The following is a 221,583-nucleotide window of genomic DNA, read 5'->3' as shown; positions in this document are numbered from 1 at the left end:
GTCGGGCTCGCCACCGTGGTCCAGGTCTCCGACCTGCACGTCACCGACGTGCAGAACCCGATGCGGTTCGAGTACCTCGACCGGTACAACAGCACCGGCCACCGCCCGCAGGAGCTGCTCAACGTGCAGGGCACCGCGGCGCTGGTGGGACGGATCAACGCGCTCACCGGCGGGCCGGCCACCGGCCGCGCCGTGGACGCCGTGATGAGCACCGGCGACAACACCGACAACCAGTCGGGCAACGAGCTCGAGTGGCTGCTGACCCTGCTCGCCGGCGGCACCGTGCACCCCGAGAGCGGTGCTGCCGACGACTTCGAGGGCGTCGCCGCCAGCGGTTTGGACGAGTACTGGCAGCCCGACTCCGAGACGACCGACCGCTACAAGCGCCTCGGGTTCCCGCACGTCCCCGACCTGGTGAAGGCCTCCACGGCGCCGTTCGAGGCCCCGGGCCTCGCGGTCCCGTGGCTGCTGACGATGGGCAACCACGACGTGGTCGCCAACGGGATGCTGGAGAACCTGAACTACGTGCGGGACTGGTCGACCGGTGGCCGCAAGGTCTTCTCCGCCCACTGCGACGCCACCGTGCGGCTCGCCGCCCGCCTGGACGCGGTCAAGGCCGGGGACGACGTGGGCTCCCTGATCGACACCGTCGCCCGGGCGGGGCAGACCCGGACCGTGCAGGCCGACGAGCGCAGGCTGCCCTACACCGGCGCCGAGTTCGTCCGGCTGCTGCACGAGGTGCGCTTCACCGGCGCGGGCCCGGTCGGCCACGGCTACGACCTGGACGCAGGCTCGGACCGCCTCTTCTACTCCCGGCGGATCGCCCCGCGGGTGGTCGCGATCAGCCTGGACTCGACCAACCAGGCCGGCGGGATCGACGGCTCGATCGGCCGCACCCAGCGGGACTGGCTGCTGCGCGCGCTCGCCGAGGCGGCCGACGACTACGTGGTGGTCTTCAGCCACCACCCCTCCTGGGCGTTCGACAACACCGCCCGCGACCCCCGTACGCCGGACGACGACCGTTTCGACGGCGGCCAGCTGGCGGCGATCCTGCACGACCACCCCCAGGTGCTCGCGTGGGTGAACGGTCACAGCCACAACAACAAGATCCGCCCGCACTGGCACCGCGACCCGAAGCGGTCGTTCTGGGAGATCAACTCGGCCTCGCACGTGGACGCCCCGCAGCAGGCGCGGATGATCGAGATCGCCACGAACTCCGACGGAACGGTCTCGCTGTTCACCACGATGATCGACTCCGACGCCCCGGCGCGGACCTCGTACGACGACCTGTCGCTGTCCTCGCTCGCCTCGATGTACCGCGAATTGGCACATAACGACCCCGCCCGGGCCGATCGGTCCGGTGCGCCGGTGGACCGCAACACCGAGCTGCTGCTGGCCGACCCGTTGGGTCGGGTTTCGGCCGTCTGACCGGGTCCGGGCCTCCGCTCGGCCCCCGCTCAGGAGCCGATTTGTTGTTGAGCGGGATCTCTGCCAAGATATTCCGGTTGCTCCGGCGGGATTGCCGGGGCGCGGACATTGACTACTGAACAGGATTTCCTGGCCCTCTGCTGAAGGGGGTGCTGTGGTCGCGTGTCCGTGCCGCACCTGGAGATCCCGTTCCGCTCGCCCCCCAGGCGAGCACATCCCGAGAACGAAGGCCACCAGGCCGGGCTGCTCCGCGCGTCATGACCAGCGCGACACGCCCGACCGCGGGGGTCGGAGGAATGGGAGCAGGGCGGACTGCCTCACCGAGGCGGAACGAGACTCATCGTGAGACGAGAAGTGAAGGACGCGTGATGGCGGGACAGAAGATCCGCATCAGGCTCAAGGCCTATGACCACGAGGTGATCGACACCTCGGCGCGGAAGATCGTGGACACGGTTACCCGTACCGGCGCGAAGGTGGCCGGCCCGGTGCCGCTGCCGACGGAGAAGAACGTCTTCTGCGTCATCCGCTCGCCGCACAAGTACAAGGACTCCCGCGAGCACTTCGAGATGCGCACCCACAAGCGCCTCATCGACATCATTGACCCCACGCCGAAGACGGTCGACTCGCTGATGCGCCTCGACCTGCCTGCCGGTGTCGACATCGAGATCAAGCTCTGAGGTTGGTTGAGATGACTTTCGAACGCAACGTGAAGGGCCTGCTGGGCACCAAGCTCGGCATGACCCAGCTCTGGGACGAGAACAACCGCATCGTCCCCGTGACCGTGGTCGCGGCCAGCACCAACGTGGTCACCCAGGTCCGCACCCCGGAGAAGGACGGCTACAACGCCGTTCAGCTCGGCTTCGGCGAGATCGAGGGCCGCAAGGTGACCAAGCCGTCCGCCGGTCACTTCGAGAAGGCCGGCGTGACCCCGCGCCGCCACATCGTCGAGATCCGCACCGCTGACGCGGCGTCGTACGAGGTCGGCCAGGAGATCAGCCCCGAGCTGTTCACCGCGGGCGACGAGGTCGACGTCACCGGCACCAGCAAGGGCAAGGGCTACGCCGGTGTCATGAAGCGTCACGGCTTCGCCGGCGTCGGTGCCTCCCACGGTGCCCACCGCAACCACCGCAAGCCGGGCTCCATCGGCGCCTGCGCGACCCCCGGTCGCGTCTTCAAGGGCACCCGGATGGCCGGTCGGATGGGTACGGACACCGTCACCACCCAGAACGTCACCGTGCACGCGGTCGACGCGGACAAGGGCCTGATCCTGCTCAAGGGCGCCGTTCCCGGCCCCAAGGGCGGCCTGGTCGTCATCCGCTCCGCCGCCAAGTCCGGACAGGAGGCCTGAGCATGGCTACCGAGACCGAGAAGAAGGCTCCGGCGAAGAAGGCTGCTGCCAAGAAGTCCGCTCCGGCGAAGACCGCGACCGCCAAGGTCGTCAAGGTCAAGCTGCCGGAGGAGATCTTCGACGTCGCGACGAACATCCCGCTGATCCACCAGGTCGTGGTGGCCCAGCAGGCTGCCGCCCGCCAGGGCACGGCGTCCACCAAGACCCGCGGCGAGGTCCGCGGTGGTGGCAAGAAGCCGTACAAGCAGAAGGGCACCGGTCGCGCCCGCCAGGGCTCGACCCGCGCGCCGCAGTTCGCCGGCGGTGGCACCGTCCACGGCCCGAAGCCGCGTGACTACGACCAGCGCACCCCGAAGAAGATGAAGGCCGCCGCTCTCAAGGGCGCCCTCTCCGACCGGGCCCGCGAAGGCCGGATCCACGTCGTCGAGTCGCTGTCCGCCGGTGACAAGCCGTCGACCAAGTCCGCCGTGGCGCTGCTGAACAGCCTGGCCGGCGGTCGCCGCCAGCTGGTCGTGCTGCAGCGTGACGACGCCCTGACCTGGCTGTCGCTGCGCAACGTCCAGAACGTGCACATCCTGGCCGTCGACCAGCTGAACACCTACGACGTGCTGCTCGCCGACGACGTCATCTTCACCAAGGGCGCCTACGACGCGTTCGTCGGTGTGGAGGCCGAGGTCGAGGAGAAGCCCGCCAAGAAGGCTGCCAAGAAGGCCGCGCCGAAGGCTGAGGCCGAGGAGCCCGCTGCCGAGGCCGAGACCGCCGAGGCTGCTGCCGAGGAGGAGACCGCATGAGCACCCTGCACAAGGACCACCGCGACATCCTGATCGCGCCGGTCGTGAGCGAGAAGAGCTACGGCCTCCTCGACAACAACAAGTACACGTTCATCGTGCGCCCGGACGCCAACAAGACCGAGATCAAGATCGCGGTCGAGAAGGTGTTCAACGTCAAGGTGACCTCGGTCAACACCCTCAACCGCACGGGCAAGTCCCGTCGTACGGCGCGGGGCATCGGCAAGCGCAAGGACACCAAGCGCGCCATCGTCAGCCTCGCTGAGGGCCACCGCATCGACATCTTCGGAGGTCCGGTCTCCTGACCGGGCTGATTAGGAAATAGACATGGCTATCCGCAAGTACAAGCCGACCACCCCGGGCCGTCGTGGCTCGTCCGTGGCCGACTTCGCCGAGATCACCCGGTCGACGCCGGAGAAGTCCCTGGTGCGCCCGCTGCCCAAGAAGGGCGGTCGCAACAACCAGGGCCGGATCACCACCCGTCACCAGGGTGGCGGTCACAAGCGCGCCTACCGGATCATCGACTTCCGTCGCTACGACAAGGACGGCGTGCCGGCCAAGGTCGCGCACATCGAGTACGACCCGAACCGCACCGCCCGGATCGCGCTGCTGCACTACGCCGACGGCGAGAAGCGCTACATCATCGCGCCGAACGGTGTGACCCAGGGCCAGGCGATCGAGTCCGGTGCCCAGGCCGACATCAAGCCGGGCAACAACCTGCCGCTGCGCAACATCCCGGTCGGTACCACGATCCACTGCATCGAGCTCCGTCCCGGTGGCGGCGCGAAGATGGCGCGCTCGGCCGGCAACAAGGCCCAGCTCGTCGCCAAGGAAGGCTCCCGCGCCCAGCTGCGTCTGCCCTCCGGCGAGATGCGCTACGTCGACGTCCGCTGCCGCGCGACGATCGGCGAGGTCGGCAACGCCGAGCAGTCGAACATCAACTGGGGCAAGGCCGGCCGCATGCGCTGGAAGGGCAAGCGCCCGACGGTCCGCGGTGTCGTCATGAACCCGGTCGACCACCCGCACGGTGGTGGCGAGGGCAAGACGTCCGGTGGACGTCACCCGGTGTCGCCGTGGGGCAAGCCCGAGGGTCGTACGCGTCGCCGCAAGGCCAGCGACGCGATGATCGTCCGCCGCCGCAAGTCCGGCAAGAACAAGCGTTGATAGGGAAGAGCTGACATGCCTCGCAGTCTGAAGAAGGGCCCGTTCATCGACGGCCACCTCGAGAAGAAGGTGGACGCGCAGAACGAGGCCGGTACCCACAACGTGATCAAGACGTGGTCGCGCCGTTCGATGATCATCCCCTCGATGATCGGGCACACCCTCGCGGTGCACGACGGTCGCAAGCACGTCCCCGTCTTCGTGACCGACTCGATGGTCGGCCACAAGCTCGGCGAGTTCGCACCGACCCGCACCTACCGCGGGCACGTCAAGGACGACCGGAAGAGCCGTCGCCGCTGACCGCGGGGACGTCAAGGAGAGACAGAGAATGAGTACTACTGAGCGTCGGCGCACCAGCGCCCGCCGGGACTCGCTGCTCGGCGACGAGGCCGGTGCTTTCGCGTCGGCCCGGTTCGTCCGGATCACCCCGATGAAGGCTCGTCGCGTGGTCGACATGGTCCGCGGCCTGCCCGTGGACGATGCCCTCGCGCTGCTGCAGTTCGCGCCCCAGGCCGCGAGCGAGACCGTCTACAAGGTGCTCGAGAGCGCCGTGGCGAACGCCGAGACCACCGAGGACCTCGACCGCGCCACCCTCGTGGTGAGCAAGGCGATGGTCGACGAGGGTCCGACGATGAAGCGCTGGCGCCCGCGTGCGCAGGGCCGGGCCACCCGGATCAACAAGCGCACCAGCCACATCACGCTCGTCGTCCAGCCGGCGGAGGAGAAGAACTAATGGGTCAGAAGATCAACCCGAACGGCTTCCGTCTCGGCATCTCGACCGACCACAAGTCGCGTTGGTACGCCGACAAGCTGTACAAGTCCTACGTCGGTGAGGACGTCGCGATCCGCAAGCTGCTCGCCAAGGGCATGGAGCGGGCCGGCATCTCCAACGTGGAGATCGAGCGCACCCGTGACCGGGTCCGCGTGGACATCCACACCGCCCGCCCGGGCATCGTCATCGGTCGCCGCGGCGCCGAGGCCGACCGCCTGCGCGGCGAGCTGGAGAAGCTCACCGGCAAGCAGGTCCAGCTGAACATCCTCGAGGTGAAGAACCCGGAGATCGACGCCCAGCTCGTCGCCCAGGGTGTCGCCGAGCAGCTGTCCGGCCGCGTGCAGTTCCGTCGCGCGATGAAGAAGGCCATGCAGACCTCGATGCGCTCCGGTGCCAAGGGCATCCGGATCCAGTGCTCGGGTCGTCTGAACGGCGCCGAGATGTCGCGCTCGGAGTTCTACCGCGAGGGTCGGGTGCCGCTGCACACGCTGCGCGCCGACATCGACTACGGCTTCTACGAGGCCCGGACCACCTTCGGCCGCATCGGCGTCAAGGTCTGGATCTACAAGGGCGAGGTCGCCGGCACCCGCGCCGAGCGTGAGGCGCAGGCTGCTGCCCGCGCCGGTGCGCCCGGTCGTGGCCGCGACGCCCGTGGCGGCGCCCGCGGTGGCGACCGTCCGAGCCGTGGCACGCGGGGCGGCGACCGCCCGACGCGTGCCGACCGCGCCGAGGCTCCGGCCGAGGCTCCCGTCGAGGCCGCGGTTGCGACCGAGGCCCCCGCTGCAACCAATGGGGAGGGCTGAATCCCATGTTGATGCCCCGCAGGGTCAAGCACCGCAAGCAGCACCACCCGAAGCGGACGGGTGCTGCCAAGGGTGGCACGTCGCTCGCCTTCGGCGACTTCGGCATCCAGGCGGTCGAGGGCCACTACGTCACCAACCGCCAGATCGAGTCGGCGCGTATCGCGATGACCCGTCACATCAAGCGTGGTGGAAAGGTCTGGATCAACATCTACCCGGACCGCCCGCTGACCAAGAAGCCTGCCGAGACCCGCATGGGTTCCGGTAAGGGTTCGCCGGAGTGGTGGATCGCCAACGTCAAGCCCGGCCGTGTCATGTTCGAGCTCTCCGGAGTTCCGGAGGACATCGCCCGTGAGGCCATGCGTCGTGCGATGCACAAGCTCCCGATGAAGTGCAAGTTCGTCACCCGTGAGGGGGCTATCTGATGCCGACCGCGATCGAGCTCGACGAGCTCAACGACATCGACCTCGAGTCCAAGCTGCGCGAGGCCAAGGAAGAGCTGTTCAACCTGCGCTTCCAGGCCGCCACCGGCCAGCTCGAGAGCCACGGCCGGCTGCGCTCGGTCAAGAAGGACATCGCCCGGATCTACACCGTGGTGCGCGAGCGCGAGCTCGGCATCCGGACCGCTCCGGGTGCCGCTAAGGATGGTGCTGCATGAGTGAGGAAGCTGTGACGCAGGAGCGCACGAGCCGGAAGGTCCGCGAGGGCCTGGTGGTCAGCGACAAGATGGACAAGACCGTCGTCGTGACCGTCGAGGACCGCGTCAAGCACGCGCTGTACGGCAAGGTCATGCGCCGCACGGTCAAGCTCAAGGCCCACGACGAGCAGAACGAGTGCGGCATCGGCGACCGGGTCCAGATCATGGAGACCCGTCCGCTGAGCGCCACCAAGCGCTGGCGCGTCGTGAGCATCCTCGAGAAGGCCAAGTAAACAACCGTTCGGCAAGGCTCGCCCGTCCTGAACGAGCGAGAACCGGCACGACAACCAGGAGAAACCAATGATCCAGCAGGAGTCGCGACTCAAGGTCGCCGACAACACCGGTGCGAAGGAGATCCTCTGCATCCGTGTTCTCGGCGGCTCTGGGCGTCGCTACGCCGGCATCGGTGACGTCATCGTCGCCACCGTCAAGGACGCGATCCCGGGCGGCAACGTCAAGAAGGGCGATGTCGTCAAGGCCGTCATCGTGCGGACGGTGAAGGAGCGCCGTCGTGCCGACGGTTCCTACATCCGCTTCGACGAGAACGCCGCCGTGATCCTCAAGGCCGATGGCGAGCCCCGAGGCACCCGCATCTTCGGCCCGGTGGGCCGCGAGCTGCGCGAGAAGAAGTTCATGAAGATCATTTCGCTGGCTCCGGAGGTGCTCTGACATGAGCGTGAGCATCAAGAAGGGCGACACCGTCCGGGTCATCGCCGGCAAGGACAAGGGCGCCGAGGGCAAGGTCATCCAGGTGCTGCGTGAGCAGGACCGGGTCATCGTCGAAGGCGTGAACCGGATCAAGAAGCACACCAAGGTGATCAACCAGGGCGGTCGCGCCGGCACCACCGGCGGGATCATCACCACCGAGGCCCCGATCCACGTGTCCAACGTGATGCTGGTCGAGGGCAAGGGCGTGACCCGCGTCGGGTTCAAGCGCGTCGAGGTCACCAAGACCCGTCCTGACGGCTCGACCTACAAGGCCCACCGGAGCGTCCGCATCTCGCGGAAGACCGGAGACGAGATCTGATGAGTGAAGCAATGACTGAGAAGCCGCGGATGAAGACGCGCTACCGCGAGGAGATCCTCCCCGCGCTGCGCGACGAGTTCCAGTACGCCAACGTGATGCAGGTCCCCGGCCTGGTCAAGATCGTGGTCAACATGGGTGTCGGCGAGGCTGCTCGCGACTCCAAGCTGATCGAGGGTGCCGTCAAGGACCTCACCGCGATCACCGGCCAGAAGCCGCAGGTCACCAAGGCCCGCAAGTCGATCGCCCAGTTCAAGCTGCGCGAGGGCATGCCGATCGGTGCGCACGTCACGCTGCGCGGCGACCGGATGTGGGAGTTCCTGGACCGCCTGCTGGCGCTCGCGCTGCCGCGCATCCGCGACTTCCGCGGCCTGAACCCGAAGCAGTTCGACGGTCGGGGCAACTACACCTTCGGTCTGACCGAGCAGGTCATGTTCCACGAGATCGACCAGGACAAGATCGACCGGTCGCGGGGTATGGACATCACCATCGTGACCTCTGCGACCAACGACGACGAGGGCCGGGCGCTGCTGAAGCACCTCGGCTTCCCGTTCAAGGAGAACTGACATGGCGAAGACTGGACTCAAGGTCAAGGCCGCGAAGGCGCCCAAGTTCAAGGTGCGCGCCTACACCCGTTGCCAGCGCTGCGGCCGCCCGAAGGCCGTCTACAGGAAGTTCGGCCTGTGCCGGATCTGCCTGCGCGAGATGGCTCACCGCGGTGAGCTGCCCGGCGTCACCAAGTCGAGCTGGTAACAGCGAACCCACAGACGTAGAAGGTCGCCCCGTCGCCGTACGGAGCGAAACCACTTCGAGAAAGAACACACACCATGACAATGACTGACCCGATCGCAGACATGCTGACGCGTCTGCGCAACGCCAACCAGGCGTACCACGACGTTGTCGCCATGCCCTACAGCAAGCTGAAGGCTGGCGTCGCGGAGATCCTGCTCCAGGAGGGTTACATCACCTCCTGGAAGGTCGCCGACAACTTCGACGAGAAGGGCGAGCCGGCTGTCGGCAAGACCCTGACCATCGAGCTCAAGTACGGCCGCAGCCGTGAGCGCTCGATCGCCGGCGTCCGCCGGATCAGCAAGCCCGGTCTGCGCGTCTACGCGAAGAGCACCGCGCTGCCCAAGGTCCTCGGTGGCCTCGGCGTCGCGATCATCTCGACCAGCCAGGGCCTGCTGACCGACCGCCAGGCCAACAAGAAGGGCGTGGGTGGGGAAGTCCTCGCCTACGTCTGGTAACCGGAAACCAGGAGAGGAGAGAGCAATGTCGCGCATTGGCAAGCTTCCCGTCCCGGTTCCCTCCGGGGTGGACGTCCAGCTCGACGGCAGCGTCGTGACGGTCAAGGGCCCGAAGGGCACCCTGACGCACACCATCGCCGAGCCGATCACCGTCGCCAGGACCGACGAGGGCCTCGAGGTCCAGCGTCCGAACGACGAGCGTCGCAGCAAGGCCCTGCACGGGCTGACCCGCACGCTCATCAACAACATGGTCGTCGGTGTCACCGAGGGCTACGAGAAGCGTCTCGAGATCGTCGGGGTCGGCTACCGGGTCATCTCCAAGGGCCCGACGGAGCTGGAGTTCCAGCTCGGCTACTCCCACGTGATCAACTTCCCGGCTCCCGAGGGCATCACCTTCGCGGTCGAGAACCAGACCCGCTTCGGGGTCGTCGGCATCGACAAGCAGCTCGTCGGCGAGGTCGCGGCCAACATCCGCAAGCTGCGCAAGCCGGAGCCCTACAAGGGCAAGGGCGTGCGGTACGCGGGCGAGCAGGTCCGCAAGAAGGTCGGAAAGGCCGGTAAGTAGTCATGGCGATCTCCCTGAAGCACAACAAGCACACCGCCGACCGCGCGGCCTCCCGGCTGCGTCGTCAGAAGCGGGGTCGCAAGAAGCTGAACGGCACCTCCGAGCGTCCGCGCCTGGTGGTCACCCGGTCCCCGAAGCACATCTCGGTCCAGGTCGTCGACGACCTGGTCGGCAAGACGCTGGCCTCCGCCTCCACCATGGAGGCCGACGTCCGCGCCGTGTCCGGCGACAAGACCGAGAAGGCCAAGAAGGTCGGCGAGCTGGTGGCTGCACGCGCCAAGGCCGCCGGCATCGAGGGCGTGGTCTTCGACCGCGCCGGCAACAAGTACCACGGTCGCGTCGCGGCCCTCGCGGACGCTGCCCGCGAGGGTGGGCTGACCTTCTGATCGCGAAGACAAGGAAGAGGTAGATCTCATGAGCGGACCCCAGCGCGGACGCGCCGGTGGTGACCGGCAGGGTCGTGGAGGTCGCGACAACCGCGGCGGCCGTGACAACGCCGACAAGACCGCCTACATCGAGCGAGTCGTCGCGATCAACCGTGTCGCCAAGGTCGTCAAGGGTGGTCGTCGCTTCAGCTTCACCGCCCTCGTGATCGTCGGCGACGGCGACGGCATGGTCGGTGTCGGCTACGGCAAGGCCAAGGAGGTCCCCGCGGCCATCGCGAAGGGTGTCGAGGAGGCGAAGAAGCACTTCTTCCGCGTCCCGCGCATCCAGGGCACCATCCCGCACCCGGTCCAGGGTGAGAAGGCCGCCGGCGTCGTGTTCCTGCGTCCCGCCGCTCCCGGTACCGGTGTCATCGCCGGTGGTCCGGTGCGCGCGGTGCTCGAGTGCGCCGGCATCCACGACGTGCTCAGCAAGTCGCTCGGCTCGTCGAACCAGATCAACATCGTGCACGCGACCGTCGAGGCGCTGAAGATGCTGGAGGAGCCGGAGGCCGTGGCCGCCCGTCGTGGCTTGCCGGTCGAGGACGTTGCTCCCGCCGCGCTGCTCCGGGCTCGTGCCGAGGGCGTCGCCGAGGCGAAGGCTGCGGCCGCCGCGGAGGTGACGGTCTGATGGGCCAGATGCGGATCACGCAGAAGAAGGGCCTCGTCGGTCTGAAGCAGAACCAGCGCGACACCCTGCGTTCGCTGGGTCTCAAGCGGATCAACGACGTGGTCGTCAAGGAGGACCGCCCGGAGTTCCGCGGCATGGTCCACACCGTCCGTCACCTGGTGACGGTCGAGGAGGTTGACTGATGTCGCTCAAGCTGCACCACCTGCGTCCCGCCCCGGGAGCCAAGACCGCCAAGACCCGCGTGGGTCGTGGTGAGGGCTCGAAGGGCAAGACCGCCGGTCGTGGTACCAAGGGCACCAAGGCGCGCTACCAGGTTCCGGTCGCCTTCGAGGGTGGCCAGATGCCGATCCACATGCGTCTGCCCAAGCTCAAGGGCTTCAAGAACCCGTTCAAGGTCGAGTTCCAGGTCGTGAACCTGGACCGGATCAGCGCGCTGTTCCCGAAGGGCGGGGACGTCACCGTCGCCGACCTGGTGGCCAAGGGCGCGGTCCGCAAGGGCCAGCCGGTCAAGGTCCTGGGCGACGGCGAGATCACCGTCAAGGTCCAGGTCACCGCTGACAAGTTCTCGGCCTCGGCCAAGGAGAAGATCGCGGCTGCCGGTGGCACCGCGACCGAGCTCTGAGCCGCACGCCGGACAAGCCAGACAGGGCAGTGGGCATCTTCCACCTCTCAGGGGTGAGGCGCCTCCTGCCCTGTTAGGCTTCCACGGGCTCGCGCGCAGCGCGGCCGGACACCACGAAGAGCGAAAGAGGAGCACGTGCTAGGCGCATTCGCCAACGCATTCCGGACCCCGGACCTGCGCAAGAAGCTGCTGTTCGTCCTGCTCATCGTGGCAGTGTTCCGACTGGGCTCGCAGATCCCGGCTCCGGGTGTCCACGTGGCCAACGTCCAGGCCTGCTTCGACGCCGCGAAGAACGACGGCATCTACGGCCTGATCAACCTGTTCTCCGGTGGCGCGCTCCTCCAGCTGACCATCTTCGCGCTCGGGATCATGCCGTACATCACGGCCAGCATCATCCTGCAGCTGCTCGTCGTGGTCATCCCGCGACTGGAGACGCTGAAGAAGGAAGGCCAGTCCGGCCAGGCCAAGATCACCCAGTACACCCGCTACGTGACCCTGGGTCTGGCGATCCTGCAGGCCACCGGCATCGTGGCGCTGGCGCGCTCGGGCAACCTGCTGCAGAACTGCGACCGCCCGCTGCTGTACCACGACAACTTCAAGACCGCCGCGATCATGGTCATCACGATGACCGCCGGCACCGCGGTGATCATGTGGCTCGGCGAGCTCGTCACCGACCGCGGCATCGGCAACGGCATGTCGATCCTGATCTTCACCCAGGTGGTCGCGACCTTCCCGGTCGCCCTCTGGAACGTGCAGAAGGCACAGGGCCCGTGGGTCTTCTCCGGCGTCATCCTGATCGGTTTGGTCGTGGTCGCCGGCGTCATCTTCATCGAGCAGGCGCAACGGCGAATTCCGGTGCAGTACGCCCGGCGCATGGTCGGCCGCAAGATGTTCGGCGGCTCCTCGACCTACATCCCGCTGAAGGTGAACCAGGCCGGTGTCATCCCGGTCATCTTCGCCTCCAGCCTGCTCTACCTGCCGGCGATGGCCGTCCAGTTCAACCGGAACTCGGACTCGCAGGTGCTGACCTGGATCAGCCAGAACCTGGTCAAGGGTGACCACCCGATCTACATGGCCCTCTACTTCGGCCTGATCATCTTCTTCACCTACTTCTACGTCGCGATCACCTTCAACCCCCAAGAGGTCGCCGACAACATGAAGCAGTACGGCGGCTTCATCCCCGGGATCCGGGCGGGTAAGCCGACTGAGGACTACCTCAACTACGTCCTGTCCCGGATCACGCTGCCGGGCGCGCTCTACCTGGGTCTCATCGCACTGATCCCGCTGGTCGCGCTCGTGCTGGTCAACGCCAACCAGAACTTCCCGTTCGGTGGCACCTCCCTGCTCATCATGGTCGGTGTCGCACTCGACACCGTGAAGCAGATCGAGAGCCAGCTGCAGCAGCGCAACTACGAAGGCTTCTTGCGATGAGACTGATCCTGATGGGTCCCCCGGGTGCTGGAAAGGGGACCCAGGCCAAGGGCGTTGCCGACCACTTCGGCATCCCTGCCATCTCCACCGGCGACATCTTCCGCGCCAACGTCTCCCAGGGCACGCCGCTCGGCATCGAGGCGAAGCGCTACATGGACGCCGGCGAGTACGTGCCGGACGAGGTCACCAACCTGATGGTCCGCAACCGGATCGACGAGGACGACGCGAAGCCGGGCTTCCTGCTCGACGGCTACCCGCGCACGCTCGCCCAGGTCACCGAGCTCGACGGGATGATCGCGTTCACCGGGCACGCGCTGGACGCCGTGGTGGTGCTGACGGTCAACTCCGAGGAGCTCGTGCAGCGGCTGCTGCAGCGGGCCAAGACCGAGGGCCGTGCCGATGACACCGAAGAGGTCATCCGCCGGCGCCAGGAGGTCTACGCCGAGCAGACCGAGCCGCTCATCGACGTCTACCGGGGCCGCGGCCTGCTGATCGAGGTCGACGGGCTCGGCGAGATCGACGAGGTCTCCGGGCGCATCTTCGCCGCGCTCGACGCCGTCAAGCAGAGCTAGGTCTTTCCCGCGATGGGATTCAGGGACCGCGGGATCCAGATCAAGACCCCGGAGCAGATCGCGAAGATGCGGGTCGCCGGGCTGCTGGTCGGGCAGACCCTGGAGCTGCTGCGCTCCTCGGTGCGCGCCGGGATCAGCACCCGTGAGCTGGACGCGATCGCGGAGGACAACATCCGTTCGGGGGGCGGCATCCCGTCGTTCCTCGGCTACGGGCACCCGCCGTTCACCGGCACGATCTGCGCCTCGGTCAACGACGAGGTCGTGCACGGCGTACCGGGGGACCGGGTGCTGGCCGACGGGGACGTGATCTCGATCGACTGCGGCGCCATCGTCGACGGCTGGCACGGCGACGCGGCGATCACCGTCGCCGTGGGCCAGATCGACCCGGCCGTGCAGCAGCTGATGGACGTCACCGAGGGCTCGATGTGGGCCGGCTTCGCCGCCGCGCGCCTCGGCGGGCGGGTCACCGACATCTCGCACGCGGTCGAGACCTACATCCGCGCCCAGACCCACCCTTCGGGCGGTTCCTACGGGATCCTCGAGGACTACACCGGGCACGGCATCGGCACCGAGATGCACCAGCCGCCGAACGTGCCGAACTACGGCAAGGCCGGCCGCGGGGCCAAGCTCGAGCTCGGGCTGGCGCTGGCGGTGGAGCCGATGGTCACCCTGGGCAGCAAGAACACCCTGGTGGCCGAGGACGACTGGACGATCGTGACCACCGACGGCAGCATGTCGGCGCACTTCGAGCACACCTTCACGCTCACCGAGAAGGGGCCCTGGGTGCTCACCGCGCTCGACGGGGGCGAGGCCAAGCTGGCCGCGCTCGGGGTGCCGTACGGCGGACGGTAGCCGTTTTGCCGGGTTCGTCCCGGTATGACGGGCTCGATTCGCGTTTGAGCGGCCGATTCACCTAGACTGATGTGTCGGCCCAACGTGGGTTCGTTGGATGGCGCCTTACGGCTGCCCGGACGTCAGCTCTCGCAGCTTGCTGCGGTGCGCTGGTGCGCGGGGAAACAAGGCTCATCCCGCGGTTCCACGAGGTCCACTGCCCCGGTACGCCGGAGCAGGCGGTTCCCGGGTCGAACGGTAGATAAAACGGTCAACAGATTGTGGAGGACATGCCGAAGAAAGAAGGCGTGATCGAGATGGAGGGCTCCGTCGTGGAGGCCCTTCCGAATGCCATGTTCCGGGTCGAGCTGACCAACGGACACAAGGTTCTCGCCCACATCAGCGGCAAGATGCGCCAGCACTACATCCGGATCCTCCCCGAGGACCGCGTCGTGGTGGAGCTCTCCCCGTACGACCTCACCCGAGGTCGGATCGTCTACCGGTACAAGTAAGTCCCAGCCGAACTAGCAAGAAAGGGCTGACATGAAGGTCAACCCGAGCGTCAAGCCGATCTGTGACAAGTGCAAGGTGATCCGTCGCCACGGCCGCGTCATGGTGATCTGCGAGAACCCGCGCCACAAGCAGCGCCAGGGCTGAACCAGCCCCGGTTCCTGAGGAGGTTGCGCAGCAACCGTCTCGAAGGACAACTGAATACATCCACTACGTGATCGCTAGGTCAGCGCCGAGGCACTGACCGAATCACCTCCGGAACGGATGGCCGGAGCTGGAGTGCCACTCCAGACGCGACACGACCAGACCACCGTGAACCACTGAAGGAATACACATGGCACGCCTTGTTGGTGTTGACCTCCCGCGCGACAAGCGCATCGAGATCGCACTCACCTACATCTACGGCATCGGCCGTACCCGCGCCCAGCAGCTGCTCGCCGCCACCGGGGTCGACCCGAACGCGCGCGTCCACACCCTGGGCGACGAGGAGCTGGTCAAGCTCCGTGACGAGATCGAGGCCAACTTCAAGATCGAGGGTGACCTCCGTCGCGAGGTCCAGGCCGACATCCGCCGGAAGATCGAGATCGGCAGCTACCAGGGTCGCCGCCACCGCATGGGCCTTCCGGTCCGCGGTCAGCGCACCAAGACCAACGCTCGTACCCGCAAGGGCCCGAAGCGGACTGTCGCCGGCAAGAAGAAGGCCAAGTGACCCTCGGTCACTGAGCTTGCTTCCCACGAACTCGAACTTTCGAACACAGGAGTACTGAATGCCTCCCAAGAGCCGTCAGGCTGCGGCGAAGACCAAGGTCCGTCGCAAGGAGAAGAAGAACGTCGCCGCGGGCGAAGCCCACATCAAGAGCACGTTCAACAACACCATCGTCACGATCACCGACCCGACCGGTGCGGTGATCTCGTGGGCCTCTGCCGGCACCGTCGGCTTCAAGGGCTCGCGCAAGTCCACCCCGTACGCCGCCCAGATGGCCGCCGAGGCCGCCGGTCGTCGTGCGATGGACCACGGCATGAAGAAGATCGACGTCTTCGTCAAGGGTCCGGGTTCGGGCCGCGAGACCGCGATCCGTTCGCTGGGTGCCATCGGCCTCGAGGTCGGCACCATCCAGGACGTCACGCCCACCCCGCACAACGGTTGCCGCCCGCCCAAGCGCCGGCGCGTCTGACCACCCGATACTGAGAAAGAGAGACTGAACCATGGCCCGCTACACCGGCCCCATGACCAAGAAGTCGCGCCGCCTCGGTGTCGACCTGGTCGGCGGCGACGCCGCCTTCGAGAAGCGCCCCTACGCCCCCGGCCAGCACGGCCGTGCGCGCATCAAGGAGAGCGAGTACCGCAATCAGCTGCAGGAGAAGCAGAAGGCCCGCTTCACCTACGGCGTGATGGAGAAGCAGTTCCACCGCTACTACGAGGAGGCCGCGCGCCGCTCGGGCAAGACCGGTGACAACCTGCTCCAGCTCCTCGAGTGCCGCCTCGACAACGTCGTCTACCGCGCCGGCTTCGCCCGGACCCGTCGTCACGCCCGCCAGCTGGTCGTGCACGGTCACTTCCTGGTGAACGGCAAGAAGGTCGACATCCCGTCGTTCCAGGTCTCCGCCCACGACGTCATCGACGTCCGGGAGAAGAGCCTGGAGATGACCCCGTTCATCGTGGCTCGCGAGACCCACGGCGAGCGGATCGTCCCGGCCTGGCTCGAGGCCGTCCCGTCGCGGATGCGCGTCCTCGTGCACTCGCTCCCGGTCCGTGCTCAGATCGAGCTTCCGGTCCAGGAGCAGCTCATCGTCGAGTACTACTCGAAGAAGTAATCCACTCCACCACCCCAGTGAGTTCGAGCCCTTCAAATAGAGGTGGGGCTCGGAAAGGAAAACACCAGTGCTCATCGCACAGCGCCCGACCCTGTCGGAAGATGTCGTTGACGAGTTCCGTTCGCGGTTCGTCATCGAGCCGCTGGAGCCCGGCTTCGGCTACACGCTCGGCAACTCGCTCCGTCGCACCCTGCTCAGCTCCATCCCGGGTGCCTCGGTCACCAGCATCAAGGTGGACACCGCTCTTCACGAGTTCTCCACCATCGAGGGCGTCAAGGAAGACGTCACCGAGATCATCCTGAACCTCAAGGGCCTGGTCGTCTCCTCGGAGCACGACGAGCCCGTCACCATGTACCTGCGCAAGCAGGGCGCCGGTGACGTCACCGCCGCGGACATCGCTCCGCCGGCCGGTGTCGAGGTCCACAACCCCGACCTGAAGATCGCCACCCTGAACGACAAGGGCAAGCTCGAGATGGAGCTGGTCGTCGAGCGGGGTCGCGGTTACGTCAGCTCGGTCCAGAACAAGGGTGCGGACAACGAGATCGGCCGGATGCCGGTCGACTCGATCTACTCGCCGGTGCTCAAGGTGACCTACAAGGTCGAGGCGACCCGTGTCGAGCAGCGCACCGACTTCGACAAGCTGGTCATCGACGTCGAGACCAAGTCCTCGATCCGTCCGCGCGACGCCATCGCGTCGGCCGGAAAGACCCTGGTCGAGCTCTTCGGCCTGGCTCGTGAGCTGAACGTCGAGGCCGAGGGCATCGACATCGGCCCGTCGCCGGTCGACGAGCAGCTGGCGCAGGACCTGGCCATGCCGGTCGAGGACCTGAGCCTGACCGTCCGGTCCTACAACTGCCTCAAGCGCGAGGGCATCCACACCGTGGGTGAGCTCGTGGCCCGCTCGGAGCAGGACCTCCTCGACATCCGCAACTTCGGTGCGAAGTCGATCGACGAGGTCAAGGCCAAGCTGGTCGAGATGGGTCTGTCCCTCAAGGACAGCGCGCCCGGCTTCGACCCGGCCACCGCTCTCGCGGCGTACGACGACGACGATGACTCGTTCGTCGAGGACGAGCAGTACTGACAACCAACTCCGGTACCTGATACGGCCGGGCTACCCGAGTACCTGACACGGCTCGGGAGAAATGAGAGAAGCACATGCCTACTCCCAAGAAGGGCGCCCGCCTCGGCGGCAGCCCGTCGCACCAGCGGCTGATCCTGTCGAACCTGGCCACGGCCCTGTTCGAGCACGGTCGGATCACCACCACCGAGGCCAAGGCGCGCACGCTGCGTCCGCTCGCGGAGAAGCTGATCACCAAGGCGAAGAAGGGCGACCTGCACAACCGTCGCGAGGTCCTCAAGACCGTCCGCGACAAGTCGGTCGTGCACACCCTCTTCACCGAGATCGCTCCGACCTTCTCCGAGCGTCCGGGCGGGTACACCCGGATCACCAAGATCGGTCCCCGCAAGGGTGACAACGCGCCGATGGCCGTGATCGAGCTGGTGACCGAGTCGTACACCCCGAAGCCCGCGAAGCCGAAGAAGGAGAAGGCCGCGCCGGCTCCGAAGGCTGAGAAGGTCGAGGAGGTCGAGGAGACCACCGAGGCGACCGACGCCACCGAGGCGGAGGAGACCCCGGCCGAGGCGACCGACGAGGTCGTCGAGGTCGAGGAGACCGCTGACGAGGCTCCGGCCGACGAGGCGCCCGCCGAGGACGCTGCTGAGGAGGCTCCCGCCGAGGAGACCGCCGAGGCTGCTGCCGAGGAGAAGCCCGAGGCCTGAGCACGAGCTCACCCGAAGGCCCGTCACCCGCAAGGGTGGCGGGCCTTCGTGCTTCAACGAGTCTGGTGGACGTCCAGCCGCATCAGCCGGGCCGTCCGGTCCACCAGCGGCCCGAGCATGAAGATGACGACGATCGTCCCCGGGCCGATGGCGGCGCCCAGCAGCCAGCCCGCGATCGCCCCGACGGCCTGCAGGGCGCTGTAGCTCCAGCGGAACGGCACCGGTGGGTCCCAGGCCAGGGCAGCCGCCTCGACCGGGCCGGCACCGAGCTGGCTGCCCAGGTACGCCGCGATGCCGATCGAGAGCACCGGGATCGCGACCACCAGCAGCAGCGCGCGCGTGACGTCCGAGTCCGGGGTGTCGAGGTGGTCGAGCATCAGCGTGACCGTGTAGCCGACCACGACGATCTGCACCAGCGTGCCGATCCCGGGCAGCACACCCCGGCCGGCGGCCACCGCCAGGAAGACCGCGCTGACGGCGATGTTGACGACCACGAACTCCCAGTCGCCGCTGCGGGCGATCCCGTTGACGAGCGTCGAGTAGCCGTCCGAGCCCAGGTCGGCGATGAGCAGCAGGCCGACCCCGAGCCCCAGTACGACGCAGCCCGCGAGCAGGAGAAGCAGCCGGGCAGGGCGGAAGCGACGCACCCGTCCAGCCTCGCAGAGACCGGTGCTGCCCGTCGCGGCCATTCCTGCTGCGAGACTGTGCTCCGTGCGTCTGCGGATCGATCTCGCCTACGACGGGACGGCCTTCAAGGGCTGGGCCCGTCAACCGGCCTTGCGCACGGTGCAGGGCGAGCTGGAGGGCGCGCTCGACACGGTGCTGCGCACCGAGGGCAACGCGGTCACCGTCGCCGGCCGAACCGACACCGGCGTGCACGCGCGTGGGCAGGTGGCGCACCTCGACGTCGAGGAGGCCGTGCTGGTCAAGGCGGCCGGTCGGGCGCCCGACCCGATCGACTCCCTCGTACGTCGGGTCAACGGGGTCCTCGACCCGGACGTGCGGGTGCTCGGTGCGTCCGAGGCTCCCGCGGGGTTCGATGCCCGGTTCAGCGCGATCTGGCGCCGGTACGCCTATCGGATCGTCGACGACCCGTCCATGGTCGACCCGCTGACCCGTGACCACGTGCTCGCCTGGCCGCGCCCGCTGGACCTGGACGCGATGAACGCGGGCGCGGCCCGGCTCGTCGGCTTTCACGACTTCGCCTCGTTCTGCAAGAAGCGCGAGGGCGCCACGACGATCCGCACCCTGCTCGACTTCGAGTGGACCCGCCTCGACGGGGTGCTCACCGCCACCGTGCGGGCCGACGCGTTCTGCCACAGCATGGTCAGGGCCCTGGTGGGCTGCCTGATCGCGGTCGGCGAGGGGAAGCAGACCCCGGAGTGGGCCGAAGCGGTGCTGGCCGGGCGGGAGCGGACTCCCGGGTTCTCGGTCGCACCGGCCCACGGGCTCACGCTCGAGGAGGTCGGCTACCCCGACGACGAGGGGCTGGCGGCTCAGGCCGAGCAGGCCCGGGCCAGGCGCGAGCTCTGATGTCGGTCATCGAGCCTGTCGAGATGCCTGGACCCGCCTGACAAGGTAGGGGCATGACCTACACGGCAGCCTCGGGACGCTACGACGCGATGGAGTACCGGTTCACCGGGCGGAGCGGGCTCAAGCTGCCCGCCCTCTCGCTGGGCCTGTGGCAGAACTTCGGTGACGACCGTCCCGAGGACACCCACCGGGCGGTGCTGCGGCGGGCGTTCGACCGCGGCGTCACGCACTTCGATCTGGCGAACAACTACGGACCGCCGTACGGGCGGGCGGAGGAGAACTTCGGCCGCTACCTCCGCGACGACTTCGCTCCGTACCGCGACGAGCTGGTGATCTCCACCAAGGCCGGCTGGGACATGTGGCCCGGCCCGTACGGGCAGGGCGGGGGTTCGCGGAAGTACGTTCTCGCCTCGCTCGACCAGTCGCTGCGCCGGATGGGGCTGGAGTACGTCGACATCTTCTACAGCCACCGCTTCGACCCGGAGACCCCGGTCGAGGAGACGATGATGGCGCTGGACCACGCGGTCCGCTCCGGCCGCGCCCTGTACGCCGGCATCTCGTCGTACTCGGCGGCCAAGACGCACGAGGCCGCGACCATCGCCCGCGAGCTCGGCACCCCACTGCTGATCCACCAGCCGTCGTACTCAATGTTCAACCGCTGGATCGAGCAGGACCTGCTCGACGAGCTGGAGACCCAGGGGATGGGCTGCATCGTCTTCACCGCGCTGGCCCAGGGCCTGCTGACCGACCGCTACCTCGACGGGGTCCCGGCCGACTCGCGCGCGGCCCGGGAGGACTCGACGATGACCGACCTGGACAGCGACGTGCTGGACCGGGTCCGGGCACTGAACGCGATCGCCGAGCGTCGCGGCCAGAAGCTCGCGCAGCTGGCCCTGCAGTGGGTGCTGCGTGACGCGCGTGTCACCTCAGCCGTCATCGGGGCTTCCTCGGTCGAGCAGCTCGACACCAACCTCGACGCGCTCGAGCACCCGCCGCTGACCGATGAAGAGCTCGCCGAGATCGACAAGTACGCGGTCGAGTCCGGGATCAATCTCTGGGCGAAGCAGACCGAGGAATAGAGCACGCGCCTGGGACCCTACGTCCTGATGGGGATGTGCGCTCATCGCGGGAGATCCGGGCAGGGTCGCCTCAGAAGCCGTACTCGCGCTTGTCGCCCAGCAACCAGGCGGACGCAGACTCGGTGCCGATCTCCTGTCGCAAGGTTTCATCGGCCGCCCACCTCTGAATGCAACGGAGCAGGTGGTCCTGCAACGACGGGTGGATGTTCTGAAGCTCTACCCACATCACCAACGGCGTGTGGGTACCTCGACGGCTGCCGACAACGATTCGTGGTGCAAGACGACGCTGACCGTGTGGAGCTCTCGACTCGATGACGAGGGCGGCTTTGTACGGGTAAACGTTGACCACGTCGCCCCACCGAATCCACTGTTCCATCCCAGCTGCTCGTTGGCTCACGCCGTGGGGGGTCAGCCAGACGGTGCCGTGACCGCTCCGGCCAGACTGCATGACCCAGAACCCGAGGCCTACATAACCGGCAAAACCAAGGAGGATGAAGGACCAGCCTGGGGCTGCACTCCAGGTGTCGACGGCCCCGGAGACGGAGGTCGCAGCTACCATGACGGTGAGAATCCGAGCGCTCAGCCCGTTGTCCGCGGCGAGAACGATCGTGGCCTTGGAGTCCCCGCCACGTTCGACCACCAAGCTTCGTGGGTCTCGGCCTCGCCGCCGCTGGTACTTGATCCAGAACGACCCGGCAAAAAGTGCCAGCAACGTCGAAGCGAGCAGCACCTGGGTCCGCATCAGTGACGACCTTTCTCTATCGCGAGGTCAACTCGGCGTCCGAGAAACGTCCCGACCCGAGTCATCCCGGCATCATCTTGCCTCGCAGATCGACACTGTCATCGGCAGATGCGCGCTGTGTGCGGCAGATCGGACGGCTGGGTATGGCCTAGTTGGGGTTTTCGTGCCCAGCGCGATGGCGCCGTGGTAACCATTGGCGGTGAGTATCTCGGAGATCGCGGCACCCGCTCGCAAGGCTGCCCGGTGGCGCCGATGGCCGCTCTTAGGCGCTGGGGCGTGCGCTGTCGCCGCTGCTGTCGCGATTACCGCCGTCGCCCTGCAAGGCCCGAAGTGGGAGGCCCGAGCCTTCTCGCCGTCCGGAAATGGGGTCGGGTACAACCTCGCACGGGCGGGTGCGACGTACTACGTCTTCGTCACCACTCCCGGTACGGCGCGAGGCTTCGTGACCCTCCATGGCGTTGCACCCCGCGGGCTGGCAGACACGACGGACGCGTCCTTTGGCTACTTCCTGTGCACGATGAACGGTCCTCCGACCTACGGAGTCGCGCCGTCGACCGACACGCTCCAGTCCTGCCGCAAGGTGGTCGCTGCTGACGACGCCCGAATGTCGCTCGAGCACCAGCAACTCCTAGTAGCCATCACTCCAACACACGCTGGCGTCGTCGCTTTTCATGGCATCGACGTCCACTACAGCCAAGACGGCCACGACGGCTCCCAGCGAACTGGCGGGGACGTTCGCCTGAGAGTGAGCCACCGCAAGTAGCGGGTGGTCGCACATCTCGCCAGTAGTGTGCGCCGACGCGCACGTCGGAAGATTCGCCCACTCATCGCGGCAGATCCGGCTTCATGGGCCAGCCCTGACCTCCCGTTAGAAGGCAGGCGCGTGCGCGCCTTCGACGCTCGCCTCGATAGCGATCGCCAGCGCCTCGAGAAATCCAGCGAAATCAGGCGCGAGTTCCTGCGTGAACCCGGGCGGCGTCCGCGCGATCCCGTCCCGGATCGTGACCTGGTCCAGTCGCACGACGAGCGGGTGCTCGCCGAGCACCACGCAATACAGCGCTCCGCCGCCGTCCGCCCCGACAACGAGGACCTCGTGCTGCACCCCGTCAAGTTCGATGAGCCCGGGTTCCCGACCCGAGTACGCCGCGAGGACCCAATCGACCGGTCCCAGGAAATAGCCGTTCCACACGTCGGGAAGACTGACCTCCTCGATCGCGTCGAAGAACTCAACAACGGCCGCAGGTGCTCGGACTCCGAGGGCGTCACGAAGCGCCACGCCACCCGGACGAGTCGCCGAAACAACGCGATTGTCACCGGGCGGATAGCCGAAGCGGTCCTCGAACCCGCTCATCAACGTGTCGACCCGCTGTCTCACTCGATCCGTCCACGCATTCAGGTCGGTCACGTCCACCTGGCCAGGTTCCCATTCCGTCGTCGCGGGCGCACCGGAATCCGCTCATCGGCGTGCGCGAGGGTGCGGGGCATGAACGGACGCGCTATCTAGACGGGCCAGTCCCAATCTGTCATGAGTCTGCCCATGAAATCGTGGTACGGCGTCCCTTCGTAACCGTCGTCGAAGGGCTGCACCTCCCGCTCGTGAAGAACAGCGAGCGTGTCGTGGACGGCGCCCTGGTAGCTCAGCTCGAGCATCCTGGCCACTACATCGCGGTCCTCACTGGACAGCCGTGCGAGCAGGAGATTCATACGATGCTCGTCAGGCATCTCTTCCGGATGCTCGTCGGCGTACGCGTTCCAGATTCCACGGCGCACCCAGCCTGGAAGGACGGTTCCCTGGCCACTTCGACATTCGTTCACCAGAGCGTCAATGAGAGCGCGGTACTGGATGCGTTCGTCGTCGTTCGGCATGCGGCCATGATGGCCTAGGGGTGGAAGTGCTCAGACCTGGTTACCCTCATCTCGGCAGATCCGGCCACCCACCAGTGGATGACTTCGCGATTGGAATCGTCAGGCCGAGCCCAGGTAGGCGTGCACCAGCGGCACCACGCTCGCGCCCTCGCCGGACGCCGCGGCCACCCGCTTCATCGAATCGCCGCGAACATCGCCGGCCGCGAAGATGCCAGGCACCGCGGTCTCCAGGTTCGCCGGAGGCGTCCCGCCGACCCAGAGGTGCTTGGGGATGTCGCGGCCGGTGAGCACGAAGCCGCGCTCGTCGCGGCAGATGTCCTCCGGCAGCCAGCCACACCCGGGGTCGGCGCCGAGCAGCAGGAAGAGACCCGCTACCTCCTTGCGGATGTCCTGGTTGGTGTTGAGGTCGCGCACGCTGATCCACTGCAGGCGCTCGTCGCCGCCGCCGTCGACCACCTGCGCACAACCCTGGACGCGGATCACGTTGTTGTACTCGATCTCCCGGATCAGGTAGTCAGACATGGTCTCTGACAGGTCCGGGCGGCGCACCAGGATCGTCACCGACCGCGCGAAGCGGGCCAGGTGGATGGCCGCCTGACCGGCGGAGTTGCCACCGCCGACCACCACGACGTCGTAGCCCTCGAGCTCGCGGGCCGCGCTGACCGCGGCGCCGTAGTGCACGCCGAAGCCGACGAGGTCCTCCAGCGCGGTGATGCCCAGGCGTCGGTACTCGACGCCAGTGGAGATCACCACGGCACGGGCGCGCACGTCGCCGCCCTCGGTCCGGACCACGTGGGGCGCGCCGTCGCGTCCCGGCTCGACGGCCGTCACCGGCCAGCCGGTGAAGAAGCGGGTGCCGAACCGGATCGCCTGGTTGCGGGCGCGCTGGGACAGGCGCATCCCGGAGATCCCGCGCGGGAAGCCCAGGTAGTTGCGGATCATCGAGCTGGTGCCCGCCTGTCCGCCGATCGCCTCGGACTCGATGACGACCGTGCTCAGGCCCTCCGAGGACCCGTACACCGCGGTCGCCAGGCCGGCCGGGCCGGCGCCGAGGACGACCAGGTCGACCACCTTGTCGACGTCGATGTCGGCCGGCGCCCCGTAGATCAGCGATGCCACGTCGCGCACCGAGGTGAAGCTGAAGGCGCCGCGGCCGATCCGGTGGAACAGCGGGTAGTCCAGCGGTCCGTCGTAGTCGGCGAGCAGCTCCTGTGCCCGCGCGGAGTCGGGATCGACCACCGCGCTCGGCATGCCCATCCGGTCCAGGAAGTCGCGGACCTGGATCACCAGGCGATTGCCCTGCGGGCTGATGATCTCGGCGGCCGCGACCTCGGGGGCGGCGACGGTCGAGCCCCAGTCGGAGAGCAGCTCGGTGATGGCGGTGTGGAACTCCTCGTCGCGCATCCCGCGCGGCATCAGCAAGAAGGCGTCGTACTTGCCGGTCGCGAGTCCCGGGCGCAGCGCCTCGGCATCCTCCATGAAGTAGTTCCAGTGCGCGGCGACCACGCGACGGGCCGTGGGCAGGATGCTGCGCCAGGCGGCGAGCGCTGGGTAGGTCGCGCTGTCGGGCAGCCGGGACTCGGTGACCAGCAGGGCCACCTGGTCGCCGTCCGCACGGGCCCGCGAGAGCAGGTCGCCGGTCTCCTCGGCGGACCGGGAGACCCGCACGTCGTACTCGCGCTGGTAGCGGGAGAACTGCTCGAGCAGCACGTCGGCGTTCTCGGGCGCGCACAGCACGATCAGCGGCAGCCGGGACGGGGTCTCGCTCACGTGGTGAGCCTAGGTCAGCGCGGCCGCGGGGTGCACGGGCAATATGGGCACCATGGCTGAGGACGAGCACTACTTCACCGCCGACCCGCAGGCCCCGTTCAAGCGGGTGCCGGTGCGGGCCAACGTCTGGGGCCACTGGCTCGAGCTCACCTCGGGGTCCGGGGTCTTCGCCCAGGGGCGCCTGGACATCGGCACCGGCGTGCTGCTGCGCGAGGAGGCGCCGCCGGTGAACGCGACCACCGTCCTGGACCTGGGCTGCGGCTACGGGGTCATCGGGCTGGCGGTCGCGATCGCGGTCCCCGGGTGCACGGTCACCGCGGTGGACGTCAACGAGCGGGCCGTGCTGCTGGCCAACGAGAACGCGGCCCAGCTCGGTGTCGCCGACCAGTTCACGGCTGCGCTGCCCGACCAGATCGACCCCGACGCGACGTACGACGAGATCTGGTCGAACCCGCCCATCCGGATCGGCAAGGACGCGCTGCACGAGCTGCTGCTCCGCTGGCTCCCACGGCTCGCGCCCGAGGGACGGGCGCGACTGGTCGTCGGCAAGAACCTCGGTTCCGACTCGCTCGCCGAGTGGCTGACCGAGCAGGGCTTCCCGACGGCCAAGGTGCACAGCGCCAAGGGTTTCCGGGTGCTGGAGTCGCGCCGCGGCTAGGGTGAGCCCGGGATCGGGCCCCTGACGAAAGGCACCCGATGACCCGTCTGCTCCGAGCCCTCACCGCTGCCGTGCTGGCGGCGGCCGCCCTGGTGGCGCTGGATCCCTCGCCCTCGACCGCGGTGGCCTGCCCGGCCTGGACCAAGACCCCGGTCGCGCGCGGCTACGGGACCCTGGAGAACCTCGCGTTCGACGGCACCGGCGGGATGCTGCTCTCCGAGAGCAGCCTGGCCGGTACGCCGGGCGGCCTGCGCCGGCTCGCCGCCGACGGCACCCGCAGCACCGTGGTCCCGAACGTGGCCTCTCCCGGCGGGCTCGTCGTCGACGGACGCACGGTGTACTTCAACAGCGGGAACGGGTTCGCCTCGGGGCTCTTCAACAAGCCCGACGGGGCGATCAACGCGGTCGACCTGGACACCGGGGTGGTGAGCACGGTGGCCACCGGGCTCGTCATGCCGAACGGGCTGATCCGGCTGCCCGGCGGGGACTTCGTGGTCAGCCGTGACGTGCTCGGCGCGAGGGCGACCATGACACGGGTGACACCGGCCGGCGTCGCCACCCCGTTCGCGACCGCCGCGACCTCGACCAACGGGATGGCCGTCGACGCCGAGCGCGGCTTGCTCTACGTCGACTCCACCTTCGACCTCGGCACCGTGATCAACGTGGTCGACCTCGCGGCCCCGAACGCAGCGCCGCGCAAGATCAAGATCCCCGGCCTCGGTCCGCTGAACTCGGCCGACGACCTCACCCGGGGCGCGGACGGCTACCTGTACGTGGCCCTCAACGTCGCGGGCCAGGTCGTCCGGGTCGACCCGGACAGCGGTGCGGTCTGCACGATCGCCTCGGGGATCCCGTTCGTGTCCTCCGTGCGGTTCGGTGCTGGGCCCGGCTGGGACCCGGCCGCGTTGTACGCGACCAGCTTCACCGGAACGGTCACCCGGCTGACCCCGTGACGCGCGCCTGAGCGTCCCGGCCGCGCCGGTGGGTAATGATGCTTCATGGCAACGTTCGTCTACGACTTCGCCGAGGGGAACAAGGACCAGAAGGACCTGCTCGGCGGCAAGGGCGCCAACCTGGCCGAGATGACCAACATCGGTCTGCCGGTCCCGCCCGGGTTCGTGATCAGCACCGACGCCTGCCGCGAATTCATGGCCACCGGACGGCACCCCGACACGCTGGCGGCCGAGGTGACCGCCCACCTGGCCACTCTCGAGGCGACGATGGGCAAGCGGCTGGGCGCCTCAGACGACCCGCTGCTGGTCGCGGTCCGTTCCGGTGCCAAGTTCTCGATGCCCGGGATGATGGAGACCGTCCTCAACGTCGGGCTCAACGACGCCTCCGTGCACGGCCTGGCGGACTCCGCAGCTGACCCGCGGTTCGCCTGGGACTCCTACCGGCGGCTGCTGCAGATGTTCGGCGGAACCGTGATGGGCGTCGAGCACGACGTCTTCGCGGACGCCCTGGACGAGCTCAAGGCCGGCAAGGGCGTCACCGCCGACACCGACCTCGACGCCGGCGACCTCGAGGGCCTGGTGGCGACGTACCAGAAGTTGATCGTCGAGCACGCCGGGCGCGAGTTCCCGCAGGACCCCCGCGAGCAGCTCGACCTGGCGACCACCGCCGTCTTCGAGTCCTGGAACACCGACCGTGCCCGGCTCTACCGGCGCCAGGAGCGCATCCCCGACGACCTCGGCACCGCGGTCACCGTCATCGCGATGGTCTTCGGCAACCGCGGCGCCGGCTCGGGCACCGGCGTTGCCTTCACCCGCGACCCGTCGACCGGCGCCCAGGGCATCTACGGCGACTACCTGGAGAACGCCCAGGGCGAGGACGTCGTCGCCGGCATCCGGAACACCTTGCCGCTGGCCGACCTCGAGCGCATCGACAAGACCTCGTACGACGAGCTGCTGCGGATCATGGAGCTGCTCGAGAACCACTACGACGACATGTGCGACATCGAGTTCACCATCGAGCGCGGCAAGCTCTGGATGCTCCAGACCCGGGTCGGCAAGCGCACGCCCGAGGCGGCGTTCCGGATCGCCCGGCACATGCTCGCCGAGGGGATCATCGACGACGACGAGGCCCTTCGCCGGGTCACGGGCGCCCAGCTCGCGCAGTTGATGTTCCCCCGCTTCGACGCCGAGGCCGAGCGCGACCTGCTCGCCACCGGCATGGGTGCCTCGCCGGGAGCGGCCGTCGGCAAGGCCGTCTTCGACTCCGCGACCGCGGTGGCGTGGGCCGAGCGGGGCGAGGACGTGATCCTGGTCCGCAAGGAGACCAACCCCGACGACCTGCACGGGATGGTCGCCGCCCGCGGCATCCTCACGAGTCGCGGCGGCAAGACCTCGCACGCTGCGGTGGTCGCCCGGGGGATGGGGCGCACCTGCGTCTGCGGCGCCGAAGCGCTCGACGTCGACACCCGCGCGAAGAAGTTCACGACCCGTGAGGGCCGCACCGTCGCCGAGGGCGACGTCATCTCGATCGACGGCACCACGGGTGAGGTGCTCGCCGGCGCGGTCCCGGTCAGCCCATCACTGGTGGTGCGCCACTTCGAGGGCGAGCACGACGAGGACCCGTTGGTCACGGCAGTCGCCGACACGATGGCCCGCGCGGACTCCGTACGCCGACTGCGGGTGCGGGCCAACGCGGACACCCCCGAGGACGCTGCCCGGGCCCGCCGCTTCGGCGCGGAGGGCATCGGGCTGTGCCGGACCGAGCACATGTTCCTCGGCGACCGGCGCCAGCTCGTCGAGGACCTGATCGTGGCCGAGAGCACCGAGGCGCAGGGGACGGCGCTCGCTGCCCTGCTGCCGCTCCAGCGCCAGGACTTCACCGAGATCCTCGAGGCGATGGACGGCTACCCGGTGACCATCCGGCTGATCGACCCGCCCCTGCACGAGTTCCTGCCCGACCTCACCGAGCTGTCGGTCAAGGTGGCCCTGGCCGAGGCGGCCGGTAACGCCGACGAGCACGACCGGGTCCTGCTCGAGCACGTGAAGCGCCTGCACGAGCAGAACCCGATGCTGGGACTGCGCGGGGTGCGGCTCGGCATCGCCATCCCGGGCCTGTTCGAGATGCAGGCCCGCGCGATCCTCGAGGCCGCCGCCGACCGCCGTGCGGCCGGGGGAGACCCGCAGCCGGAGATCATGATCCCGCTGGTGGCCAGCGTCCGGGAGTTCGAGATCGTGCGCCGGCGGATCGAAGAGGTCGCAGCTGAGATCGAGGCCGAGCGCGGCGCGGTGTCGCACAAGGTCGGCACCATGATCGAGCTGCCGCGGGCAGCGGTGCTGGCCGACCGGATCGCCAAGTCGGCCGAGTTCTTCTCGTTCGGGACCAACGACCTGACCCAGATGACCTGGGGCTTCTCCCGGGACGACGTGGAGTCCTCCTTCTTCTCCACCTACCTGGAGAACGGCGTCTTCGACGTCTCGCCCTTCGAGTCGCTCGACACCCTCGGCGTCGGTTCACTGGTGCGCATCGGCTTCGAGAAGGGCCGCTCGACCCGGCCCGACCTGCACGTCGGCGTGTGCGGCGAGCACGGCGGCGACCCGGCCTCGATCCACTTCTTCGACCAGGTCGGCCTCGACTACGTCTCCTGCTCGCCGTACCGGGTCCCGGTGGCGCGGCTGGAGGCCGGTCGCGCGGCGTTGACGTACCGCTGACGGTGACGGGAGCCTGACGTCGTGCAGACGACCGAGAGGCCCGCGTTCGCGCGTCGCGAGGTGGGTGCGGTCGCCGCGGTCCTCGGGCTCACGCTGCTGGTCTTCTCGGGTCGGTACGGCTACCACCGCGACGAGCTGTACTTCCTGGCCGCGGGGCACCACCCCGCCTGGGGCTACCCCGACCAGCCGCCGCTGGTGCCGCTGCTGGCCCGGCTCGCCGACATCGTCGCTCCGGGATCGCTGATCGCGCTCCGACTGCCCTCGACACTGGCCGCGACCACGGTGGTGCTGCTGGCGGGGCTCACGGCCCGCGACCTCGGCGCCCGGCGCAACGGTCAGGTGGTGGCGGCCACGACGACAGCGATGTGCGGGTTCGTCCTCGGTACGGGCCACCTGCTGAGCACCTCGACGTTCGCACTCCTCGGTGGCACCGCGGTCGTCGCCCTGCTGGTGCGGATCCTCGCGGGCTCGGCAGGGATCCGCTCCTGGCTCGCGCTCGGACTCCTCGCCGGGGTGACGTCCGAGTTCAACATCCTCGTGCTGGCCCTGGTGGCCGCCGTGGGTGTCGCGGTCGCGCTGGTCGGACCACGGCACTGGTTCCGCGAGCCCGGCCCGTACCTGGCGGTGCTGGTCGCGCTCGTCCTGGCGGCGCCCTACCTGCTCTGGCAGGCCGACCACGGCTGGCCGCAGAGCGAGATCGCCGACAACATCGCGAACGGAGGTTCGGGCAGCTCCCAGTCGCGGATCGCGTTCCTGCCGATGGTGATCCTCCAGGCCGGACCGTGGCTCGCTCCGCTGTGGCTGACCGGGCTGTTCCGGCTGCTCCGGGACCGGACGCTGCGTTGCCTCCCGGTCGCCTTCCTGGTCCTGACCGTGCTGGTCCTGGTCGCCGGCGGCAAGCCGTACTACCTCTCGGGGTTCCTGCCGCTGTTCCTGGCTGCCGGCGCACAGCCGTTCGTGGACCGGGCCCGGACCTGGGTCGTACCGGCACTGCTGGTGCTCAGCACGCCGGTCCTGGTGTTCGTGCTGCCGCTGCTCCCCGCCAAGGACGCGCAGGTCGCGGTCGACGTGAACTACGACGCGGGGGAGACGATCGGCTGGCCGGCGTACGTCGACCAGATCGCGGCTGCGTACCACCGGCTCCCGGCCGGGACCGCGATCCTCACCGACAACTACGGGGAGGCCGGCGCGGTGGACCGGTTCGGCCCGGACCTCGGCCTCCCGGCCGCGCACAGCGGGCACAACGGCTTCGGACGGTGGGGCCCGCCGCCGCGATCGGCGCCCGTGCTGGCCGTGGGGCTGGATCGGGCGACCCTGGCTCGGTCCTGCACCTCGGTCCAGCGCCTCGGCCGGCTCCACGAGGTCCACGGCATCGACAACGACGAGGACGGGGCCCCGCTGTTCTTCTGCGCGGCACCGGTGGAGCCGTGGTCACGGCTCTGGTCGCGGTTCGTCTTCCTGGGTTAGCCGACGGCCAGCGCCTCGGCCGCGCGAGCCAGGTCGTCGACCCCGCGGGCGAGCTCGTCCGGGTCGTCGGTGATCAGGTCCAGGTGGAACCCGTAGAGGGCTGAGTCCACCAACGTGACGAGGCGTGCGACCCGGCGCTGCGGGGCGCCGCAGCGGATCAGGTAGCCGCGCAGCGCTCCGGCCCAGAGCTCGCCGCTGGCCCGAGCATCGGTCAGGTAGGGCTCGCGCCCGATCAGCCCGGTGGCCGCGGCCTGGCAGTAGACGTCCATGCAGCTGTTCAGCGGCTCGGTCCGGTACGCCGCCCAGAGCTGGTTCACCCCGGCGCGGATGCTGCGAGCACCGGGCAGTGCAGCGACCGCGGCCATGGCGCGCTCGTTGGTGCGCGCGACCACCGCCGAGACCAGGGCGTCGCGGTTGGCGAAGTGGTAGATCAGCATCCGGTCGCTGGTGCCGATCTCCGCGGCGAGCGGCCGCAGCGAGAGCCCGATCAGGCCGTGGGCGAGCACGTAGTCGGTCGCGCGCTCGAGGAGCTCCTCGCGGTGGTGCTCGGCCATGGAAACAGATTAGCGGTCTCGTGTAGCGAGTGCTACATTGGCTATGTAGCGAGTGCTACATAGAACTAGAGGACGTGATTCGGATGTGGGGCGCAGCAGTGCTGCTGGCAGTGGCGATCGGCGTGGAGGTGGGGGCAACGGCGCTCCTGCCCAAGGCGCACGGGTTCACCGACCCGTTCTGGAGCGTCGTGGTCGTCACCGGCTACGGGCTCTCGATCTGGATGCTGGCCCTGGTCGTGCGCTCGATGCCGGTCTCCGTCGCCTACGCGGTCTGGGCCGGGGTCGGGACCGCTGCGGTCGCGGTGATCGGGATGATCTTCCTCGGCGAGTCCATGGGATGGGTCAAGGCCGCCTCGCTGGCCATGATCATTGCCGGGGTGGTGGGCCTGAACATGGTGGGCACTCACGGATAACCCCGTGCGTCGGAGGCCCTGAGCAGGGAGAATCGCCCCTCGTGGGTCACGTCGACGTCGCCGGAATCCGGTACGAGCTGCCGGACGGCCGCGTTCTCCTGGACGACGTGTCGTTCCGCGTCGGCGACGGCTCGAAGACCGCCCTGGTCGGCGCGAACGGCGCCGGCAAGACCACGCTGCTGCGCATCATCACCGCGCAGCTGACGCCGCACGCCGGTGCGGTCACCCGCTCCGGCGGTCTGGGCATCATGCGCCAGGCAGTGGGCGCCGGCCTGGGCGAGGCCCCGACGGTCGCCGACCTGCTGCTCTCGGTCTCCCCGGAGCGCGTGCGCGCCGCCGCGGCCGAGGTCGACCGGCTCGAGGTCGCCCTGATGGACGTGGATGACGAGCCCACCCAGATGCGGTACGCCACCGCGCTGGCCGAGTTCGGCGACGCCGGCGGGTACGAGATCGAGGTCGTCTGGGACACCTGCTGCACCACCGCGCTCGGGATCGGGTTCGACCAGGCGAAGTACCGGCCGCTGAGCACGCTCTCCGGCGGCGAGCAGAAGCGACTGGTGCTCGAGTACCTGCTGGCCGGACCGGACGAGGTGCTGCTGCTCGACGAGCCGGACAACTACCTCGACGTACCCGGCAAGATCTGGCTCGAGCAGCGGATCGCCGAGTCGCCGAAGAGCATCCTGTTCATCAGCCACGACCGGCAGCTGCTGGCCAACACCGCCACCCGGATCATCACCATCGAGCTGGGCGCTGCCGGCAACACCGCCTGGACCCACCCGGGCGGGTTCGCCAGCTACCACGACGCGCGCCGCGAGCGGTTCGAGCGCTTCGAGGAGCTCCAGCGCCGCTGGGACGAGGAGCACGCCAAGCTCAAGGCGCTGGTGCTGCGCTACAAGATCAAGGCGGAGTACAACGACGGCCTCGCCTCGCAGTACAAGGCGGCGCAGACCCGGCTCCGCAAGTTCGAGGAGGCCGGCCCGCCGCAGCAGATCCCGCGCGAGCAGAAGGTCGTGATGCGCCTGCAGGGCGGTCGCACCGGCAAGCGCGCGGTCGTCTGCGAGGACCTCGAGCTGCTCGGGCTGATGAAGCCCTTCGACCTCGAGGTCTGGTACGGCGAGCGGGTGGCCGTGCTCGGCTCCAACGGCTCCGGCAAGTCGCACTTCCTGCGCCTGCTCGCGGCAGGCGGCTCGGACCCCGACGTCGAGCACCGCCCGGTCGGCGACGGCGTGATCGCCCCGGTCCGGCACGCCGGCAAGGCCAAGCTCGGCGCCCGGGTGCGGCCCGGCTGGTTCGTGCAGACCCACGAGCACCCCGAGCTGATCGGGCGCACCCTGCTGGAGATCCTGCACCGCGGCGACGCGCACCGCGACGGCATGGGCCGCGAGCAGGCTGCGCGGGTGCTGGACCGCTACGAGCTGGCGCACGCCTCCGAGCAGAACTTCGAGTCGCTCTCGGGCGGTCAGCAGGCGCGCTTCCAGATCCTGCTGCTCGAGCTCTCCGGGGCGACCCTCCTGCTGCTCGACGAGCCGACCGACAACCTCGACGTCGAGTCCGCCGAGGCGCTCGAGGACGGGCTCGACGCCTTCGACGGCACCGTCCTCGCGGTCACCCACGACCGCTGGTTCGCGCGCGGCTTCGACCGGTTCCTGGTCTTCGGTGAGGACGGCTCGGTCTACGAGTCCGACGAACCGGTCTGGGACGAGGGCCGGGTGCAGCGGGCCCGATGAACGCCACTCTCGGGGTGCTCCGCCACCGCAACTTCCGGTTCCTGGCCATCGGCGCCGGGGTGAACTCGCTGGGCAACGCGATCACGCCGGTCGCGCTCGCGTTCGCCGTGCTCGACCTGGGTGGCTCACCGACCGAGCTCGGCCTGGTGGTGGCCTCCTTCGCCCTCGCCGAGGTCGTCACCACGCTGTTCGGCGGCGTCCTGGGGGACCGGGTCCCGCGGCACCTGATGATGCAGGGTTCCTCGGCCGGAGCGGCGGTCACCCAGACCGTGATCGCGGCGTCGCTGATCGGCGGCTGGTCCTCGATCCCGCTGCTGGCCGCCATCGGTGCGCTGAACGGCGTGATGGGTGCGCTGAGCGGACCGTCGTCCTCGGCCCTGACCCCGCAGACCGTGCCGGCCGAGGACCTCTCCTCGGCGGTGGCGCTGCGCCGGCTGCTCCAGAACGGCGCCCAGGTCCTCGGCTTCTCGGTCGCGGGCCTGCTGGTCGCCGGGTTCGGGCCGGGGTGGGCGATCGGGATCGACGCAGCCACCTTCGCCATCGCCGGCTTGAGCTACCACCTGATCGACGTACCGGCCGTCACCGGAGGCGGCGAGCGGCAGCGGATGCTCGCCGAGATGCGCGAGGGCGCCGTCGAGGTCTTCCGGCACACCTGGCTGTGGCTGCTGATCGGGCAGGCGCTGCTCTACCACCTGTTCTACGGCGGGGCGCAGGGCGTGCTCGGCCCGATCGTGGTCAAGAAGGCGATCGGCGAGGCCGCCTGGGGATGGGCGCTCGCCGCGCTGATGGCCGGGTTCATGCTGGGCGGCCTGCTCAACCTGCGCTGGCGCCCCAAGCACGGCTTGCGCATCGGCACCGCGTGCCTGGCGCTGACCGCCTGCTTCCCGCTCGCGATGGCCGTCTCCGACCAGCTGTGGGTGATCCTGCTCGGCGCCGCCCTGCACGGTCTCGGCCTGGAGATCTTCGACCAGAACTGGGAGATCTCGATCGTGCAGAACGTGCCGCCGGACAAGTTGGCGCGGGTCTTCTCCTTCGACGTGGTCGGCTCGTTCGTGGCGCGCCCGCTCGGCCTCGCGCTCACCGGGCCGATCGCCACCGCCGTCGGCTACGACACCTGGCTGATCGTCGTCGCCGCGGTGATGGGCGGGTCCAGCCTGCTCGCGCTGTCCTCGCGCGACGTCCGCCGCCTGGTGAGGACGAGCTGATGCGGCTCCTGGTCATGGGCGGCACCCACCACGTCGGACGCGCGTACGTCGAGACCGCGCTGGCGCTGGGCCACGAGGTCACCACCCTCAACCGGGGCAGCGTCGCACCCGCTCCTGGAGTCGAATCCCGTACGGCGGACCGGACCGATGCCGCCGCGCTCGACGCGGCGCTGGGGACGGACACCTGGGACGCGGTCTTCGACACCTGGTCCTCCGAACCGGTGGTGGTCCAGCAGAGCGCCCGGCTCCTGGCCGACCGGGTCGGGCACTACGGGTACGTCTCCAGCCGCTCGGTCTACACCTGGCCGATCGCTCCGGGCGCCGACGAGTCCGCGCCGGTGGTCGAGGGCGACCCGGCGAGCACCGCCGCCGAGGACTACGCAGCCGCCAAGCGCGGCGGCGAGCTCGCGGTGCTGGAGTCCTTCACGGACCGGTCGCTGCTGGCACGCTGCGGGCTGATCCTCGGCCCGTACGAGATCGTCGGCCGGCTGCCGTGGTGGCTCGGCCGGATCGCGCGCGGTGGCCGCGTCCCGGCTCCCGGTCCGATCTCGCGCGGACTCCAGTACGTCGACGCCCGCGACCTGGCCGCGTTCATGATCCGCGCCGCCGAGAACGGCACGACCGGCACCTTCGACACCGTCAGCGCTCCCGGCCACACCACGATCGGGGAGTTGCTCGACGCCTGCGTCGCGGTCACCGGGTCCGACGCCGAGCTGGTCTGGCTGACGCCGGAGCAGGTCGAGGCCGCCGGGGTCGGCGGCTGGACCGAGCTGCCGATCTGGGTGCCGCCCACCGGCGAGCTGATCGGCCTGCACGAAGGTGACACCGCAGCGGCCCGCGCTGCCGGGCTGAGCTGTCGACCGGCCGCGGACACCGTCGCGGACACCTGGGCCTGGCTTCAGACCGAGGGGTTCCCGTCCGCACGGTCGGGCCGCGCCGGCCGGCTCGGCACGTCACCGGAGCAGGAACAGGCCCTGCTCGACCAGGTCTGAGCAACGCCGTCCGACCTGGCCCGACCCGGTCCGGGCGCGTCGTTACACTGACGCGGTCCCAGATCGGGCTGTGAAGGAGCACGCATGGCGCAGGAACGAAAGACGGGTCCGGCCGCGCGTGCGCGCCTGGGTGGGCGCGAGCAGGCGTTGCTCGGGTTCGTGGTGGCCGCCGCCGTCCTCGGGATCGTGGTCCTGGTCGTTATCGGGCGCAGCGACCTCGGCGCAGACGGCGTCGTGGTGACCGTCGTCCTGGGCGTCGCCCTGATGCAGGCCGTCACGCTGGCCGGGCTCGTGTACGTCGTGCGCGCGGTGCGTCGCGACGCCATCAAGTCGCAGCGGTTCTCCGAGCGCGTCGACCGGTCGGCCAAGGGCACCCGTGATCGTCTGACCCGCCTTGAGCAGGCCGCGAAGCTCCAGAAGACCCACCACGACCTCACCCTCGACCTCGGCAAGCAGATGGCGGCTGACCGCAAGGAGGCCCAGCGCCAGCAGCTCGCCGGACAGCGCCAGGTCCAGGCCCTGCTGAACCTGAAGGACCTCGTCCGCCTCGAGGCCGCCGCGCCGCCCGCCGGCGGCTGGGCCGCATCCGCGGACCTGCTGCTCTTCTGCGTCGACCGGCTGCTGGAGGACAAGCCGCAGCTGGTCGTCGAGTGCGGCAGCGGGCTGTCCACGCTCTTCCTGTCCCTGGCCATCGAGCAGCACGGGCTGCCGACCCGCGTCGTGGCGCTGGAGCACAACGCCGACTACGCGGCGAAGACGCAAGCCGTGCTCGAGCGGCACGGGGTCGCGCACCGGGCAGACGTCCGGGTGGCGCCTCTCGAGCGCACGTCGCTCGCCGACCACGAGACGCACTGGTACTCCGAGGCAGCGCTCGACGGCCTGGACCAGATCGGCATGCTCCTCGTCGACGGGCCGCCGTCGACGACGGGATCGCACGCCCGCTACCCCGCGGTGCCGCTGCTCCGCGACCACTTCGCGGCGCGGTGCACGATCGTGGTCGACGACCTCAACCGCGTCTCGGACCAGGAGACCGTCGAGCTCTGGACGGGCTTGCTGCCGGACTTCTCGTTCTCGATCAGCAAGGACTTCGAGAAGCACATCGGACTGCTCGAGCGCCGCTGAACGCCTGGCGTCGCGACGCCGCTCAGCGCAGCAGGTTGAGGACCGTCAGCACCAGAGGCGTCGCGAACACGACCAGCAGGGTGATCGCGACGTAGCGGTGCGACCGCTTGCGTCCGTTGAGGCTGGCGGCGAAGTCGATGCCACCGCCGCTCCAGCGGTCGAAGCCGAGGCGCTGCGCGTCGGTCGGGAACGGGTTGCGCGGCAGGAAGTCCTCGGGCTGGATCAGCTCGAGGTCCTCGTCGTCGCCGTCGGTCAACCTCACGTCCCGAGACTATCCTTCGGGTCCCACGCGCGAACCGCTTCTGGAAGGCTGGCCCGATGCAGTCACCGTTCGAGAACTTCGACTGGAGCGTCCGCTCCTGCGGGGTCCGTGGTCACGTCACCTACCGTCCGGACGACGAGGCGCTGGCCGAGCGGCTCCGCGCCGAGACCGTCGCCGGCGAGGCCTGGCGCTGCCTGCGGTGCGGCTCCTACGTCCCGGGTGCGCCGCACGGAACCGGACCGGCCGCCGACGCCCCGCTGGTGCTGCGCGGTCGGGCGCTCAAGGACGCGCTGATCCTGCGGTTGCTGGCGGCCGAGCGGTTCATCCGCGGCGTGCTGCTGGTCGCGCTGGCCTACGGCATCCATCGGTTCAACGGCTCGCGGGACTCCCTGCGCAAGGTGTTCGACGAGTTCCTGCCGACCCTGACCCCGGCCGCGGAGAAGCTCGGCGTCGATCTCCAGTCGACGGGCCCGGTGCGGCTGATCGACAAGGCGCTGCACACCGGCCACGGCACGCTGACCCTGGTGTCGATCGGCGTGCTCGCCTACGGCGGGCTCCAGCTGCTCGAGGGCGTCGGTCTGTGGCTGATGAAGCGCTGGGGCGAGTACGTCGCGGTGGTCGGCACCTCGATCTTCATCCCGCTCGAGGTCTACGAGCTCGCCGAGAAGGTGACCTGGCTGCGCGTCGTGGCCTTCGCCGTCAACATCGCCGCCGTCGTCTACCTCGTCTACTCCAAGCGGCTCTTCGGCCTGCGCGGTGGGCACGCCGCCTTCGAGGCCGAGCGGCACGGTGAGTCGCTGCTCGAGGTGGAGCGGGCGGCGATGGCGAGCTCCACCACCCCGGACTGACTACTCCACCGGGGTCGTCGTCACCGTCTCGCAGCTGCGCACGGTCACGGAGGGCTTGGTGGTGTCGGTCAGGTAGAGGTGGTCGTGGCCGGGCCCGCAGTCGATGAGGCTGCGGCTGAACAGGTACACGCCGCGGATGGTGTCGTCGCCCGGCCCGCCGTACGCGTCCCCGCCCTCGACCAGTCGGATGGTGTCGTTCCCGGCGCCGCCGTAGAGGCGGTCGAGGCCGGCACCCTCGCCGCCCTCGATGACGTCGTCCCCGCCGAGGCCGCGGATCACGTCGCTGCCGTTCAGGCCCTCGATCCTGTCTGCGCCACTGGTGCCCTCGAGGCGGTCGTCACCACTCGTCCCGACGATCCGGTGCAGCGTCGGGGTGGGTGCCGGCGGTGGGGTGGTCCCGGAATTGCACGCGGCCAGTGCGCTGAGCGCACTGGCCGCGAGAAGAGCCTGGAGCAGCCGGGTCACTTCCAGCGCTCGGAGGCCGGCACGAACTGCAGCGTCCGGTCGCCGGTGTAGATCTGCTTGGGCCGGGCGATCTTCTGCTCGGTGTCCTGGGTCAGCTCCAGCCACTGGGCCAGCCAGCCCGGCGTACGACCGATCGCGAACAGCACCGTGAACATCTCCGGCGGGAACTGGAACGCCTCGTAGATGAGGCCCGAGTAGAAGTCGACGTTCGGGTAGAGCTTGCGCTTGATGAAGTACTCGTCCTCGAGCGCGATCTTCTCCAGCTCCTTGGCGATCGCCAGCAGCGGGTTGACCCCGGTGACCTCGAAGACGTCGTCACAGGCCTTCTTGATGATCGTCGCCCGCGGGTCGAAGTTCTTGTAGACCCGGTGGCCGAAGCCCATCAGCCGCTCGTTGCCGTTCTTCACACCCTCGATGAACGCCGGGATGTTCTCCATCGAGCCGATCCGGCGCAGCATCCGCAGGACCGCCTCGTTGGCCCCGCCGTGCAGCGGGCCGAAGAGCGCACCGACACCGGCGGCCACGGCCGAGTACGGGTCGACCTGCGAGGACCCGACCGAGCGGACCGCGTTGGTCGAGCAGTTCTGCTCGTGGTCGGCGTGCAGGATGAACAGCACGTCCAGCGCCTTGACCAGGCGCGGGTCGGCCTCGAACCGGAGCTCGCTCATCTTGAACAGCATCGAGAGGAAGTTCTCGGTGTAGGACAGCTCGTTGTCCGGGTAGACGTACGGCTTGCCCTGCGCGTGCCGGAAGGCCCAGGCCCCGAGCGTCGGCATCTTGGCGATCATCCGGACGATCTGGATGTGCCGGTTCTCCGGGTCGGAGATGTTCTTCGACTCCGGGTAGAACGTCGACAGGGCGCCGACGGAGGCCATCAGCATGCCCATCGGGTGGGCGTCGTACCGGAAGCCCTGCATGAATCCCTTGACGTTCTCGTGAACGAAGGTGTGGTACGTGATCTCGTGCACCCAGGCGTCGTACTGCTCCTTGGTGGGCAGCGCGCCGTGCACGAGCAGGTAGGCGACCTCGAGGAAGCTCGACTTCTCCGCGAGCTGCTCGATCGGGTAGCCCCGGTACTCCAGGATCCCCTTGTCGCCGTCGATGAAGGTGACCGCGCTCTTGCACGAGGCGGTGTTCACGAAGCCCGGGTCGTAGGTCGCCAGCCCCGGCTCGTCGTCACTGGTCCTGATCTGCCCGAGGTCGGCGGCCTTGATGGTGCCGTCGTTGATCGGGATGTCGTACTCCTTGCCGGTCCGGTTGTCGCGGACGGTCAGGGAGTTGTTGCTGTCGGACACAAGGGCTCCTTCGCTCTCGCCTCGTCTGGCGCCGTTCCGGGGGTGCCGGGGTGACGCAGATCCCAGCACAACCTATTCCCCTTCTCGGCGCCCACGACAACCCGTCTCTCGTTTTGACCCAACCTGTGGACAACCGGTAATCTTGTCGGTCGCGACTCCTGCCGCTCTGGGTCCTCCGCACGAGGGCCCCGGGCAGACCCGGACGAGGTTGAACCGGGCAGTGTTCGTCAGAAGCCGCAGCACCACCGCCGTACGGGGACTTCCTGTGCGGCAACGAACGAGAGCAAGGGTACAAACGTGCGTACGTACAGCCCCAAGCCCGCGGACATCACCCGCGAGTGGCACGTCATCGACGCCACCGACGTGGTCCTCGGCCGGCTGGCGGTTCAGACCGCCAACCTCCTCCGCGGCAAGCACAAGACGATCTTCGCGCCCCACGTCGACACCGGTGACTTCGTGATCATCGTGAACGCCTCCAAGGTGGCGCTGTCGGGCAACAAGTCCACGAGCAAGATGTCCTACCGCCACTCCGGTTACCCGGGTGGTCTGACCTCCACGCCGATCGGCGAGCTGCTGGAGAAGGACGCGCGCAAGGCGATCGAGAAGGCTGTCTGGGGCATGCTCCCCAAGAACCGCCTCGGTCGTCAGATGCTGAAGAAGCTGAAGGTGTACTCCGGTCCGGAGCACCCGCACGCTGCCCAGCAGGCCAAGCCCTTCGAGATCACCCAGATCTCCCAGTAAGACTTTCCCGACACCGAGGATTCTGAAGTGACTGAGAACGTGAACGAGAACGCCGACCTGGACTTCGACGGCGAAGAGGCCTACGAGGTCAACGAGGACGGCGTCGCCTACTCCTCCGAGAGCGCCCCGACCGCGGACACCCCGTCGCGTCCGGCGACCATCGCCCCCGCCGCGGCCACCGGCCGTCGCAAGGAGGCCGTCGCCCGCGTCCGGATCGTCCCGGGCACCGGCCAGTGGACCGTCAACGGCCGCACCCTGGAGAGCTACTTCCCGAACAAGCTGCACCAGCAGGTCGTGAACGAGCCGTTCGCGAACCTCCAGCTGGAGGGCCGCTTCGACGTGATCGCCCGCATCCACGGCGGTGGCATCACCGGCCAGGCCGGCGCGCTGCGCCTGGGCGTGGCCCGCTGCCTGAACGCGGTCGACGTCGAGGCGAACCGGCCGTCGCTCAAGAAGGCCGGCCTGCTCACCCGCGACGCCCGCGTCATCGAGCGCAAGAAGGCTGGTCTCAAGAAGGCCCGCAAGGCGCCGCAGTTCAGCAAGCGCTGATCGGAGCTTTCGCTTTCATGGCGAAGCTCTTCGGCACGGACGGGGTCCGGGGTCTGGCCAACGGTGTACTCACCGCTGAGCTGGCCCTGGACCTCTCCGTTTCCGCAGCGCACGTCCTCGCCGAGCGCGGGACGTTCTCCGGCCACCGCCCGTTCGCGGTGGTCGGCCGGGACACCCGGATCTCCGGGCAGTTCCTGGAGTCGGCCGTCGTCGCAGGCCTGGCCTCGGCCGGGATCGACGTCCTGCTTCTCGGCGAGATCCCGACGCCCGGTGTCGCCTACCTGACGGCGTCGCTGAACGCCGACCTCGGCGTGATGCTCTCCGCCTCGCACAACGCGATGCCCGACAACGGCATCAAGTTCCTGGCCCGAGGCGGACTCAAGCTCGACGACGCCATCGAGGAGGCCATCGAGGCCCGGCTCGAGGAGCCGTGGGAGCGACCGACCGGGGGCGACGTCGGCCGGGTGCGCACCCACGACACCGCGATCGCCGAGTACGCGGCCCACCTGGACGGCACGATCGGCAACCGCCTCGACGGCATCAAGGTCGTCCTCGACTGCGCCCACGGCGCCGCATCGGTGGCTGGTCCGCTCGCGCTGCGCGAGGCCGGTGCCGAGGTCATCGCGATCTGCGCGGAGCCCGACGGACTGAACATCAACGAGGGCTGCGGCTCGACGCACCTCGAGGTGCTCCAGGCCGCCGTCCTCGAGCACGGGGCCGACGTCGGGTTCGCCCTCGACGGCGACGCCGACCGCTGCCTGGCCGTGGACGCGGGCGGCAACGTCGTCGACGGCGACCAGATCCTCGCGGTCCTCGCGCTCGCGCTGAAGGACCAGGACCGGCTGGCCGCCGAGACCCTCGTCGTGACGGTGATGTCCAACCTCGGCCTGGTCCAGGCGATGAAGGCCGCCGGCGTGAAGATCGAGCTCACCGCCGTCGGCGACCGCTACGTGCTGGAAGCGATGAACGCCCACGGGTACACCCTGGGCGGCGAGCAGTCCGGTCACGTGATCATGAGCGAGCACGCCACCACCGGCGACGGCATCCTCACGGCTCTCCAGGTCCTCGACCGGATGGCCGCAACCGGCAAGTCGCTCGCCGACCTCGCCGCGGTAATGACCCGCCTCCCGCAGGTGCTGGTCAACGTCCCGGGCGTCGACAAGGCCCGAGCCGACACCGACGAGGCCCTGGCCGCCGCGGTCCGCGAGGCCGAGACAGAGCTGGGGGAGTCCGGCCGGATCCTGCTGCGCCCCTCCGGCACCGAGCCGCTGGTGCGGGTCATGGTCGAGGCGCCGACGGCCGAGCAGGCCCAGCGGATCGCCGACCAGCTCGCCGACGTGGTCCGCGAGCGCCTCGCGCTGTAGCTGACGTAACGGTCAGCTAAGAAACTGCTGCGGTCAGTGCGTGTAGTGCTCGCCGGTCCGGGCGAAGTGCTCCTCGTCGGTCTCGTCACCGTGACCCGGCCACCAGGCTGCGTGGCCGATGAGTGCGGTGAGTGCCGGGGTGAAGAACATCGACATGATGAACGCCGCGACGAAGATGCCGAACGACAGCGCGAAGCCGAGCGAGACGATGAACGAGTTCCCGCCGAGCATGAACGTCGCGAACGTACCGGCCAGGATCAGGCCGGCTGCGGCGATCGTCGGTCCGGCGTGCTTGACCGCCTCGGCCGCCGCGTCGTGCGGCGTCCGGCCAGCACGGGCCTCGTCGCGGAGTCGCGCGATCATCAGGATGTTGTAGTCGGTGCCGAGAGCCACGACGAACAGGTAGATGTAGATCGGCAGCAGGAAGATCAGGCCCGAGTCGCCCTTGATGTGCTGGATCACCAGGACGGTCGCGCCGAGGGTGGCGGCGAAGCCCAGACCGACCGAGACCATCAGGAACAGCGGCGCGACCAGGCTGCGCAGCAGCAGGGCCAGGATCAGCAGGATGATCGCCGCCGCCACCGGGAAGATCACCGAGTAGTCGCGGTTCATCGCCTTCTGCATGTCGACGAAGACCGAGGTGGTTCCGCCGACGTACGCCTGGGTGCCCGCGGGCGCAGCCGCGTGTGCCGCCGCGCGGATCGGACCCTTGACGTTGGCGATCGCCGCGTCCGATCCCGGGTCGTCCTTCAGCACGACGCTGAACGCGGCCGCCTTGCCGCTGGGGGAGAGCACGGCCGGGGAGACCTGGGCAGCACCCTTGGCGCCGGTCAGCTTCTGCTGGAACGTGGCCAGCTCGCCCTGGTTGAGCGGGGTCTTCGAGGTGAGCATCACCGTCGCCGGGTCGGTGGCACCCGACGGCAGGCCCTTCTCGAGGGTGGTCAGCGCCTGGGTCGACTCGACGTTCTTGGGCAGGCTGGAGTTGAAGTCGAACGCGGGGTTGAACCCGAGCGCGAAGATCGCCAGCACCGCGAGGGCGAGGCCGGACGCGGCCGCGAACACGGCGGGGCGCTTGCCCAGCTGGTTGCCGATGGCGGCGAAGCGCGCGGCTTCCGGTTCCTTGCGCCAGTTCTTCGACGGCCAGAACAGCGCCTTGCCGAACAGCGAGACCAGCGCCGGGACCAGCGTCAGTGCCGCCAGCAGCGTGACGCCGACGGCGATCGCGAGCGACGGCCCGATCGAGCGGAAGATGCTCAGCGAGCTGAGGATCAGCGCCAGGAAGGCGACGATGACGGCGCCACCGGCAGAGGCGATCGCTTCGCCGGCCCGCTCCATCGCGTGGATCAGCGCCTCGCCCGGGTCCTCGCCGAGGCGCAGCCGCTCGCGGTAGCGGAAGAGCAGGAACAGGATGTAGTCGGTCCCGACGCCGTACATCACCACGACCATGATCACGGTGATGGAGCTGTCGGCCTTGAGGTCGAAGAGGTTGTTCGCCCAGGCGACCAGGCCGTTGGAGATCGGGGTCGCGATACCGACGGTGAGCAGCGGCAGCAGGCAGATCAGCACGCTGCGGAAGATCAGCGCGAGCAGGCCGACGATCAGGAAGATGGTGGCGCCGAAGACGATCTCGAGCGTCTTCTGGCTGGAGTCCTGGGCGTCGAGCTGCTGCGGAGCGGCACCGGTCATCTGCAGCTGGAGACCCGTTCCCTTGACGAGCGGCTTGGCCTCCTTGCGCAGCTCCTTCGCGGCCTTCATGGCCGCGTCGTCGAACCCGGTCGCGTTCTTGGCCAGACCGGCGACACCGATCTGGACGAGCTTGTTCTCCGACGGGGGCTGGATCGCGGCGCCGGCGAACACCTTGTGCAGGACCTTCTTGTCCTTGATCGCCTGGTTCAGCGAGTCGACGACCTTGGTCGCCTTGAGCGCGTCGGTCGCGGTCAGCTTGCCGCCGTCGGTGCGGTCGAAGACGAGGATCGCGCCCGGCTGGGACTGCTGCGGGAAGTCGTCCTGCTGGATCTGGGCAGCCTTGATCGACTCGTAGTGCTTCGGCAGGAACGCCGACTCGTCCTGGGTCGAGCTCAGCCCGGGAGCGACGATGGCGACCACGACGGCTGCGATGAGCCAGGCGGCGACCACGAACCAGCGGAAACGAGTTACGAAACGACCCAGAGCAGCAAACATGGGGCAAGCCTACGGGTCTGGACACGTGTCCAAATAATCAATACCGGGTGACCTTCGTCATGCGTCACCGTGCGGCCAGTGTCAGTGCCGCAAGTCCGACCTCGAGGACCAGGAAGAACCCCGGTGATCGCAGCAGGGTCCGGGGCTCCACCAGGGCGCTCACCAGTCGCCCTGCGGCCATCCCGAAGAGGCTGACGGCCACCGCGACCAGGGCGCCGTCGCGCAGGGTGTCGGAGCCGTCGGTGAGCACCAGCAGGGCGGCGATCGCGAGCCCGAAGCCGCCGTAGACCGCGCGTACCTCGCTGCGGGACTCGGGAGTCGTCGGGGCGACGCCGAACGGGGCCCAGATGAACGCCGGCCGGACCAGTGCGGCCAGGCCCATCGCCGCGAACCCGATCGCCACGACCAGCGCTGCCGCGTTCACCGGCTGCTCCCGACCGGGCGCGAGGCGACGAATGCGGCGATCGCGCTGGCGACCGCCTCGGGCTGGTCGAGCGGTGAGAACGTCTTCGCGTCGGGCACGAGCACGAGCTCGCAGCCGTTCAGCGCTGTCTGGAGGCGGGTCGCGTCGCTGACGGGGAAGAGGGTGTCGTCCTCACCCCAGACCACCAGGGCAGGCATCGTCAGGTCGGGCAGCTTCGCCGCCGCCGCGAGCGTGTCCTTGCTGTCTGCGGCGCCGAAGAACCGCAGCGCGTCGCGTCGGATCCGTCGGTCGCGGATGAGCGGTGCGACGAACGAGCGGAGCAGCTCGGTGGGCTGCCGGTGGGCGTTGACCTCTCCGAACGCGGTCGGTCCGCGCAGGATCGGCTCGAAGCGCATGGCCTGGGCCACCAACCAACCGGCCCCCGGCACGTGCGCGAGCCTGCTCAGCCGCTTGAAGTCGCCGGGCGGGAAGTTGTCGAAGGAGTCGCAGTTCGTCAGCACCAGGCGCCCGATCCGGCTCGGGTCCGAGGTGACGAGCAGCTGGGTGACCGCGCCGCCGGAGTCGTTGCCGACGATGGTGACGTCCTCGAGGTCCAGGGCGGCGAGGAAGTCCGCGATGATCCGGGCCGCGCCCGGGGGAGTGACGTCGGCCCCGGGGTTCATCGGGGTCGTGTGCGATCCGAACGGCCAGGTCGGCACGATGCAGCGCAGGCCGGCGGCGGCCAGGCGCAGTGCCACCGGCTCCCAGAGTCGGCCGTCGACGGCGAAGCCGTGGACGAAGACGAGGGTCTCGCCCTGACCGTCCCGGGCGTCGTAGACGCGGTAGTGGATGGGGCCTGCGGGGAGTTCGACGGTGAGTTCCATACGACATGTATATATGTACAGACTGTATGTATGTCAAGATGGTGTGCGTGACGCCACAGCGGATGACGCAGGCCCAGCGCCGCGAGTCGACGCGTGCGGCGCTGCTCGAGGCCGGGCGGACGCTGTTCGCCGAGCGCGGGTACGACGCGGTGGCCGCGGAGGAGATCGTCACCGAGGCGGGCGTGACCCGGGGGGCGCTCTACCACCACTTCGACGGCAAGGCCGGGCTGTTCGAGGCCGTCTTCGTCGCCATCGAGGCCGGCCTCGTCGAGGAGTTCCTGGAGAGCTTCCAGGTCGGCGACCCGCTCGACGCGATGCGCGAGGGGATCACCCGGTTCCTGGAGCTGAGCCTGGAGGCCGGGGTGCAGCGGATCGCGCTGATCGACGCACCGGTCGTGCTCGGCTGGCAACGCTGGCACGAGATCGAGGCGCAGTACGGCCTGGGCCTGATCCAGGCCGGCCTGGACGCCGCTGTCGCCGCCGGCAGCATCGCGCCGCTGCCCACCGCCGAGCTCGCGAACGCGTTTCTCGGGGCCCTGGTCGAGTCGGCTCTCGCCGTTGCCCGCGCCGACGACCCGAAGGCGGCGAAGAAGAAGGCCGAGAAGGTCCTGGTCGCGATGCTGGACGGCCTCGCCACCTGACGCAGCAGGCACTACGTTTCCCAGCGTGAGCTTCGTCCTGGTCGAGCGTCCCGTGCCCGAGGTCGCCGTGGTGACCCTGAACCGACCCGAGCGGATGAACGCGATGGCGTTCGACGTGATGGTGCCGTTCCGCGACCAGCTGGTCGAGCTCGGCCACGACAACAGCATCCGCGCTGTGGTCATCACCGGTGCCGGTCGTGGGTTCTGCTCCGGGGCCGATCAGGAGTCCGCAGGCGTCCCTCCGCACGTCGAGGGGCTGACCCGGCCGACGTACGCGCTCCGTTCGATGGAGATGCTCGAGGACATCACGCTGACGCTGCGCAAGCTGCACCAGCCGGTCATCGCCGCGATCAACGGCGCAGCCATCGGTGGCGGCCTGTGCCTCTCGCTGGCGTGCGACATCCGGATCGCCGCGCCCGCGGCGTACTTCCGCGCCGCCGGTATCAACAACGGACTGACCGCCAGCGAGCTCGGCCTGTCCTACCTGCTGCCGCGGGCCATCGGCTCCTCGCGCGCGAACGAGATCATGCTGACCGGGCGCGACGTGCAGGCCGAGGAGGCCGAGCGGATCGGTCTGGTCAGCGAGATCGCCGAGGACGTCGTCGGCCGCGCCGTCGAGATCGGTCAGCGCATCGCCGGCTGGTCGCAGCCCGGCGTCGAGCTCACCAAGCGCACCCTGGTCAACGGCCTGGACGCCTCCTCGCTCGAGGGACACATGCAGGCCGAGGGTCTCGGCCAGCTCTACGTGCGGATCCTGACCTCGAACTTCGAGGAGGCGACCCGCGCTCGCAAGGAGAAGCGCCCGGCCAAGTTCACCGACGACCGCTGAGAGGTAGTCCAGAACCATGCTGGAGACCCAGAGGGAGCACGTCCCCGACAACGACGGCGGAGAGCTCGACACCGCGCTGGCCTTCCTGAACTTCGTCCGGTCCTGCCTGCTCAAGAAGCTCGACGGGTTGGACGACGAGCAGCAGCGCCGCCGGCTCGTGGTCTCGGAGACCACCCTGCTCGGCCTGGTGCGGCACTCGATCGACGGTGAGCGCTACTGGTTCTCCTACGTCGTCGGCGGCGACGAGCGGTACGCCGAGGTCGACTTCGGCATGGACGTGCCGGACGAGCGCACCGCGGACGACGTGGTGGCCGCCTATCGCGCCGCGATCGCCGACAGCGACGCCGCCATCCGCGAGCGCGGCCTCGACGCCCAGGTCGCGCGCTGGGACTTCGAGAACCCGAAGTCGGTCCGCTGGGTCCTCGCGCACATGACCGGGGAGACCGCCCGGCACGCCGGCCACGCCGACATCCTGCGCGAGCTGATCGACGGCGTGACCGGACGCTAGGCGCGGGTCAGCACGGCGACGACGTAGTCGTCCGCCGGTGGGTGCAGCTCGTAGGTGCCGAACCGGTGCTGCACCGCCAGGCCCGCGGCCCCGACGTCCGCGGCGAACGCGTCGAACGGGTAGTCGCGGGCATTGCCGTGCATGCGGACCGGGTGGAAGCCGACCAGGATCCGACCGCCGTCGGCGAGCAGGTCGCGCAACGAGGCGAGCAGCTGCGGCTCGGTGTCCTCGGCGGCGAAGACGATCACGTTGCCGACCAGCACGATCAGGTCGAACCCGCCGTCGTGCCCGGTTGCGGCCAGCGATGCCGGCGTCAGCGCGAGCAGGTCGGAGGTGAGCATCGGCAGGCCCGGGAAGAGCCTCGCCGCGCGCTCGACGAGCTCAGGGTCCTTCTCGACCGCCAGCACCTCGTGACCGCGCGCCTGCAGGGCGCCGCCGATCCGGCCGATCCCGGCGCCGGCATCCAGGATGCGCGAACCCCGGGCGACCAGGGTGTCGGCCAGTCGGGCCTCGCCCTCGACGTCGGCCCCGGACTCGATCAGCCTGGTGAACTCGTCCTTGTAGCCGCTCTGGCCCCACTGCTCCCAGCGGGTGGGCGGGATCTCGTTCATCGCAGCTCCTCTCCGTCGACCAGCAACGTGACCCGTTCGTTCCAGAAGCTCACCATGCCCGCGACCGGGACGGCGTCCGGGAGCGGTTCGGGGTAGTACCACGCGAGGTCCTTGCCGCGCCGGTCCTCGCGCAGCGACAGGTAGGACGCCCACCCCTTGTACGGGCATCCGGTCACCGTGGAGCTCTCGACGAACAACCCGGGGGTGAGGTCGTCGCGGGGCAGGTACCAACGCGGCGGGAGCTCGGTCTCCAGGAGCACGACCGCGCGGTGGGTCTCGGCGAGGCGGGTGCCGCGATACTCGACCACCAGGTGACGCTCGGACGGCCGGGTGCTGATCCGGACGTACGGGTCCTGCGGGTGCACGATCATCGGGGTGCCTTCCTCGTGCCAGTCGAAGGCGCTCCAGCGCAGCACGACCAGGTCGGCCAGATCGGGGTCGTCGACGATGAAGCCGGCGTCGGTGATCACCTCGGTCCCCACGGTCAGCGTGACGGTGCGACCGTCCGTCCCGTGGACCCGGCCGCGGTCGGCGTACCCGATCAGCTCGGGGAGGTGGGCCGGAGCGCGGTACGGCGCCGTCGTCATCGGAACCCGGATCGCACGCACCGGCACCGCGTAGGCCGGGATCTTGGAGTGCGGTTCCCAGACCAGGACCGCCTCCGTCGTCTCGGCGACCATCTGGCCGCCGTACGACGCGCGGACCTGCTGGCGGACCGGTTCGAAGCGCAGCCGGCTGCGCAGGTCGGTGAACACTGCCGACATCATCTGGGCCACTCCTCGATCGTCGGGCCCGTGACCGCTCGGCGCAATGACGAGGGTCTTACAGCTTGCGCAACCGCACCCAGCGGATCGAGTGGTCGTGGTCCTTGCGCAGCACCAGCGTCGCGCGCGACCGGGTCGGCGCGACGTTGCTGGTCAGGTTCGGTCCGTTGATCTCGTCCCAGATCCGACCGGCCTCAGCGATCGCCTCGTCGTGCGAGAGCCCGGCGTACCGGGCGAAGTAGGACTGCGGGTCGCGGAACGCCGTCTCGCGCAGCCGCAGGAACCGCTCGGTGTACCACTGCTTGATGTCGTTGGCCGCGGCGTCGACGTAGATGGTGAAGTCGAAGAAGTCGCTGACCGCGAGACCGGTACGTCCGTCGGGCCGGGTCTGGGCCGGCTGCAGCACGTTGAGGCCCTCGACGATCACGATGTCGGGGCGCTGGACCACGACCTTCTCGTCGGTGACGTCGTAGACGAGGTGGGAGTACACCGGGGCCTCGACCTCGTCCTTGCCCGACTTGATGTCGATCACGAACCTCAGCAGCGCCTTGCGGTCGTAGGACTCCGGGAAGCCCTTGCGGTGCAGGATCCCGCGTCGCTCCAGCTCGGCGTTGGGGTGGAGGAAGCCGTCGGTGGTGACCAGGGCGACCTGCGGGTGCGCCGGCCAGTGCGCCAGCATCTGCTGCAGCACCCGGGCAGTGGTGGACTTGCCGACCGCGACCGAGCCGGCGAGACCGATCACGAAGGGGGTGCGCGGCGGCGTCGGGCGGGCGAGGAAGTCCTCCTGGGCGCGGTGCAGCGAGCCCGCTGCCTCGACGTAGAGGCTGAGCAGGCGGGACAGCGGCAGGTAGACCTGCTGGACCTCGTCGAGATCGAGCTGCTCGCCCAGGCCGCGGACCCGGTTGATCTCCTCGGCGCTCAACGGTTGGTCGGTACGTCCGCCGAGCTCTGCCCAGGCCTCGCGGTCCAGCTCGACGTACGGCGAAGCCTCGCCGGTCGGGGTGCCGTTGGCCATGCCGTGATTCTTCCAGTACGTCGCGTGGCCCCGCTCACTCGCCCCGCTCACGCAGCTCGGTCCGCCCGTGCGGACCCCCTAGACTCAGCCCTATGTGCGGGATCGTGGGATACGTCGGCGAGCAACAGGCCCGGGACGTCGTCATCGAGGGGCTGCGGCGCCTGGAGTACCGCGGCTACGACTCCGCGGGCATCGCGCTGGTCACCGACGGCACCATCGCCAGCGACAAGCGCGCCGGCAAGCTGGCCAACCTCGAGAAGGCCATCGAGGAGTCCCCGCTCCCGCCGTCGACCACCGGGATCGGGCACACCCGCTGGGCCACCCACGGTGCGCCGAACGACGTGAACGCCCACCCGCACCTCGGTGCGACCGGCCGCGTCGCGGTCGTGCACAACGGCATCATCGAGAACTTCGCCCGGCTCCGCGACGAGCTCGAGCGCGCCGGCCACGACCTCAAGTCCGAGACCGACACCGAGGTCACCGCGCACCTGATCGAGCTCGAGGTCGTCGCCGGCGCCGACCTGACCGCCGCGATGCAGGCGGTCTGCCGCCGGCTCGAGGGCGCGTTCACCCTGGTCGCGGTCGACGCCGAGGACCCCACCCGCGTGGTCGCCGCGCGCCGCAACTCCCCGCTGGTCGTCGGGATCGGCGAGGGCGAGAACTTCATCGGCTCCGACGTCGCCGCCTTCATCGAGCACACCCGGGAAGCGCTCGAGCTCGGTCAGGACCAGGTGGTCACGATCACCCGTGCCGGCGTCGAGGTCAGCGACTTCGACGGCAACCCCGCCGAGGGCCGTCGCTACCACGTCGACTGGGACCTCGCGTCCGCCGAGAAGGACGGCTACGACTGGTTCATGCGCAAGGAGATCTTCGAGCAGCCGCGCGCGGTCGCCGATGCCCTCCTCGGCCGGCACGACGAGTCCGGGCTGCTCCAGCTCGACGAGGTCCGGATCAGCGACGACGAGCTCCGCGAGATCGACAAGATCATCATCATCGGCTGCGGCACCGCGAACTACGCGGGCATGGTGGCCAAGTACGCCATCGAGCACTGGACCCGGATCCCGTGCGAGGTCGAGCTGGCCCACGAGTTCCGCTACCGCGACCCGATCCTGACCCGGAACACCCTGGTCGTCGCGATCAGCCAGTCCGGCGAGACCGCCGACACCCTGATGGCGATCCGGCACGCGGTGAAGCAGCGGGCCCGGGTGCTCGCGATCTGCAACACCAACGGGTCGACGATCCCGCGCGAGTCCGACGCGGTCATCTACACCCACGCCGGTCCCGAGATCGGCGTCGCCTCCACCAAGGGCTTCCTGACCCAGCTCATCGCCTGCTACCTGCTCGGTCTCTACCTGGCGCAGGTGCGCGGCACGAAGTTCGGCGACGAGATCGCCGCGGTCGTCCGCGAGCTCAGCCAGATGCCGGCCCACCTCGAGCGGGTGCTCGGCGACGCCCAGCGCGTCTACGACCTGGCCGAGCGTTTCAAGGACGCCAAGTCGGTGCTCTTCCTCGGTCGGCACGCCGGCTTCCCGGTGGCCCTCGAGGGTGCGCTCAAGCTCAAGGAGCTCGCGTACATCCACGCCGAGGGTTTCGCCGCCGGCGAGCTCAAGCACGGCCCGATCGCGCTGATCGACCAGGGCCTGCCGGTCTTCTGCGTCGTCCCGCCGCGTGGCCGGGACCAGCTCCACGACAAGATGATCAGCGCCATCCAGGAGATCCGCGCCCGCGGTGCCCTGACGATCGTCCTCGCCGAGGAGGACGACGACGAGGTGCTCCCGTACGCCGACCTGCTGATCCCGCTGCCGACGGTCCCGACGCTGCTGCAGCCGGTCGTGGCGACCGTGCCGTTGCAGCTGTTCAGCTGCGAGCTGGCGACGCTGATGGGCCACGACGTCGACCAGCCGCGCAACCTGGCGAAGTCCGTCACGGTCGAGTGATCCGTCCATGACCGTCGGGGTCGGCGTCGACGTGGTCGACATCGCGCGGTTCCAGGCGTCCCTGGACCGCACCCCGGCGCTGCGGGAGAAGCTGTTCACGCCGGCCGAGGCCGCGCTGCCGATCGAGTCGCTGGCCGCCCGGTTCGCCGCCAAGGAGGCGCTGGCGAAGGCTCTCGGCGCCCCCGGCAACCTGGCCTGGCACGACGCCGAGGTCGTCTCCTTGCCCTCGGGCCAGCCGACGCTCGAGCTACGCGGAACCGTGCGCGCCCGGGCGGACGAGCTCGGGGTCACCGGCACCCACCTGTCCCTGACCCACGACGGCGGTGTCGCGATCGCCTTCCTGACCCTGGACTGATCGTGCGCGCCGCCCACACCGTCGAGCAGGTCCGTGCGGCCGAGGAGGTCGAGCTCGCCCGCCTGCCCGAGGGCGCGCTGATGCAGCGGGCCGCGACCGGGCTGGCCGTGGCGATCGCCGACCTGCTCGGTGGCGTCTACGGCCGTCGGGTGCTGCTGCTCGTCGGCTCGGGGGACAACGGCGGGGACGCCCTGTACGCCGGCGCGCAGCTGGCGCGACGCGGTGCCGCGGTCGAGGCGATCCTGCTCTCCGAGCAGGTGCACGCCGCTGGACTGGCCGCCCTGCTCGCGCGCCACGGTCGCGTCGTCGACACCACGACGGCGACCCGGCCGGACGTGGTGGTCGACGGCATCGTCGGCATCGGCGGCCGCCCCGGGCTCCGTCCGAACGCGGTCGAGGCCCTCGGCCTGTTCCGGGACGTGCCGGTCGTCGCGGTCGACGTTCCCTCCGGGGTCGGGGTCGACACCGGTGAGCTGGACGGCCCGCACGTGGTCGCCGACCTCACCGTCACCTTCGGCACCCACAAGCCCTGCCACCTGGTCGACCCGGCGGCCTCGGCCTGCGGGGTGGTCGACCTCGTCGGACTCGACCTCGACCTCCCGGAACCGCCGATCCAGGCGCTGCAGGCCGCGGATGTCGCTGTCCTGGTGCCGCGCCCGGACCCGTTTGCCCAGAAGTACACCCGTGGCGTGGTCGGCGTACGGGCCGGGTCGCCGGAGTACACCGGGGCAGCAGTGCTGACCACCTCGGGCGCCTCCTGCGGCCTGGCCGGCATGGTCCGGTACGACGGACCCGCGGCCGACGAGGTACGCGCACGCCATCCGGGGATCGTCGCGAGCGTCGGCCGCGTCCAGGCCTGGGTCGTCGGTCCCGGCGGCGGGGACGACGTGGACGTGCTGCTCGCCGCCTGCCTCGCCGACGGCGTACCGGTCGTCGCGGATGCCGCCGCCCTGCCGCACGTCGAGCCCGGGCACAGTCGGCTCGTCCTCACCCCGCACGCCGGTGAGCTCGCGAGCATGCTCGGCACCGAGCGCGACGCCGTCGAGGCCGACCAGCTCGGGCACGTCCGCCGCGCCGCCGCGCACTTCGGTTGCACCGTGCTGCTCAAGGGCCGGCACACCTTGATCGCGGACCCGGGTGGCCGCGTCCGGGTCACCACCAGCGGCGTGCCCTGGCTGGCCGTGGCCGGAGCCGGCGACGTGCTCGCCGGCGTGATCGGGGCGCTCCTCGCGTCCGGGCTCGAACCGTTCGACGCCGCCTCCGTCGGGTCCTGGCTCCACGGGGCCGCCGCGACCGTGGCCGGCGGCGGTGGGCCGGTCACTCCGGAGGGTGTCGCGGACGCCGTCGCGACCGTCGTCTCGGGGTTGACGTCCGGCCTGCAAGACTGAGCAGCACCATGAGCGAGCACGAGGACTACCGCCGCGCCGAGATCGTCGTCGACCTGGGTGCCATCCGCCGCAACGTCGAGAAGCTCTGCGACGCGGTCGCAGCCGGATCCGACGGCCCTGCGGTGATGGTCGTGGTCAAGGCCGACGGCTACGGGCACGGACTCTTCGGCAGCGCCAGGGCGGCGCGTGCCGGTGGCGCGACCTGGCTCGGCGTCGCTGACCGCGACGAGGCCCTGGACCTGCGCGAGGAGGGCGACACCGGCCGGATGCTCGCGTGGCTCGGCATGCCCGGCGAGGACTACGGCCCGCTGATCGAGGCGGACGTGGACGTGGCGGCGTACTCGACCCAGCAGCTCGAGGAGATCGTCGAGGGCGCGACCGCGACCGGCAAGGTCGCCCGGGTGCACCTCAAGGTCGACACCGGGCTGTCCCGGGGCGGTGCGCCCCTGTCGACCTGGAAGGGGTTGGTCGACGCGGCCGCGAAGGCCGAGAAGGCCGGGCACGTGAAGGTCGCCGGCATCTGGTCGCACTTCGCCTGCTCCGACGAGCCCGAGCACGCCTCCAACGACCTCCAGGAGGAGGCCTTCGAGGCCGCGCTCGAGGTCGCGGACAAGGCCGGCCTGGAGCCGGAGGTGCGGCACCTGGCCAACTCGGCGGCGGCGCTGCTCCGCCCGAGCTCGTGGTACGACCTGGTCCGCTTCGGCATCGCGGCGTACGGGCTCTCGCCGGCCCCGCACGTGACCAACATCGACCACCTCGAGCTCGAGCCGGCGATGACCGTGCACGCCAAGGCGGCCCTGACCAAGGACCTCGCGATCGGTGACGCGGTCTCCTACGGGCACACGTTCACCGCCGAGCGCCCGATGCGGGTGGCCCTGGTGCCGCTCGGCTACGGCGACGGCATCCCGCGGCACGCCTCCTCGCTCGGCCCGGTGCAGATCCGCGGCCACCGCGGCCGGATCCTCGGCCGGGTCTGCATGGACCAGTTCGTCGCCGAGGCGCCGCGCGGCACCGTCGCCGGCGACGAGGTCGTGCTGTTCGGCCCGGGCACGAACGGCGAGCCGACGGCCCAGGAGTGGGCCGAGGCCTGCGGCACGATCTCCTACGAGATCGTCACCCGGATGGGCGGATCGGCCAACCGCGTCGCGAAGCGGTGGACCGATGACGACGGGTCCCTCGTGTGACCGAGATCCTCGAGGTGGGCGCCGAGCGCGCCGCCGACGTCGTCGCGGTGATCCACGGCGCGTTCGCCGGTCGTCCCGTGCTCGACCCGCCCTCGACCGCCCTGGAGGAGACCGAGGAGTCGGTGGCGGCGGCCCTCGCCGAGAACGGTGGCCTGCTCGCGGTGCACGACGGCCAGCCCGTCGGGGCGTTGCTGTTCGTGAACGGCGAGCTGCTCGGCCTGCGCCGGGTCGGCGTGCTGACCGACGCACGCAAGCACGGGGTCGCCAGCCTGCTGGCCGAGCGCGCCGAGGCGGTCGCCCGCCAGCGCGGACATGCCGGCCTGATCCTGGAAGCACGCACCGAGCTGCCGAAGACCGTGCAGTTCTGGCAGCGCCACGGCTACACCGAGGTCGACCGGCACGGCCCGCAGCTGCACCTGCAGCGACTGCTGCCCACCCGGCTCACCCTTCCGACACCCGAGGACACGACCGCCATCGGCGAGCGTCTCGCCGCAGTGCTGCGCGGCGGTGACCTGATGATCCTCACCGGTGACCTCGGCGCCGGGAAGACGACCTTCACCCAGGGGCTCGGCAAGGGCCTCGGGGTCCGCGGCTCGGTCACCTCGCCGACGTTCGTGATCTCGCGGGTGCACCCGTCGTTGGTGGGTGGCCCGGCGCTGATCCACGTGGACGCCTACCGGCTCGGCGACTCCGCGGAGCTGGACGACCTCGACCTGGACACCGACGTCGATCAGGCTGTCACGGTCGTCGAGTGGGGCTCGGGGCTGGCCGAGGCGTTGAGCACCGACCGGCTGGAGATCACCCTGCACCGGGCGGCGGACGACGTCCGCACGATGACCGTCACACCGGTGGGTGCCCGCTGGACCGGCGTCGACCTCGGACTAGGTTGAACCCGATGTTGCTCGCCTTCGACACCGCCACCCCGCACGTCACCGTCGCCCTGCACGACGGCGACCGGGTCGTGGCCGAGTACGCCTCGAGCGAGGCGATGCGGCACGGCGAGATGCTCGCCCCGGGCATCGCCGACGTGCTGGCTCAGGCCGGTGCCACCAGCCGCGACGTCTCCGCGGTCGCCGTCGGGGTCGGCCCCGGTCCGTTCACCGGCCTGCGCGTCGGTCTGGTCACCGCCCGGACTATGGCGTTCGCGCTCGGCATCCCGGTCTACGGGGTCTGCACGCTCGACATCCTCGCCGCCGAGGCGATGGACGCCGGTCACGACGAGTTCTCGATCGCGACCGATGCCCGCCGCAAGGAGGTCTACCTGGCCTCCTACGCGAGCCGGCAGCGGATCGGCGGCCCCGACGTCGTGAAGCCCGCCGAGGCCGCCACGGACGCGCTGGTCATCGGCCGCGGCGCGCTGCTCTACCCCGAGGCCTTCCCGAACTCCGCCGGCCCCGAGCACCCGGACGCCGCGGTGCTGTGCGACGTGGTCGTCCGCGAGCGCTTCGCGCTGCTGGACCCCGAGCCGCTCTACCTGCGCCGTCCGGACGCGATCGAGAGGGCGTCATGATCCGCGAGGCCCGGACAGCCGACGTGCCCGCGGTGGTCGAGCTGGAGGCGTTGACCCAGGGCGTTGACGCCTGGAGCGAGAACCTGGTCCGCGACGGCATCGAGGGCGGCCTGCCGACGATCTCCTACCTGGTGGCCGAGGACGACGGGATCCAGGGATACGCCGTCGCCTCGTACGCCGGCGACATCGCCGAGCTCCAGCGGATCGGCGTCGCCGAGGACGCCCGCCGCCGCGGCCTGGCCACCGCGCTGCTCGACGAGGTCGTCGCGCACGCCCCGAGCACCGGCGCCGACCGGATGCTGCTGGAGGTGCGTGCCGACAACACGGGTGCACTGTCCTTCTACGCCGCCCGCGGGTTCGTGGAGATCGACCGGCGCCCGCGCTACTACCGCGACGGCACCGACGCCGTGGTGATGCGGCTGCCGCTGGTCGCCGGCTGCGGAGGCCGCGCATGAGCGCGCACGAGCCCCTGGTCCTCGGCATCGAGACCTCCTGCGACGAGACCGGCATCGGCATCGTCCGCGGGCACACACTGCTCGCCGATGCGGTCGCCAGCAGCGTCGAGGAGCACGCCCGCTTCGGCGGCGTCGTTCCCGAGGTCGCTTCCCGTGCCCACCTCGAGGCGATGGTCCCGACGATCGAGCGGGCCTGCGAGACCGCCGGCATCGCGCTCACCGACGTCGACGCGATCTCGGTGACCTCCGGCCCCGGCCTGGCCGGCGCGCTGCTCGTCGGGGTCGCGGCTGCGAAGTCGCTCGCGATCGCGCTCGAGAAGCCGCTCTACGGCATCAACCACCTGGCCGCGCACGTCGCCGTCGACCAGCTCGAGCACGGTCCGCTGCCGGACCCGTGCCTGGCGCTGCTCGTCTCCGGCGGGCACTCCTCGATCCTGCGCGTGGACGACGTGACCGACACCGTGACGCCGCTGGGCGCGACCATCGACGACGCGGCCGGTGAGGCCTTCGACAAGGTCGCCCGGTTGCTCGGGCTGCCGTTCCCCGGTGGCCCGCACATCGACCGGGTGGCGCGCGAGGGCGACTCGGTCTCGATCGACTTCCCGCGCGGCCTGACCTCCAAGCGCGATCTGGAGCGGCACCGCTTCGACTTCTCGTTCTCCGGCCTGAAGACCGCGGTCGCCCGCTGGGTCGAGGCGAAGGCTGCCTCCGGTGAGCCGGTGCCCGTCGCCGATGTCGCCGCCGCGTTCCAGGAGGCGGTCGTGGACGTGCTGGTCCGCAAGGCGCTCGACGCCGCCGCGACCGAGGGCATCGAGGACATCCTCATCGGCGGAGGAGTCGCCGCGAACTCGCGGCTGCGCTACGTCGCCGAGGAGCGTGCCACCAAGCTCGGCATCCGGGTCCGCGTGCCCCGACCCGGGCTCTGTACCGACAACGGCGCGATGGTCGCCGCCCTCGGGGCCGAGATGGTGGCCCGGGGGCGACGACCCTCGCCGCTGGATCTTCCTGCGGACTCCTCCATGCCGGTGGAGCTGGTCCTGAACGTCTAGGGCTGCACCAGGTGGAACGCGTAGCCGTTCTCCGGGTTCGGCGTGATCGGGAACGCGTTGGTGCGGTTGCCGTTCAGGGCGATCCGCTGCACCGACTGGCTCAGCTCGTCGCTGACCACGGCCAGGACGTGGCTGGCGTCCTCCCAGATCATCTGGGGGATGTAGGAGCTGGCCACGGTCTCGAGGTGGAGCACGACGTCGCCGGTCTTCGCGTTCAGGATGGTCAGGTCCTTGTCGCCGAGGCCGTCGTTCTCGACGTTGGCGGCCAGCACGTACTCACCGCCGGGCGAGAACGAGATGATCCGGTAGGTGCAGGACTCCCAGAGCTTCGCACCGTCCTTGGTCTCCACCTCCGAGCAGGCGCCGCTGTCGGTGTAGGAGACGATGCCCGCCACGTCGCCGTCGGCGCTGATGTCGGAGACGCGCTGGAAGTCCGGGTAGACCTGGGAGGTCTTGCCGTGCGCGTCGATCTGCCAGGTCTGCTGGATCTGTCCCTGGGTGCCGACCAGCACCTCGCAGGAGTCCTCCAGGTCCGAGCGTCCCGAGCAGTTCTCGCCGCTCACGCCGACCGCGGTGAACGCACCGGGGTCCGGGATCTTGCCCAGGTCGAAGTACAGGCTGCCGTCGTCCTGCACGACCGTGACGGTTCCGTCCGGCTGGGTGAACGCGGCGACGTTGCCCTCGGCGGAGACGACCACGTTGCCGTCGATCGGCCAGGTCTTGGTCTGCGTCGTATCGGTCTGGCTCCAGTAGCGCACGGTGTTGTTCCCGGAGTCGTCGCTGGAGACCAGCATGTAGCCGTCCCGGGTGGCGTAGGCGCTGACGAGCTGCGGGGTCGCGAGCTCGTCGCCGTAGATCGACGGCAGCGTGACGGTGCCGTCCTGCGTCTCCACGGAGCCCTTGAGGACCACGCCGAGCTTCGGCTTCGCACCCGGCGTGAGGTCGGCCATGATGATCTTGCTGTGGTCTGCGGGCGCCTGCGTCGTCGGCGTCGGCTCCGGCTTGCGGGAGGTGTCGTTCTGACCGAGGACGGTCACCCCGACCGGCACGGCGATCGCGACCGTCACCGCCGCCATCACGATCGAGGCGCGCATCCGCCGCCCGCGCCGGATCTCCCCGGCGCGCGAGACGACCTGGGCCAGGTCGAGGTCGTGGCCGCCGAGGCGCGCGAAGTCGTCCGCGCGCTTGTTCAGCGTGTTGGTCAGGTCGTCGTTCATGGGGCCGTTCATCAGTTGGCCTCCCATCCAGCAAGATCGGTGCGGTCGCCGAGACGCGACCGGAGGGTGTCCAGCGCACGGCTGGCCTGGGACTTGACGGTGCCGAGCGAGACGCCGAGGGCCTCGGCGGCTTCCTTCTCGGAGAGCTGTTCGTAGTAGCGCAGGACGACGACCGCGCGTTGCCGCTCGGGCAGCGCGGTGACCGCGTCCCAGAGCGCGGCGCCGACGCCGTCGTACTCGTTCGCCGCCACCGGCACATCGTGGGTGCTGGTGTCGGTCACGGTCTCGCGGTGGCGCCACAGCCGGCGCCACATGGAGGTGTGCTCGTTGACCATGATCTTGCGCGCGTAGGCATCCACCGACTGCGCGGCCGAGACCCGGTCCCAGGCCAGGTAGACCTTGGCCAACGTGGTCTGGGTGAGGTCCTCGGCCGTGTGCACGTCTCCGGTCAGCAGGTACGCGGTGCGCAGCAGCTTGTGCTGCCGGGCGGCCATCCAGCTCTCGAAGTCCGTCGCGGTGTCGCGGCTGAGATCGGTCACGGTTGCGTCTCCTGTGGTCGTGAGCATCATGCACCTCCTTTCACCCCTCCGGACGTGACGAGCGCGGAAAAGGTTGCACGAGACCTGTTGTGTTTCTCAGCCCGGGTGAGAGGGTCGCCGAGGAGGAGTCCCACCACGCGAGGAGACATCGATGCAGCAGGTCCAGGGCGTGATCGCCCGGAGCAAGGGAGCACCCGTCGAGCTGGTCACCATCAACGTCCCGGACCCGGGCCCGGGCGAGGCCGTGGTGAAGGTCCAGGCCTGCGGGGTGTGCCACACCGACCTGCACTACCGCGAGGGCGGCATCAACGACGACTTCCCGTTCCTGCTCGGCCACGAGGCCGCGGGCGTGGTCGAGGCGGTCGGACCGGGCGTCACCGACGTAGCTCCGGGCGACTTCGTGATCCTGAACTGGCGTGCCGTGTGCGGTGACTGCCGGGCCTGCAACCGCGGCGAGCCGTGGTACTGCTTCGCCACCTTCAACGCCACCCAGAAGATGACGCTGGAGGACGGCACCGAGCTGTCCCCGGCGCTGGGCATCGGCGCCTTCATCGAGAAGACGCTGGTGGCCGCCGGCCAGTGCACCAAGGTCGACCCGGACGCGCGAGCGGCTGCTGTCGGCCTGCTCGGCTGCGGCGTGATGGCCGGCATCGGCGCTGCGATCAACACCGGCAACGTCACCCGCGGCACGTCGGTCGCCGTCATCGGCTGCGGCGGCGTCGGCGCTGCAGCGGTGGCCGGGTCTGCGCTCGCGGGAGCGGGCACGATCATCGCCGTCGACCTCGACGACCGGAAGCTCGAGGGCGCGAAGAAGCTCGGCGCCACGCACACGGTGAACGCCGGTGCGGGCGATGTGGTCGAAGCGATCCAGGCGCTGACCGGTGGGTTCGGCGCCGACGTGGTCATCGAGGCCGTCGGTCGCCCGGAGACCTGGAAGCAGGCCTTCTACGCGCGCGACCTGGCCGGAACCGTCGTCCTCGTCGGCGTCCCGACGCCCGACATGAAGGTCCCCGACATCCCGCTCATCGACGTCTTCGGCCGCGGCGGTTCGCTGAAGTCGAGCTGGTACGGCGACTGCCTGCCCTCGCGCGACTTCCCCATGCTGGTGGACCTCTACCGCCAGGGCCGGCTCGACCTGGACGCCTTCGTCAGCGAGGAGATCGGCATCGGCGACATCGAGGTCGCCTTCGAGAAGATGCACCACGGCGACGTGCTGCGCTCGGTCGTGGTTCTCTGATGGCCCGTGTCGACCACGGAACCACCAGCGGCACCTTCTCCCTGGACGGGCAGACCTTCGAGGTCGAGAACAACGTCTGGGTCATCGGCGATGACGAGGAGTGCGTCGTCATCGACGCCCCGCACGACGTCGACGGGATCATGGCGGTGGTGGGAGACCGGAAGGTCAAGGCGATCCTGTGCACCCACGCCCACGACGATCACGTCCGCGTCGCGCCGGCGCTGCGCGAGCGGGTCGTCGCGCCGATCCTGCTGCACCCCGCGGACAAGCCCTTGTGGGACCTCACCCACACCGAGAACCTCTGGGACGTCGACCTGCACGACGGCATGGAGCTCACCGTCGCCGGTACGCCGCTGCGCATCCTGCACACCCCGGGCCACGCTCCGGGGGCCGTCTGCGTCTACGCGCCGGAGCTCGGATGCGTGTTCACCGGCGACACCCTGTTCCACGGGGGACCGGGCGCGACCGGGCGCTCCTTCAGCGACGCCGACCTGATCGTCGAATCGATCCGCGCGAAGCTGTTCGCGTTGCCGGACGAGACCGTGGTGCACACCGGGCACGGCGAGGACACCGTTTTACATATCGAGAAGGAACGGATGGGTCTTTGAGCGACGATGGCGTACTGGCGGGTCGTGATCAGGTTCTTGCTGCCGTGGAACTGGTCCGTGCGGACCTCGCCCGAGGGGCCGACGGCTGGGAGCACGAGGGCCTCGACGGTTTCCTAGAAGCCTTCGGAGCTCTGCTCGGGTCCATCGAGAACGTGTACGTCAACAACGGGGATCCACTCCCCGACTCGCCCTGGGTGCTCGTCGCTCAGGCGCTTGAGGGCACGCCGCACTACGAGTAGGTGCACACCGGGCACGGGGAGGACACGTCGATCACGGCCGAACGTATTCAACTCGACGGTTGACAATGCCCGCGAACCCGGGCATGGTTGTTATCAACCAAGAGGTTGATTTTGACAGGCTCAATCGGCACAGGAGTGCGACATGGCTCAGCAGGCGGCGGCGGAGGATCGGCTCTCCCGGGTGTTCAGCGCTCTGGCGGACCCGACCCGGCGCGACATCGTCGCCCGGCTGACTGACGGTGACGCGACCGTGAGCGAGCTCGGCTCGGCGTACGACGTGTCGCTTCAGGCGGTCTCCAAGCACCTGAAGGTGCTCGAGGAGGCGGGTCTGGTCACCAAGGGCAGGGACGCCCAGCGGCGCCCGGTCCACCTGGAAGCGGAGGTGTTCGACCTGATGACCAAGTGGATCGAGCGCTACCGCGCCCAGGCCGAGGCGCGCTACCAGCGCCTGGACGGCGTGCTGGCCGAGATGGACTCCGCGAGCAACCTCGACACCAACCGAGGAGCATCATGACGACCATGACCACCCACCCGGAGACCACGATCGACGCCCCGGCCGGCGTGCCGTGGATCGACCTCGTCCGCGAGTTCGACGCGACGCCTGACAAGGTCTTCCGCGCGCACACCGACCCCGAGCTGCTCAAGCGCTGGCTCGGGCCGCGGGACCTGGAGATGACGGTCGAGGAGTTCGACGCCCGCACCGGCGGCCGCTACGCCTACACCCACCGCCGCGGCGAGGACGCGTTCGAGTTCTACGGCTCGTTCCACGAGGTCCGCGAGAACGAGCGGATCGTGCAGACCTTCACCTTCCGGGGTTCGCCGGACGCCGTCGCGCTCGAGATCCTGACGCTGGAGCCGCTGCCGGGCGGTCGTACGCGCCTGGTCATCCGCAGCGTCGGCTCGAGCGTGGAGGAGCGCGACTCGGCGATCGCCAGCGGGATGGAGCACGGCATCGTCGACGGCTACGAGAAGCTGGACGAACTGCTGGCAGAAGGCTGATCCCTGCCGATCGTGAAGTAGAGGCTCCGGGACCTACGGCCCGGGGAGCCTCCGCCATTCAGCTTAAGGTGACAAAACGGACATAATGCCCTAAAGTGGACTCATCGATTAGGGCAGGTGCCGTACCGGGGGCCGGCGATCGGAAGATCGCCGCAGTTGTTCCTCGACACCTTCCCTCTGGGAGGAGTCGAGATGAAGTACGCCGTTGCGCTGCTGCTGGCCGTCACCGGGACGTTCGTCCTGGCCCAGCCGTCGAACGCCTCGTCGCGTCCGCACACCGTCGTGGGGACGCCGAGCGTGCACCGGGTGGGGCACGAGTTCGTGGTCAAGGGCCGGGTCTCGGCCCACGTGAAGTCGGTCAAGATCCAGAAGCGGGTCGGCAAGGTCTGGGTGACCGCGCGCCGGGTGAAGGTGCACCACCGCACCTACACCGCGCGGGTCCCGGCGGCGACCACGACGAGCACCGCTCTCCGTGCCGCGAGCACCACGACGACCAGCCGTACGGTCGTGGTCAAGCCGGCCGGCAGCGACAGCTGCGGCACTCGTCCGGCCAAGGCCGACGGTTCGCTGTGGAGCTGCTCGTTCGTCGACGACTTCAGCGGCACCAGCCTGGACCGGTCCAAGTGGGCGGTGCAGACCCAGTTCGCCTCCGGCGTCCAGGCCACCCACGCCTGCTACGTCGACGACCCGTCGGTGGTCAACGTCGGTGGCGGGACCCTGAACCTCACCGTTCGCAAGGTTTCGACCCCGGTCAGCTGCTCCTTCGGGGGGATGAGCGGCCCGACCAACTACATCGGTGGCAGCGTCTTCACCTACCGGCTGTTCAGCCAGCAGTACGGGCGCTTCGAGGTCCGCATGAAGAACACGGCGTCGTCGTTCCAGGGTCTGCACGAGGCGTTCTGGATGTGGCCGGACGACCGCTACTCCAGCGGCATCTGGCCGATGTCCGGCGAGATCGACGTCGCCGAGCTGTACTCCTACTACCCGAACCTGGTGGTGCCGTTCCTGCACTACGGCTACGGCATGCCGGTGACGCCCGGCACGAACACCGCCTGGAACTGCGCGGCGCAGCGCGGGGTCTACAACACCTACACGCTGATCTGGAGCGCGAACCGGCTGGAGATCCAGGTCAACGGCAAGACCTGCCTGGTGAACACCTCGGGCGACGCGGCTTTCCAGAAGCCGTACATCATGGCGCTGACGCAGGCCCTCGGTGCGGCGGGCAACGAGTACGACGGTCGCGCGCCAGTGCCGGCGACGATGAACGTCGACTACGTGAAGGTCTGGAAGTAGTCAGAACGGCTCGACCAGCAGGCACACGCCCTGTCCGGCGACCCGGGTGAGCACGATCGTGCCCTCGGCATCGCCTGACAGGGCGAGCCGCTTCCGGAGCTCGTCGGGGACCACGGCGACGCCGCGCTTCTTGATCGTCAGCCGGCCGATGCCACGCTCGCGCAGGGCGCCGCGCAGCTGCTTCTCGCGGTAGGGCAGCTCCTCGCGGACCCGGTAGCCCCGGGCGAACGGGGTGCGGAAGGCCGCGTCGCCGGTGACGTAGGCGATGTGCTCGTCGACCAGGCCGCCGCCGACGCCCTCGGCGACCGCGGTCACCAGACCGGCGCGGATCACCGCTCCGTCGGGTTCGTAGAGGAACTCGCCGACCTCCCGGACAGCGGCTCCAGGGTCGTCCTCCTCGGTCAACGTCGCCAGGCCGCCCTCGCCGATCACCGTCGCACGCCGCGCCGCGCTGGCCAGTCCGCCCGACCAGAGAGCCGCCTCCTTGACCTCGCCGTGGTCGCTGACCCACTCGGCCTCGACGCCCTCGGGGATCAGCTCGTGCGGGATCCCCGGCGCCACCTTCACGCAGGCGTTCCGCTCGAGCAGGCCGAGGACGAACGGCCACGGGGGAGTCCAGTCGTCGACGGAGAAGCTGCGGCCCCGCGCCGAGCGCCGGGCCGGGTCGGCGAACGCGACGTCGAACCCGCTGTGGTCGACGGTCGTCGCGTCCGAGACCGCAACCGCGCCGGGCAGGCCGAGGGCGGCGAGGTTCGCCCGGGCGACGGCAACCCGGACCGGGTCGAGGTCGACCCCTGCCACCGTGATGCCGGCCTCCGCGGTCGCGATCAGGTCGCCGCCGATGCCGCAGCCGAGGTCGATCGCGGTGCCCACCTCGGCAGCCACCAGCCGGGCCGCCCGGTGGCGGGCGACGGTCAGCCGGGTGGCCTGCTCGAGGCCGTCGGGGGTGAAGTACATCCGCGCCGCGCTCGGCCCGAACTTCTCCGTCGCCCGACGGCGCAGGTCGACCTGCGTCAGCGCAGCGGCCACGTGCTCCGCCGAGCCCTGCTTGCGCAGCACGGCGCTGGCTCGCAGCGGATCCTCCGGGGCTGCGGTAGCGCTCTCCAGCAGCCGCTGACCCGGCTCGGTCAACAGCCACTCGAAGGCGTCCAGGTCCACCGGCACATCATGGCGCAGACCGAGGGGAGCCCCGCCGTTGGCACTCGGTTGGGGCGAGTGCTAAGTTCTGTGTTGGCACTCTCCCCGTGAGTGTGCCAGCGCCTGTGACGGCGTACGACCCCCGCGACGGCGTACTCCTGAAGCAGGCACCAAGCTTGAAACACCCCAACGCTGAGCAGTTCCAACAACGTGTGAAAGTGGAGGTCGACATCGTGTCGGTCAACATCAAGCCCCTCGAGGACCGGATCGTCGTGCAGCCGCTCGACGCCGAGCAGACCACGGCTTCCGGCCTGGTCATCCCGGACACCGCCAAGGAGAAGCCCCAGGAGGGCGAGGTCCTCGCGATCGGCCCCGGCCGCATCGACGACAACGGCAACCGGGTCCCGCTCGACGTGAACGTCGGCGACAAGGTCATCTACAGCAAGTACGGCGGCACCGAGGTCAAGTACGCGGGCTCCGAGTACCTGATCCTGAGCGCGCGCGACGTGCTCGCGGTCGTCAGCTGATCATTCGATCCATCGGTGTGTGCCTGAGCGAGTCGGTTCCGACCCGCTCAGGCACACAACTGTTTTGAAGGAGTAGTAGTGCCCAAGATCCTCGAGTTCGACGAGAACGCCCGCCGCGCTCTCGAGCGGGGCGTCGACGCCCTCGCCAACACCGTCAAGGTGACCCTCGGCCCGAAGGGCCGGTACGTGGTCCTCGACAAGAAGTGGGGCGCCCCCACGATTACCAACGACGGTGTGACCGTCGCGCGCGACATCGAGCTGGACGACCCGTTCGAGAACCTGGGAGCCCAGCTCACCAAGGAGGTCGCCACCAAGACGAACGACGTCGCCGGTGACGGCACCACCACCGCGACCGTGCTCGCCCAGGCGATGGTGCACGAGGGCCTGCGGGCCGTCGCCGCCGGCGCCAACCCGATGGGTCTCAAGCGGGGCATGGACGCTGCCGGCGAGGCGCTGGGCAAGGCTCTCTCCGAGGCGGCCCGCGAGGTCGGTTCGGTCGAGGACATGGCCGCGGTCGCGACCGTCTCCAGCCGTGACTCCGAGATCGGCGCGCTGCTGGCCGAGGCCTTCGACAAGGTCGGCAAGGACGGCGTCATCACCGTCGAGGAGTCCAACACCATGGGCACCGAGCTCGACTTCACCGAGGGCATGCAGTTCGACAAGGGCTACCTGTCGCCGTACTTCGTGACCGACCCGGAGTCGATGGAGGCCGTCCTCGACGACCCCTACATCCTCCTGGTCCAGGGCAAGATCTCGGCGATCGCCGAGCTGCTTCCCGTGCTGGAGAAGGTCATCGCTGCCGGCAAGCCGCTGTTCATCCTGGCCGAGGACGTCGAGGGCGAGGCGCTCTCCACCCTGGTCGTCAACAAGATCCGCGGCACCTTCAACGCCGTCGCGGTGAAGTCGCCGGCCTTCGGTGACCGCCGCAAGGCGATGATGCAGGACATCGCGATCCTGACCGGCGGTCAGGTCGTCGCGCCTGAGGTCGGCCTCAAGCTCGACCAGGTCGGCCTCGACGTGCTCGGCACCGCGCGCCGCGTCGTGGTCACCAAGGAGAACACCACCATCGTCGAGGGCGGTGGCGACCACGCTGCCGTCGCCGGCCGGGTCAACCAGATCAAGGCCGAGGTCGAGGCCTCGGACAGCGACTGGGACCGCGAGAAGCTGCAGGAGCGGCTGGCCAAGCTGGCCGGCGGCGTCTGCGTGGTCAAGGTCGGCGCCGCCACCGAGGTGGAGCTGAAGGAGAAGAAGCACCGCATCGAGGACGCCGTCTCGGCGACCCGCGCGGCCATCGAGGAGGGCATCGTCCCTGGCGGTGGCTCCGCGATCATCCACGCGGCGGCTGTTCTCGACGGCGACCTCGGGCTGGAGGGTGACGAGGCGTTCGGCGTGCGGATCGTCCGCAAGGCGATCGACGAGCCGCTGCGCTGGATCGCCGAGAACGGTGGCGAGAACGGCTACGTGATCGTCGCCAAGGTCCGCGAGGGCGGAGTCGGCACCGGCTACAACGCTGCCACCGGCGAGTACGGCGACCTGATCGCCCAGGGCATCCTGGACCCGGTCAAGGTGACCAAGTCGGCGCTGACCAACGCGACCTCGATCGCCGGCATGCTGCTGACCACCGAGACGCTGATCGTGGACAAGCCGGAGGAGGCGGAGCCCGCCGCGGCCGCCGGCCACGGTCACGGCCACGGTCACTGATCCGAACACGCCGACCCGGCAGAAACTCACGCGAGTTTCTGCCGGGTCGGCGCAATTCAGGCGCGAGTTCCTGCCGGGTCGGCGAAGCCCTCGATCGGCCCGAACGCGGTGCTGAACATCCGGACGCAGCGCGCGGTCATCTCCTCGGGGGAGACCTCCGGGTGGTCCAGCCACCAGTTCACCAGCGAGCGGAACACCGACTCCCACACGGCGTGCATCGCGGAGGTGTCGTCGTGGTCGTCGTTGCCGGCGAGTCGCATCAGCTCGCTGACGCCGTCCTCGCCGAGGGTGAACAGCTTCTGCTCGTAGGCCTGGAACGCGTCGTGGCTCGCGCCCTCGTCCGGCGCGGTCGGGTCGAAGACCAGGCGCCAGATCCACGGCTGCGGCGCCAGCGCCCGGAACATCCCGTCCAGGGTGAGGACCGCGCGCGCCAGGCCGACGGTGTCGGTGTGCGAGCTGCGCTCGAACTCGGCCCAGAGGGTGGCCGCGGCGTGCTCGACGCAGACCGCGTGCAGGCCCTCCTTGGAGCCGAAGTAGTTGTAGATCAGCGGCTTGGAGATGCCCGCCGCCTCGGCGACGTCGGCCACCGAGGTGTTGGCGTACCCGCGCTCGCCGAACGCCTTGCAGGCGACCTCGACGATCTGCGCCTCCCGGTCGGCGCGGGCGACCCCCTTGGTCCCGGCGTTCGGCCGGACCCTGGTGGGGGTGGTGGAGGTCATGAAAGGATTCTAGCCAGAGATATGAACCTGTGGTAACTTACCCATGAGTCATATCAAGGAGACCTGATCATGCACGAGCTGCTGGACCCGATGAAGAACCCGGTGACCTACGCGGTCCCGTTCTTCCTGATCACCATCGTCATCGAGCTCGCCGCGCTCAAGTGGCTCGACCACGACGACAACGTGCTCGGGGCCGCCCGCACCGGCTACCAGGGACGCGACGCCCGCACCAGCATGGGCATGGGCCTGATCTCGCTGGCCTTCTCGCTGGCGCTGAAGGTCGGCTCGTTCCTCGTCTACAACGCCGTCTTCGTCTACGTGACCCCCGACGCGATCAAGATGCCGACCGACACCTGGTGGTACTGGGTGCTGCTGATCCTCGGCGTCGACTTCGCGTTCTACTGCTCGCACCGGTTCGTGCACCGGGTCAACATCGGCTGGGCCGCGCACCAGGCGCACCACTCGAGTGAGTACATGAACTTCGCGACCGCGCTGCGGCAGAAGTGGAACCCGTGGTTCGAGTTCTTCTTCTGGCTGCCGCTGCCGTTCCTCGGCTTCGCGCCCTGGACGATCTACGTCGCCTTCGGCTTCAACCTGATCTACCAGTTCTTCACCCACACCGAGATGATCGGAAAGCTGCCGCGCCCGATCGAGCTCGTGATGAACACCCCGTCGCACCACCGCGTGCACCACGGCTCGGACCCGGAGTACCTCGACAAGAACTACGCCGGCATCTTCATCATCTGGGACCGGATGCTCGGCACCTTCGTGGAGGAGAAGCAGAAGCCGACGTACGGGCTGACCAAGCCGGTCGAGACCTACAACATGATCAAGCTCCAGTACGGCGACTACGCGCAGATCGTGCACAACGTCCGCGCGGCCGACACGGTGCGCGACAAGCTCGGCTACCTGTTCGGCCCTCCGGGCTGGCAGCCCCCGGGCCACCAGGGCGACCCGGAGTTCGAGCCGATCAGGCCGCCGACGCCGGTCGCCTAGTCACGGCCCCGCAGGAACGTCACCCGCATCGGCCGCAGCTCCGGGCGCATCAGGCCGGAGGTCACGGCCGGGTCGGAGTTCACGATCGCCATCGCGGCGTCCTCGTCCTCGGCCTCGATCACCGCAACGCCGGTGTTGATGTCGCCGAAGGTCGGGCCGGCCATGATCAGCGTGCCCGACTCGAGCAGCGCGGCGAGGTGGTCGCGGTGGATGCTCATCGTCTCCGCCTCCTCGGGGGTGATCGTCGCGACGAACTTCTCCCGCGGGGGATGGATGAAGTAGATCCACTCGGCCATGGGCTCACCCTAGGGCGTGTGAGCCCTTGTTGACGCGCCTGTAACGAAGGCGCAGCCGACCCGCAACACGCCTTCAGCACCATCGATGCATGTACTACCGGGTGCGGACCAAGCTGGCGGACACCCCGGGTGCGCTCGCAGTGCTCGCCCAGCACTGCGGGGACGCCGGGGTGAACATCCTTGCGCTGCAGATCTACCCGGAGCTGGGGGCGGTGACCGACGACCTCGTCGTCGAGACGCCGGACAGCTGGACCGCTGCTGCGGTCGTCCAGCTCGTGAGTGGCGCGGGAGGAGACGAGGTGAGCGTCGTCCCCTGCGCCACTCACGACCTCGTCGACCAGCCGACCGCCTGGCTGCGTGCAGCCCAGGCCGTGCTGGAGGAGCCGGAGTCGTTGCCGGCGGAGCTGACCCAGCTGCTGGGGGCGCGGGTCAGCTGGTCAGCCACGGAGCAGGTGCGTGCCTCCGTGCTGACCGAGTTCGCCGACCGTGCGCGGTCGGTGGCGCCGCCGGCTGCGACGGCCGGTTCGGCGGTGGTCGAGTACGAGGTCGGCGAGGAGCAGGTGCTCGCGCGGATCGGGGTGCACGTGGTCGGAGCGGCGAAGCTGCACGCGGTCGTCGATGACGCCGTGGAAGCGAGTCTCGAGGTCGCTCCGGCCTGGCGCCGACTGGGAATCGGACGCCAGCTGCTGCGCCAGATCAGCGGGCTGGCGGCGGGTGCGGGAGCCACCGAGCTGGTGATGCTCGCGCCGCCGACCGAGGAGGGGGTCGTCCCGGTGCTCGCCGCCGCCGGGATGCGCGGGCGGATCAAGCTCACCGAGGAGGGGCTGAGTGTTCACGTGAGCCTCGCCGGGGTGCGTCCGATCGGACCCGTCGGCGTTCGTTAGACTTCAGCATGACCTTCGAAGTCCCCGAGAAGTTCGCCGCTCTCGGTCTCACCTACGACGACGTCCTCCTGCTGCCGGGTTACTCGGACCTGAACCCGTCGGACATCGACACCAGCACGCGGCTGACCCGGGAGATCACCCTGAAGGTCCCGCTGGTCAGCGCCGCGATGGACACGGTCACCGAGTCCCGGATGGCGATCGCGATGGCCCGCCAGGGCGGCATCGGGATCCTGCACCGCAACCTCTCCGCCGAGGAGCAGGCCTACCAGGTCGACCTGGTCAAGCGCACCCAGACCGGAATGATCTCCAACCCGATCACCATCGGCCCGGACGCGACGCTGGAGGACCTCGACCGCACCTGCGGTGAGTACCGGGTCTCCGGTCTGCCGGTCGTGGACATCGACAACAGGCTGCTCGGGATCATCACCAACCGCGACCTCCGGTTCACCCCGGTCGCGGAGTGGGCGACCACCAAGGTCGACGAGGTGATGACGCCGATGCCGCTGATCACCGCACCGGTCGGGATCTCCCGCGACGACGCCACCACCCTGCTGCGCCAGCACAAGCGCGAGCGGCTGCCGATCGTCGACACCGAGGGCCGCCTCGCCGGGCTGATCACGGTCAAGGACTTCGTCAAGGGCGAGCAGTTCCCGAACGCCTCCCAGGACGCGGACGGCCGGCTGATGGTCGGCGCCGCGGTCGGCTACTTCGGCGACGCGTGGGAGAGGGCCACCACGCTGGTCGAGGCCGGCGTCGACGTGCTGGTCGCGGACACCGCGCACGGCCACGTGAAGCTGCTGCTCGACATGGTCGCCCGGCTCAAGTCCGACCCGGCCACCCGGCACGTCCAGGTCATCGGCGGCAACGTCGCCACCCGGGCCGGCGCGCAGGCGTTCGTCGACGCCGGTGCGGACGCCGTCAAGGTCGGGTTCGGCCCCGGCTCGATCTGCACCACCCGGGTCGTCACCGGCGCCGGCGTCCCGCAGGTCACCGCGGTCTACGAGGCCTCCCTGGCGGCCAAGGCAGCGGGCATCCCGGTGATCGCCGACGGCGGCCTCCAGCAGTCGGGCGACATCGCCAAGGCGATCGTGGCCGGTGCCGAGACCGTGATGATCGGCTCGATGCTGGCCGGCTGCGAGGAGTCGCCGGGCGAGGTCATCTTCGTCAACGGCAAGCAGTTCAAGAGCTACCGGGGGATGGGCTCGCTCGGCGCGATGTCCAGCCGCGGGAAGAAGTCCTACTCCAAGGACCGCTACTTCCAGGCCGAGGTCACCAGCGACGACAAGATCGTCCCGGAGGGCATCGAGGGCCAGGTCGCCTACCGCGGCCCGCTCGCGGCCGTCGCGCACCAGCTCATCGGCGGGCTGAACCAGTCGATGTTCTACGTCGGCGCTGCGACGATCCCCGAGCTCCAGGAGAAGGGCCAGTTCATCCGGATCACCTCGGCCTCCCTCAAGGAGAGCCACCCGCACGACGTCCAGATGACGGTCGAGGCACCGAACTACTCGGGACAGTAGGGTTCTGCGGTGACCGAGATCGAGATCGGCCGTGCCAAGCGCGGCCGCCGTGCGTACTCCTTCGACGACATCGCGATCGTCCCCTCGCGGCGTACGCGTGACCCCGAGGAGGTGTCGACGGCCTGGCAGATCGACGCCTACCGCTTCGACCTGCCGATCCTGGCCGCGCCGATGGACTCGGTGATGTCGCCGTCCACGGCGATCGCGCTGGGCAAGCTCGGCGGTCTCGGCGTGCTCAACCTCGAGGGTCTCTGGACCCGGTACGAGGACCCGACCGCCCTGCTCGAGGAGATCGGCGGCCTGGACAACGAGGCCGCGGTCACCCGGATGCAGGAGGTCTACGCCGAGCCGATCAAGGCCGAGCTGATCACCGCCCGTCTGCAGGAGATGCGCGCCTCCGGCGTCACCGTCGCGGGATCGCTCTCGCCGCAGCGGACCAAGGAGTTCGCCAAGACCGTCGTGGACGCCGGTGTCGACATGTTCGTCATCCGCGGGACCACGGTCAGCGCAGAGCACGTCTCGGGCCAGGCCGAGCCGCTGAACCTCAAGGAGTTCATCTACGAGCTCGACGTCCCGGTCATCGTCGGTGGCTGCGCGACGTACCAGGCGGCCCTGCACCTGATGCGGACCGGCGCTGCCGGTGTGCTGGTCGGCTTCGGCGGCGGTGCCGCGCACACCACCCGCACCGTGCTCGGTGTCGCGGTGCCGATGGCCTCCGCGGTGGCCGACGTCGCGGCTGCCCGTCGTGACTACATGGACGAGTCCGGCGGCCGCTACGTGCACGTCATCGCCGACGGCTCGATCGGTCGCAGCGGCGACATCGCCAAGGCGATCGCCTGCGGTGCCGACGCCGTGATGATCGGCTCTCCGCTGGCCCGGGCCTCCGAGGCTCCCGGCCGCGGTCGTCACTGGGGCGCCGAGGCGCACCACGCCGAGCTGCCGCGCGGCGAGGTCGTCGAGATCGGCACCATCGGCTCGCTGGAGGAGATCCTCTTCGGCCCGTCCCGCGTCGCCGACGGCACCATGAACCTGGTCGGCGCCCTGAAGCGCTCGATGGCGACCACGGGTTACACCGAGGTCAAGGAGTTCCAGCGGATCGAGGTCGTCGTCCAGTAGGACGCTCAGCCGAGGCTGGCGATCAGGGCCTCGACCCGGCTCCGGATCTCGTCGCGGATCGGCCGCACCGCCTCGATGCCCTGGCCGGCTGGGTCGTCGAGCTTCCAGTCCTCGTAGCGCTTGCCCGGGTAGAACGGGCAGGCGTCGCCGCAGCCCATCGTGATCACCACGTCGGAGGCCTGCACCGACTCGGTGGTGAGTACCTTCGGCTGCTCGCCGGCGATGTCGATGCCGACCTCGGCCATCGCCTCGATCGCGGTCGGGTTGATCTGGTCCGCCGGTGCCGAGCCGGCGGACAGCACGTCCACCCGGTCGCCCGCGAGGTGCTGGAGGAACCCCGCGGCCATCTGGGACCTACCGGCGTTGTGCACGCAGACGAAGAGGACGGTGGGACGGGTCATCGGACGGCTCCTTCGGCGAGCTCGGTGACAGGGAACAGCAGACGGACCAGGCCGAGGGCGAGCGCACCGCCGACGACCTGCATCAGCACGAACATGGCGACCGAGGACGGGTCGATGCCCGCGAACGTGTTGGAGAACATTCGCGCGATGGTCACCGCCGGGTTGGCGAAGCTCGTCGAGGAGGTGAACCAGTACGCCGCGGCGATGTAGCCGCCGACCGCGAAGGCGATCGACTCGGTGCGGCCGGAGCGGATCCCGCCGAAGACGACCAGCACCAGCCCCAAGGTCGCGACCACCTCGCCGAGCCAGAGGTGTCCGGCGCTGCGCTCGTGCGTCGACCAGGTGACCGCGTCGAGGTCGAACATCAGGTTGGCGACGACCGCGCCGAGTATCCCGCCGAGGACCTGGGCCGCGGCGAGCACCGCTGCCTCGGACCAGCGGATCAGGCCGAGCGCGGCCTCGACCGCGCTGACCACCGGGTTGAAGACGGCCGAGACCGGCTGCAGCGTGAGGATCAGCGCGACCAGCACGGCTCCGGTGGCCAGGCTGTTCTCGAGCAGCTGGAGCCCGGTGTCGTCGGGGGACAGGCGCGACGCGGCGATGCCGGAGCCGATCACGCAGGCGACCAGGAAGGCGGTCCCGACCAGCTCGGCGGTCGCGCGACGGGCGAGGCTCACAGTCCGCCGCCGATCAGCGAGCCGAGATCGGCCAGCGCCTCACGCCGGGCTCGGTAGTAGACCCAGACGCCGCGCTTGCTGCGCTCGAGCAGCCCGACCTCGTGGAGCACCTTCAGGTGGTGGCTGATCGTCGGCTGGGAGAGGTCGAAGGCGCCGTTGAGGTCGCAGACGCAGGCCTCGCCGTCCGCGTGCGCCGCGACGAGGGAGAGCAGCCGGAGGCGGACGGGATCCGCGATCGCCTTGAGCAGCGGAGCGATGCGCTCGGCCGTCTCCTCGGCGAGCGGCGCGGACACCAGGGGTGAGCAGCACGCGACCGTTTCCACGGGCGTCAGCGTCAAGGACTTCGACATACATCAATATTGACAGACATCGATGTATGCCTGCAACGTAGACATCGACATTCATCGATATCTATCGGGAAGGAGGCGTGGCATGGACACCTGTGGTTGCGGCTGCTGCGGCTGCTGAGAACCCGGGTCCGGGGTCTGGAAGACTTGGCGCCATGGCGCTGACCGCAGACCTCGGACCCGGCTCGCGCGCCGCCGCGCTGACCGGGATGTCGACCCAGGAGGTCGACGTGCTGGTGGTCGGCTCCGGCGTGGTCGGCGCGGGCATCGCCCTGGATGCCGTGTCGCGCGGGCTCTCGACCGCCCTGGTTGAGCAGCGCGACTTCGCCAGCGGCACCAGCAGCCGCAGCAGCAAGCTGGTCCACGGCGGCTTGCGCTACCTGGAGATGTTCGACTTCGGCCTGGTCCGCGAAGCCCTTGAGGAGCGCGGCCTGCTGCTCACCCGGATCGCGCCGCACCTGGTCCGCCCGGTGCCGTTCCTCTACCCGCTGCACAAGACCCGGGAGCGCCCGTACGTCGGTGCCGGCCTGGTCCTGTACGACGGCATGGCGATGGCCGGCAAGTACGAGATGGGCGTGCCCAAGCACAAGCACCTGTTCCGCCGCCAGATCGCGCGGATCGCGCCCGACCTGCGCACCGACCAGCTCACCGGCGCGATCCGGTACTACGACTGCCAGGTCGACGACGCCCGCCTGGTCATGAACATCGCGCGCACCGCCGCGGCGTACGGGGCGCACGTGGCCTCGCGCACCAAGGTCACCGGCTTCCTGCGCGAGGGCGACCCTTCGACAGGCTCAGGACAGGCCAAGGTCTGCGGGGCCAGCATCCGCGACCTCGAGAACGACGTCGACCTCGAGGTGCGCGCCAAGGTCGTCATCAACGCCGCCGGCGTCTGGACCGACGAGATCCAGGAGCTGGTCGGCGGGCGCGGTGCGCTGCACGTGCAGGCCAGCAAGGGCGTGCACATCGTGGTCCCGCGCGACCGGATCCGCTCCGAGGCCGGGTTCATCACCAAGACCGAGAAGTCGGTGCTGTTCGTGATCCCGTGGGGTCGGCACTGGATCATCGGCACCACCGACACCGCCTGGGACCTCGACCTGGCGCACCCCGCTGCCTCGCGCGCCGACATCGACTACATCCTCGGCCACGTGAACACCCTGCTGAAGGACCCGCTGGACCGCGAGGACGTCGAGGGCGTGTACGCCGGCCTGCGACCGCTGCTCGTCGGCGAGAGCGAGGCGACCTCGAAGATCTCCCGGGAGCACACCGTCGTCGCCCCGGTGCCCGGCCTGGTGCTGATCGCCGGCGGCAAGCTGACGACGTACCGGGTGATGGCGAGGGACGCGGTCGACGTGGCCGCCCGGTCCCTGGGCGGTGAGGTCCGTCCATCCATCACCGAGCGGGTCCCGCTGCTCGGCGCCCACGGCTTCGAGACCCGCACCAACCAGCGAGCCAGCATCGCGCGGACCTCGGGGCTGGACCTGGCCACCGTCGACCACCTGCTCGGCCGGTACGGCGGGATGATCGACGAGATCCTGCAGCTGATGGCCGACCGCCCCGAGCTGGCCGAGCCGTTGATCCACGCCGAGGACTACCTGGCCGGCGAGGTCGTCTACGCCGCGACCCACGAGGGCGCCCGGCACCTCGACGACGTCCTGGCCCGGCGTACCCGGCTCTCGATCGAGTCCTTTGACCGCGGCGTGCTCTGCGCGCCGCAGGTGGCCGAGCTGATGGCCGGCGTCCTCGGCTGGGACCAGGCCCGGATCGACGAGGAGGTCGACCACTGGCTGCGCCGGGTCGAGGCCGAGCGGCAGAGCCAGGAGATGCTCACCGACCAGGAGGCCGACGAGGCTCGGGTCCAGGCGCCCGAGGGTCCCTGGGCCATCTGACCGAACCACTAGCGAAACCGACCAGTACCGAAGTAGGTTCGGGCTCGTTCGGGGGATCCTTCGTGGGGAAGGTCAGCTCATGCACCCGTTCCAGCAGCTCCGACACGTCCTGCTCGTCCTCGCCCTCGCTCTCGGAGTCGCCGCGCCCGTCGCGCTCACCACGCGGGCGGCCGCGGACGACCTGAAGCCGATCACCCTCACCGTCTCGGTGAGCGGCGGGGACCACGTCGGATCCACCTTCTCCGCGGTGATCCAGGTGCACGGACCGAACCAGGAGCAGGTCGCCGGCGACGTCGCCCTCACCGGCGTCGGCGACGGCACCCCCGTGCACGAGCAGTACGGGTATCTCCAGGTGTTCGGGACCGCACCGTCCAACGACCCGGTCACTGTGACGGCGACCTTCCTCGGCGCGCCCGGGTACGAGTCCGGTGCGACCGCGTCGGCGACGACCAAGCCGCTGCAGCAGCCGACGTTCTCGGCCGAGCCCACCGTGGCCAGGGTCAAGCCCGGTCTCAAGCTCACCCTGACCCTGTCGACGCACGCGACGAACTTCGTCGGAGCGCCGATGGCCGGCGTCCCGGTCGTGTTCACGATCCGCGACGCCTACGAGCAGGGCGCCCCGGGACCCCAGACCGAACCGATCCGGTGGATCGAGATCTGCACCGCGTACACGGACGCGAACGGTCTCGCCACCTGCGGTGGCTCGGGTCTGCTCGGATCGGTGGCGTCGCTCCTCACCGGTGGCGCCTACGCGACCTGGGCGACGCAGCCGTGGGGGAACTTCACCAAGCTGCCGGTGGTCGTCTCGGGGTAGAAAGGTCCATGACCTGTTTCGTCTCGCACACCACGGTGGACGCCCAGCACGCCTACGACCTCTCGGAGTGGTGGAAGCAGCTCCTGGGCTACACCGACCTCCCCGACGACCCGAACCTGCCCGAGCACCCCGAGTGCATGATCCAGAGCCCGGACGGGAGCCACCAGATCCTGTTCCTGCAGAACCCGGACACCAAGGCGGTGAAGAACCGGCTGCACTTCGACCTGCGCCCGCGTGAGCGGAACCGCGCCGAGGAGGTCGCCTGGGCGTTGTCCCTCGGCGCGACCGTGGTCGAGGACCACAGCGACCACTACGGCCCGGGTGTCGGCTGGGTGACGCTGGCCGACCCGGAGGGCAACGAGTTCTGCATCCTGCGCAGCGTGGCCGAGTACGAGGCGACCAAGGCCGTATCGGGCTAGACCTCCCGAGCGTGTTCACCGTGCGTTCACCCGGGTGACCCCTTCCCGACGCGAGGAGCGCGGACGCTGTCCCACGATGACTATCGACGAGCACCCCACCGCACTGCTGCCGCGGCTGCAGGACGTCCGCGACCCGTTCGTGCCCGACGGCCCCGCGCCGGTCCTGGCGCACCTCGAGGCGCGCGACATCTCCGCGTGGTTCGGCGACCGCCTGGTGCTCGACCGCGTCTCGCTGGCGATGCCGGCCGGCAAGATCACCGCGCTCATCGGCCCGTCGGGCTGCGGCAAGTCCACCTTCCTGCGCATCCTGAACCGGATGCACGAGCTGGTGCCGTCCGCGCAGCTGTCCGGTCAGGTGCTGCTCGACGGCGACAACATCTACAGCCCCGAGAAGAAGCTCACCGACGCCCGTCGCGCGATCGGGATGGTCTTCCAGAAGCCGAACCCGTTCCCGGCGATGTCGATCGAGGAGAACGTGCTGGCCGGCCTGGCGCTGACCGGCACCAAGGCCGACCGCGACACCCGCGAATCCCTGGTCGAGTCCTGCCTGACCAAGGCCGGACTGTGGAACGAGGTCAAGGACCGCCTCGACGCCCCCGGCGGTGGTCTGTCCGGTGGTCAGCAGCAGCGTCTGTGCATCGCGCGCTCGCTCGCGGTGAAGCCGCGCGTGCTGCTGATGGATGAGCCCTGCTCGGCGCTCGACCCGACCTCGACTCGCGTGATCGAGGAGACCATGATTGAGTTGGCGCGGGAGGTCACCATCGTGATCGTCACGCACAACATGCAGCAGGCCGCACGCGTCTCCGACAAGTGCGCGTTCTTCCTTGCCTCGCAGGGAACCCCTGGCGTGATCGTCGAGCACGGTGACACGCGGGCGATGTTCGAGCGCCCGCAGGACCCGCGCACCGACGACTACGTCAACGGCCGCTTCGGGTGATCGAAGAACACCCCCGGCTCGGCTTCGCGATCCTCGGTGCGGTTCTGGCCGCGCTGCTGTTCGTCGTCCTGCTGATCGTCCGTGGCGGCGGTAGCGCCGTCGACGGCACCGGCATCACCTACGAGGCCGCGCCCGCTCCGGCGAGCACCGGGGCTGCGCCGCTCACCCGCACGAACACCTCGAGCCGGTCCGCGCAGCGGGCGCCGTTCGCGGTCAGCCAGGCGTGGGCCACCCGCATCGGCGCCAAGGTCGGCATCCCCGCGGCCGCGATGGCGGCGTACGGGAGTGTGGAGCTGCGCCTGCACGCCGCGCAGCCGGGCTGCCACCTGGCCTGGAACACTCTCGCCGGAATCGGCTGGGTGGAGTCGCAGCACGGCACCATCGGCGGTCGAACTCTGCTGACAGACGGCCGCTCCTCGACCCCGGTGATCGGTCCGGCGCTGAACGGGCAGGGGTTCGCGGCGATCCGCTCGACGCCGACCTCGGCCCAGTGGCACGGCGACAGCACCTGGGAGCACGCGATCGGCCCGCTCCAGTTCATTCCGTCGACGTGGGAGCGCTGGGCTGCCGACGGCGACGGCGACGGGGTGAAGGACCCGCTGGACCTGGACGACGCGGCCCTGGCTGCCGGCCGCTACCTGTGCGCCGACGGCCACGACCTGGCCACCGTCTCCGGCTGGAACGCCGCGATCCACTCCTACAACCACGACCGCAGCTACGTGCTGTCGGTGCTCGACGCCGCCAACACCTACGCGAGCCGGGCGACCTCCTAGACCGTCGGAGTCCCCGGCTACCCTTGCCAGGTACCCCCTCTCGTTCCGAGATCGGGGTTGTTCGTGTTGCCCGACCCCCGATCTCACCGCTGATCCAGGAGCCCCGTAGTGCGTCTCGCCGGCCTCGCCGATGCCGTTCTGACCGACCCCGTCCTCGCCGCCGCGCTGGCGCGGGCCGGGGACGTGGACGCCACTGTGCTCGACCTCACCGGACCGCCGGCGTTGCGACCGTTCGCGATCGCCGGCCTGGCCCGGACCGGTCGCACGGTCCTGGTCGTCACGGCCACCGTGCGCGAGGCGGAGGACCTGGTCACCGAGCTCGCCGACGTGGTGCCGGCCGAGTCGCTGGTGCACTTCCCGGCCTGGGAGACGCTGCCGCACGAGCGGCTCAGCCCGCGCAGCGACACCGTCGGCCGCCGGCTGGCGATCCTGCGCCGGCTCGTCCACCCGGGCGCGGACGCCGGGAACGGCCCGGTCCGGGTGGTCGTCGCACCGGTCCGCTCGGTGCTTCAGCCGCAGGTGAAGGGCCTCGCCGACCTCGAGCCGGTCGAGCTGGTCCCCGGCCAGGAGATCGAGCTGGACCAGGTCGTGAAGAACCTGGTCGGTGCGGCGTACTCGCGCGTCGACCTGGTGGAGAAGCGCGGCGAGTTCGCCGTGCGCGGCGGCATCGTCGACGTGTTCCCGCCGACCGAGGAGCACCCTGTCCGGGTCGAGTTCTTCGGCGACGAGGTCGACGAGATCCGCACCTTCGCCGTCGCCGACCAGCGGACCATCGAGAAGCTGCCCCGGCTGTGGGCGCCGCCGTGCCGGGAGCTGCTGCTGACCGACGAGGTCCGGGAGCGCGCCGCCGAGCTCGGCCGCAACCACCCCGAGCTGCGCGAGCTCACCGACAAGCTGGCCGAGGGCATCGCCGTCGAGGGGATGGAGTCGCTGACCCCTGCCCTGGTCGACGAGATGGAGCTGCTCATCGACCTGCTCCCGAAGGACACCAGCGTGCTGGTGCTGGACCCCGAGCGGGTCCGCACCCGGGCGCACGACCTGGTCGCCACCAGCGAGGAGTTCCTCGGCGCCAGCTGGGCGGCGGCCGCAGCCGGCGGCCAGGCCCCGATCGACCTCGGCGCGGCGTCGCTGCGCACCCTCGGCGACGTCCGCGGGGCGGCGCTCGACCAGGGCAAGGCCTGGTGGGGCCTGAGTCCCTTCGGCCTCGACGAGGACGACGAGAGCGTGGTCGTTCAGGCGGCCGCCGTCGAGCCGTACCGCGGCGACATCGACGCGGCGGTCAAGGACATCGCCGACCACGTGGCGCAGGGACGCCGGGTCGTCGTGGTCCAGCAGGGTCACGGCCCGGCCCAGCGCACGGTCGAGGTGCTCGGTGAGCACGAAGTCGCTGCTCGCCTGGTCGACGGGGTCCCGACCGGCTCGACGGGCACGCCCGACGGGGTCGTGCTGGTGACCCAGGGTTGCCTGACCACCGGGCTGGTCCTCGAGGCTGCCGGTCTGGTGGTGCTCACCGGCGAGGACCTGTCCGGCCAGAAGGCCTCGACCCGGGACATGCGGGCGATGCCGACGCGGCGCAAGAAGCAGATCGACCCGCTCGAGCTCAAGCCCGGCGACTTCGTGGTGCACGAGCAGCACGGCGTCGGGCGCTTCCTGGAGATGAAGCAGCGCGAGGTGCACGGCGCGATGCGCGAGTACCTGGTGCTCGAGTACGGCTCCAGCAAGCGCGGTCAGCCCGCGGACAAGCTCTTCGTGCCGGCCGACGCCCTGGACCAGGTCACCCGCTACGTCGGCGGCGAGCAGCCGAGCCTGGACCGGCTCGGCGGCGCCGACTGGGCCAAGCGCAAGGGTCGCGCCAAGAAGGCGGTCCGGCAGATCGCGGCCGAGCTCATCAAGCTGTACGCCGCCCGCCAAGCCACGAAGGGCCACGCCTTCGGGCCGGACACCCCGTGGCAGCGCGAGCTGGAGGACGCCTTCCCGTTCCACGAGACCCCCGACCAGCTGACCACCGTCGAGGAGGTCAAGGCGGACATGCGCCGCACCGTCCCGATGGACCGCCTGGTCTGCGGCGACGTCGGCTACGGCAAGACCGAGATCGCGGTGCGGGCGGCGTTCAAGGCGGTCCAGGACGGCACCCAGGTCGCCGTGCTGGTGCCGACGACGCTGCTGGTCACCCAGCACTTCTCGACCTTCGCCGAGCGGATGAGCGGCTTCCCGGTCGTGCTCAAGCAGCTCTCCCGGTTCCAGACCGACAAGGAGGCGGCCGAGGTCATCGCCGGGCTGGCCGACGGCACGGTGGACATCGTCATCGGCACCCACCGGCTGCTGAACCCGGACATCCGGTTCAAGGACCTCGGCCTGATCGTGGTCGACGAGGAGCAGCGCTTCGGGGTCGAGCACAAGGAGCTGATGAAGCGGATGCGGACCAGCGTGGACGTGCTCTCGATGAGCGCGACCCCGATCCCGCGGACGCTGGAGATGGCGATCACCGGCATCCGCGAGATGTCGACGATCACCACCCCGCCCGAGGAGCGGCACCCGGTGCTGACCTACGTCGGCGCCTACGAGGACCGCCAGGTGATCGCGGCCATCCGCCGCGAACTGCTCCGCGAGGGCCAGGTGTTCTTCATCCACAACCGGGTCACCTCGATCGAGAAGGCCGCCGCGAAGATCAAGGAGCTCGTCCCCGAGGCGCGGGTCGCCACCGCGCACGGCCAGATGGGCGAGCACCAGCTCGAGCAGGTGATGCTCGACTTCTGGGAGCGCCGCTTCGACGTGCTGGTGTGCACCACGATCGTCGAGTCCGGCCTGGACGTCTCCAACGCGAACACGATGATCATCGAGCGTTCCGACACCCTCGGCCTCTCCCAGCTGCACCAGCTGCGGGGCCGGGTCGGCCGCAGCCGCGAGCGGGCCTACGCCTACTTCCTCTACCCGGCGGACAAGCCACTGACCGAGACCGCGCACGAGCGGCTGGCGACGCTGGCCCAGCACTCCGACCTCGGTGGCGGTATGGCGATCGCGATGAAGGACCTGGAGATCCGCGGCGCCGGCAACCTGCTCGGCGGCGAGCAGTCGGGCCACATCGCCGACGTCGGCTTCGACCTCTACGTCCGCCTGGTCGGCGAGGCGGTCAGCGAGTTCCGCGCCGGCACCGGGGCCGGCGAGGCCGAGGAGCAGCTCAGCGAGGTGCGGATCGAGATCCCGGTCGACGCCCACCTCCCGCACGACTACGTGCCGAGCGAGCGCCTGCGCCTGGAGATGTACAAGCGGCTCTCCGAGGTCCGGGCCGACGAGGACGTCGACCAGCTGCGAGCCGAGATGGCGGACCGGTACGGCGCTCCGCCAGCGCCCGTCGAGCGGTTGCTCGCGGTGGCCCGTTTCCGGGGGCTGTGCCGGCGCGTGGGCGTCGGGGAGATCACCATCCAGGGCAAGTACGTCCGGTTCGCTCCGGTCGAGCTCCTGGACTCGCGAGCCGTCCGCCTGAACCGCGTCTACCCCGGCAGCCTGGTCAAGGCTTCTGTGCGTACGATGCTGGTGCCCCGCCCGCACGGCCTGCGCGACGAGGAGCTCCTCGCGTGGGCCAGCCGGGTGATCGAGTCCATCCTCAGTCAGGAGACCGCTTCGTGAAGGCCCACCGTCTGGTCGTCCTCGCCGCTGCCGGCGTGTCCGCTCTCGTGCTCTCCGGCTGCTCCCAGTCGCTCGGGGGAGACGTCGCCGCCACGGTCGACGGCCGGACGATCTCGAACGCGGACGTGAAGTTCCTGGCCCGTCTCCAGTGCGACGCGATCGACAACGCGGGCAAGGACCCGGCCCAGTCGGGCAGCGTGCAGACGGTCTCCCGCAGGCAGGTCCGCGCCGACATGGTCAACGCGCTGGTGCAGTCCCGGCTGAACGCCGAGCTCGGCAAGGAGCAGGGCGTCACCTACGACCGGGCCACCTACCGCCAGGCGATGGACCAGTTCGAGCCGACGGTGCAGGCGGTCGCGGCCAAGGACCGTGCCAAGTTCCGCACCATGATCGGCAAGCTCTACCAGAGCCAGCTCGAGGTCTACGCGATCGCGGCCCGCGAGCTCGGCGCCCAGGGCGTCGACAAGCCGACCCAGCAGCAGGTCGAGGCGCTGGTGACCAAGATCCAGGGCGACTACCGCAAGCAGGCCGACATCGAGATCGACCCGATCTACGGCGCCGGCAAGTCCGGGATCGCCGGGTCCGACGATACGTCGATCTCCGAGCCGGTCTCGTCGTTCGCCAAGGCCTCCGTGGCCAGCCCCGAGGATGCCGGTTGGGCCGGCAGCCTCCCGGCCAACCAGAAGTGTGGCTGAGTCCGAGCTCGACGAGCTCGCCGGGGTGATGGCCCGGCTGCGTCGTGAGTGCGCCTGGAAGGCGAACCAGACGCACGAGTCCCTGACCCGCTACCTCCTCGAGGAGACCTACGAGGTCGTCGAGGCGATCGAGTCCGGCGACCCGGCCCACCTGCGCGAGGAGCTCGGCGACCTGCTGCTCCAGGTGTACTTCCACGCCGCCATCGCGGCCGAGGACGGCCAGTACGACATCAACGACGTGGCCGGTGACCTGATCGCCAAGCTGGTCCGTCGCAACCCGCACGTCTTCGCCCCCGAGCAGGCCACGGCCGACCCGGACGACGCGGCCGGGATCGACGCCCAGTGGGAGCGGATCAAGGCCGACGAGAAGCAGCGCAGCTCGCTGATGGAGGGTGTCCCCGACGAGCTGCCGGCGCTGCTGCGCGCGGTGAAGGCGGTCGAGCGCCTGGAGCGCGGCGGCACCGCGGTGCGCGTGCCGGACGGGGACGGTGTGGGGGACCAGCTGCTGGCCCTGGCGGTGCGTGCCCAGCGCGAGGGGCTGGACCCCGAGCAGGAATTGCGGACGGCCATCAGGCGGCTGATCGAGCCCCGTTAGGCTGCCCCTCATGGCAGCCATCGAAGACGTCATCGCCCGCGAGATCCTCGACTCCCGGGGCAACCCCACCGTCGAGGTCGAGGTCATCCTCGAGGACGACAGCTTCGGCCGCGCGGCGGTGCCCTCGGGTGCCTCGACCGGCGCGTTCGAGGCGGTGGAGCTCCGCGACGGCGGTGACCGCTACCAGGGCAAGGGCACGGAGAAGGCCGTGCAGGCCGTCGAGTCCGAGATCGCCCAGCGGATCATCGGCCTGGACGCCAGCGACCAGCGCCTGGTCGACCAGGAGATGCTCGACCTGGACGGCACCCCGAACAAGGCCAAGCTCGGCGCCAACGCGATCCTCGGCGTCTCCCTCGCCGTCGCGCACGCGGCCGCCCAGAGCGCCGACCTCCCGCTCTACCGCTACGTCGGCGGCCCGAACGCGCACCTGCTGCCGGTGCCGATGATGAACATCCTCAACGGCGGTGCCCACGCGGACACCAACGTGGACATCCAGGAGTTCATGATCGCCCCGATCGGCGCCCCGACCTTCCGCGAGTCGCTGCGGATGGGTGCTGAGGTCTACCACTCGCTGAAGTCCGTGCTGAAGAAGCAGGGTCTGGCCACCGGCGTCGGCGACGAGGGCGGCTTCGCCCCGGACCTGTCCAGCAACCGTGCGGCCCTCGACCTGATCGCCGACGCCATCGGCCAGGCGGGTCTCACCCTGGGCAAGGACGTCGTGCTGGCCCTGGACGTCGCTGCGAGCGAGTTCTACGAGGAGGGCACCTACGCCTTCGAGGGTGCCAAGAAGACCGCCGAGGAGATGACCGCCTACTACGCCGAGCTCGTCGCGGCGTACCCGATCGTCTCCATCGAGGACCCGCTCAACGAGGACGACTGGGACGGCTGGAAGACCATCACCGACCAGCTCGGGACCAAGACCCAGCTCGTCGGCGACGACCTGTTCGTGACCAACGTCGAGCGGCTGCAGCGCGGCATCGACGGCGGCCAGGCGAACGCCCTGCTGGTGAAGGTCAACCAGATCGGTTCGCTCACCGAGACCCTGGACTCGGTCGCCCTGGCGACCCGCAGCGGGTACGCCTCGATGATGAGCCACCGCTCCGGCGAGACCGAGGACGTCACCATCGCCGACCTCGCCGTCGCGACGAACTGCGGCCAGATCAAGACCGGTGCTCCGGCGCGCTCCGAGCGGGTCGCGAAGTACAACCAGCTGCTGCGCATCGAGGCGGACCTGGGCGACGCCGCCCGGTACGCCGGGCGCGGCGCGTTCCCGCGCTACCAGGGCTGAGCCCCTCCAGGGTTCAGACTAGGAGCCGTGCCACCGAAGAGACGTACGCCGCAGCGGGGACCTTCCCGCAACATCCGCCCTGCCCAGCGGGGCGGTGCCGCGCGTCCGCGGAGCGGCGGGGCGGCTGCTGCGCGTCCCCGGTTCACCAACCGGGCCGCGATCCTGCTGGTGGTCTTCGCGATCCTGGTCGTCTCCTACGCCTCTTCGATGCGTGCCTACCTGCGCCAGCGCGAGCACATCAACGAGCTGAAGAGCCAGATCGCGCAGGCCGAGGCGAGCATCGCGGTCGCCAAGCGGGAGAAGCGGCGCTGGTCCGACGACGCCTACATCGAGCAGCAGGCACGGGAGCGCTTCGGCTGGCTGCTGCCCGGGGAGACCGGCTACCAGGTGATCGGGTCGGACGGGAAACCGCTGACCGGGCACGACGCGCTGACCGATCCCGCGACGATCGCGCAGAAGAAGCCGGACGCGTGGTGGAGCAAGGTGCGGGCCTCCCTGGACGCCGCCGACCACCCCGAGAAGCTGAAGAAGCCCACTCCGGCCACCCGGATCACCCCGAACAGTGGGTGACCGGGAGTTGAGCATCGAACCCGACGACGTCCACGCGATCGAGGCGCAGCTGGGGCGGGTACCGCGTTCCATCCACGAGATCGGTCACCGCTGCCCGTGCGGCAACCCGGACGTGGTGACCACCGAGCCGCGGCTCGACGACGGCACCCCCTTCCCGACGACGTTCTACCTGACCTGCCCGCGCGCGGCCGGGATGATCGGCACCCTGGAGGCCTCCGGGCTGATGAAGGAGATGTCGGCCCGGCTGGAGGAGGACCCCGAGCTCGCTGCGGCGTACCGGGCGGCCCACGAGGCGTACCTCGCAGCGCGGACGGCCATCGCCGACGAGAAGGGGCAGAGCGTGGAGGAGATCGCCGGCATCTCCGCCGGCGGCATGCCCGACCGGGTCAAGTGCCTGCACGTGCTGGCCGGCCAGTCCCTCGCCCAGGGGCGCGGGGTGAACCCGCTCGGCGACGAGGTGCTCGACCTGCTCGGGGACTGGTGGGAGTCCGGGCCGTGCGTCCCTCGAGACGGTCGCAGCACGACCTCCTCAGGAACCCAGGATGGTTAGGGTCGCGGCCTTCGACTGCGGCACCAACTCCCTGCGGCTGCTGGTCGCGGACCTCGACCCGAGCGCCGGCACTGCCACCGAGCACGTCCGCGAGATGCGGATCGTGCGCCTCGGGCAGGGCGTGGACCGCACCGGTCGGATCGCCGAGGAGTCGATGGAACGCGCGTACGCCGCTCTCGACGAGTACGCGATGCTCGTCACCGAGTACCAGCCCGACCGGATCCGGTTCTGCGCCACCTCGGCCGCCCGTGATGCCGAAAACGCCGCGGACTTCACCGGCGCGGTCCGGGAGCGCATCGGCGTGGAGGTCGAGGTCATCGGCGGCGACGAGGAGGCGCGGGCGTCGTTCGACGGAGCCACCCGGGCGCTGGGACCGGAGGCCGAGGCCCCGGTGCTCGTGCTCGATATCGGCGGCGGTTCGACCGAGCTGATCCTCGGTACGGCGGACGGTCGGGTCACCGCCGAGCACTCCCTGGACATCGGGTCCGTCCGGCTGACCGAGCGTCATCTGCACGGCGACCCGCCCACCGCCGAGCAGGTGGCCGCGGTCGAGGCCGACATCGATGCGGCCCTGGACTCCTGCCGGGTCGACCCCGGCCTGGCCGGCACCGTCGTCGGCGTCGCGGGCACGGTCACCACCGTCGCCGCGGGCGTGCTCGGCCTGCCGGCGTACGACCGCGAGCAGGTGCACCTGGCCACCCTCGAGGTCGACGCCGTCCGCGCCACCATCGGCGACCTGGTCGCGATGACGGTGGCCGACCGGCGTGCGCTCGGGTACATGCACCCGGGCAGAGCCGACGTGATCGGCGCCGGTGCGCTCATCCTCGACCGGATCCTGCGTCGCACCCCGGTGCAGACGCTCACCGTCTCCGAGTCCGACATCCTCGACGGCATCGCCTGGAGCTGCGTGACATGAAGACGCTGATCGCCTCGGCCAAGAACTTCCTCCGTCACGACGACACCGACCTCGCCGCGATGCTGACCTACTACGCCGTGCTCGCAATCTTCCCGGGGACGTTGGCCCTGTTCTCGTTGCTCGGGCTGATCGGCGATCCCGACGACACGGTGAAGACCGTGATCGACATCCTGCGGCCGCTGATGTCCTCCGACCGGCTCGACTCGATCCAGCCGACGATCACCACGCTCGTGAACGCGAGTGGGGCCACCTGGACCTTCGCTCTCGGTACTGCCGGCGCGCTGTACTCCGCCTCGGCGTACGTCGGCGGCTTCTCGCGCGCGATGAACCGGGTCCGCGAGGTCGAGGAGACCCGGCCGTTCTGGAAGCTGCGGCCGCTGATGCTGCTGATCACGCTGGCCTCGATCGTGCTGCTGGTGACCGGGCTGGTGATCATCACCGTCTCGGGGCCGCTCGCCGACTCGGTCGGTGCCAAGCTCGGGGTCGCGCAGTCCACGGTGGACCGCTGGGAGATCGCCAAGTGGCCGGCGCTGGCGGTGGTCGTCGTGGTGGTGGTCGCGCTGCTGTTCCACGCCACCCCGAACGTGAAGGTCGGCCGGATCCGGCTGCTGTCGCCGGGGGCGTTCCTCGCGCTGCTGATCTGGGCCGGAGCCTCGACCGGCTTCGCGTTCTACGTCGCGAACTTCGGCTCGTACAACAAGACCTACGGATCGGTCGCGGGCGCGATCGTCGCGCTGCTGTGGCTCTGGCTGACGAACCTGGCGCTGCTGTTCGGGGCCGAGGTGGACGCCGTCCGGGACGCGCGGATCGCCGAGGAGAAGGCCGCGCGCGCCGCCGCTGCCGCCGACCTGGACAGCCTGGACCCGGGAAGCTACCTGGCGCCCCCGCGCCCGGAGCCCGCGCTGGTGGAGAAGCTGGTGCTGCGCGAGTCGTACCCGGTCCGCCCGGGCGAGCCGCCGTACGGGCCGGCGGTGCAGCCGGTTCCCGAGGAAGACTGATGCTCCCGCACCCGGTCACCGGCGAGCTGTTCGCCAGCCCGGTCCCGCCGGGAACCGGGTGGCCGGACGACCCGGCCCGACCGGACACCCCGATCGCGCGGACCGCTGCAGACGTGGTCGAAATGGCCGACGTCGCGGACCTGGCCGAGCTCGACGCCCGGGTCTCGGTCTGCAGCGCCTGCCCGCGGCTGGTGACCTGGCGCGAGGACGTGGCGGAGACCAAGCGTGCCTCGTTCGCGGGTGAGCCCTACTGGGGGCGTCCGATCGCCGGCTGGGGTGATGCGGACGCCCGGATCCTGATCATCGGGCTCGCGCCTGCGGCGAACGGTGGCAACCGCACCGGCCGGATCTTCACCGGTGACTCGTCGGGGGACTGGTTGTTCGCTGCGCTGCACCGGGCCGGGCTGGCTCGTCAGGAGACCTCGCTGCACGCCGGCGACGGGCAGGGCCTGATCGGCGCCCGGATGGCTGCGGCCGTGCGGTGCGCGCCGCCGCAGAACAAGCCGACGCCGGTCGAGCGCGACACCTGCGCACCGTGGATCGCCCGCGAGGTCCAGTTGGTCGCTCCGACCCTGAAGGTCGTGGTCACGCTCGGAGCCTTCGGGTGGGGCGCCGCGCTGTCCTCGCTGCGGGACGCGGGCTTCACGATCCCGAAGCCACAGCCGAAATTCGGCCACCGGGCCGAGGTCGTGCTGGACGGACCCGCCGGACCCGTGACGCTGCTGGGCAGCTACCACCCGTCGCAGCAGAACACCTTCACCGGCAAGCTCACCCACGCGATGCTCGACGACGTCTTCGCGCGGGCGCGCGAGCTGGCGGCTTAGCGGCTGCGCGGTGGTTCGACGGTCTTGGGCGTCAGGTCACGCGTCCCGGTCCGGTCCTTGAGGTAGACGTACCCGTGGGGTGATCGCCAGAGGTAGGAGTCGGCTCCCACCCTGGTGTAGGTCCACGCACTGAAGGTTTTGACGCGATGGTGGGTGCGGCAAGGACCGGCGAGATTCGACGAGGTGGTCTGGCCGGGCGGGCCGTTCGGGTCGTAGGGCTCGATGTGGTCCTTGTCGCCGTGTCGCGCGCTGTTGGTGCAGAACGGGAACGGGCACCAGCGGTCGCGGAGCACGACCTGCTCGGCCTGGCGGGCGGTGGGCCGGTACCCCGGGCTGGTGATCTCCTCGGCGAGGTCGAGGACCGGGCGGACGACGACGGAACCGGCGGTCCTGGTCCACTCGCGGACTTGCTCCACCGTGGCCAGGTGGCGACCGTTGTTCTCGATCTCCGCCGTCCCGTCTGCGTTGAGGTGTGCGTACAGCACGACCTGGCGCGGCGACGTGACCGGCGGCGTCGCGACCGGGGCCTCGGCAGGGAGGCCCGAGTTGTAGTCGAGGACGAGCTCGCCGCGGGCCAGGTTTCCGAGGGCCTTGGCTCGCCGGGCGTCGAGGGAGAGCTCCGAGCCGAGGGCCTTCTGCTGCTCGGCTCCGGCCTGGAGCGCCTGCTCGAGATCCATGGCGTCTGCCATGTCGAGGTCGCCGAAGATGCGGCAGGTGCCCGTGTAGGAGGGCTGGTCGAAGAGGATCTGCACGCCCTGCGTCTCCTCAGCTGCCGCGGCGATCTCCTCGGCGTGGACCGGCATGAACCGCGCGATCGCCGCATCAATGAGCCGTTGCAGGTCACGCGTGCTGATCCGCTCCGCGACGGGAGCGACCTGAGCGTCGACGAAGGCAGCGGCCTCGGGGGAGAGGCTCGTGGTGGCGGCTGCGATCTGGCGTCCGCGCCCGGAGTTCAGGGAGCCGGACGTGACGCGGGTCCAGGTCAGCGGGAGCCGGTGGACCAGCTCGAGCACCTCGGCGAACAGGTGCTCGGCAGCCCGACGGTTGATCTTCAGCGTGGTCCCGAACTCGATGACGGCGAAGTGGGCGACGTGCGGAGCGCCCTCACCCGCCAGCGAGACGGGGGTGTCGCCGTAGGTGGCGATGGCCCGATCAGCGGTCTCGGGATCGTCGATCCGGTGCATCTCGGCCCACTGAGCGACTCGCTCCAGGAGGCGGGTGCGGGCTGCCTCGACCTCGGCCTGCTCACGACGAGCAGCAGCCAGGACTGCGCCGGTCTCGAGGATTGAGGTCGTGGTCATGGACCAATTCTAGGAAGCGAAAAGGGCCCAAAACCCTTGTCCACAAGGGGAAAGTGCCTCGGTGAGGTCACGAGTTGGTCACGGCTCGGCCCGGAGGTGGCAGACTCCCTCCATGCCGCTCCTCGCCATCACCGTCCTCGGCCACGACCGCCCCGGCATCATCGCCGAGACCACCGGAGTGCTGGCCCAGCTCGGGCTGAACATCGAGGACTCCACGATGACGCTGCTGCGCGGGCACTTCGCGATGATGCTCGTCACCGACGGCGCATCCGACGCGGGAACCGTCGAGGAGTCCCTGGCCGGTCTGACCGCCGACGGGTCGCTCTCGGTGTCGGTGCGGGAGATCCCGACCGAGTCCGTGAGCAGCCGCGGTTCGGCGTACCTGCTCAGCGTGCACGGAGGTGACCGCCCCGGGATCGTCTCGGCCGTGGTCGCCGAGGTGGCGAAGGTCAGCGGCAACATCACCGACCTGACCACCCGCCTCGCCGGCGACCTCTACGTGCTGATCGCCGAGGTGGACCTGCCCGGGTCCGCCGACGTGGCCGGGCTGCAGCGAGCGCTGGAGGGAGTTGCGGGTGAGCTCGGCGTCGGTGTCACCCTGCGGCCGCTGGAGAGCGACGACCTGTGACCCCCCAGGAGAGCGCGGGAGGTCGCGTCCTCCCGGTCGTCCGGGCGCCTGATCCGGTGCTGTCCCGCCCCGGCGCGTTGGTCGACCCCACCGCGACGGAGATCGTGCAGCTCGCGGCGGACCTGGTCGCGACGATGCGGGTCTCGCCGGGGTGCGTCGGCCTTGCCGCGCCGCAGGTCGGGATCAGCGCGAAGGTCTTCTGCGTCGACGTCTCCGCGCACCCCAAGACCCGCGGCCACCACGGCACCTTCGTGCTGTGCAACGCCGAGGTGATCAGCGCGACCCGCAACGAGAAGGCGCGTGAGGGCTGCATGAGCGTCCCCGATCTGACCGGCGACGTGAAGCGGGCGTCCCGCCTGGTCGTGCGCGGTTTCGAGCCCGGAAGCGGGGCCGAAGTGGTCCTCGAGGCTGAAGCATTCGAGGCTCGCGCGCTGCAGCACGAGATCGACCACTGCGACGGACTGCTGTTCCTGGACCGGGTCGCCGGAGCCCACGCCCTGCACGCCCGGAAGACCTACCTCTGACGCTCAGAACCCCTTGTTTTCAAGGGTTTTCGGCCCCAGGTGTGATCCAGGTCAACCCGGTGTGCTGGCTCACAGTCCCCGCGTGAGCGGTCAAGAGCTACTGGCGAGTTCGGGTCCACTGGATGTGCCCCGTCCAACGACGGGAGCCACCTGTTCTCACGCTGAGGCCCGTCATGAGCCAGGTGACGACGACGCGAAAGCGAGCGTTATGACGGGCGCGGAGGAACCAGCAGTACGTCCCCCCGGTGACATCGGGAACCGGTCAGGGACTTGGGGTGAAGCCACGAGAGTGGCCGGGCAACGGTAGCCCGAATCCGACAGGTCAACCCTCGCAAGCGTGACCGTTCAGGTTCATCATGACGACGTCAATCCGTCGTACTCTGGCGCGCGCGCTCACCCTGGTCGCCGCGCTGCTCACCCTCACCACCCTGGTCAGCATGCCGGTGTCGAGCGCCGAGGCCTCGACCGCCACCTTCGGTGACCGGATCTCCTACACGGCCTCGACCCGCAAGGGTTCGCCGTACCAGTACGGCGCGGACGGCCCGACCCGGTTCGACTGCTCCGGTCTGACCAAGTGGACGCTCGCCAAGCTGGGCCGGTCGCTGCCGCACTCGGCCGCGGGCCAGTACAACGACAGCGACGTGCACCACATCATCTCGCGCTGGCGCCACAAGGGAGACCTGGTGTTCTTCCACAACTCGCGCGGCATCTACCACGTCGGGATCTACGCCGGTAACGGCTACATCTGGCACGCGCCGTACTCGGGCGCCCGTGTCCGGCTGGAGAAGCTCTGGACCAGCTCGGTCTACTACGGCCGGGTGAAGTGATCCGGAGAACGGCTCAGCAGCCGTCCGCGTAGACGTAGCACCGCAGCGCCGGCTCCTTGCTGACCTCGGGCGCCCCGACCACGTTCACGAACGGGACGCTCACGGCCAGCAGGCCCGGCGCTGCGGCCAGCACCTGCACGTAGGTCTGCACGTTCGTCGGGTCGACGCCCGGCTGGTACAGCTTCGAGCACGATGCGCGACCGATCCGCGACGGCACGGCCGGACCCTTGTGGGTCAGCGCGTCCATCACCAGGGCGTACGTCGTCGGGTCGATGGTGCCGACCGTCAGGTGCTCGAACACGTCCCCGTGGCACACGCTCTGGGTGGCGACGTTCGTGATCATGCCGTTGCCGGTGTGCAACGAGGACGACGAGTTGGCAGCGGTGTTGTTCGGCTGCACCACCTCGTCGGTGTGGGTGTAGATCTCGGTGTAGCTGATCCCGGCGAACGTCTCCGCGCCGCTGTTCAGCGCCTTGATGAAGTTCGAGCCAGCGCCCTGCTGGAGCGAAGCGGGCGGGAGCTTGCTGCCCTCCGGCGCTGACAGCGCGGCGGCCTTGGTGCCGTGGTTGGACCCGGCCATGCCGATCACGTCGTCGACCATCGCCCGGGTGTCCGGCCAGAACCGCAGTGCCCAGCGCATCGACATGCCGCCCTGGCTGTGGCCCATCACCGCGATCCGGCGCCCGGCCTTGGCGTGCATCGTGCGGATCGCGTAGACGAGGTACTCGCCGGCTGTCTGGATGTCGCCGAGGGTGTGGAACGGCATCGTGACCGTGCACCAGGCGCGCTTCTGGGCCCGGAACGCGCGCTCGTAGTTCCAGGAGTAGTTCTGTACCGGCGTGACGCCGGTGGCGGGGCTGAGCAGCACCGGCTCGCCCGGCGCGGTGCGCAGGTCGTTGTGGCAGACCAGCGCCTTGGCCAGCGTCGCCTTCGCGACGTGCAGTGCCGGACCGGGACGGTTCAGCGGGGCGTAGGCACTGGCGGTCGCCGCCGTGCCCGACGGAGCGACGAGGACGCTCGCCAGCAGGGCAGCGGCGAGCAGGGCGAGGGCAGCACGAACCAGGGAGGGGAGGGGTCTCACGCCTGGCAGGCTACGCGCGTCACTTCCAGATGCGCACGTAGTCCACCAACGTGGTGACCTTGTCCGGCACCACGTTCGTGTCGTAGACGTTCCCGGTCGTGCCCATCGCCTGGGTCAGCGCCAGGAAGAACGGCTTGTCGAACGGTGAGGTCTTGCCGTGCAGCGTGGCCAGCGCGGAGGAGTAGTCGTCGATCATGCAGACGTCGCCGTTGAGCAGGATGGTCAGCCGCCCGGGAGCCCACTCGAGGCCGTAGGTGTTGAACTCGCCGACCTTGATCGGGCACTTGGCCGTGGTGACGTTGTTGTTCGTCCCTGCGCTCGTCGAGCCCGGGTAGTAGTGGATGTACGGCTTGTCGGTGTCGGCGTACTTGCTGTAGAGCTCGGCGAAGTCGATCTCGCCCGAGGCCGGCCACTGGCCGTAGGAGTTCTTGTTCGGCCACAGCCAGAACGTCTCCTGCACGCCCGGGTCGCTGACGTCCGGGATCTTCGCGCGCACCTCGTACTTGCCGTAGGTCTGCGAGAACGTCTGGAAGTGCATGACCTGCCCGTAGGCGTACTGGGAGGTCTTGCCCTTGCCGCACTTCACCGGCGCCGGCAGCTGCACCAGGGACAGCTCGAGGTTGCCGTTGGCGACGCCGATGGTGTCGGGACTGTCGGTCGCGCACGCGTACATCGAGCTGGTTCCGGTGGTCGCGCCGCTGGTCGCGGTGACCTGTGGTACCCAGAAGCGACGGTCCAGGGTCGAACCGTCGAACTCGTCGTCGTACGAGCAGGTCCACGAGGTGCCGTCGGCCTTGACCGGGTCCGGTCCGTCGCCGCACTTCGGGGCCGGCGGGGGCGGCGCCGCGGCGATGGTGATCGCCCAGGACGCGCTGTCACCCTCCTGGTAGCTCGCGGTCGCCTTGATCGTCGCCCAGTAGTTGAAGCTGCCCTTGTAGGCCCGGCCGGTGATCGGCAGGCTCGCCCGCAGGTTGTCGTCGAGGACCGCCTTGCTCACCTGGTTGTAGCCCAGGCCGTAGGTGCCGGCGGTGCGCAGGTAGATCGTCGTCCCCGGCACGGCCGGCGACTCGGCCTGGACCTCGGCGGTGCCGGGCTGACCGAGCTCGAGCTCGTCGGGCGCCGAGAGCACGCGGATGGCGGGGCGGTTCAGCACGCCGCTGCTGGTGCTCGCGCGGTTGCTGCTGACCAGGTTGCTGACCGAGTGGTCGGCCTCGAGCAGCACGCTGGGACCGCCCGCGATGTACAGGGCGACCGATGCCGTCACGAGCAGGAGAAATACGCGGAACATGGGGAAGTCCTGCCGTCCTCGTCAGTGGGGGAAGGGGAGGGTGGCGAGTGATCTGTCTGCCGATGCTATTGAGAGCACGCGTCCGAAATCCCGTTCTGCGCCCTTTCTGACATGGGCGTGTCGCAGATCGGTTACCGATCAACGGCGGTCGTTACTGGCCGAGCTGGGTGAACTGGCTCGGCGGCGGCTTGGTGCACACCGAGGTGCCTCCGCCGGTCATCCCGGGGTCGGTCGTGCAGTTGCTGCTGCTCTTCTTCAGGCTGCAGCCGCCGGCCAGGAGAACCACCAGCAGGAGCGCCGGTACGACGCTGAGGGCACGTGCACGCCTCATGCGACCACGGTAGTGATGTCCTAGGGTCGCGGGGTATAGCCCTGGTATCCCAATCGGCAGAGGAAGCGGTCTTAAAAACCGTTCAGTGTGGGTTCGACCCCCACCCGGGGCACAGATCCGCCGCATCCGGACCCGCTCAGGAAACGCTCAACCTCGGGTGCGACCATGGGCCGGTGGAACAGCAGGAGCAGCAGCAGACGACCCCGGGCGACACCAGCCGCGGTGACCTGGCGATCGCGACAGTCATCTCGACGCTGGTCAACATCGGCTACATCTTCATCGCGCCCGGCGACCAGCGCGTGCTGCTCGTGCTGATGTTCTCGATGATCGCGGGCCTGATCATGCTGGCCGGCGACAAGACCGGCCCCTACGGCATGGGCATCATCTTCGGGGTCGCGCTCGCCGCGGCCATCGCGGTCGGTCTGGCACTGGCCGGGGCCTCACCGCACGACTTCGTCCCCAACCGCCCGGGCACCTGACCGCTTAGGTTCCTAGCCGCGGTCCTCGGGCCCGTTCGGCATGAACTGGGCCGCGATGTGCGGCCACGCGTTGTCGATCAGCGTCACCAGGTCGATCCGCATGGCCTTGCGGACGTGCGGCTTCTCCAGCTCGCGGTCGACGAAGCGGACGATGAAGCGGCGCAGCTCGCCGTCGAGCCCGGTCAGCTTCTGTAGCACGGTCGCGCGCCGGCTGTCCGCGTCCAAGGTCATCTCCACGTCGTCCGGGTTCGGCGGCGTGATGTGCCAGAGGATCGTCAGCGGCTCGACGAGCTCCATGGTCAGGCGCAGCGGCAGCAGCACCTGGGCGTTGAAGCGCAGCATGTCGACGCCGAGGTCGAGGTGGAAGGCCACGTCGACCGGCAGGTTCACCTGGTAGCCCACGACGTCGGGCAGCGCCTCGCCGTACGCCTTGCCGAAGGTGCCGTTGGCGGTCGCCTTGGCGACCCTGCGTCCCGGGCCGGCGCCGATCGGGCCGAGCTGGAACTCGTCGCCGAGGACCCGGTTGATCGACTCCATCACCCGGTCGCGGTGCAGCACCAGGTTCATGAACCGCATGCCGAACTCGTCATAGCTGAGCGCGTTCTCCGGCTCGCTGCGGACCATCAGGTCCTCGAAGCTGGCCGCCTCCTCCTCCGGCGCCTGGACCTCGGCGGGCTCGGCGGGCTCGACGACCGCGGTCTCGGGCTCGGGATGCACGTCGGAGGTCACCGCACGATCATGGGGCATACCGGACGCCGGAGCCGCACCGGGGTAACCCCGATGCGTAGAACTCGTTTCAGTTCTTGTGAAGAAGCTCGCGATCGCCCTCCTCGCCCTGCTCGCCACGTTCGCCGTCTCCGGCAACCTCGTCACCCCGGCCCAGGCCGACGGTCCGGCGACGCCGCGGCTGCACCGCGAAGGGCGCAACCTGGTCGACCAGTTCGGCCGCCAGGTGATCGTGCACGGCTTCAACTTCGTCTGGAAGAGCGCGCCCTACGCGCCGCCGGACACCGCGAACGGCTTCACCGCCGCTGACGCGCAGTGGCTCTACGACCACGGCTTCAACGGTGCGCGGCTCGGCATCCTCTGGGCCGGCGTGAACCCGACCGCTCCGGGCGTCGTCGACAACAGCTACTTCGACAAGTGGCAGCGGGTCATCGACCTGATGGCCGCCAAGGGCGTCTGGATGCAGTTCGACATGCACCAGGACCAGTGGAACGAGGTGTACGGCGGCGAGGGCGTGCCGGCGTGGGCCGTGAAGCGCCCGCTGCCGTGGTCGCTGTTCCCGTTCCCGCCGGTGCCGTTCCCCGAGGGCTACTGGACGCCTGAGGTCTCGACCGTCTTCGACAACTTCTGGGCCAACAAGAACGGCCTGCTCGACAACTGGGTGACGTTCTGGAAGCAGGTCGCGAACCGCTACAAGGACCAGCCGTACTCGATGGGCTACGACCTGATCAACGAGCCGTGGGCCGGGAACGAGTGGACCGGGTGCATCCTCATCGCCGGCTGCCCCTCGACGTACGCGAAGGAGCTCCAGCCCGCGCAGAACAAGGCGCTGGCCGGGATCCGTAGCGTCGACCCGACCAACATCGTCTGGTACGAGCCGCAGCAGCTCGCCGCCGGTCTGCCGATCCCGACGCACCTGACCTCGGTCGCGGGGGAGAACAACCTCGGCCTGTCCTGGCACAACTACTGCAGCGCCACGTTCGCGGCGTCGCTGGGCGTCCCGCTCGACCTGACCGAGAGCTGCAAGGCGTTCACCCGCAACCGGGAGAACAACGCGCTCAAGCAGGCCGACGCGATGAACGCGGTGCCGCTGATGTCGGAGTGGGGCGCGACCGACAACGACCGCGCGATCCAGATCGACGCCGACTCGGCCGACTCCAACAACATGAGCTGGCTGTACTGGGCCTACAAGTACTGGAACGACCCGACCACGGCCGACACCGACCAGGGCGTGTTCGTCGACGACGCCGACATCAGCAACCCGAAGCCGAAGCTCGACCAGCTGGTGCGCACCTACCCCCAGGCGACCGCGGGCCGGAACCTCGCCTACAGCTACAACACGACCACCGGGCTGTTCACGATGAGCTTCACCTCGGACCCGAGCATCACCGCGCCGACACACATCTTCGTGAGCCCGCTGACGGCACCGCACGGCTACACGGTCACCACCAGTGCCGGCACGGTCACCAAGAACGGGTCGTACGTCGACCTGACCGGGACCGGGTCGGGCACGGTCAACGTGACCATCACACCGCTGCCGTAAGCGGGAACACTGGCCTGGCGGGCGTCGTTCATCATGTGACGGCTCGGTACGATCGAGCAATCACGCCGGCGCCACCGTGGTGAGCCGGTTCGGCCTCCAAGGAGGAGACCATGCAGAGCAGCAACCCCGTCTTCACCCGCTCCGAGGGCTTCAACGGCAAGAACCAGACGTCCTACGCGAGCTTCGACCAGCCGGCCTACGGCGGTCCGATCACGCACACCGGCGCAGGCACCGGCCGGATGACGATCGACTCGGTCGTGCAGAAGACCGGTATCACGCTGGGCATCCTGGTCGTCGTCGCCGCCGCGGTGTGGATCGGCACCGGTGACGTGCTCCACAACACCCAGGACATCCACGGCAACGACGTCACGAAGGTCGACACCGACAAGGCGCAGCTGCTCTACACGCTGAGCATCGTCGGCGCCTTCGGCGGATTCATCCTCAGCCTGGTGAACTCGTTCAAGCGGGTCATCAGCCCCGCGCTGGTGATCGCGTACGCCGCGCTCGAGGGCCTCTTCGTCGGCGCCATGAGCAAGGTGTTCCAGCTGCAGTTCGGTGGCGGTGTCGTCACCGGTGCGGTCATCGGCACGATCGCCGCCGTCGCGGGCACGCTCGCGGCGTACAAGATCTTCGACATCCAGGTGAGCAACAAGTTCCGCACCTGGGTGATCGGCATGATGTTCGGCTTCGTGGCCGTCACGCTGCTCGACGCCGTGCTCGGCATCTTCAAGTCGAGCATCGGCTTCAACGGCTTCGGTGGCCTGGGCCTGCTGATGAGCGTGGTCGGTCTCGGCCTCGGTGTGCTGATGCTGATCCTCGACTTCGACTTCGTCGAGCGCGGCATCGCGGCCGGACTGCCTGAGCGGGAGTCGTGGCGTGCGGCGTTCGGCTTCACCGTCACGATCATCTGGATCTACATCGAGCTGCTGCGGATCCTCGCGATCCTGCGAGGCAACGACTAGCTGGTCGGTACCTCTTCGGAAGCGCTCGAGTCCTCCTCGGACTCGGGCGCTTCTGCGTTCACCGGGTTCAGCCAGCGGCGGCGCATCTGCAGCACCCAGCGGCCGCCGGGGCCGCGGGTCGAGCCCGCGATCTCGGTGCCGTCGATCTCGGTTCCGGGGTTCTTGCTGGCGTGCACGGCGGCCTTGCCGATCGAGCGCAGGCCCTCTCCGCGGGTGACCCGCGGGTGAGTCTCGTCCTCCGGGCCGTGGCCGAGTGCCGCGAGGGCGGTCGGCACCAGCACGGTGGCGAGCGAGGCGTAGCCGGCCGCGGAGGGGTGGAAGCGGTCCGGTCCGAAGAACAGGGCCGGGGCGGCGTCGAACTCGGGTCCGAGGATCGAGCCGAGCGAGAGCGATCGCCCGCCCGCCTCGACGGTCGCGATCGCCTGGGCAGCGGCCAGCCGGCGCGACCAGGTGCGCGCCACGAACCGCAGCGGCTGGGGGATCGGACGGATGGTGCCCAGGTCGGGGCAGGTGCCCACGACGACCTCGACCCCGTGCTCACGCAGCCGGTGCACGGCCTCGGAGAGGTAGCGGACCGACTCCGAGGGCAGCATCCGGTGGGTGACGTCGTTGGCGCCGATCAGGATGACGGCCAGGTCGGGCTCCGTCGGCAGTGCGGCCTTGACCTGGCCGACCAGGTCGCTGGACTTGGCTCCGGTGAAGCAGAACGCGTCGAGGTGCACCCGGCGGTTCGCCCGTGCGGCGATCCCCGAGCCGAGGTGCGCGCCCGGCGTCTCCTCGACCAGGCTCACGCCGTACCCGGCCGCGCTGGAGTCACCGAGGAGGGCGACCTTGATCGCCGGGCCCGGTCGTCCGCGCCCGTACCACCCGGTGGCGTCCGGCACCCGTCCCTCGAACTTGCCGATCACACGCCGGGCGACGGTCGCCTCGGCGCGCAGGACGCCGTACAGCGCTGCGCCGAGGACTGAGAGGCCACCGCCGCCGAACACCGCGGCTGACGCCAGCTTCCGAGCTGCTGCTGCCTTTCCCACGTCGGCAACCCTAAAGGGGGCCACTATGTTGAGCCGTATGGAATACGCAGACTCGCTCCTCGACCTGATCGGCAACACCCCGCTGGTCAAGCTCGGCAGGAGCCTGGACCGGGCAGCCGACACCGATGGCCCGCTGGTCCTGGCCAAGATCGAGTACCTCAACCCCGGCGGCTCGGTGAAGGACCGGATCGCGCGCCGGATGATCGACGCCGCGGAAGCCTCCGGCGAGCTCCAGCCCGGCGGCACCATCGTCGAGCCGACCTCGGGCAACACCGGAGTCGGGCTCGCCCTGGTCGCCCAGCAGCGCGGCTACAAGTGCGTCTTCGTCTGCCCGGACAAGGTCAGCGAGGACAAGCGCAACGTGCTCAAGGCCTACGGCGCCGAGGTCGTGGTGTGCCCGACCGCGGTCGCACCGGAGCACCCCGACAGCTACTACAACGTCTCCGACCGGCTCTCCAAGGAGCCTGGCGCCTGGAAGCCGGACCAGTACTCCAACCCGAACAATCCGCGCAGCCACTACGAGGACACCGGCCCGGAGATCTGGCGCCAGACCGAGGGGAAGATCACCCACTTCGTCTGCGGGATGGGCACCGGCGGCACCATCTCGGGCGTCGGTCGCTACCTCAAGGAGCAGAACCCGGCGATCCAGGTGGTCGGCGCCGACCCGGCCGGCTCGGTCTACTCCGGCGGGACCGGGCGCCCGTACCTGGTCGAGGGCGTCGGTGAGGACTTCTGGCCGGACACCTACGACCGCGGCGTCGCCGACCGCGTCATCGAGGTCTCAGACGCCGACTCGTTCGCCTTCACCCGCCGGCTGGCCCGCGAGGAAGGCCTGCTCGTCGGCGGCTCCTCCGGCATGGCCGCGTTCGCGGCGGCCCAGCTGGCGGCCGAGATCGACGATCCCGAGGCCGTCATCGTGGTGCTCCTCCCGGACTCCGGCCGCGGCTACCTGACCAAGGTGTTCAACGACGACTGGCTGGCGCAGTACGGCTTCCTCGCGGCGCAGGACGACCAGACCGTCGGCGAGGTGCTGCGCGGCAAGAGCGGCTCGATCCCGGACTTGGTGCACACCCACCCGACCGAGACGGTGGCCGAGGCCATCAACATCCTGCGCGAGTACGGCGTCTCGCAGATGCCCGTGGTGCGCGCGGAGCCCCCGGTGATGGCGGCCGAGGTGGCCGGTTCGGTCTCCGAACGGGCGCTGCTCGACGCGCTGTTCGTCGGGAACGCAAAGCTGGCCGACCAGGTCGAGGCCCACATGAGTCCGCCGCTCCCGACGATCGGCGGATCGGCCGGCGTGGCCGAGGCGATCACCGCTCTCGGGGACGCCGACGCGCTGCTCGTGCAGGAGGACGGACGTCCCGTCGGGGTGCTCACCCGGGCCGATCTGCTGACCTTCATCGCCGCTTTCCGTTGAGACTCACCAGGTCCGAAAGTCCCGATTTGCACGGATCTACTCGTTCCGTGCCCATCGATGTTCTAAGGTGAGTTCACGGTCGCTGTATCCGTACCCCACATGGATGCGACCGAGGTCCGTTGGGGTGCAGCGCCGGCCACTGGCCAGGCGCACAACGGATCAGGTGGCGGGGTGATCCTGGGAGGGGTACCCCGCCACCACCTCAACTTTTCTCGGAACGAGCCAAAGGGCACCTGTTGGGCTACCTCACGATCGCCTCAGAAGCAGAGGCCGAGATCGAGGTGTCCCGGTCGCGGTTCCGCTGCCTGATCGTGCGCGTGGAGGACGAGATGTCCGCGCGCGGAGTGGTCGAGGCGGCCCGCCGGGAGCACTGGAATGCCCGGCACCACTGCTCGGCCTTCGTCCTGGGTCCCACCGGCGCGGTCGAGCGCTCGAGCGATGACGGCGAGCCGCCCGGCACCGGCGGGGCTCCCATGCTCGAGGTGCTGCGCGGGCGCGAGCTCTTCGACGTGGTGGCCGTGGTCACCCGCTGGTTCGGCGGCACGCTGCTCGGCACCGGCGGCCTGTCGCGTGCGTACGCCGACGCGGTCCGCGCGGCACTCGAGGGAGCCGAGCTGATCGAGCGGGTCGAGCAGGAGCTGGTCGACGTCACCGTCGACCTGGCCGCGGCCGGTCGGCTCGAGCACGAGCTGCGCTCACGCGGAACGAACGTGCTGCGGATCGACTACACCGACGTCGCGACGCTCCAGCTCGCCGTGCCGATGGTCGCGGTCCCGATCGCCGAGGAGATCGTCGCCGAGCTCACCGAGGGAGCTGCGGAGCTGGTGCACCGCGGCCGGCGCTGGGTGGACGCGCCGGTCACTCCGTAGCTCGTTCACCGCGTCGCCCAGGTCTAGCGCAGGGTGATCTCGCGCTGCGTGCCGACGCCGGTGAGCTTCTCCGGGTTGCGCACCAGGTAGATCTCCTTGACCAGACCGTGCTCGGCGACGACGGTCCCGACCGCGTCGAGCTCGCCGTCGACGATCAGGAACAGGGCCGGCGACCCGTTGACGGTTCCCCACTCGACGTCGATCTGCGCGCCGGTCGGCACCACGGCAGCCAGGAAGCGGGCCACCTTGGAGGCGCCGTGGATCGGGTTGAGCGCCGCCTTCTTGATGCCGCCGCCATCGGTGCGCAGCACGACGTCGGGAGCGAGCAGCTCGAGGAGCGGCTCGACCTGGCCGGTACTCGCGGCGATGAAGAACTCCGCGACGATCTCCTGGCTGTTCTCCGGGAGCTCCACGCGCGGCCGACGGGCCTCGACGTGGTTGCGGGCACGCGAGGCGAGCTGGCGGACGGCCGGCTCGGTCTTCTCGGTGGCCGCCGCGATCTCGGCGTACTCGAAGCCGAAGATCTCGCGCAGCACGAAGACGGCCCGCTCCAACGGCGTCAGGGTCTCCAGGACGACCAGCATCGCGAAGGAGACCGAGTCGGCCAGCTCGACGTCGTCGGCCACGTCCGGTGCGGTCACCAGCGGCTCGGGCAGCCAGGTGCCGACGTACGTCTCGCGCTGGCGCTGGAGCGTGCGGAGCCGGTTCAGGCTCTGCCGGGTGACGACCCGGACGAGGTACGCGCGCGGGTCGCGCACCTCGTCCCACAACACGTCCGCGCAGCGCAGCCAGGACTCCTGGAGGACGTCCTCGGCATCGGCAGCGCTGCCGAGCATCTCGTAGGCCACCGTGAACAGCAGCCCGCGGTGGTCGGCGAAGTCGTCAGCCGCGGAGCTCACAGAACTCCTTGAAGCCCTGGCTGGTCAGCCCGATGGCGCTGTTGAACCGCGAGCGCTCGTTCTCGACGGCGATCATCATGGTCAGCTCCACGAACCCATCCTCACCGAGATCCGCGCGCAGCGCCTCGGCCATCTCGTCGGTCACCTCGAGCGGGGTCACGCTCATCGCCTCGGCGTACTCGAGGACGCGGCGCTCCAGCGGGCTGAAGACCTCCGAGGTGCGCCAGGTCGGCACGTGCTCGAGCTTGCTCGTGTCCAGGCCCTTGCTCTGGCCTGCCCAGTACCCGAAGTCCATGCACCAGCTGCAGCCGATGACCGCGGCGCTGCAGGCCTCGGCGAGCAGCTTGAGGTCCGGGTCGAGGCGGTTCCACTTGGCGACCTTGCCCTCGAACTTCATGATCGCGAACAGGATCGGCTTGTGGTGCAGCAGCGCCAGGCCGTTGTCGAGGACCTTGCCGTAGGTGCGCCGGGAGTACCAGCCGACCGCCTTGCTGAACAGGTCCTGGTCCTCCACCAGCGGGACGCGGGCGGCCTGGCGGCGCTCCTCGGTGGTCGCGTACGTCTTCGTGCTCATCGTCGATCGTCTCCTCGTTCCGGTGCCCCTGGGAGGGCTCGTCGACATGAAGACACCGGCCGAGCGGGATCTGTGACACGGATCCGTCACGCGAGCGAGAGAAAGAGCTTCTCCATCCGCTGCAGGTCCAGGGCACGCATGCCCTCGGGACTGTTAAGCGCCTGCTGCAGGCCGATCGAGACGATCGCGAAGCCGGCCTTGTCGAGGGCGCGCGAGACCGCGGCGACCTGGGTCACGACGTCCTCGCACTCGCGGCCCTCCTCGAGCATCCGCAGGATGCCGTTGAGCTGGCCCTGGGCGCGCTTGATCCGGTTGATCACCGGCGTCATCTCAGCGGGTTCGAGCTTCATCGTGCTCCTCAGCGGTGAGGGGAGTGGTCGGGGAGGCAGTACAGATCGTGAACTGGAGCATACCCCCGGGGGTTTCCTAGGATCATCGTAGTCGATACCCCAAGGGGTATCGATTCACGACAGAGGAGAACCCTGATGACACTGACTTCCGACGATCGCGCCGAGATGCTCGAGCGGATCCGCACGACCTTGTCCGCCGGTCCGCTGGGCCGCCTCGGCCTCTGGGTCGTCGACAACGGGCGCCGTACGGCGGTGCTCTGGATGTTCGTGGTCATCGGGCTCGGCCTGTTCGCGCCGCAGGTGGAGTCGTCGCTCTCGGGCGCCGGCTGGCAGGACGACGGCTCGGAGTCGGTGGCCGCGCGCAAGCTCGCCCAGGAACACTTCGGGGGCAACGCGAGCTCGGCGCTCCAGGTCGTCGTCACCGGCGACTCCGTGCTCACCGGCCGCGGTGCGCAGGTCATCGCACGGGCCACCCAGATCCTGGCGGCCGACCCGCGGGTCTCAGACGTGGTCGCCCCGACGCCGGGAGCCACGGTCAGCCGCGACGTCCGGACGGCGGTCCTGCTCGGTGGGGCCCGCGGGGACACCAACGAGATGGTCGCCGCCGCGTCCGACCTGAAGGGCCCGCTGACCGCGCTGTCCGGACACGGCGTCCAGGTCGAGGTCACCGGCGCCTCGGCGCTCTGGTCGGACTTCAACGAGTCGAACCTCAAGGCGATGCTGACCTCGGAGCTGCTGTCCTGGCCGGTGACGATGGCGATCCTCGTGCTCGCCTTCGGAACCCTCGTCGCCGCGGGCCTGCCCCTGCTGCTCACGCTGGCCGGCCTGGTGGCCTCCGCCGGCTCGCTGGTGCTGATCACGCACGTCGTCCCGGTCTCCATCTGGGCGATGAACTTCGCGATGATGTTCGCCCTGGCGCTCGGGATCGACTACGCGCTGTTCCTGGTCGTCCGCTTCCGGGCCGCCCGCCAGGAGCTCGACGTGCGACCAGCCGTCGCCGCGACGATGGACACCGCGGGCAAGGCGATCCTGCTCTCCGGCGCGACGGTGCTGGTCTCGCTCTCCGCGGTGATGCTGGTCCCGTCGCCGGCATTCCGATCGGCGGCCGGCGGGATCATGCTCGCGGTCGTGTTCGTGCTCGGTGCCACGCTCACCCTGCTGCCGCTGGTGCTGGCCAAGCTCGACCGACGACTGGACCGGCTCGCACTGCCGTGGTCGCAGCACCAGCGCGCGACCTCGCCGCGGTTCGCGGCCTGGGCCGAGCGGCTGGCGAACCGGCCGGCCCTGTACGGCGGGGCGGCCCTGGCTGTCCTGGCTCTGCTCGCCGCCCCGGTCGTGGGGCTCCGCACGTCGATGCCCTCGATCGCGGTGCTGCCGCACGATGCGACCGCCCGCGTCGGCTACGACCAGGTGCAGGCGGCGTTCGGTCCGGGTGCGCCTGCCGCGCTCCAGGTCGTCGTCCCCGGTGACCAGGTCGCCGCGGCGACCCGGGTGCTCCGGTCCGAGGACGGGATCGCGATGGCGTTCCCGGCCCAGCCTGCGGACGACGGCAGCGGCTTCGCGCTGATCCAGGCGATGCCGACCTCGGGTCCGACCTCCGCGGCGCTGTCGGCCACCGTTGACCGGCTGCGGGCCGATCTTCCTCCCGGAGCCCTGGTCGGGGGAGCGGCGGTCGAGAACCTCGACCTCGCCGCGGAGCTGGACGCCGCCACCCCCGTGGTGATCGCCGTGGTGCTGGCACTCGGGTTCCTGCTGCTGGTCTTCGCGCTGCAAGCCCCCCTGATCGCGCTCCTCGGCACCCTGACCAGCCTGCTCTCGGTCGGCGCCGCCTTCGGCATCGCCCGCCTGGTCTTCCAGGAGGGCTGGGGCTCAGGACTCCTGGGCTTCGACGCGCAGGGATTCCTCGACGCGTGGGCGCCGGTGTTCTTCTTCGCGATGATCTTCGCGATCGCGATGGACTACACGGCGTTCCTGCTCGCCTCGGCCAAGGAGCACTACGAGCGGACCGGCGATCCGCGCGAGGCGATGGTCGCGGCGCTCGCCCACTCGGGCCGGGTCGTCTTCGCGGCCGGTGCCGTGATGGTCGCTGTGTTCTTCACCTTCGCGCTCTCCGGCCCGCTGCCGCCCAAGGAGATGGGCATCGTGCTCGGGGTCGCGGTGCTGGTCGACGCGTTCCTGGTCCGCCTGGTGCTGCTCCCGGTGCTGCTCCGGCTGACCGGTCGTGCCGCGTGGTGGGCGCCGAGCTGGCTGCGTCGGGTGCTGCCGGAGATCCGGTTCTCGCACGGGTGACGGGACGCGTGCAACCTTTTCGGGCCTCGCGTCGTCCAGGATGAGGATGACCCCCTCCCAGGAGACGTGATGAACCTGAACACCCGCGGCGCCCTGCGCCGCACTGCCCTCGGTGCCGTTGCCGGCGCCACCGCCCTGCTGACCCTCGCTGCCCCGGCCGGTGCCGGTGCGCCGACCCGGGTCAACGCCGAGTACTGGGGCGTGAGCTGCGTGGCCGACCTCGGCGGCGGCCAGACCCTGTTCCTCTTCGGCGGCGGCACGACCGACGGCGCCGAGGGCGGGATCGGCGCCTTCGTCGAGGATGCCGACGGCGCCCAGGTCGCCGAGGGCCAGGCCACCGACTTCGGCTTCGGACCGACCTTCCACGCGACCATCCCGCTCGGGTCGAAGGCCTTCTCGATCAGCGCCACGGCCACCGCGGGTCCGACCGTGACCGAGCAGGTCAACGACCGCGACGGCAACTCGTGGACGAAGGGCAGCACCTCGCACGCCGACGTCACCCTGAGCGGCGGCACGGCGTCGTACGGCGGCAAGGCCGTCACCCTCGCGGAGAACGCCTGCAACGGCGAGATCAACGGGTTCCACGTGCGCACGACGAACCCGTCGGCTTCGATCCACACCTCCTCCGACTTCGCCTCGGACATCTGCGACCTCGACGGCCTCGCCGACGGCCAGGTCCGGCTGACGGGCGTGCTGCCGACCCCGTACGTCGAGGTCGTGCTCGACCACGGTGGCGAGAACGTCGAGAAGGCGCAGGGCGAGCTGCGGGTGAACGGTGGTCGGGGCACCCTGCGCACCGACTTCCTCGACGTGTTCACCGGTGCGGTGCGGACCCACGCCAGCATCGGTCTGGGGCTCACGAAGGCCGGCAAGACTGTGCGCGAGACCCTCTCCGAGGACGGCACCACCCAGCGGCAGTCGGTCACGCCGTACCGGGCCGAGGTCAGCGTCGCCACCGCCGACGGGCGTCGCGGCACGACCAGCTGCTCGGCCGTCTCGGTGACGACCCAAATCCGGGTGAAGCCCGCGCACTGACGGTGAGACGATCAGCGCATGCCCGGTGCGCTGATCGAGATCCGTCGCCCCTACTCGGAGTCCGAGGAGGTCGCGATCATCGACGCCGTGCACGGTGCGCTGGTCGCGGCGTTCCGGATCCCGCCCGGCGACAAGCACGTGCGGCTCGTGGTCCACGAGCCGCACCGCTTCGCGTGCCCGCCGCACCTGGCCGAGCCCGAGCGCGCCACCATGGTCGCGATCGACTGCTTCGCCGGGCGGTCGCTGGAGGCCAAGCGCGCCCTGTACGCCGAGATCGTCGGCCGCCTCGAGCCCCTGGGCATCCCGCGACCACGTCACCATCACCCTGCGTGAGATCACCCGGGAGAACTGGGGGATCCGCGGAGGACAGGCCGCTTCCGACATCGAGCTCGGGTTCGAGGTCAACGTCTAGGCGTCCGATGATCTCCGGTAGCGCGCGACGGATCGCCGAGGGCATCGGGCTCTCGGTGCTCAGCGCGGTCGCGCTGGTGCTGGCCTCGTCGTCGTACGGCGTCTGGCCGCTGGTGTTCGTCGCGTTCGTGCCCCTGGTGGTCGCGCAGAACAGGGTGCTCCCGGCGCGGTGGTCCGGGCTCGCGCTCGGGGTCGCGGTCGGGGGCTACCTGGTCTGGATCCTGTGGGACACGTTCCTCCCTGGTCAGCGTTGGATCTTCGCGGTCCTGGTGCCCGGCTTGATCGGCGGCGGGTGGTTCTCGAGGCTCTGCTTGGACCGCACCGGTCGGCGCCACGTCTGGTCCGATCCGGTGGTCTGGACGGCGGTGCTCTTCGTCCTGGCGCTCACCCCGATCGCCTCGTGGGTCGACCCGGCGTACGCGCTCTACCACCAGGCATGGCTGATCCAGCCGATCAGCCTCGTCGGGATTGCCGGGCTGAATCTGGTGGTGATGCTCGTCAACTACGCGCTCGCCGGCCTCGTGGTCAGTGCGGGACGGACGAAGGTGGTGGCCGCCGTCTCCGTCGCGGCGGCCGCGGCCGCGTGGGTCGGCAGCAGCGCGCTGATGCTCGCCCACCACGACGACGGGCCGGTGGTGCGGGTCGCGGTCGTGCAACCGGGGATCACCGATCTGCGCAGCCCCGCGGGTGACACATCAAGGCGCGCCGACCTGCGCCGAACGCTGACCGGACTCGAAGCCGCCACCGTGCGAGCGCAGGCCAAGGGCGCCCAGCTCGTGGTCTGGCCCGAGGAGGTCCTGCGCTACGTGACGCTCGACGAATCCTTCGACGCAGAGCTGCAGGCTCTCGCCCGCTCCACCGGCACCCTGATCGTCACCGGCTTCACCGAGGACCACGAGCGGTTCAACCGGGCACTGCTGGTCGGGCCCGGGGGGCGGATGCTGACCTACGACAAGCGTCACCCGGTCACCTTCCAGGGCGACCACAGCGTCGGCGGCCCGGTCCGGGTGGCCGACACCGAGCTCGGGCGGATCGCACCGATCATCTGCTACGACCTCGACTATCCCGAGACGGCCCGGCAGGCGGTGCGCACGGGTGCGCAGCTGCTCGCCGTACCGTCCTGGGACTGGTCGGGGATCGCCGAGCAGCACTACGCGCACCTGGTGTTCCGGTCGGTCGAGAACGGAGTTCCGGCGGCCAAGGCCGACACGGCGTGGGACTCGGTCATCGTCGACTCCGACGGCCGTATCCGCGCACGCCACATCAGCACCGGTGGCGACACCGCTCTCCTGGTAGCGGACGTCCACCTCGGCACCGGCGCCACGTTCTACACCCGTCATGGCGACCTGCTCGGCTGGGCCGTCGTCGTCGTCGCCGGGTTGTGGGGCGCTTACGCGACGGCGGCCATCGCGAGGCGACGGAGGGCGTGATCGGTCAGACCGGCCGGCGCCAGGCGACGAACACGTTCTCGGTCACCGACTGCATCGCCTGGATGACCGCCTCGTTGTCGAAGCCGGGGAGCTGCTGGAGCCGCTCGACCATCCCGTGCGGGATCAGGCTGGACGGGATCACGAAGCCGGTGCCGCGGCTGCCGACCAGGACCCAGAACAGGTCCTCGGCGAACGGGCCGTCATCGGTGGTCCGCAACGCGACGCGCTCGAGGTCCGCCCAGCTGACCCGGTGCGTCGTCTCGCCGCGGTAGAGCCGCCGCGCGCCCTCGTCGTCGAACACGATCTCCACGGAGTGCTCCGCGTTGCGCGTCCGTCGCCTGAAGATGCCCATGGCCCCACGGTGAACCCGGCGCCGGGCGCACGCCAGCGATTGAGCGTGCCGTCACAGTGCGGGTGTCGCCTGCGACACAGTCTGCGGTTCTACTCGTTCTCGATCGGCTGGAACGGGCGCATGAACGGCGTCACCTGCTGCGGCCAGGCGCAGCCGATCGCGATCTGGCCCGCCCAGTAGCGCGCCGCCTCCAGGTCCGGCACGTCGACCACGCAGAGGCCGCCGAAGTGCTCCTTGGTCTCGACGTACGGACCGTCGGTGAAGACCGTGGTGCCGCTGGCGGCGTCGACGCTGAAGACCGGGGCCTCCGGGTCGAGACCGCCGGTGAAGATGAGCACGCCTGCCTCGCGCATCTCGGCGAGGATCGGCTTGAGGACCCGCGACCGCTCTTGGAACCACTCCTCGGGCATGTCCGGCACCCACTCCTGGTTGAACGCGATCAGGTACTCGGCCATCTCTTCTCCTCCTGGTTCGGGCAGGCGCGTGCGGCCAGCCTCCACCCTGTCCACGAACGGGCAAAGCCCGGTACGACACTTGGTGCGAGAAAAATTCGCTAAGCGTCCCGGATCAGGTCCGCGACCGCCTCGGGATCCTGGAGGTGAGGTTGGTGGGCGAACCCGGGCAGCTGCACCAAGCGCGCCTTCGGCAGCGCCGACTCCCACCGGGTCCGCATCCAGGAGGGGACCAGGACGTCGCGGGTTCCCCAGGCGAGGGTCACGCGCGACGAGTCGACCCGGGTCAGGTCGGGCATGCCCGGGCCCTCGCGGCGCTGCAGTCCGGTGCGGAAGAACGGGAACCTGGCCACCGAGTCCAGCAGCAGCGGCACGTCGGCGGTGTCGATTACCGTCGGTCGGCGCGACTGGTGGAACCACAGTCCGTTGATCGTCGCCGAGCGGCTCGAGTACGGCCACAACGGCCGGGTGAGTCGCAGCGCCGGCAGCACCGACCCGAACAACGCCGCGTAGAACGGCAGGCCGGGGCCGCTCACCCACGGGGGTGCGAGGGCGATCGCCGCGCTGACCCGCTCACGACCGAGGAGCTCGATCGCGAGCACGCCGCCGAACGAGCTGCCGACGGCGGTGACGTCGTCGGACCACCCGACCTCGTCGAGCACCTCACTGACGTAGTCCGCGTGCTGGGCGAGCATCGACCGCCGCGGGTCGAGCGGTGGCCCGCCGGCGCTCCCGGGCTGGGTCGTCGCCAGCACGTCGTACTCGGCGGAGAGCAGCGTGACCAGGCGCCGGAACTCGACCCAGGTGTGGAACCCCGAGTGCAGGAGCACCAGTCGCGGGCCGCTGCCGCTGCGCACGAGGTCGTAGGCCATGCCGACAGTCTGGTCGGCACGCCCGGCCGCGCCAAGGACCGGTCAGGCCTCCGGCGGCGCGCCGAAGAGGTGCACCTGCTGGGGCCACCCGCAAGCCACCGCGACCTTCTGTGCCCAGTGCAGGGCAGCCGCCTGGTCCTCGACCCGGACCACGCAGAAGCCGCCGAGGTGCTCCTTGGTCTCGGCGTACGGGCCGTCCATCACCACCGGCTTGCCAGCGACCAGGTCGACCCCCACCACCGGAGCGTTCTCCTCGAGCCCACCGCCGAAGACCCAGACGCCGGCCGCCTCCATCTCAGCGAGCAGCGGCGTCAGCCTTCGATTGGCCTCCGTCAGGTCGTCCTCGGTCAGCTCCGGGACCCACTCCTGGTTGAAGGCGATCAGGTACTCGGGCATGTGTCCTCCTTCGTCGGGGCAGCACCGACTGCCACCCTGCACCTTCTCCACGAACGGCGACAGCCTGGTACGACACCTCGGTTACCGACGTTCGAGGGCGCGCACAAGAGGAATGCCACGAGGCTCGCGAACGGTCTAGATGGTCGGAGCGACCCCTTACGGAACTCCCTAGGCTCGCGGGCATGCGCCCTCCCCGCGGTCTCGTGGCTCCCGCTGCCCTGCTCATCGCCCTGACGCTCGCAGGTTGCGGGTCGTCGAAGGACACCGACGCCAAGGGTTCCCCGGAGCCCACGAAGACGGCCGAGGTCAAGCACGTCATCCACGTGACCTACGACGACCCGGTCGACACCCAGGACGCCGGATACGTCGGCCAGGTCGCGGCCGCCTCCGGCGTCAGCCCGCAGGCGTTCGCCGAGGAGATCCTGAAGGACGGCGCCATCGACGACATCGCCGCGGGGTTCTCCGACAACTTCGCCCTGCCGACGGACCTGACGATCCACGTCACCAGCGCCGAGGGTTCGCCCAACTACGACCCGTCGACCAAGACCGTGACGATCTACTACGACTTCGCGAACCTGACCGGCAACATCATCAAGGCGGGCAACCCGAAGATGTCCGACGCCGACCTCGGCACCCAATGGGCCGCCGTCAACGACTTCGTCCTGGTCCACGAGCTCGGCCACGCCTTCGTCGACGTCTTCGAGATCCCCATCACCGGACGCGAGGAGGACGCCGTCGACGGCCTGGCGACGTACTTCTTCACGGACCAGGTCCCGCACGGCGCGAGCTACGCGTTCGACGCTGCGAGCTTCTTCCACGGGTTGCAGGACTACCAGGGCGCGCCGGACCTCACCCAGTTCGCGAACGAGCACTCGCTGAGCGTCCAGCGGGCCTTCGACATCGCGTGCAAGGTCGCCGGTTCGAGCGAGGAGACCATGCAGCAGATCGCCGCGCTCGGCGTGCTGCCCGAGGACCGGCCGGCCCGGTGCCCCGGGGAGTACGAGCAGAACGCGAAGGCCTGGAGCACCCTGCTCAAGCCGCACCTCCGCTCGACCCAGGACTGACCGGTCCGAGGTCCGTCCCCTTCCTCCCAGGAGCGCATGATGAGTGTTGCCGAACCGCCGCCGCCCGAGCGCGGCCAGACTGCCGACGAGCGCGGTCGTGACGTCAGCGCCGAGCAGGCCGCGTTCGAGGGCGAGACGACCTGGGCGCGCCGGTTGGTCCGCGCTGCCGATCCACGGATGCTGCTCTCGCAGGCGCAGGACTATCCGGTCGGGATCAAGCAGTTCCTGCAGTTCTGCCTGATCCTCGTCTACCCGGCGTGGCTGTTCCTCGTCCTGCTGGCGTGGCCGATCTGGCTGGTCGGCAAGGCGTTCGAAGGCATCCTCTACGTGCTCTTCTGGCCGGTGCGCGCGATCCACAAACGCAACAACCCTGAGGAGTACGCGGCCTTCCAGGCCGAGCTGAAGGCGCGCAAGGAGGCCAAGAAGGCGGCCCGGACGTCGTGAAGCTCTTCCGTCGACGTACGGTCGCGTCCCTCCGGCTGGACCCCGGGACGGCCGTGCGCCCGACGGACACCCTGACGGTCACCGTGGAGGTGGACGAGGCCGTGCCGGGCGTCACCGCTGCTCGCATCGAGCTGGGTTACGTCAACGGCTTCCGCTACCACTGGGCCGGCAAGCAGGCCGCGCTCGCGTCCCAGGGCCAGGACTCGCTGCTGACGGCGGGGCAGCTCGGGACCAACTACGGCGGCGACAAGGACAGCGACGCCTGGGTGTCCGTGATCGACGCGCCGTTGACCGTTGCTGCCGGGGTGCTGGGGAGCGGTCCGCAGCAGGTCCAGCTGCGGCTGCCGTCCTGGGCACCCGGCACCGCGGGCGAGGTGGTGCGCTGGGAGGCGCGGCTGCACGTCGAGAGGTCCGGCAAGGACACCGTCGTCGCCGAGTCGTTCACCGTGCTCTCGGTCGCTCCCGATCCGGCTCCGACGTCCGCGGAACTCCCGCTGATCCAGGGGGAGCGGGCACTGGCCAACAGCATCCTGTTCGAGATCGAGACCGAGCGCGGGACCTACCGACCCGGCGAGGAGGTGCGCGGCACCGTCGCCGTGACCCCGCGCGATCCGGTCGACCGGTCGGCGCTGCTGGCGGTCTGGTTCCAGCAGCTGACCGACTCGCACCCGGTGGAGAAGAACCCGACGCTCGGGCCGAGCGAGTCGTTCGTCCGGCCGATGACGTCGATAGCGAAGGACGTGCGGCTCGTCCAGGGCCAGCGCAGCGAGTTCCCGTTCGCCCTGACCCTCCCCGCTGATGCGATGCCGACCCTTGAGGCGGTGCACTCCTCGGTCCGCTGGTTCGTGCAGATCAAGGTCGAGTTCTCGGGGATGACCGGTGCCATCGAGCGCGCCGAGCGCGGGATCGTGGTGCACACCGGGTGAAGCGCGCCCCGATGCTCGTGGTTCTCGGCCTGGCTCTCGGTGTCCTGGCCGGGTGCGCGTACCACGCCGGGGACGAAGCGGCGCGTGACTTCGACGGCTGGGTCGCCGACCATCCGCTGGTCGGGGCGAAGGTCACCGACCGGACCGGGACCAACGTGCAGCCGTTCCGGGGCACGTTCCAGGCCGACGCAGAGCTGACCGCGACTCCGAGCGAGGGCGCGATCGTCGCGGCGATGGCGAGCATGTGCCGGTTCGACGCGGAGACCACGACCAGGACCAGGTACTGGTTGTACGTCGACAAGCTCTGGCTGCAGGCACCGTGCAGGAAGGACCGGCAGCAGAAGGTCGCCGGCTTCTGGTCCGACGTTCACGGTCTGGCCGGGATCGAGGAGGTCGACTTCTCACCGCGCGGACTGGCGGTCACCGCCACCGACGCGGAGATCACCGGGCTCGTCCCGAAGATCTCGGCGGCCGCCGACCGCAGTGGGTGGGCGGAGCCGAACACGGCGAACGTGTACCGCAGCCCGCGCGTCTCCATCACCCAGCCGAAGGATGCGAACGTCTCCGACCAGCTCGCTCTGGTCCAGGGAGTGCTGGACGCCGCGGGTTCCGCGCTGGTCAGCGTCACGGCGTCGCCAGGACTGGTGACGGCGTCGACGTCGGGCAGTGTCGAGCAGGCACGTGGCTGGCAGGCCGACGTCGGGAACGGCTCTCAGGAGCTGCTGGTGATGCCGACGAAGATCACCACCGAGGTCGCTGTCGAACCGGCTGCGCGGCCGGTGCTCGAGCGACTGGCGACCGACGACCGGGTGATGAGCGTGGCGATCATCAAGGGCCAGTGGTCGATCCGGATCCCCTCGACCGAACAGGCTCGTGCGCTGCTGCCGACCCTGGGGGACTCCCACGGGGTCGGCCTGGGTCGCCTCACCCTCGACATCGGCAAGGTCCCGCGCGACTCCGGCAAGGGCATCGGCCGGACCTGCGACATCCGCCCGGTCCCGGGTGGGACCGACCGGGCCGAGGCGCTCCTCGACTTGTGCGACCTGCTCGGAATGGTCGAGGTCGACGACCGCTTCGACACCCTCGGCCTGCGGATCGAGGACCAGGACTACCGCGGGATGATCGTCTGCCTGCACCGGCTCGCCGTCGGGCAGAAGGTCTACCTGACCACGAAGGACAACAGCAGCATCGAGTTCACGATCGGCTCCACGCTCGAGACGCAGTACCCGAACAGTCCCCTCGGCAAGGTGCTGATCCCGATCTGGAACGCTCAGGACTGAGGTGACTGTCGTGCGATCGCTCCGCGTTCCCCTCGCCCTCGCGCTCCTCGTCGTACTGGTCGGGTGTGGCGGGGCGCCGAGCTCGTTGTTCCACTCCGCCGGCTACTACGTGCGGGGCGACACGGTCTACTACCTCGACGCGTTCCCGGGTGAGGCGAGCAAGCTCCCGCAGGCGGACGCGAAGACCTTCACGATCCTGGACACGACCTACGCCAAGGACAAGAACGCGGTCTACCTGGACGGGGTCGTCCTGCCCGATGCCGACCCCGGATCGTTCGGGCTGCTCGAGGTGTCCGGCTACAGCAAGGACGCCACGCACGTGTTCATGCGCGACCGCGTGCTCAGCGAGGACCCGGATCACTTCACGTTCCTCAACGGCGACGGCGGCGTGACCAAGGACAGCGCCCACGTGTACTGGTCCGACGGCACCGTGCTGTCGGACGACCCGCAGCACTTCGCGATCCTGTCGCAGGACGGCTTCTACCTGTTCGCGAAGGACGGGGAGAACGTCTTCGTCAACGGGACTGCCATCAAGGACGCGGACCCCGGGACGTTCAAGGTCGAGCGCGGCGCCTACGGGAAGGACTCCGAAGGGGTCTTCTACTTCACCGGCCCGGTCCACGGCGCTGACTCCTCGACCTTCAAGGTTCTCGACGGCCCCTATGCCCGCGACGACGCGCACGCGTACTGGATGGGCAAGGTCGTGCCGGGCGCGGACCCGGCGACCTTCGTGGTTCTGAACGCCGACTTCGAGTGCACGGCCGACTCGGCGCACGCGTTCTACCGCGACGTACTCATCAAGGGCTTCGATCCGAGCACGATCCCGTCGGGTGCCACGGTCACGAACTGCTCCGAGACCTCGGTGAGCTTCTCGTGATGAGCGAGCGTTCTTCCGCAGGTCGAGTCGGCCGCGTGCTGGTCATCCTGATGCTGGACCTCGCCGCCGCTGGATGGCTGTGGCTCGTGACCCTGCGCACCCTGAAGGTCTGGAGCCAGAACGACAGCAGGCCGCCGACCTGCACCAACTACTACGGCCACTCGATGTCGTGCGACTCGAACGAGACCGTGGCCCAGCTGATCGCGCTGGGCGTGCTCTGCGTGGTGCTCTTCGGCGCGCTCTGGATCGAGCGCCGACGCGGCTGGATCTAGCTGATCAGTAGTCCCCGAAGGAGCGCGGGATGCCCGTGGCGCCACGAGGCTTCTGTGCTTTGCGCGCCTCGCGTCGACGCGGGTTGATCAGGTCGCCGAGCTTGCGGTTGGAGCGGACGATGCTCGCGATCGAGCCGAACAAGAAGATGATCAAGAAGGTGAGAATCATGGCTGCCCGCTTCCGTAGCGCTTGATGGAACGAGCATGAGCCTGGGCCGCTGATACACGCCATCGATTGCGACCTGGGGCACACCGTGGTGGCCGTCACGCCCGGATGCAGCAACCGTTGCTACACGTCTGTAGTAACGATCTGATGGGCGCGGCTCGGTGCGCTGCCAGGAGTGGGCCACGACCTGGTCACTCGTCCACCCCGAGGTGGGCGAGCACGGCCCTGACCCGGCGGTGGTCGTCGTCGACGACGAGGAGGTCGAGCTTGGTGAAGATCGAGGCGATGTGAGTCTCCACGGTCCGAGCCGCCATCGAGAGTCGGCGACAGATCGCCGCGTTCGAACGACCTTCGGCCATCAGCGACAACACCTCTCGCTCACGTGCGGTCAGTCGATCCAGTCGGGCCTGGTTCGCCCCTCGGCCGACGATCGCCGAGACGACGTCCGGATCCAGGACCGTTTCGCCTGCCGCTACTCGTTCCAGCGCGTCGACCATGACCTCCAAGCCGGCGACGTGATCCTTCAGGAGGTAGCCGAATCCTCCGACCCGGTGGCGTTCGACGAGGTGGAGAGCGGCGCTCGCTTGCAGGTGTGCGGACAGGAGCAGGATGCCCACCGCGGGACGCTCTGATCGGATGGTGTCTGCAGCTCGCACTCCGTCGTCTCGGTTGCCGGGGGGCATCCTGATGTCAAGGATGGCGACGTCCGGTTCGTGCTCGATCGCGGCCGCAACTGCCGCGTCTGCGTCCCCTACCTCGGCAAGCACGCTGACCCCGGCGTCCTGGAGGAGGCGGACCAGTCCGGTGCGGAGCAGGGCGGAGTCATCCGCGACGATCACGCGCATGGCAGGTCCAGTTCGATGCACGTTCCGCTGCCAGGCTCAGCGACGACGTTCACCGAGCCGCGGGCCGCTTCGGCACGGTCGAGGATTCCCCGCAGCCCGGAGCCCTGCGGATCAGCGAGCCCGTTCCCGTCGTCCCGGACGGAGACCCGCAGGCGCGTGCCGTCGTAGTTGACCTCGACGGATGCATGGGAGGCGCTCGCGTGCTTCGCGGTGTTGCTCAGAGCTTCGGCGACGACGTAGTACGCCACGAGCGCCTCGTTCGGCAGGGGCTCGGGAGGCACTCCGACGACCGTGACCCGAGTGGGGACGGACGACCCGACCGCGAGGCTCTCGAGAGCTGCCTGGAGTCCCTGGTCGAGGTGCACCGGGCGGAGTCCGTGGGCGAGGTCTCGCAGTTCGGCGAGCGCGGTCCTGGTCAGCTCAGTTGCTTCGGCGAGAGATGCACGACCTGCGTCGTCGGGTCGCCGCTGGGCAGATTCGAGGGCGAACAGGACTGCCAGGAGTCGTTGCTGGGCGCCGTCGTGCAGGTCGCGTTCAAGGCGGAGCCGTTCTTCGACGGCAACCGATGACAACCGCTCGCGCGAGGCGGCGATCTCCTCGATCCGGAGCTTGAGGACCGCGCGCAATCCTGTTGCCTCGAGCTCCGGTAGCGCTGCGGAGCAGACGTCCGCGAGCAGCGCTGGAGTAGCAGACGAGCTCACGGCGGCGAGCACGCCGCCGCCGCGCTCGACGACGTAGCCGTCTGCTGGTTCCGGCTGGTGGTGGCCGCGAGCATCAGTCCACCCGCCGCCGTCGGGCTGCGGGTACGCGACAGTGAGCTGGGGGTCTTCGAGCGCCAGGGCGAGGACTGACTCGACACCCGGATCGGGAGCGCCGGTCGGCCTCTGCACGTAGCGGTTCACCACGTTCAGAGCGTCCCAGCGTCGGCGGCGGAAGCGACGATCCACGGCGGTGCCGACCGCCGTCAGCACCGGCTTCGCAGCCCCGGCCGCGGCCAGCGTCGCCACGCTCGCGGCCAACGGGGAGTCCAGTCTGGCGCTGAGGAGCGTCGACACCAGCAGGACGACGGCGGACCAGGTACCGACGACGACCAAGGTCACCAGCGTCCAGGTGATCGTGCGGCTCAGCAGCCGGTCGAGCTCGAACAAGCGGTAGCGCGAGACCGCGATCCCGGTTGAAATCGGCAGGACGGCAAGGGCAAGACCTGCGGAGATGCCGACGGCCACCATGGAGTCGGCCGCTGCTGCGACGGCGGTCACGAGCAGCAGCGCGAAGGAGACGGCCGCACCGAATCCGACCCATCGCAGCTGGAGCTTTTCCTCCCCCTCCGACCTCCGGTACCGAACGACGAGCGAGGCCGCTGCGACCAGGGGAGCGGAGGACAGGATCACGCCGCCGGCGTACCGGATCACCGGCAGAGCCGGCCCGATGTGGATCTCCCAAGGGTGCCGGTACCCGTTGAACGGTGCAGAGAAGTGCCCGGGCAGCAAAGACCGGGTGACCAGGAGGAGCCCCGCCGAAACAGCGACGACCCTGAGCCACACCCGCCAACGAGGGCCAGCCGGATCGCCGGTCGGGATGCACGCCAGGATCCAGGTGATCAGCAACAACCAGGGGATGAACGACGCCTCGCTCAGATACAACAACCAGGCCATGTGCCGACGTGGTTGGGCCAGCAGCAACAAGGAGGCTGTCGAGTCGAGTGCGGCCGCAGCCGTGATGCTCACGCTCAGGCCGAGGAACAACGGGCCCACGGCGTTCGGCACCTGGAGGGTGAGCGCGACGCCGATGAGCAACGTGGCGACGACAGCGACCAGATAAGGAACGGCGCTGGCATCCACTTCCGAGAGGTCGGCGCGACCCAGGTCGCGGACTTTCCTGTCGGTCCCCGCGAGCACCAGCGAGCACGACAGGACCGCGAGTGATGCTCCCCAGACCATGGCCGTGCGCGTGCGGGGATTCGACGAATCCCACCCGACCTCGTGCGCTGCCATGCCTCGCATGATCCCATCGCGCGCCGCCTTCGGCCTGCGTGCAGGCCACGAGAAAAGTCGGCGGCTGACCACGACGCGATGGAGGGCGACGTACGACGAACCTGGGGAACAACCGAGGAGGAAACCATGGTCGTAGATCTCCAGACAACGCCCGACCCGAACCAGCGGGGTCGGCGGTATCGGCGGACGGTGGTCCTGCCCGGTGCAGCCGCGGCTCTGGTTGCGCTGCCACTCACCGTCGTCGTCGTTCTCCTGATCCTGCCGTCGGAGGCAGACGCCCGGGTCACCGACGCGCAGTCAGCCCGAACCGTGATTGCTGCCGCGCACGCGCATCCGATCGGCAGCTGGTTGGGGCTTCTGCTGGCAGGTGTGGCCTACCTGATCGCCGCAGCCGCGTTGAGGCCGATGGCGGTGGCCGCGTCAGGGCGGTTCGCGCCCGTGGTTCGGATCGGCTACGGCTTGGTCCTGGTCGGGGCGGTCGGGCTGGCCATGGCCAACGCGGCTGTCGGAGTCTCACTCCGAGCTGCCGTCGACCCGGACGTCCCGAAGGCCGCCTCGGTAGCGACCCAGATCGCCCTGCAGCACGACCAGGGGCCGCTGCTCCCGCTGTTCCTAGCCGGGCTCGGTTGCTTTCTGGGGAGCCTTCTCCTCATCGTCGGATCAGCTATCTGCCGATCACTGACGTGGTGGCAGGGCCTGCTCGCCGGCGCCGTTGCGATCGGGCTGCCACTTGCGGAACCAGGTCTGTCGGGCATGTTGCTCGTGGTTGTCGCTCTTGCGGCGGCTGTGGCGCTGATGCCCCTGACTCGCCTGGGCGGGTCGGCTGCCGAGAACAGTTCGGTGTCATGAAGCGCCTTCTGGTTCTGGTTGTGATGACCGCGCTCGTGGTCGGCGGATGCGCCGGAGGCGGGTCCGAGACACCGAGCGGACAGCACACGACGTCTCTCGCCGGACCGCGCGACCCGGACGGTCGCATCGCTCTGCGGCGGTTCGTCGACGACGCGGAGACCAGTGCCGCGATCTACGTCCTCGACGCTGACGGGACTGACGAGACACGCCTCACCAGGCCCGCACCCGGGGTCATCGACGACGAGCCCGACTGGTCCCCGGACGGGACGAGCGTCGTCTTCACCCGGACCACCGCAGGTGCAGAAGGGGCAGAAGCGCGCGTGCTGTGCACGATCTCGGTCGACGGTTCCGCGCCGACACAGCTGAGCGCGTCCTACGCGCCCGACGGCAACACCTCCATCGCGGGTTGGGACATCCAAGGCGCGTTCTCACCCGATGGGAAGCTCCTCGCCTTCGCCCACCTGGAAGGCCTCGTCGCCGTAGGTGGCACCCACGGAATCCCCGAGGGCTCCGACCAGATCGAGTCCTCCGAGATCTGGGTGATGAATGCTGACGGGACACACCGGAGGCAGGTCACCCGGCACGCCGCGTACTCAGGGGACTCCGGCGGCGTTGCGTGGTCGCCCGACGGCAGCAAGCTCGTCTACTCCCGGTTCAACAGCGCCGCGGCTCATCCGCGCGACGGCCGGGCCCTGTTCGTGGTCGACCTCGCTGACGGACACGAACGGCGGTTGACGCCGTGGAGCCTCGGAGCCGGAGGCACTCCCGAGTGGTCACCAGCGACCAACCTGATCGCCTTCCGGGCGGTCCAGGACGAGGAGTCAGGGATCGGCAACTTCTTCACGGTTCGACCTGACGGGACGGGCCTGACCCAGGTCACGCACTTCGTCGACACGGTGATCAGCCACAAGATCGGGTTCTCTCCCGATGGCGCGCAGCTGGTGTTCGGGAAGACGGGCGAGAACGGCAGCAGCGACATTTTCACCGCGAATCTCGACGGCTCAGACCTTCGGCCCGTGGCGACGAGGCCGCAATCGGAGAGCTCGGCCGACTGGGGCGCGCCGTGACCGAGCGCAGCACGGTCACTGGCTGCGCTCGCGCTACCCCTAGGACGGCTGGCCCCGCATCCCTGAACATGCACAACGGCCCCGGGCAGCCCTTCCGGGCCGGCCGGGGCCGGTAGTGCATGGTGGAACCTCAGGCGCTGGGGACCTTGATCCCGGTCGCGCTGTGGCAGCGGTACCCGAACGGGTTCTTGATCAGGTACTGCTGGTGGTAGTCCTCGGCGTAGTAGTACGGCGGCGCCGGCTTGATCTCGGTGGTGATCCGGTCGTAGCCGCGCTTGGTCAGCTCGGGCTGGTAGCGCTCGGTGACCTCGCGGGCGATCTCGGCCTGCTCGTCGGAGAAGGTGTAGATCGCCGAGCGGTACTGGGTGCCGACATCGTTGCCCTGGCGCATGCCCTGGGTCGGGTCGTGCACCTCGTAGAAGGCGGCGACCAGGTCGGCGTACGAGACCTTGGCGGGGTCGTAGACGACCCGCACGGCCTCGGTGTGACCGGTCTTGCCGCTGCAGACCTCCTCGTACGACGGGTTCGGGGTCGTCCCGCCCGCGTAGCCGACCGACGTCGACCAGACGCCGTCGATCTGCCAGAAGATCTCCTCGGCTCCCCAGAAGCAGCCTAGCCCGAACAGGGCGACCTCGAGGCCCGTCGGGACCTCGTCGGTGACCAGAGGAGCGTCGAGCACCTTGTGCTTCTCTGCCAGGGCGAACGGCCGGTCGGTCCGGCCGGCGAGGGCGTTCTCCGGCTCGACGATCTGGGTCTTGTACTTGCTGAATAGCATCTGCGACCTCCTGGTACTGCCGGGACTGCCCGGCACCCATTTCAACATTCTCGTGTTGAACGGTGTTCCGGCTAGGTCTTACGGGCGGGTTACGAGGTTTCGCCCTTCGAGACGGTTGCTGCGCAACCTCCTCAGGGACCCAGTCTGCGCAACCTCCTCAGGGACCAATCAGCCGTGGTGGGTGGAGCAGAAGGCGTCGCGGTTCTTGGAGGACGCGGCCAGGAAGATCGGGATCAGCTTGATGAACTGTGCCTGACCGGCGGCGTACTCCTCGATCTCCTTCTGGATCGCGTTGCGCAGCAGCGGGATGTTGCGGGTCGCGGCGAGGGCCTCGGCGTGACGCCACACCATCTCCCGCCAGCCGCGCATGATCGTGGAGACCACCAGGTCGTCGACCGGGCCGATGTCGAACTTGTTGAACATCGGGTCGAAGCGCGCCGCCTCCTCGTCGAAGACCGGGTGGTAGAGCGAGTCGAGGCGGTCGTTGTAGGCGTTGTGGTCCGGCTTGTGGGTGGTGCCGTCGGCGGCCGTCAGCCCGACCTGCTCGAGCACGTAGGGGAAGTCGTTGTTGATGTGCGCGTTCATGTTGAGCATGAAGTCGCCCAGGCCGGACATCGTCCTGTCGTCGCTGGCCTGCAGGGCGATCCGCCAGGCGTGCGGGACCGATGTCTTGTTGCCGGCGGTCCAGGCGTCCATGGTGTCGAAGTACTTCTTGGCGAAGACGGCATCGATCTGGGTCAGCCACTTCCGGTCGTGGAAGTAGCCGTTGTCAGCAGCGGCCTTCACGTTCTCGGTGACTCGCAGGTAGGCCAGCCCGAAGATCGCGTCGTGGTCGCAGCTCGCGGCCTCCGGGGCCAGGCGTGCCTTCATCTCGGCGATCACGTCGACGATGCACTGCGGGTCACCGCTCGCGCAGATCGGGCCGTTGTAGGGCCGGTACGGCATCGGGAACGCCGGCAGCAGTGCGATGACCGGGTCCTCCAGGCTCGGGTTCAGCAGCGCGTTCAGCGCCGCCGTCGGGTCCGGGTCGGTGGCCTGGGCGGGCGTGCCGAGGGTGCCGAGGGCGAGAGCGGCGGTGAGGCCGACGACGGCAGCCTTGAGGGAGGGGCGCATACGCATGTCTACCCCAACGAGGGCCTGTGGATCCAGGTACGTGGTGTCACGGATGATACCTTACTGTCATGGCCATGACGCTGAGGCTGACGGACGAAGAGACGGCCGCTCTGCGAGCTCGTGCTGAGCGGGAAGGCCGGTCGATGCAAGAGGTGGCTCGCGAGGCGGTGCGTGAGTACGTCGCATCGGCTGACCGAGCCGAGCTGCTCAAGCGGGTACTCGACTCGGAGCTTCCGAGGTACGCCGACGCTCTCGAGCGCCTCGGCCAGTGACGTCTGTTCAGTACCTCAGCCTCCCCGAGCTCGTGCACACGGCTGAGCGTGCAGTCGGACCGATCGTCATCAAGGACGTCGGGCTGCTCGAGTCTGCGCTGGCGCGGCCCAGGGCGACTGCGTTCGGCGAGGATGCCTATCGGACGTTCGCGGAGAAGGCCGCGGCGCTCACTCACTCTCTCGCCAAGAACCACGCACTGCTCGACGGGAACAAGAGACTCGCGCTGTCCGGCCTGATCGCATTCCTGGGTATCAACGGCCGTCGCCTGACCATCGACAACGACGCTGCGTACGACCTGATCATCGACATCGTCGATGGTCGCTTGGCGGACGTCCCGGCAATCGCGGAGTGGATCCAGCGCTCAACCGAGTCGCACTCGTTCTGATTCCTACTAGGCTCGCTGGCGTGACCCAGGAGCACTCCAACAAGTCAGGGTTCGAGACGCGTGCGATCCACGCCGGCTACGAGCCCGACGCCATGACCGGTGCGGTGATCCCGCCCATCTACGCGACCAGCACCTACAAGCAGGACGGGGTCGGCGGACTGCGCGGCGGCTACGAGTACAGCCGCTCGGCGAACCCCACCCGGACCGCGCTCGAGGGGGCGCTCGCGGCGCTGGAGGAGGGGGAGCGCGGCTTCGCGTTCGCCTCCGGCCTGGCCGCCGAGGACACCGTGCTCCGGGCGCTGACGCGGCCCGGTGACCACGTGGTGATCCCCGACGACGCCTACGGCGGCACCTTCCGGCTGGTCGACAAGGTCGGCGGCCCCTGGGGCCTGGAGCACACCCCGGCCGCGGTCTCCGACCTCGACGCCGTGCGGGCCGCGATCGAGCCCGGACGCACCCGGCTCGTGTGGGTGGAGACCCCGACGAACCCGCTGCTGAACATCGGCGACATCGAGGCGCTGGCCGCGATCGCGCACGACGCGGGCGCCAAGCTCGTCGTCGACAACACCTTCGCCTCGCCGTACCTGCAGCAGCCGCTGACCCTGGGCGCCGACATCGTGGTGCACTCGACGACCAAGTACTGCGGCGGCCACTCCGACGTCGTCGGCGGTGCCGTCGTGGTCCGCGACCTGGAGACCGCCGACCGCGTCGGCTTCCACCAGAACGCGATGGGCGCGGTCCCCGGTCCGTTCGACTGCTTCCTGACCCACCGCGGCCTGAAGACGCTCGCGGTGCGGATGGATCGGCACTGCGACAACGCCGAGAAGGTCGTCGACTACCTGCTCGACCACCCCCAGGTCGCCGACGTCATCTACCCCGGCCTCGAGCAGCACCCCGGCCATGCGGTCGCCACCCGCCAGATGAAGCGGTACGGCGGCATCGTGTCGTTCCGGGTCCACGGCGGCGAGCAGCACGCCCTCGAGGTCTGCGAGCGGGCTCGGGTCTTCACCCTGGGCGAGTCCCTGGGCGGGGTCGAGTCGCTGATCGAGCACCCGGGCCGGATGACCCACGCGAGCGTGGCCGGCACCGACCTCGAGGTCCCGGCCGACCTGATCCGGCTCAGCGTCGGGATCGAGACCGCCGACGACCTGATCGCCGACCTGGACCGGGCGCTCGGGGTCGAGAAGTGAGCGAGCAGCCGGAGGAGCCGGACGTCCGGTTCTCGCTGGCCAACGAGCGCACCCTGCTGGCCTACCAGCGCACCTCGATCGGTCTGATCGGTGCAGCGGTCGCGGTGGCGCACTTCCTGGAGGACAGCACGCTCGCGCTGATCCTGGCCTCGATCCTGCTGCTGTGCGGGGCGTTCTCCGCGATCGGCGGTTACCAGCGCTACGTGGCGGCGGACCACGCGATCCGCGAAGGCCGGCCGCTGGGGCCGGGCCGCGCGGCGATGCTGCTCTCGGTCGGACTGATCATCGCCGTCGTCGTCGCCGCGATCTACGTGGGCACGACGGCCGACTGGCAATGACGACCCCGCGGCTGGCGCTCTGCGTCGACTTCGGCTCGACGTTCACCAAGACGGCTCTGGTCGACCGTGCCGCGGGCACCCTGCTCGCCACCGCCCAGCACCCGACCACGCTCGACACCGACGTCCTCGACGGGCTCGACGCCTGCCGGGACGCCCTGGCGGCTGAGCACCCGGAAGCCACAGGCGCCGAGGTGCTGGCGTGCTCGTCGGCGGGCGGTGGCCTGCGGATCGCGGTGATCGGCACCGAGGAGCTGGTCTCGGCCGAGGCCGGTCGTCGCGTTGCGCTGTCCAGTGGCGGCAAGGTCGTGCTGGTCCTCGCCGGCGGACTCGACCCGGGGCTGGCCGAGCTGCGCGCCGCCGAGCCGGACGTGCTGCTGCTCGTCGGCGGGACCGATGGCGGCAACTCCGAGACGCTGCTGCACGACGCCGCGGCGCTCGCTGATGCGCGGTGGACCGGCCCCGTCGTGGTTGCCGGTGATCGGGAGGCGCAGGACCGGGTCGCGGCCCTGCTCGCCGGGTCCGGTACGCCGTACACGGTCGCGGACAACGTGGTGCCGCGGATCGGGGTGCTGGCTCCGGAGTCCGCGCGGCTCGCGATCCGGGAGATCTTCATCCGGCACGTGATCGGTGGCAAGAACCTCAGCTCCCGTCCCGAGTTCGCCGAGCTCGTCCTCGGCGCCACGCCCGACGTCGTCCTCGTCGGAGTCGAGCTGCTCGCCCAGGCCCAGGGGGCGACCACGCCCGGGTCCGGGGTCGTGGTCGTCGACGTCGGGGGTGCCACCACCGACGTGCACTCGGTCGTCGTGCTCGACCCGGAGGAGGCGGCGCTGGCTCGCGAGGTCGTCGCGGTCACCCCGGTGACCCGGACGGTCGAGGGCGATCTCGGCATGCGCTGGAGCGCGGTGTCCACGGCCGAGGCCGCCGCGGCTGAAGGCGTCGACGCGGAGCTGGCGGGGCTTGCAGTCGCGCGACGCGACCCGGCGTTCCTGCCGGCGGATGCGACCGAGCGCGCCGAGGACCTGCGGCTGGCGAGCGCGGCCGCGACGATCGCCGTACGCCGGCACGCCGGCCGTTCGCAGGTGGTCCTCTCGCCCGAGGGCCGGGTGGTCGAGCGCAGCGGCAAGAACCTGCGGGCGGTCGACCTGCTCGTCGGGTCGGGCGGCGTCTTCCGGGCGGCGACGCCCGAGCAGGCGCGCGCAGCGCTGGTCGGTGCGACGGGGTCGGGCACCGAGGGCTGGCAGTGCCCGGAGCGCCCGCGCATCGTGGTCGACTCCACCTCGGTGCTGGCCGCCGCCGGTCTGATCGCCCTGGCCGGAGGCGACGAGGCCGCGGCGGACGCGGCCCGACGACTGATCTGGAATACGGTGTCTTCGATGACCGAGGTGAGCGCGTGGTGAGGGACCGGGGACGCGGGGAGACGCCGGAGGGCGAGCCCGGGTCCGAAGAACCGAGCGCCGAGGAGCGCCAGGCCGCCGAGGACCGGCGTACCGAGCGGCTCGTCCGGCAGCTCGCCCAGCAGTGGGGTCGCGTCCGGGAGCCGCGCCAGCAGGTCGAGCCGGCGTACCGGACCGGCCCGTCGAACTTCACCCGGGCGCAGGTGCCCTGGGGCTACGACGTCGCCGCCGCATGGGCTTGGCGGTTCATCGTCATCGTCATCGCGACCCTGATGGTGCTCTACGCGATCCAGACCCTGGCCGTGGTGGTCTTCCCGGTGGTGATCGCGCTGTTCATCTCGGCGCTGGTCGCACCGGTGGTGAACCTGATCGAGCGGATCGGGGTGCCGCGCAAGCTCGCCGCGTTCCTGGTCGTGCTCGGCGGGATCGCGATCGTGGCGGCCCTGATCGCGTTCGTCACCCAGCAGGTGGCCTCCGGCGCCGGCGAGCTGTCCGACAACGTGGCCGGTGGTCTCGGCAAGATCGAGGACTGGCTGCGCGACGGCCCGATGAAGCTCAGCGACTCCCAGATCAACGACTGGATCTCCAACGCCCAGGACTACATCAAGAACCAGGGCAAGGACCTGGCCAGCCACGCCAGCGAGCTGAGCACCACGGTCAGCCACATCTTCGCGGCGTTCTTCATCATCTTGTTCTCGACGTACTTCTTCCTCGCCGACGGCCAGCTGATCTGGGCCTGGGTCGTGCGGATCTTCCCGCGGGCCGCCCGGGAGCGGGCCGACTCCTCAGGCCGGGTCGCCTGGAAGTCGCTGACCCAGTTCGTCCGGGCCACGGTCCTGGTCGCCGGCACCGACGCGATCGGCATCATGATCGCCGCCGCGATCCTCAAGGTTCCGCTGGTCAGCGCCATCGGCGTGCTGGTCTTCCTCGGCGCGTTCGTGCCGCTGGTCGGCGCGTTCGTCTCCGGGGGTGTCGCGGTGCTCGTCGCCCTGGTGGCGCACGGCCCGGTGGTGGCGCTGATCATGCTCGGCGCCGTCGTGCTGGTGCAGCAGATCGAGGCGCACGTGCTGCAGCCGTTCCTGATGGGGCGGTTCGTCTCGGTGCACCCGCTCGGCGTGATCCTGGCGATCGCCGCCGGTGTGATCGTCGCCGGCATCGTCGGTGCCCTGGTCGCCGTACCGCTGGCCGCCACCATCAACGCGGTGGTCCAGCACCTGGCCTCGTTCACCGACATCGGTGAGTCACCCGAGGATGCGGCCGAGGACGACCCGCCGCCGGAGCCGGACGAGGAGATCGAGGCCGAGGTCGCGGGGGAGCCGTCGTGACCGACGTGACCGGACCGGTCGGGCCCGCCGAGATCGCTGCGGCCGCCGAGCTGCTCGAGGGCGTCGCCATCACCACGCCGATGGAGGAGTCGCGCTGGCTCTCCGCGCTCGTCGGCGGCCCGGTGCTGCTCAAGTGCGAGAACCTCCAGCGCACCGGGTCGTTCAAGATCCGCGGCGCCTACGTGCGGATGTCCCGCCTCTCGGCCGACGAGCGTGCCCGCGGCGTCGTGGCCGCCTCGGCCGGCAACCACGCCCAGGGCGTCGCGCTGGCCGCACAGATGCTGGGCATCAAGGCGACCGTCTTCATGCCCGAGGGCGCCCCGATCCCCAAGCTCAACGCCACCCGCGGCTACGGCGCCGAGGTGGTCTTCCACGGCGCGATCCTCGACGAGGCCCTGGCCCGGGCGATCGAGTACGCCGAGGAGACCGGGGCGGTCCTGATCCACCCGTTCGACCACGCCGACATCGTCGCAGGCCAGGCGACCTGCGGTCTGGAGATCCTGGCCCAGGCGCCCGAGGCCGCGACCGTGCTGGTGCCGACCGGGGGCGGGGGTCTGGTGGCCGGGGTCGCGCTCGCGATCAAGGCGCACCGCCCTGACGTTCGCCTGGTCGGCGTGCAGGCGGAAGGAGCCGCGGCGTACCCGGGCTCGCTGGCCGCGGGGGAGCCCGTCGCGCTGGCCTCGATGACCACCATGGCCGACGGCATCGCGGTCGCCCGACCCGGGCAGGTCCCGTTCGCGGCGATCGAGCGCCTCGTCGACGAGGTCGTCACGGTTTCCGAGGAATCGATCTCACGCGCGCTGGTGCTGCTGCTCGAGCGCGCCAAGCTCGTCGTCGAACCGGCGGGTGCTGTTGCGGTCGCGGCGATCCTGGACCAGCCCGAGAAGTACGCGACCCCGGCGGTCGCGGTGCTCTCCGGTGGCAACGTCGACCCGCTGCTGCTCTCGAAGCTGATCCGCCACGGTCTCGCCTCGGCGGGGCGCTACCTGAACATCGCGGTGCGGATCCCGGACCGACCCGGCGGCCTGGCGCGACTGCTCGGCGAGCTCGCCGACTGCGGTGCCAACGTCCTCGAGGTCGTGCACGAGCGCACCTCCGGCTCGCTGTCGATCGACGAGGTCGAGGTGCACGTGCAGCTGGAGACGCGCGGCCCCGAGCACACAGAAGCCGTGCTCACGCGACTGCGCGAGCACGGCTACCGGGTCACTGCTTCAGAGAGCTAGCGCGTCCCGCGATCGTTGCTAGCCGCGGTAGGGGACCGCGTCGACGATCTCGACGGCCAGCGTCTTGCCGTTCGGGGCGACGTACTCGACGGTCTCGCCGCGCTTGTGCCCGTCGATCGCCGACCCGAGCGGCGACTGCGGCGAGAAGACCTCGAGGTCGTCGTCGTCGCCCTTCATCTCCCGGGCGCCCAGCAGGAACTTCTCGGTGTCGGTGTCGCCGACGAACCGGTACTCGACCACCATGCCCTGCTCGACGATGCCGTCGTCGGCCGGCGCCTCGCCGACGCGGGCGTTCTTGAGCATCTCGGCCAGCTGCGCGATCCGGCCGTCGAGCTTGCCCAGCTCCTCGCGGGCCGCGTGGTAGCCGCCGTTCTCCTTGAGGTCGCCCTCGTCGCGGGCCTGGCTGACCTTCTCGACGACGGAAGCACGGCCGGGACCGCGTAGGTCCTCGAGCTCTGCGGTCAGCTCGTCGAACTTGGCCTGCGTCAGCCAGATGCCGTCACGCTCTTCAGCGGCAGTCATGCAACAACTCCTCGATCGGAGGGAAAACGGGAAAAGACAAGCCTAGCAACGCCGGGTGCAGCGCCGCCTCCGGGAACGTCAGCTCCCGGTGCAGCGGATCACTTCCGCCGTGGTCGCCCGCCGCTCGGTGCGGATCGGGATCCAGTGCCCCTCGGCGGCGCGGATCTGCTTCGCGCTCAAGTTCAGCTCGCCGACGATGCTGTGGTCGGCTGCCGTGGCCCTGACCAGGCAGTTCCCGGTGACGTGGTCGTTGCGGAAGCGGGTGTCCAGCTTCACATCGATCTGGTGCGCGCTGACCGGGTTGAACGAGCTCACCTGGGAGTCGATCGCCGGGTCGCCGTGGAAAATCGCTACCCAGCCGAGCCAGGTGAGGAAGACGATCGCCAGCAGGGTTGTTGCTCCCACGATGACCGCTCGGCGTCGGGGGCTCGGCTTCCCGTACCGCTCCGCCAGAAGGTCGCTCACACCCGAATCCTAGGATGTCCCTCATGTCTGAAGACGCCGGCCTCCGGCTGATGCACGTGCACGCCCACCCCGACGACGAGTCCAGCAAGGGCGCTGCGTCCACGGCGATGTACGTCGCCCAGGGTGTCGACGTGCACGTGGTGACCTGCACCGGCGGCGAGCGCGGGTCCGTGCTGAACCCGAACATGGACCGCCCCGAGGTGCTGGAGAACATCACCGAGATCCGGCGGGCGGAGATGGAGGCGGCGCGCGAGATCCTCGGCGTCACCCAGGACTGGCTCGGCTTCGTCGACTCCGGCTGGCCCGAGGGCGACCCGAAGCCGCCGCTGCCCGAGGGCTGCTTCGGCCTCGTCGACGTCGAGGTGGGCGCTGAGCCGCTGGTCCGGCTGATCCGCTCCTTCAAGCCGCACGTGATGACGACGTACGACGAGAACGGCGGCTACCCGCACCCGGACCACATCATGTGCCACAAGATCTCGATGGAGGCCTTCGAGGCCGCCGCCGACCCGACCCGCTACCCGGACGCCGGCGAGCCCTGGCAGGTGCTCAAGCTCTACTACCAGCACGGCTTCAACCGACCCAAGGCCGTCGCGCTGCACGAGGCGGCCCTCGAGCTCGGTATCGAGTCGGTCTTCGGTGAGCGCCTCAAGGAGTGGAAGCCCGACCCCGCCTGGGACGCCCGGGTGACCACCAAGGTCCCGTGCGCCGAGTACTTCCCGGTGCGCGACCGCGCACTGATCGCGCACGCGACCCAGATCGACCCGGACGGGTTCTTCTTCCAGATCCCGATGGACCTCCAGCAGCGGGTGTGGCCGACCGAGGACTTCGAGCTGGTGAAGAGCTTCGTGGAGTCCTCCCTCCCCGAGGACGACCTCTTCGCGGGCATCCGCTGAGCGTTTGCGAGAATGAGGCCATGTACGCGTTCCTGATCACCCTGCACAGCCACGTCCTGGCCGCGGACCCCACGCCGGCCGACAAGGACGTGAAGGCCGGGTGGCCCGCGTTCTTCATCTTCCTCGGGCTCGCGGTCGCGGTCGGCCTGCTCGGCTGGAGCCTGGTGCGCCAGCTGAACAAGACCAAGCGCAACGCTGACGCCGGGGTCTTCGGGACGCCGGACGAGGGTCCGACCGGCCCCGCCGCCGGCTGACCGGAACTGCGTCTCGAGTACCGAAGTGATCCGGTAGCTCGGCTGTTTGACCGTTTCGCCACGGCGCCGGTGAATGGTTGTTAACGTCCAACAGTCGCCGTTGGTGAAAAAGACCGCCGCGGAAACGTCCCGACCGGGAGGTTCGCGCGCGTCGTACCGGTCGTGTCTCGGCACCACTCACCGGACGCGCGCATGTCTCTCGGAGCATCCTTTGCCATCACCTCTCGGACGCCGCTTCAGCCTGCTCGCAGCCGGCGGCATCATCCTCACCAGCTTCGGTGCGATCACCGCTTTCGCGGCCGAACCGAAGAACACCTCGACCATCGCTGACGGGTCCGCCTGGTACACCCAGGCTTACGACAACTTCCCGACCGGCGGTTACCTCACCCCGAAGCAGGCCGACGTCACCGGTCCGCAGCGCGCACCGTTCGGCCCGGGCAGCCACCAGATCACGATCGGGGAGTCCTCGGCCCAGACCGAGCTCTACCGGACCGACGCCTACGACGGCGTCAAGGTCGCGGACCTCTCCCGCTTGGAGTACTCCGAGCTGGCGCGACCGACGACCTCGGGCGACCGGCAGCCGGTATACCTGCGGCTCTCGGTCGACAACGACGGCGACGGCAACACCGATGCCAGCCTGTTCTTCTACCCCGCGAACAATGGCACCCCGGTGAACAACACCTGGCAGAGCTGGGACGTGGCCGGAGGCACTATCGACGTCGACGGTGACAACGGCGGCACCACGACGCTGGCGGCCTACGCCGACGCGCACCCGGACGCGACCCTGGTCAACGACAAGTACGACGCCAACCACGACGCCGGTTCGCTGGCGCTCATCGCGGGCGGCTCGCTCGGCGGTGACACCGACCCGCAGACCAACGGGGAGTACTTCGTCGATCGCGTCATCGTCGGTGTGAACGACAAGGACACCCTGTACGACCTCGGTGGTGGGTCCGAGGTCAGCGGGGGCACCACCGACGTGACCGTCGACCCCGCGCACGACGGTGGCTGGAAGCACCAGGCCTATGACAACGACGTCTACCTGACCTCGAACCAGACACTGGTCGACGGCCCGGGTACGCCCCCGCTCGGGGGCGGCAGCCTGCGGTTCTCGTTGAGCTCGAGCGAGAACGCGGACCGGGTGGAGCTGTTTCGCACGACCCAGTACGACGGCACGTTGCTACGCGACCTGCGCGCGATCAGCTACAGCACGTACCAGCGCGGGAACACGGGCAACGACACCCCGCAGCAGCCGGTGTACCTGCGGTTCAGCCTGGACGACGACGACAACGGCACCACGGACGACACGCTGTTCTTCTTCCCGGCCAACAACGGCACGGTGCAGCAGAGCGCCTGGCAGACCTGGAACGCCGCCGACGGCGTCTGGGGTGTCAACAGTGACCCGGGTCCGGCGGACAGCATCTCGATCAACGACTACCTGGTCGCCCACCCGGACGCCCGGATCGTCGTGAACGGTGACGCCAGCGCGCCCGACCAGCCGCGCGGTGGGGTGGCCTTCTTGGTCGGCGGAGGCGGTGCCGGCCAGATGAACGGCACCTACTACCTCGACAACATCACCCTCTCGAAGAGCGACGACGCGACTGGTCACACCGTGACCGGCAAGCGCTTCGACCTGGAGCCGACGGAGCCGACGCTGTCCATCGGGGACGCATCGGTCTCCGAAGGCAACAAGGGCGCGACGCTGACCTTCCCGGTCACGCTGAGCCGGCCGTTCGCGGTCGACGTCACGGCTCACTTCGCGACGGCGGACAGCTCCGCGACCTCGCCGAGCGACTTCACCGCGACGTCGGGCACGGTCACCATCCCGGCGGGCTCGACGACGGCGAACCTCAGCGTCGCCGTGAAGTCGGACCGGACCTACGAGCGGACCGAGAACCTGCACGTCTTCCTCAGCGACGCGGTGGGTGCGACCGTCGCTGACGGCAGTGCGGTCGGCTCGATCGTCAACGACGACACCCGTGTGGACCTGGGCCTGTCCCAGTCCGCCGACCGCCGGCTTCGCGTGTCGGTGGCCTCGGTGCCGAGCCAGGCCGGTGCGCCGGTGAACATCTACCGGGTCACGGCATCCGGCTACCAGCTGCTGAAGGCCACTCACCTCAACAGCTCCGGTCGGTACCTGGCTCTGTTGAACCACCACTACAACAAGGGCGAGGGCGTGACGGTTGTCGCTGTCGTCGACACCTCGGGAGGCAAGTACAGCTCCGAGCGGGGTCACCTGACGATCAAGTAGTCAGGCGGAGCACAGGGCGAGGGCGATCTCATCTCGGGGTCGCCCTCGCTGCACGTCGCGGGAGCGGTCAGTTCTCCAGGGAGTTCAGCGCGGCCACGATCCGGGCACGGGCGTCCGTCGCCAGCCGGCGGACGGCATCGCCGCCGGTCAACCCGGCGATCGTCGCCGGGTCGAACGCCTCGACGATCGTGGTCTCCTCGTCGACGTACCGGACGACGACGTTGACCGGGATCAGCACCGCGATCGACGGGTCGACCTGGAGCGCCTGGTAGGCCAGGCCGGACTGGCACGCTCCGAGGATGATCTGCGGCGGCACCTCGACGTCGAGGTTCTTCAGGAAGCTCTCGCGGATGTCGAACTCGGTGACGATGGCGATGCCCTCGTCGACCAGTGCCTCGCGCACGGCTTCGAGCACGCTGTCGTACGCCCCCTGGACGCTGCGGGTGATGCTGTACGCCTGGCCCACGGATCCAGCCTACGGCTGATCGCCCGGCAGGGCGCCACGTCGCTGCACCTAGGCTGGACCAGTGAACCGGCTCGCCAGCGCGACCTCCCCGTACCTGCTCCAGCACGCCGACAATCCGGTGGACTGGTGGGAGTGGGGTCCCGAGGCCTTCGCCGAGGCGCGGCGCCGCGACGTACCGGTGCTGCTGAGCGTCGGGTACGCCGCCTGCCACTGGTGCCACGTGATGGCCCACGAGTCGTTCGAGGACCAGGCGACGGCCGACTACCTGAATGCCCACTACGTCAGCATCAAGGTCGACCGCGAGGAGCGCCCCGACGTCGACGCGGTCTACATGCAGGCGACGGTGGCGACCACGGGACACGGTGGCTGGCCGATGACCTGCGTGCTCGACCACGAGGGCCGGCCGTTCTTCGCCGGGACCTACTTCCCCGACCAGCCGCGGCACGGGCAGCCGAGCTTCACCCAGCTGCTGCAGGCGATCACCGAGGCGTGGACCGAGCGGCGCGACGACGTCACCAGCACCGCGCTGAACATCACCGGGCACATCGCCGCGAACGCGAACCTGGCCGGCTCGGCACCGGTCGACGCGTCGGTCCTGGACGCCGCGGTCGCGCGGTTGGGTGCCGAGTTCGACGCCACGCACGGTGGCTTCGGGGGAGCGCCGAAGTTCCCGCCGTCGATGCTGCTCGAGTTCCTGCTGCGACGGGTGTCGACCAGCGCCACGAGCTCGGCAGACGAGCTGCGGATCGCCTCGGCCACGCTCGAAGCGATGGCGCGCGGCGGCATCTACGACCAGCTGGGCGGCGGCTTCGCGCGGTACTCCGTCGACGCCCGCTGGGTGGTGCCGCACTTCGAGAAGATGCTCTACGACAACGCCCTCCTGCTCGGCGCCTACACCTCCTGGTACGCCGCCACCGGCAGCCACCTGGCGCGCCGGATCGCGGTGGAGACCGCAGACTTCATGATCCGCGAGCTCGGCACTGCTGAGGGTGGTTTCGCCTCGGCCCTGGACGCCGACTCCGAGGGCGCCGAGGGCACGTTCTACGTCTGGACGCCGGACCAGCTGGCTGAGGTGCTCGGACCGGTCGACGGCGCCTGGGCCGCGGACCTGCTGACGGTGACACCAGCCGGAACGTTCGAGCACGGGAGCTCGGTGCTGCAGCTGCTGACCGACCCGGACGACGCCGAGCGCTGGACCCGGGTCCGGACGGCGCTGCTGGAGGCACGCGCCCGCCGCGAGCGGCCGGCCCGCGACGACAAGGTGGTGGCCGCCTGGAACGGGCTCGCGATCGCGGCCCTCGCCCGCGCCGCCGGCGTGGTCGGCGAGTCGCGGTTCCTGGACGCGGCGGAGGCCGCCGGCCGCCTGCTGCGCGATCGCCACCTCGTCGACGGACGACTGCGTCGCGTGTCTCGCGACGGTGTCGTGGGCCAACCGGCCGGGGTGCTGGAGGACTACGGCTGTGTCGCCGACGCCTTTGGTGCACTCGCCGAGGCGACGGCCGACGGCACCTGGCTCGAGCGGGCCGGAGAGCTGCTCGACGTCGCGCTCGACCAGTTCGCCGCCGGAGACGGCGGCTTCCACGACACCGCCCACGACGCCGAGGCTCTGATCGCCCGGCCTCGGGACCCGTCGGACAACGCGAGCCCGTCGGGTCACTCGGCGATCACGCACGCGCTGCTCCGCTACGCCGCACTCACCGGGTCCGGTCGGCACCGCGATGCCGCCGAGGCCGCCCTGGCGTCGATCCGGCAGCTCGCCGAACGGGCACCCCGGTTCACGGGCTGGTCCCTGGCTGCGGCGCAGACCGCGCTGGAGGGTCCCCTGGAGATCGTCGTGGTCACCGAGCCCGACGACGAGATCGGGCAGCGGATGGCCACCAGGGCGCGGGCCGAGCTCGGCGCCGTGGTCCTGGTCGTGGTGCCGGGGCAGGTCCTCCGGTCACGTATCCCGCTGCTGCACGGCCGCGATCTCGTCGAGGGCCGCGCGGCGGCGTACGTGTGCCGCGGGATGGTGTGCGAGCGCCCGGTGACGGACCCGGACGAGCTGCTCGTCTAGCGCAGCCGGTAGGTCGCGATCGACGCCGCGATGTAGTGGCAGACGAAGGCCGCGATCGTGAACACGTGGAAGATCTCGTGGAACCCGAACCAGGTCGGGAACGGGTCCGGCTTCTTCAGTGCGTAGACGATGCCGCCGAGCGTGTACAGACCGCCGCCGACCGCGATCAGGGTGATCACGGCGGTGCCGCCGTCGGAGAAGTCGTCGGCGTAGAAGATCGCGGCCCAGCCCAGCGCGATGTAGACCGGTGCGGAGAGCCAGCGCGGGGCACCCTTCCAGAACATCTTCATGCCGATGCCGAGCAGCGCCCCGGACCAGACGATCACCAGGATCCCGATCCGCGCGCCGCCGTGCAGCAGGGTGATCGCGAAGGGCGTGTAGGAGCCGGCGATCAGCACGAAGATGTTGGCGTGGTCGAAGCGCTTGAGGAACGCCCACACCTTCATCGACCACTTGCCGCGGTGGTAGATGCCACTGACGGTGAACAGCAGCAGCGCGCTCGCCGCGAAGACCGCGGACCCGACCCGGGTGGCCGCCGTGGGGGACAGGCAGATCAGCACGATCCCGGCCGCCAGCGCGAGGGGCGAGAACGAGGCGTGCAGCCAGCCGCGCAGCTTGGGCTTCGCCGCGTTCATCGCGTCGTGCAGGGCCTGGGCCGCCTCGTGGGTCAGCTCCGCGGCCTTGTCCGCAGCCTTCTCAGGCGCCGGCTGGTGGGTCTTCACCCAACCCAGGCTACGGGACCGTAGGTTGCGCCGCCGAGGTTCGCGGCGGGATCGTAACGAGGCTCACGTCTCTGCCGTAGCCTGGTGACGTGGCGGACTGGAAGCGTGGACTCCGACGGGTGCTCTACCCGGCGTACGAGGCCCGCATGGTGCGGCGGATGCCCACCGACCGGATCCCGAAGCACGTCGGGGTCATGCTCGACGGCAACCGGCGCTGGGCCAAGGCCGTCGGGGCCGACACGGCCGACGGGTACAAGGCCGGCGCCGCGAACATCGAGCCGCTGCTGGAGTGGTGCGAGGAGGTCGGGGTCCAGGTCGTCACCCTGTGGCTGCTCTCGACCGACAACCTGAACAGGTCGCCGGAGCAGCTCGACGGCTTGCTCAGGGTGATCGAGGGCGCGGTCGCCTCGCTGGCCGAGCAGCACCGCTGGCGGCTGCACCCGGTGGGTGCACTGGACCTGCTGCCGGCCGAGACCGCCGAGCGGCTCAAGGCCGCCGAGGAGTCCACCCGCGACGCCGAGGGCCTGCTGGTCAACGTCGCCGTCGGGTACGGCGGCCGCCGCGAGATCGCCGACGCGGTCCGCTCGCTGCTCCAGGACCAGGCCGCCAAGGGCCGGACCATCGAGGAGCTCGCCGAGGTCATCGACGTCGAGCACATCGCCGAGCACCTCTACACCAAGGGCCAGCCGGATCCAGATCTGGTCATCCGCACGTCGGGCGAGCAGCGCCTCGGCGGCTTCCTGCTCTGGCAGAGCGCCCACAGCGAGTTCTACTTCTGCGAGGCCTACTGGCCCGATTTCCGGCGTGTCGACTTCCTGCGTGCGGTGCGCGCCTACGCGCTGCGCGACCGCCGTCTCGGTCGCTGAGGAACGGCCGTCAAGGGTTCACATTCGTGTAACCCACGCTCGGGCGTGTCGAACTGAAATGCGCATTTCGCGGACGTACCTTCCAGGGAGTGGAACGCAACCCTTGCGCTCCGCACCAGGAGGCAAGTTCGTGAGAGATCACGATCGGGGGTCGCACTCAGACCCCTGCCTGTCCTGGTCCAAGCACTGCTGCTGAGGACCGGGGCGCTGAGTGCGCGTGCCGGTCGTGAGGGGAACACATCCGTGGCCACTGCGAAGCGCGCGACCAGCCCCAAGACCCCCACCGCCCCGAAGGCAGCAGCCACCCGTCGCAGGACCTACGTCCTGGACACCTCGGTGCTGCTGGCCGACCCCGGGGCGATGAAGCGCTTCGACGAGCACGAGGTCGTGCTTCCGGTCGTGGTGATCACGGAGCTCGAGGGCAAGCGCCACCACCCCGAGCTCGGCTACTTCGCGCGCTCTGCCCTGCGGATGCTGGACGAGCTGCGGATCCAGGCGGGTCGTCTCGACCAGCCGGTTCCGATCGGCGACTCGGGCGGCACCATCCGCGTCGAGCTCAACCACACCGATGCCGAGTCCCTGCCGTCCGGGTTCCGTCTCGGTGACAACGACACCCGGATCCTGGCGGTCGCCAACAACCTGGCCAACGAGGGTTTCACCGTCACCCTGGTCTCCAAGGACCTTCCGCTGCGGATCAAGGCCTCGGCCGTCGGTCTGGACGCCGAGGAGTACCTCGGCGAGCAGATCCACGAGTCCGACGCCGGCTGGACCGGCATGGCCGAGCTCGACGTGACCGCGACCGACCTGGACGAGCTGTACGACGACAGCGTGATCGACCTCGACGACGCCCGCGAGCTGCCCTGCCACACCGGCCTCGTGCTGATGTCGGACCGTGGGAGCGCGCTGGGTCGGGTCGGCGCCGACAAGCGGGTGCACCTGGTCAAGGGTGACCGCGAGGCCTTCGGCCTGCACGGCCGCTCCGCCGAGCAGCGGGTCGCGCTCGACCTGCTGCTGGACCCCGACGTCGGCATCGTCTCCCTCGGCGGTCGCGCCGGCACCGGCAAGTCGGCGCTCGCCCTGTGCGCCGGACTGGAGACCGTGATGGAGCGGCGCCAGCACAAGAAGGTCGTCGTCTTCCGCCCGCTCTTCGCCGTCGGCGGTCAGGAGCTCGGCTACCTGCCCGGCAGCGAGTCCGAGAAGATGTCGCCCTGGGGCCAGGCCGTCTTCGACACGCTCGGTGCGATCACCAGCCCGGACGTCATCGACGAGATCCTCGACCGCGGGATGCTCGAGGTGCTCCCGCTGACCCACATCCGCGGCCGCTCGCTGCACGACGCGTTCGTGATCGTCGACGAGGCGCAGAGCCTGGAGCGCAACGTGCTGCTCACCGTGCTCTCCCGGATGGGCGCCAACTCGAAGGTGGTGCTGACCCACGACGTGGCCCAGCGCGACAACCTCCGCGTCGGTCGCCACGACGGCGTGGTCGCGGTGGTCGACAAGCTCAAGGGCCACCCGCTGTTCGCGCACGTCACGCTGACCCGCTCGGAGCGCTCGCCGATCGCCGCGCTGGTCACCGAGATGCTCGAGCACGTGTCGATGTGATCTAGACGGGAGTCCGTGGAAGTTCCCTGTTGGGGACCACACGAACCACATCTGCCCCAGGTGTCCGAACGGGTCTCGCGATCCGGCGGGTCGGTTTGCATCTCGGACGCGATCTGGGTTTAGGTGTTGCAACTTCCCTGAGCAGTACTGGTGCACTTCCCCTGCGCCGCATGACGTCCCCAACCGTCAACCCGAGAGTCTTCGTCTTGACCGAGTCGTACGCCCCGAAGCATCGGAGCGCACCCCCGAAGCGTGTTCGCAAGGGCGCCAAGAAGGGCGCCAAGAACGCCGTCCTCTTCTCGGGTGCAGCGATGTTCGCGACGGCACTCTCGATCTCCGCCGGGGTCGCCGCCGAGGGCAAGTCGCCCGAGGACACCCTGGTCAACCTGACCGCGGGGAAGTCCCAGCTGACCGAGGCCGACCTCGCCGCGCGCGAGCAGTCCGCCTCCCGGTCCAGCGACCGCACCGCTGCTCGCACCAGCGTGCTCAAGAGCGCCGAGCTCGGCTCGGCGAAGGGTGTCGCGGTGACCCGCACCGCCAACGTGGTCACGCTGACCGCCGGGGTGACCAGCTCCGGCGCCCGCGCGATCGCCCAGCGGCTGCTCGCCGAGATGGGCATGAGCGCGTCGGAGTTCAACTGCCTCGACTCGCTCTGGACCGGTGAGTCCGGGTGGCGGGTGCACGCGAGCAACCCCTCCGGCGCGTACGGCATCCCGCAGGCGCTGCCCGGCTCGAAGATGGCCAGCGCAGGTGCGGACTGGCAGAACAGCGCCGAGACCCAGATCAAGTGGGGCCTGGGCTACATCAAGAACCGCTACGGCACCCCGTGCGGCGCGTGGTCCTTCAAGCAGGGCCACGGCTGGTACTGAGCCGCGGCCGCTCGCTCAGCGCGCGATCGTGAACCGGAGCTTGGCCGGTGCTGACGTCCTGCCCCAGGTGTTCTTCGCGGTGAACGTGACCACGTAGTGGCCGGGGCTCAGGTAGTGCCCGTTGCTGAGCAGGCCGTGGAAGACGAACGTGGTGCTCCCCGCGTGGGCTGACCGTGAGGTGCTGCCCGCTCTGCTGTACGCCGCCGAGCACGCCGGGCGCGAGTGGTTCGAGGTCGTCAGCGCGACGCAATGCCCGCCGACGAGCCGGCGGTAGACCACGCGGGTGAAGGTGAGCGTCAGGGTGCTGCTCTCGGTGAGGCTGAACCCGAACGTGGTCCCGATCGGCACCGAGGTCGAGTGGCCGCTGGGTGTGCGCCAGGTCGAGCGGCTCTGGGTCAGCGACGACAGCACGGGGGTGGACGGGACCACGGTTCGCGGCGCGCTGGTCGCAGGTGGAGAGTCGTAATCAGGACCGTGCGCGACCACGGTGCAGCGCAGGACGTGGCCGATGTCCGCTACCGCCACCCCGTACGTCGCCTGGTCGGTACCAACAGCCTGGCCGTCGCGGGTCCAGGCGTAGTCGTAGGTCAGCGGATCGGCTCCCACGAACGTGCCGTGGGTGCACGTGGCGTCGTGACGGGCGATCGGGCCGGTGATCGTGGGTGGTGCCGTGCTGAGCGGGACCGGCAGCTGGACGGCACCGATGTCGCAGGGCCGGCCCGCCGGCCGTGGCTCACCGCGCTGGTCGACGGTCAGCGGACCGTCCGGATCCGCGGTCGGGTCGGTGCACGCGCCGCCGGCGCCGATCACCGGGCTCGAGGCGCTCGGGAGCATCGTCTGGGTCGGGCCGCCGTTGTCGGCCAGGGTGCCCAGGTCGGCGCTCTGGCCGATGAGGTCGTGGTTGGCGGCGGAGAGGCCGCACTGCGAGGGCGAGGTGTTCTCAAGGTTGTGGCCGGAGCCGGTCACGGTGCTGGCAGCGATGCGACAGTTGTTGGCTGCCCCCGCGGGGTCGGTTCCTTCAAAGATCGAGCCCTCGATGACAGCGGGCGAGGCGTAGTCCAGGAACAGGTTGCCTCCGAAGAACGGCTGCGGGCTGAGGGCCTGGTTGCCGGAGAAGGTGTCGGACGCCAGGTGCACGGCGACCTCGTCGCCCGGGTTGCCGTCGGCGGAGATCGCGCCACCGTCCGCGATTCCGTCCGGTCCGGGCGTCGTCCCGGACCCTGGCTGCCCAGCGGTCGCGACGTTTGCCATGAAGGTGCTGTTGACCACCGTCAACGCCGGGCCGAAGGCGGCGATCGCGCCTCCTTCTGCGTAGCCGGGACTGCCGCCGGGGCCGTCGGCGCTGGCTCCTCCGTCCCCGCCGCTCACCTGATTGCCCCTGAACGTGCTGCTGCGCACCGTCACCGAGGCGTTGCCGAGGATCGCACCGCCGATGGCCCTGCCGCCGCCCGCGCCGACGCTGCCAGGGGTTTGCACGTCGCCGCCATCGCCTCCGGTCACCACGTTGTTCGTGAACGTCGAATTGACCACGGTCAGGTCGCTCGACCCGGTCACGACGGTCCCGATCCCGGCACCACCCTCCCCGGACGAAAAGCTGTCCTGCCCGTCTCCGCCTTGGGCCAGGTTGTCGCTGACGATCGAGGAATCCAGGGTGAGCGCACCATCGGACGACACGATCGCGCTTCCGAAGCCCGCTGCGCCAGGGGGGCCACCTATCGAAGCCGGACTACTACCGATCGCGCTGTTCCCCGTCACCGCCACACGGGTCAGCGTCAGCGGGCCGATGTTGTCGATCCCGCCTGCAAAGGCGCTGTTGTTGTTCTCGTCCACGGAATGGCCGCCGGTCACGGTCAGGTCTTGGAGTGTGGTCGTCCCAAGTGCGGGCGGGAGCAGCGGGCCGATTTTGAGCACCCCGTGCTCGGCGGTCTGCTTGATGGTGGTCGCGCCCATGCCGGAGCCGACGAGATGCGTCGACGTCTCGACGCTGAGTGCGCCCTGACTGAGCTCAAATGTTCCGCTCCCGAGCTGGATCGTCGCGCCGCTCTGCTGGGCTGCTGCCTCAGCCGCGGCCCGCAGGCTCGGGCACACGGTCCCGGTGCAGGCGGGCGTCGGGGACGGGTCGTCGAAGCCGGTGACCGTGTACGTCGGTGCTGCCTGCGCCGGGGCTCCGAGAGCCACGAGCGCCGGTGCGATCACGACAGCCGCCAGCAGCGTCCCGAGCCTCATGTCCCGGATGCTATGCGGCGACGCCGGGCGCTACCCGGTGATTCTGAAGACCGGGTGCTTCGGTGCCTCGGCGAGCAGCTCGGCCTCGGTCGAGTCGGCGCTGACGCCGTCGAAGAACACCCCGACCTCGGCCTTCCAGCGCTTGAGGTAGCCGCGCAGGATCGCGACCTTGTCCGCGTCGGCCACCACCTCGGTGGCGGTGAACTCCTCGGTGTGCTTGCCGAGCACGAGGCGACCACCCCCGGCGGCCCGCATGTTGTGGGTCCACTGCACGTGACCTCGCGGCGCGACCAGGTAGCGGTCCTCGCCCAGGGTCAGCACGTTGACCGGCGTACGGCGCCACTCGCCGCTCTTGCGGCCGCGGACCTCCAGCACCCGCGAGCCCCACACGCTGATCCCGCGCCGGGTCAGCCAGGCCACCGCTCGGTTGAAGACGTTCCGGGTGAACCAGTCCGGCTTGCGGACGTGCTCGGTCGGGTCGTCGCTCACAGTCCCACCAGCTTCCTGCTGACCTCGACCAGGCGCTGGGCGACGGCGTCGTCCTGCGCCAGCTCGGCCGGCTCCTTGATCCGGTTCTTCTCGTAGTAGCCGCCGCTGCGGCCCTCCACCTCGGCGTTCGTGGCCAGGTAGGTCAGTGTGGCGCCGCCCTCGGCGGGCGAGACCATGAACAGTCGCTTCGCGATCGCCAGCACGGGCTTCGCGATCGCCGGCGCTCCGTCCCAGATGTTCGTGGCCACCGCGCCGGGGTGCAGGCAGTTCGCGGTCACACCGGTGCCGGCGAGGCGGGGGGTAAGCGAACGGGTGTAGAGCACGTTGGCGAGCTTCGAGCGGCTGTAGGCACGCATGATCTGGTAGCCGCGCTCGAACCCGAGGTCGTCGAAGTCCATCGTCCCGCGGTAGTGACCGACGGAGGAGGTGGTGACGATCCGAGCCGAGCCGCTGGCGATGATGCGGTCCAGCAGCAGCTCGGTGAGCAGGAAGGAGGCGAGGTGGTTGACCGCGAAGGTCGCCTCGTAGCCGTCGGCCGTCAGGGTGCGCTTGTCGTAGACGGTCCCGGCGTTGTTCACCAGCACGTCGATCCGCGGGTACGCCGCGAGCAGGTCGTTCGCGAGCCTGCGCACGTCCGCGAGCACCGAGAAGTCGCAGACGAAGGACTCGACCACGACGGTGGGCGTCTCGGTTCGGACCCGCTCGACGGCGGCGGCGAGCTTTGCCGGGTTGCGGCCCACCATCACCAGGTGGTGGCCCTGGGCGGCCAGCTGGCTCGCCGACTCCAGCCCGATGCCGTCGCTGGCGCCGGTGATGACGATCGTCTTCTGCGTGCTCATGGGTGGGTCATCCCTTCCACGTCCAGGGCCGCGTCCAGCTGCTCGAGGGTGAGCACGCCGCGGTCGACGTACCCCATCTCCAGCACCTGGTCCCGGATCGTGCGACCGGCCTTGAGTGATTCCTTGGCGACCTTGGCCGCCTCCTCGTACCCCAGGTAGCGATTGAGCGGGGTCACGATCGAGGGGGAGGACTGCGCGTAGGTGCGCATCCGCTCCGCGTCCGCGGTGATGCCGTCCACGCAGCGGTCCGCCAGCAGGACGCTCGAGCTCGACAGGATCCTGATCGACTCCAGCAGGTTGCGGGCGATCACCGGCATCATCACGTTCAGCTCGAAGTTCCCGGCGGCGCCCGCGGTGGTGATCGCGGCGTCGTTGCCGATCACCTGCGCGCAGACCATCAGGGTCGCCTCGGGCAGCACCGGGTTCACCTTGCCGGGCATGATGCTCGAGCCGGGCTGGAGGTCGGGCAGGTGGATCTCGGCCAGGCCGGTGGTCGGGCCCGAGGACATCCAGCGCAGGTCGTTGCAGATCTTGGTGAGTCCGACCGCGATCGTCTTGAGCACCCCGGACAGCTCGACGAGCGAGTCCCGGGTGCCCTGGGCCTCGAAGTGGTTGCGAGCCTCGCGGAACGGTTGCCCGGTGACCGTGCCGAGCTCGGCGATCACCGCGGCCGCGAAGCCCGGCGGGGTGTTGATGCCGGTGCCCACGGCGGTTCCGCCCAGCGGAAGCTCGCGCACCCGGGGGAGCACCGAGTCGAGCCGCTCGACGGCCAGGGCCAGCGTCGCGGCGTACCCGCCGAACTCCTGGCCGAGCATCACGGGAGTCGCATCCATCAGGTGCGTGCGGCCGGACTTCACCAGGTCCGCGAACTCCTCGGCCTTGGCGGCGAGCGACGCCTCCAGGGTGCGCAGCGCCGGCTGGAGATCCTCGACAACCGCAAGCGTCGCGGCCACGTGGATCGAGGTCGGGAAGGTGTCGTTGCTGGACTGACTGGCGTTGACGTGGTCGTTGGGGTGCACCTCCTGGCCCGCCCGGTGGGCGAGCGAGGCCAGCACCTCGTTGGTGTTCATGTTGGAGCTGGTCCCCGACCCGGTCTGGAAGACGTCGAGCGGGAAGTGGGCGTCGTACTCGCCGGACATCACCTGGGCCGCGGCCTGCTCGATCGCGGCGGCCTGCTCGCCGCTGATCACGCCGAGCTCGGCGTTCACCCGCGCCGCGGCCGCCTTGATCGCGGCCAGCGCGTGGATGTGCCGAGCCTCCAGCGGCGTACCGGAGATCGGGAAGTTCTCGACCGCCCGCTGGGTCTGCGCCCGCCAGAGCGCGTCGGCCGGGACCTCGACGTCCCCCATCGAGTCGTGCTCGGTCCGCGTCGGTCCGGAGGCGTCCATGCTCCGAGCCTACTTGCGGGCTGCGTAGAGCCAGTAGTGCTCGGAGCGGTCCTCCAGGCGGACCGGGAACGCGGTCGCCTCGGCGTTCCCGAACACCGCCTCCAGCGCCGCCCCGAGCTGGGGTGCCTCGTCGGCCGACCAGATCACCAGCAGGGTCCGGGTCGCCCGGTGCGCAGCGGTCAGGAAGGGCTCCTTGTAGAGCGCCTCGTTGGCGTCGTGGACCAGGTAGCCGGGGCCGTTGTCGACGTCGAGCAGCACCAGGTCGTACGCCGAGTCAGCCGCCTCCGCCAGAGCCATCGCGACGTCGCCGACCACGATGCTGAGCCGCTCGTCGGCGAGGAACTGCGGACCGTGGGGGATGGTCCCGTCCCGCATCCACCCGACGACCGCCTCCTCGATCTCGACCACCGTGCAGGCCTCGACGCGGGGGTCGGCGAGCAGCTCGTGCATGGTGAACCCGAGCCCGAGGCCGCCGACCAGGACCGTCCGCGGGTTCTCGACGAGGTCCAGCGCCGCGGTCGCCAGGGCTCGCTCGGTGGTGGTCTCGAGGGTGTCCATCACGAAGACCCCGTTGACCCGGAGCTCCTGGACCCGGGGGCCGTTCTCCTGGCCTCGCTCCCGCAGCACGACCTCCCCGCGGGGACTCTCGGCGCGGGCGAGCTCGGTGTGGTCCACGGGCTCATCCTTCCCGAGAATTTTTAGAACCAATCCGTCCCGGTACTGACGAAACGGGCAAACCTGTGATTACCTGCCCGCAACGAGGTTGAGTGCGGGACCGTGTGTGTCCTGCGATCGGGACTCAAACAGTGTTGGTCCCTCCTGCTCGGGAACCCTCGGGTTTGGGATGTATTCGCATGAATTCGACAGGTCGAATGCGGTTTGTGGCGGTATCCGCCACGATCGCCGTCGCCGCAGCGCTGGCCGTTACCAACGGTTCAGCGAGCGCTGCTGACCCGACGAGTCACCGGGGGACCCCCGGCGTCAAGGTCAGCGACAAGAAGATCCACGCGAACGCCAAGGGCACTGCGCCCCGGGCGCTCGGTGGCAAGGCAGCCTCCGGGGAGCCGGGCAGTGCGCTGCCGGCAGGCGTTCCCACCCAGGGCCGCTACGCCTTCCTGATCAAGCTGGACGCGAAGAGCACCTCGAGCGCGTACCGGACCGCGATCGGAGGCGGCAAGGCTGCGGCGCGGACCGCGTCCAAGAAGCAGCTCGGCACCGTCAGGTCCGCGCAGGACCGGGTGGTCTCCGACCTGCCGTCGGGCAGCAAGGTGCTCTACAAGGCGCACTCGGCCCTGGCCGCGGTCGCGGTGACGACCGACGTGAAGAACTACACCAAGCTGACCAAGCTCGCCGGCGTGGCCGGGGTGTACCCGATCGCGCCGAAGGCGCCGACCAACTCCTACGCGGTGCCGCTGCAGGGCGCGCCCCAGGCGTGGGAGGCCCACGGTGACCTCGGCAAGAACACCACGGTCGCGATCATCGACACCGGCGTCGACTACACCCACGCCGACTTCGGTGGCGTCGGGACGGTCGCGAACTACCAGGCCGCCAAGGACAACTTCGGTGAGCCGGCAACCCCGGGCGAGTTCCCGGGCGACAAGGTGATCGGCGGCTACGACCTGGCGGGCGACGACTACCAGGCCGACCCGAACACCGCCGGGTACAACCCGGTCCCGTCGCCCGACCCGTACCCGCTGGACTGCAACAGCCACGGCTCGCACGTCGCCGGCACGGTCGCCGGCTACGGCGAGAACTCCGACGGCTCGACGTACACGGGTTCCTACGACACGAACACGCCGTTCGACGACATGAAGATCGGCCCCGGCATGGCGCCGCTGGCCAAGCTGTACGCGTTCCGCGTCTTCGGCTGCGAGGGTTCCACCGACCTGGTCGGCGCCGCCATCGACATGGCCGCGGACCCGAACGGCGACGGCGACCCGTCCGACCACGTCGACGTGATCAACATGTCGCTCGGATCGGACTACGGCTCGCCGCAGGACGGTGACTCGGTCGCGACCGAGGCCGCTTCCGCGCTGGGCATCACGATGGTCATCGCATCGGGCAACGCCGGCGACATCTACGACGTCGGTGGCTCGCCGGGCAACGCGCCCAGCGCCATCACGGCGGCCGCCAGCCAGGACGCCTCTGCCGTCGTGGACGCGCTGAACGTGAGCGCCCCGGAGTCCATCGCCGACAAGTACCCGTCCGAGCGCTCGATCGCCTACGACTGGGTCAACGACCCGGACCTGTCCGGTGACGTCGCCCAGGTGAAGCAGGCGAGCAACCTCGACGGCTGCGACCCGCTCGACGACACCGACAAGGCGGCCGTGAACGGCAAGATCGCCTTCGTCGAGTGGACCGACACCGACGACCAGCGGCGCTGCGGCTCCGCTGCTCGGGCCGCGAACCTCGTGGCTGCCGGTGCGACCGGGTTCATCTACGCCGACGACGCGGAGAACTTCGCCGCGGGCATCACCGGTTCGGCCGTGATCCCGGGCGTGCTCGTCGCCAAGAGCGGTGGGGACGCCATCCGCGCGGAGCTCGTGGCCGGTCACACGGTGACCATCGCGAGCACCACGGCCAACGGCTACGCCCAGAAGGACGACTCGCTCAACGACACGTTGGCCGGGTTCTCCTCACGCGGCATCGGTGACCCGGGCAACGTGAAGCCGGACATCACCGCCGTGGGCGCGACCGTGTTCTCGGCCGGTGTCGGCACCGGCACCGAGGGTCTGAACGACTCGGGTACCTCGATGGCCACCCCGATGACCGCGGGCGCCGCGGCTCTGGTGGTCTCGCAGCACCCGGACTGGACCCCGGAGCAGGTCAAGGCCGACCTGATGAACACCGCCGGTCAGGACCTGTTCACCGGGACGAGCCACACCGGGGACAAGTACGCCCCGCAGCGGGTCGGCTCGGGCCGGCTCCAGGTGGACAGCGCCCTGGACAACGAGGTCCTGGCCTACGTCACCGAGAACCCGGGTTCGGTCAGCGTCTCGTTCGGACCGCAGGCAGTCACGGCGGACACCGTGCTGACCAAGCACATCAAGGTGCAGAACACCGGCGTGACCACGAAGTCGTTCGACGTGAACTACGTGTCCCGCTCGTCGGTCCCGGGTGCGACGTACTCGGTCTCGCCGAGCTCGGTCACCCTGGACCCACGGTCGAGCAAGACGGTCACGGTCACCCTGACGCTGCACCCGGCGCAGATGACCAAGACCATCGACCCGACGGTGCAGCCGTTCCAGAGCGGTCTGCCGCGCCAGTTCCAGGCGGACGCGAGTGGTCTGGTGACGTTCACCAACGAGTCGAGCGAGCTGCGGGTCCCGGTCTACTCGGCCCCGCGTCCCGCCTCGGCGATGACCCAGGCCGACCAGGTCACGCTGCCCTCGGGCGACGTGCAGACCACGCTGCTCCCGCTCACGGGTCAGTCGGTCAACCAGGGTTCCGGTGAGGAGAAGGTCCAGTCCACGGTGGCTGGGCTCGAGCTCCAGGGCACCAGCGGTCTGGCCCCGTCGTGCGGGGGTGACGTCACCAGCGGGTGCGTCAACTTCTCGGACGAGCGGGCTGCGGACCTGAAGCGCTTCGGAGCCACCTCGAACGCAGCTCAGCTGGTCTCGAACGGGCAGGACCCGCTCGAGGACGGCGAGGTGTACTTCGCGGTGAACACCCAGGGTCGGTGGAGGACGGCTGCCAACGAGGCGGAGTTCGACATCTACATCGACGGTGACGGCGACGGGACCGCGGACGCGGTGCTCTACAACACCCGCCTGCCCGACTCCGACGACCTGGTGACCCGGATCGTGGACCTGAGCAACGGGCACGCGACCTACGAGGCCGGTATCAACGACTCGTTCGGTGACACCGACACGGCGGTCTTCGACAGCGACACGATGGTGATGCCGGTGTTCATCAGCGACATCCCCGGCGTGGATGCCGAGAACCCGCGGATCAGCTACTCGGTGCTGTCCTTCAGCCCGTACCAGGGTGCTCCGGTGGACAACATCGGGGACGTCGACGGTGACGGCAACCTGGTCAACCCGATGTCGCTGGACGTGACCAAGCCCGGCGTCGCGCTGTTCGGCAGCTACGACGGCTCGGCGAGCCCGTTCCTGTTCCCGGACGCAGCGAGCTCCGTGCTCACCCTGCGCCGGAACGCGGCGGCGTACGTCGAGGACGGCGGCAAGGGCGCGATGATCGTCCACTTCCACAACCAGCTCGGGTCGAAGACCCAGGTGGTCGGGCTCAAGGTCGACGCGGCCGTCACCCTCCAGGTGGCGCCGAACCCGGTCGGCCGTGGGCAGGACGTCACCGCGACCATCGCGGTGCCGGCCGGCTCGGACGGTACGGCCACCGGGACGGTGACCCTCAAGCGGGGCACCACGACGGTTGCCTCCGGCGAGCTGTCCGGTGGGAACGCGCAGCTGCACGTGTCCTTCGCCGACGCGGGTACCTACCCGCTGCACGCGGAGTACGCGGGCGACGACAACCACAACGCAGGATCGTCGACCACGACGAACCTGGTGGTGAACAAGTCGGCGTCCACCGTGAAGCTGACGGTCTCACCGAGCTCGGTGAAGTACGGCCAGACCGTGACCGCCAAGGTCACCGTCACCACGATCGCCGGGGAGCCGGCGACCGGGAAGGTCGTGCTCCGGCGCGCGAACGACTCCGTGGTCGCCAGCGGCACGCTGGTCAACGGGGTGGCGACGATCAAGTACACGAACAAGGTCAAGGCCAAGTACGCGATCCGAGCCACGTACGACGGGGACGGCAACTACAACGCCGGTCACTCCGCCCTCGTGGCGATCGGCTACACCCCGTAGCCGCTAGCTGAACCGAGCTCCTGCGGGTGGGCGCCCTTCTGGCCCACCCGCAGGAGCTTTTGCTTTGTCAGCCGAGCACCTTGTAGTGCAGCACGATCGTGAACGACTTCACGTCGTACTGGTAGCCGTAGCCGGTGTACATGCCCCAGCCGAACGAGTGGTCGGAGAACACCAGGCCGGAGGTCGAGTGCGTCTCGCCCTTGTGGGTGCCCAGCGTCCCCGCCAAGGTGCGGGTGCTGACCCACTTCTTGCTGGTGGTCAGGTAGCGCACCCGGATCTTGCTGCCGGGTTTCGCCCGCGCGGCACCGCCGTAGGTGTCCACCCGGATGTCGACGTACTGGACGACCCCGGAGCTCGGCAGGATCACCGCGTGCGCGGTGCGGATCAGGCTGTCCGCCGTCGTCTGGCTGGCGCACCGGGTGTTGGCGTAGTAGCCGAGCGACTTGAACCAGCCGCGCAGTGACGGCGTCCGCAAGGTGGAGCAGCGCGCCACGGTGCTGCCGGACAGGGACCCGACCGGCGTGACGGTCTTCGTCCAGGTCTTCGTCACCAGCTTCTTGCCCGAGACGGTGACCGTCCCGATCTTCGACGCGGCGTTGCCGTCGGCGTCGAGGAGCTTGACCACGTAGGTGCCGGCGGGCGCCGGGACGCTCCCGGCGAGCAGTCCGGACCAGGTGGCGGTGGCGCGCACGCTGGTGGACCCGGGCTTCAGGGTGAGCGTCCGCTGGAAGGTGTCGGTGGTGCCGACGCGCTTGTACAGGTTGACCGCGACGACGTTCGGGACACCGGTGCCCAGGATCGAGAACGTGGTCGAGGACTTGTACTTGGTGCTGTCCTTGACCAGCGGGTAGATCGTCGTGGGCGACGCGGTCACCGACGTCATCGGCGGACCGGTGTGGTCGACCGTGATGGTCGGGCTGACGGCGACGGACCCGTCGAGGGCCTGGACGTAGTCGCCGTCGAAGCCGCTGACATCGCCGTGCACGGTCAGCGATCCCTTGAGGACGTAGGTGCCCGAGGTCGGCAGGTCGGCTCCGTCGATCATGATCGGCGCGAGAGCGCCGGCGGTGATCGTTCCTCCGGTGACGCTTCCCGTCACGCCGGGGTCGGGGTGACCGGGGCGCTCGAGGTGCCAGGTGAGGTCGTAGGTGCCCGAGCGGGCGTTGGTGTACTGCACCGTGGTGGTCGGGTTGTTGCCGGTGATCTTGGTGACCGGGTCGAAGGTCAGGTGCAAGTGCTGCTCGATGTCGTAGAACGGGCTCGCCGGGTCGAACACCGCGCACTGGTCGGTGTTCAGGTCGTCGCACCGCCAGGCCGTCATCACGCCCGCCCCGTCCTCGAGGTTCGCCACCGCGCCGTCGGTCAGCGCGAACCGCGGCGGGTCCGGGATCGGGATGTCGTTGTCGAACTGGGCGAAGAGCAGGCCGCCGCCGCCCGGGTCGGTGACCGTGCCGACCGTGACCTGTTCGGCCGGCCCGATCTTGTCGTCGGCGGACCACGTGACGGTCGGCACCAGGTCGGTGGGCGTGAAGGTGCCGACGACCGTCTCGGGCGAGCAGTCCGGGGAGGCCGGGTCGGCGGTCGGGCAGGCCAGGGCGTAGATGCTCGTCGAGCCGGCGTAGCCCCACGTCGGCAGGTCGAAGGTGTCGGAGTCGCCGCCCAGGGTGACGTGCCGGTACTGCACGCCCGTGGTGTTGGCGAACCGCACGTAGATCTCCGGCACGCCGGTGCTGTCGATCGTGCCGGTCAGGTGCCCGGCACTGGTGCTGTCCAGATTGCTGAACACGGGAGCCGCAGCCGGGGCGGCGTACGCGGGCATCAGCCCGGTCAGCGGGACGGCGAGCGCGGCAGCGATCGTGAGGGCGACGGGCAGGCGACGGAGGTTCATGACGGGGCTTCCTGTGGCTCTGGAGCTGAGAACCACAGGCTAGCCCCGAACCGTCGGCCCGATCCCGCGGGCCGACGACTGGTTCAGTCAGCCGAGCACGTAGTAGTCGAGCTCCACCGTGAAGTTCTTGACGTCGTACTGGTGGTTGAACGCGGTGGCGACCGCCCAGACGAAGTAGTGGCCGGACCACAGGTAGGTCTCCGCATTGGACGTGTAGCCGGGGTGGGTACCCAGCCGCGCGGACGCGGTGCCCTTGTCGTACAGGTGTCCGCGCGGGGTCAGGTACAACATGACGGCCTGGCTGCCCGGCCTGCTCTTCGCGGCTCCGCCGTACGTGTACAGCTCGATCGTCTTGTAATAGGCCCCGGTCGGCATCTTCAGCTCGTGGATCGTGTGGACCTCGCTGGCTGCGCTGGTCTGGGTCCCGCACTTGGTGTTCGCGTAGTAGCCGAGCGAGCCGTACCAGCCACGCACTCCGTGCTTGAGGGTCGAGCACTTGCCGACGTACTCGTCGACCAGAGTGCTGGTGGCCGAGACCGTCTTGGTGTAGGTCCGCGCGACCAGCTTGCGGTGGTCGACGTAGACGGAACCGGCCAGCTTCCGGTTCCCGGCAGTGTCGACGAGGTACACCGTGTAGAAACCGTCCGGGAGCAGTTTCTGGGAGTTGTCACGGGCGGTGACGTACCCCGACCAGGTGGTCGGGGTTGTGGTCGACTGGGAGAGGTTGCCACGCCGCACCAGCACGTCGGAGGCGGAGTACATCTCGGTGGTCCTGCCCCCGTACATGCCCTTGAAGGTGAAGCGGGCGGAATCGTCGAGCCCGTGTGCCCCGATGTTCGGGTAGATCCTCGACGCGGTCTGCGCGACGCTCGTGAAGGAGGCGGGCTTGCGGTCGACGATGACCGTGCCTCCGGTGAGCGGCCCGGGAAGGTCCCCGTAGTCGGGATCATGGACCGTGAGGTTGCCCGCGACGGTGTAAGTGCCGTCAGCGAGTCCGTCGGCGGTCGCCGAGAACGTGGTCTCCCCGTCGCTGTTCAGGGTGTCGACCACCTCGCCGCCGGTGCCCGGGACCGGGACGCCGTTCTTCTCGAGGTGCCAGTCCAGGGTGTACGGGAGCCCAACCGGGCGGTGGGTCTGGAGGCGGAGCTGTGTCGAGGTCTGACGCGTCGAGACGTAGCCCGGGAACGTGCTGGCCGGGCTGGCGGACACCTCTGCCTTCGTGCTCTTGTGCACACCCAGCGATACGCGCGTGCTGCTGTCGAAGTTCCGGCACTCGAGGCGAGCCTCCGAGTCGCAGCGGTAGACGTCGATGTACCCGTCGCCGTCCCCGAGGTCGAGCTGGGTGGTGCCGTTCCTGTCCAGGTACTGGACTTCCTGCCAGAACGCGACCAGGACGCCACCACCCTGAGGGTCGGAGACCGTGACCGGGAACGCGTCACCGGGGCCGATCTTCAAGTCGGAGGGCCACGTGATCGTCGGTGTGACATCACTCGCGGTGAAGTAGCTCGCTGTGTTGAAGCTCGTGCAGCTCGACTCCGTTGGTTGCGAACATGGCCACGCCTCGACGTACGACGTGGTCAGCCCCCAGGTCTCGAGGTCGAACGAGGCGACGCCGTCAGCTGTTGCGAAGTAGTGGTCGTAGTGGCCAGGAGCCCAGACCAGGACATACGGCGCATCAGAGGTCACCGTGCCCTTCACGTGGCCGATCGTGTTGGTGTCGAGCGCCGAGACGATCGGGAGGGAGTAGGCATTCGCCGGGGCCGCGACGAACGCGGTCGCGATGATGAACGCCCCGACGACAGCCCGGGCCAGGTTGCGCACGCTCATGTCTTCCTCCGCACCGATGGTCGACCCAGGCTAAGCGGAAGAGGGCCTGCGGAGTGTCGAAACTGCGGTGCTCAGTCGAAGAGCTCTGAGAGCCAGCTCTCCTTGCGCTTCTGCTTGTACGGCTGCTGCCGGTACTGCTGCTGGGGCGGCGGGCTGAACGCCGGCTGCGGAGCCGGGTGCTGGGTCGAGCGCTCGATGATCTTGTCGAGCTCGCCGCGGTCGAGCCAGACGCCGCGGCAGGTCGGGCAGTAGTCGATCTCGATGCCGTTGCGGTCGCTCATCACGAGCACGGCGCCGTCGGTGGGGCACTGCATGGGTGTCTCCTTCGTCGTCGTACCCGGTCCAACGGGTGACGACCGACGAGGGTTCCTCGCAGGTGCCGACCTACTTCTCGGCCGAGCGCACCCGGATTCCGGTCAGCGGCACGTTGATCGTGCCGGCCGGGTCGGTGAAGAAGTCGTTGCCCTTGTCGTCGACCACGATGAAGGCGGGGAAGTCCTCGACCTCGATCTTCCAGACGGCCTCCATGCCGAGCTCGGGGTACTCGATGACCTCCTGGCTCTTGATGCAGTCCTGCGCCAGGCGCGCGGCCGGGCCACCGATCGAGCCGAGGTAGAAGCCGCCGAACTCGTTGCACGCGTCGGTGACCTGCTTGGAGCGGTTGCCCTTGGCGAGCATCACCATCGAGCCGCCGGCGGCCTGGAACGACTTCACGTAGGAGTCCATCCGGCCTGCGGTGGTCGGGCCGAACGAGCCGGACGCCATGCCGGCGGGGGTCTTCGCCGGGCCGGCGTAGTAGACGGGGTGGTTCTTCAGGTACTCCGGCATCTCCTCGCCGGCGTCCAGGCGCTCCTGGATCTTGGCGTGCGCGATGTCCCGCGCCACCACGAGCGGGCCGGTCAGCGAGAGCCGGGTCTTCACCGGGTACTGCGAGAGCTGGGCGAGGATGTCGGCCATCGGGCGGTTCAGGTCGACCTGCACGACCTCGCCGCCGGAGATGTCCTCGGCCACGCCGGCGTCCGGCATGTACTGGGCCGGGTCGGTCTCGAGCTGCTCGAGGAAGACGCCGTCGGCGGTGATCTTGCCGAGCGCCTGGCGGTCGGCCGAGCACGACACCGCGATCGCCACCGGGCACGAGGCGCCGTGACGGGGGAGCCGAACCACGCGCACGTCGTGGCAGAAGTACTTGCCGCCGAACTGCGCGCCGATGCCGAAGGACTGGGTCAGCTTGAAGACCTCTTCCTCCAGCTCGAGGTCGCGGAAGCCGTGGGCACTCATCGAACCCTCGGTCGGCAGGTTGTCGAGGTAGTGCGCGCTGGCGTACTTGGCGGTCTTCAGCGCGAACTCCGCGCTGGTGCCGCCGATGACGATCGCCAGGTGGTACGGCGGGCAGGCGGCGGTGCCGAGCGAGCGGATCTTCTCGTCGAGGAACTCCAGCATGCGCTTGGGGTTCAGGACGGCCTTGGTCTCCTGGAACAGGAACGACTTGTTGGCGCTGCCGCCGCCCTTGGCCATGAAGAGGAACTTGTACTCGGGACCCTTAGGGCCCTGTGCCGTCGAGTAGAGCTCGATCTGCGCCGGCAGGTTGGTGCCGGTGTTCTTCTCCTCGTACGTCGTCAGCGGAGCGAGCTGGGAGTAGCGCAGGTTCAGCTTGGTGTAGGCGTCGTACACGCCGCGACTGATCGCCTCGCCGTCGTCGGCGCCGGTGAGCACACCCTCGGACTTCTTGCCCATCACGATCGCGGTGCCGGTGTCCTGGCACATCGGCAGCACGCCGCCGGCGGAGATGTTCACGTTCTTGAGCAGGTCGAGCGCCACGAAACGGTCGTTGCCCGAGGCCTCGGGGTCGTCGATGATCTTGCGCAGCTGGGCGAGGTGAGCGGGCCGCAGGTAGTGGGAGATGTCGTGCATCGCCTCGGCGGTCAGCCGCTGGATCGCCTCCGGGCTCACCCGCAGGAAGGTCTGGCCGTCGGCCTCGAACGTCGAGACGCCCTCGGTCGTCACCAACCGGTACGGGGTGTCGTCGTGGGAAGCCGGAAGCAGGTCGGAGTAGCGGAACTCAGGCTCGTTGCTCACGCGCAGAAGGGTAGTCCGCGTCGACGCCCGCTCAACGGGGCGGTTGAGGTTCGGTCAGCCCCCGCTCCGATCGGACGGACCTTTCTAGTCACAACGTGCTATTCCTCGGCATTTCGGAGCGGTCGTTCTCAACGTATTCGACCTATTAGTGCCTGAAATATCCCCCCTATTTCACTGGGCGATTTGTTCCGTTACCGACGGGTATTGCCGACTCCTGAAAATGCTCAGGAATAACACAGGAAACTCTTGTCAGCCCTCGTTACGTAGGCAGATAGTCAGTCGGTGCTGTCGTTCGTCGGGGACGGCAGATCAATCTCGTGGGCAGGTGCGGGCATGCGTACTCATCGTTTCTTCGTCTCGGTTCTGGTCGCCGGCGCTCTGGTCGCCGCAGGCTTCATGAACCCCGGTCTGGCAGCAGCCACCACCAGCGCTGCGCAGACCGGCAGCGGTCTGTCCGTCTCCTGCGACTCGCCGCCGGACGACCCGGACGCGACTCCTGCCAACCGCGACCGGTTCGTGGAGCTGTGGTCCAAGCGGATGGCGGACCACGACTGGTTGCAGTCCTACGCGAACCTCAAGCAGACGCCGCAGGCGATCCTCGACGAGGGCTTCCACGCGATGAGCGAGAACGTCCAGGTCTGGCTCGACGCCTGCCTGCTCGACTCGATGGTCGCCAAGGCCGGCGAGACGTTGACCCCGCAGCAGCGCCAGCAGGACCTGCTCGGCACCCAGATGGTCATCTTCGGCCACGACCAGCTGAACCAGCTCCGCTCGGGTCTGGCCGACGAGGGCGCCAACGCCCCGGCCCCGCCGACGAGCACCCCGGGCAGCGCGCAGACCCAGCAGGACCTCGCGGACATGTCGCACGACCTGGTCTCCAAGCCGAGCTTCACCTCTGCGGACCAGCCGAAGGTCGACGCCCAGGCGCCCACCACGACCTCGACCGGCGTCGGCGGCTCGGTCTCCAGCACGCTGCGCTCGCTGATCAACAACGGCCAGGGCTCGACGACGACCGCGAAGATCAAGCCGGCAGCCGCGCCGACCATCGTCCCGGCCGGCCTCGAGCCGAACCCGATCACCAAGATCCCGCTCGTCCCGCTGATCCTGCAGGCGGTCAACTCGCTGCTGAAGCTGATCAGCCAGATCCAGGGCGTGCTGTTCACCCTGCCGGTGGTCAACATCCTGGCGTCGGCCTTCTACAAGATCTGCGCCGAGTCCGCGACGATGCCGCTCTCCTGCAGCATCTCGTTGCCGATCGGTGTTCCGATCCCGGCCGACGTCACCGGCGACGGTGTGCCCGACGTGCTCGGTGCGCTCTTCCCGGTCACCAACCTCAAGGACGTGGGCGCCAAGTTCCAGGTGACCCGTCTGCACAGCGCCCCGCTGCCGGCCCACGTCTTCGCGGTCTACGACACCCCGATCGTGAAGAAGCGGATCGAGGTCGGCTTCGACGGCCGCGCTTCCTCGCTCGCCTACAACCAGGGCGCCACCTTCACGCTGAAGAACATCGCCGCGGCGCTGACCGGTGACATCCAGGTCGGTGCGGTCGTGACGGCCTCGCAGCCGGGTCCGGTCGAGGCGCTGACCTTCGCGGTCAAGGACCTCGTCGGTGGCTCCGCCGGTGTCCCGGCCTCGGAGGAGAACCCGATGGCCGGCTCGGTGCAGATGAACCCGTTCCCGGAGAAGTTCACGGTGGACGCGCGCCTGACGCACACCAATGCGCAGGACGAGGACACCTTCAACGTGACCTCCACGGTGCCGACCACGGTCACCGCGCAGATCAACCAGAAGACGACCACGACCGCGCCGAAGAGCGACCGCACGTTCACCGCGCTCATCGACCAGCTGCCGACCTCGGTCACCGTCGACCTCGTCCACCAGGGTGAGAAGCAGAGCATCGACTACCAGGCCAATGCCGGCATCGGGCACGTCCAGGCGACCGACACCGCCACTCCGGACGTGAGCCACCCCGGCTCGTACACCCAGAGCCAGTACGACGTGTTCGGCGTCCCGACCCAGGTCCACGTCGACCTGCAGGGCGCGCAGGACATCAAGTACACGGCCAACGGGAACATCCCGACCGCGTCGTTCAACACCAAGACGCTGGCCGACAACGTGCTCCAGCAGCAGATCGACGCCGTGGTGCACCAGATCCCGAAGTCGATCCACGTCACCAACGTGACCACCCCGGACTCCCAGGCGATCACCTACGACGCGGACTCGAACCTCGGGGACATCAACCTCGGCATGTACGACAAGTCCGAGGCCGGTGACGAGACCAACCTGATCGCCAAGGCCGTCAGCATCCCGACCCACCTCGGGTTCTCGATGACCAAGAGCACCGGGGTCTACGACCTCTCCGCCAACCACGGCATCGGGCTGATCCAGGCCTCGCTGACCCGCAACGGCGGCGCGATCATCCCGCACACCGGGGACCACGCCACCGTGCTCAAGCAGGGCACCAAGCTCGGCCTGGACTTCCAGCTCACCGGGTTCCAGTCCGCCCACTTCGACGGTCACCAGAAGACCGACGTGTCCCTGGGCCTCGACCCCGGCGGCCAGCCGTTCGACGCGATCGCCGACCTGGACGACCCGAACGTGCTCGCCACGGCGCACATCGCCGCGCTGCCCTCGAGCGTGCACGTGGTCTTCGACCCGGACAACGGACACGCGACGTACACCGCGTCCAGCGTGATCCCGGAGATGGACGCCAGCTTCGACGACCGTGCGGCGAACATGCACGGCGACGCGACGCTGACCGACCTGCCGAAGAACATCGACCTGCTGTTCAACACGACGGGTGCGACGCCGTCGGCGACCTACAGCGCCGACTCGCGCCTGGGCTCGATCGTGCTGAACTACCTGGAGAAGCCGGGCGGTCTGGCGATCCACGGCGAGATCCAGGACCTGCCGAAATACATGAAGGTCGGCGGCCTGAACCCGCTGGTCTTCGACGCCCGCACCGGTCCCGGTGACGCCCCGGCGTCCTCGGACATCGGCCGGATCCTGTTCCAGTTCGGGACCGACGGATCGTTCGCCAGCCCGGCGACCACCGACGACCACGCCTACCTGGACACCAACCTGACCGACTCCACGCACGCCGAGCTGCTCTACCACGGGCTCCGGTTCATCAGCGTGGACACCACGGCGCAGGCTCTGCACGTCCAGCTGAAGAACACCGCGCCGCGGCTGTTCCGGGCCTTCCTGACGACGCCGACGGTGAGCGCCACCGGCTTCATCGACAAGGTGCCGGCGGAGATCGACGTCCTCCAGCAGGGCAACAAGATCACCTACAGCGCCAGCAGCGTCATCGACGAGATCGGTCTCGACGCGACCGACCACGACGGTGACCACGTCGCGGTGGACATCACCGACGTGCCGGCCACGATCGCGGTGACCTTCGACGGGGCGAACTCCCAGCTCGACTGGGCGGCCTCCTCGGTCGCCGGCGGGTTCTCCGCCCAGGCGCACCTGGTTCCGGCCACCATCGGCGGGACCCGGGCGTTCGACGCGGGCCTGACGATCGCCGACATCCCAACCGCCTGGCACGCGAGCTGGGCCGACGGGGACGTCGAGTTCGTCACCAACGGCACCGGCATCGGCTCGATCGACGCGAAGGTCACGAACCACACGCTCGTGCACTCGCTGGGCGGTGACCACCTGAACGCGTTCTTCGACGAGCCGAACGGCGACCTGGACGCGAGCCTGCACATCAGCAACCTGCAGACGATCAGCTACCAGAAGCTGACCGACTCCGGGCCGGGCGGCTTCGAGGCCAAGCTGAACATGGGCAACCACGGCCAACTGAACTTCGGTGCCGACGTCGTCCTCAACACCGGTGACCGGGCCTCCGTGTCCGGAAGCTTCACGCACCTGCCCTCGCAGATCGACCTGAAGAGCGACGGCGGGCGGATCACCTACACCGGTGACGACAACCCGACGCTGACGCTCTCGGTGGCGGCGGCGCAGTCGCTGACCGCGCTGAACAACACGCCGGACCCGAGCTTCATCCACGGCGTCGCGGTGCGCGACGGCGCGGACGGCTCCAAGCGCGGTGTCCGGGCGAAGCTGTTCATCACCGGTCTGCCGGACAGCCTGGACCTGAACTCGCCGGCCGGTACCTACGAGGTGAACGGGTTCCACCCGACCAACGCCACGCTGGGTGTCGACGCGAAGCTGACCACCCTGGCCGACCAGCCGCTCACCCTGGAGCTCTCCCAGGTGGTGCCGACGGCCAGCCCGGTCAACTTCAAGTTCGGTCCGTTCCTGTCCAGCACCACCGGCGGGACCCACAACCTGAGCATCACCTACACGTCCAACCAGGACCTGGGTGCGCTCACGGCTGAGGCGACCTACGGGAACACCGACGACGCCAAGCTCGAGATCAGCGAGATCCCGAAGTCCATCAACGTCACCGCGTCCCTGGGCGACACCAAGGACGTCGGGGTCACGATGAACCACGGCATCAGCGACATCACGGCGTCGTACAAGCACGTGGGCGACCTGGACTTCGCGGCGTCGGTGCACCTGCACGACGTGCCGAGTGCGGTGAACCTGCACCTGGGTCGCGAGACGGCGCCGGACGGCAGCGTCTCGACCCCGGACTTCACCTTCACCGCCAGCCAGCCCGGCCTGGACATCGATGCCACCGCGACCGCGGCCATCACCAGCCCGGCTGACATCAACGCGGCCGCCGACCTGGCGATCACGAACATGGGCAGCACGGTGACCGGTCAGCTCGACGGGACCACGCTGAAGATCAACTCGAACCCGAAGACGGATTCGTTCAAGCTCGGCGCATCGGGTGCGATCCACCTCGACGTCGACCTCGGCTTCAGCGCCGGCCCGATGGAGAACACCGGAAACCTCGGGGTCAACATCGACATCCACAAGCTGACCCTCGGGTTCGAGAACGCCAGCAACCTGCAGCTCGACCTGGGCATCACGACAGGTCTGAAGGGCGACTTCACCGACTTCACCTTCGGGATCGACAGTCAGACGAAGATCGACCTGAAGGACAAGGTCCACGTGGTGTTCGAGAACTTCATCCAGGACATCGACATCGACATCTTCGACATCGACGTGCACGTGAACCTGGGGAACGTGATCGACCACTTCCGGGTCGCCTCGAACCGCAAGGACGTGATCTTCGGTCTCCGGTTGGTGGACATCCTGGTGGGCTACTGCGACTTCGAGGTCTCCGCGCGACCGCACGCCGAGTTCAGCACCACGGGCTCGGAGCTCCACCTGGGTACTCCGCTGGACGACGGGACGAACCCGCCGGCCTGGCTGATCACCCCGGACCCGAACTTCCTCGGGGTGAGCGTGCCGGACTTCATCGTCGACATCGTCATGTACTTCACGTCGCCGTACGGGAACGAGCTCGGCGCCGGCGTGGGGTGCCACAGCAGGGTCTAGGACTGGGGTGACGTAGGGAACGGCGCGGGCCTTCGGGTCCGCGCCGTTCCTGTTCCCGCCCGGAGCCTGCTACCAGACGGAGAGCTCGGAGGAGAGGCTCTGGTCCAGCCCCGAGGGCGAGCGCAGCCGGACGTAGCGGGCGCGCTGGTTGCCCGGGACCTTCGTGGCGACCGCGGTGCCGCTGCTGGTCGCCACGGTGCTGAACGTGCGGCCGTCGGTGGAGATCTCGACGAGCACCTGACCGGTGAAGCCGCGACCGACGACCAGGGAGACCGGACGGACGCTGCCCAGGTCGACCACGGCTCCGGTGACGACCGCGCCGTTGCCCGAGATCAGCCGCGCTGCGTTGTCGAGGTCGCCGTCCGTGGCCGCGCATCGGGAGAACGCGCCGTCCTTGGCCGGCGCCGTGCCGGTGACCGCAGCACAGCGCTTGCCGCGCGACGGCGGGGCGCCGGCGGTCGCGCGGACCGCGAGCTTCTTGGACAGGTAGTAGCCGCGCACGGTCCCGGTCCCGGTGCCGCCCGGCAGCACCGTGGCGGCACCGACCGCGACGGAGCCGTCGCGGTCCTCGAGCAGCCGCGGATCCAGGGTGGCGCTGCGCCCGGTCGCCGTCTGCGTCCACAGCGCCGACTGACCGCGCGCGGCGAACAGCTGAGCGGAGTACGACGCCTTGCGGCCGGCGGCGGAGGGGAGCCGGGTCCAGCCCACCCGGATGCCACCGCCGGACTGGCTGACGTGCGGGGCGAGGTTGACCAGGCGCGCCGTCGGCAGCTGGATCGCGGTCTCCTTGGCGCTGAAGCTGACGGTGGTGCTGGTCGTACCGCCCGAGGAGAAGACGACGTTCAGGGTCGCCTCGGTGCCGAGGCTGCCCTGGGTGTCCTCGCCCTTGAGGTCGAAGTGGTAGCGGCCCCGGTCGTCGGTGGTGGCGGTCCGGGCCTTGTGGCAGATGTCCGGGGCATCGCCCTTGGGGAGCAGGCAGACGGTGCCCAGCGACCCCAGCGCGAGGATGCCGCCGAACAGCACGCCGCCGATGTCGGCCTGCTTGAACAGCAGCACCTTCGTGTTCGCCAGGGGCTGTCCGGCCGCGTTCAGGGCCGTCCCGGAGACGACCACGGAGGCGTTCGGATCCACCTTCGAGAAGGAACATCCGGTGGCGAGGACGGAGAGGGACGCAACGACCGCCGAGACCCTGCGCATGACTGCTAACTTAGACCAACTTCGTCCGAGCCAGGAGGCTTGAAATGCGAGTTCGTGCGGGCATTCTCGTGGTGGTTCTGGCAGCGGCCCTGACCGGCTGCGGGGGCGGCGGTGACAAGAAGGACGCCGACAAGACGCCCGGTGCCGCGAACACCCGGTTGAGCACCCCGACGTCCAAGGTCACCGAGGTCACCCTGGACTGCGCGAAGTACGCCGACACCGCCCAGAAGATCGCCGAAGCGCAGCAGGAGCTGTACGCCGGCAGCGGCGGCTCGACCGAGGCCCTGGACACCCTGAAGTCGCGGATGGACGCCCTGAAGGACGGCGCGCCGGACAACGTCAAGGCGGCCATCGACGAGCTGAACCAGGCGTTCGAGAAGGTCCAGCAGATCATCGCCAACCCGACCACCGAGGCGCAGCAGGAGCTCGCCCAGATGGGGCCGAAGCTGGCGACGGACGGTCAGACCATCACGACGTACATCGTCAGCCAGTGCAAGAAGTGAGCTGAGGCTCCGGCTACGGCCCGCCGACGAGATCGTAGCCCCAGGAGTCCGAACCTCGCTTCACCCACAGGACTGTGTTCGTCCGGTCGCAATGGTCACCGGCCGGTACGAAGACCTCGGCCCGCACGCTGCCTGCCACCGTATGGCGTCCGCACCGGACGGCGTCCGACGGGACACGCTCGGGATCCCCCTGGTGGTAGTCGCGTCCATGGAAATGGATCCGGTCGAGAGAAGCTGTCCGATTACTGATCCAGACGGCGAGGACGACGCCTAGGACGAGAGCCGTGATGACGACGGCGCTGCGAGCGCGCATGGAGACCTCCAGGGACCACACACTAGCGGCGGCGATCCTGGGAGATCGGTTACGTGCTCAACGTCAGGTTCTCGCCCGTCGCCGGGTCGAACAGGTGCACCTCGCTGGAGTCGACCCAGATCTCGGCGTCCTCGCCCTTGGCGATGGTGCTGTTGGCGTCGAGCCCGATGACGAGCTGGGTGCGGATCGACTCGCCGTCCAGGTCGCGCTCCAGCTCGGCCAGCTGGTCGGCGACGTCGGGGGAGGCCTCGAACGGCACGTAGGCGTAGGCCTCGTGGCCGAGCCACTCCACGACGTCGACGTGCGCGGTGAACGTCGCGCCCTTCGCCTTCGTCTGCGCGTCGAGGACGGCGGCGTCGTTGAAGTGCTCGGGTCGGATGCCGGCGATGATCACGCCGCGCCCCTCGGCCTTCGCCGCCTTGTCCTTCGGCAGCGTGACGCTGCCGAACGGCAGCTCGAGCTGGTCGCCGTTGACCTGGGCGGGCAGGAAGTTCATCGGCGGTGAGCCGATGAAGCCGGCGACGAACAGGTTCACCGGCTGGGTGTAGAGCTCGCGCGGCGTCGCCAGCTGCTGCAGCACCCCGCGCCGCAGCACGGCAACGCGGTCGCCGAGGGTCATCGCCTCGGTCTGGTCGTGGGTGACGTAGACGGTGGTGATGCCCAGCCGTTTCTGGAGCCGGGCGATCTCGGTGCGCATCTGGCCGCGCAGCTTGGCGTCGAGGTTGGAGAGCGGCTCGTCGAAGAGGAATGCGTCGGCGTCGCGGACGATCGCGCGTCCCATCGCGACCCGCTGCCGCTGACCGCCCGAGAGGTTGCCGGGTTTGCGCTGGAGGTGCTCGTCGAGCTCGAGGGTCTTGCTCGCGTCGCGCACCTTCGACTCGACCTCGGACTCGGGTCGACCGGCCAGGCGCAGCGGGAAGGCGATGTTCTCGAAGACGGACAGGTGCGGGTACAGCGCGTAGTTCTGGAACACCATCGCGAGGTTGCGGTCCCGCGGAGCCAGGGCGTTCACGCGCTTGCCGCCGATCACCATGTCGCCCGAGGTGATGTCCTCCAGGCCGACGATCATCCGCAGCAGGGTGGACTTCCCGCAGCCGGACGGCCCGACCAGGATCATGAACTCGCCGTCCTCGACGTCGATGCTGACGTCGTTCACGGCCGGGAACCCGTCGCCGTACTTCTTGACGATGTTCCTCATCTCGATGGCGGCCATCGACTCACCCCTTCACTGCGCCGGAGGTCAGGCCGGCGACGATCTTGCGCTGGAACAGCAGGACGAGAATGACGACGGGCACGGTCACCACGACCGAGGCCGTCGCCAGCTGGGAGTACGGCGGGTTGAACTGGTCCGCGCCGACGAAGTAGGCCATTTGGGCCGGCACCGTGCGCGAGGCCGTCGTGGAGGTGAGCGAGATCGCCAGCACGAACTCGTTCCAGGCGAAGAAGAAGGTCAGGATCGCGGCGGTGAAGACGCCCGGTGCAGCCAGCGGCACGATCACCTTGCGGAACGCCTGCCACGCGGTGGCGCCGTCGACCTGGGCCGCCTGCTCCATCTCCCACGGGATCTCCCGGAAGAACGCCGACAAGGTCCAGATCGAGAGCGGCAGCGTGAACGACATGTAGGGGATCACCAGGCCGGGCCAGGTGTTGAACAGGTGGAAGGTGCGCCACATGTCGAACAACGGGCCGACGAGCGAGACCACCGGGAACATCGCGATCGCCAGCGCGAGCGAGAGCACCGCACGCTTGCCGCGGAAGTCCAGCCGCGCGATGGCGTACGCCGCCAGCGTGGCCAGCACCACCGAGAGGAAGGTCGCCGAGAGCGCGATGCCCGCCGAGTTCAGCAGCGCCCGGGTGAAGTCGGGGTTGTCGATGATGTCCTTGTAGTTCTGGGTGGTCCACGCCTTGGGGAAGAACTGGGGGCTGCCCGCCGTGGTCTCGGCCGCGGACTTGAACGACAGCGACACGATCCAGACGACGGGCAGCAGGCACCAGGCCATGATCAGCACGAAGCCGACCCAGGTCCCCAGCCAGTTCTTGCGCATCACGCCTCACCCCTCGCCTGGGCCAGGTCGACCTTGAACATGCGGACGATCAGGTAGGCCAGGCCCAGCACGGTGAGGAACAGCAGCACCGAGAGCGCGGAGCCCATCCCGAGCTGCATCTGCTCGATCACCTGGCGGTAGGTCAGGAACGAGGACGACTCGGTGTTCTGCGCACCGCGGGTCATCACGAAGATGTTGTCGAAGATGCGGAACGCGTCGAGCGCGCGGAACAGCACCGCGACCATGATCGCCGCCCGCATGTTCGGCAGGATCACCTTGAACAGGCGCTGGAACCAGGTGGCGCCGTCGACCTTGGCAGCCTCGATCATGTCCTCGGAGACCTGCGAGAGCCCGGCGAGCAGCAGCAGCGACATGAACGGCGTCGTCTTCCAGATCTCCGAGACCATGATCGCGGTCATCGCGTGCCAGTGGTCGCCGAACCAGTTGGTGTCCGGGTTGATGAACGGCAGCCAGTCGAACCAGCTGTTGATGTAGCCGTTGTTGATCGAGAACGTGAACTGCCAGGCGAAGGCGGAGACGACGGTGATGATCCCGTAGGGGATCAGGATCGAGGTCCGCATCACGCCGCGGGCGAAGACGATGCGGTGCATGACCATCGCGAACGCGAACCCGATGACCAGCTCGATCGACACCGTGACGACCATGATGATGACGGTGTTCAGGGTGTCCTTCCAGAACAGCGGGTCGGACAGGATCGTCCCGTAGTTGCCGAGGAACACGAACGAGCGGTCGTCCGGGGTGGTCAGCCGGTAGCGGAAGCCGGACAGGTAGAGCGCGCGCAGCATCGGCCAGGCGGTGACCAGCAGCATGATCACCACTGCGGGGGCCACCAAGCGCTGGCCGAGCCGGTTCTCCGCGACGGCGCGGTCGCTGTCGTCGCGCACCGCAGGTCGCTGCAGCAACGTCGTCACAGCAGGCTCCTTCCCTTGAGCACGTCCTCGACGAAGGACGCCGACTTCTTCGGGGTGTCCTGGTTCACCGACTTGGGGGAGTGCCAGGTCGACTGCAACGCCCCGGAGATGTCGCTCCAGTAGGGGGTGGCCGGCCGCGGCCCCGCGTTGTCGACGCTGTCCTGGAAGAGGCGGAGCAGGTCGGCCGGGTAGGCCTTCTGCAGTGCCGGGTAGCGGTAACCCGCCGCGCTGGCGGGCATGTTCCCGGTGAGGTCGGCGTTGATGCCCTGGCTCTTCGCGTCGACGATGCAGGCGGCTGCCTTCATGGCCTCGTCGGGATGGCTGGAGTACTTGCTGACGCCGATCCCGATGCCGCCGTACGGGGGCTTGGAGGGCTGGCCGGCGACGGTGGCCGGGTACCGGGTCCAGCCCAGGTTCGCGAAGTCCTTCTTGGTGATCCCGCCCTCGGCGGGGCTCTTGGACGTCAGACCTTTCTCGTTGGAGTAGACGAACGTCCAGTTCACCAGGAAGCCGCCCGCGTTCTTGACGATCTTCCCGCCCTTGGCCGGGTAGAGGTACGGCAGCACCGTGCCTTCGTTGGAGACCGACAGATCAGGTTCCGCGGCGGTGGACCCGGACAGCTTCTGGATCACTCCGGCTGCCTTCCGAGCGGCGTCCGAGTCGACGTCGACCCTGGCATCGGCACCCTTGGATGCCTGGGCGATCAGGTCGCCGCCGGCGCCGGCGATCAGTGCGTTGATCCAGACGACGTAGCCCTCGTACTTGTTCGCCTGGACGCCGACCTTGGTGCTGGCGCTCCCCGCCTGCGCGTTGAGCTTGGTGGCGGCGTTGATGATCTGCGCCCAGGTGACCGGCTTGGTCATGTCGAGGCCGGCGGCCGAGGCGGCGTCCTTGCGGTACCAGAGCACCTGGGTGTTCGACCAGAACGGGAGCACGACCAGCCGGCCGTTCCAGGTCGAGGCGTCGTAGGCGCCCTTGAACGACTGCTCCTTGAGCGTGGCCTGGAGGGCGTCGGGGATCTTGGCCAGGAAGCCGGCGTTCGCGAACTCGGCGTTGAACACCGGGTCCAGGCTCATCAGGTCGATGCCCGAGTCGTGCGCCGCCAGTCGGCGGGCCAGCTGGATGCGCTGCTGGCCCGCGTCCTGGGGCAGAACCTGGTTCTTGATCTTCACGTGCGGGGTCGAGCACCGCTTCGCGACCGCGGCCTGGCCGCCCGGATCCGGGTTCGTGTACCAGGTCAGCGTGATCGCGCCGTTGTCGCTGCCGCAGGCAGCGAGCAGCGGAAGCAGCACCGTCGCTGCTGCCGCACCTGCGAGAACGCGCAGGGGTGAGTGAGGCATGCGTTCCTCCCGAGAACCACTTGTCTCTTGCCCGGGAGGGCGCAGTGTTCAAACCCCGGCGGCTACTTCGCCCGGTCCGCGGTCGCCCGGATGACCTCGGTGTAGGTGCCCCACAGCCCGGTCGGCAGGTCGTGGCCCATGCCCGGGATCAGCAGCAGGTTGGCGCCGCGCAGCGCCTGTGCGGTGGCGCGTCCGCCGGACGGGTGCACCATCCGGTCGTCCATGCCGTGGATGACCGCGGCGGGCAGGTTGAGCTCGCGCAGCCGCGGGGCGCGGTCCTTCTGCGAGAGCACGGCCAGCATGTGCCGCAGGACCCCGGAGCCGGACAGTCCTCGGCGGTGGGTGACCTCGGCCCGGGCGCGCGCCTCCTCGACGGGCTCCGGGTAACCGGGGGAGCCGATGAGGGCGCCCATCTTGGCGGCTGCGGCGACGTACTCCTCGAGCTCGCTGCCCTTCGCGGCGAGCATCGCCGGCAGGATCCGGGGGTCCTGCCAGCCGACCGTGCGGCGGCCGGTGGTCGACATGATCGAGACCAGGGACCGCACCCGTTCCGGGTGGGCGATCGCCATCTCCTGGGCGATCATCCCGCCCATGGAGACGCCGGTGACGTTCGCGCTGGCGAGCCCGAGGTGGTCGAGCAGCCCGAACCCGTCGGCGGCCATGTCCTCGAGCCGGTACGGCGCACCGGTGCGGCGGCCGAGGAAGGCCTGCACGATCATCGGTCGGGTGACGCGGCCCTGGATCCGGGTGGAGCGGCCGGTGTCGCGGTTGTCGTACCGGATCACGTAGAAGCCGGCGCGCGCGAGCTCGGTGCACAGCCCGTCCGGCCACCAGGTCATCGGCCCGCCGAGGCCCATCACCAGCAGCAGCGGGTCCGCGTCCGGGTCCCCGAAGGTCTGGTAGCACAGCTCGACGCCGGGGCTGACCGGTGCGAACAGCTCGCCGCTGACCGCGACCTCCTGGGTCGGCTCATCAGCCTGTCGACGGGAACGGGTACGCGGCATCAGGGATTCCTTCGGTACTTATCGGACACGTGCAATCCAACAGCATTCCCGACGCGCGTGACGAAATCAGTTGAGTTCCGTTAGTGGAACTGTGGTTTCCGTTACGTTCGGCACCGTGAACTCACCGATGGGCGATTTCCTGCGCCCCGAGGGCTACGCCGGTCCTCAGGGCCTGCGGGCGTTGTCCCGCGAGGGCAGCGTCGTGGCCGAGGCCGCCCGGTACGTCGTCCGTGCCCGGGCCGACCGACGGGCCCGAGCCGCGCAGCCGTACGCCGGCCACCACCGCCCGGCCTCGGTCGAGCCGGTGCTCCTGGTCCCGGGGTTCATGGCCGGGGACGGCACCCTGGCCGGCATGGCCCGGATGCTGCGCGGAGCCGGCTACCGGACCTACCGCTCGCACATCCACGTGAACTCCGGCTGCACCCGTGAGGCCGCCGACCGCCTCGAGCGCCGGATCGAGTCGATCGTGCTGCGCCGCGGCCGCAAGGTCAGCATCGTCGGGCACAGTCTCGGCGGGATGCTCGCCCGTGGGCTGGCCGCCCGCCGACCGGACCTCATCCACGGCATCGTCTCGATGGGCAGCCCGATCCTGGCTCCGGCCGCGGTGCACGACATCCTCGCCTGGGACGCCGAGATGCTGACCCGGCTCACCCGCGCCGGCTTCGGCGGACTGATGAGCGAGGACTGCATCGCCGGCGACTGCGCCCGGGCCAGCTTCGAGGAGACCCACGCGCCGCTCGACCCGGAGGTCGGGTTCACCGCGATCTACTCCAAGCGCGACGGGATCGTCGACTGGCGGGCCTGCATCGACCCGGCCGCGATCCCGGTCGAGGTGCGCGCCAGCCACGTCGGGATGGCCATCGACCCGCTGGTCTTCGACGCCGTCCGGCACGCGCTGGAGGGCCAGCGCATCGAACGCATCAACCGGGCCAGCCTGGCCGGAGCTGACTCCGCGACGGCGGTGCTGCTCCCGGTCGGCCGCAGCTGAGCGCGGCGACCTCGGCCGCAGCCGTCAGCAGGCGGCGCAGCCGGTCCTGCTCGCGCGGGATCCCCGCGCCGAAGTCGCCGAACGACCCGGTCTCGAGAAGCACCGCGAGCACCGCGGCGGTGAACGCGTCGCCGGCGCCGATGGTGTCGACCACCGCGACCGGGGTGACCGGGACCTCGACGACCAGGAGACCGTCCGCGGTCTCGACGTAACCGACCGCGCCGTCCGCGCCGCGGGTCCGGATCACCAGCTCGGTGCGCTCGCCGCCGAGCAGCGACCGGGCGATGTCGTCCGGGTCGGCCCCGGGATGCAGCAGGGCGATGTCCTGGTCGCTGATCTTCACCAGGTGCGAGCGGTCGGCCAGCGACTCCACGTCACGCCAGGCCTGGTCGGCGCCGCCCGGCAACGGTTCGCGCACGTTCGGGTCGTAGCTGACGAAGACGTCCCGCGCCCAGGCCTGCTCGACCAGGTCCAGGACGCTCATCCGACCGGGTTCGAGCACGGTGCCAAGCGAGCCGACGTGCAGCGCGTCGCAGTCGGGGAGCACCTGGTGGGGGAGCGTCCAGGCCAGGTCCAGGTCGTAGGCCGGCTCGCCGTCGGTGAACCGCACGGCTGCGGTCGCGCTCGCCCGTCCGGTCGTCGCTGCGACCAGCTCGACGTCGTGCTCGTGCAGGTAGGTGCGGATCGACGCCGCCCGGGCATCGTTGCCGAGCTCGGTGATCAGGACCGTCGGGGTCTCGAGGTGCCCGAGGGCGACCGCGACGTTCAGCGGGGAGCCGCCGACGGACTCGGTGCCGTCAGGGCCGATGTCGACAAGGGCCTCGCCGGCGACGACGATCACGCCGGCTGACCGACCTCAGCGCTCGAAGTCGACGTTCGCGTACGCAGCAAGCTTGGAGAGCTTGTGGTCGCTGATGATCTCGCGGATCGTGCCGCTGCGGCTGCGCATCACCAGCGAGTGCGTGGAGGCGCCGCCGGCGCGGTAGCGGACGCCCTTCATGAGCTCGCCGTCGGTGATGCCGGTGGCCACGAAGAAGCAGTCGTCGCCCTTGACCAGGTCGTCGGTGTAGAGGACCCGGTCCAGCTCCAGGCCGGCCGCCTCGGCCCGCTCGCGCTCGGCGTCGGTCGTCGGCCAGAGCTTGCCCTGGATGACGCCGTCGAGGCACTTCATCGCGCAGGCGGTGATGATGCCCTCCGGCGTGCCGCCGATGCCGAGCAGCAGGTCGACGCCGGTCTCGGCCCGGGCGGCCATGATGGCGCCGGCCACGTCGCCGTCGGTGATGAACTTGATGCGGGCGCCGGTGTCGCGGATCTCCTTGGCGAGGTCCTCGTGGCGCGGGCGGTCCAGCAGCACCACGGTCACGTCCTCGGGCTTGCCGCCCTTGGCCTTCGCGACCTGGTGGATGTTCTCGGCGACCGGGTAGCGGATGTCGACGACGTCGGCCGCCTCCGGGCCGGTGACGAGCTTCTCCATGTAGAACACGGCGCTCGGGTCGTACATCGAGCCGCGCGGGGAGACGGCGAGCACCGAGACGGCGTTGGCCATGCCCTTGGCGGTCAGCGTGGTGCCGTCGATCGGGTCGACCGCGACGTCGCACTCCGGGCCTTCCCCGTCGCCGACCTCCTCGCCGTTGTAGAGCATCGGGGCGTTGTCCTTCTCGCCCTCGCCGATGACCACGGTGCCGCGCATGCCGACGGTCGAGATCAGCGTCCGCATCGCGTTCACCGCGACGCCGTCGGCCCCGTTCTTGTCGCCGCGTCCCACCCAGCGGCCGGCTGCCATCGCGGCCGCCTCGGTGACCCGGACCAGCTCCAGAGCAAGGTTCCGGTCCGGTCCGGAAGGAGCCGGGACGAGCGGGTCAGGCAGGTGGGATTCCGACATGGGGCTGATCGTATCGGTCGTGCGCGGTGCGCCCCGAGGCAACACGGTTCACGGACGCTCCAGGACCACGTTCGTCGACTTGATCGAGGCGATCGCCCTGGCTCCGGGCACCAGGCCGAGCTCGTCGGCCGCGTCCGCCGACATCAGCGAGACGATCCGGTGCGGCCCGCAGATCATCTCGACCTGGGCCATCACCGTGTCCTTCTTCACCGCGACGACGATCCCCGAGAGCCGGTTGCGGGCGCTGACCGAGGAGGCCCGCAGGCCCTCGCGGTCCGGGCTGGTCGCCAGGGACTCGGCGAGCGCGGCCAGCGCTGCGCCGTCGACCTCGGAGGGCCCGCCGTCGGTGATCGCTTCGAGCCGGCCCTGATCGATCCAGCGGCGCACGGTGTCGTCGCTCACCCCGAGCAGCTCGGCGGCCTCGGAGATCCGGTAGCGGTGGGAGCCTGTCACCGGGTCAGTCTCTCGTACCCGAACCCCTCCTGGGAGGATGACGCCATGGTCACCGAAGCCGAGGCGCGCCGCATCCGGCCGATGATGAGCGGCATCGTCGCTCTCGCGGTCGCGCTGGTCACCGCGATCGGCTGGTACTACATCGGTCGTCCCGACGAGAGCCAGCAGCCGGTGCAGACCGTCGAGTGGCAGCCGTGGGTGAAGGCGGGCAAGGCCGACCACAAGCTGTTGATGCTCGCGCCGAGCGCGCTGCCGGAGGGCTGGCGGGCCACGTCGGCCAACTACGTCTCCGGGGTCAGCCCGCACTGGCACCTGGGCATGCTGACCGGCACCGGCAAGTTCGTCGGCGTCGACGAGGCCCGCGACACCGTGGCCGACATGGTCGAGACCTACGTCGACGCCAACGCCGTGAAGGGCGACGACGTCGAGATCAACGGACTGCGTTGGCAGACCTGGACCGACGACGGTGGCGACTACGCGCTGGTGCAGACCTTCGTCGGTCCGGACGGCAACCAGGAGAACGTGGTCGTCGTCGGCAGCGCTGCGGACGCGCAGATCCGTGCGTTCGTCGCCTCGTTGAACATCGCGCAGGTCGCGAAGGCGCGCTAGTCCTCGTCCCCGTCGCCGATGACGGCGTCGAGCCGGGCTCGGGCTCCGTCGAGCGCGGCCTGGCAGATCGTGGCGAGCTCTTCGCCGCGCTCCCACAACGCGAGGGACTCAGCCAGGCTGGTGCCGCCCTGCTCGAGGTTGCGGACCACCTCGATGAGCTCCTCGCGCGCCTGCTCGTAGGTGAGCTCACTCTTCTCGGCCATCAGGACTCCTCGTGGGGCAGGGGCAGGGGGATCGCTTCGACCTCGGTCACGTCGGCACCGATGCGGCCGTCCGCGACCCGGATGGTGATCGTGGATCCGGCGGTGACACCGTCCACGCTGCTGACGTGCTGACCGTCGGCGTCCGAGAGCACGGCGTAGCCGCGGTTCAGGGTCGCCAGCGGGGACAGCGCCCGGACCCGGGCGATGCTGTGCTCGAGGTCGTCACCGGCACGGTCCAGGACGTGGCCGAGGACCCGGCGGCTGCGCTCGCGCAGCGCCAGCACCTCCTCGCCGCGGGAGACCAGGTCGTTGCGCGGGTCGGCCATGCTCGGCCGGCTGCGCATCGAGTCCAGGTGCTGCTGCTCGCGGGCCAGGAAGGTGAGCACCGTCCGGCGGATCCGCTCACGGGCCTGGCGCACCCGCTGCTGCTCCTCGGCGACGTCGGGCACGACCCGCTTGGCGGCGTCGGTCGGGGTCGAGGCGCGCAGGTCGGCGACCAGGTCGAGCAGCGGGGAGTCCGGCTCGTGCCCGATCGCGGAGACGACGGGGGTGGTGGCCGCGGCGACCGCGCGGACCAGCGCCTCGTCGGAGAACGGCAGCAGGTCCTCCACCGAGCCGCCACCGCGGGCGATGACGATCACGTCGACGGCGGGGTCGCGGTCCAGGGCGCCGAGCGACTCGATGACCTGGGCCGCTGCGTTCGGGCCCTGCATGGCGGCGTACCGGATCTCGAAGGCGACACCCGGCCAACGGCGCCGGGCGTTCTCGACCACGTCCTTCTCGGCCGCGGAGTCCTTGGCCGTGACCAGGCCGATGCGACCCGGCAGGAACGGCAGCGGCCGCTTCAGGTCCTGGCTGAAGAGACCTTCGGCGGCGAGCAGCTGACGACGGCGCTCGAGCCTGGCCAGCAGCTCACCCTCGCCGACCAGGCGCAGCTCGCGGACCTGGAGGGAGAGGGAGCCGCGGTTCGGGTAGACGACCGGCTTGGCGTGCGCGATCACCTGGGCGCCGTTGACCAGCGGGGTGGGCAGCGAGTCGACGACCGCGCGCGGGCAGGTCAGCTGCACCGAGACGTCGGCCAGCTTGTCGCGCAGGGTGAGGAAGTCGGTGTTGGAGTTGGCGGGCCTGTTCAGCTGGACGACCTGGCCCTCGACCCAGACGGCGCCGAGCCGGTCGACCCAGCCGCTGATCAGGCTGACGACCTGACGGACCGGGACGGGTGTCTCCGGTGAGGTCTCCAGCGCCATGACTGGCACCCTAATGTGCCCCGATAGCATGGGGGCCATGGACACCGACCTGGCGATGCCGCGCGTCCTCGACGAGGCCGAGCGTGCCGTGCTGCTGGCCGCCCCGCGCGGCTACTGCGCGGGCGTCGACCGTGCGGTGATCACCGTCGAGAAGGCGCTCGACCTGTACGGCGCCCCGGTGTACGTGCGCAAGCAGATCGTGCACAACAAGCACGTGGTGGCGAACCTGGAGTCGCGCGGTGCGATCTTCGTCGAGGAGCTCGACGAGGTCCCGGCCGGCCAGACGGTGGTGTTCTCCGCGCACGGCGTCTCCCCGGCGGTGCACGCCGAGGCCGCCGAGCGCGAGCTCAAGACGATCGACGCGACCTGCCCGCTGGTGACCAAGGTGCACCACGAGGCGAAGCGCTTCGCCGCCGACGACTACGACATCCTGCTGATCGGTCACGAGGGTCACGAGGAGGTCGAGGGCACCGCCGGCGAGGCCCCCGAGCACATCCAGCTCGTCCAGGGGCCCGAGGACGTGCCGAACATCGTGGTGCGCGACCCGAAGCGGGTCGCCTGGCTGTCCCAGACCACGCTGTCGGTCGACGAGACCATGGCGACCGTCAACGCGATCCGGGAGCGCTTCCCCGATCTGCTGGACCCGCCGAGCGACGACATCTGCTACGCCACCCAGAACCGCCAGCTGGCGGTCAAGGAGATCAGCGGCGAGGCGGACCTGGTGATCGTGGTCGGTTCGGCGAACTCCTCCAACAGCGTCCGGCTCGCCGAGGTCGCCCTGGAGGCCGGCGCCAAGACGGCGTACCGGGTCGACGACGCCGGCGAGATCGACGAGGCCTGGCTCGAGGGCGTCGAGCGGGTCAGCGTGACCTCGGGTGCCTCGGTGCCCGAGGAGCTGGTCGAGGGCGTGCTCGGCTTTCTCGCCGACCGCGGCTACCCGGACGCCCGGGCGGTGCACACGGCCGAGGAGTCGCTGATCTTCGCGCTGCCGCCGGAGCTGCGCAAGGACATGCGCGCCGCCGAGAAGGCCGCCCAGTCCTAACCGTCACCCCACCTCCACCATGGCCAGATATCTCGACGTCCACCCGGTCGACCCGCAGCCTCGGCTGATCGGTCAAGCCGTGGCGATGCTGCGCGAGGACGGGCTGATCGCCTACCCGACCGACTCCGGCTACGCCCTCGGCATCCAGCTCGGCAACCGCGACGGGCTGGAGCGGATCAAGACCATCCGGCAGCTCGACGACAAGCACCACTTCACGCTGGTGTGCCGCGACTTCGCCCAGCTCGGGCAGCTGGTGCACATCGACAACGCGGCCTTCCGGGCGATCAAGGCGGCGACACCCGGGCCCTACACCTTCATCCTCCCGGCGACGGGCGAGGTCCCGAAGCGCCTGATGCACCCGAAGAAGCGCACGGTCGGCGTGCGGATCCCCGACAACGCGCTCGTGCAGGCACTCCTCGCCGAGCTGGGTGAACCGATCCTGTCCTCGACGCTGATCCTGCCGGGGGAGACCGAGCCGATGACCGAGGGCTGGGTCGTCCAGGACGAGCTCGGTCACATGTTGGACGCGGTCATCGACTCCGGTGAGTGCGGCTCGTCCTCGACCACGGTCGTCGACTTCACCTCGGGCTCGCCCGAGGTCACCAGGTACGGCGCCGGCGACGCCTCGCGGTTCGAGTAGTCCTCGTCGAGGACGGTCTCGACCTCGGGGCGGTTCAGCACCCGGTGGCGCACCGCCAGCACGACGAGCAGGCCGCCGTGTGCGACCAGCAAGCCCCCGGAGTGGTGGGCCAGGCCGGAGATGACCGACTGGATCAGCCCGTCACCGGCGGGGGCGATCGCCGAGCGGTGGACGACGCCGAGGGCGGTGCAGATGCCGAGGAGCAGCATCGGCGGGAGCACGCCGACCCGGAAGAACTCGTCCGGCCGGATCGCCAGGGCGATCCCCAGGCAGAGCAGCACGAAGCCGATGTCGAAGACGGTGCCGAGACCGCCGCCGAGACCGAGGTCGACCGAGACCAGCACGACGCACGCAAAGACCGAGAACCGCGTGACCCGAGTGCCGGACCAGCGGCCTTCTTCCCACACCGTGGGTGCGCTCACCCGTTCACCGTAGGTCGGCGTGACGCTCCAGCCGGGGAGGCACGCCGTCGAGCAGCTCGACGGCGCTCAGCGGGCGCGGAGCCTCCTCGACCGGGCTGGGCGAGGGCAGCGGGTCGTCCAGGTCGGCGACGTCGCGGAAGTGCCGCGCGGTGACCAGGACACGGCTCTCGATCGAGCCGACCGCGCTGTTGTAGGACTCCACGCTGCTGCGCAGCGAGCGTCCCAGCTTGTCGAGGTGCTGGCCGACGGTGCCGAGCCGCGAGTACAGCTCGCGGCCGAGCTGGTGGATCTCGCGGGTCCGCTCGGCGAGCGTCTCGGTGGTCCAGCCGTGCGCCACCGTGCGGAGCAGGGCGATCAGGGTGGTCGGCGTCGCCAGCACGACGTTGCGCGAGGCGGCGTACTCCAGCAGCTCGGGTTCGGCCTCGAGCGCGGCGGAGAGGAACGACTCAGCCGGCACGAACAGCACCACGAACTCTGGGGTACTCGGCAGCGCGCGCCAGTACGCCTTGCCGGCCAGCTGGTCGACGTGGCTGCGCAGCTGGCGTGCGTGCTGGGCCAGACGGGCCTGCTGCTCCTCGGGGTCCTCGCAGGCCAGCGCGTCCAGGTAGGCCGCCAGCGGCACCTTCGCGTCCACGACCACGCTCTTGCCGCCGGCCAGCCGGACCACGACGTCGGGGCGCTGGACGCCCTCGGCGCCGACCAGGTGCACCTGCTGGTCGAAGTCGCAGTGCTCGACCATCCCGGCGAGCTCGACGGCCCGGCGCAGGTGCAGCTCGCCCCACTGGCCGCGCACCTGCGGCTTGCGCAGCGCGGTGGCCAGGGCGGAGGTCTCCCGCCGCAGGGTGTCGGTGGAGTGCCGGACCTCGTCGACCTGCTGGTGCAGGGTGCTCTGCCAGGAGACCCGCTGGTGCTCCAGGTCGCGCATCCGGTCGTGCAGGCGGTCGAGGCCGTCGCGGATCAACGTGGTGTCGACGTCGGTCGTCATCGCCGGGGTGCGGCGCACCCAGACGAAGGTGGCGGCGCACCCGGCGAGCGCACCGATGACCAGCGTCAGCAGGGGAAGCAACGTGTTCATGTGATCGAGCGTTCCACCGGCCTCCGACAGAACGGCACGTACGATCGATCAGGTGCACCTCTGGGGGAGTCGAACGCTGGCCGCGGGCATGCTGCTGCTCGCCGGCCTCGGTCTGTCGTCCCCGGCGGACGCGGTCGGCACCGGCAACCCGACGATCAGCGCGCCGACCCCCACCGCCGCGCTCTACGACGGTTACACGGGCCCGTTCGTGGTCGACTTCGACGACGCCCCGGTCGGGACCTACGACTACGTGGTCCTGGAGGTCCCGGCCGTGGGCGACCCGGCGCCGGTGACGTCGGTGCAGCACTACGACAACAACGGGACCGGGCTCGACCCGCAGCTCCGGGTCACGGCGCTCGACCCGGGCAGCTACCGGTTCCAGATCAGCGACGCCGACACCGGCACCCACGCGGCCAGCGTCGACTTCACCGTCCGCAGCGGCTCCGCACCGACGTGCTCCCTGGTGGTCCCGACCCGGGTGCGTGTCCACGCTCCGCTGCAGAAGGTGACCGGAAAGCTGAACAGCACGTGCGCCGCGCTGCACACCGCGACGGCCGACTGGAAGGTCACCCGCGGCGGCCGCACCTACGACTACTTCCGCTTCGACGGGAACGCCAGCGACACCTGGTCGCTCTACGACGGCGACCCGGTCGGCGCCTACACGGTCGTGCCGCTCAGCGCCCGGTCCAGCGACTTCACCGACGTTCCGCAGAACAAGCCGACCGTGGTCGCCCGCCGCGACTCCCGGCTGGCGCTCGGCGGCTCGCGCTCCGGGAGCAGCGTCACGCTGCGCACCACGCTGACCGTCTACTCGGCGAGCACGAACGTCTTCCGGGCGTGGGCCGACAAGTACGTCGCCGTGTCGTACCGGACCTGCTCGACGTGCACCTGGCACCACTACCGAACACTGAAGACGGACGCGCAGGGCCACGCGAGCTACCGGTTCACCGCCTCGTCTTCCCGGGAGTACCGGGTCGACGCGTCCGGCACCAGCCAGGCCTGGGAGCCGATCCCGAAGTACAAGCGGCTCTGACCCTCCGCCTCAGTCGCGCACGATCGAGACGTTGAACGATCCGGAGTTGTCGCCGTAGTCCAGGTCCGCGAGCGCGATCCGCAGCGGGCCGTTCTTCGTCGCGGTGTAGTGCAGGACGTACTTGTGCCGGTAGTCGCAGCCGGACTGACGGTTGCGGCTGGTCAGCCAGTCCACGTCCTGACCGTCCACGGCGAGCCCGAAGAGGTCCTGACCCGAGGCGAGCCCGAAATCGGTGACCCAGCGCCAGTCGTTCTGCACGCACGAGGCGTCGGTCGTCAGGTCGTCGGAGACGTCCACCGTCCCGTCGACGTAGATCGTGGCTCCGCGTCCGGTCTTCAGCCGCATCGAGCTGATCCGTCCCGCCGGGTCGTTGGCCGGGACCGTGAAGGCGTCCGACGTACGGGTCCAGTCAGTACTGCGACCGACGTCCTCGGCCGGCGCTGCCGTCGGCAGCGCCACCGGGGTCACCCGGTCGAACCGGACGGTCAGCGAACCGTCGTTGTCGTCGTTGCCGGTCGGGTCGAACACGCTCAGTGCGACGCGACCGCTCTCGGTGGGCCGGTAGGTCATCGTGTGCGAGTGCAGCATGCAGCCGGTCAGGTCCTCGGCCGGGGCGCTGCCCTTGAACCGGACCCCGTCGATGTACAGCGCGCCGTGGGTCGCGCCGGGACGGTAGAGGTCCATCGACCCCTGTCGCTCCCAGCGGCCGTCGATCGAGAGGCACTGGCCGTCGGTCGCCACGCCGCGCGCGATCCGCTGGGTACCGCTGACGGTCACCTTGTACTCGACGCCGGCCTCGAGCGCCTGGTCCGACCAGGTGCCGGGGTCGCGACCGTCGAGGGTGACGTCGTCGCGGACCGCGCGGACGCTGCCGGCGATCGGCGAGCGGACCAGGGGAGCCCGCGCCGCGGTCGGCGCCTTCGGAATGCTCGACCCGATGTTGGCGGTCGGCCGTGACAGCACGACGCGGATGAGTCCGTCCTGCTGGTCGCGACCGCCCATGGTCACCTTGATCGGGGTCGTGCGCTTCTGCACGATCTTGGCCGAGTAGACGTGCTGGCCGCCGTGACAGGACGAGCTCGCCAGGATCGCGACGCCGTTGACGCGCAGCTCGGGGTCGCCGTACCGGGCCTTGACCTCGGGGCGCGGGTTCTTCTCCCACTTCTCGGTCTCGTCGTTCCAGACGCAGGTCGGGTCGGTGACCAGCTGGTGGCCGGGCCCGAACCGCGCCACCCCGTACGCCGTCACCTTGATCGTCTGACCGCGCTTGACCGCGAGCCGGGTGCTGGAGGTCTCGCCGGGCTCGGTGTAGATCGTCACCGGCCGCGCCAGGCTCAGCGTCGGGATGTCGTTGTCCTCGTGGCCGATGTCCGTCGGGGTCGGCGTCGTCGGGGTCGAGCTGCCCCCGGACAGCACGTGGCCGGAGTACCAGCTCGTCTTGCCCGCGCCGCCGGCCCGGGTCAGCGAGATGTGCATGTGGTCGCGGTGCCGCAGCGTTGCGGAGCAGGAGGAGCGGGACTTGCAGGCGGAGTTCAGGTAGGGCCGAGCCGCGAAGTTGTAGGTGCTGCTGTAGATCGTGTCGTTGAAGATGATGTACATGATCCCCATCCGACGAGCGAGCGCGTCCCGGTTGCCCGCGGAGTCGGTGGCGCGCACGCGCTTGATGAAGTCCATCGCGTAGCCGCGTTCCTTGGCGCGGTTCACGTTGACCCGCCAGTCGAACGCGCGCCCTTCCTTGTGCTCGCTGCGCCCGCCCGAGCTGCACGCCCGGGAGATGCCGTAGGAGCCGGAGCCCGGGTAGTGCTTCTGCAGGTACGCCGCGAGCTTGAGGGTGCCCTTCTTGGCGCTCGGCGAGCACTTCGTCTGCCCGTCGTACGACGGCCAGGGGTCGATCGAAGCAGCCTGGGCCGGCCCGGACAGGCAGACCAGGAGGAGCGCGACAGACGCCGTGACCCAGATGCGGAGATGACGGTGGAGCAAGGAGAAGTGCATAGCGGACCCAAACAGTGGCTGGTGGCGTAGTCCCCGTCCCTGGAGACCACCGATGCGAACAATCCGTTGTTGTTCAGTTCTTCGACCCACGATCGGCCGGGTCGGGGCCGATCTGAGGGAGTACCAGCGTTATTGGACCTGTCTGCCGCGCAAATTCAGTCCTGGAGATCGACGACCACCGGTGCGTGGTCGCTGGCACCTTGGCCGGCCCGCTCCTCGCGATCCACGAACGCTCCGGTCACGCGCGCCGCCAGCGGTGGCGTCCCGAGGAGGAAGTCGATCCGCATGCCGCGGTTCCGCTCGAAGCGCTGCCGGTAGTAGTCCCAGTAGGTGTAGATGTCCGCACCGGGCGTGTGCGGCCGCGCCAGGTCGGCGTACCCGGCGTCGAGGAAGGCCTGGAACGCGGCCCGCTCCGGCGCGGTCACATGGGTGGACGTCGCGAACTGCGCGATGTCGAAGACGTCGTCGTCGGTCGGGGCGATGTTCCAGTCGCCGACCAGGGCGACCTGCTGGTCGGTCCAGCTGGCGGCCGCATCGCGCAGGTGCTTGAGCCACTCCAACTTGTAGGCGTAGTGCGGGTCGTCGATCTTGCGGCCGTTGGGCACGTAGAGGGACCAGATCCGGACCCCTCCGCAGGTGGCGCCGATGGCGCGCGCCTCGGCGACCTCCTCCCAGGCCGGCATCGCGTCGAACCCGACGCTGACGTCCTCGAGGCCGACGCGGGAGATGATCGCGACGCCGTTCCACTGGTTGTAGCCGGCCGCGGCCACGTCGTACCCGCGGGCCTGGAGGCCCATCAGCGGGAGCTGGTCCTCACGGGCCTTGGTCTCCTGAACGGCCAGCACGTCGATGTCGTGCCGCTCGAGGAACGCCTCGACGCGGTCGATCCGGGAGCGGATGGAGTTGACGTTCCAGGTAGCGATGCGCACGGCACGACCCTAGTGCCGATGCCTGACCCGGCATGATCTGGTCATGACGCCGCTGAAGAACCAGCGCACGATCGAGGCGATGCTCGTCATCGCGATCCTGCTGGACATCACCTACTGGACGCTGTGGTTCGCCCAGCGCGACTGGATCGCCAGCGAGCACTCCCACGCCTACTACGAGTTCGAGAACGCCTTCCCGCTCGCCGACTTTTGGCTCGGCGTCGCCTGTCTGCTGGCCCTGGTCACGTTGCGCACCGGCCGTCCGAGCGCGCTGCTCTGGCTGCTCTGCTCCGGCAGCGCTGGCCTGTACCTGTTCGGGATGGACTTCCTCTACGACGTCGAGAACAGCATCTTCGCCAAGGGCGGCGGAGGCGCGTTCGAGGCCGTGATCGTCGCCCTCACGCTGATCTTCTCGGTGTCGTTGCTCCGCTGGAGCTGGGGTCACCGCGGCGAGCTGCTCAGCCGTCAGGCGAGCTGAGCCAGCACCCAGGAGGCCAGGGTCTCGGCGACCCGCTTCCAGCCGGGGTCTAGCATCACGTCGTGGGCGATGCCGGAGACCATGACCGGCTCGGTGCCCCACGCCTTCGCGGTCGCCGCCACGTCGGCCGGCGGGAAGATCGTGTCGTCCGTCGCGCCGAGGACCAGCAGCGGCACGTCGAGCGGGCGCGGCTTCGGGCGGTCGAGAACGAGCATGTCCAGGAAGGCCAGGTAGGACTCCGACTGGGTCCGGTACGTCGTGGACTCCACCACGGTGTCCGGCGCGTTCGCGGAGAAGAACAGCTCCCGCACCTGCTCGGGACTGCGGACCAGCCGGCCGAGGTTCAAGGTCGCGTTCGCGGCTAGGAAGTTCGCCGGGTGGTGCAGCGCGACCTTCGTGGTGACGCCGATGACGCCGCGTGGGGGCATCGAGGCCAGCAGAGCAGCGCCTGCGATCGGCGGGGCACCGTTCCGGGCCAAGAAGCCCTGGACCACACCCCCACCCATCGAGTGTCCGGCCAGGAAGGGCGGTGCGTCGCACGAGGCGACGACGCTGGCCACGTCGTCCACGTAGTCGCGCATCCGCATCCGGTTGAGTCGGACGCCGTCGGCCGACCCGGCGTGACCGCGCAGGCTCGGCGCCACGGTCGAGATGCCGGCCGCCGCGAGCTGCTGGGCGAAACCGTCGTGCCAGCACCAGGCACCATGCCAGGCGCCGTGCACGAGCACGATCGTGGCGCGCGGGTTCTCGGCGTCGGTCCGGATGACCTCGAGGCCGGTCGGGTCAGTCGACAACGGGTCGGAATCCTGAGCAGAGGATCCGCAGGTAGCTGATCTGCTCACCCGCGGTCCGGTAGTAGGCCTGCTGCTCGGCGGTGTGCGGTCCGTCCGGAGTGGTGATCGCGAACCGGTACGAGACGTGCGCGGTGTCCTCGACCGCGTCGTTCTCGTTGAGCTCGAGGATCGCGTCGATGTTCTCGTGCGGCGCGAACCAGGTGCCGAGCATGATCTCGATCGTGGCGTCCTGGTCCTGCGCCTCCCAGAACTTCATCGGCGTCAGACCACGGAAGTCCACGTCGGTGGCGAGCAGCTGCTTGAGCTGGGGGACGTCCTTGTCGGCCAGTGCGTGTGCGAAGCGGCGCCCGAGCGTGTGCACCTCGCTCACGCCCACACCGGGGCGATGTTCTTGCGGTAGCTACGCCCGAAGACCCCGCCGATGATGGCCAGCACGGGTTTCGGGATGTCGCGCTCGATCGCGGCCAGCTCGTCGGCCGTCGCCCCGTCGCGCACCCAGTTGAAGAAGACGCCGCCGACCGCGGGGGAGACCTTGCTGAACTTGCGGCCCATGTCCTTGATGATCGGGTCGTCCGCCTTGTCGAGCATGAGCTGCTCGACGGCGTCCTCCTCGTGACCGAGGTGGGTCTCGGTGACGCTCTGGAGGTCGGACACCGCGGTGTGCACGGCATCAGCGTCGGCCTTGGCGCCGGAGCGGCGGAACGCCGCCATCGCCAACCGGGCCTTGCCCAAGGCCTGGGACATGGTGTCGTGCTCGGCGTCGAAGCCGTCGAGCTGGGCCTGGGTGATGCCGAGTGCCAGCATCGCCGGCCAGGCGATCTCGTGCTCGCCTTCGTGGTGGTGGGTGAGCTGGGTGTCGAAGTTGTCCCAGGCGCATCCCAGCGCGGCGGCGCGCTTGGTGTCGCCGTCGCTGAAGGACGCTGTCGCCTCCAGGAAGCGCCGCAGGTCCCGGCGTACGGCGCCGTGGATCGCCTTGTTCATGCTCATCGTGGCCATGGAGGGAAACTACGCTTCCGACACGGGTGCCGGAAGGAGATCAGCGACAGCTGGCGGGAATCGTCTCGTGGACGATGAAGTGGTTGTAGGCCAGGAACGCGAAGATGCTCACGTCGTCGGAGGGAACGCCGTTCAGCACGGCGTGGACGTGGGCAAGCCGGAACTTTTGGTGGGCCTGGTTGACGTCGTTGATGCAGCGTGCGTGAAGGTGGTGCACCCGCCCGACCTCGGTGAACGCGGGCCCGTCGTTGCCGTACTGCATCCGTGCCGAGGTCGCCGTCCAGGTGGCGTCCACGTCCAAGGTGCTGCCGTCGCTCATGTGCACGCCGTGCGCCACCAGGTGCGCTCTGCTGAGGTGCTGCTGGTCGAAGGTGACGACCGGGGAGTTGGTGAAGCCCTCGACCACGGCGGACTCGATCGGCTCCCCGCCTCCTCCGGGGAAGCTGAGCGTGTGCCGGACGGCCGCGAGTACCCAGTGCGTGTGCGGCGGGGAGATCGTCCCGGGTCCGTCGTTCGTCCCGATCCGCCAGGCGCTCAGCACCACCTCGTGGCAGACGAACGGATCTTCGGGCGCGTCAGCCGGAGGACAGTCCCCGGGATAGCCCTGCAGGTAGCCGAGCACCTTCTCGACGTACTTGGTCGAGGACTTGTTCGATGCCGAGGACGGCTGGGTGATGGCCACCGTCGCGAGTGTCAGCAGCGCGGCTGCCAACAGTGCTCCACGTCGCAGCATGGCTCCTCCTGGGGGCTCGTTCCTCCGATCCTCGGCGTGGCGCGGGCCTGCGGCAATGGCCCGTCCGGACCACCCCCTCCGCGCCCGTAGAATCACCCCCCGTGGCTCTTACCATCGGCATCGTCGGACTCCCCAACGCAGGCAAGTCGACGCTCTTCAACGCCCTCACCAAGAACAACGTGCTCGCGGCGAACTACCCGTTCGCGACGATCGAGCCGAACGTCGGCGTCGTCGCCGTCCCGGACGAGCGGCTCGGCAAGCTCGCCGAGGTGTTCGCCTCCGCCAAGGTGCTGCCCGCGACCGTCGAGTTCGTCGACATCGCCGGCATCGTGGCGGGAGCGAGCCAGGGCGAGGGTCTGGGCAACAAGTTCCTGTCCCACATCCGCGAGGCCTCGGCGATCTGCCAGGTCACCCGCGTCTTCCGCGACGAGGACGTCACCCACGTCGACGGCGAGGTGAACCCGGCCAGCGACATCGGCACCATCCAGACAGAGATGATCCTGGCCGACCTGCAGACCGTGGAGAAGGCGATCCCGCGGCTGGAGAAGGAGACCCGCGGCAACAAGGCGATCGCGGCGAACCTCGAGGCGACCAAGCAGGCACAGGAGCTGCTCGAGGCCGGGACGCCGATCATCGCCTCCCAGCTCGACCTCGAGCTGCTGCGCGAGCTGAGCCTGCTCACCGCCAAGCCCTACATCTACGTCTTCAACTGCGACGCCGACGAGCTCGGCGACGAGGACCTCAAGAACGAAATGCGCGCGCTGGTCGCGCCGGCCGAAGCGATCTTCCTGGACGCCAAGTTCGAGTCCGAGCTCGTCGAGCTGGGTGACGACGACGAGGCCCGCGCCATGCTCGCCGAGATGGGCGTCGACGAGCCCGGCCTCGACGTGCTCGCCCGGGTCGGCTTCGACACCCTCGGCCTGCAGACCTACCTGACGGCCGGCCCCAAGGAAGCGCGCGCCTGGACCATCAAGAAGGGCGCCACCGCGCCCGAGGCCGCCGGGGTCATCCACACCGACTTCCAGAAGGGCTTCATCAAGGCCGAGATCGTGTCGTACGACGACCTGATGGAGGCCGGCTCGATGGCGAACGCCAAGGCCGCCGGCAAGGTCCGCATGGAGGGTAAGGAGTACGTCATGGTGGACGGCGACGTGGTGGAGTTCCGTTTCAACGTCTGAGTGTTGAACTCACCTGCGGAAGGTGAGGTGCACCGTGCCGCTCTCCGCGGTCTCCGCGATGACCTCGTAGCCGGCCTCGAGACCGCGCAGGTCGTCCCACAGCCGGATCCCGCGGCCCAGCAGGATCGGCGCGATCGCGACGTGGAGCTGGTCGACCAGGCCGGCGCGCAGGTAGTCCTGGACCACGGTCGGGCCACCACCGATGCGGACGTCCTTGCCGTCGGCCACCGCGAGCGCGCGGTCGAGCGCCTCCTGCGGCGTCGCCTCGAGGAAGTGGAAAACCGTCCCGTTCTCGAACTCGATCGGCGGGCGGGCTGTTCCGTGGGTGAGGACGAACACCGGGATCCGGAACGGCGGCTCGTCTCCCCACCAACCCTTCCAGTCCGGGTCGTCAGGGAAGTTGTGCAGGCCGAACATGCCGGCGCCCATGATCTCCGCGCCGAGCTCGTCGAAGTAGGCGACGGCGTACTGGTCGTCGACGCCGGTGGTGCCCTCGCCGGAGGTGTCGTGCAGGACGCGCTCGCGGAAGGTCCGGGTCGAGGTGTAGGCGGTGGTCAGGCGTGGCCAGTCCTCACCGAACGGGTTCTCGGGAGTCTGGTCCGTCGTGGTCGCGAACCCGTCGAGGGAGATGTTGAGGTCAACGCGGACTGCCATGCACTCACCCTACTGACGGGTCCACCCAGGTCTTCCGATCCAGCCACGTCCGCCGGGCCAACCACAGCCAGCAGCAGATGGCGCCCGAGGACAGCACCGCGGGCACCGGGTGGTCGAGCATCAGGGAGGCCGCCACGGCTGCCCCGAACGCGGTGAGGTTGAGGACGACGTCGTAGACCGGCGCGATGAAGCGGCGGTTGATCACGTGCGCCACGGCGATCACCAGTCCGCACGAGAACGTCACCGAAAGCAGGAAGCTCACCACGTCCGACAGTCTCCTGATCTGGTCAAGTCCGGGGCTAGGCTGGAGCTGTGGACAACGATCCGCCCGTGGCTGCCGACGACTTCCCGGAGTTCGCCGAACCTCCGCAGCACAAGCCTGCGCCCGGCCACCACGCCCGGCAGAAGCCCGAGCCCGAGCCGGAGAGCAACGAGGCCCAGGCGGCGGCTGACGACGTGATCGCGCGGCTGCGTCGCGAGCGCGCCGAAGGCAAGCGTTGATCGACGAGATCCTGGTCGCGGATTCGCCTGCAGCCTGGGAATCCGCGGGCTTCACGGTCGACCCGGATGGTGTTTGCCGTGTCGGCTCTGTGCGGATCCGGCTGGTGGGCGAGGGCGAGAAGCGCGGCATTGTTGGGTGGGCGCTGCGCGCCGAGGTGGACGGTGACCTGGACGGCGTACCGACGACGTCCTCGGACCAGCCGTTGGCCGAGCCCGCGACGCATCTGAACGGAGTCACCTCGATCGACCACGTGGTGCTGCTCTCACCCGACCTCGAGCGCACGAAGACTGCGCTGAAGGCGCTCGAGCTCGACGCCCGCCGGGAACGGCACGGCGAGCTGGCCGGCGCCGCCATTCGGCAGGTGTTCTACCGGCTGGACGATGTCATCCTCGAGGTCGTCGGCTCACCCGACACGGCCGGCGACGGACCGTCGAACCTGTGGGGGATCACCTTCGTCGCAGACGACATCGAGGCGGCTGCCGCGTTCTTCGGCGAGAAGACCTCACCGCTGAAGGACGCGATCCAACCGGGCCGCCGGATCACCACGTTGCGGCACCGGGAGCTCGGGATGTCCGCGCGGACCGCGCTGATCAGCCCGCACGTGAAGAGCTGATCACCACGCTGCCGGGTGGATGAAGGCGGCCGCTGGTCGGCCGAGCCACTGCGTCACCCGCATGACCAGGTCCATGTCCGCGGTGCGGGCGGTCTTCAGATTGGTCAGTCGTGCGGGTGTGCAGCCGATCTCCTCGGCGAGGGTGGCCCAGGTCAGACCGAGCTCGGTGCGCCGGTCGTTGAGCTCGGCGTGCACCTCGTCCAGGTTCCAGCGCAGTCGGTGCTCAGGGCCGGCCTCGGGGAGCGCGACGGGTCCGACGTCGACGACCGGTCCGCTGAGGAACTCCTCGGGGGCGCTGCCCATCCAGCGCAGCATGAACATCGCGTACTGGCAGGAGATGTCGCCGCGGTCGCCGAACCGGGGGACCGCGCCGCCGCACAGCGGGTGGTCCTCGGGACGGTCCGCGTTGAGTGCCTCGGACTGCTCCCACAGCTGGTCGGCCAGCTCGTACCAGCCGAGCCCGCGCTGCTCACGCTCGCCGTCGAGGGCGGCGTACATCGCAGCGCAGTCGAACCTGGGCAGGACCCGAGTCGTCATGGGATCACGATGCGCCGGGCTGACCAGGTTTCACAAGGCGCTGGCCTCGGCGGTCAGCAGCAGCTGGCTGCGCCGGTGCTGCACCGACTCCCAGGTGAAGATCACCAGAGCCACCCAGACCAGGCCGAAGCCGACCCAGCGCATCGGGGTCATGGTCTCGTCGAGGAACGTGACGCCGAGGACGAACTGGATCACCGGCGCGAGGTACTGGAGCAGACCCAGCGTCGTCATCGGCACCCGGATCGCGGCGGCCCCGAAGCACATCAGCGGGACCGCCGTGATCAGACCGGTCGAGGCCAGCAGGGCACTGTGTCCCAGGCCGTGGCCGAGGAAGTGGCTGTGGCCGGTCACGCCAGCCCAGATCAGGTAGCCGCCGGCGAGCGGAGCGAGCGCCAGGGTCTCGTAGGACAGGCTCTCGACGGACTCGACGCCGGCCTGCTTCTTGGCCAGGCCGTAGGTGCTGAACGAGAACGCCAGGATCAGCGCGATCCACGGCGGTCGGCCGTACTCGATCGCCAGGCCGACCACGGCCAGGCCGGCGATGCCGAGCGCGATCCACTGCCAGGTGCGCAGCCGCTCGCCGAGGATGACCACGCCCATCAGCACCGTCACCAGCGGGTTGATGAAGTACCCGAGCGAGGTCTCGACGACCTTGTGGTTGTTCACGCCGTAGATGTAGGTGCCCCAGTTCATCGCGATCGTCACCGCGGCGAGGGTGAGGAGCCCGAGCGTGCGCCGGTCGGTGAAGATCGCGCGGAACTGCTCGACGCGCTTGGCCAGGACCAGGACGACGGCCATCGTCAGCACCGACCACACGATCCGGTGACCGAGGATCTCGATCGCGCCGGCCGGCTTCAGGTGCGGCCAGTAGAGCGGGAACAGGCCCCACATCAGGTACGCCGCGACGCCGTACGCGAAGCCTCGGCGTTGATCCACGGCGCCACCTTAGGGCGCGGGCTAGGGTCGCCGCATGGCAGTTGTTCCTGACCGCGGTCCGGTGTTCGACGGCGTCTCGATCGGGCGCCCGGCGACCGGCGCGCTCCTCGACGCGGGCTTCGGATCGGTCGCGGACCTGCCCGAGCGGCTCGAGGACCTGCTGGAGCTGCACGGTGTCGGCCCCAGCGCCGTACGCCGGCTGGCCGAGGCGCGCGCCGCCCGTTAGCGGCCGGCCGGCTCGAGCATCGGCACCAGGAACCTGCGCGCGAGATCGGCCAGCTGCTCGTCGTCGGCCAGGTCGACGACGTCGCTCGGGGTGATCAGGAACGACGTCGACATCCGCACCATCAGCTCGGCGACCAGGTCGACGTCGGTGTCGGTGGCCACGTTGCCCGCGGCCTGCTCGCGCCGCAGCTGGCCGGCGACGAACCCGCGCACGGTCGCGGTCAGCACCCGGCCACCGTCGCCGATGATCGAGGGCACCAGCGAGCTGGGCTCCTCGATCATCAGGGTGCTGATCAGCTCGTTGCTGCGGATCGTGCGCAGCGAGCTCACGAAGCCCAGGACCACCCGGTCGGCGGCGGTCCGGGCGTCTCGGATGTCGAGGACGAACTGGTCGAAGTAGCGGCGGTACTCCCGGCGTACGAGCTGCTCGACCAGCACGTCCTTGGTGGAGAAGCGGCGGTAGACGGTGATCCGGGAGACCCCGGCGCGCTTCGCGACGTCCTCCATGGTCGAGGAGCGGATGCCGCGTCGGCAGAACTGTTCGTACGCCGCGTCGAGCACGCGGTGGCTGGTCTCGTCGAGCTCCTCGGCCGGCGGGGCGAACGCCTCGGCGAAGGCGCGCTCGATCATCGATTCGGGCCCGGATTCCTGCTCGGTGATTGCGGCCAACGCGCTCTCCATGCTCTGATACGCAGATACAAGACTTGTATCACTGTATCAGGAAGCGAGCCGAAACCATGGACCAGATCAGCCGTCGCAGCCTTCTTTTCTCGGGCGGAGCCACGCTCGGCGCCCTCGCCGTCGGTTCCGGGGCCTGGACGTGGCCGGCCTCGGCGTCGATCGCCGGCGGCGGCCCGGGAGCGGACCCGCGCTGGGTCTGGGACGACGTCGCCGACCCGCTGATCGCCGACGTCATCGACCGCGGTGACGTCGACCTGGTGAACTCCCTGATCCGGACCTGGACGACCAACGGCCAGCCGCTGCCGGCCGGTCTTCCCGCCGACGTCCACGACTTCATGGAGAGCGCACGTCAACTGCCGTCCTGGGCCGACCCGGCCAAGCTCGACGCGTCCTTCACCTTCACCACCAAGCGCGGCCTCTACCTCGGCGCCCTCTACGGGCTGGGCAGCGGGATGATGAGCACCGCGATCCCGCACGAGGCCAGGGCCGTCTACTACTCCAAGGGCGGCGCGGACATGAAGGACCGCATCTCCAAGACCGCCAAGCTCGGCTACGACATCGGAACCGAGAACGCCTTCGACCCCGACGGCACGATGATCGTGACCTGCGTGAAGACCCGGATGGTCCACGCCGCCGTCCGGCACCTGCTGCCGAAGTCGGGCTTCTGGCAGCAGACCGCCGACCAGCAGGTCCCGATCAGCCAGCGGGACATGATGATCACCTGGCACAGCCTGGCCTCGTTCACCTGGCAGAAGCTGGCCGCCTGGAAGGTCCAGATCCCGAAGGCCGAGGGCGACGGGTTCCTGCACTCCTGGCAGCTGACCGCGCACATGCTCGGCATCCGCGACGAGTACATCCCGGCGACCTGGGACGAGGCGATCAGCCAGTCGCACCAGGTGCTCGACCCGGTGCTCGGCGCTACCCCGGAGGGGATCGAGCTGGCTGACACCCTGCTCAACCTGGCGGCCTCCGTCGACGGCGGCGCCCTGTCCTACCCGTTCCTCGCCGCGGCCACCCGCTACAACCTGGGTGACCAGCTCTGCGACGCGCTGCAGATCAAGCGGAACGTGTACTGGGACAACTTCTTCAAGGCGGGCTGGCCGCCGTTCGTCGCCTTCCGCGAGGCCGGTCTGGCGATGCCGTTCGCCCCCGCCGGCTACTGGATGTTCGACGAGTTCCTGCGCCGGGGTGCGTTGTTCTACCTCTCCGACGGCAAGCCGATCAGCATCGAGATCCCGAGCGGGAACAACCCGAACTACGGCTGAGCGCTGCGAAGTTCCGGGCCACTACTCTGACCGCATGATCACCGCGGTCCACACCCTCGTCTACTCCGACGACCCGACGGCGACGCGCGCGTTCTTCCAGGACGTGCTGCGCTGGCCGTACGTGTCCGAGGGCGATGCCGGGGACGGCGGTGTCGGGGGCGCCGGCACCGGCGGGTCGGACCCGGCGGAGTGGCTGATCTTCGGCACCGGGCCGAGCGAGCTCGGCGTGCACCCGACCTCGGGCGTGCACGGCGGCAAAGAGTGGACCTCGCCGAAGCACCACGCGATCGCGGTGATGTGCGACGACCTGGACGCGACCGTCGCCGAGCTGAAGGGCCGGGGCGCCGAGATCGGGGAGACCCGGGAGATGGGCTTCGGGCGCGGAGCGCTGATCACCGTCCCCGGCGCCGACGACATGCTCCTCTACGAGCCGAAGCACGCCGTCGCCTATCACCTGGGCGCACCGCAGTGACGAGTCCTGCGACCGAGGAGATCGTCACCATCCACACCGATGGGGGCTGCACTCCGAACCCCGGTCCGGGTGGCTGGGGAGCGGTGCTGCGGCAGGGCGAGCACCTGCTCGAGCTCTGCGGCGGCGAGTCCGGCGAGACCACCAACAACCGGATGGAGCTGACGGCACCGATCATGGCGCTGGAGGCGCTCAAACGTCCGGTGACCGTGCACCTCTACACCGACAGCACCTATGTCCGGAACGGCATCACGAAGTGGGTGCACAGCTGGAAGCGCAACGGCTGGAAGACCTCGGCCAAGGCGCCGGTGAAGAACGTCGACCTGTGGCAGCGGCTGGAGGAGGCCTGCGCCAAGCACCAGGTCGAGTGGTTCTGGGTGAAGGGGCACGCGGGCGTCGAGGACAACGAGCTCGCCGACCAGCTCGCCACCCGCGGCATGCAGGAAGCGATGACGGCTAGCTGAGCCGTTCGACCGCGAAGGCCACCGGCCCGCGGCGCAGCGAGCGCTGCACCGTCACCGCTCCGGCAAGCAGGGCCAGCAGTCCCGCGAGGACCAGCCACAGCGCCGGACCTCCCGTGTTCGGCAGGCCACCGGGGTGGTGCGGGGGCTTCGGCGGTTCGACGATCCCGCCGGGCACGATCGTCAGCGGAGGGTCGACGGTGGCGGCGGCGGGGATCCGCACGACCAGCGCCTGGGCGTCGTGACGCGATCCGGAGTTCGCCGCCGGCGGCACCGGCTTGGGCTTGCCCGGGGGCGTGTGGACGACGCAGGTGACGACGATGTTGAGCCGGGTCCGGTGGTCGACCTCCGGGGTGACGAACGTCGTCCGGATCGAGCGGGCGATCGTGTGCCGGCGTTCGCCGTGGAAGGTGACGATCCAGTCGCAGAGGGCGTTGGCGCGCGCGGTGACGGTGACCGGGTCCCCGCCGACGACGACCGTCCTGCTCAGGTGCAGCTCGATGTGGGGCACCTTGGCCGGAGCCGCGACGCTGGACGCGGGCAGGCCGAGGACACCGAGGAAGGCGAGAGCGACGGCGCATGCGTACGCCGCTCGTCTGGTCATCCACGTTTCCCCACTGGGGCCCCCGCCCCGTCGCATGTACACGTACACACCCGTTGTGATCGGCACCGTAGGGGCCGGAGATGAACAACAGGGGAATGAATTCAACTGGTCTGGACGTCGGTGCCGGCCGGTAGCCTCCGAGGCGTGACCGAGGTGCACCGATTGTCCCGTCAGGAGGCCCGGCGGATCGCCGTGCGGGCGCAGCTCCTGACCCGGGAGCGCCCTCGCGACGTCGTCGAGACGGTACGTCGGCTGACCGTGGTCCAGATCGAGCCGACCGCGCCGATCGCCCCGAGCGCCGACCTGGTGCTCTGGAGCCGGATCGGGTCCCGCTACCGGGTCGAGGACTTCCAGGCCGCCCGGGACGACCTGTCGCTGATCGAGGTGCAGGGCCTGCTGCGCAGCGCCGACTACCTGGCGCTGCTGCGTGACGAGATGGCGCACTGGCCCGGGCGCGGTGAGCTCAAGGACTGGCAGCACGACCTGCGCGACTGGGTCGAGGCGAACGGCGCGTGCCGGCTCGACCTGCTCGACCGGCTCCGGATGGACGGTCCGCTGCCGACGAGCGCGTTGCCGGACAGCTGCGAGGTGCCGTGGCGCTCGACCGGGTGGAGCAACAACAAGAACGTCGGGCGGCTGCTCGAGTTCATGGTCCAGCGCGGCGAGGTGGCCCTGGCCGGGCGCGAGGGCGGCGAACGGCTGTGGGACCTGGCCGAGCGGGTCTACCCCGACGAGACGGTCGTGCCCGCCGAGGAGGCGGACCAGCGGATCAACGAGCTGCGGCTGACCAGCCTCGGGATCGCGCGGGCGAAGGTCGCACTCGCGCCCGGCGAACCGCACCAGGTCGGTCCGGTCGGTGAGCCCGCGGTCGTCGAGGGGGTGAAGGGCGAGTGGCGGGTCGACCCGGCCCAGCTGGACCAGCCCTTCGAGGGCCGCGCTGCGCTGCTCTCGCCGTTCGACCGGCTGGTGGCCGACCGCAAGCGGCTGACCGAGATCTTCGAGTACGACTACCTGCTGGAGATGTACAAGCCGGCCGCGAAGCGGCAGTGGGGCTACTACGCGCTGCCGATCCTGTTCGAGGACCGCCTGGTCGGGAAGCTCGATGCGACCGCGGACCGCAAGGAGGGTGTGCTGCTGGTCGACGCGGTCCACCAGGACGTGCCCTTCACCAAGAAGATGACCGCGGCGATCGATGCCGAGATCGACGACCTGGCCCGCTGGCTGGACGTCGAGGTCCTGCGAGCCGGATAGGAAGGACGAGGAGATGGCGTACGACGAGGACCTGGCCGACCGGATCCGCGAGGCGACGAGCGCCGTGGACGGTCTCACCGAGAAGCGGATGTTCGGCGGCCTGGCGTTCCTGGTCAACGGGAACATGGCGGTCGCCGCGAGTGGCCAGGGCGGGCTGCTGCTCCGGGTCGACCCCGGGCGTTCCGAGGAGCTGGTCGACGACGTCGCCGTCACCCGGATGGAGATGCGCGGCAAGGAGATGGACGGCTGGCTGCGCATCACCGATGCAGCGGTCGAGAACGATGCCGAGCTGCGTCGCTGGGTCGATCTCGGAGTCGGATACGCGGGGTCGCTGCCCCCGAAGTAAGCAAGACTGACGCCCATGATCCAGGGCTTCTCGCACATCGGCATCGGCGTCTCCGACCTCGACGCCTCGATCCGCTTCTACTCCGAGGTCTTCGGCTTCTCCGAGCTCTACCGGCTCGACTTCACCAACAACGAGGTCGCGGCCACCATGGAGCAGGAGGGTGCGTTCCGCTCGGCGATGCTGCTGCGCGGTGACGTCCGGATCGAGCTGCTCCAGTGGGTCGACGTCCCGACCTCGGGCGGTGGCAAGAAGCCGATGACCGAGCTCGGGTTCACGCACCTGTCGTTCCGCGTCGAGGAGATCGACGACCTGACCGAGGCGGTCGTGGCGAACGGGGGTGCGGTGCACACCCAGACGCTGTCGTACGTCGGGCCCGAGGGCACCGCGCAGACCGGGCTGCTCTACTACACCGACCCGGACGGCACCCGGATCGAGGTCATGACGAACGTGCCGCAGCTGTCCACGTTGAGCCAGTAGGCGCAGCCGGCGCCTCGTCGACGGTGCCGACGTCGCGCAGCAGGAACCAGGCAGCCGCCATCGTGACGCCGGCGATCGCGGTGAAGCCGAGCCCGCCGAGGCTGCCCCAGCTGAGGAAGTGGCGGTCGAACATCTCGTCGGCGTCGCGGGTGTTCCGCCAGTTGTTGTAGGCGACCGAGAGGATCGGTCCGGTCACGACCACGGCTGCGTAGGCGAGCGGCGTCCAGGGCTGGCGGTGCACCCGCGCGGTCTGGATGACCCCGAGGACGAGCGCCGGAAGGATCAAGTTCCACGACGCGATCCAGAGCAGGAACAGGCTGCCGTCGAGCAGGAACGAGAAGTGCAGCGAGGAGGAGCTCCCGGCGTGGAACGAGTGCCAGTTCCGGTAGGCGTTCAGGATGTCGAACACCCCGATGAGCGCGGTGGTCCCGGCCCAGCCGCCGAGCAGCAGCAGCGAGACCAGTCGCATGGACCGGTTGCTGCTCACCTCGAACTCGCGCACGAGGTCAGTATCGCTCAGCCGAGCCGGGCCGCCAGGCGCTTCGCGTTCATGTAGGAGATCGCCTCGATCGAGATCATCGGGTTCACCCCGGACGCGGTCGGGAAGCAGGACGCGTCCGCGACGACCAGGTTCTTAACCTCCCAGGTCTCCCCGTCCGGGTTGAGCGCCGAGATCTCCGGGCTGCCACCCATCCGCGCGCTGCCCATGATGTGCAGGGCGGCCAGCGCCAGGGTCGCGGGGGCTGCCCCGGCCGCGCGCACGCGGGCCATGAAGGAGTCGATGCTCTCCTTGCCGGGTTCGTACCCGACGGTCTTGTGGTGGGTCGTGTAGACCTGCGTCGCGCCGGCGCCCTCGGCGATCTTCGCGGCGCCCTCGAAGCCCTTCATCAGCAGCTCGGTGTCGCCGGGGGAGAGCACGTAGCTGGCGATCGGCTCGCCCTCCTTGCCGATCTTCACGGTGCCGCCCGGGCCCTTGTCGCGGACGATCATCGCGACGCCGAGCATGTGCTTGAGATCCTGCATCCGCTCCAGGTGCTGCTTGCCGCTGCGCCAGTTCACGAAGCCGGAGCCGAACGCCGGCGTGAGCGGTGCGGTCTCGTAGAGCACGCCGTAGCCGTCGCCGGTCAGGTCGGTCCACTCGTTGACGTAGCGGGCCTGGGTGGCGCCCTCCCACGGGTTCACCAGCTCGGGCACCCGGGCCCACAGCGCGGTGGCCGGGTGCAGCCGGAGGTGCTTGCCGATGTTCGGGTTCTTCAACCCCGAGCGCAGCAGCAGGGCCGGGGTCTGGATCGCGCCCGCCGAGACGACGACGGCCTTGGACTTCACGGTCAGCACGTCTCCGCCCGGCGACACCGCGGTGACGCCGACGGCCTTGCCGTTCTCGATCGTGACGGTGGTGGCCTTGGCGCCGACGTACATCCGGGCGCCGTTCTCCTGCGCGTCGACCAGCCAGGTCTTGGCCACCGACTGCTTGGCGCCGATCCGGCAGCCCATGCCGCAGCGGCCGCACTCGATGCCCTGGTCGCAGCCGATCACGTTGCGCGGCATGGCGTCGACGTTCCAGCCGATCGCCTTGGCGCCCTTCTCCAGCAGCTCGTCCCGGACGCCGGCGCCGGGGTGGTCCTTGTTGACGCCGAGGCGGGCGTTGACGGCGTTCAGCGCGTCGTCGTACTCGGAGGTGGTGAACTGCGGGGTTCCGAGCGCGGCCCACTCCGCCCGGACGTGGTCGGGCGTGGGGAACGAGGTCGTGTAGTTCACGATCGTCCCGCCGCCGAGCCCGCGACCGGCGACCAGGGCGATCTGGCCCTCGGAGGTGACCTGCGGAGCGCCGGCGTACAGCTGGCTGAACCCGGTGCGCTCGCTGCCGTCGAAGTCTCGGTCGTCGTGGTACTCGCCGGCCTCGAGCACGACGACGTCGAGCCCTGCCGCCGCGAGCACCCCGGCCGCGGTGCCGCCGCCGGCACCCGACCCGACGATCACCACGTCGCAGACGATGGTCTCGTCCTGGGTGACGTGCTCCGGCTTGAGGGCCGGATCCGGAGCGCTCGGCAGCGGTCCGGGAGGTCCGGCGTACCCCATGGAGTCCCAAAGCGGCTGTCCGCCGGTGATGTAGTACGGCCCGAGCGCGGCCTGCTTCAGGCCCTGGAAGAGCGCCCGCTTCGCACCGATCCGGGAGTCGGACAGCGAGAGCAGCACGGCCTCGCGCTGGGCCTGGGTGAGCGAGGAGAACTTGCGCGGCTTGCCGGTGAGCACGAAGCCGAGGAACCGGGTGTCCCACAGGCGCAGCAGGGTGCGCAGTTGCTTGAGCTCGGCTTCGCGCGGGTTCATCGCCGCCAGCTCGAGGGCGAACTCGGGAGCTCCGACCTTGCTCGCGGCGGGGATGCCGGCCCCGTCCCCGGGGGCGAAGGTGTCGGTGATGAGTCGCAGTGCGGCCAGGTGCTGCTCGGTGAACGCCATGGCGGGAACCTACTGCTCACCCCGGGGGCAGGGAAGGGACCCGACACCAACTCCGGGGCTCCGAGGTGGTGCCGGAGACCAAGTGGGCGACCCCCTAGGGTGAGGGCCGTGAGTGAGACCGGACGGAGACGAGGACCCAGGTCCGACGTCGACGTACCCGTCGTGCTGCTGGACACGGCCGAGGAGCTGTTCGGCACCGCGGGCGTCGACAACGTCTCCATGCGCTCGGTCGCCCGCGAGGCCGGGGTCGCGCCGGCGGCGGTCACCCACCACTTCCCGAGCAAGCGCGCGCTGGTCGAGGCGGTCGTGCACCGCCGCGGCGGCCGCGTCGGCGACGCGGTTCGAGGCCGGTTGGCCGCGCTGGCCGAGCGCGAGAACCTGGTCACCCGCGACCTGGTCGAGTCGGTGCTGCTGCCGTTCGTCGAGGAGATCAACACCGATCCCACCGACGGCATCAGCTGGCTGAAGATCGTGATCACCCTGGCGCTCAACGGCGACGACATCATCGCTACCGAGATCGTCGGTGACGACGGAGACATCGCCGAGCTGTTCATCAACGCGGCGTCCAAGGTGCCGGGCCTGTACCCGGGCGTCGGCGAGCTGCGCGCGCCGATCGCGATGTTCTCGATGTTGACCGCGCTGGCGACCGCCGACCTCGGTGGTTACGGACGTCCGGTCGGCCCGAAGGGCTTGGACCCGGAGTTCGTCGAGCAGCTGACGGTCTTCACCGCCAGCGGGCTGGGTGCCTGAACAACGCAATCAGGAGAGCCGGACCCGCATCTCCTTGATGCCGTTGATCCAGCTGTGGCGGAGCCGCACCGGCTCGCCGAGGCGCTCGATCTTGGTGCACTGGTCGGCCAGCTCGTTGAAGATCAGGTTCATCTCGACCCGAGCCAGGTTGGCGCCGATGCAGTAGTGGGCGCCGTGGCCGCCGAAGGCCAGATGCGGGTTCGGGTCGCGGGCGATGTCGAAGGTGTGCGGGTCGGTGAAGACCTCTTCGTCGTGGTTGCCCGAGGCGTAGAACAGGCCCACCCGCTGGCCGGCCTTGATCAGCTGGCCGCCGACCTCGACGTCGTTGGTGGCGGTGCGCTGGAAGACGTTGACCGGGGTGGCCCAGCGGGTGATCTCGTCGACCATCGTGCTCGGGCGCTCGGCCACCCACTTCTCCCACTGCTCGGGGTGGTTGAGGAAGGCGTCCATGCCGTGCGAGATCGCGTTGCGGGTGGTCTCGTTGCCGGCCACGGTGAGGATGATCACGAAGTAGCCGAACTCGTCGTCGGTCAGGCCGCGACCGTCCTTGTCGGCGTTGATGAGCTTGGTGACGATGTCGTCGCGCGGGTTGGCCTTCCGGTCGGCGGCCATCTCCATCGCGTAGCCGAGGATCTCGGCCGAGGCGACCTCGTTCTGGCCCTCGAACTCCGGGTCCTCGCCGGCGAGCATCATGTTCGACCAGTCGAAGAGCTTCTTGCGGTCCTCCTGCGGGACCCCGAGCAGGTCGGCGATCGCCTGCAGCGGCAGCTCGGCGGCGACCTCGGTGACGAAGTCGACGTCACCCTTGGCCAGCGCGTCCGCGACGATCTTGCGGGCCCGGTCCTTCAGGCCCTCCTCGAGCGCCATGATCGCGCGCGGGGTGAAGCCGCGGCTGATGATCTTGCGGGTCTGGTCGTGCTCGGCGCCGTCCTGGTTGAGCAGCATCACCCGCTGGAACTCGATCATCTCCCGCAGCATCCCCTCGGGGAACCGGATGATCGCGGAGTTGTCGCCGCTGTTGAAGTTCTTGGAGTCCTTCGAGACCTTCGAGACGTCCTCGTGGCGGGAGATGGCCCAGTAACCGGTGCCGCCCTCCATGCCGTCGCGCGAGGACTGGGGCTGCTCGACCCAGTGCACCGGCGAGGTCTGCCGGGCGATCGCGTGCTCGTCCAGCGGTACGCCGGCCAGCATCGTGTCCGGGTCGGTGAAGTCGAAGCCCTCGGGCAGTTCGGTGGTGGTCATCGCAGGTGAGTTCCTTGTCTCGACGCAGAGGTTATTTGACCAGGCGAGCAAATAACACGTTCTAGTTTAGCCAGGGACCGGCAAAGAGGGAACCGTTTCGACCGCCTTCGGGACCTTCGGTCTCAGCCCCCGGCGAGGGGCTTGAGAACGTCCTTCGCGAAGCGCTCCATGCCGTCGATCTTCTGCTCGAGACTGGCTCGCCGGCCGTGGTAGTACATCCATGGCTGGGTCATCACGTCGGTGACCCCGCCGGCCTCGGCGCGCTCGAAGTCGGCCGGCAGCAGGGCGTCGTTCAGCGCGGCGATCACGGTCGGTGCGGGCCGGTCCGCCTCGCCGGTCTGCTCGCGGATCTCGCGCAGCCGGGTGGCGATCGCGATCGCGTCGTCGGTGGAAGAGATGTCGCCGACCCACCCGTCGTACCGGGCGGCGCGGCGCAGCGCGACCGGGGTCATCCCGCCGAGCAGGATCGGCACCCGGGCTGCCGGGCGCGGCTTCATCGTCAGCCGCGGCGTCGGGTAGTGCTCGCCGTCGGTCTCGGCCCAGTCGTTCTCCCAGAGCTCGCGCAGCAGCGCCAGACCCTCGTCCGTACGCCGCCCGCGGGAGGCGAAGTCCTGGCCCAGCAGGTCGAATTCCTCCACGCACCAGCCGGCGCCGACGCCGAGCCGCACGCGGTCGCCGGTGAGCACCGCAGCGGTGCCGACCGACTTCGCCACCTGGTACGGACTGCGCAGCGCGGCGACGTAGATCGAGGTGAAGAAGGTCAGCCGCGTCGTCACCGCTCCCATCGCGCCGAAGAGCACCCACGGGTCCGGCCACTCGCACTCCGGCCCCCACCGGCGCGAGCCGTCCGCCTCGTAGGGGTAGGGGGTGCTGATCGACTCCAGGTCGACGACGTGGTCGCCCACGCAGAAGGAGTGGTAGCCCAGCTCGTCGGCGGCGATCGCGAGCGGCAGGAGCTCGGCGGTGGGGATGAGCGCGCCGACGATGGTGAAGTCCACGTTCGGAGCATACCGATTTTCATTAAGGGGTCTATGAAAGTTCTACGGGGTGTGCGAACCTCCTCGCATGCCCACGCCTGCTGATCCCTACCCGTCCACGTCCGGCCGCCAGGTGCGCGTGTTCCAGGTCGCCACCGGCAACGTCGGCGCGGAGATGATCGGCCGGATCCAGCGGCACCCGGACCTGGAGCTGGTGGGCCTGCACTGCTACTCGCCGGACAAGATCGGCACGGACGCGGGCGTTCTCGCGGGCGGTGATCCGGTCGGCGTGGTGGCCACCGGCACGGTCGAGGAGATCATCGCCGCGCGGCCCGACGTGCTGACCTTCCACGGCGTCTGGCCCGATGTCGCGCTCTACGAAGCGGTGCTCGAGGCGGGCATCGACATCGTCACCACGGCCGACTTCATCACCGGCCACCACCGCGACGCCAACCACCCGCTCGCCGACGGCCGCACCGAGTCCGAGGTCATCGCCGCGGCCTGCGAGCGGGGCGGCTCCAGCTTCTACGGCACCGGCATGAACCCGGGCCTGGCGCAGATCCTCAGCATCGTGCACTCCTGCGACGTGGCGGACATCGAGAAGGTCACCTGCATCGAGTCGGTCGACGTCTCCTGCCACCACTCGGTCGAGACCTGGGTGAACTGCGGCTTCGGCTTCCCGGCCGACGACCCCGAGCAGGTGCGCAAGCTCGAGCTCGGGTGCCGGGTCTTCGGCGACGGCGTCTACCTGATGGCCGACGCGCTGGGCATCGAGCTCGACACCGTCGATTTCGAGTGCGAGCTCGGCGCCTGCACCGAGGACGTCGACCTCGGCTGGTACCAGCTCCCGAAGGGCTCGGTCGGCGGCGCCAAGTTCGCCTACGTCGGCAAGGTCGGCGGCGTGCCCCGGGTCGAGCTCGGCCTGGAGTGGCAGATGACCCCGAAGACCGAGCCGAAGTGGGACGTCCAGGGCTGCTACGTCACCAAGATCGACGGCGACCCGATCATCTACTCCAAGCACATGATCATCCCCAAGCCGGGGACACCGTTCGACGCCGAGGCGTTCGCCTCGATCGGGATGACGGTCACCGGCATGCCGGCGCTGAACGCGATCCGCGCCGTGGTCGAGGCGCGGCCCGGGATCATCACCAGCGCCGACCTTCCCCTGCGGGCTTTCGCCGGACGCTTCGCGCAGTGAGCTACGACCACCTGCTCGCCCCCGGCCGCATCGGGAGCATGGAGCTGCGCAACCGGATCGTGATGTCTCCGATGGAGACGCTCTACGGAACCCCGGAAGGTCTGCCGAGCGACCGCACCGTCGCCTACTTCGCGGCCCGCGCCGCCGGCGGCGTCGGGCTGATCACCGTCGGTGCGACCGGCATCGACCACCAGCACCCGGAGACCCCCGGGGGTCTGCAGCTCGGCACCGACTCCGGGGTCGAGGCGCACCGCCGGCTCGTGGACGCGGTGCACGAGCACGGCGCGAAGATCCAGCCGCAGATCGTGCACGCCGGTCCGGACGGTCTCGGCCCGGAGATGTTCGGCGTCTCCTCGATCGGTCCGTCGGTGATCCCGTCGTACCTGACCGGGCGGCCGTCGGAGGAGATCACCGTCGCCCAGATCAACGGGCTGATGGACCTCTACAAGGCCGCGGTACGCCGCGCTCGCGAGGCCGGCTACGACGGCATCGAGCTGCACGCCGCGCACGGCTACATGATGCTCGGCTCGTTCCTCGCGCCGCAGCGCAACCGGCGCACCGACGACTACCGCGGCGACACCATCGAGGGCCGGCTGCGGATCGTGCTCGAGGCGCTCGCCGCGATCCGGTCCGAGGTCGGCGACGACTTCCCGATCACCCTGCGCATCTCCGGCTTCGAGCGCGTCGCCGGTGGGAGGCCGATGTACGAGACTGCGCAGGTCGCCCCGCGCCTGGTCGCTGCGGGGGTGAACGCGTTCCACGTCAGCGGCGGGGTCATCGACCGGTTGGTCTCGAAGATGGTCAACGGCTCCGACGACGGCGACGGCCTCAACATCGGTGCGGCGGCCGCGGTCCGGCAGGCCGTCGACGTCCCGGTGATCGCGGTGGGTCGGTTGCACGACCCGGACCTCGCCGAGCAGGTGCTCGCCGACGGACGCGCGGACTTCGTCGCGATGGGGCGACCGTTGCTCGCCGACCCCGAGCTGCCGAACAAGCTTCGCACCGGCGGACGGGTGCGTCGCTGCATCTCGTGCGAGAACTGCATCGACTCGCTCGAGCAGCGGTTCTCCGTCGACTGCGCGGTGAACCCGCGCACCGGCAAGGAGGCCGAGCTGTTGCTGGGTCCGACGGCCGCGCGCAAGCACCTCGTCGTGGTCGGCGGCGGTCCCGGGGGGATGGAGGCCGCGCGGGTCGCGGCCGACAACGGCCACCGGGTCACCCTGCTCGAGGCCGAGGGCGAGCTCGGCGGCGCGTTCCGCTGGGCGTGCGCCGCGCACCCGGACAACGCGCCGTTCCTCGACTTTCTGCGGGCCGAGATCGCGGAGAGCGACGTCGAGGTCAGGCTCGGCACCCGCGCGGACGTCGCCTCCGTGGCGGCGCTGGAGCCGGACGCGGTCGTCGTCGCGACCGGAGGTCGGATCGCTCGTGACCACGAGGGCACGGATCCGCGCGCGGTGATCGCCGGCGCAGCGCCCGCCCCGGGTCGCCGGGTCGTCATCGTCGGCGGAGACCTGGTCGGGGTCGCCACCGCGGTCCACCTCGCGGAGCACGGTCACGTCGTCGCCGTGCTCGAACCGGGTCGCGAGCTGGCGCCCGAGATCGGCTGGAAGCGCAAGACCGAGGAGATGCTGCGCCTCGACCGGCTCGGGGTCACGGTCCACGTCGGCGCTGTGGTCGAGGAGGTCGTCGACGCCGGGGTGCGGTTCACGCCGGCCGGCGGGACCTCCCGCCTGCTGGAGGCCGACTCGGTGCTGGTGGCCGGTGTCGTCCAGGCCGACACCACGCTGTTCGACGCAGTGCGCGACCGGCTGCCCGGCGTACCGGTTCAGGCCGTGGGGGACGCGACCGGGCTCGGCCTGGTGCGCAAGGCGACCGAGGATGCCGCGCGGTTCGTCGCGACGCTCTGAGTCGTCAGGGGATCGAGCAGACCACGTCGGCGGTAACGGTCTTGAGGGCGACCAGCGTGATCGTCTTCTTCTCCGTCGTACAGGTGGTCTTGCCGTCGTTGATCTGCGGGCTCGTGCCGCGGATCGTGTAGCGGCCGGGGAACAGCCCGATCGCGTACTTGCCGGTCGAGTCGACGGTGGCCTTGGTGACCGACCCACTCGCCGAGGTGATCGTCACCGTGCCGCCGACCGGCTGGGGCTTCCCGGGTGCCGGTCCGCCGACCATCTCCAAGGTGCCCCGCACCATCGCCGCGGCCGGGCCGGGCGGTGGGATCGAGGTGTCGGCGTCCGGCTTCTTCTTCTCGCCGCCGCCGCAGCCGGAGAGCACGAGCACGAGGATGCATCCGAGGGCCAAGGACTTCACGCACGCAGTCTGGTGGAACCGCACGTGGGTTTGACGCGGATGGTCGCGCTCCGGACTCGTTGCTAGCATTGACAGCATCGCTAGCGAGGAGGAGGACCTTGGGCACCATCACCGTTCGCAATCTGGATCCGGAGGTCCAGCGGCTCCTCAAGCAGCGTGCGGCCGCCCACGACCGGTCCATGGAGGCTGAGGTGCGCGAGATCCTCGCGGCCGCCGTTCGTACGAGCTCCTTCGCCGCCGACTGGATCGCCAGCGCTGACGAGTTCCGCGCCGAGTTCGTCGGCGTCGACCTCGAGCTGCCCGAACGGAGCCTGCCGCGGGAGATCGAGATCCCTTGATCCTCCTCGACACCAACGTTCTCTCCGAGGCCTTTCGCCCGGAGCCCGACGCGGGGGTGCTGGCGTGGCTGGGTCGTCAAGCCCAGCCGATGGCGAGCGCCGTGACGGTGGGCGAGCTGCGGCGCGGCGCTCTGGTGCTTCCTGCGGGGCGACGCCGGGACGCGTTCCTGGCGAGCATCGACGCGACGCTGCGGGACCACGTGAACCGCATCCTGCCGTACGACGGCGCCGCCGCCCGGATCTACGCGCACCTGCACGCGCACCGGCGTTCGATCGGACGTCCCCTGGCGGTCGAGGACGGCATGATCGCGGCGACAGCGATCATCAACAGTGCCTCGATCGCGACCCGGAACGTCACCGACTTCGAGCAGCTCGGCGTCGAGGTCATCGACCCGTGGAACCTCGACTCCTAGGTCAGGCCAATCGGTAGACGTCGATCTCGGTCGCCTTCACGCTGAACGCCGCCCAGGTCCCGGGCGTCAGGTCGAGGTCGGCGACCGCCTGCAGGGTGACGTCGGCGCTCAGCTGCTCGGTGCGCAGACGGATCAGGTCGCCGAGCGGCTCCAGCTCGTCGATCCGGACGCCGAACGAGTTGCGCGGGCTTCCCTGGGGCAGGTCCCGGTAGACCGCGACGGCGTGCGGCTTGAAGGTCGCGACCACGCGATCGCCCGGCTGCGGCAACGGCTCGGCCGCCATCCCGAAGAGCACGCCTCCGTCGTCGAGCTCGACGTGGTCACCGGTCCAGGTGCCGGCCAGCAGGTTCACCCCGGCCAGCCGCGCGGCGAAGCGGCTGCGCGGCCGCGTCAGCACCACCCGGGTGTCACCGTCCTCGACGATGCGGCCGTTCTCCAGGACGACGACGCGGTCAGCCAGCAGCAGGGCGTCCAGCACGTCGTGGGTCACGATCACCGCGGTCCGGTCGGCGAGGACGCCGCGCAGGGTCTGGCGCAGTGCCGGGGTCACCTCGACGTCGAGCGAGGCCATCGGCTCGTCGAGGAGCAGCAGCCGCGGATCGGCCGCGAGTGCGCGGGCGATGGCGACCCGTTGGGCCTGTCCTCCCGAGAGCCCACCCGGCTTGCGTCCAGCCAGGTCGAGGGCGCCCACCTGGCTCAGCCAGTGCTCGGCCTGCTGCTGGGCGTCGCGGCGCGGGACGCCGCGGCTGCGCGGGCCGAACGCCACGTTGTCGAGCACGGTCAGGTGCGGGAACAGCAGCGGGTCCTGGGAGAGCAGCGCGACGCCACGACGGTGCGGTGGCAGGTCCACGCCGTTGTCGGTGTCGAGGAGCGGCTGACCGTCGAGGACCACCCGGCCCCTCTCCGGTCGGAGCAACCCGGCGGCGACCGCGAGCAGCGTGGACTTGCCGGCGCCGTTCTCGCCGAGCAGGGCGACGGTCTGGCCGGTGTTGATCTCGAAGGAGGCGTCCACGTCGCGCTCGGCGACCCGTGCTCCCAGCTCCAGGCTCACGGCTCCCTCCGATCGGGACGGGCCAGCGCGATCACCACGACCGCCACCACCACCAGGAGCAGAGCGAGCGCCACGGCAGCGTCGGGGTCGACCTCGCGCTGCAGGTAGATCTCGAGAGGCAGCGTGCGGGTGACGCCCTGGAGGCTGCCCGCGAAGGTGATGGTCGCCCCGAACTCACCCAGGGCGCGGGCGAAGGAGAGCACCATCCCGGCGAGCAGACCCGGCAGCACCAGCGGCAGGGTGACGCGCCGGAACACGGTGGTCGGCCCGGCGCCGAGGCCGGCGGCGACCACCTCGTACCGCTGCCCGGCTGTGCGCAGCGCGCCCTCGAGGCTGACCACCAGGAACGGCAGGGCGACGAAGGTCTGCGCCAGCACGACGGCCATCGTGGAGAACGCGATCCGGATGTCCATCACCTCGAGCGCGTGCCCGAGCAGGCCCTTGCGACCGAAGGTGTAGAGCAGGGCCAGGCCGCCGACGACCGGGGGCAGCACCAGCGGCAGCAGCACCAGCGAGCGCAGTACGTTCTGCCCCGGGAAGGTCGTGCGCGCCAGCACCAGGGCCATCGGTACGCCGAGCAGGACGCAGAGAACCGTCGTGGCCGCGGAGGTGCGCAGGCTCAGCAGCAGTGCGTCCTTGGACGACTCGCTGGTGATCAGCGTGCCGAAGTTCGCCCAGTCGACCTTCGTGATGATGGCGACCAGGGGCAGCAGCACGAAGACCGCACCGACGAGCGCCGGGACGTACAGCCATCCCGGCAGCCCGACGGTGCGTGTCCTCCCCATGGAAGGCGTTGTATCAGGTCAGGGCTTCGCGAAGCCCGCCCCAGCGAGGGCTTCCTGCCCGACCGTGCCGAGCACCAGCTCGACGAACGCCTTGGCCAGTGCTGCGTGCTTGCTGTCCTTCAGGGTCGCGATCGGGTAGGTGTTCACCGCCGACGCGGCCTCCGGGAACGTCACGCCGTTGACCGCGTCACCGGCGGCCTTCACGTCGGTGACGTAGACCAGGCCGGCGTCCGCCTCGCCCGAGGTCACCTTGGCGAGCACGTCCTTGACGGACTGCTCCTCGCTGACCGGCTTGAAGGTGAGCTTCGCGCCCTCCTCGACCTTCTGCGCGGCGCTGCCGCACGGGACCTCGGGGGCGCAGATGACCAGCGCGACTCCCTTCTTGGCCAGGTCGTCGAGCGAGTCGATCTTGGCCGGGTTGTCCGGCGGGGTGACGATCTCGAGGGTGTTGGAGGCGAAGTTCTCCGGAGCGTCGCCCTGGAGCCCGTCCGCGGTCAGCTTGTCCATGTTCTTGGTGTCGGCGGACGCGAAGACGTCGGCCGGGGCGCCCTGCTGGATCTGGGTGACCAGATCGGAGGAGCCGCCGAAGCTGAACGTCACCTTCACGCCGGGGTGGTCGGCCTCGAACTTCTTGCCGAGGTCGGTGAACACGCCGGTCAGGGAGGCGGCGGCGTAGACCGTGAGCGTCTCGCTCTTGGGGGCCGACGTCTTGTCGTCGTCGCTCGAGCCGCACCCGGTCAGGGCTGCGGAGGTGGACAGGACGACGAGGGCGGAGATCACCCGGGTGCGGAGATTCATAGCCTCATCCCACCGCATCGGCGGAGGAAAAGCCATCTAATGTCCGCCTGTAAGGAATTCGTCACACTCCGCGCACCGGCCCCGGCCGCGCCCGATATCCTTCCCGGACGAGACGCTGCGTCTCGTAAGGCGAAGAGGTGGCAGATGGGCGAGATGGTGTTCCGGCAGGTCGACCTCAGCACGGAGGAGGTCGACGCGCTCGAGGCGCGGTACGTGCCGCTGACCGAGGCGGTCCGCGAGCTGGTCGCCGCCACGATCCTGTCCAACGCCGACGACGACGTGGTCGCCGAAGCGCTCGCGGCCGTCCGCGAGGTCACTGCGAAGCTCAGCGCCTCGGTCGAGACCGATCACAGCGGCGTGAACTACAACGGCGCCGGCCGGTCCTGGAACTGGGGGAACGCCGGCAGCGGGGAGCGCAACGCGATCGCCCCGCCGATCGACCTGAAGACCAACCCTGACGGCAGCACGTACGCCGACCTGGTGCTCGGGGCGGCGTACGAAGGTCCTCCGGGTCACGTGCACGGGGGAGTCAGCGCCCTGCTGCTCGACCACCTGATGGGCGTCACCGCGAGCCAGATGAGCCGGCCGACCTTCACCGGCACGCTGACCCTGCGCTACCGCAACCCGCTGCCGCTCGGGCCGATCCGCGTCGAGGGGCGGGTGGCTCGCGAGGAGGGCCGCAAGGTGTTCGTCGAGGCGAGCATCACCGGCTCCGACGGGATCGCCCTGGAGGCCGACGGGGTGTTCATCACCCCGACCTGGTCACCCAGCCTGGAGGCCACGCAGAACTGAGCGGGCCATCTCGGTCGCGCCTCGCCGGGTGAGCTGTTGGTGCGCCAGCACCCGGAAGACCATGAAGCCGATGATCGCGTCGACCGCGTTGCGTCGCTGGGCTGCGGTGGCCGGGAGATCGGACGCCGCTGCCAGCCGCGCGTTCGCCTGTTCCTGCAGCGGGCCGCTGAACTTCTCGTGCAGCCGCCGCGAGGTCTCCTCGTCGTCGGTGGCCGCGGCGGTCAGCATCCGCAGCGTTGCCGCGCCGCGTGGCGAACCGAGCGAGGCGGCGAGGTGGCCGGCCCAGCGGCCGAGGTCGGCGAACACGTCGCCGGTGTCGGCCGGAGCCGCTGGTCCGAGATCGTCGCGCTCCAGCAGGGCGTCCGCCACCAGCACGGCCCGGTTCGGCCACCACCGGTAGATCGTCTGCTTGCCCACGCCGGCCCGGGCGGCCACCGCCTCGATGCTGAGCTGCTCGAGGCCGTGAGCGTGCAGCAGCTCGTTGGTCGCGTCCAGGATCGCCACCCGGGCGCGCTCGCTGCGTCGGCGCGGTGCTTCGGTCACGTCCGCAGCCTAGACCAAACGAGACGCAGCGTCTCGTTTGGTGTTACCGTCCGGGCATGGCGAACCCCGCGGTCCCCAACGTCTTCGAGCCGGCGATGCTCGGCCCGGTCACCCTGCGCAACCGCACCGTCAAGGCCGCGACCTTCGAGGGCCGGACGCCGTACGGGCTGGTCACCGACGAGCTCATCGACTACCACCTCGCGCCGGCGCGCGGCGGCGTCGGCCTGACCACGGTCGCCTACCTGGCGGTGGCGCCGGAGGGCCGCACCCAGAAGGAGGTCATCGTCGTCAACGACGAGTCGGCCCCCGGCCTGGCGCGGCTGACCGAGAAGATCCACGAGACCGGCGCGAAGATCGCCGGCCAGCTCGGCCACGCCGGCCCCGTCGCCAACGGCCGGTCGAACGGCGTGAAGGCGCTGGCCGCCTCGAAGATGCCGTCCCCGCTGTCGATGCAGATGATCGGCTCGGCCACCGCCGCCGACATCGCGCGCATCACGAAGGACTACGTGCGCACCGCGCGGATCATGGTCGAGACCGGCTTCGACGTGCTCGAGATCCACATGGCGCACGGCTACCTGCTCTCGTCGTTCCTCGCCCCGGGTCAGAACCGGCGTAAGGACGGTTGGGGCGGGTCGCTGACCAACCGTGCGAAGTTCGCCCGCGACGTCGCCCGGGTCGTCCGCGAGGAGGTCGGCGACGCGGTCGCGGTCACCGCGAAGATCGGCATGACCGAGGGCTCGCCCGTCGGGTTCTCGATGCCGGAGACGTTGGAGTTCGCCCAGCTGCTGGAGGCCGACGGCCACCTCGACGCACTCGAGCTCTCGGCCGGCAGCTCGTTGCTCAACCCGATGTACCTGTTCCGCGGCGACGTGCCGCTCAAGGAGTTCGCCGCGACCATGCCGGCTGCGGTGCGTCTCGGCCTGAAGACCCCGGTGGGCAAGCGGTTCTTCAAGGCCTACCCGTTCGAGGAGGCGTTCCTGCGGGAGAAGGCGCTGGCCTTCCGCGAGGGTCTCTCGATGCCGTTGATCATGCTCGGCGGCATCAACAACCTGGCCACCCTGGACCGCGCAATGGCCGAGGGCTTCGACTTCGTCGCGATGGGTCGCGCTCTGCTGCGCGAGCCCGACCTGGTGAACCGGATGCAGCGTGGTGAGACCAGCGACGGGATCTGCATCCACTGCAACCAGTGCATGCCGACGATCTACTCGGGCACCCGGTGCGTGGTCGTCCAGCCGCAGCCGTAGCCTCGGCGCATGACGTACGAGCTCGACCGGGACACCGCTGTCACCTCGCTGGGCGACGGCCGGTACGCCGCGGAGCTGGCCCCGGGCTGGGTGGTCGGCGGTGGGGTCAACGGTGGTTACGTCCTCGCGACCCTGGCCAACGCGGTCGCGGCTGAGCTCGGTGCGCTCGTTCCCGAGAAGCAGCACGTCGACCCGTTCTCGGTGACCTCGCACTTCGTCACCCCCGCTTCGCCCGGGCCGGCCGTCGTGACCTGCGAGTTGGTCCGCTCGGGCGGTCGGTTCTCGACGGTGCGGGCGACGCTGAGCCAGGAGGTCGACGGCGCGTTGGTGCCGCGGATCGCCACGCACTCGACGTTCGGCAACCTCGACACCGCGCACGACGAGCGCTCGGACGCCGAAGCCGCCTCCCTCGGTCTGGCTCTGGAGCCGCCGGTGCTGCCTGCGCCCGAGGACTGCCTGGACTCCCAGGATGCGCCCGAGGACTTCAAGAAGATCGCCCCGCTGCTGGACCGGTTCGGCACCCGGTTCGACCCGCCGACCGCGGCCTGGCGCGACGGGAACCCGAGCCGACGCGGATTGATCCAGGGCTGGTTCAAGCTCGCCGACGACCGACCGCTGGACCCGATCGCCCTGCTGGTGGTCGTCGACGCCCTGCCGCCGGTGACCTTCGACCTCGGCATGCCCGGCTGGGCTCCGACGCTCGAGCTGACCGCACACGTCCGCGCCCGTCCTGCGCCGGGCTGGGCGATCGTGCGGCACCAGACCCGGACGGTGGCCGGCGGGCTGTTCGAGGAGGACTGCGACGTGTGGGACGCAGGCGGCCGGCTGGTCGCGCAGTCCCGGCAGCTGGCGCTGCAGCCTCGATGACCCTCGTCGTCGGCGTCGCGATCGTCCGGAGCGGACGCGTGCTCGCCGCGCGGCGGTCCGGCGGCGGGTGGGAGTTCCCCGGCGGCAAGGTCGAGCCGGGGGAGGCGCCCGAGGACGCGGCGGTCCGCGAGATCGCCGAGGAGCTCGGCTGCGGCATCGAGGTCACCGGCTGGTTGGAGGGCGAGGTCGAGATCCGTCCGGACCTGGCGCTGCGCGTCGCACGCGCGCTCCTGGTCGGCGGCGAACCGATCCCGCGGCCGGGGGAGCACGACGCGATCCGGTGGTTGTCCCACGCCGAGCTCGACGCGGTCGACTGGCTGCCGGCAGACCGCCCGTTCCTGGGTGTCCTCGGCACCCTCTAACCTCGGACCATGACCGGTTCCGCCAAGCACGCCCTCTTCGTGCACGCCCACCCCGACGACGAGAGCATCAACAACGCCGCCACCATGGCGAAGTACGTCGCCGCCGGGATCGGCGTCACCCTGATCACCTGCACCGCGGGGGAGATGGGCGAGGTCCTGGTGCCCGAGCTGGAGCACCTGGCGCACGACCAGGACGACAAGCTCGCCGACCAGCGCAAGCTCGAGCTGACCAACGCGATGGCGGAGATCGGTGTCACCGACCACCGCTTCCTGGGGGGCTTCGGCAAGTACCGCGACTCGGGGATGCAGTGGCACGAGGACGGCCACGCGATCGCCGCGGACACCATCCACGACAACGCCTTCTGGAACGCCGACCTGACCGAGGCCGCCGACGACCTGGTCGCGGTGATCCGTGAGGTCCGGCCGCAGGTGTTGGTCACCTACGACCAGTTCGGCAACTACGGGCACCCCGACCACATCCAGGCGCACCGGGTCGCGACCTACGCCGCCGCGCTGGCCGCGGTGCCGTCGTACCGGAACGACCTGGGAGAGGCCCACGACATCGCGAAGGTCTACTGGGTCGCGATGTCGGAGTCGTGGATGCGCGAGGGGCTGCGCGCGATGCGTGCGGCCGGCGACGAGACCACCTTCGAGGGGATGGACCCCGAAGGCCAGCTGCCGCCGTTCGTGACCTCCGACGACAACCTCGCCGCGATGGTCGACGGCACCGAGTTCCACGAGCAGAAGATGAAGGCGCTCGCTGCGCACGCCACCCAGATCACCACCGACGGCCCGTTCTTCGCGCTGTCGAACAACGCCGGCAGCCAGGCGTGGGGGTACGAGTTCTACCGGATCGCGAAGGGCGAGAAAGCCGCCCCGTACGACGACAAAGGCCTGGAGACGGACCTGTTCAACGGCATCTAGACCAGGGCATAACAGTGGTCTAGACAAAAGGGGCAAAACGGACATAACGGTATAAAATGGAATCCTGCCTAGGGGGAGGGTTCCATGCGCACTTCGCGTTTCGCCGTCACTGTCACCGCCGTTCTTGCTCTGAGTGCCTTGCTCAGCCCGTTCGGTACCGGATCGGCCCAGGCGGCCGCATCCACCGTCTCGCCGACCGGCACCAACAACTGGAGCTGCAAGGCCAACGCCGCGCACCCGAACCCGGTCGTGATGGTGCACGGCACCTACGGGGACATGACCGTGTGGAACACGATGGGCCCGGCCCTGGTCAACGCCGGGTACTGCGTCTACGCGCTGAACTACGGCAGCCAGGCCACCGCCTCGATGGTCACCTCGGCCGGTGAGCTGAAGACGTTCGTGGACAAGGTGCTCGCCTCGACCGGCGCCACCAAGGTCTCGATCGTGGGGCACTCCCAGGGCGGCACGATGCCGCGGTACTACCTGAAGAACCTCGGCGGCGCCGCCAAGGTCAACGACATGATCAGCATCTCTGCGGCCAACCACGGCACCACCAACACCGGGGTCACCGCGAAGATGGTCGGCTACCCGACGTGCGTCGCCTGCAGCCAGCTGATGTCCGGGTCCTCGTTCCTGGCCAGCCTGAACGCCACCGACGAGACGCCCGGCACGGTCAGCTACACCAACATCGTCACGTCGTACGACAAGGTCGTCACGCCGTACACCTCGGGCTACCTGTCGGGTCCGAGCACCACCAACATCAAGCTCCAGGACGACTGCCCGGCCGACACCGCCTCGCACACCCAGATGCCCAGCGACCCGGCGGTCATCCGGCTGGTCGGCAACGCGCTGGCCACCAACGGCCCGGCCCAGGCGACGTACAAGGCGAAGTGCACCTGGTGAGACTGCCCCGCGTGCGCTAGACCACCCGAACGCGCGTTCGGGAAACCCCCGGTCCCGGAAGGCAGACTGGCCCGGTGAGCGCGGGGGTGCGGATGGACGGGGCGCAGTTCGCTGCCCTGGCACCGGCGCTGTCCGCGTCCTGGCTGGCCGAGGCGCCCGACGAGCTGCACCGCCGTCGCACCGGCAGCCTGGTCTCGGCGGATCTCTCCGGCTTCACCGCGATGTCGGAGCGGCTCGCCTCGCTCGGCAAGGAGGGCGCCGAGCGGCTGACCGAGATCGTCAACGGCTGCTTCGACACTCTCATCTCGATCGCCGGCAGCGAGGGCGGTGACGTCCTGAAGTTCGGCGGGGATGCGCTGCTCATCTGGTTCGAGGGCGACGACGGTGCCGAGCGCAGCGCCCGCGCGTCGGTCCGGATGCAGGCGGCGATCGGCAAGCCGCGCTTCGCCAAGCTCGGCCTGAAGATGTCCGTGGGCGCGCACCACGGCGACTTCGACCTGTTCCTGGTCGGGGAACCGGAGTGGCGCGAGCTGGTCCTGCTCGGCGCTCCGGTCTCGCGAACCGTGGAGCTCGAGTCGGCGGCCGAGGCCGGCCAGGTGCTGGTGAGCAAGGAGCTCGCGGACCTGCTGCCCGAGCACTGGCGATCGAAGAAGACGGCCGGAGGTGTGCTGCTGGACCAGGACGCGGTTCCCCGGCAGCGACGCACCGGCCGCGAGCTGGCGCCGGTCCCGGGTGAGCCCGGGCTGGTGGCGCCGAAGCTGCGCGAGGAGGTCTCGGCGCTGGCGTCGTTGGGAGGCGAGCACCGGATCGCGAGCATCGTCTTCCTCGAGGTCCTCGGCACCGACGCGTCGCTCGAGCAGACCGGCCCCGAGGAGTTCGCGCGCGGTCTCGACGCCCTGGTCCGATCGGCCCAGGCGCTGCGCAGCGGCACCAGCGTTCAGTTCCTCTACACCGACGTGATCGCCGACGGGGTCAAGCTCATCGCCACCGCGGGGGCTCCGGTGTCGACCACGAACGACGACGAGTCGGCGCTGCGCTACGCCGTCGACATCGTCCACGGCGACCCGCTCAGGCGGCTCAAGGGCGGGGTGAACAGCGGCCGGATCTTCGCCGGGTTCCTCGGCTCGGCCAGCCGATACACCTACACCGTGATGGGTGACCCGGTGAACCTGTCGGCCCGGCTGATGGCGCACGCCGAACCGGGGCAGGTGGTGGTCTCGACCGACGTGGTCCAGCGCAGTCGCGCCCGGGTCAGCGCGCGCGAGCTGCCGCCGTTCCTGGTCAAGGGCAAGAGCAAGCCGGTCACCGCGGTCGTGGTCGACGACGTCACCGAGACGTTGCAGTCCCCGCTGGCGGCCAACGACCTGCCGCTGGTGGGACGCGAGCAGGAGCTCGCGGAGCTGCGGTCGGTGGTCGGCCAGGTCGCCGACGGTCGCGGGTGCGCCGTGGAGATCCTCGGCGAGGCCGGCGTCGGCAAGTCGCGCCTGATCGCCGAGATCGCCACCGACGAGCGCCTTTTCCAGCAGGTCAACGTCGAGTGCCAGCCGTACCACTCCAACACCGCGTACGCCGCCGCCAAGGTGGTCCTCCGCCGCCTGGTCGGAATCCCGTACAGCGCCTCCGCCGCCCGCGCCGGCGAGCTGCTCGCTCGCACCGTCGGCCGGGTGCGCCCGACGCTGCTGCCGATGCTCCCGCTGCTGGCGGCACCCCTGGACGCGGAGGTCGCGCCGACGCCGGAGGCCGACGCGATCGCCACCGACTTCGTGCTGGCACGCACGCACGAGGCGGTCGTCGACCTGCTCACGGTCATGGTGGGCACCCCGACCCTGTTCTTGGTCGAGGACGCCTACTACGCCGACCCGGCATCGGCTGCGCTGTTCAGCGCTCTGGCCTCGCGGATCAGCGGCCAGCCCTGGTTGCTGATCGCCACGAACCGGCCGAGCAGCGCGCTACTGCTCACCGGCGTCGAGACGGTGCGCCGGATGAACCTGGAGCCGCTCGACGAGGCGGCCGCCGTCGCGCTGGCCGCGGCCGCCCTGCACCACGACGCCGGCGACGAGCACCGGGCCAACGCACTCTCCGCGGTCGCCGACCGTGCGGGCGGCAACCCGCTGTTCGTGCTCGAGCTGATGCAGGCGGTCCGCGACGGTGTCGCGACCGAGGACCTGCCCGAGTCCGTCGAGCGGATCGTGGCAGAACGCCTCGACCGCCTCGGTGCCGTGGACCGTACGCTGCTGCGCTACGCGGCGGTGGTAGGAGCCCGCTTCGACACCGAGCTGCTCGACCTCGTGCTGACCAGCACCGGTCAGCGTGCCTCGGACCCGCACATCTGGGACGGTCTGGGCGACCTGGTCGAGCGCGACGGCGAGCACCACGTCCGGTTCCGGCACGTGCTCTACCGCGACGTCGCGTACGAAGGTCTGCCGTTCGGACGCCGGGGACGGCTGCACCAGCGGGTCGGCGAGCTGATCGAGGCGAGCAGCCAGGCCAGCGACGTGGCGCTGCTGGCCGAGCACTTCTTCCGCGCGGGCGACTACGAGCGCACCTGGCGCTACTCGGTCGCGGCGGGGGACCGGGCCTGGGAGCAGCTCGCCGTCTCCGAGGCCGCGGTCGCCTACGAGCGCGCGCTCAAGGTGCGCCGGTGGGTCCGCGGTCTGACCCCGTACGTCGTGGCCCGGGTCTCCGAGGCCCGCGGTGACGTGATGGAGCGCTCGGCCGACTACCCCGAGGCCGACGTGGCCTACAAGGCCGCTTCCAGGCTCGTGGGCGACGACCCGGTCCGCGGTGCCCGGCTGCTGCGCAAACGCGGGGTGCTGCGTGAGCGGGCCGGCAAGTACTCCGCCGCGCTGCGCTGGTACGACCGCGGTCGGGACCTGGTCGCGGCCACCGACGAGCCGTGGCTCGACGCCCCGCTGCTGGTCGCCGCCGCTGGCGTGATGCACCGGATGGGACGCACCGAGGACCAGGCGGACCTGGCCCGGCTCGGCATCGAGCACGCCGTGCGGGGTGGCGACAAGGACGCCGAGGCCCACGCCAGCCTGGTGCTGCAGACCGCCCTCACCCACGCCGGCGACGTCTCCGACGTGAGCTACGGCGAGCGCGCCCTCGAGCTGTTCACCGAGACCGGCAACGTCCTCTACCAGGGCACCGCCCTGAACAACCTCGGCGTCGCGCAGTACTTCTCCGGCGACTGGAACGCCGCCTCGGAGCACTACCAGGACGCCGCCGACCGCTACCAGCGCTGCGGCGACCGCTCGTTGCTCGCGATGGCGCGCAACAACGCCGGCGAGATCCTCTCCGACCAGGGGCGCACCGACGAGGCGGTGCTGCTCTTCGAGCAGGCGATCGAGACCTGGAGCGCCGCCGGCTACCCGCTCGGCTGCGGACTGGCCGAGGCCAATCTGGGACGCGCCCTGGTGCGGGACGGGCAGAACGCGGCCGGCCTGGCCGCGCTGCAGCGGGCCCTGGAGAAGCTGACCGAGATCAAGTCGGAGCTGTTCGTCGTCGAGACCCGGATCCGGATCGTGGAGGGCCTGCTGCTGGGCGGGCACACCGAGCTCGCGGCCGCCGCGCTCGACGAGGTCGCTGAGCTGGTCGTCGCCGGCGGCGGCTTCCCCGGTTCGGACGCGTTCGTCGCCCGCCTGCGCAGCTGGCTGGCCCGGCAGACCGAACGGGACGAGGACGCGGTCGCCCACGCGCGCGAGGCGATCACGCTGGCCGAGAAGGCCGACGTCCGGTTCGAGCGGACCATCTCGCTGCACGGGCTGGCCGAGCTGACCCGGGACCGCGCCCTGGCGAAGGAGGCGGACACCGAGCTGGCAGCGCTGGGAGTCGTCCGACTCCCAGCGCTGCCCATTCCGCTCTGAGCTGCTGACCCGGGCTAGCCGATCAGGCTGGCCGAGGCCGACGACCCGTGCCAGGCGTCCTTGCCCGGGAAGGTCGCGTAGTACTTCCCGGCCAGGACCATCGCCAGGGTGTACAGCAGGTTGGTCGGGCAGGCGGCCACACCGGAGCTGTTGGTCGTCGCGGTGCAGATCGAGGTCCCGCTCGGGAGCGTGAACTTGATCGTCTGGCCGGCCAGCGGATTGCCGCTGGCGTCCTTGAGCGTTGCCGAGATGGCGCCGCTCTTGAGCTCGACCACGTTGGTGCTGATCTTCAGCTGGAGCAGTGCCGCGGTGGCGGTGAGGACGGTCTTCTTGTTGACCTTCACCGTCGCCGAGGCCGTCTGGCCCAGGTTGTCGACCACCGTCACCGTCGCCGTGGTGTCCACCCACGCCGTGTTGTAGGTGTGGGTCACCGTCAGCACGCCGCCGCCCGAGCCGTTCCGGGTGATCGTGCAGCCCGAACCGGCCATCGCGCAGTTCGTCGAGCCGCCGTCGCCCCAGGCGACCGTCCCGGAGTAGTCGAGCACCGAGTACCCGGTGAACGGCACCGTCAGGGTCGTGACCGCTCCGTCCTGGGCCTTGCTGACCCCGATGGTGCCGACCGTCGCCGGGGCTCCCAGCACCGTGAAGGTGCGGGTCGCCGTCGGCACGCTGGCCGGGTTTCCGGCACGGTCGGGGCCGGCGTACACGGTGACGCTGTGCGTACCGGGTGCCAGCAGCATCGTGGTTCCGCTGGCCACCGGGATCGGCGAGCTGTCCACCGTCGCGGTGCAGGTGGTGCCACCCGAGCCTGCGTCGGGGCAGCTGTAGCTGATCAGCGCGCCAGGCACGACCGGGAGGTTCTGACCCGGCGCCGGGCTCGCGATCTGGGCCACCGGCCCGACCCGGTCGATCGGCACCGTGACGGTCTGCGTCTGGCCGTCGCCGCTGGTGACCCGGACGGTGTGCAGTCCGGTGTCGGTCAGCTTGAACGGCTCCTGGTAGCCGGTCGGGTCGCTCTCGCCGACCACCTCGTAGACCAGCTTGGTGCCGCCGGTCGCGGTCACGGTGACCGGACCGGTGTACCAGTTCTCGCCGCCCTGGGTGCCGGAGAGGGTGACCTGCAGGTCGCCCACCGGGGTCGGGTCGCCGTCACCGGTCCCGCCGATGACCACGCCGTCGTCGTTGAAGTTCTGCGCCTTGTCGTTGGTCACCCCGACGTTGCCGGCGGCGTCGACCGCCTGCAGCACGAACTCCAGGTTCCGTCCGGTGGTGGTCAGCGAGCCGGTCCACTCGTCCGAGCCCGCCGTGCGGACCAGGTCCAGACCGCGCCACACCGTGCTGACCCCCGAACGCGGGTCCTCCAGCAGCAGCAACCGGACCCGCTTGACCCGGGAGGCGTCCCCGCGGTCGTCGAGCACGTGGGCCGAGATGCTGACCACGCCGTCGTGGACCTGGCCGGTGACCTGCGAGAACGTCGGAGCGATCCAGTCGTCGTTGCCCGCGGACGGCAGGTACGTCTGCACGTCCATGGACCGGTACGTCCGCTGGAGGCCCTTGCCGTCCGCCGCGGTGGTCCGGAAGTAGCCGGTGGTCGCGGCGACGTGGAACGTCTCGCCGGCCGGCGACAGCCCGGAGTTCACCCGGACGGCCCGCGTCGGGAACGCCGTGTCCACCCCGATGTCGACGCGCTCGCCCGAGCTGTCCACGGTCGGCTGGAACACGTACGGGTCGGTGTTCGGCGTGTCCACGCTGGTCAGGCCCAGCACGAGGGCGTCGTGCGCGGCGAGGCCGGCGGGAAGCGCGTACTCGGTGTCCACCTTCGGCTCGACCGGGCGGTTCTGCACCGTGGTCAGGCTGTCCTCGCCGGTGGTCGGGTCGACCGCGGCGGTGTAGGTGGTGCCGTTGTCCGCGGTCCGGTTGGCGTAGGTCGGCGCGAGGTGCGTCGTGGCCACGCTGAGCCCGGTGGTCGCGTCCGGGGTGATCGTCGCCGAGACCGGGGCCGGGTTCGCCGGCGGGTTCGCGACGTCGAGCCGGTAGAACGGCAGGCCGTAGAAGGTCGTCTCCTGCAGCACCTTCTCGTCGTACGGCGTGTACTCCGCGAGGCCGGAGAAGTAGGCGTTCTTGGCGTAGAGCAGTGCCTCGCCGACCGACATGCTGCCGTTCAGCCGCTGGGCGAAGTCACCCATCAGCTGCTCGGAGAGCGCCACCGTGTCGGTGTCGCCGTACCCGAAGCCGGTGTTGCCGACGAACACGCCGCCCTGGCTGGAGACGGCCTGGGCGAAGTCCAGGGCCCGGTCGCCGCTGAGCAGCTTGTCGCTGGCCGAGAGGCCGCTGTGGCAGCCCATCGAGAACACCACCGAGCCGGCCAGGTCGCCGTTCAGGGCACCGCGCACCGCGGCCGCCTGGAACAGGTCGGACTCGTCATGCGTGGCGTTGCCGGCGGCCGGCAGCGCGCGGTAGTGGTCGAAGTGGGCGTTGATCGAGAGCAGGTCGGGCTTGATCGCGTGGATCGCGTCCTCGAGGTCCTGCCTCGTCCAGGTGTCGGAGATCTTCTCCGAGACCGAGCCGTAGGTCTTCTTCACCGAGGCGTCGATGCCCTGGGCACCGTCGGAGAGGAAGTCGTACCCGGTGACCAGGCCGGTCCCGACCGCGAGCTTGCCGTTGGCGGTCTCGAAGTCGGTGAGCTGGTCACCGATCTCGCCGGGCGACTCGACCAGACGGCCGATCGTGGTGTCCGGGACGTACAGCGTGCGGTCACCGAACGCGTACGGCGAACGGTCGACGTAGGCGTTGTCGGTCTGGACGTTGCTGGTCGCGAAGGTCGCGTACAGCGCGTTGCCGGAGTCGCTGAAGGTCGAGGCGTAGCCGGACTCGTTGGCCACCTCGGTGCGGTCCGGCACCCGGGCGAACGGGACGGCGTCGTCACCGCCGACCAGGACCACGTTCTTCAGGTCGGCACCGGCCGAGCGGTAGCCGTTCAGCACCCGGGCGATCTCGCTGACCACCCCGTTGGCGCCGGACGGCACGCACGGGCTGGCGTCCCAGGCGGCGTACGCGGCCCGGACCCCGGGGTCGGCGTCGACGGTGAGCACCGAGGCCTTCTGCAGTCCGCTGTCGTTGAGCCAGCTGGTGAATCCGGTCAGCTGGTCCATCAGGGTGTTCGCGGCGTCGTCGCCGTACAGGCCGGCCATCCGCGAGCGGTTGACCACGAACACCGTGTCGGTGCCGGTGGGCAGGGTCTGCGGCAGCAGGGTGCCCTGGGTCCCGGCGGTGACCGTGCGGACCGGGCAGGCCGGCTGCTCGGTGTTCACGAACCGCTTGAGCCGCAGCGCGTAGGGCTGCGAGTCGACCGCGGCGTTGTACCCGGTCACGGCCAGGTAGTAGGTGCCGGTCCGGGTCAGCACCCGGGTGTCGATCTGCTCGTTGGTGCGTCCGCGGTTGAAGGAACCCTGGACCACGGCGAGGTTGCCGAGGTCGGAGGGCCGCTTCACCTCGTTACCGACCGACGGCTGCGGGGTGTAGGTGCCGGCCTGGTCCTTGCCGGGCAGTCCGGAGCCGGAACCGTCGTCGACCGGGTCGAGCTTCTTGCCCGCGGTCGGTTGGACGCTGCCGACGGACGGCGAGTACAGCACCATGTCCAGGTCGGCGTCGAGGTTGCTCAGGCTGATCGAGACCCGGGTTCCGGGCTGCGTCACGCTGAACTTGTAGACGTCGACGTCGTCGGCCGAGGAGATGTGCGACAGCTCGATGGTGTCGTCCGGCAGGGTGGTCGCGTTGGCGATCGTGTCGTTCGGCTCGATCGCCTCCTTGACCACCGTCGAGGCGGTGTCGCTGCTGGTCTCGTCGTCCGCGGGCAGGAAGGCGGTGGCCTTGACCTGCGCCGGGCCGATGTTCAGCGGCGCCTGCATGTCGAAGGTGAGCGACTGCGGAGCGTTCGCCGGGACGTTGGTGAACGTCCAGGTGGCCACGTCACCGTCGATGTCCGGCTTCAGCTCCGAGGCGTCGCCGTACGACGTGCCGTTGATCGAACCGGTGTCGATCTTCGCGCCGTGGGGGAGCTGCACGGTCACCCGGACCGTGCGCGGCAGGCCGTCGGGAGCGTCGGCGCGGTAGGCCAGCGTCAGCGGCGAGCCGATCGGGTCGTCGTCCAGCGCCTGGGCGCTCACGGACCCGAAGTCGAGCGACTCCCACGGGTACTGCTTCGGGTTCATCAGGGTCAGCAGCAGGTCACCGAAGGTGATCTGGTCGAGCTCCGAGCTCCCCGCCATCGCGGTGAGCAGCTGGCCCAGCGTGGTGTTGCCGTACTTGCCGAGCTCGCCGAGCGTCAGGTCGCCGAGGTCGGTCAGGTCGCTGAACGACTTGTTCGGCATGGCCTGGCTGAGCGCGGTCCGCAGGTCGTCGGCGGAGTAGGTGCCGCCGCCCGGCTTCTGGATGGCGTCGGCCAGGTCGCCCAGGCGCAGCCCCTTCAGCGCATTGCTCAGGTCGCCGAGGTGCAGGTACTGCAGCAGCACGCCGGTCTGGCCGAGGGTGACGTTGTCCCATCCGGTGATGCTCGCCAGCGTCATGTGTGCCGCGTCGAGGGCGTCACGGACCTGCTGCGGCGAGAACTCGCGCAGGTGGTTGGCCAGGTCGCTGAGCCGGACCCCGTCGAGGTGACCGCTGAGGTCGGACAGCTTCAGGTACGGCCACAGCTGCGGCAGCTCACCCAGGGTGAGGTTGCCCCACGACGTGAGGTCGGCCATCGTGCGGCTGCCCAGGGCGCTGCGCAGGTGGTCGTCCGTCGCGGCCGTGGTCGCTCCGATCAGGTCGCTCAGCCGCATCAGCTTGAGCAGGTCGGCGCTCAGGTCGCCGATCTTCGCCCCCGCCTTGATCGCGCCGGCGGCGGCCGCGGTGCCGAGGGTGGCTCCGGGGGCGTCGCAGTCGAACGCGGTGCAGTCGATGAGGGTGTTGCGCAGCGTGGTGCCGATGCCCGAGAGCGGGATGCCGGAGAGCGGGGTGGTCCCGATCTCGATGCCGGAAAGCGGGATGCCGGAGAGCGGCGCACCGTTGATGCTGATCCCGGAGAGCGGGATGCCGGAGAGCGGGATCCCG

Annotated in this window: 237 protein-coding genes, 1 tRNA gene, 2 pseudogenes and 1 riboswitch (1 of these 241 only partly in view); of the genes and pseudogenes, 151 read left to right on the top strand and 89 right to left on the bottom strand. The window is 69.7% G+C overall.

Going from position 1 to position 221,583, the window contains the following annotated elements:
* The 32 genes and pseudogenes from EFL95_RS01195 to rplQ all read left to right on the top strand — a co-directional run.
* A protein-coding gene (locus tag EFL95_RS01195; protein WP_148044933.1) for a TIGR03767 family metallophosphoesterase crosses the window boundary here: on the top strand, positions 1–1,428 show its 3' portion. The gene continues 228 nt to the left of window position 1, outside the view; the window shows 1,428 of its 1,656 coding nt (coding positions 229–1,656); its start codon lies beyond the left edge, outside the window; its stop codon occupies positions 1,426–1,428.
* A gap of 368 nt (positions 1,429–1,796) precedes the next feature.
* Positions 1,797–2,105: a 30S ribosomal protein S10 gene (gene rpsJ, locus EFL95_RS01190; protein ID WP_007078637.1), complete on the top strand. Its 309-nt coding sequence runs from the start codon at positions 1,797–1,799 to the stop codon at positions 2,103–2,105.
* A gap of 11 nt (positions 2,106–2,116) precedes the next feature.
* On the top strand, positions 2,117–2,776 hold the full coding sequence (gene rplC / locus EFL95_RS01185) for a 50S ribosomal protein L3 (RefSeq protein ID WP_123232233.1): 660 nt from the start codon (positions 2,117–2,119) through the stop codon (positions 2,774–2,776).
* A gap of 101 nt (positions 2,777–2,877) precedes the next feature.
* A pseudogene (gene rplD / locus EFL95_RS01180) lies at positions 2,878–3,516 on the top strand (50S ribosomal protein L4); the annotation flags it as partial.
* Between the two features lie 47 nt (positions 3,517–3,563).
* Entirely contained in the window at positions 3,564–3,869 is a 306-nt protein-coding gene (gene rplW / locus EFL95_RS01175; RefSeq protein WP_123232231.1) for a 50S ribosomal protein L23, read from the top strand.
* 22 nt (positions 3,870–3,891) lie between these two features.
* A complete protein-coding gene (rplB, locus tag EFL95_RS01170; RefSeq protein ID WP_123232230.1) occupies positions 3,892–4,728 on the top strand; it encodes a 50S ribosomal protein L2 in 837 nt (278 codons plus the stop codon).
* Between the two features lie 15 nt (positions 4,729–4,743).
* Positions 4,744–5,025: a 30S ribosomal protein S19 gene (rpsS, locus tag EFL95_RS01165; protein WP_123232229.1), complete on the top strand. Its 282-nt coding sequence runs from the start codon at positions 4,744–4,746 to the stop codon at positions 5,023–5,025.
* Positions 5,026–5,053: 28 nt separating this feature from the next.
* Positions 5,054–5,458 carry a 50S ribosomal protein L22 gene (gene rplV, locus EFL95_RS01160; protein ID WP_123232228.1) on the top strand — a complete coding sequence of 135 codons (405 nt, stop codon included), beginning with the start codon at positions 5,054–5,056 and terminating at the stop codon, positions 5,456–5,458.
* Positions 5,458–6,300, top strand: coding sequence for a 30S ribosomal protein S3 (rpsC, locus tag EFL95_RS01155; RefSeq protein ID WP_123232227.1), 843 nt, complete (start codon positions 5,458–5,460; stop codon positions 6,298–6,300). The genes rplV and rpsC overlap by 1 nt, the downstream gene beginning before the upstream one ends.
* A 5-nt stretch (positions 6,301–6,305) precedes the next feature.
* Entirely contained in the window at positions 6,306–6,722 is a 417-nt protein-coding gene (gene rplP, locus EFL95_RS01150) for a 50S ribosomal protein L16 (RefSeq protein WP_123232226.1), read from the top strand.
* Positions 6,722–6,955: a 50S ribosomal protein L29 gene (rpmC, locus tag EFL95_RS01145; protein WP_123232225.1), complete on the top strand. Its 234-nt coding sequence runs from the start codon at positions 6,722–6,724 to the stop codon at positions 6,953–6,955. Before rplP ends, rpmC begins: the two co-directional genes overlap by 1 nt.
* On the top strand, positions 6,952–7,227 hold the full coding sequence (gene rpsQ, locus EFL95_RS01140) for a 30S ribosomal protein S17 (protein WP_123232224.1): 276 nt from the start codon (positions 6,952–6,954) through the stop codon (positions 7,225–7,227). Before rpmC ends, rpsQ begins: the two co-directional genes overlap by 4 nt.
* Before the next feature lie 67 nt (positions 7,228–7,294).
* The gene (rplN, locus tag EFL95_RS01135) at positions 7,295–7,663 is read left to right on the top strand and encodes a 50S ribosomal protein L14 (RefSeq protein WP_091109706.1); all 369 of its coding nucleotides are present in this window, start codon (positions 7,295–7,297) and stop codon (positions 7,661–7,663) included.
* A gap of 1 nt (position 7,664) precedes the next feature.
* On the top strand, positions 7,665–8,021 hold the full coding sequence (gene rplX / locus EFL95_RS01130) for a 50S ribosomal protein L24 (RefSeq protein ID WP_221176273.1): 357 nt from the start codon (positions 7,665–7,667) through the stop codon (positions 8,019–8,021).
* Positions 8,022–8,032: 11 nt separating this feature from the next.
* Positions 8,033–8,584, top strand: a complete 552-nt coding sequence (rplE, locus tag EFL95_RS01125; RefSeq protein WP_123232223.1) for a 50S ribosomal protein L5 — start codon at positions 8,033–8,035, stop codon at positions 8,582–8,584.
* 1 nt (position 8,585) lies between these two features.
* Positions 8,586–8,771, top strand: a complete 186-nt coding sequence (locus tag EFL95_RS01120) for a type Z 30S ribosomal protein S14 (protein WP_123232222.1) — start codon at positions 8,586–8,588, stop codon at positions 8,769–8,771.
* 74 nt (positions 8,772–8,845) lie between these two features.
* On the top strand, positions 8,846–9,265 hold the full coding sequence (gene rpsH, locus EFL95_RS01115) for a 30S ribosomal protein S8 (protein WP_123232221.1): 420 nt from the start codon (positions 8,846–8,848) through the stop codon (positions 9,263–9,265).
* A 25-nt stretch (positions 9,266–9,290) separates the two neighbouring features.
* Complete coding sequence (rplF, locus tag EFL95_RS01110) at positions 9,291–9,830, top strand: 50S ribosomal protein L6 (RefSeq protein ID WP_123232220.1); 540 nt, start codon at positions 9,291–9,293, stop codon at positions 9,828–9,830.
* Positions 9,831–9,832: 2 nt separating this feature from the next.
* The gene (rplR, locus tag EFL95_RS01105; RefSeq protein WP_123232219.1) at positions 9,833–10,216 is read left to right on the top strand and encodes a 50S ribosomal protein L18; all 384 of its coding nucleotides are present in this window, start codon (positions 9,833–9,835) and stop codon (positions 10,214–10,216) included.
* 28 nt (positions 10,217–10,244) lie between these two features.
* Complete coding sequence (gene rpsE / locus EFL95_RS01100) at positions 10,245–10,883, top strand: 30S ribosomal protein S5 (protein ID WP_123232218.1); 639 nt, start codon at positions 10,245–10,247, stop codon at positions 10,881–10,883.
* Entirely contained in the window at positions 10,883–11,065 is a 183-nt protein-coding gene (gene rpmD, locus EFL95_RS01095) for a 50S ribosomal protein L30 (protein ID WP_123232217.1), read from the top strand. Before rpsE ends, rpmD begins: the two co-directional genes overlap by 1 nt.
* On the top strand, positions 11,065–11,505 hold the full coding sequence (gene rplO / locus EFL95_RS01090) for a 50S ribosomal protein L15 (RefSeq protein ID WP_123232216.1): 441 nt from the start codon (positions 11,065–11,067) through the stop codon (positions 11,503–11,505). Before rpmD ends, rplO begins: the two co-directional genes overlap by 1 nt.
* 135 nt (positions 11,506–11,640) lie before the next feature.
* Complete coding sequence (secY, locus tag EFL95_RS01085; RefSeq protein ID WP_123232215.1) at positions 11,641–12,936, top strand: preprotein translocase subunit SecY; 1,296 nt, start codon at positions 11,641–11,643, stop codon at positions 12,934–12,936.
* Positions 12,933–13,508, top strand: a complete 576-nt coding sequence (locus tag EFL95_RS01080; RefSeq protein WP_123232214.1) for an adenylate kinase — start codon at positions 12,933–12,935, stop codon at positions 13,506–13,508. The genes secY and EFL95_RS01080 overlap by 4 nt, the downstream gene beginning before the upstream one ends.
* A 12-nt stretch (positions 13,509–13,520) precedes the next feature.
* Positions 13,521–14,360: a type I methionyl aminopeptidase gene (map, locus tag EFL95_RS01075; protein WP_123232213.1), complete on the top strand. Its 840-nt coding sequence runs from the start codon at positions 13,521–13,523 to the stop codon at positions 14,358–14,360.
* A gap of 269 nt (positions 14,361–14,629) precedes the next feature.
* Complete coding sequence (gene infA / locus EFL95_RS01070) at positions 14,630–14,851, top strand: translation initiation factor IF-1 (RefSeq protein WP_027860491.1); 222 nt, start codon at positions 14,630–14,632, stop codon at positions 14,849–14,851.
* A gap of 31 nt (positions 14,852–14,882) precedes the next feature.
* The gene (gene rpmJ, locus EFL95_RS01065; RefSeq protein WP_004008316.1) at positions 14,883–14,996 is read left to right on the top strand and encodes a 50S ribosomal protein L36; all 114 of its coding nucleotides are present in this window, start codon (positions 14,883–14,885) and stop codon (positions 14,994–14,996) included.
* 187 nt (positions 14,997–15,183) lie between these two features.
* On the top strand, positions 15,184–15,558 hold the full coding sequence (rpsM, locus tag EFL95_RS01060) for a 30S ribosomal protein S13 (RefSeq protein ID WP_056599771.1): 375 nt from the start codon (positions 15,184–15,186) through the stop codon (positions 15,556–15,558).
* Between the two features lie 58 nt (positions 15,559–15,616).
* Entirely contained in the window at positions 15,617–16,024 is a 408-nt protein-coding gene (gene rpsK / locus EFL95_RS01055) for a 30S ribosomal protein S11 (protein ID WP_123232212.1), read from the top strand.
* Between the two features lie 31 nt (positions 16,025–16,055).
* Positions 16,056–16,664, top strand: a complete 609-nt coding sequence (rpsD, locus tag EFL95_RS01050) for a 30S ribosomal protein S4 (RefSeq protein ID WP_123232211.1) — start codon at positions 16,056–16,058, stop codon at positions 16,662–16,664.
* Positions 16,665–16,731: 67 nt separating this feature from the next.
* Positions 16,732–17,745, top strand: coding sequence for a DNA-directed RNA polymerase subunit alpha (locus tag EFL95_RS01045; protein WP_123232210.1), 1,014 nt, complete (start codon positions 16,732–16,734; stop codon positions 17,743–17,745).
* Between the two features lie 74 nt (positions 17,746–17,819).
* A complete protein-coding gene (rplQ, locus tag EFL95_RS01040) occupies positions 17,820–18,443 on the top strand; it encodes a 50S ribosomal protein L17 (protein ID WP_123232209.1) in 624 nt (207 codons plus the stop codon).
* A gap of 53 nt (positions 18,444–18,496) precedes the next feature.
* Here the strand turns inward: rplQ and EFL95_RS01035 are convergent, their stop codons facing one another.
* Positions 18,497–19,090, bottom strand: coding sequence for a DUF6198 family protein (locus tag EFL95_RS01035; protein ID WP_123232208.1), 594 nt, complete (start codon positions 19,088–19,090; stop codon positions 18,497–18,499).
* A gap of 64 nt (positions 19,091–19,154) precedes the next feature.
* On the opposite strand from EFL95_RS01035, the gene truA reads away from it, so the two are divergent.
* Together truA and mgrA are read left to right on the top strand one after the other, a co-directional pair.
* Positions 19,155–19,976, top strand: coding sequence for a tRNA pseudouridine(38-40) synthase TruA (gene truA / locus EFL95_RS01030; RefSeq protein WP_246004738.1), 822 nt, complete (start codon positions 19,155–19,157; stop codon positions 19,974–19,976).
* Between the two features lie 53 nt (positions 19,977–20,029).
* A complete protein-coding gene (mgrA, locus tag EFL95_RS01025) occupies positions 20,030–21,055 on the top strand; it encodes an L-glyceraldehyde 3-phosphate reductase (RefSeq protein WP_123232206.1) in 1,026 nt (341 codons plus the stop codon).
* Between the two features lie 70 nt (positions 21,056–21,125).
* Here the strand turns inward: mgrA and EFL95_RS01020 are convergent, their stop codons facing one another.
* A complete protein-coding gene (locus EFL95_RS01020) occupies positions 21,126–21,797 on the bottom strand; it encodes a hypothetical protein (protein WP_123232205.1) in 672 nt (223 codons plus the stop codon).
* 199 nt (positions 21,798–21,996) lie between these two features.
* Here EFL95_RS01020 and EFL95_RS19135 point away from each other — a divergent pair, with 199 nt between their 5' ends.
* Positions 21,997–22,560: a hypothetical protein gene (locus EFL95_RS19135; RefSeq protein WP_148044932.1), complete on the top strand. Its 564-nt coding sequence runs from the start codon at positions 21,997–21,999 to the stop codon at positions 22,558–22,560.
* A gap of 105 nt (positions 22,561–22,665) precedes the next feature.
* Here the strand turns inward: EFL95_RS19135 and EFL95_RS01010 are convergent, their stop codons facing one another.
* The 3 genes from EFL95_RS01010 to EFL95_RS01000 form a co-directional block, all read right to left on the bottom strand.
* Positions 22,666–23,208, bottom strand: coding sequence for an SMI1/KNR4 family protein (locus EFL95_RS01010; RefSeq protein WP_123232203.1), 543 nt, complete (start codon positions 23,206–23,208; stop codon positions 22,666–22,668).
* 89 nt (positions 23,209–23,297) lie between these two features.
* Positions 23,298–23,663 (bottom strand): DUF6547 family protein, encoded by a 366-nt coding sequence (locus EFL95_RS19130; protein ID WP_148044931.1) that lies wholly within the window; start codon positions 23,661–23,663, stop codon positions 23,298–23,300.
* A gap of 99 nt (positions 23,664–23,762) precedes the next feature.
* Positions 23,763–25,433, bottom strand: a complete 1,671-nt coding sequence (locus EFL95_RS01000) for an NAD(P)/FAD-dependent oxidoreductase (RefSeq protein WP_123232201.1) — start codon at positions 25,431–25,433, stop codon at positions 23,763–23,765.
* A gap of 52 nt (positions 25,434–25,485) precedes the next feature.
* On the opposite strand from EFL95_RS01000, the gene EFL95_RS00995 reads away from it, so the two are divergent.
* Genes EFL95_RS00995 through EFL95_RS00980 form a run of 4 tightly spaced genes read left to right on the top strand, consistent with a single transcriptional unit; the run spans position 25,486 to position 31,220 of the window.
* The gene (locus tag EFL95_RS00995) at positions 25,486–26,091 is read left to right on the top strand and encodes a class I SAM-dependent methyltransferase (RefSeq protein WP_123232663.1); all 606 of its coding nucleotides are present in this window, start codon (positions 25,486–25,488) and stop codon (positions 26,089–26,091) included.
* 38 nt (positions 26,092–26,129) lie between these two features.
* Positions 26,130–27,044, top strand: a complete 915-nt coding sequence (locus EFL95_RS00990) for an SMP-30/gluconolactonase/LRE family protein (RefSeq protein WP_221176272.1) — start codon at positions 26,130–26,132, stop codon at positions 27,042–27,044.
* A gap of 45 nt (positions 27,045–27,089) precedes the next feature.
* Complete coding sequence (ppdK, locus tag EFL95_RS00985) at positions 27,090–29,753, top strand: pyruvate, phosphate dikinase (protein WP_123232200.1); 2,664 nt, start codon at positions 27,090–27,092, stop codon at positions 29,751–29,753.
* 21 nt (positions 29,754–29,774) lie between these two features.
* A complete protein-coding gene (locus tag EFL95_RS00980; protein ID WP_123232199.1) occupies positions 29,775–31,220 on the top strand; it encodes an ArnT family glycosyltransferase in 1,446 nt (481 codons plus the stop codon).
* Here the strand turns inward: EFL95_RS00980 and EFL95_RS00975 are convergent.
* Positions 31,217–31,774, bottom strand: a complete 558-nt coding sequence (locus EFL95_RS00975; protein ID WP_123232198.1) for a TetR/AcrR family transcriptional regulator — start codon at positions 31,772–31,774, stop codon at positions 31,217–31,219. The two genes, EFL95_RS00980 and EFL95_RS00975, sit on opposite strands and share 4 nt — an antisense overlap.
* Before the next feature lie 83 nt (positions 31,775–31,857).
* Between EFL95_RS00975 and EFL95_RS00970 the strand changes: the two genes are divergently transcribed.
* The 5 genes from EFL95_RS00970 to EFL95_RS00950 all read left to right on the top strand — a co-directional run bounded on the left by EFL95_RS00970 (position 31,858) and on the right by EFL95_RS00950 (position 37,233).
* The gene (locus EFL95_RS00970) at positions 31,858–32,187 is read left to right on the top strand and encodes a DMT family transporter (protein ID WP_123232197.1); all 330 of its coding nucleotides are present in this window, start codon (positions 31,858–31,860) and stop codon (positions 32,185–32,187) included.
* A gap of 41 nt (positions 32,188–32,228) precedes the next feature.
* Positions 32,229–33,914: an ABC-F family ATP-binding cassette domain-containing protein gene (locus EFL95_RS00965; protein ID WP_123232196.1), complete on the top strand. Its 1,686-nt coding sequence runs from the start codon at positions 32,229–32,231 to the stop codon at positions 33,912–33,914.
* The gene (locus EFL95_RS00960; RefSeq protein WP_123232195.1) at positions 33,911–35,119 is read left to right on the top strand and encodes an MFS transporter; all 1,209 of its coding nucleotides are present in this window, start codon (positions 33,911–33,913) and stop codon (positions 35,117–35,119) included. The genes EFL95_RS00965 and EFL95_RS00960 overlap by 4 nt, the downstream gene beginning before the upstream one ends.
* Positions 35,119–36,111 (top strand): NAD-dependent epimerase/dehydratase family protein, encoded by a 993-nt coding sequence (locus tag EFL95_RS00955; RefSeq protein ID WP_123232194.1) that lies wholly within the window; start codon positions 35,119–35,121, stop codon positions 36,109–36,111. The genes EFL95_RS00960 and EFL95_RS00955 overlap by 1 nt, the downstream gene beginning before the upstream one ends.
* An 84-nt stretch (positions 36,112–36,195) precedes the next feature.
* Positions 36,196–37,233, top strand: coding sequence for a class I SAM-dependent methyltransferase (locus EFL95_RS00950; RefSeq protein WP_123232193.1), 1,038 nt, complete (start codon positions 36,196–36,198; stop codon positions 37,231–37,233).
* 22 nt (positions 37,234–37,255) lie between these two features.
* On the opposite strand, the gene EFL95_RS00945 is transcribed toward EFL95_RS00950, so the two are convergent.
* On the bottom strand, positions 37,256–37,495 hold the full coding sequence (locus EFL95_RS00945) for a hypothetical protein (protein WP_148044930.1): 240 nt from the start codon (positions 37,493–37,495) through the stop codon (positions 37,256–37,258).
* 56 nt (positions 37,496–37,551) lie between these two features.
* Between EFL95_RS00945 and EFL95_RS00940 the strand changes: the two genes are divergently transcribed.
* Positions 37,552–38,343 carry a DUF2127 domain-containing protein gene (locus EFL95_RS00940; RefSeq protein WP_123232191.1) on the top strand — a complete coding sequence of 264 codons (792 nt, stop codon included), beginning with the start codon at positions 37,552–37,554 and terminating at the stop codon, positions 38,341–38,343.
* On the opposite strand, the gene EFL95_RS00935 is transcribed toward EFL95_RS00940, so the two are convergent.
* Positions 38,344–38,808 (bottom strand): calcium-binding protein, encoded by a 465-nt coding sequence (locus EFL95_RS00935; protein ID WP_148044929.1) that lies wholly within the window; start codon positions 38,806–38,808, stop codon positions 38,344–38,346.
* Positions 38,805–40,103: a citrate synthase gene (locus EFL95_RS00930; RefSeq protein ID WP_123232190.1), complete on the bottom strand. Its 1,299-nt coding sequence runs from the start codon at positions 40,101–40,103 to the stop codon at positions 38,805–38,807. The genes EFL95_RS00935 and EFL95_RS00930 overlap by 4 nt, the downstream gene beginning before the upstream one ends.
* A gap of 297 nt (positions 40,104–40,400) precedes the next feature.
* Between EFL95_RS00930 and rplM the strand changes: the two genes are divergently transcribed.
* From rplM to glmM, 3 genes are read left to right on the top strand one after another with little or no spacing between them, the layout of a single operon-like run.
* Positions 40,401–40,844, top strand: a complete 444-nt coding sequence (gene rplM, locus EFL95_RS00925; RefSeq protein ID WP_123232189.1) for a 50S ribosomal protein L13 — start codon at positions 40,401–40,403, stop codon at positions 40,842–40,844.
* Between the two features lie 57 nt (positions 40,845–40,901).
* Positions 40,902–41,393 (top strand): 30S ribosomal protein S9, encoded by a 492-nt coding sequence (rpsI, locus tag EFL95_RS00920; RefSeq protein WP_246004787.1) that lies wholly within the window; start codon positions 40,902–40,904, stop codon positions 41,391–41,393.
* Between the two features lie 17 nt (positions 41,394–41,410).
* Positions 41,411–42,757, top strand: a complete 1,347-nt coding sequence (glmM, locus tag EFL95_RS00915) for a phosphoglucosamine mutase (RefSeq protein ID WP_123232187.1) — start codon at positions 41,411–41,413, stop codon at positions 42,755–42,757.
* Between the two features lie 33 nt (positions 42,758–42,790).
* Here the strand turns inward: glmM and EFL95_RS00910 are convergent, their stop codons facing one another.
* The 3 genes from EFL95_RS00910 to EFL95_RS00900 form a co-directional block, all read right to left on the bottom strand.
* Complete coding sequence (locus tag EFL95_RS00910; RefSeq protein ID WP_123232186.1) at positions 42,791–44,938, bottom strand: MMPL family transporter; 2,148 nt, start codon at positions 44,936–44,938, stop codon at positions 42,791–42,793.
* Positions 44,939–45,002: 64 nt separating this feature from the next.
* Positions 45,003–45,362, bottom strand: coding sequence for a DUF4345 family protein (locus tag EFL95_RS00905; RefSeq protein WP_221176271.1), 360 nt, complete (start codon positions 45,360–45,362; stop codon positions 45,003–45,005).
* The gene (locus tag EFL95_RS00900; protein WP_123232185.1) at positions 45,359–46,225 is read right to left on the bottom strand and encodes an alpha/beta fold hydrolase; all 867 of its coding nucleotides are present in this window, start codon (positions 46,223–46,225) and stop codon (positions 45,359–45,361) included. The genes EFL95_RS00905 and EFL95_RS00900 overlap by 4 nt, the downstream gene beginning before the upstream one ends.
* A 47-nt stretch (positions 46,226–46,272) precedes the next feature.
* On the opposite strand from EFL95_RS00900, the gene EFL95_RS00895 reads away from it, so the two are divergent.
* From EFL95_RS00895 to EFL95_RS00885, 3 genes are read left to right on the top strand one after another with little or no spacing between them, the layout of a single operon-like run.
* Positions 46,273–46,866: a TetR/AcrR family transcriptional regulator gene (locus tag EFL95_RS00895; protein ID WP_221176270.1), complete on the top strand. Its 594-nt coding sequence runs from the start codon at positions 46,273–46,275 to the stop codon at positions 46,864–46,866.
* 25 nt (positions 46,867–46,891) lie between these two features.
* Positions 46,892–47,695, top strand: coding sequence for an enoyl-CoA hydratase (locus tag EFL95_RS00890; protein WP_123232183.1), 804 nt, complete (start codon positions 46,892–46,894; stop codon positions 47,693–47,695).
* A gap of 16 nt (positions 47,696–47,711) precedes the next feature.
* On the top strand, positions 47,712–48,203 hold the full coding sequence (locus EFL95_RS00885; RefSeq protein WP_123232182.1) for a DinB family protein: 492 nt from the start codon (positions 47,712–47,714) through the stop codon (positions 48,201–48,203).
* On the opposite strand, the gene EFL95_RS00880 is transcribed toward EFL95_RS00885, so the two are convergent.
* The 3 genes from EFL95_RS00880 to coaA are packed head-to-tail and all read right to left on the bottom strand — an operon-like array spanning position 48,200 to position 50,593.
* The gene (locus tag EFL95_RS00880; RefSeq protein ID WP_123232181.1) at positions 48,200–48,814 is read right to left on the bottom strand and encodes a class I SAM-dependent methyltransferase; all 615 of its coding nucleotides are present in this window, start codon (positions 48,812–48,814) and stop codon (positions 48,200–48,202) included. The genes EFL95_RS00885 and EFL95_RS00880 overlap by 4 nt on opposite strands.
* Positions 48,811–49,581 (bottom strand): DUF427 domain-containing protein, encoded by a 771-nt coding sequence (locus EFL95_RS00875; protein WP_148044928.1) that lies wholly within the window; start codon positions 49,579–49,581, stop codon positions 48,811–48,813. Before EFL95_RS00875 ends, EFL95_RS00880 begins: the two co-directional genes overlap by 4 nt.
* A gap of 55 nt (positions 49,582–49,636) precedes the next feature.
* Positions 49,637–50,593, bottom strand: coding sequence for a type I pantothenate kinase (coaA, locus tag EFL95_RS00870; protein ID WP_123232179.1), 957 nt, complete (start codon positions 50,591–50,593; stop codon positions 49,637–49,639).
* Between the two features lie 92 nt (positions 50,594–50,685).
* Between coaA and glmS the strand changes: the two genes are divergently transcribed.
* From glmS to tsaD, 8 genes are read left to right on the top strand one after another with little or no spacing between them, the layout of a single operon-like run.
* Positions 50,686–52,530: a glutamine--fructose-6-phosphate transaminase (isomerizing) gene (glmS, locus tag EFL95_RS00865; protein ID WP_123232178.1), complete on the top strand. Its 1,845-nt coding sequence runs from the start codon at positions 50,686–50,688 to the stop codon at positions 52,528–52,530.
* A 7-nt stretch (positions 52,531–52,537) separates the two neighbouring features.
* Positions 52,538–52,885, top strand: a complete 348-nt coding sequence (locus tag EFL95_RS00860) for a holo-ACP synthase (protein ID WP_123232177.1) — start codon at positions 52,538–52,540, stop codon at positions 52,883–52,885.
* Positions 52,886–52,887: 2 nt separating this feature from the next.
* Positions 52,888–54,273 (top strand): bifunctional ADP-dependent NAD(P)H-hydrate dehydratase/NAD(P)H-hydrate epimerase, encoded by a 1,386-nt coding sequence (locus tag EFL95_RS00855; protein WP_123232175.1) that lies wholly within the window; start codon positions 52,888–52,890, stop codon positions 54,271–54,273.
* A gap of 8 nt (positions 54,274–54,281) precedes the next feature.
* Positions 54,282–55,457, top strand: coding sequence for an alanine racemase (gene alr, locus EFL95_RS00850; protein ID WP_123232174.1), 1,176 nt, complete (start codon positions 54,282–54,284; stop codon positions 55,455–55,457).
* Positions 55,454–56,347: a tRNA (adenosine(37)-N6)-threonylcarbamoyltransferase complex ATPase subunit type 1 TsaE gene (tsaE, locus tag EFL95_RS00845; protein ID WP_123232173.1), complete on the top strand. Its 894-nt coding sequence runs from the start codon at positions 55,454–55,456 to the stop codon at positions 56,345–56,347. Before alr ends, tsaE begins: the two co-directional genes overlap by 4 nt.
* A 5-nt stretch (positions 56,348–56,352) precedes the next feature.
* Entirely contained in the window at positions 56,353–56,967 is a 615-nt protein-coding gene (gene tsaB / locus EFL95_RS00840) for a tRNA (adenosine(37)-N6)-threonylcarbamoyltransferase complex dimerization subunit type 1 TsaB (RefSeq protein WP_123232172.1), read from the top strand.
* Positions 56,964–57,422, top strand: coding sequence for a GNAT family N-acetyltransferase (locus tag EFL95_RS00835; protein WP_123232170.1), 459 nt, complete (start codon positions 56,964–56,966; stop codon positions 57,420–57,422). The genes tsaB and EFL95_RS00835 overlap by 4 nt, the downstream gene beginning before the upstream one ends.
* Positions 57,419–58,471, top strand: a complete 1,053-nt coding sequence (tsaD, locus tag EFL95_RS00830; protein WP_123232169.1) for a tRNA (adenosine(37)-N6)-threonylcarbamoyltransferase complex transferase subunit TsaD — start codon at positions 57,419–57,421, stop codon at positions 58,469–58,471. Before EFL95_RS00835 ends, tsaD begins: the two co-directional genes overlap by 4 nt.
* Here tsaD and EFL95_RS00825 read toward each other — a convergent pair.
* Both EFL95_RS00825 and EFL95_RS00820 read right to left on the bottom strand, forming a co-directional pair.
* Positions 58,468–59,700 (bottom strand): hypothetical protein, encoded by a 1,233-nt coding sequence (locus EFL95_RS00825; protein WP_183406969.1) that lies wholly within the window; start codon positions 59,698–59,700, stop codon positions 58,468–58,470. The genes tsaD and EFL95_RS00825 overlap by 4 nt on opposite strands.
* On the bottom strand, positions 59,700–60,227 hold the full coding sequence (locus tag EFL95_RS00820) for a SigE family RNA polymerase sigma factor (protein WP_246004737.1): 528 nt from the start codon (positions 60,225–60,227) through the stop codon (positions 59,700–59,702). The genes EFL95_RS00825 and EFL95_RS00820 overlap by 1 nt, the downstream gene beginning before the upstream one ends.
* A gap of 151 nt (positions 60,228–60,378) precedes the next feature.
* Here EFL95_RS00820 and EFL95_RS00815 point away from each other — a divergent pair, with 151 nt between their 5' ends.
* The 6 genes from EFL95_RS00815 (at position 60,379) to EFL95_RS00790 (ending at position 64,603) form a co-directional block, all read left to right on the top strand.
* Positions 60,379–61,464: an S-(hydroxymethyl)mycothiol dehydrogenase gene (locus tag EFL95_RS00815; RefSeq protein ID WP_123232167.1), complete on the top strand. Its 1,086-nt coding sequence runs from the start codon at positions 60,379–60,381 to the stop codon at positions 61,462–61,464.
* Positions 61,464–62,072 (top strand): MBL fold metallo-hydrolase, encoded by a 609-nt coding sequence (locus EFL95_RS00810; protein ID WP_123232166.1) that lies wholly within the window; start codon positions 61,464–61,466, stop codon positions 62,070–62,072. Before EFL95_RS00815 ends, EFL95_RS00810 begins: the two co-directional genes overlap by 1 nt.
* On the top strand, positions 62,069–62,311 hold the full coding sequence (locus tag EFL95_RS00805) for a DUF7660 family protein (protein WP_425463950.1): 243 nt from the start codon (positions 62,069–62,071) through the stop codon (positions 62,309–62,311). The genes EFL95_RS00810 and EFL95_RS00805 overlap by 4 nt, the downstream gene beginning before the upstream one ends.
* 142 nt (positions 62,312–62,453) lie before the next feature.
* A complete protein-coding gene (locus EFL95_RS00800) occupies positions 62,454–62,825 on the top strand; it encodes an ArsR/SmtB family transcription factor (RefSeq protein ID WP_123232164.1) in 372 nt (123 codons plus the stop codon).
* Positions 62,822–63,310, top strand: coding sequence for an SRPBCC family protein (locus tag EFL95_RS00795; protein ID WP_123232163.1), 489 nt, complete (start codon positions 62,822–62,824; stop codon positions 63,308–63,310). The genes EFL95_RS00800 and EFL95_RS00795 overlap by 4 nt, the downstream gene beginning before the upstream one ends.
* A 192-nt stretch (positions 63,311–63,502) precedes the next feature.
* A complete protein-coding gene (locus EFL95_RS00790) occupies positions 63,503–64,603 on the top strand; it encodes a glycoside hydrolase family 16 protein (RefSeq protein ID WP_123232162.1) in 1,101 nt (366 codons plus the stop codon).
* On the opposite strand, the gene EFL95_RS00785 is transcribed toward EFL95_RS00790, so the two are convergent.
* Positions 64,604–65,761, bottom strand: coding sequence for a class I SAM-dependent methyltransferase (locus tag EFL95_RS00785; RefSeq protein WP_123232161.1), 1,158 nt, complete (start codon positions 65,759–65,761; stop codon positions 64,604–64,606).
* Between the two features lie 212 nt (positions 65,762–65,973).
* On the opposite strand from EFL95_RS00785, the gene groES reads away from it, so the two are divergent.
* Positions 65,974–66,267 carry a co-chaperone GroES gene (gene groES / locus EFL95_RS00780; protein ID WP_123232658.1) on the top strand — a complete coding sequence of 98 codons (294 nt, stop codon included), beginning with the start codon at positions 65,974–65,976 and terminating at the stop codon, positions 66,265–66,267.
* 78 nt (positions 66,268–66,345) lie between these two features.
* Positions 66,346–67,968: a chaperonin GroEL gene (groL, locus tag EFL95_RS00775; protein WP_123232160.1), complete on the top strand. Its 1,623-nt coding sequence runs from the start codon at positions 66,346–66,348 to the stop codon at positions 67,966–67,968.
* A 56-nt stretch (positions 67,969–68,024) separates the two neighbouring features.
* Here groL and EFL95_RS00770 read toward each other — a convergent pair whose 3' ends face one another.
* Positions 68,025–68,687 carry a TetR/AcrR family transcriptional regulator gene (locus EFL95_RS00770; RefSeq protein ID WP_123232159.1) on the bottom strand — a complete coding sequence of 221 codons (663 nt, stop codon included), beginning with the start codon at positions 68,685–68,687 and terminating at the stop codon, positions 68,025–68,027.
* A 69-nt stretch (positions 68,688–68,756) separates the two neighbouring features.
* Here EFL95_RS00770 and EFL95_RS00765 point away from each other — a divergent pair, with 69 nt between their 5' ends.
* Positions 68,757–69,683 carry a sterol desaturase family protein gene (locus tag EFL95_RS00765; RefSeq protein WP_123232158.1) on the top strand — a complete coding sequence of 309 codons (927 nt, stop codon included), beginning with the start codon at positions 68,757–68,759 and terminating at the stop codon, positions 69,681–69,683.
* Here the strand turns inward: EFL95_RS00765 and EFL95_RS00760 are convergent.
* The gene (locus EFL95_RS00760) at positions 69,680–69,979 is read right to left on the bottom strand and encodes a YciI family protein (RefSeq protein ID WP_123232157.1); all 300 of its coding nucleotides are present in this window, start codon (positions 69,977–69,979) and stop codon (positions 69,680–69,682) included. The two genes, EFL95_RS00765 and EFL95_RS00760, sit on opposite strands and share 4 nt — an antisense overlap.
* Before the next feature lie 89 nt (positions 69,980–70,068).
* On the opposite strand from EFL95_RS00760, the gene EFL95_RS00755 reads away from it, so the two are divergent.
* Genes EFL95_RS00755 through EFL95_RS00745 form a run of 3 tightly spaced genes read left to right on the top strand, consistent with a single transcriptional unit; the run spans position 70,069 to position 73,496 of the window.
* Positions 70,069–70,863 (top strand): GNAT family N-acetyltransferase, encoded by a 795-nt coding sequence (locus EFL95_RS00755; RefSeq protein WP_123232156.1) that lies wholly within the window; start codon positions 70,069–70,071, stop codon positions 70,861–70,863.
* An 8-nt stretch (positions 70,864–70,871) separates the two neighbouring features.
* Complete coding sequence (gene guaB / locus EFL95_RS00750) at positions 70,872–72,380, top strand: IMP dehydrogenase (RefSeq protein WP_123232155.1); 1,509 nt, start codon at positions 70,872–70,874, stop codon at positions 72,378–72,380.
* A gap of 9 nt (positions 72,381–72,389) precedes the next feature.
* A complete protein-coding gene (locus EFL95_RS00745; protein WP_123232154.1) occupies positions 72,390–73,496 on the top strand; it encodes a GuaB3 family IMP dehydrogenase-related protein in 1,107 nt (368 codons plus the stop codon).
* Between the two features lie 5 nt (positions 73,497–73,501).
* Here EFL95_RS00745 and EFL95_RS00740 read toward each other — a convergent pair whose 3' ends face one another.
* The 3 genes from EFL95_RS00740 to EFL95_RS00730 are packed head-to-tail and all read right to left on the bottom strand — an operon-like array spanning position 73,502 to position 74,924.
* Positions 73,502–73,897, bottom strand: a complete 396-nt coding sequence (locus EFL95_RS00740) for an arsenate reductase ArsC (RefSeq protein ID WP_123232153.1) — start codon at positions 73,895–73,897, stop codon at positions 73,502–73,504.
* Positions 73,894–74,574 (bottom strand): aquaporin, encoded by a 681-nt coding sequence (locus EFL95_RS00735; protein WP_123232152.1) that lies wholly within the window; start codon positions 74,572–74,574, stop codon positions 73,894–73,896. The genes EFL95_RS00740 and EFL95_RS00735 overlap by 4 nt, the downstream gene beginning before the upstream one ends.
* The gene (locus EFL95_RS00730; RefSeq protein WP_123232151.1) at positions 74,571–74,924 is read right to left on the bottom strand and encodes an ArsR/SmtB family transcription factor; all 354 of its coding nucleotides are present in this window, start codon (positions 74,922–74,924) and stop codon (positions 74,571–74,573) included. Before EFL95_RS00730 ends, EFL95_RS00735 begins: the two co-directional genes overlap by 4 nt.
* A 152-nt stretch (positions 74,925–75,076) precedes the next feature.
* On the opposite strand from EFL95_RS00730, the gene EFL95_RS00725 reads away from it, so the two are divergent.
* The 14 genes from EFL95_RS00725 to EFL95_RS00660 all read left to right on the top strand — a co-directional run bounded on the left by EFL95_RS00725 (position 75,077) and on the right by EFL95_RS00660 (position 89,816).
* Positions 75,077–76,810 carry a glycerol-3-phosphate dehydrogenase/oxidase gene (locus EFL95_RS00725; RefSeq protein ID WP_123232150.1) on the top strand — a complete coding sequence of 578 codons (1,734 nt, stop codon included), beginning with the start codon at positions 75,077–75,079 and terminating at the stop codon, positions 76,808–76,810.
* Between the two features lie 79 nt (positions 76,811–76,889).
* The gene (locus EFL95_RS00720; RefSeq protein ID WP_123232149.1) at positions 76,890–77,624 is read left to right on the top strand and encodes a hypothetical protein; all 735 of its coding nucleotides are present in this window, start codon (positions 76,890–76,892) and stop codon (positions 77,622–77,624) included.
* Between the two features lie 8 nt (positions 77,625–77,632).
* Complete coding sequence (locus EFL95_RS00715) at positions 77,633–78,043, top strand: VOC family protein (protein WP_123232148.1); 411 nt, start codon at positions 77,633–77,635, stop codon at positions 78,041–78,043.
* Between the two features lie 76 nt (positions 78,044–78,119).
* Positions 78,120–78,980 carry a phosphate ABC transporter ATP-binding protein gene (locus EFL95_RS00710; protein ID WP_123232147.1) on the top strand — a complete coding sequence of 287 codons (861 nt, stop codon included), beginning with the start codon at positions 78,120–78,122 and terminating at the stop codon, positions 78,978–78,980.
* Positions 78,977–79,753, top strand: a complete 777-nt coding sequence (locus EFL95_RS00705; RefSeq protein WP_246004736.1) for a lytic transglycosylase domain-containing protein — start codon at positions 78,977–78,979, stop codon at positions 79,751–79,753. Before EFL95_RS00710 ends, EFL95_RS00705 begins: the two co-directional genes overlap by 4 nt.
* Before the next feature lie 108 nt (positions 79,754–79,861).
* Entirely contained in the window at positions 79,862–83,380 is a 3,519-nt protein-coding gene (gene mfd / locus EFL95_RS00700) for a transcription-repair coupling factor (protein WP_123232146.1), read from the top strand.
* Entirely contained in the window at positions 83,377–84,075 is a 699-nt protein-coding gene (locus tag EFL95_RS00695; RefSeq protein WP_123232145.1) for a SurA N-terminal domain-containing protein, read from the top strand. The genes mfd and EFL95_RS00695 overlap by 4 nt, the downstream gene beginning before the upstream one ends.
* Positions 84,068–84,670: a nucleoside triphosphate pyrophosphohydrolase gene (locus EFL95_RS00690; RefSeq protein ID WP_183406968.1), complete on the top strand. Its 603-nt coding sequence runs from the start codon at positions 84,068–84,070 to the stop codon at positions 84,668–84,670. The genes EFL95_RS00695 and EFL95_RS00690 overlap by 8 nt, the downstream gene beginning before the upstream one ends.
* A 10-nt stretch (positions 84,671–84,680) precedes the next feature.
* Positions 84,681–85,958: a phosphopyruvate hydratase gene (gene eno / locus EFL95_RS00685; protein ID WP_123232143.1), complete on the top strand. Its 1,278-nt coding sequence runs from the start codon at positions 84,681–84,683 to the stop codon at positions 85,956–85,958.
* 27 nt (positions 85,959–85,985) lie between these two features.
* Positions 85,986–86,528 (top strand): FtsB family cell division protein, encoded by a 543-nt coding sequence (locus EFL95_RS00680; RefSeq protein WP_148044927.1) that lies wholly within the window; start codon positions 85,986–85,988, stop codon positions 86,526–86,528.
* A gap of 7 nt (positions 86,529–86,535) precedes the next feature.
* Positions 86,536–87,078 carry a DUF501 domain-containing protein gene (locus EFL95_RS00675; protein WP_123232656.1) on the top strand — a complete coding sequence of 181 codons (543 nt, stop codon included), beginning with the start codon at positions 86,536–86,538 and terminating at the stop codon, positions 87,076–87,078.
* Entirely contained in the window at positions 87,071–87,994 is a 924-nt protein-coding gene (locus tag EFL95_RS00670; RefSeq protein WP_123232141.1) for a Ppx/GppA phosphatase family protein, read from the top strand. The genes EFL95_RS00675 and EFL95_RS00670 overlap by 8 nt, the downstream gene beginning before the upstream one ends.
* Positions 87,991–88,992, top strand: a complete 1,002-nt coding sequence (locus EFL95_RS00665) for a YihY/virulence factor BrkB family protein (RefSeq protein ID WP_123232140.1) — start codon at positions 87,991–87,993, stop codon at positions 88,990–88,992. Before EFL95_RS00670 ends, EFL95_RS00665 begins: the two co-directional genes overlap by 4 nt.
* The gene (locus EFL95_RS00660) at positions 88,992–89,816 is read left to right on the top strand and encodes a uracil-DNA glycosylase (RefSeq protein WP_221176269.1); all 825 of its coding nucleotides are present in this window, start codon (positions 88,992–88,994) and stop codon (positions 89,814–89,816) included. The genes EFL95_RS00665 and EFL95_RS00660 overlap by 1 nt, the downstream gene beginning before the upstream one ends.
* On the opposite strand, the gene EFL95_RS00655 is transcribed toward EFL95_RS00660, so the two are convergent.
* Positions 89,813–91,117, bottom strand: a complete 1,305-nt coding sequence (locus EFL95_RS00655) for an HNH endonuclease signature motif containing protein (protein WP_123232139.1) — start codon at positions 91,115–91,117, stop codon at positions 89,813–89,815. The two genes, EFL95_RS00660 and EFL95_RS00655, sit on opposite strands and share 4 nt — an antisense overlap.
* A 112-nt stretch (positions 91,118–91,229) precedes the next feature.
* Here EFL95_RS00655 and EFL95_RS00650 point away from each other — a divergent pair, with 112 nt between their 5' ends.
* From EFL95_RS00650 to EFL95_RS00640, 3 genes are all read left to right on the top strand, one after another.
* The gene (locus tag EFL95_RS00650) at positions 91,230–91,745 is read left to right on the top strand and encodes a glycine cleavage system transcriptional repressor (protein ID WP_123232138.1); all 516 of its coding nucleotides are present in this window, start codon (positions 91,230–91,232) and stop codon (positions 91,743–91,745) included.
* Positions 91,742–92,269, top strand: a complete 528-nt coding sequence (gene def, locus EFL95_RS00645; RefSeq protein ID WP_123232137.1) for a peptide deformylase — start codon at positions 91,742–91,744, stop codon at positions 92,267–92,269. Before EFL95_RS00650 ends, def begins: the two co-directional genes overlap by 4 nt.
* A 182-nt stretch (positions 92,270–92,451) precedes the next feature.
* Positions 92,452–92,622: riboswitch (cyclic di-AMP (ydaO/yuaA leader) on the top strand.
* Positions 92,623–92,625: 3 nt separating this feature from the next.
* Complete coding sequence (locus EFL95_RS00640) at positions 92,626–93,096, top strand: C40 family peptidase (RefSeq protein WP_123232136.1); 471 nt, start codon at positions 92,626–92,628, stop codon at positions 93,094–93,096.
* A gap of 13 nt (positions 93,097–93,109) precedes the next feature.
* Here the strand turns inward: EFL95_RS00640 and EFL95_RS00635 are convergent, their stop codons facing one another.
* The 3 genes from EFL95_RS00635 to EFL95_RS00625 form a co-directional block, all read right to left on the bottom strand.
* Positions 93,110–94,177 (bottom strand): lipase family alpha/beta hydrolase, encoded by a 1,068-nt coding sequence (locus EFL95_RS00635; RefSeq protein WP_123232135.1) that lies wholly within the window; start codon positions 94,175–94,177, stop codon positions 93,110–93,112.
* Between the two features lie 19 nt (positions 94,178–94,196).
* Positions 94,197–95,465, bottom strand: a complete 1,269-nt coding sequence (locus EFL95_RS00630) for a glycoside hydrolase family 16 protein (protein ID WP_123232134.1) — start codon at positions 95,463–95,465, stop codon at positions 94,197–94,199.
* A gap of 151 nt (positions 95,466–95,616) precedes the next feature.
* A complete protein-coding gene (locus EFL95_RS00625) occupies positions 95,617–95,796 on the bottom strand; it encodes a hypothetical protein (RefSeq protein WP_123232133.1) in 180 nt (59 codons plus the stop codon).
* A gap of 38 nt (positions 95,797–95,834) precedes the next feature.
* Here EFL95_RS00625 and EFL95_RS00620 point away from each other — a divergent pair.
* Positions 95,835–95,908: transfer RNA gene (locus EFL95_RS00620), tRNA-Leu, on the top strand.
* A gap of 61 nt (positions 95,909–95,969) precedes the next feature.
* Complete coding sequence (locus EFL95_RS00615; RefSeq protein WP_123232132.1) at positions 95,970–96,275, top strand: hypothetical protein; 306 nt, start codon at positions 95,970–95,972, stop codon at positions 96,273–96,275.
* 12 nt (positions 96,276–96,287) lie between these two features.
* Here the strand turns inward: EFL95_RS00615 and EFL95_RS00610 are convergent, their stop codons facing one another.
* Positions 96,288–97,004, bottom strand: a complete 717-nt coding sequence (locus EFL95_RS00610; protein ID WP_123232131.1) for a hypothetical protein — start codon at positions 97,002–97,004, stop codon at positions 96,288–96,290.
* A 76-nt stretch (positions 97,005–97,080) separates the two neighbouring features.
* Between EFL95_RS00610 and EFL95_RS00605 the strand changes: the two genes are divergently transcribed.
* Together EFL95_RS00605 and EFL95_RS00600 are read left to right on the top strand one after the other, a co-directional pair.
* A complete protein-coding gene (locus EFL95_RS00605; protein ID WP_123232130.1) occupies positions 97,081–98,544 on the top strand; it encodes a cellulase family glycosylhydrolase in 1,464 nt (487 codons plus the stop codon).
* 110 nt (positions 98,545–98,654) lie between these two features.
* Positions 98,655–99,506, top strand: coding sequence for a Bax inhibitor-1/YccA family protein (locus EFL95_RS00600; protein ID WP_123232129.1), 852 nt, complete (start codon positions 98,655–98,657; stop codon positions 99,504–99,506).
* On the opposite strand, the gene EFL95_RS00595 is transcribed toward EFL95_RS00600, so the two are convergent.
* Positions 99,503–100,537, bottom strand: a complete 1,035-nt coding sequence (locus EFL95_RS00595; RefSeq protein WP_123232128.1) for an SGNH/GDSL hydrolase family protein — start codon at positions 100,535–100,537, stop codon at positions 99,503–99,505. The genes EFL95_RS00600 and EFL95_RS00595 overlap by 4 nt on opposite strands.
* Positions 100,538–100,574: 37 nt before the next feature.
* On the opposite strand from EFL95_RS00595, the gene EFL95_RS00590 reads away from it, so the two are divergent.
* Positions 100,575–101,954, top strand: a complete 1,380-nt coding sequence (locus EFL95_RS00590) for a cystathionine beta-synthase (protein WP_123232127.1) — start codon at positions 100,575–100,577, stop codon at positions 101,952–101,954.
* 236 nt (positions 101,955–102,190) lie between these two features.
* Positions 102,191–102,823, top strand: coding sequence for an IMPACT family protein (locus EFL95_RS00585; RefSeq protein WP_246004735.1), 633 nt, complete (start codon positions 102,191–102,193; stop codon positions 102,821–102,823).
* A 23-nt stretch (positions 102,824–102,846) separates the two neighbouring features.
* Here the strand turns inward: EFL95_RS00585 and EFL95_RS00580 are convergent, their stop codons facing one another.
* The 3 genes from EFL95_RS00580 to EFL95_RS00570 form a co-directional block, all read right to left on the bottom strand.
* Entirely contained in the window at positions 102,847–103,722 is an 876-nt protein-coding gene (locus EFL95_RS00580; RefSeq protein ID WP_123232126.1) for an RNA polymerase sigma-70 factor, read from the bottom strand.
* Positions 103,706–104,296, bottom strand: a complete 591-nt coding sequence (locus EFL95_RS00575) for a carboxymuconolactone decarboxylase family protein (RefSeq protein ID WP_123232125.1) — start codon at positions 104,294–104,296, stop codon at positions 103,706–103,708. The genes EFL95_RS00580 and EFL95_RS00575 overlap by 17 nt, the downstream gene beginning before the upstream one ends.
* Before the next feature lie 86 nt (positions 104,297–104,382).
* Positions 104,383–104,646 carry a metal-sensitive transcriptional regulator gene (locus tag EFL95_RS00570; protein ID WP_123232124.1) on the bottom strand — a complete coding sequence of 88 codons (264 nt, stop codon included), beginning with the start codon at positions 104,644–104,646 and terminating at the stop codon, positions 104,383–104,385.
* A 135-nt stretch (positions 104,647–104,781) separates the two neighbouring features.
* On the opposite strand from EFL95_RS00570, the gene EFL95_RS00565 reads away from it, so the two are divergent.
* The 4 genes from EFL95_RS00565 to EFL95_RS00550 all read left to right on the top strand — a co-directional run bounded on the left by EFL95_RS00565 (position 104,782) and on the right by EFL95_RS00550 (position 109,811).
* Positions 104,782–106,935, top strand: a complete 2,154-nt coding sequence (locus EFL95_RS00565; RefSeq protein WP_123232123.1) for an MMPL family transporter — start codon at positions 104,782–104,784, stop codon at positions 106,933–106,935.
* Positions 106,936–107,004: 69 nt separating this feature from the next.
* Positions 107,005–107,970, top strand: a complete 966-nt coding sequence (locus tag EFL95_RS00560; protein ID WP_123232122.1) for a hypothetical protein — start codon at positions 107,005–107,007, stop codon at positions 107,968–107,970.
* A gap of 18 nt (positions 107,971–107,988) precedes the next feature.
* Positions 107,989–108,303 carry a tautomerase family protein gene (locus EFL95_RS00555; RefSeq protein ID WP_221176268.1) on the top strand — a complete coding sequence of 105 codons (315 nt, stop codon included), beginning with the start codon at positions 107,989–107,991 and terminating at the stop codon, positions 108,301–108,303.
* Between the two features lie 86 nt (positions 108,304–108,389).
* Positions 108,390–109,811 carry an apolipoprotein N-acyltransferase gene (locus EFL95_RS00550; RefSeq protein WP_123232121.1) on the top strand — a complete coding sequence of 474 codons (1,422 nt, stop codon included), beginning with the start codon at positions 108,390–108,392 and terminating at the stop codon, positions 109,809–109,811.
* Positions 109,812–109,815: 4 nt separating this feature from the next.
* Here the strand turns inward: EFL95_RS00550 and EFL95_RS00545 are convergent, their stop codons facing one another.
* The 4 genes from EFL95_RS00545 to EFL95_RS00530 form a co-directional block, all read right to left on the bottom strand.
* Positions 109,816–110,163, bottom strand: coding sequence for a hypothetical protein (locus EFL95_RS00545; RefSeq protein WP_123232120.1), 348 nt, complete (start codon positions 110,161–110,163; stop codon positions 109,816–109,818).
* Positions 110,164–110,252: 89 nt separating this feature from the next.
* A complete protein-coding gene (locus tag EFL95_RS00540) occupies positions 110,253–110,618 on the bottom strand; it encodes a YciI family protein (protein WP_123232119.1) in 366 nt (121 codons plus the stop codon).
* A 98-nt stretch (positions 110,619–110,716) separates the two neighbouring features.
* Positions 110,717–111,487 carry an alpha/beta fold hydrolase gene (locus EFL95_RS00535; RefSeq protein WP_123232118.1) on the bottom strand — a complete coding sequence of 257 codons (771 nt, stop codon included), beginning with the start codon at positions 111,485–111,487 and terminating at the stop codon, positions 110,717–110,719.
* Positions 111,488–111,529: 42 nt separating this feature from the next.
* A complete protein-coding gene (locus EFL95_RS00530; protein WP_123232117.1) occupies positions 111,530–111,883 on the bottom strand; it encodes a YciI family protein in 354 nt (117 codons plus the stop codon).
* 182 nt (positions 111,884–112,065) lie between these two features.
* Here EFL95_RS00530 and EFL95_RS00525 point away from each other — a divergent pair, with 182 nt between their 5' ends.
* From EFL95_RS00525 to EFL95_RS00500, 6 genes are read left to right on the top strand one after another with little or no spacing between them, the layout of a single operon-like run.
* The gene (locus EFL95_RS00525; RefSeq protein WP_123232116.1) at positions 112,066–112,947 is read left to right on the top strand and encodes a DUF4344 domain-containing metallopeptidase; all 882 of its coding nucleotides are present in this window, start codon (positions 112,066–112,068) and stop codon (positions 112,945–112,947) included.
* A gap of 39 nt (positions 112,948–112,986) precedes the next feature.
* Positions 112,987–113,391 (top strand): hypothetical protein, encoded by a 405-nt coding sequence (locus tag EFL95_RS00520; RefSeq protein ID WP_221176267.1) that lies wholly within the window; start codon positions 112,987–112,989, stop codon positions 113,389–113,391.
* Positions 113,388–114,317, top strand: a complete 930-nt coding sequence (locus EFL95_RS00515; protein WP_123232114.1) for a hypothetical protein — start codon at positions 113,388–113,390, stop codon at positions 114,315–114,317. Before EFL95_RS00520 ends, EFL95_RS00515 begins: the two co-directional genes overlap by 4 nt.
* The gene (locus tag EFL95_RS00510) at positions 114,314–115,597 is read left to right on the top strand and encodes a hypothetical protein (protein ID WP_123232113.1); all 1,284 of its coding nucleotides are present in this window, start codon (positions 114,314–114,316) and stop codon (positions 115,595–115,597) included. The genes EFL95_RS00515 and EFL95_RS00510 overlap by 4 nt, the downstream gene beginning before the upstream one ends.
* 10 nt (positions 115,598–115,607) lie before the next feature.
* The gene (locus tag EFL95_RS00505) at positions 115,608–116,474 is read left to right on the top strand and encodes a DKNYY domain-containing protein (RefSeq protein ID WP_183406967.1); all 867 of its coding nucleotides are present in this window, start codon (positions 115,608–115,610) and stop codon (positions 116,472–116,474) included.
* Positions 116,474–116,746, top strand: coding sequence for a hypothetical protein (locus tag EFL95_RS00500; RefSeq protein WP_148044926.1), 273 nt, complete (start codon positions 116,474–116,476; stop codon positions 116,744–116,746). Before EFL95_RS00505 ends, EFL95_RS00500 begins: the two co-directional genes overlap by 1 nt.
* A 4-nt stretch (positions 116,747–116,750) precedes the next feature.
* Here EFL95_RS00500 and EFL95_RS19315 read toward each other — a convergent pair whose 3' ends face one another.
* The 3 genes from EFL95_RS19315 to EFL95_RS00490 all read right to left on the bottom strand — a co-directional run bounded on the left by EFL95_RS19315 (position 116,751) and on the right by EFL95_RS00490 (position 119,751).
* Positions 116,751–116,915 carry a hypothetical protein gene (locus tag EFL95_RS19315; RefSeq protein ID WP_183406966.1) on the bottom strand — a complete coding sequence of 55 codons (165 nt, stop codon included), beginning with the start codon at positions 116,913–116,915 and terminating at the stop codon, positions 116,751–116,753.
* A 188-nt stretch (positions 116,916–117,103) separates the two neighbouring features.
* Positions 117,104–117,757, bottom strand: coding sequence for a response regulator (locus tag EFL95_RS00495; protein WP_123232110.1), 654 nt, complete (start codon positions 117,755–117,757; stop codon positions 117,104–117,106).
* Positions 117,748–119,751 (bottom strand): sensor histidine kinase, encoded by a 2,004-nt coding sequence (locus tag EFL95_RS00490; RefSeq protein WP_183406965.1) that lies wholly within the window; start codon positions 119,749–119,751, stop codon positions 117,748–117,750. Before EFL95_RS00490 ends, EFL95_RS00495 begins: the two co-directional genes overlap by 10 nt.
* 126 nt (positions 119,752–119,877) lie before the next feature.
* On the opposite strand from EFL95_RS00490, the gene EFL95_RS00485 reads away from it, so the two are divergent.
* The gene (locus tag EFL95_RS00485) at positions 119,878–120,600 is read left to right on the top strand and encodes a hypothetical protein (RefSeq protein WP_123232108.1); all 723 of its coding nucleotides are present in this window, start codon (positions 119,878–119,880) and stop codon (positions 120,598–120,600) included.
* Positions 120,597–121,667 (top strand): TolB family protein, encoded by a 1,071-nt coding sequence (locus EFL95_RS00480; RefSeq protein WP_123232107.1) that lies wholly within the window; start codon positions 120,597–120,599, stop codon positions 121,665–121,667. The genes EFL95_RS00485 and EFL95_RS00480 overlap by 4 nt, the downstream gene beginning before the upstream one ends.
* 130 nt (positions 121,668–121,797) lie before the next feature.
* Here EFL95_RS00480 and msrA read toward each other — a convergent pair whose 3' ends face one another.
* Positions 121,798–122,442 carry a peptide-methionine (S)-S-oxide reductase MsrA gene (msrA, locus tag EFL95_RS00475; protein ID WP_123232106.1) on the bottom strand — a complete coding sequence of 215 codons (645 nt, stop codon included), beginning with the start codon at positions 122,440–122,442 and terminating at the stop codon, positions 121,798–121,800.
* A gap of 168 nt (positions 122,443–122,610) precedes the next feature.
* On the bottom strand, positions 122,611–123,561 hold the full coding sequence (locus EFL95_RS00470; protein WP_148044925.1) for a DUF5995 family protein: 951 nt from the start codon (positions 123,559–123,561) through the stop codon (positions 122,611–122,613).
* 68 nt (positions 123,562–123,629) lie between these two features.
* Here EFL95_RS00470 and EFL95_RS00465 point away from each other — a divergent pair, with 68 nt between their 5' ends.
* The 7 genes from EFL95_RS00465 to ilvA are packed head-to-tail and all read left to right on the top strand — an operon-like array spanning position 123,630 to position 129,683.
* A complete protein-coding gene (locus EFL95_RS00465) occupies positions 123,630–123,827 on the top strand; it encodes a FitA-like ribbon-helix-helix domain-containing protein (protein WP_123232653.1) in 198 nt (65 codons plus the stop codon).
* Entirely contained in the window at positions 123,824–124,213 is a 390-nt protein-coding gene (locus tag EFL95_RS00460) for a type II toxin-antitoxin system death-on-curing family toxin (protein WP_123232104.1), read from the top strand. Before EFL95_RS00465 ends, EFL95_RS00460 begins: the two co-directional genes overlap by 4 nt.
* 20 nt (positions 124,214–124,233) lie before the next feature.
* Complete coding sequence (locus EFL95_RS00455) at positions 124,234–125,403, top strand: cystathionine gamma-synthase (protein WP_123232103.1); 1,170 nt, start codon at positions 124,234–124,236, stop codon at positions 125,401–125,403.
* Positions 125,400–125,741: a YidH family protein gene (locus EFL95_RS00450; protein ID WP_123232102.1), complete on the top strand. Its 342-nt coding sequence runs from the start codon at positions 125,400–125,402 to the stop codon at positions 125,739–125,741. Before EFL95_RS00455 ends, EFL95_RS00450 begins: the two co-directional genes overlap by 4 nt.
* Positions 125,738–127,138, top strand: coding sequence for a glutamate mutase L (locus tag EFL95_RS00445; protein WP_123232101.1), 1,401 nt, complete (start codon positions 125,738–125,740; stop codon positions 127,136–127,138). Before EFL95_RS00450 ends, EFL95_RS00445 begins: the two co-directional genes overlap by 4 nt.
* Positions 127,135–128,460 carry an AI-2E family transporter gene (locus EFL95_RS00440; RefSeq protein ID WP_246004734.1) on the top strand — a complete coding sequence of 442 codons (1,326 nt, stop codon included), beginning with the start codon at positions 127,135–127,137 and terminating at the stop codon, positions 128,458–128,460. Before EFL95_RS00445 ends, EFL95_RS00440 begins: the two co-directional genes overlap by 4 nt.
* On the top strand, positions 128,457–129,683 hold the full coding sequence (gene ilvA / locus EFL95_RS00435; RefSeq protein ID WP_123232099.1) for a threonine ammonia-lyase: 1,227 nt from the start codon (positions 128,457–128,459) through the stop codon (positions 129,681–129,683). Before EFL95_RS00440 ends, ilvA begins: the two co-directional genes overlap by 4 nt.
* Positions 129,684–129,701: 18 nt before the next feature.
* On the opposite strand, the gene greA is transcribed toward ilvA, so the two are convergent.
* Complete coding sequence (greA, locus tag EFL95_RS00430; protein WP_123232098.1) at positions 129,702–130,205, bottom strand: transcription elongation factor GreA; 504 nt, start codon at positions 130,203–130,205, stop codon at positions 129,702–129,704.
* A 78-nt stretch (positions 130,206–130,283) separates the two neighbouring features.
* The gene (locus EFL95_RS00425; RefSeq protein WP_123232097.1) at positions 130,284–130,670 is read right to left on the bottom strand and encodes a DUF4307 domain-containing protein; all 387 of its coding nucleotides are present in this window, start codon (positions 130,668–130,670) and stop codon (positions 130,284–130,286) included.
* A gap of 14 nt (positions 130,671–130,684) precedes the next feature.
* Between EFL95_RS00425 and mca the strand changes: the two genes are divergently transcribed.
* The 3 genes from mca (at position 130,685) to EFL95_RS00410 (ending at position 134,068) form a co-directional block, all read left to right on the top strand.
* On the top strand, positions 130,685–131,563 hold the full coding sequence (gene mca / locus EFL95_RS00420) for a mycothiol conjugate amidase Mca (RefSeq protein ID WP_425463949.1): 879 nt from the start codon (positions 130,685–130,687) through the stop codon (positions 131,561–131,563).
* 20 nt (positions 131,564–131,583) lie between these two features.
* Positions 131,584–131,817: a hypothetical protein gene (locus EFL95_RS00415; protein WP_123232095.1), complete on the top strand. Its 234-nt coding sequence runs from the start codon at positions 131,584–131,586 to the stop codon at positions 131,815–131,817.
* Between the two features lie 211 nt (positions 131,818–132,028).
* A complete protein-coding gene (locus EFL95_RS00410; RefSeq protein ID WP_183406963.1) occupies positions 132,029–134,068 on the top strand; it encodes a Calx-beta domain-containing protein in 2,040 nt (679 codons plus the stop codon).
* A gap of 67 nt (positions 134,069–134,135) precedes the next feature.
* Here EFL95_RS00410 and EFL95_RS00405 read toward each other — a convergent pair whose 3' ends face one another.
* The gene (locus EFL95_RS00405) at positions 134,136–134,534 is read right to left on the bottom strand and encodes a DUF302 domain-containing protein (protein ID WP_123232093.1); all 399 of its coding nucleotides are present in this window, start codon (positions 134,532–134,534) and stop codon (positions 134,136–134,138) included.
* Positions 134,535–134,595: 61 nt separating this feature from the next.
* On the opposite strand from EFL95_RS00405, the gene EFL95_RS00400 reads away from it, so the two are divergent.
* Positions 134,596–136,590 (top strand): thioredoxin domain-containing protein, encoded by a 1,995-nt coding sequence (locus EFL95_RS00400; RefSeq protein ID WP_123232092.1) that lies wholly within the window; start codon positions 134,596–134,598, stop codon positions 136,588–136,590.
* Here EFL95_RS00400 and trhA read toward each other — a convergent pair.
* Positions 136,587–137,312 carry a PAQR family membrane homeostasis protein TrhA gene (gene trhA, locus EFL95_RS00395; protein ID WP_246004733.1) on the bottom strand — a complete coding sequence of 242 codons (726 nt, stop codon included), beginning with the start codon at positions 137,310–137,312 and terminating at the stop codon, positions 136,587–136,589. The two genes, EFL95_RS00400 and trhA, sit on opposite strands and share 4 nt — an antisense overlap.
* An 89-nt stretch (positions 137,313–137,401) precedes the next feature.
* Here trhA and EFL95_RS00390 point away from each other — a divergent pair, with 89 nt between their 5' ends.
* The 3 genes from EFL95_RS00390 (at position 137,402) to EFL95_RS00380 (ending at position 140,649) form a co-directional block, all read left to right on the top strand.
* A complete protein-coding gene (locus tag EFL95_RS00390) occupies positions 137,402–138,178 on the top strand; it encodes an isoprenyl transferase (protein ID WP_123232091.1) in 777 nt (258 codons plus the stop codon).
* A gap of 243 nt (positions 138,179–138,421) precedes the next feature.
* Entirely contained in the window at positions 138,422–139,780 is a 1,359-nt protein-coding gene (gene phoH2, locus EFL95_RS00385; protein WP_123232090.1) for an RNA 5'-3' helicase PhoH2, read from the top strand.
* A gap of 206 nt (positions 139,781–139,986) precedes the next feature.
* Positions 139,987–140,649: an aggregation-promoting factor C-terminal-like domain-containing protein gene (locus EFL95_RS00380; protein WP_246004732.1), complete on the top strand. Its 663-nt coding sequence runs from the start codon at positions 139,987–139,989 to the stop codon at positions 140,647–140,649.
* A gap of 15 nt (positions 140,650–140,664) precedes the next feature.
* On the opposite strand, the gene EFL95_RS00375 is transcribed toward EFL95_RS00380, so the two are convergent.
* The 5 genes from EFL95_RS00375 to EFL95_RS00355 are packed head-to-tail and all read right to left on the bottom strand — an operon-like array spanning position 140,665 to position 146,266.
* Positions 140,665–142,875, bottom strand: a complete 2,211-nt coding sequence (locus EFL95_RS00375) for a choice-of-anchor Q domain-containing protein (protein ID WP_148044924.1) — start codon at positions 142,873–142,875, stop codon at positions 140,665–140,667.
* Between the two features lie 30 nt (positions 142,876–142,905).
* Positions 142,906–143,364 carry a nitroreductase family deazaflavin-dependent oxidoreductase gene (locus tag EFL95_RS00370; protein WP_123232087.1) on the bottom strand — a complete coding sequence of 153 codons (459 nt, stop codon included), beginning with the start codon at positions 143,362–143,364 and terminating at the stop codon, positions 142,906–142,908.
* A complete protein-coding gene (locus EFL95_RS00365; protein ID WP_123232086.1) occupies positions 143,361–144,203 on the bottom strand; it encodes an SDR family oxidoreductase in 843 nt (280 codons plus the stop codon). Before EFL95_RS00365 ends, EFL95_RS00370 begins: the two co-directional genes overlap by 4 nt.
* Positions 144,200–145,591, bottom strand: coding sequence for a class II fumarate hydratase (locus EFL95_RS00360; protein ID WP_123232085.1), 1,392 nt, complete (start codon positions 145,589–145,591; stop codon positions 144,200–144,202). The genes EFL95_RS00365 and EFL95_RS00360 overlap by 4 nt, the downstream gene beginning before the upstream one ends.
* 9 nt (positions 145,592–145,600) lie before the next feature.
* On the bottom strand, positions 145,601–146,266 hold the full coding sequence (locus tag EFL95_RS00355; protein ID WP_123232084.1) for a spermidine synthase: 666 nt from the start codon (positions 146,264–146,266) through the stop codon (positions 145,601–145,603).
* A gap of 206 nt (positions 146,267–146,472) precedes the next feature.
* Between EFL95_RS00355 and EFL95_RS19975 the strand changes: the two genes are divergently transcribed.
* Entirely contained in the window at positions 146,473–150,417 is a 3,945-nt protein-coding gene (locus EFL95_RS19975) for a S8 family serine peptidase (protein ID WP_183406962.1), read from the top strand.
* 67 nt (positions 150,418–150,484) lie between these two features.
* Here EFL95_RS19975 and EFL95_RS00345 read toward each other — a convergent pair whose 3' ends face one another.
* From EFL95_RS00345 to EFL95_RS00330, 4 genes are all read right to left on the bottom strand, one after another.
* On the bottom strand, positions 150,485–152,305 hold the full coding sequence (locus tag EFL95_RS00345; protein ID WP_123232082.1) for a hypothetical protein: 1,821 nt from the start codon (positions 152,303–152,305) through the stop codon (positions 150,485–150,487).
* Between the two features lie 87 nt (positions 152,306–152,392).
* Positions 152,393–154,132 (bottom strand): hypothetical protein, encoded by a 1,740-nt coding sequence (locus EFL95_RS00340; RefSeq protein ID WP_123232081.1) that lies wholly within the window; start codon positions 154,130–154,132, stop codon positions 152,393–152,395.
* Positions 154,133–154,203: 71 nt separating this feature from the next.
* Positions 154,204–154,446: a TFIIB-type zinc ribbon-containing protein gene (locus tag EFL95_RS00335; RefSeq protein ID WP_123232080.1), complete on the bottom strand. Its 243-nt coding sequence runs from the start codon at positions 154,444–154,446 to the stop codon at positions 154,204–154,206.
* Positions 154,447–154,516: 70 nt separating this feature from the next.
* Positions 154,517–156,208, bottom strand: coding sequence for a fumarate hydratase (locus tag EFL95_RS00330; RefSeq protein ID WP_221176266.1), 1,692 nt, complete (start codon positions 156,206–156,208; stop codon positions 154,517–154,519).
* Between the two features lie 333 nt (positions 156,209–156,541).
* Here EFL95_RS00330 and EFL95_RS00325 point away from each other — a divergent pair, with 333 nt between their 5' ends.
* Positions 156,542–161,626, top strand: a complete 5,085-nt coding sequence (locus EFL95_RS00325) for a hypothetical protein (RefSeq protein WP_123232078.1) — start codon at positions 156,542–156,544, stop codon at positions 161,624–161,626.
* A gap of 69 nt (positions 161,627–161,695) precedes the next feature.
* On the opposite strand, the gene EFL95_RS00320 is transcribed toward EFL95_RS00325, so the two are convergent.
* Entirely contained in the window at positions 161,696–162,823 is a 1,128-nt protein-coding gene (locus EFL95_RS00320; protein WP_123232077.1) for a discoidin domain-containing protein, read from the bottom strand.
* Between the two features lie 44 nt (positions 162,824–162,867).
* Between EFL95_RS00320 and EFL95_RS00315 the strand changes: the two genes are divergently transcribed.
* Entirely contained in the window at positions 162,868–163,326 is a 459-nt protein-coding gene (locus EFL95_RS00315; protein ID WP_148044923.1) for a hypothetical protein, read from the top strand.
* Positions 163,327–163,688: 362 nt separating this feature from the next.
* Here the strand turns inward: EFL95_RS00315 and EFL95_RS00305 are convergent, their stop codons facing one another.
* The 5 genes from EFL95_RS00305 to EFL95_RS00285 all read right to left on the bottom strand — a co-directional run bounded on the left by EFL95_RS00305 (position 163,689) and on the right by EFL95_RS00285 (position 168,960).
* A complete protein-coding gene (locus EFL95_RS00305; protein ID WP_123232074.1) occupies positions 163,689–164,852 on the bottom strand; it encodes an ABC transporter ATP-binding protein in 1,164 nt (387 codons plus the stop codon).
* 4 nt (positions 164,853–164,856) lie between these two features.
* Positions 164,857–165,684: a carbohydrate ABC transporter permease gene (locus tag EFL95_RS00300; protein WP_123232073.1), complete on the bottom strand. Its 828-nt coding sequence runs from the start codon at positions 165,682–165,684 to the stop codon at positions 164,857–164,859.
* A complete protein-coding gene (locus EFL95_RS00295) occupies positions 165,684–166,616 on the bottom strand; it encodes a carbohydrate ABC transporter permease (protein WP_123232072.1) in 933 nt (310 codons plus the stop codon). Before EFL95_RS00295 ends, EFL95_RS00300 begins: the two co-directional genes overlap by 1 nt.
* Positions 166,613–167,956, bottom strand: a complete 1,344-nt coding sequence (locus EFL95_RS00290) for an extracellular solute-binding protein (protein WP_123232071.1) — start codon at positions 167,954–167,956, stop codon at positions 166,613–166,615. Before EFL95_RS00290 ends, EFL95_RS00295 begins: the two co-directional genes overlap by 4 nt.
* Positions 167,957–168,018: 62 nt before the next feature.
* Positions 168,019–168,960 (bottom strand): alpha/beta fold hydrolase, encoded by a 942-nt coding sequence (locus tag EFL95_RS00285; protein ID WP_123232070.1) that lies wholly within the window; start codon positions 168,958–168,960, stop codon positions 168,019–168,021.
* 115 nt (positions 168,961–169,075) lie between these two features.
* Between EFL95_RS00285 and EFL95_RS00280 the strand changes: the two genes are divergently transcribed.
* Entirely contained in the window at positions 169,076–169,948 is an 873-nt protein-coding gene (locus tag EFL95_RS00280; RefSeq protein WP_148044922.1) for an esterase/lipase family protein, read from the top strand.
* Here EFL95_RS00280 and EFL95_RS00275 read toward each other — a convergent pair.
* From EFL95_RS00275 to EFL95_RS00265, 3 genes are read right to left on the bottom strand one after another with little or no spacing between them, the layout of a single operon-like run.
* A complete protein-coding gene (locus tag EFL95_RS00275) occupies positions 169,881–170,789 on the bottom strand; it encodes a PfkB family carbohydrate kinase (protein WP_123232068.1) in 909 nt (302 codons plus the stop codon). The genes EFL95_RS00280 and EFL95_RS00275 overlap by 68 nt on opposite strands.
* Positions 170,790–170,804: 15 nt before the next feature.
* Complete coding sequence (glpX, locus tag EFL95_RS00270; protein WP_123232067.1) at positions 170,805–171,830, bottom strand: class II fructose-bisphosphatase; 1,026 nt, start codon at positions 171,828–171,830, stop codon at positions 170,805–170,807.
* Between the two features lie 48 nt (positions 171,831–171,878).
* Positions 171,879–172,283: a TOBE domain-containing protein gene (locus EFL95_RS00265; RefSeq protein WP_123232066.1), complete on the bottom strand. Its 405-nt coding sequence runs from the start codon at positions 172,281–172,283 to the stop codon at positions 171,879–171,881.
* A 45-nt stretch (positions 172,284–172,328) separates the two neighbouring features.
* Here EFL95_RS00265 and EFL95_RS00260 point away from each other — a divergent pair, with 45 nt between their 5' ends.
* Complete coding sequence (locus EFL95_RS00260) at positions 172,329–172,892, top strand: DUF4245 family protein (RefSeq protein ID WP_123232065.1); 564 nt, start codon at positions 172,329–172,331, stop codon at positions 172,890–172,892.
* On the opposite strand, the gene EFL95_RS00255 is transcribed toward EFL95_RS00260, so the two are convergent.
* Positions 172,889–173,095: an exodeoxyribonuclease VII small subunit gene (locus EFL95_RS00255; RefSeq protein WP_123232064.1), complete on the bottom strand. Its 207-nt coding sequence runs from the start codon at positions 173,093–173,095 to the stop codon at positions 172,889–172,891. The genes EFL95_RS00260 and EFL95_RS00255 overlap by 4 nt on opposite strands.
* Positions 173,095–174,342, bottom strand: a complete 1,248-nt coding sequence (gene xseA / locus EFL95_RS00250) for an exodeoxyribonuclease VII large subunit (protein ID WP_123232063.1) — start codon at positions 174,340–174,342, stop codon at positions 173,095–173,097. The genes EFL95_RS00255 and xseA overlap by 1 nt, the downstream gene beginning before the upstream one ends.
* 37 nt (positions 174,343–174,379) lie before the next feature.
* On the opposite strand from xseA, the gene EFL95_RS00245 reads away from it, so the two are divergent.
* Positions 174,380–175,384, top strand: a complete 1,005-nt coding sequence (locus EFL95_RS00245; RefSeq protein ID WP_342773168.1) for a 4-hydroxy-3-methylbut-2-enyl diphosphate reductase — start codon at positions 174,380–174,382, stop codon at positions 175,382–175,384.
* Between the two features lie 19 nt (positions 175,385–175,403).
* On the top strand, positions 175,404–176,024 hold the full coding sequence (locus tag EFL95_RS00240; RefSeq protein WP_123232061.1) for an L-threonylcarbamoyladenylate synthase: 621 nt from the start codon (positions 175,404–175,406) through the stop codon (positions 176,022–176,024).
* A 47-nt stretch (positions 176,025–176,071) separates the two neighbouring features.
* Here EFL95_RS00240 and EFL95_RS20100 read toward each other — a convergent pair.
* Together EFL95_RS20100 and EFL95_RS00230 are read right to left on the bottom strand one after the other, a co-directional pair.
* Positions 176,072–176,431, bottom strand: a pseudogene (locus tag EFL95_RS20100) (DUF6542 domain-containing protein); the annotation flags it as partial.
* Between the two features lie 19 nt (positions 176,432–176,450).
* Positions 176,451–177,521, bottom strand: coding sequence for a DNA recombination protein RmuC (locus EFL95_RS00230; protein WP_123232059.1), 1,071 nt, complete (start codon positions 177,519–177,521; stop codon positions 176,451–176,453).
* Positions 177,522–177,573: 52 nt separating this feature from the next.
* Between EFL95_RS00230 and EFL95_RS00225 the strand changes: the two genes are divergently transcribed.
* Positions 177,574–178,554 (top strand): hypothetical protein, encoded by a 981-nt coding sequence (locus EFL95_RS00225; RefSeq protein WP_148044921.1) that lies wholly within the window; start codon positions 177,574–177,576, stop codon positions 178,552–178,554.
* A 9-nt stretch (positions 178,555–178,563) separates the two neighbouring features.
* On the opposite strand, the gene EFL95_RS00220 is transcribed toward EFL95_RS00225, so the two are convergent.
* Both EFL95_RS00220 and EFL95_RS00215 read right to left on the bottom strand, forming a co-directional pair.
* The gene (locus tag EFL95_RS00220; protein WP_148044920.1) at positions 178,564–180,534 is read right to left on the bottom strand and encodes a VldE C-terminal domain-containing protein; all 1,971 of its coding nucleotides are present in this window, start codon (positions 180,532–180,534) and stop codon (positions 178,564–178,566) included.
* A gap of 167 nt (positions 180,535–180,701) precedes the next feature.
* Positions 180,702–181,475 carry an exodeoxyribonuclease III gene (locus EFL95_RS00215; RefSeq protein ID WP_123232056.1) on the bottom strand — a complete coding sequence of 258 codons (774 nt, stop codon included), beginning with the start codon at positions 181,473–181,475 and terminating at the stop codon, positions 180,702–180,704.
* A gap of 43 nt (positions 181,476–181,518) precedes the next feature.
* Between EFL95_RS00215 and EFL95_RS00210 the strand changes: the two genes are divergently transcribed.
* Positions 181,519–181,950: a hypothetical protein gene (locus EFL95_RS00210; protein WP_123232055.1), complete on the top strand. Its 432-nt coding sequence runs from the start codon at positions 181,519–181,521 to the stop codon at positions 181,948–181,950.
* Here the strand turns inward: EFL95_RS00210 and EFL95_RS00205 are convergent.
* The 4 genes from EFL95_RS00205 to EFL95_RS00190 are packed head-to-tail and all read right to left on the bottom strand — an operon-like array spanning position 181,938 to position 184,473.
* Positions 181,938–182,744: an alpha/beta hydrolase gene (locus EFL95_RS00205; RefSeq protein ID WP_183406961.1), complete on the bottom strand. Its 807-nt coding sequence runs from the start codon at positions 182,742–182,744 to the stop codon at positions 181,938–181,940. The genes EFL95_RS00210 and EFL95_RS00205 overlap by 13 nt on opposite strands.
* The gene (locus EFL95_RS00200; protein WP_148044919.1) at positions 182,734–183,114 is read right to left on the bottom strand and encodes a hypothetical protein; all 381 of its coding nucleotides are present in this window, start codon (positions 183,112–183,114) and stop codon (positions 182,734–182,736) included. The genes EFL95_RS00205 and EFL95_RS00200 overlap by 11 nt, the downstream gene beginning before the upstream one ends.
* Positions 183,111–183,740 carry a hemerythrin domain-containing protein gene (locus EFL95_RS00195; protein ID WP_123232052.1) on the bottom strand — a complete coding sequence of 210 codons (630 nt, stop codon included), beginning with the start codon at positions 183,738–183,740 and terminating at the stop codon, positions 183,111–183,113. Before EFL95_RS00195 ends, EFL95_RS00200 begins: the two co-directional genes overlap by 4 nt.
* Before the next feature lie 40 nt (positions 183,741–183,780).
* The gene (locus tag EFL95_RS00190; RefSeq protein ID WP_123232051.1) at positions 183,781–184,473 is read right to left on the bottom strand and encodes a hypothetical protein; all 693 of its coding nucleotides are present in this window, start codon (positions 184,471–184,473) and stop codon (positions 183,781–183,783) included.
* Between the two features lie 101 nt (positions 184,474–184,574).
* On the opposite strand from EFL95_RS00190, the gene ychF reads away from it, so the two are divergent.
* Positions 184,575–185,651: a redox-regulated ATPase YchF gene (gene ychF, locus EFL95_RS00185; RefSeq protein ID WP_123232050.1), complete on the top strand. Its 1,077-nt coding sequence runs from the start codon at positions 184,575–184,577 to the stop codon at positions 185,649–185,651.
* Positions 185,652–185,660: 9 nt separating this feature from the next.
* On the opposite strand, the gene EFL95_RS00180 is transcribed toward ychF, so the two are convergent.
* Together EFL95_RS00180 and EFL95_RS00175 are read right to left on the bottom strand one after the other, a co-directional pair.
* Positions 185,661–186,305: a dihydrofolate reductase family protein gene (locus EFL95_RS00180; RefSeq protein ID WP_123232049.1), complete on the bottom strand. Its 645-nt coding sequence runs from the start codon at positions 186,303–186,305 to the stop codon at positions 185,661–185,663.
* Between the two features lie 4 nt (positions 186,306–186,309).
* Positions 186,310–186,567, bottom strand: coding sequence for a hypothetical protein (locus EFL95_RS00175; RefSeq protein ID WP_221176265.1), 258 nt, complete (start codon positions 186,565–186,567; stop codon positions 186,310–186,312).
* A gap of 50 nt (positions 186,568–186,617) precedes the next feature.
* Here EFL95_RS00175 and EFL95_RS19125 point away from each other — a divergent pair, with 50 nt between their 5' ends.
* Together EFL95_RS19125 and EFL95_RS00170 are read left to right on the top strand one after the other, a co-directional pair.
* Positions 186,618–186,806, top strand: a complete 189-nt coding sequence (locus tag EFL95_RS19125; protein WP_148044918.1) for a hypothetical protein — start codon at positions 186,618–186,620, stop codon at positions 186,804–186,806.
* A 104-nt stretch (positions 186,807–186,910) separates the two neighbouring features.
* Positions 186,911–187,420, top strand: coding sequence for a VOC family protein (locus tag EFL95_RS00170; protein ID WP_221176264.1), 510 nt, complete (start codon positions 186,911–186,913; stop codon positions 187,418–187,420).
* On the opposite strand, the gene EFL95_RS00165 is transcribed toward EFL95_RS00170, so the two are convergent.
* The gene (locus tag EFL95_RS00165; RefSeq protein WP_148044917.1) at positions 187,421–187,957 is read right to left on the bottom strand and encodes a hypothetical protein; all 537 of its coding nucleotides are present in this window, start codon (positions 187,955–187,957) and stop codon (positions 187,421–187,423) included.
* Positions 187,958–187,987: 30 nt separating this feature from the next.
* On the bottom strand, positions 187,988–188,893 hold the full coding sequence (gene rarD / locus EFL95_RS00160) for an EamA family transporter RarD (protein ID WP_221176263.1): 906 nt from the start codon (positions 188,891–188,893) through the stop codon (positions 187,988–187,990).
* Positions 188,894–188,927: 34 nt separating this feature from the next.
* On the opposite strand from rarD, the gene EFL95_RS00155 reads away from it, so the two are divergent.
* Positions 188,928–189,119 carry a helix-hairpin-helix domain-containing protein gene (locus EFL95_RS00155; protein WP_123232045.1) on the top strand — a complete coding sequence of 64 codons (192 nt, stop codon included), beginning with the start codon at positions 188,928–188,930 and terminating at the stop codon, positions 189,117–189,119.
* On the opposite strand, the gene EFL95_RS00150 is transcribed toward EFL95_RS00155, so the two are convergent.
* The gene (locus tag EFL95_RS00150) at positions 189,116–189,787 is read right to left on the bottom strand and encodes a TetR/AcrR family transcriptional regulator (protein ID WP_246004731.1); all 672 of its coding nucleotides are present in this window, start codon (positions 189,785–189,787) and stop codon (positions 189,116–189,118) included. The two genes, EFL95_RS00155 and EFL95_RS00150, sit on opposite strands and share 4 nt — an antisense overlap.
* Positions 189,788–189,855: 68 nt before the next feature.
* Between EFL95_RS00150 and EFL95_RS00145 the strand changes: the two genes are divergently transcribed.
* From EFL95_RS00145 to rnhA, 3 genes are read left to right on the top strand one after another with little or no spacing between them, the layout of a single operon-like run.
* Positions 189,856–191,064, top strand: coding sequence for an oxygenase MpaB family protein (locus EFL95_RS00145; protein WP_123232043.1), 1,209 nt, complete (start codon positions 189,856–189,858; stop codon positions 191,062–191,064).
* Positions 191,065–191,098: 34 nt separating this feature from the next.
* Positions 191,099–191,536 (top strand): VOC family protein, encoded by a 438-nt coding sequence (locus EFL95_RS00140; RefSeq protein ID WP_123232042.1) that lies wholly within the window; start codon positions 191,099–191,101, stop codon positions 191,534–191,536.
* On the top strand, positions 191,533–191,997 hold the full coding sequence (gene rnhA, locus EFL95_RS00135; RefSeq protein ID WP_123232041.1) for a ribonuclease HI: 465 nt from the start codon (positions 191,533–191,535) through the stop codon (positions 191,995–191,997). Before EFL95_RS00140 ends, rnhA begins: the two co-directional genes overlap by 4 nt.
* On the opposite strand, the gene EFL95_RS00130 is transcribed toward rnhA, so the two are convergent.
* Positions 191,990–192,598: an LPXTG cell wall anchor domain-containing protein gene (locus EFL95_RS00130; protein WP_123232040.1), complete on the bottom strand. Its 609-nt coding sequence runs from the start codon at positions 192,596–192,598 to the stop codon at positions 191,990–191,992. The two genes, rnhA and EFL95_RS00130, sit on opposite strands and share 8 nt — an antisense overlap.
* Positions 192,599–192,742: 144 nt before the next feature.
* Here EFL95_RS00130 and EFL95_RS00125 point away from each other — a divergent pair, with 144 nt between their 5' ends.
* Genes EFL95_RS00125 through EFL95_RS00115 form a run of 3 tightly spaced genes read left to right on the top strand, consistent with a single transcriptional unit; the run spans position 192,743 to position 194,672 of the window.
* Positions 192,743–193,849 (top strand): DNA glycosylase AlkZ-like family protein, encoded by a 1,107-nt coding sequence (locus EFL95_RS00125; RefSeq protein ID WP_123232039.1) that lies wholly within the window; start codon positions 192,743–192,745, stop codon positions 193,847–193,849.
* Positions 193,850–193,862: 13 nt separating this feature from the next.
* Positions 193,863–194,195, top strand: coding sequence for a TfoX/Sxy family protein (locus EFL95_RS00120; RefSeq protein WP_123232038.1), 333 nt, complete (start codon positions 193,863–193,865; stop codon positions 194,193–194,195).
* Positions 194,196–194,210: 15 nt separating this feature from the next.
* Positions 194,211–194,672, top strand: coding sequence for a VOC family protein (locus EFL95_RS00115; protein ID WP_123232037.1), 462 nt, complete (start codon positions 194,211–194,213; stop codon positions 194,670–194,672).
* On the opposite strand, the gene EFL95_RS00110 is transcribed toward EFL95_RS00115, so the two are convergent.
* Both EFL95_RS00110 and EFL95_RS00105 read right to left on the bottom strand, forming a co-directional pair.
* Positions 194,632–195,174 (bottom strand): hypothetical protein, encoded by a 543-nt coding sequence (locus tag EFL95_RS00110; RefSeq protein WP_123232036.1) that lies wholly within the window; start codon positions 195,172–195,174, stop codon positions 194,632–194,634. The two genes, EFL95_RS00115 and EFL95_RS00110, sit on opposite strands and share 41 nt — an antisense overlap.
* 14 nt (positions 195,175–195,188) lie before the next feature.
* Positions 195,189–197,129, bottom strand: coding sequence for a GMC family oxidoreductase (locus EFL95_RS00105; RefSeq protein ID WP_123232035.1), 1,941 nt, complete (start codon positions 197,127–197,129; stop codon positions 195,189–195,191).
* A 108-nt stretch (positions 197,130–197,237) separates the two neighbouring features.
* Here EFL95_RS00105 and EFL95_RS00100 point away from each other — a divergent pair, with 108 nt between their 5' ends.
* On the top strand, positions 197,238–197,879 hold the full coding sequence (locus EFL95_RS00100) for a TetR/AcrR family transcriptional regulator (protein WP_183406960.1): 642 nt from the start codon (positions 197,238–197,240) through the stop codon (positions 197,877–197,879).
* A 9-nt stretch (positions 197,880–197,888) separates the two neighbouring features.
* Here EFL95_RS00100 and EFL95_RS00095 read toward each other — a convergent pair whose 3' ends face one another.
* Together EFL95_RS00095 and EFL95_RS00090 are read right to left on the bottom strand one after the other, a co-directional pair.
* Complete coding sequence (locus EFL95_RS00095) at positions 197,889–199,121, bottom strand: cytochrome P450 (protein WP_123232034.1); 1,233 nt, start codon at positions 199,119–199,121, stop codon at positions 197,889–197,891.
* A 122-nt stretch (positions 199,122–199,243) separates the two neighbouring features.
* Positions 199,244–200,119, bottom strand: a complete 876-nt coding sequence (locus EFL95_RS00090) for a TIGR03619 family F420-dependent LLM class oxidoreductase (protein ID WP_123232033.1) — start codon at positions 200,117–200,119, stop codon at positions 199,244–199,246.
* A 67-nt stretch (positions 200,120–200,186) separates the two neighbouring features.
* On the opposite strand from EFL95_RS00090, the gene EFL95_RS00085 reads away from it, so the two are divergent.
* Both EFL95_RS00085 and EFL95_RS00080 read left to right on the top strand, forming a co-directional pair.
* Positions 200,187–201,296, top strand: a complete 1,110-nt coding sequence (locus EFL95_RS00085; protein ID WP_123232032.1) for an NAD(P)H-dependent amine dehydrogenase family protein — start codon at positions 200,187–200,189, stop codon at positions 201,294–201,296.
* Entirely contained in the window at positions 201,293–203,203 is a 1,911-nt protein-coding gene (locus tag EFL95_RS00080; protein WP_221176261.1) for an oxidoreductase, read from the top strand. The genes EFL95_RS00085 and EFL95_RS00080 overlap by 4 nt, the downstream gene beginning before the upstream one ends.
* Positions 203,204–203,207: 4 nt before the next feature.
* Here the strand turns inward: EFL95_RS00080 and EFL95_RS00075 are convergent, their stop codons facing one another.
* Positions 203,208–203,606 (bottom strand): hypothetical protein, encoded by a 399-nt coding sequence (locus EFL95_RS00075; protein WP_148044916.1) that lies wholly within the window; start codon positions 203,604–203,606, stop codon positions 203,208–203,210.
* Between the two features lie 98 nt (positions 203,607–203,704).
* Here EFL95_RS00075 and EFL95_RS00070 point away from each other — a divergent pair, with 98 nt between their 5' ends.
* Together EFL95_RS00070 and EFL95_RS00065 are read left to right on the top strand one after the other, a co-directional pair.
* A complete protein-coding gene (locus tag EFL95_RS00070) occupies positions 203,705–203,944 on the top strand; it encodes a FitA-like ribbon-helix-helix domain-containing protein (RefSeq protein WP_123232030.1) in 240 nt (79 codons plus the stop codon).
* Complete coding sequence (locus EFL95_RS00065) at positions 203,941–204,357, top strand: type II toxin-antitoxin system VapC family toxin (RefSeq protein ID WP_123232029.1); 417 nt, start codon at positions 203,941–203,943, stop codon at positions 204,355–204,357. Before EFL95_RS00070 ends, EFL95_RS00065 begins: the two co-directional genes overlap by 4 nt.
* Before the next feature lies 1 nt (position 204,358).
* Here EFL95_RS00065 and EFL95_RS00060 read toward each other — a convergent pair whose 3' ends face one another.
* The 3 genes from EFL95_RS00060 to modA are packed head-to-tail and all read right to left on the bottom strand — an operon-like array spanning position 204,359 to position 206,991.
* Entirely contained in the window at positions 204,359–205,408 is a 1,050-nt protein-coding gene (locus EFL95_RS00060) for a sulfate/molybdate ABC transporter ATP-binding protein (protein ID WP_123232028.1), read from the bottom strand.
* The gene (locus EFL95_RS00055; RefSeq protein ID WP_123232027.1) at positions 205,405–206,193 is read right to left on the bottom strand and encodes an ABC transporter permease; all 789 of its coding nucleotides are present in this window, start codon (positions 206,191–206,193) and stop codon (positions 205,405–205,407) included. Before EFL95_RS00055 ends, EFL95_RS00060 begins: the two co-directional genes overlap by 4 nt.
* An 18-nt stretch (positions 206,194–206,211) precedes the next feature.
* Entirely contained in the window at positions 206,212–206,991 is a 780-nt protein-coding gene (modA, locus tag EFL95_RS00050; RefSeq protein WP_123232026.1) for a molybdate ABC transporter substrate-binding protein, read from the bottom strand.
* Between the two features lie 144 nt (positions 206,992–207,135).
* On the opposite strand from modA, the gene EFL95_RS00045 reads away from it, so the two are divergent.
* A complete protein-coding gene (locus tag EFL95_RS00045; protein ID WP_123232025.1) occupies positions 207,136–207,783 on the top strand; it encodes a PaaI family thioesterase in 648 nt (215 codons plus the stop codon).
* On the opposite strand, the gene EFL95_RS00040 is transcribed toward EFL95_RS00045, so the two are convergent.
* The gene (locus EFL95_RS00040; protein WP_123232024.1) at positions 207,754–208,326 is read right to left on the bottom strand and encodes a TetR/AcrR family transcriptional regulator; all 573 of its coding nucleotides are present in this window, start codon (positions 208,324–208,326) and stop codon (positions 207,754–207,756) included. The genes EFL95_RS00045 and EFL95_RS00040 overlap by 30 nt on opposite strands.
* Before the next feature lie 56 nt (positions 208,327–208,382).
* Between EFL95_RS00040 and EFL95_RS00035 the strand changes: the two genes are divergently transcribed.
* The 6 genes from EFL95_RS00035 (at position 208,383) to EFL95_RS00010 (ending at position 216,492) form a co-directional block, all read left to right on the top strand.
* Entirely contained in the window at positions 208,383–209,570 is a 1,188-nt protein-coding gene (locus EFL95_RS00035) for an oxidoreductase (RefSeq protein WP_123232023.1), read from the top strand.
* Between the two features lie 9 nt (positions 209,571–209,579).
* Positions 209,580–210,437 carry a thioesterase family protein gene (locus tag EFL95_RS00030; RefSeq protein WP_123232022.1) on the top strand — a complete coding sequence of 286 codons (858 nt, stop codon included), beginning with the start codon at positions 209,580–209,582 and terminating at the stop codon, positions 210,435–210,437.
* Positions 210,434–210,799 carry a (deoxy)nucleoside triphosphate pyrophosphohydrolase gene (locus tag EFL95_RS00025; protein WP_123232021.1) on the top strand — a complete coding sequence of 122 codons (366 nt, stop codon included), beginning with the start codon at positions 210,434–210,436 and terminating at the stop codon, positions 210,797–210,799. Before EFL95_RS00030 ends, EFL95_RS00025 begins: the two co-directional genes overlap by 4 nt.
* A gap of 9 nt (positions 210,800–210,808) precedes the next feature.
* A complete protein-coding gene (gene mshB / locus EFL95_RS00020) occupies positions 210,809–211,723 on the top strand; it encodes an N-acetyl-1-D-myo-inositol-2-amino-2-deoxy-alpha-D-glucopyranoside deacetylase (protein ID WP_123232020.1) in 915 nt (304 codons plus the stop codon).
* 84 nt (positions 211,724–211,807) lie between these two features.
* Positions 211,808–212,626 (top strand): esterase/lipase family protein, encoded by an 819-nt coding sequence (locus EFL95_RS00015; protein ID WP_123232019.1) that lies wholly within the window; start codon positions 211,808–211,810, stop codon positions 212,624–212,626.
* Between the two features lie 74 nt (positions 212,627–212,700).
* Positions 212,701–216,492: an AAA family ATPase gene (locus tag EFL95_RS00010; RefSeq protein ID WP_148044915.1), complete on the top strand. Its 3,792-nt coding sequence runs from the start codon at positions 212,701–212,703 to the stop codon at positions 216,490–216,492.
* Between the two features lie 14 nt (positions 216,493–216,506).
* On the opposite strand, the gene EFL95_RS00005 is transcribed toward EFL95_RS00010, so the two are convergent.
* A partial coding sequence (locus tag EFL95_RS00005) for an Ig-like domain-containing protein (RefSeq protein WP_183406959.1) occupies positions 216,507–221,583 on the bottom strand: 5,077 nt, incomplete at its 5' end.

It is taken from the genome of Nocardioides marmorisolisilvae (genome assembly GCF_003725775.1).
Taxonomy (GTDB): domain Bacteria; phylum Actinomycetota; class Actinomycetes; order Propionibacteriales; family Nocardioidaceae; genus Marmoricola; species Marmoricola marmorisolisilvae.
Note: the sequence above shows the minus strand (reverse complement) of the source record. Positions and strands in the feature narration are given on the sequence as shown.

Coding starts and splice junctions, on each gene's coding strand:
- rpsJ (WP_007078637.1), top strand. CDS start 1,797: ATGGCGGGACAGAAGATCCGCATCAGGCTCAAGGCCTATGACCACGAG.
- rplC (WP_123232233.1), top strand. CDS start 2,117: ATGACTTTCGAACGCAACGTGAAGGGCCTGCTGGGCACCAAGCTCGGC.
- rplW (WP_123232231.1), top strand. CDS start 3,564: ATGAGCACCCTGCACAAGGACCACCGCGACATCCTGATCGCGCCGGTC.
- rplB (WP_123232230.1), top strand. CDS start 3,892: ATGGCTATCCGCAAGTACAAGCCGACCACCCCGGGCCGTCGTGGCTCG.
- rpsS (WP_123232229.1), top strand. CDS start 4,744: ATGCCTCGCAGTCTGAAGAAGGGCCCGTTCATCGACGGCCACCTCGAG.
- rplV (WP_123232228.1), top strand. CDS start 5,054: ATGAGTACTACTGAGCGTCGGCGCACCAGCGCCCGCCGGGACTCGCTG.
- rpsC (WP_123232227.1), top strand. CDS start 5,458: ATGGGTCAGAAGATCAACCCGAACGGCTTCCGTCTCGGCATCTCGACC.
- rplP (WP_123232226.1), top strand. CDS start 6,306: ATGTTGATGCCCCGCAGGGTCAAGCACCGCAAGCAGCACCACCCGAAG.
- rpmC (WP_123232225.1), top strand. CDS start 6,722: ATGCCGACCGCGATCGAGCTCGACGAGCTCAACGACATCGACCTCGAG.
- rpsQ (WP_123232224.1), top strand. CDS start 6,952: ATGAGTGAGGAAGCTGTGACGCAGGAGCGCACGAGCCGGAAGGTCCGC.
- rplN (WP_091109706.1), top strand. CDS start 7,295: ATGATCCAGCAGGAGTCGCGACTCAAGGTCGCCGACAACACCGGTGCG.
- rplX (WP_221176273.1), top strand. CDS start 7,665: ATGAGCGTGAGCATCAAGAAGGGCGACACCGTCCGGGTCATCGCCGGC.
- rplE (WP_123232223.1), top strand. CDS start 8,033: ATGACTGAGAAGCCGCGGATGAAGACGCGCTACCGCGAGGAGATCCTC.
- EFL95_RS01120 (WP_123232222.1), top strand. CDS start 8,586: ATGGCGAAGACTGGACTCAAGGTCAAGGCCGCGAAGGCGCCCAAGTTC.
- rpsH (WP_123232221.1), top strand. CDS start 8,846: ATGACAATGACTGACCCGATCGCAGACATGCTGACGCGTCTGCGCAAC.
- rplF (WP_123232220.1), top strand. CDS start 9,291: ATGTCGCGCATTGGCAAGCTTCCCGTCCCGGTTCCCTCCGGGGTGGAC.
- rplR (WP_123232219.1), top strand. CDS start 9,833: ATGGCGATCTCCCTGAAGCACAACAAGCACACCGCCGACCGCGCGGCC.
- rpsE (WP_123232218.1), top strand. CDS start 10,245: ATGAGCGGACCCCAGCGCGGACGCGCCGGTGGTGACCGGCAGGGTCGT.
- rpmD (WP_123232217.1), top strand. CDS start 10,883: ATGGGCCAGATGCGGATCACGCAGAAGAAGGGCCTCGTCGGTCTGAAG.
- rplO (WP_123232216.1), top strand. CDS start 11,065: ATGTCGCTCAAGCTGCACCACCTGCGTCCCGCCCCGGGAGCCAAGACC.
- EFL95_RS01080 (WP_123232214.1), top strand. CDS start 12,933: ATGAGACTGATCCTGATGGGTCCCCCGGGTGCTGGAAAGGGGACCCAG.
- map (WP_123232213.1), top strand. CDS start 13,521: ATGGGATTCAGGGACCGCGGGATCCAGATCAAGACCCCGGAGCAGATC.
- infA (WP_027860491.1), top strand. CDS start 14,630: ATGCCGAAGAAAGAAGGCGTGATCGAGATGGAGGGCTCCGTCGTGGAG.
- rpmJ (WP_004008316.1), top strand. CDS start 14,883: ATGAAGGTCAACCCGAGCGTCAAGCCGATCTGTGACAAGTGCAAGGTG.
- rpsM (WP_056599771.1), top strand. CDS start 15,184: ATGGCACGCCTTGTTGGTGTTGACCTCCCGCGCGACAAGCGCATCGAG.
- rpsK (WP_123232212.1), top strand. CDS start 15,617: ATGCCTCCCAAGAGCCGTCAGGCTGCGGCGAAGACCAAGGTCCGTCGC.
- rpsD (WP_123232211.1), top strand. CDS start 16,056: ATGGCCCGCTACACCGGCCCCATGACCAAGAAGTCGCGCCGCCTCGGT.
- rplQ (WP_123232209.1), top strand. CDS start 17,820: ATGCCTACTCCCAAGAAGGGCGCCCGCCTCGGCGGCAGCCCGTCGCAC.
- mgrA (WP_123232206.1), top strand. CDS start 20,030: ATGACCTACACGGCAGCCTCGGGACGCTACGACGCGATGGAGTACCGG.
- EFL95_RS01020 (WP_123232205.1), bottom strand. CDS start 21,797: ATGCGGACCCAGGTGCTGCTCGCTTCGACGTTGCTGGCACTTTTTGCC.
- EFL95_RS19130 (WP_148044931.1), bottom strand. CDS start 23,663: ATGCCGAACGACGACGAACGCATCCAGTACCGCGCTCTCATTGACGCT.
- EFL95_RS00995 (WP_123232663.1), top strand. CDS start 25,486: ATGGCTGAGGACGAGCACTACTTCACCGCCGACCCGCAGGCCCCGTTC.
- EFL95_RS00990 (WP_221176272.1), top strand. CDS start 26,130: ATGACCCGTCTGCTCCGAGCCCTCACCGCTGCCGTGCTGGCGGCGGCC.
- ppdK (WP_123232200.1), top strand. CDS start 27,090: ATGGCAACGTTCGTCTACGACTTCGCCGAGGGGAACAAGGACCAGAAG.
- EFL95_RS00975 (WP_123232198.1), bottom strand. CDS start 31,774: ATGGCCGAGCACCACCGCGAGGAGCTCCTCGAGCGCGCGACCGACTAC.
- EFL95_RS00970 (WP_123232197.1), top strand. CDS start 31,858: ATGTGGGGCGCAGCAGTGCTGCTGGCAGTGGCGATCGGCGTGGAGGTG.
- EFL95_RS00960 (WP_123232195.1), top strand. CDS start 33,911: ATGAACGCCACTCTCGGGGTGCTCCGCCACCGCAACTTCCGGTTCCTG.
- EFL95_RS00955 (WP_123232194.1), top strand. CDS start 35,119: ATGCGGCTCCTGGTCATGGGCGGCACCCACCACGTCGGACGCGCGTAC.
- EFL95_RS00950 (WP_123232193.1), top strand. CDS start 36,196: ATGGCGCAGGAACGAAAGACGGGTCCGGCCGCGCGTGCGCGCCTGGGT.
- EFL95_RS00940 (WP_123232191.1), top strand. CDS start 37,552: ATGCAGTCACCGTTCGAGAACTTCGACTGGAGCGTCCGCTCCTGCGGG.
- glmM (WP_123232187.1), top strand. CDS start 41,411: ATGGCGAAGCTCTTCGGCACGGACGGGGTCCGGGGTCTGGCCAACGGT.
- EFL95_RS00910 (WP_123232186.1), bottom strand. CDS start 44,938: ATGTTTGCTGCTCTGGGTCGTTTCGTAACTCGTTTCCGCTGGTTCGTG.
- EFL95_RS00900 (WP_123232185.1), bottom strand. CDS start 46,225: ATGGAACTCACCGTCGAACTCCCCGCAGGCCCCATCCACTACCGCGTC.
- EFL95_RS00885 (WP_123232182.1), top strand. CDS start 47,712: ATGCTGGAGACCCAGAGGGAGCACGTCCCCGACAACGACGGCGGAGAG.
- EFL95_RS00880 (WP_123232181.1), bottom strand. CDS start 48,814: ATGAACGAGATCCCGCCCACCCGCTGGGAGCAGTGGGGCCAGAGCGGC.
- EFL95_RS00875 (WP_148044928.1), bottom strand. CDS start 49,581: ATGATGTCGGCAGTGTTCACCGACCTGCGCAGCCGGCTGCGCTTCGAA.
- coaA (WP_123232179.1), bottom strand. CDS start 50,593: ATGGCCAACGGCACCCCGACCGGCGAGGCTTCGCCGTACGTCGAGCTG.
- glmS (WP_123232178.1), top strand. CDS start 50,686: ATGTGCGGGATCGTGGGATACGTCGGCGAGCAACAGGCCCGGGACGTC.
- EFL95_RS00860 (WP_123232177.1), top strand. CDS start 52,538: ATGACCGTCGGGGTCGGCGTCGACGTGGTCGACATCGCGCGGTTCCAG.
- alr (WP_123232174.1), top strand. CDS start 54,282: ATGAGCGAGCACGAGGACTACCGCCGCGCCGAGATCGTCGTCGACCTG.
- tsaB (WP_123232172.1), top strand. CDS start 56,353: ATGTTGCTCGCCTTCGACACCGCCACCCCGCACGTCACCGTCGCCCTG.
- EFL95_RS00835 (WP_123232170.1), top strand. CDS start 56,964: ATGATCCGCGAGGCCCGGACAGCCGACGTGCCCGCGGTGGTCGAGCTG.
- tsaD (WP_123232169.1), top strand. CDS start 57,419: ATGAGCGCGCACGAGCCCCTGGTCCTCGGCATCGAGACCTCCTGCGAC.
- EFL95_RS00825 (WP_183406969.1), bottom strand. CDS start 59,700: ATGAACGGCCCCATGAACGACGACCTGACCAACACGCTGAACAAGCGC.
- EFL95_RS00815 (WP_123232167.1), top strand. CDS start 60,379: ATGCAGCAGGTCCAGGGCGTGATCGCCCGGAGCAAGGGAGCACCCGTC.
- EFL95_RS00810 (WP_123232166.1), top strand. CDS start 61,464: ATGGCCCGTGTCGACCACGGAACCACCAGCGGCACCTTCTCCCTGGAC.
- EFL95_RS00800 (WP_123232164.1), top strand. CDS start 62,454: ATGGCTCAGCAGGCGGCGGCGGAGGATCGGCTCTCCCGGGTGTTCAGC.
- EFL95_RS00795 (WP_123232163.1), top strand. CDS start 62,822: ATGACGACCATGACCACCCACCCGGAGACCACGATCGACGCCCCGGCC.
- EFL95_RS00790 (WP_123232162.1), top strand. CDS start 63,503: ATGAAGTACGCCGTTGCGCTGCTGCTGGCCGTCACCGGGACGTTCGTC.
- EFL95_RS00770 (WP_123232159.1), bottom strand. CDS start 68,687: ATGACCTCCACCACCCCCACCAGGGTCCGGCCGAACGCCGGGACCAAG.
- EFL95_RS00765 (WP_123232158.1), top strand. CDS start 68,757: ATGCACGAGCTGCTGGACCCGATGAAGAACCCGGTGACCTACGCGGTC.
- EFL95_RS00760 (WP_123232157.1), bottom strand. CDS start 69,979: ATGGCCGAGTGGATCTACTTCATCCATCCCCCGCGGGAGAAGTTCGTC.
- EFL95_RS00755 (WP_123232156.1), top strand. CDS start 70,069: ATGTACTACCGGGTGCGGACCAAGCTGGCGGACACCCCGGGTGCGCTC.
- guaB (WP_123232155.1), top strand. CDS start 70,872: ATGACCTTCGAAGTCCCCGAGAAGTTCGCCGCTCTCGGTCTCACCTAC.
- EFL95_RS00740 (WP_123232153.1), bottom strand. CDS start 73,897: ATGACCCGTCCCACCGTCCTCTTCGTCTGCGTGCACAACGCCGGTAGG.
- EFL95_RS00730 (WP_123232151.1), bottom strand. CDS start 74,924: ATGTCGAAGTCCTTGACGCTGACGCCCGTGGAAACGGTCGCGTGCTGC.
- EFL95_RS00725 (WP_123232150.1), top strand. CDS start 75,077: ATGGCGCTGACCGCAGACCTCGGACCCGGCTCGCGCGCCGCCGCGCTG.
- EFL95_RS00720 (WP_123232149.1), top strand. CDS start 76,890: ATGCACCCGTTCCAGCAGCTCCGACACGTCCTGCTCGTCCTCGCCCTC.
- EFL95_RS00715 (WP_123232148.1), top strand. CDS start 77,633: ATGACCTGTTTCGTCTCGCACACCACGGTGGACGCCCAGCACGCCTAC.
- EFL95_RS00710 (WP_123232147.1), top strand. CDS start 78,120: ATGACTATCGACGAGCACCCCACCGCACTGCTGCCGCGGCTGCAGGAC.
- eno (WP_123232143.1), top strand. CDS start 84,681: ATGGCAGCCATCGAAGACGTCATCGCCCGCGAGATCCTCGACTCCCGG.
- EFL95_RS00670 (WP_123232141.1), top strand. CDS start 87,071: ATGGTTAGGGTCGCGGCCTTCGACTGCGGCACCAACTCCCTGCGGCTG.
- EFL95_RS00665 (WP_123232140.1), top strand. CDS start 87,991: ATGAAGACGCTGATCGCCTCGGCCAAGAACTTCCTCCGTCACGACGAC.
- EFL95_RS00660 (WP_221176269.1), top strand. CDS start 88,992: ATGCTCCCGCACCCGGTCACCGGCGAGCTGTTCGCCAGCCCGGTCCCG.
- EFL95_RS00655 (WP_123232139.1), bottom strand. CDS start 91,117: ATGACCACGACCTCAATCCTCGAGACCGGCGCAGTCCTGGCTGCTGCT.
- EFL95_RS00650 (WP_123232138.1), top strand. CDS start 91,230: ATGCCGCTCCTCGCCATCACCGTCCTCGGCCACGACCGCCCCGGCATC.
- EFL95_RS00640 (WP_123232136.1), top strand. CDS start 92,626: ATGACGACGTCAATCCGTCGTACTCTGGCGCGCGCGCTCACCCTGGTC.
- EFL95_RS00630 (WP_123232134.1), bottom strand. CDS start 95,465: ATGTTCCGCGTATTTCTCCTGCTCGTGACGGCATCGGTCGCCCTGTAC.
- EFL95_RS00625 (WP_123232133.1), bottom strand. CDS start 95,796: ATGAGGCGTGCACGTGCCCTCAGCGTCGTACCGGCGCTCCTGCTGGTG.
- EFL95_RS00600 (WP_123232129.1), top strand. CDS start 98,655: ATGCAGAGCAGCAACCCCGTCTTCACCCGCTCCGAGGGCTTCAACGGC.
- EFL95_RS00590 (WP_123232127.1), top strand. CDS start 100,575: ATGGAATACGCAGACTCGCTCCTCGACCTGATCGGCAACACCCCGCTG.
- EFL95_RS00575 (WP_123232125.1), bottom strand. CDS start 104,296: ATGAGCACGAAGACGTACGCGACCACCGAGGAGCGCCGCCAGGCCGCC.
- EFL95_RS00570 (WP_123232124.1), bottom strand. CDS start 104,646: ATGAAGCTCGAACCCGCTGAGATGACGCCGGTGATCAACCGGATCAAG.
- EFL95_RS00565 (WP_123232123.1), top strand. CDS start 104,782: ATGACACTGACTTCCGACGATCGCGCCGAGATGCTCGAGCGGATCCGC.
- EFL95_RS00560 (WP_123232122.1), top strand. CDS start 107,005: ATGAACCTGAACACCCGCGGCGCCCTGCGCCGCACTGCCCTCGGTGCC.
- EFL95_RS00555 (WP_221176268.1), top strand. CDS start 107,989: ATGCCCGGTGCGCTGATCGAGATCCGTCGCCCCTACTCGGAGTCCGAG.
- EFL95_RS00550 (WP_123232121.1), top strand. CDS start 108,390: ATGATCTCCGGTAGCGCGCGACGGATCGCCGAGGGCATCGGGCTCTCG.
- EFL95_RS00545 (WP_123232120.1), bottom strand. CDS start 110,163: ATGGGCATCTTCAGGCGACGGACGCGCAACGCGGAGCACTCCGTGGAG.
- EFL95_RS00540 (WP_123232119.1), bottom strand. CDS start 110,618: ATGGCCGAGTACCTGATCGCGTTCAACCAGGAGTGGGTGCCGGACATG.
- EFL95_RS00535 (WP_123232118.1), bottom strand. CDS start 111,487: ATGGCCTACGACCTCGTGCGCAGCGGCAGCGGCCCGCGACTGGTGCTC.
- EFL95_RS00530 (WP_123232117.1), bottom strand. CDS start 111,883: ATGCCCGAGTACCTGATCGCCTTCAACCAGGAGTGGGTCCCGGAGCTG.
- EFL95_RS00525 (WP_123232116.1), top strand. CDS start 112,066: ATGCGCCCTCCCCGCGGTCTCGTGGCTCCCGCTGCCCTGCTCATCGCC.
- EFL95_RS00520 (WP_221176267.1), top strand. CDS start 112,987: ATGAGTGTTGCCGAACCGCCGCCGCCCGAGCGCGGCCAGACTGCCGAC.
- EFL95_RS00500 (WP_148044926.1), top strand. CDS start 116,474: ATGAGCGAGCGTTCTTCCGCAGGTCGAGTCGGCCGCGTGCTGGTCATC.
- EFL95_RS19315 (WP_183406966.1), bottom strand. CDS start 116,915: ATGATTCTCACCTTCTTGATCATCTTCTTGTTCGGCTCGATCGCGAGC.
- EFL95_RS00495 (WP_123232110.1), bottom strand. CDS start 117,757: ATGCGCGTGATCGTCGCGGATGACTCCGCCCTGCTCCGCACCGGACTG.
- EFL95_RS00490 (WP_183406965.1), bottom strand. CDS start 119,751: ATGGCAGCGCACGAGGTCGGGTGGGATTCGTCGAATCCCCGCACGCGC.
- EFL95_RS00485 (WP_123232108.1), top strand. CDS start 119,878: ATGGTCGTAGATCTCCAGACAACGCCCGACCCGAACCAGCGGGGTCGG.
- EFL95_RS00480 (WP_123232107.1), top strand. CDS start 120,597: ATGAAGCGCCTTCTGGTTCTGGTTGTGATGACCGCGCTCGTGGTCGGC.
- msrA (WP_123232106.1), bottom strand. CDS start 122,442: ATGCTATTCAGCAAGTACAAGACCCAGATCGTCGAGCCGGAGAACGCC.
- EFL95_RS00470 (WP_148044925.1), bottom strand. CDS start 123,561: ATGCGTATGCGCCCCTCCCTCAAGGCTGCCGTCGTCGGCCTCACCGCC.
- EFL95_RS00465 (WP_123232653.1), top strand. CDS start 123,630: ATGACGCTGAGGCTGACGGACGAAGAGACGGCCGCTCTGCGAGCTCGT.
- EFL95_RS00445 (WP_123232101.1), top strand. CDS start 125,738: ATGACGACCCCGCGGCTGGCGCTCTGCGTCGACTTCGGCTCGACGTTC.
- greA (WP_123232098.1), bottom strand. CDS start 130,205: ATGACTGCCGCTGAAGAGCGTGACGGCATCTGGCTGACGCAGGCCAAG.
- mca (WP_425463949.1), top strand. CDS start 130,685: ATGTCCCTCATGTCTGAAGACGCCGGCCTCCGGCTGATGCACGTGCAC.
- EFL95_RS00415 (WP_123232095.1), top strand. CDS start 131,584: ATGTACGCGTTCCTGATCACCCTGCACAGCCACGTCCTGGCCGCGGAC.
- EFL95_RS00375 (WP_148044924.1), bottom strand. CDS start 142,875: ATGAGGCTCGGGACGCTGCTGGCGGCTGTCGTGATCGCACCGGCGCTC.
- EFL95_RS00365 (WP_123232086.1), bottom strand. CDS start 144,203: ATGAGCACGCAGAAGACGATCGTCATCACCGGCGCCAGCGACGGCATC.
- EFL95_RS00360 (WP_123232085.1), bottom strand. CDS start 145,591: ATGGACGCCTCCGGACCGACGCGGACCGAGCACGACTCGATGGGGGAC.
- EFL95_RS00345 (WP_123232082.1), bottom strand. CDS start 152,305: ATGAACCTCCGTCGCCTGCCCGTCGCCCTCACGATCGCTGCCGCGCTC.
- EFL95_RS00340 (WP_123232081.1), bottom strand. CDS start 154,132: ATGAGCGTGCGCAACCTGGCCCGGGCTGTCGTCGGGGCGTTCATCATC.
- EFL95_RS00335 (WP_123232080.1), bottom strand. CDS start 154,446: ATGCAGTGCCCCACCGACGGCGCCGTGCTCGTGATGAGCGACCGCAAC.
- EFL95_RS00325 (WP_123232078.1), top strand. CDS start 156,542: ATGCGTACTCATCGTTTCTTCGTCTCGGTTCTGGTCGCCGGCGCTCTG.
- EFL95_RS00320 (WP_123232077.1), bottom strand. CDS start 162,823: ATGCGCAGGGTCTCGGCGGTCGTTGCGTCCCTCTCCGTCCTCGCCACC.
- EFL95_RS00315 (WP_148044923.1), top strand. CDS start 162,868: ATGCGAGTTCGTGCGGGCATTCTCGTGGTGGTTCTGGCAGCGGCCCTG.
- EFL95_RS00305 (WP_123232074.1), bottom strand. CDS start 164,852: ATGGCCGCCATCGAGATGAGGAACATCGTCAAGAAGTACGGCGACGGG.
- EFL95_RS00300 (WP_123232073.1), bottom strand. CDS start 165,684: ATGCGCAAGAACTGGCTGGGGACCTGGGTCGGCTTCGTGCTGATCATG.
- EFL95_RS00290 (WP_123232071.1), bottom strand. CDS start 167,956: ATGCCTCACTCACCCCTGCGCGTTCTCGCAGGTGCGGCAGCAGCGACG.
- EFL95_RS00285 (WP_123232070.1), bottom strand. CDS start 168,960: ATGCCGCGTACCCGTTCCCGTCGACAGGCTGATGAGCCGACCCAGGAG.
- glpX (WP_123232067.1), bottom strand. CDS start 171,830: ATGTCGGAATCCCACCTGCCTGACCCGCTCGTCCCGGCTCCTTCCGGA.
- EFL95_RS00260 (WP_123232065.1), top strand. CDS start 172,329: ATGGTCACCGAAGCCGAGGCGCGCCGCATCCGGCCGATGATGAGCGGC.
- EFL95_RS00255 (WP_123232064.1), bottom strand. CDS start 173,095: ATGGCCGAGAAGAGTGAGCTCACCTACGAGCAGGCGCGCGAGGAGCTC.
- xseA (WP_123232063.1), bottom strand. CDS start 174,342: ATGGCGCTGGAGACCTCACCGGAGACACCCGTCCCGGTCCGTCAGGTC.
- EFL95_RS00245 (WP_342773168.1), top strand. CDS start 174,380: ATGGACACCGACCTGGCGATGCCGCGCGTCCTCGACGAGGCCGAGCGT.
- EFL95_RS00240 (WP_123232061.1), top strand. CDS start 175,404: ATGGCCAGATATCTCGACGTCCACCCGGTCGACCCGCAGCCTCGGCTG.
- EFL95_RS00230 (WP_123232059.1), bottom strand. CDS start 177,521: ATGAACACGTTGCTTCCCCTGCTGACGCTGGTCATCGGTGCGCTCGCC.
- EFL95_RS00210 (WP_123232055.1), top strand. CDS start 181,519: ATGACGCCGCTGAAGAACCAGCGCACGATCGAGGCGATGCTCGTCATC.
- EFL95_RS00195 (WP_123232052.1), bottom strand. CDS start 183,740: ATGGCCACGATGAGCATGAACAAGGCGATCCACGGCGCCGTACGCCGG.
- EFL95_RS00190 (WP_123232051.1), bottom strand. CDS start 184,473: ATGCTGCGACGTGGAGCACTGTTGGCAGCCGCGCTGCTGACACTCGCG.
- EFL95_RS00180 (WP_123232049.1), bottom strand. CDS start 186,305: ATGGCAGTCCGCGTTGACCTCAACATCTCCCTCGACGGGTTCGCGACC.
- EFL95_RS00165 (WP_148044917.1), bottom strand. CDS start 187,957: ATGACGACTCGGGTCCTGCCCAGGTTCGACTGCGCTGCGATGTACGCC.
- EFL95_RS00155 (WP_123232045.1), top strand. CDS start 188,928: ATGGCAGTTGTTCCTGACCGCGGTCCGGTGTTCGACGGCGTCTCGATC.
- EFL95_RS00145 (WP_123232043.1), top strand. CDS start 189,856: ATGGACCAGATCAGCCGTCGCAGCCTTCTTTTCTCGGGCGGAGCCACG.
- EFL95_RS00140 (WP_123232042.1), top strand. CDS start 191,099: ATGATCACCGCGGTCCACACCCTCGTCTACTCCGACGACCCGACGGCG.
- EFL95_RS00130 (WP_123232040.1), bottom strand. CDS start 192,598: ATGACCAGACGAGCGGCGTACGCATGCGCCGTCGCTCTCGCCTTCCTC.
- EFL95_RS00120 (WP_123232038.1), top strand. CDS start 193,863: ATGGCGTACGACGAGGACCTGGCCGACCGGATCCGCGAGGCGACGAGC.
- EFL95_RS00115 (WP_123232037.1), top strand. CDS start 194,211: ATGATCCAGGGCTTCTCGCACATCGGCATCGGCGTCTCCGACCTCGAC.
- EFL95_RS00105 (WP_123232035.1), bottom strand. CDS start 197,129: ATGGCGTTCACCGAGCAGCACCTGGCCGCACTGCGACTCATCACCGAC.
- EFL95_RS00095 (WP_123232034.1), bottom strand. CDS start 199,121: ATGACCACCACCGAACTGCCCGAGGGCTTCGACTTCACCGACCCGGAC.
- EFL95_RS00085 (WP_123232032.1), top strand. CDS start 200,187: ATGCCCACGCCTGCTGATCCCTACCCGTCCACGTCCGGCCGCCAGGTG.
- EFL95_RS00055 (WP_123232027.1), bottom strand. CDS start 206,193: ATGGGGAGGACACGCACCGTCGGGCTGCCGGGATGGCTGTACGTCCCG.
- modA (WP_123232026.1), bottom strand. CDS start 206,991: ATGAATCTCCGCACCCGGGTGATCTCCGCCCTCGTCGTCCTGTCCACC.
- EFL95_RS00045 (WP_123232025.1), top strand. CDS start 207,136: ATGGGCGAGATGGTGTTCCGGCAGGTCGACCTCAGCACGGAGGAGGTC.
- EFL95_RS00035 (WP_123232023.1), top strand. CDS start 208,383: ATGGCGAACCCCGCGGTCCCCAACGTCTTCGAGCCGGCGATGCTCGGC.
- EFL95_RS00030 (WP_123232022.1), top strand. CDS start 209,580: ATGACGTACGAGCTCGACCGGGACACCGCTGTCACCTCGCTGGGCGAC.
- EFL95_RS00025 (WP_123232021.1), top strand. CDS start 210,434: ATGACCCTCGTCGTCGGCGTCGCGATCGTCCGGAGCGGACGCGTGCTC.
- mshB (WP_123232020.1), top strand. CDS start 210,809: ATGACCGGTTCCGCCAAGCACGCCCTCTTCGTGCACGCCCACCCCGAC.
- EFL95_RS00015 (WP_123232019.1), top strand. CDS start 211,808: ATGCGCACTTCGCGTTTCGCCGTCACTGTCACCGCCGTTCTTGCTCTG.